Origin of the sequence: Enterobacter sp. MGH 24 (genome assembly GCF_000493015.1) — a bacterium.
Taxonomy (GTDB): Bacteria; Pseudomonadota; Gammaproteobacteria; order Enterobacterales; family Enterobacteriaceae; genus Enterobacter.
Genome location: NZ_KI535657.1, coordinates 2183874 through 2414559, shown reverse-complemented (window position 1 = coordinate 2414559; position 230686 = coordinate 2183874). Strand labels below are relative to the sequence as shown.

Annotated in this window: 201 protein-coding genes, 5 tRNA genes, 3 rRNA genes and 3 pseudogenes (2 of these 212 only partly in view); 84 read left to right on the top strand and 128 right to left on the bottom strand. The window is 54.0% G+C overall.

All coding sequences use genetic code 11. From position 1 onward, the window contains the following. Positions 1-76: the beginning of a helix-turn-helix domain-containing protein gene (locus L370_RS10545; protein ID WP_023334660.1), read on the bottom strand. Its footprint begins 548 nt before the window's first position; only the first 76 of its 624 coding nucleotides appear in the window; its start codon is at positions 74-76; its stop codon lies beyond the left edge, outside the window. 91 nt (positions 77-167) lie between these two features. Then, positions 168-2942 carry an autotransporter outer membrane beta-barrel domain-containing protein gene (locus tag L370_RS10550; RefSeq protein ID WP_023334659.1) on the bottom strand — a complete coding sequence of 925 codons (2775 nt, stop codon included), beginning with the start codon at positions 2940-2942 and terminating at the stop codon, positions 168-170. A gap of 450 nt (positions 2943-3392) precedes the next feature. Between L370_RS10550 and hemB the strand changes: the two genes are divergently transcribed. Both hemB and L370_RS10560 read left to right on the top strand, forming a co-directional pair. Then, complete coding sequence (gene hemB, locus L370_RS10555; protein WP_023334658.1) at positions 3393-4367, top strand: porphobilinogen synthase; 975 nt, start codon at positions 3393-3395, stop codon at positions 4365-4367. Between the two features lie 72 nt (positions 4368-4439). Continuing rightward, the gene (locus tag L370_RS10560) at positions 4440-6140 is read left to right on the top strand and encodes a bifunctional ornithine lipid synthase OlsF (RefSeq protein ID WP_023334657.1); all 1701 of its coding nucleotides are present in this window, start codon (positions 4440-4442) and stop codon (positions 6138-6140) included. A 105-nt stretch (positions 6141-6245) separates the two neighbouring features. On the opposite strand, the gene tauD is transcribed toward L370_RS10560, so the two are convergent. From tauD to L370_RS10595, 7 genes are all read right to left on the bottom strand, one after another. After that, a complete protein-coding gene (gene tauD / locus L370_RS10565; protein ID WP_023334656.1) occupies positions 6246-7094 on the bottom strand; it encodes a taurine dioxygenase in 849 nt (282 codons plus the stop codon). Beyond that, positions 7091-7918, bottom strand: a complete 828-nt coding sequence (gene tauC, locus L370_RS10570; RefSeq protein ID WP_010427972.1) for a taurine ABC transporter permease TauC — start codon at positions 7916-7918, stop codon at positions 7091-7093. Before tauC ends, tauD begins: the two co-directional genes overlap by 4 nt. After that, on the bottom strand, positions 7915-8682 hold the full coding sequence (gene tauB / locus L370_RS10575) for a taurine ABC transporter ATP-binding subunit (RefSeq protein WP_023334655.1): 768 nt from the start codon (positions 8680-8682) through the stop codon (positions 7915-7917). The genes tauC and tauB overlap by 4 nt, the downstream gene beginning before the upstream one ends. Positions 8683-8692: 10 nt before the next feature. Then, positions 8693-9655, bottom strand: a complete 963-nt coding sequence (gene tauA, locus L370_RS10580; protein WP_023334654.1) for a taurine ABC transporter substrate-binding protein — start codon at positions 9653-9655, stop codon at positions 8693-8695. A gap of 212 nt (positions 9656-9867) precedes the next feature. Then, positions 9868-10800, bottom strand: coding sequence for a homocysteine S-methyltransferase (gene mmuM / locus L370_RS10585; protein WP_023334653.1), 933 nt, complete (start codon positions 10798-10800; stop codon positions 9868-9870). Next, positions 10787-12187: an S-methylmethionine permease gene (mmuP, locus tag L370_RS10590; protein ID WP_023334652.1), complete on the bottom strand. Its 1401-nt coding sequence runs from the start codon at positions 12185-12187 to the stop codon at positions 10787-10789. The genes mmuM and mmuP overlap by 14 nt, the downstream gene beginning before the upstream one ends. A 237-nt stretch (positions 12188-12424) precedes the next feature. Then, positions 12425-13333, bottom strand: a complete 909-nt coding sequence (locus L370_RS10595) for a LysR substrate-binding domain-containing protein (protein WP_023334651.1) — start codon at positions 13331-13333, stop codon at positions 12425-12427. 127 nt (positions 13334-13460) lie between these two features. Between L370_RS10595 and L370_RS10600 the strand changes: the two genes are divergently transcribed. From L370_RS10600 to L370_RS10615, 4 genes are all read left to right on the top strand, one after another. After that, positions 13461-14648 (top strand): MFS transporter, encoded by a 1188-nt coding sequence (locus tag L370_RS10600; RefSeq protein ID WP_023334650.1) that lies wholly within the window; start codon positions 13461-13463, stop codon positions 14646-14648. An 11-nt stretch (positions 14649-14659) separates the two neighbouring features. Continuing rightward, the gene (locus L370_RS10605) at positions 14660-15841 is read left to right on the top strand and encodes an amidohydrolase (protein ID WP_023334649.1); all 1182 of its coding nucleotides are present in this window, start codon (positions 14660-14662) and stop codon (positions 15839-15841) included. Between the two features lie 99 nt (positions 15842-15940). After that, positions 15941-17050 carry an AI-2E family transporter gene (locus L370_RS10610; protein ID WP_023334648.1) on the top strand — a complete coding sequence of 370 codons (1110 nt, stop codon included), beginning with the start codon at positions 15941-15943 and terminating at the stop codon, positions 17048-17050. 119 nt (positions 17051-17169) lie between these two features. Beyond that, a complete protein-coding gene (locus L370_RS10615) occupies positions 17170-18954 on the top strand; it encodes a diguanylate cyclase (RefSeq protein WP_023334647.1) in 1785 nt (594 codons plus the stop codon). A 12-nt stretch (positions 18955-18966) separates the two neighbouring features. On the opposite strand, the gene L370_RS10620 is transcribed toward L370_RS10615, so the two are convergent. Beyond that, entirely contained in the window at positions 18967-19371 is a 405-nt protein-coding gene (locus L370_RS10620) for a helix-turn-helix domain-containing protein (protein WP_023334646.1), read from the bottom strand. A gap of 124 nt (positions 19372-19495) precedes the next feature. Continuing rightward, positions 19496-20140, bottom strand: a complete 645-nt coding sequence (locus L370_RS10625) for a TetR/AcrR family transcriptional regulator (RefSeq protein WP_023334645.1) — start codon at positions 20138-20140, stop codon at positions 19496-19498. A gap of 179 nt (positions 20141-20319) precedes the next feature. Here L370_RS10625 and L370_RS10630 point away from each other — a divergent pair, with 179 nt between their 5' ends. The 7 genes from L370_RS10630 (at position 20320) to catA (ending at position 28793) form a co-directional block, all read left to right on the top strand. Further along, positions 20320-21816, top strand: coding sequence for an efflux transporter outer membrane subunit (locus tag L370_RS10630; RefSeq protein WP_023334644.1), 1497 nt, complete (start codon positions 20320-20322; stop codon positions 21814-21816). Positions 21817-21865: 49 nt separating this feature from the next. Then, the gene (locus L370_RS10635; RefSeq protein ID WP_023334643.1) at positions 21866-23008 is read left to right on the top strand and encodes an HlyD/EmrA/EmrK family protein; all 1143 of its coding nucleotides are present in this window, start codon (positions 21866-21868) and stop codon (positions 23006-23008) included. Positions 23009-23021: 13 nt separating this feature from the next. After that, the gene (locus L370_RS10640) at positions 23022-24566 is read left to right on the top strand and encodes a DHA2 family efflux MFS transporter permease subunit (RefSeq protein ID WP_023334642.1); all 1545 of its coding nucleotides are present in this window, start codon (positions 23022-23024) and stop codon (positions 24564-24566) included. Positions 24567-24615: 49 nt separating this feature from the next. Next, positions 24616-24912 (top strand): hypothetical protein, encoded by a 297-nt coding sequence (locus tag L370_RS10645; RefSeq protein ID WP_023334641.1) that lies wholly within the window; start codon positions 24616-24618, stop codon positions 24910-24912. Positions 24913-25609: 697 nt separating this feature from the next. Further along, the gene (locus L370_RS10650; protein ID WP_023334640.1) at positions 25610-26104 is read left to right on the top strand and encodes a putative pterin-binding protein; all 495 of its coding nucleotides are present in this window, start codon (positions 25610-25612) and stop codon (positions 26102-26104) included. A gap of 17 nt (positions 26105-26121) precedes the next feature. Further along, entirely contained in the window at positions 26122-28053 is a 1932-nt protein-coding gene (locus L370_RS10655; protein WP_023334639.1) for a putative bifunctional diguanylate cyclase/phosphodiesterase, read from the top strand. A 62-nt stretch (positions 28054-28115) separates the two neighbouring features. Continuing rightward, complete coding sequence (gene catA, locus L370_RS10660) at positions 28116-28793, top strand: type A chloramphenicol O-acetyltransferase (RefSeq protein ID WP_023334638.1); 678 nt, start codon at positions 28116-28118, stop codon at positions 28791-28793. A 400-nt stretch (positions 28794-29193) separates the two neighbouring features. Here catA and L370_RS10665 read toward each other — a convergent pair whose 3' ends face one another. Then, on the bottom strand, positions 29194-29493 hold the full coding sequence (locus L370_RS10665; protein ID WP_023334637.1) for a DUF6966 domain-containing protein: 300 nt from the start codon (positions 29491-29493) through the stop codon (positions 29194-29196). 496 nt (positions 29494-29989) lie between these two features. Between L370_RS10665 and L370_RS22770 the strand changes: the two are divergent. Next, positions 29990-30181: pseudogene (locus tag L370_RS22770) on the top strand (phage polarity suppression protein); the annotation flags it as partial. A gap of 302 nt (positions 30182-30483) precedes the next feature. Here L370_RS22770 and L370_RS22765 read toward each other — a convergent pair. The 7 genes from L370_RS22765 to L370_RS23415 form a co-directional block, all read right to left on the bottom strand. After that, positions 30484-30852: a TA system toxin CbtA family protein gene (locus L370_RS22765; protein ID WP_023334635.1), complete on the bottom strand. Its 369-nt coding sequence runs from the start codon at positions 30850-30852 to the stop codon at positions 30484-30486. 20 nt (positions 30853-30872) lie between these two features. After that, positions 30873-31199, bottom strand: coding sequence for a type IV toxin-antitoxin system YeeU family antitoxin (locus L370_RS10675; protein ID WP_023334634.1), 327 nt, complete (start codon positions 31197-31199; stop codon positions 30873-30875). A gap of 12 nt (positions 31200-31211) precedes the next feature. After that, a complete protein-coding gene (radC, locus tag L370_RS10680) occupies positions 31212-31682 on the bottom strand; it encodes a RadC family protein (protein WP_023334633.1) in 471 nt (156 codons plus the stop codon). Positions 31683-31751: 69 nt separating this feature from the next. Next, the gene (locus L370_RS10685) at positions 31752-32573 is read right to left on the bottom strand and encodes a DUF932 domain-containing protein (protein WP_023334632.1); all 822 of its coding nucleotides are present in this window, start codon (positions 32571-32573) and stop codon (positions 31752-31754) included. A 692-nt stretch (positions 32574-33265) separates the two neighbouring features. Then, positions 33266-34105, bottom strand: coding sequence for a hypothetical protein (locus L370_RS22315; RefSeq protein ID WP_023334630.1), 840 nt, complete (start codon positions 34103-34105; stop codon positions 33266-33268). A 59-nt stretch (positions 34106-34164) separates the two neighbouring features. Continuing rightward, entirely contained in the window at positions 34165-34599 is a 435-nt protein-coding gene (locus tag L370_RS10690) for a hypothetical protein (RefSeq protein WP_023334629.1), read from the bottom strand. Between the two features lie 356 nt (positions 34600-34955). After that, entirely contained in the window at positions 34956-36275 is a 1320-nt protein-coding gene (locus tag L370_RS23415) for a hypothetical protein (RefSeq protein WP_023334628.1), read from the bottom strand. A gap of 396 nt (positions 36276-36671) precedes the next feature. Between L370_RS23415 and L370_RS10695 the strand changes: the two genes are divergently transcribed. The 3 genes from L370_RS10695 to L370_RS22755 all read left to right on the top strand — a co-directional run bounded on the left by L370_RS10695 (position 36672) and on the right by L370_RS22755 (position 38746). Beyond that, entirely contained in the window at positions 36672-36875 is a 204-nt protein-coding gene (locus L370_RS10695; RefSeq protein ID WP_023334626.1) for a helix-turn-helix transcriptional regulator, read from the top strand. Positions 36876-37222: 347 nt separating this feature from the next. Further along, complete coding sequence (locus L370_RS10700) at positions 37223-38242, top strand: YagK/YfjJ domain-containing protein (RefSeq protein ID WP_023334625.1); 1020 nt, start codon at positions 37223-37225, stop codon at positions 38240-38242. A gap of 108 nt (positions 38243-38350) precedes the next feature. After that, complete coding sequence (locus L370_RS22755; protein WP_309599207.1) at positions 38351-38746, top strand: putative zinc ribbon protein; 396 nt, start codon at positions 38351-38353, stop codon at positions 38744-38746. 88 nt (positions 38747-38834) lie between these two features. Here L370_RS22755 and L370_RS23210 read toward each other — a convergent pair. The 4 genes and pseudogenes from L370_RS23210 to L370_RS10705 form a co-directional block, all read right to left on the bottom strand. Continuing rightward, positions 38835-38984 (bottom strand): annotated as a pseudogene (locus tag L370_RS23210) (arsenical resistance protein ArsH); the annotation flags it as partial. Between the two features lie 52 nt (positions 38985-39036). Further along, positions 39037-39441 (bottom strand): H-NS family histone-like protein, encoded by a 405-nt coding sequence (locus L370_RS0121930; protein WP_181013001.1) that lies wholly within the window; start codon positions 39439-39441, stop codon positions 39037-39039. Positions 39442-40002: 561 nt separating this feature from the next. Further along, entirely contained in the window at positions 40003-40230 is a 228-nt protein-coding gene (locus L370_RS0121925) for a hypothetical protein (RefSeq protein ID WP_010434226.1), read from the bottom strand. Between the two features lie 268 nt (positions 40231-40498). Then, positions 40499-40717, bottom strand: a complete 219-nt coding sequence (locus L370_RS10705; RefSeq protein WP_000203924.1) for a cold shock domain-containing protein — start codon at positions 40715-40717, stop codon at positions 40499-40501. Positions 40718-40995: 278 nt separating this feature from the next. Here L370_RS10705 and cspF point away from each other — a divergent pair, with 278 nt between their 5' ends. The 3 genes from cspF (at position 40996) to L370_RS10710 (ending at position 50192) form a co-directional block, all read left to right on the top strand. Next, a complete protein-coding gene (gene cspF, locus L370_RS22750) occupies positions 40996-41208 on the top strand; it encodes a cold shock-like protein CspF (RefSeq protein ID WP_001446195.1) in 213 nt (70 codons plus the stop codon). Between the two features lie 75 nt (positions 41209-41283). Beyond that, positions 41284-41454, top strand: a complete 171-nt coding sequence (locus L370_RS23620) for a YnfU family zinc-binding protein (RefSeq protein ID WP_305955329.1) — start codon at positions 41284-41286, stop codon at positions 41452-41454. 155 nt (positions 41455-41609) lie between these two features. Beyond that, positions 41610-50192 (top strand): GH36-type glycosyl hydrolase domain-containing protein, encoded by an 8583-nt coding sequence (locus L370_RS10710; RefSeq protein WP_023334624.1) that lies wholly within the window; start codon positions 41610-41612, stop codon positions 50190-50192. Between the two features lie 19 nt (positions 50193-50211). On the opposite strand, the gene L370_RS10715 is transcribed toward L370_RS10710, so the two are convergent. Then, positions 50212-50445, bottom strand: a complete 234-nt coding sequence (locus tag L370_RS10715; protein ID WP_004132711.1) for a hypothetical protein — start codon at positions 50443-50445, stop codon at positions 50212-50214. A gap of 93 nt (positions 50446-50538) precedes the next feature. On the opposite strand from L370_RS10715, the gene L370_RS23815 reads away from it, so the two are divergent. The 3 genes from L370_RS23815 (at position 50539) to lpxP (ending at position 52238) form a co-directional block, all read left to right on the top strand. After that, positions 50539-50775, top strand: coding sequence for a YnfU family zinc-binding protein (locus L370_RS23815; RefSeq protein ID WP_350309020.1), 237 nt, complete (start codon positions 50539-50541; stop codon positions 50773-50775). A 79-nt stretch (positions 50776-50854) separates the two neighbouring features. Further along, complete coding sequence (locus L370_RS23560) at positions 50855-51127, top strand: hypothetical protein (protein WP_016239704.1); 273 nt, start codon at positions 50855-50857, stop codon at positions 51125-51127. 202 nt (positions 51128-51329) lie between these two features. After that, positions 51330-52238, top strand: coding sequence for a kdo(2)-lipid IV(A) palmitoleoyltransferase (gene lpxP, locus L370_RS10720; RefSeq protein WP_023329314.1), 909 nt, complete (start codon positions 51330-51332; stop codon positions 52236-52238). A gap of 397 nt (positions 52239-52635) precedes the next feature. Here lpxP and L370_RS23555 read toward each other — a convergent pair whose 3' ends face one another. After that, positions 52636-52854, bottom strand: coding sequence for a hypothetical protein (locus L370_RS23555; protein ID WP_032666698.1), 219 nt, complete (start codon positions 52852-52854; stop codon positions 52636-52638). A 263-nt stretch (positions 52855-53117) separates the two neighbouring features. Here L370_RS23555 and L370_RS23700 point away from each other — a divergent pair, with 263 nt between their 5' ends. After that, complete coding sequence (locus L370_RS23700; RefSeq protein ID WP_255344012.1) at positions 53118-53417, top strand: hypothetical protein; 300 nt, start codon at positions 53118-53120, stop codon at positions 53415-53417. Between the two features lie 41 nt (positions 53418-53458). Further along, positions 53459-53854 (top strand): 3'-5' exonuclease, encoded by a 396-nt coding sequence (locus tag L370_RS23695; RefSeq protein WP_230861973.1) that lies wholly within the window; start codon positions 53459-53461, stop codon positions 53852-53854. 95 nt (positions 53855-53949) lie between these two features. Here the strand turns inward: L370_RS23695 and L370_RS10725 are convergent, their stop codons facing one another. The 4 genes from L370_RS10725 to proB form a co-directional block, all read right to left on the bottom strand. Next, positions 53950-55173: a tyrosine-type recombinase/integrase gene (locus L370_RS10725; protein ID WP_023326746.1), complete on the bottom strand. Its 1224-nt coding sequence runs from the start codon at positions 55171-55173 to the stop codon at positions 53950-53952. Between the two features lie 163 nt (positions 55174-55336). Continuing rightward, positions 55337-55412, bottom strand: a tRNA-Thr gene (locus L370_RS10730). 111 nt (positions 55413-55523) lie between these two features. Beyond that, the gene (gene proA / locus L370_RS10735; protein WP_023334622.1) at positions 55524-56777 is read right to left on the bottom strand and encodes a glutamate-5-semialdehyde dehydrogenase; all 1254 of its coding nucleotides are present in this window, start codon (positions 56775-56777) and stop codon (positions 55524-55526) included. An 11-nt stretch (positions 56778-56788) separates the two neighbouring features. Further along, positions 56789-57892, bottom strand: a complete 1104-nt coding sequence (gene proB, locus L370_RS10740; protein ID WP_023334621.1) for a glutamate 5-kinase — start codon at positions 57890-57892, stop codon at positions 56789-56791. A 305-nt stretch (positions 57893-58197) separates the two neighbouring features. Here proB and phoE point away from each other — a divergent pair, with 305 nt between their 5' ends. Beyond that, positions 58198-59250 carry a phosphoporin PhoE gene (gene phoE, locus L370_RS10745; protein ID WP_023334620.1) on the top strand — a complete coding sequence of 351 codons (1053 nt, stop codon included), beginning with the start codon at positions 58198-58200 and terminating at the stop codon, positions 59248-59250. A gap of 133 nt (positions 59251-59383) precedes the next feature. Here phoE and crl read toward each other — a convergent pair whose 3' ends face one another. The 3 genes from crl to gpt all read right to left on the bottom strand — a co-directional run bounded on the left by crl (position 59384) and on the right by gpt (position 61650). Further along, on the bottom strand, positions 59384-59785 hold the full coding sequence (gene crl / locus L370_RS10750) for a sigma factor-binding protein Crl (protein ID WP_023334619.1): 402 nt from the start codon (positions 59783-59785) through the stop codon (positions 59384-59386). Positions 59786-59842: 57 nt separating this feature from the next. Then, entirely contained in the window at positions 59843-61087 is a 1245-nt protein-coding gene (gene frsA / locus L370_RS10755; RefSeq protein ID WP_023334618.1) for an esterase FrsA, read from the bottom strand. A 104-nt stretch (positions 61088-61191) separates the two neighbouring features. Then, complete coding sequence (gpt, locus tag L370_RS10760; protein ID WP_010427903.1) at positions 61192-61650, bottom strand: xanthine phosphoribosyltransferase; 459 nt, start codon at positions 61648-61650, stop codon at positions 61192-61194. A gap of 260 nt (positions 61651-61910) precedes the next feature. Here gpt and pepD point away from each other — a divergent pair, with 260 nt between their 5' ends. Beyond that, on the top strand, positions 61911-63368 hold the full coding sequence (pepD, locus tag L370_RS10765; RefSeq protein ID WP_023334617.1) for a cytosol nonspecific dipeptidase: 1458 nt from the start codon (positions 61911-61913) through the stop codon (positions 63366-63368). A 67-nt stretch (positions 63369-63435) separates the two neighbouring features. Here the strand turns inward: pepD and dinB are convergent, their stop codons facing one another. From dinB to L370_RS10805, 8 genes are all read right to left on the bottom strand, one after another. Then, a complete protein-coding gene (gene dinB / locus L370_RS10770; RefSeq protein ID WP_023334616.1) occupies positions 63436-64494 on the bottom strand; it encodes a DNA polymerase IV in 1059 nt (352 codons plus the stop codon). Positions 64495-64601: 107 nt separating this feature from the next. Then, a complete protein-coding gene (gene nqrM, locus L370_RS10775) occupies positions 64602-64802 on the bottom strand; it encodes a (Na+)-NQR maturation NqrM (protein WP_023334615.1) in 201 nt (66 codons plus the stop codon). 2 nt (positions 64803-64804) lie between these two features. After that, positions 64805-66028, bottom strand: a complete 1224-nt coding sequence (nqrF, locus tag L370_RS10780) for an NADH:ubiquinone reductase (Na(+)-transporting) subunit F (RefSeq protein WP_023334614.1) — start codon at positions 66026-66028, stop codon at positions 64805-64807. Between the two features lie 10 nt (positions 66029-66038). Continuing rightward, positions 66039-66635, bottom strand: a complete 597-nt coding sequence (gene nqrE / locus L370_RS10785) for an NADH:ubiquinone reductase (Na(+)-transporting) subunit E (RefSeq protein ID WP_023334613.1) — start codon at positions 66633-66635, stop codon at positions 66039-66041. A 6-nt stretch (positions 66636-66641) separates the two neighbouring features. Continuing rightward, complete coding sequence (locus L370_RS10790) at positions 66642-67280, bottom strand: NADH:ubiquinone reductase (Na(+)-transporting) subunit D (RefSeq protein WP_014882676.1); 639 nt, start codon at positions 67278-67280, stop codon at positions 66642-66644. Beyond that, positions 67273-68067: a Na(+)-translocating NADH-quinone reductase subunit C gene (locus L370_RS10795; protein ID WP_023334612.1), complete on the bottom strand. Its 795-nt coding sequence runs from the start codon at positions 68065-68067 to the stop codon at positions 67273-67275. Before L370_RS10795 ends, L370_RS10790 begins: the two co-directional genes overlap by 8 nt. Then, positions 68060-69295 (bottom strand): NADH:ubiquinone reductase (Na(+)-transporting) subunit B, encoded by a 1236-nt coding sequence (locus tag L370_RS10800; protein WP_023334611.1) that lies wholly within the window; start codon positions 69293-69295, stop codon positions 68060-68062. The genes L370_RS10795 and L370_RS10800 overlap by 8 nt, the downstream gene beginning before the upstream one ends. Before the next feature lie 2 nt (positions 69296-69297). Next, entirely contained in the window at positions 69298-70641 is a 1344-nt protein-coding gene (locus L370_RS10805; protein ID WP_023334610.1) for a Na(+)-translocating NADH-quinone reductase subunit A, read from the bottom strand. A 298-nt stretch (positions 70642-70939) separates the two neighbouring features. Between L370_RS10805 and dpaA the strand changes: the two genes are divergently transcribed. Next, positions 70940-71680 (top strand): peptidoglycan meso-diaminopimelic acid protein amidase, encoded by a 741-nt coding sequence (gene dpaA / locus L370_RS10810; RefSeq protein ID WP_023334609.1) that lies wholly within the window; start codon positions 70940-70942, stop codon positions 71678-71680. Here dpaA and L370_RS10815 read toward each other — a convergent pair. Together L370_RS10815 and lpcA are read right to left on the bottom strand one after the other, a co-directional pair. Beyond that, positions 71651-72418: a class II glutamine amidotransferase gene (locus L370_RS10815; protein WP_023310496.1), complete on the bottom strand. Its 768-nt coding sequence runs from the start codon at positions 72416-72418 to the stop codon at positions 71651-71653. The genes dpaA and L370_RS10815 overlap by 30 nt on opposite strands. A 168-nt stretch (positions 72419-72586) precedes the next feature. After that, a complete protein-coding gene (gene lpcA, locus L370_RS10820) occupies positions 72587-73165 on the bottom strand; it encodes a D-sedoheptulose 7-phosphate isomerase (protein ID WP_010427884.1) in 579 nt (192 codons plus the stop codon). Positions 73166-73404: 239 nt separating this feature from the next. On the opposite strand from lpcA, the gene fadE reads away from it, so the two are divergent. Both fadE and L370_RS10830 read left to right on the top strand, forming a co-directional pair. Next, entirely contained in the window at positions 73405-75849 is a 2445-nt protein-coding gene (fadE, locus tag L370_RS10825; RefSeq protein ID WP_023334608.1) for an acyl-CoA dehydrogenase FadE, read from the top strand. A gap of 108 nt (positions 75850-75957) precedes the next feature. Beyond that, on the top strand, positions 75958-76728 hold the full coding sequence (locus L370_RS10830; protein ID WP_023334607.1) for an amidohydrolase: 771 nt from the start codon (positions 75958-75960) through the stop codon (positions 76726-76728). Positions 76729-76792: 64 nt separating this feature from the next. Here the strand turns inward: L370_RS10830 and L370_RS10835 are convergent, their stop codons facing one another. The 9 genes from L370_RS10835 to dnaQ all read right to left on the bottom strand — a co-directional run bounded on the left by L370_RS10835 (position 76793) and on the right by dnaQ (position 85888). Beyond that, entirely contained in the window at positions 76793-78394 is a 1602-nt protein-coding gene (locus tag L370_RS10835; RefSeq protein WP_023334606.1) for a gamma-glutamyltransferase family protein, read from the bottom strand. 9 nt (positions 78395-78403) lie between these two features. Then, positions 78404-79279, bottom strand: a complete 876-nt coding sequence (locus tag L370_RS10840; RefSeq protein WP_023334605.1) for an ABC transporter permease — start codon at positions 79277-79279, stop codon at positions 78404-78406. Positions 79280-79281: 2 nt separating this feature from the next. Then, complete coding sequence (locus L370_RS10845; protein ID WP_023310491.1) at positions 79282-80223, bottom strand: ABC transporter permease; 942 nt, start codon at positions 80221-80223, stop codon at positions 79282-79284. 18 nt (positions 80224-80241) lie between these two features. After that, positions 80242-81756: an ABC transporter substrate-binding protein gene (locus L370_RS10850; RefSeq protein WP_023334604.1), complete on the bottom strand. Its 1515-nt coding sequence runs from the start codon at positions 81754-81756 to the stop codon at positions 80242-80244. 2 nt (positions 81757-81758) lie between these two features. Continuing rightward, positions 81759-82841 (bottom strand): ABC transporter ATP-binding protein, encoded by a 1083-nt coding sequence (locus tag L370_RS10855; protein ID WP_023334603.1) that lies wholly within the window; start codon positions 82839-82841, stop codon positions 81759-81761. Beyond that, on the bottom strand, positions 82838-83851 hold the full coding sequence (locus L370_RS10860; protein ID WP_023334602.1) for an ABC transporter ATP-binding protein: 1014 nt from the start codon (positions 83849-83851) through the stop codon (positions 82838-82840). The genes L370_RS10855 and L370_RS10860 overlap by 4 nt, the downstream gene beginning before the upstream one ends. Next, the gene (locus L370_RS10865) at positions 83848-84567 is read right to left on the bottom strand and encodes a FadR/GntR family transcriptional regulator (protein WP_023334601.1); all 720 of its coding nucleotides are present in this window, start codon (positions 84565-84567) and stop codon (positions 83848-83850) included. Before L370_RS10865 ends, L370_RS10860 begins: the two co-directional genes overlap by 4 nt. A 380-nt stretch (positions 84568-84947) precedes the next feature. After that, positions 84948-85024 (bottom strand) — tRNA-Asp (locus L370_RS10870). A 132-nt stretch (positions 85025-85156) separates the two neighbouring features. Then, on the bottom strand, positions 85157-85888 hold the full coding sequence (dnaQ, locus tag L370_RS10875) for a DNA polymerase III subunit epsilon (protein WP_072250569.1): 732 nt from the start codon (positions 85886-85888) through the stop codon (positions 85157-85159). Between the two features lie 64 nt (positions 85889-85952). Between dnaQ and rnhA the strand changes: the two genes are divergently transcribed. Then, positions 85953-86420: a ribonuclease HI gene (gene rnhA, locus L370_RS10880; protein WP_023334599.1), complete on the top strand. Its 468-nt coding sequence runs from the start codon at positions 85953-85955 to the stop codon at positions 86418-86420. Here the strand turns inward: rnhA and L370_RS10885 are convergent. Continuing rightward, positions 86417-87136: a class I SAM-dependent methyltransferase gene (locus L370_RS10885; protein WP_023334598.1), complete on the bottom strand. Its 720-nt coding sequence runs from the start codon at positions 87134-87136 to the stop codon at positions 86417-86419. The genes rnhA and L370_RS10885 overlap by 4 nt on opposite strands. Positions 87137-87168: 32 nt before the next feature. Between L370_RS10885 and gloB the strand changes: the two genes are divergently transcribed. Continuing rightward, positions 87169-87927, top strand: a complete 759-nt coding sequence (gene gloB / locus L370_RS10890) for a hydroxyacylglutathione hydrolase (protein WP_023334597.1) — start codon at positions 87169-87171, stop codon at positions 87925-87927. 68 nt (positions 87928-87995) lie between these two features. Further along, entirely contained in the window at positions 87996-89360 is a 1365-nt protein-coding gene (mltD, locus tag L370_RS10895) for a murein transglycosylase D (RefSeq protein WP_023334596.1), read from the top strand. Between the two features lie 52 nt (positions 89361-89412). On the opposite strand, the gene L370_RS10900 is transcribed toward mltD, so the two are convergent. The 3 genes from L370_RS10900 to L370_RS10910 all read right to left on the bottom strand — a co-directional run bounded on the left by L370_RS10900 (position 89413) and on the right by L370_RS10910 (position 92375). Continuing rightward, a complete protein-coding gene (locus L370_RS10900; protein ID WP_023334595.1) occupies positions 89413-90186 on the bottom strand; it encodes a class I SAM-dependent methyltransferase in 774 nt (257 codons plus the stop codon). A 76-nt stretch (positions 90187-90262) separates the two neighbouring features. Next, on the bottom strand, positions 90263-91063 hold the full coding sequence (locus L370_RS10905; protein ID WP_024909448.1) for an endonuclease/exonuclease/phosphatase family protein: 801 nt from the start codon (positions 91061-91063) through the stop codon (positions 90263-90265). Between the two features lie 136 nt (positions 91064-91199). Next, positions 91200-92375, bottom strand: coding sequence for an MFS transporter (locus L370_RS10910; RefSeq protein ID WP_023334594.1), 1176 nt, complete (start codon positions 92373-92375; stop codon positions 91200-91202). A gap of 104 nt (positions 92376-92479) precedes the next feature. On the opposite strand from L370_RS10910, the gene yafC reads away from it, so the two are divergent. Continuing rightward, on the top strand, positions 92480-93385 hold the full coding sequence (yafC, locus tag L370_RS10915) for a DNA-binding transcriptional regulator YafC (RefSeq protein WP_023334593.1): 906 nt from the start codon (positions 92480-92482) through the stop codon (positions 93383-93385). Positions 93386-93414: 29 nt separating this feature from the next. On the opposite strand, the gene dkgB is transcribed toward yafC, so the two are convergent. The 8 genes from dkgB to gmhB all read right to left on the bottom strand — a co-directional run bounded on the left by dkgB (position 93415) and on the right by gmhB (position 100591). Beyond that, a complete protein-coding gene (dkgB, locus tag L370_RS10920; RefSeq protein WP_023334592.1) occupies positions 93415-94218 on the bottom strand; it encodes a 2,5-didehydrogluconate reductase DkgB in 804 nt (267 codons plus the stop codon). Between the two features lie 160 nt (positions 94219-94378). Further along, a tRNA-Asp gene (locus L370_RS10925) sits at positions 94379-94455 on the bottom strand. Between the two features lie 56 nt (positions 94456-94511). Continuing rightward, positions 94512-94627 (bottom strand): 5S ribosomal RNA (gene rrf / locus L370_RS10930). A gap of 71 nt (positions 94628-94698) precedes the next feature. Next, positions 94699-97604: ribosomal RNA gene (locus L370_RS10935) — 23S ribosomal RNA — on the bottom strand. 180 nt (positions 97605-97784) lie between these two features. After that, positions 97785-97860, bottom strand: a tRNA-Ala gene (locus tag L370_RS10940). A gap of 108 nt (positions 97861-97968) precedes the next feature. Continuing rightward, positions 97969-98045 (bottom strand) — tRNA-Ile (locus L370_RS10945). A gap of 69 nt (positions 98046-98114) precedes the next feature. Continuing rightward, positions 98115-99656: ribosomal RNA gene (locus tag L370_RS10950) — 16S ribosomal RNA — on the bottom strand. Together the 16S, 23S and 5S rRNA genes with 3 tRNA genes alongside form the textbook arrangement of a ribosomal RNA operon. 368 nt (positions 99657-100024) lie before the next feature. Then, positions 100025-100591, bottom strand: a complete 567-nt coding sequence (gmhB, locus tag L370_RS10955; protein WP_023334591.1) for a D-glycero-beta-D-manno-heptose 1,7-bisphosphate 7-phosphatase — start codon at positions 100589-100591, stop codon at positions 100025-100027. Between the two features lie 188 nt (positions 100592-100779). Between gmhB and metN the strand changes: the two genes are divergently transcribed. From metN to proS, 6 genes are all read left to right on the top strand, one after another. Then, positions 100780-101811: a methionine ABC transporter ATP-binding protein MetN gene (gene metN / locus L370_RS10960; RefSeq protein WP_023334590.1), complete on the top strand. Its 1032-nt coding sequence runs from the start codon at positions 100780-100782 to the stop codon at positions 101809-101811. Continuing rightward, entirely contained in the window at positions 101804-102457 is a 654-nt protein-coding gene (locus L370_RS10965; RefSeq protein WP_014168730.1) for a methionine ABC transporter permease MetI, read from the top strand. The genes metN and L370_RS10965 overlap by 8 nt, the downstream gene beginning before the upstream one ends. A 40-nt stretch (positions 102458-102497) precedes the next feature. Next, positions 102498-103313, top strand: coding sequence for a methionine ABC transporter substrate-binding lipoprotein MetQ (gene metQ / locus L370_RS10970; RefSeq protein ID WP_014168729.1), 816 nt, complete (start codon positions 102498-102500; stop codon positions 103311-103313). 106 nt (positions 103314-103419) lie between these two features. Beyond that, positions 103420-103824: an Rcs stress response system protein RcsF gene (gene rcsF, locus L370_RS10975; protein WP_023334589.1), complete on the top strand. Its 405-nt coding sequence runs from the start codon at positions 103420-103422 to the stop codon at positions 103822-103824. After that, positions 103821-104528: a tRNA (N6-threonylcarbamoyladenosine(37)-N6)-methyltransferase TrmO gene (gene tsaA, locus L370_RS10980; protein WP_023334588.1), complete on the top strand. Its 708-nt coding sequence runs from the start codon at positions 103821-103823 to the stop codon at positions 104526-104528. The genes rcsF and tsaA overlap by 4 nt, the downstream gene beginning before the upstream one ends. Positions 104529-104640: 112 nt before the next feature. Next, the gene (gene proS / locus L370_RS10985; RefSeq protein WP_023334587.1) at positions 104641-106359 is read left to right on the top strand and encodes a proline--tRNA ligase; all 1719 of its coding nucleotides are present in this window, start codon (positions 104641-104643) and stop codon (positions 106357-106359) included. Between the two features lie 46 nt (positions 106360-106405). On the opposite strand, the gene nlpE is transcribed toward proS, so the two are convergent. From nlpE to L370_RS11000, 3 genes are read right to left on the bottom strand one after another with little or no spacing between them, the layout of a single operon-like run. After that, positions 106406-107104 (bottom strand): envelope stress response activation lipoprotein NlpE, encoded by a 699-nt coding sequence (gene nlpE / locus L370_RS10990; RefSeq protein ID WP_023334586.1) that lies wholly within the window; start codon positions 107102-107104, stop codon positions 106406-106408. 34 nt (positions 107105-107138) lie between these two features. After that, a complete protein-coding gene (gene arfB, locus L370_RS10995) occupies positions 107139-107561 on the bottom strand; it encodes an alternative ribosome rescue aminoacyl-tRNA hydrolase ArfB (RefSeq protein WP_023334585.1) in 423 nt (140 codons plus the stop codon). Next, complete coding sequence (locus tag L370_RS11000; protein WP_023310470.1) at positions 107558-108103, bottom strand: YaeQ family protein; 546 nt, start codon at positions 108101-108103, stop codon at positions 107558-107560. The genes arfB and L370_RS11000 overlap by 4 nt, the downstream gene beginning before the upstream one ends. Before the next feature lie 196 nt (positions 108104-108299). On the opposite strand from L370_RS11000, the gene L370_RS11005 reads away from it, so the two are divergent. Next, on the top strand, positions 108300-108500 hold the full coding sequence (locus tag L370_RS11005) for a YaeP family protein (RefSeq protein ID WP_008501889.1): 201 nt from the start codon (positions 108300-108302) through the stop codon (positions 108498-108500). After that, positions 108487-108747: a Rho-binding antiterminator gene (gene rof / locus L370_RS11010; RefSeq protein ID WP_008501890.1), complete on the top strand. Its 261-nt coding sequence runs from the start codon at positions 108487-108489 to the stop codon at positions 108745-108747. Before L370_RS11005 ends, rof begins: the two co-directional genes overlap by 14 nt. Before the next feature lie 28 nt (positions 108748-108775). Here the strand turns inward: rof and tilS are convergent, their stop codons facing one another. The 20 genes from tilS to rpsB all read right to left on the bottom strand — a co-directional run bounded on the left by tilS (position 108776) and on the right by rpsB (position 132257). Continuing rightward, positions 108776-110065 carry a tRNA lysidine(34) synthetase TilS gene (gene tilS, locus L370_RS11015; RefSeq protein WP_023334584.1) on the bottom strand — a complete coding sequence of 430 codons (1290 nt, stop codon included), beginning with the start codon at positions 110063-110065 and terminating at the stop codon, positions 108776-108778. A 58-nt stretch (positions 110066-110123) separates the two neighbouring features. Continuing rightward, on the bottom strand, positions 110124-110513 hold the full coding sequence (locus L370_RS11020; RefSeq protein WP_023334583.1) for a VOC family protein: 390 nt from the start codon (positions 110511-110513) through the stop codon (positions 110124-110126). A 65-nt stretch (positions 110514-110578) separates the two neighbouring features. Next, complete coding sequence (locus tag L370_RS11025) at positions 110579-112711, bottom strand: lysine decarboxylase LdcC (RefSeq protein ID WP_023334582.1); 2133 nt, start codon at positions 112709-112711, stop codon at positions 110579-110581. 100 nt (positions 112712-112811) lie between these two features. After that, positions 112812-113771, bottom strand: coding sequence for an acetyl-CoA carboxylase carboxyl transferase subunit alpha (accA, locus tag L370_RS11030; protein ID WP_023334581.1), 960 nt, complete (start codon positions 113769-113771; stop codon positions 112812-112814). 12 nt (positions 113772-113783) lie between these two features. Next, the gene (gene dnaE, locus L370_RS11035; protein WP_023334580.1) at positions 113784-117266 is read right to left on the bottom strand and encodes a DNA polymerase III subunit alpha; all 3483 of its coding nucleotides are present in this window, start codon (positions 117264-117266) and stop codon (positions 113784-113786) included. A 38-nt stretch (positions 117267-117304) separates the two neighbouring features. Further along, a complete protein-coding gene (gene rnhB, locus L370_RS11040) occupies positions 117305-117901 on the bottom strand; it encodes a ribonuclease HII (RefSeq protein ID WP_023334579.1) in 597 nt (198 codons plus the stop codon). Further along, positions 117898-119046: a lipid-A-disaccharide synthase gene (gene lpxB / locus L370_RS11045; RefSeq protein WP_023334578.1), complete on the bottom strand. Its 1149-nt coding sequence runs from the start codon at positions 119044-119046 to the stop codon at positions 117898-117900. The genes rnhB and lpxB overlap by 4 nt, the downstream gene beginning before the upstream one ends. Beyond that, entirely contained in the window at positions 119046-119834 is a 789-nt protein-coding gene (gene lpxA, locus L370_RS11050; RefSeq protein ID WP_023310462.1) for an acyl-ACP--UDP-N-acetylglucosamine O-acyltransferase, read from the bottom strand. The genes lpxB and lpxA overlap by 1 nt, the downstream gene beginning before the upstream one ends. 3 nt (positions 119835-119837) lie before the next feature. After that, a complete protein-coding gene (gene fabZ / locus L370_RS11055) occupies positions 119838-120293 on the bottom strand; it encodes a 3-hydroxyacyl-ACP dehydratase FabZ (RefSeq protein WP_010426706.1) in 456 nt (151 codons plus the stop codon). A gap of 102 nt (positions 120294-120395) precedes the next feature. Beyond that, positions 120396-121421, bottom strand: coding sequence for a UDP-3-O-(3-hydroxymyristoyl)glucosamine N-acyltransferase (gene lpxD, locus L370_RS11060; protein WP_023334577.1), 1026 nt, complete (start codon positions 121419-121421; stop codon positions 120396-120398). 3 nt (positions 121422-121424) lie between these two features. Continuing rightward, entirely contained in the window at positions 121425-121919 is a 495-nt protein-coding gene (gene skp / locus L370_RS11065) for a molecular chaperone Skp (RefSeq protein WP_023334576.1), read from the bottom strand. Between the two features lie 122 nt (positions 121920-122041). Further along, positions 122042-124459: an outer membrane protein assembly factor BamA gene (gene bamA / locus L370_RS11070; RefSeq protein WP_023334575.1), complete on the bottom strand. Its 2418-nt coding sequence runs from the start codon at positions 124457-124459 to the stop codon at positions 122042-122044. Between the two features lie 29 nt (positions 124460-124488). After that, a complete protein-coding gene (gene rseP / locus L370_RS11075) occupies positions 124489-125841 on the bottom strand; it encodes a sigma E protease regulator RseP (RefSeq protein WP_023310458.1) in 1353 nt (450 codons plus the stop codon). An 11-nt stretch (positions 125842-125852) separates the two neighbouring features. Then, positions 125853-126710 (bottom strand): phosphatidate cytidylyltransferase, encoded by an 858-nt coding sequence (gene cdsA, locus L370_RS11080; protein ID WP_023310457.1) that lies wholly within the window; start codon positions 126708-126710, stop codon positions 125853-125855. 12 nt (positions 126711-126722) lie between these two features. Continuing rightward, on the bottom strand, positions 126723-127481 hold the full coding sequence (gene ispU / locus L370_RS11085) for a (2E,6E)-farnesyl-diphosphate-specific ditrans,polycis-undecaprenyl-diphosphate synthase (RefSeq protein WP_024907522.1): 759 nt from the start codon (positions 127479-127481) through the stop codon (positions 126723-126725). 186 nt (positions 127482-127667) lie between these two features. Then, complete coding sequence (gene ispC / locus L370_RS11090; RefSeq protein ID WP_023334574.1) at positions 127668-128867, bottom strand: 1-deoxy-D-xylulose-5-phosphate reductoisomerase; 1200 nt, start codon at positions 128865-128867, stop codon at positions 127668-127670. A 94-nt stretch (positions 128868-128961) separates the two neighbouring features. After that, positions 128962-129519, bottom strand: coding sequence for a ribosome recycling factor (gene frr, locus L370_RS11095; protein ID WP_023334573.1), 558 nt, complete (start codon positions 129517-129519; stop codon positions 128962-128964). Positions 129520-129686: 167 nt separating this feature from the next. Continuing rightward, entirely contained in the window at positions 129687-130412 is a 726-nt protein-coding gene (gene pyrH / locus L370_RS11100; protein ID WP_006173609.1) for a UMP kinase, read from the bottom strand. Positions 130413-130562: 150 nt separating this feature from the next. Next, the gene (gene tsf, locus L370_RS11105; RefSeq protein ID WP_023334572.1) at positions 130563-131414 is read right to left on the bottom strand and encodes a translation elongation factor Ts; all 852 of its coding nucleotides are present in this window, start codon (positions 131412-131414) and stop codon (positions 130563-130565) included. 117 nt (positions 131415-131531) lie between these two features. Continuing rightward, positions 131532-132257: a 30S ribosomal protein S2 gene (gene rpsB, locus L370_RS11110; RefSeq protein WP_003856207.1), complete on the bottom strand. Its 726-nt coding sequence runs from the start codon at positions 132255-132257 to the stop codon at positions 131532-131534. Positions 132258-132578: 321 nt separating this feature from the next. Here rpsB and map point away from each other — a divergent pair, with 321 nt between their 5' ends. From map to L370_RS11130, 4 genes are all read left to right on the top strand, one after another. Then, positions 132579-133373, top strand: a complete 795-nt coding sequence (map, locus tag L370_RS11115) for a type I methionyl aminopeptidase (RefSeq protein ID WP_023310454.1) — start codon at positions 132579-132581, stop codon at positions 133371-133373. A gap of 63 nt (positions 133374-133436) precedes the next feature. After that, positions 133437-136112 carry a bifunctional uridylyltransferase/uridylyl-removing protein GlnD gene (gene glnD / locus L370_RS11120; protein ID WP_023334571.1) on the top strand — a complete coding sequence of 892 codons (2676 nt, stop codon included), beginning with the start codon at positions 133437-133439 and terminating at the stop codon, positions 136110-136112. Between the two features lie 32 nt (positions 136113-136144). Next, a complete protein-coding gene (gene dapD, locus L370_RS11125; protein ID WP_008501915.1) occupies positions 136145-136969 on the top strand; it encodes a 2,3,4,5-tetrahydropyridine-2,6-dicarboxylate N-succinyltransferase in 825 nt (274 codons plus the stop codon). Between the two features lie 111 nt (positions 136970-137080). Continuing rightward, complete coding sequence (locus L370_RS11130) at positions 137081-137470, top strand: DUF3461 family protein (RefSeq protein ID WP_008501916.1); 390 nt, start codon at positions 137081-137083, stop codon at positions 137468-137470. Between the two features lie 104 nt (positions 137471-137574). Here L370_RS11130 and cdaR read toward each other — a convergent pair whose 3' ends face one another. The 3 genes from cdaR to dgt form a co-directional block, all read right to left on the bottom strand. Beyond that, positions 137575-138732, bottom strand: coding sequence for a DNA-binding transcriptional regulator CdaR (cdaR, locus tag L370_RS11135; RefSeq protein ID WP_023334570.1), 1158 nt, complete (start codon positions 138730-138732; stop codon positions 137575-137577). 146 nt (positions 138733-138878) lie between these two features. Continuing rightward, a complete protein-coding gene (degP, locus tag L370_RS11140; RefSeq protein WP_023334569.1) occupies positions 138879-140315 on the bottom strand; it encodes a serine endoprotease DegP in 1437 nt (478 codons plus the stop codon). 131 nt (positions 140316-140446) lie between these two features. Beyond that, the gene (dgt, locus tag L370_RS11145; protein WP_023334568.1) at positions 140447-141961 is read right to left on the bottom strand and encodes a dGTPase; all 1515 of its coding nucleotides are present in this window, start codon (positions 141959-141961) and stop codon (positions 140447-140449) included. Between the two features lie 82 nt (positions 141962-142043). On the opposite strand from dgt, the gene mtnN reads away from it, so the two are divergent. The 3 genes from mtnN to L370_RS11160 are packed head-to-tail and all read left to right on the top strand — an operon-like array spanning position 142044 to position 144186. After that, positions 142044-142742, top strand: a complete 699-nt coding sequence (gene mtnN, locus L370_RS11150) for a 5'-methylthioadenosine/S-adenosylhomocysteine nucleosidase (protein ID WP_014882620.1) — start codon at positions 142044-142046, stop codon at positions 142740-142742. Beyond that, the gene (btuF, locus tag L370_RS11155; RefSeq protein WP_023334567.1) at positions 142735-143535 is read left to right on the top strand and encodes a vitamin B12 ABC transporter substrate-binding protein BtuF; all 801 of its coding nucleotides are present in this window, start codon (positions 142735-142737) and stop codon (positions 143533-143535) included. Before mtnN ends, btuF begins: the two co-directional genes overlap by 8 nt. Before the next feature lie 27 nt (positions 143536-143562). Next, positions 143563-144186 carry a TRIC cation channel family protein gene (locus tag L370_RS11160; protein WP_023334566.1) on the top strand — a complete coding sequence of 208 codons (624 nt, stop codon included), beginning with the start codon at positions 143563-143565 and terminating at the stop codon, positions 144184-144186. 71 nt (positions 144187-144257) lie between these two features. Here L370_RS11160 and erpA read toward each other — a convergent pair whose 3' ends face one another. Then, entirely contained in the window at positions 144258-144605 is a 348-nt protein-coding gene (gene erpA / locus L370_RS11165; RefSeq protein ID WP_023310446.1) for an iron-sulfur cluster insertion protein ErpA, read from the bottom strand. A 79-nt stretch (positions 144606-144684) separates the two neighbouring features. Further along, positions 144685-146085, bottom strand: coding sequence for a H(+)/Cl(-) exchange transporter ClcA (gene clcA, locus L370_RS11170; RefSeq protein ID WP_023334565.1), 1401 nt, complete (start codon positions 146083-146085; stop codon positions 144685-144687). Between the two features lie 176 nt (positions 146086-146261). Between clcA and hemL the strand changes: the two genes are divergently transcribed. After that, complete coding sequence (hemL, locus tag L370_RS11175) at positions 146262-147542, top strand: glutamate-1-semialdehyde 2,1-aminomutase (protein ID WP_023334564.1); 1281 nt, start codon at positions 146262-146264, stop codon at positions 147540-147542. 99 nt (positions 147543-147641) lie between these two features. Here hemL and fhuB read toward each other — a convergent pair whose 3' ends face one another. The 10 genes from fhuB to hrpB form a co-directional block, all read right to left on the bottom strand. After that, on the bottom strand, positions 147642-149624 hold the full coding sequence (gene fhuB / locus L370_RS11180) for a Fe(3+)-hydroxamate ABC transporter permease FhuB (RefSeq protein ID WP_023334563.1): 1983 nt from the start codon (positions 149622-149624) through the stop codon (positions 147642-147644). After that, positions 149621-150511 carry a Fe(3+)-hydroxamate ABC transporter substrate-binding protein FhuD gene (gene fhuD, locus L370_RS11185; protein ID WP_023334562.1) on the bottom strand — a complete coding sequence of 297 codons (891 nt, stop codon included), beginning with the start codon at positions 150509-150511 and terminating at the stop codon, positions 149621-149623. The genes fhuB and fhuD overlap by 4 nt, the downstream gene beginning before the upstream one ends. Continuing rightward, positions 150511-151308, bottom strand: a complete 798-nt coding sequence (fhuC, locus tag L370_RS11190; protein ID WP_023334561.1) for a Fe3+-hydroxamate ABC transporter ATP-binding protein FhuC — start codon at positions 151306-151308, stop codon at positions 150511-150513. Before fhuC ends, fhuD begins: the two co-directional genes overlap by 1 nt. Positions 151309-151358: 50 nt before the next feature. Further along, complete coding sequence (gene fhuA / locus L370_RS11195) at positions 151359-153569, bottom strand: ferrichrome porin FhuA (RefSeq protein WP_023334560.1); 2211 nt, start codon at positions 153567-153569, stop codon at positions 151359-151361. A gap of 204 nt (positions 153570-153773) precedes the next feature. Next, positions 153774-154781 carry a fimbrial protein gene (locus L370_RS11200; RefSeq protein WP_023334559.1) on the bottom strand — a complete coding sequence of 336 codons (1008 nt, stop codon included), beginning with the start codon at positions 154779-154781 and terminating at the stop codon, positions 153774-153776. 13 nt (positions 154782-154794) lie between these two features. After that, a complete protein-coding gene (locus L370_RS11205; RefSeq protein WP_023334558.1) occupies positions 154795-157272 on the bottom strand; it encodes a fimbria/pilus outer membrane usher protein in 2478 nt (825 codons plus the stop codon). Positions 157273-157292: 20 nt separating this feature from the next. Continuing rightward, complete coding sequence (locus L370_RS11210; RefSeq protein WP_023334557.1) at positions 157293-158006, bottom strand: fimbrial biogenesis chaperone; 714 nt, start codon at positions 158004-158006, stop codon at positions 157293-157295. Between the two features lie 42 nt (positions 158007-158048). After that, positions 158049-158621 carry a fimbrial protein gene (locus tag L370_RS11215; protein ID WP_023334556.1) on the bottom strand — a complete coding sequence of 191 codons (573 nt, stop codon included), beginning with the start codon at positions 158619-158621 and terminating at the stop codon, positions 158049-158051. A gap of 345 nt (positions 158622-158966) precedes the next feature. Further along, positions 158967-161492 carry a bifunctional glycosyl transferase/transpeptidase gene (gene mrcB / locus L370_RS11220; RefSeq protein WP_023334555.1) on the bottom strand — a complete coding sequence of 842 codons (2526 nt, stop codon included), beginning with the start codon at positions 161490-161492 and terminating at the stop codon, positions 158967-158969. 144 nt (positions 161493-161636) lie between these two features. Continuing rightward, the gene (gene hrpB / locus L370_RS11225; protein ID WP_023334554.1) at positions 161637-164066 is read right to left on the bottom strand and encodes an ATP-dependent helicase HrpB; all 2430 of its coding nucleotides are present in this window, start codon (positions 164064-164066) and stop codon (positions 161637-161639) included. A gap of 73 nt (positions 164067-164139) precedes the next feature. Between hrpB and thpR the strand changes: the two genes are divergently transcribed. From thpR to L370_RS11305, 16 genes are all read left to right on the top strand, one after another. Beyond that, positions 164140-164694 (top strand): RNA 2',3'-cyclic phosphodiesterase, encoded by a 555-nt coding sequence (gene thpR / locus L370_RS11230; RefSeq protein ID WP_023334553.1) that lies wholly within the window; start codon positions 164140-164142, stop codon positions 164692-164694. Further along, complete coding sequence (sfsA, locus tag L370_RS11235; RefSeq protein ID WP_023334552.1) at positions 164684-165388, top strand: DNA/RNA nuclease SfsA; 705 nt, start codon at positions 164684-164686, stop codon at positions 165386-165388. The genes thpR and sfsA overlap by 11 nt, the downstream gene beginning before the upstream one ends. Positions 165389-165564: 176 nt before the next feature. Further along, positions 165565-166020 carry an RNA polymerase-binding protein DksA gene (dksA, locus tag L370_RS11240; protein WP_001155232.1) on the top strand — a complete coding sequence of 152 codons (456 nt, stop codon included), beginning with the start codon at positions 165565-165567 and terminating at the stop codon, positions 166018-166020. A 59-nt stretch (positions 166021-166079) separates the two neighbouring features. Next, the gene (gluQRS, locus tag L370_RS11245; RefSeq protein WP_023334551.1) at positions 166080-166970 is read left to right on the top strand and encodes a tRNA glutamyl-Q(34) synthetase GluQRS; all 891 of its coding nucleotides are present in this window, start codon (positions 166080-166082) and stop codon (positions 166968-166970) included. Between the two features lie 42 nt (positions 166971-167012). Beyond that, a complete protein-coding gene (gene pcnB, locus L370_RS11250; RefSeq protein WP_072164014.1) occupies positions 167013-168410 on the top strand; it encodes a polynucleotide adenylyltransferase PcnB in 1398 nt (465 codons plus the stop codon). After that, positions 168407-168886: a 2-amino-4-hydroxy-6-hydroxymethyldihydropteridine diphosphokinase gene (gene folK, locus L370_RS11255; protein WP_023334549.1), complete on the top strand. Its 480-nt coding sequence runs from the start codon at positions 168407-168409 to the stop codon at positions 168884-168886. The genes pcnB and folK overlap by 4 nt, the downstream gene beginning before the upstream one ends. A 123-nt stretch (positions 168887-169009) precedes the next feature. Further along, positions 169010-169801 carry a 3-methyl-2-oxobutanoate hydroxymethyltransferase gene (gene panB / locus L370_RS11260; protein ID WP_023334548.1) on the top strand — a complete coding sequence of 264 codons (792 nt, stop codon included), beginning with the start codon at positions 169010-169012 and terminating at the stop codon, positions 169799-169801. A gap of 11 nt (positions 169802-169812) precedes the next feature. Continuing rightward, a complete protein-coding gene (gene panC / locus L370_RS11265; RefSeq protein ID WP_023334547.1) occupies positions 169813-170664 on the top strand; it encodes a pantoate--beta-alanine ligase in 852 nt (283 codons plus the stop codon). 32 nt (positions 170665-170696) lie between these two features. Continuing rightward, positions 170697-171077, top strand: a complete 381-nt coding sequence (panD, locus tag L370_RS11270; RefSeq protein ID WP_023334546.1) for an aspartate 1-decarboxylase — start codon at positions 170697-170699, stop codon at positions 171075-171077. Positions 171078-171498: 421 nt separating this feature from the next. Then, on the top strand, positions 171499-172083 hold the full coding sequence (locus tag L370_RS11275; RefSeq protein ID WP_023334545.1) for a fimbrial protein: 585 nt from the start codon (positions 171499-171501) through the stop codon (positions 172081-172083). A gap of 80 nt (positions 172084-172163) precedes the next feature. Beyond that, positions 172164-172868, top strand: coding sequence for a fimbrial chaperone (locus L370_RS11280; protein WP_369796162.1), 705 nt, complete (start codon positions 172164-172166; stop codon positions 172866-172868). Between the two features lie 60 nt (positions 172869-172928). Further along, the gene (locus L370_RS11285) at positions 172929-175535 is read left to right on the top strand and encodes an outer membrane usher protein (protein WP_023334543.1); all 2607 of its coding nucleotides are present in this window, start codon (positions 172929-172931) and stop codon (positions 175533-175535) included. 26 nt (positions 175536-175561) lie between these two features. After that, positions 175562-176140 carry a fimbrial protein gene (locus tag L370_RS11290; protein WP_023334542.1) on the top strand — a complete coding sequence of 193 codons (579 nt, stop codon included), beginning with the start codon at positions 175562-175564 and terminating at the stop codon, positions 176138-176140. A gap of 18 nt (positions 176141-176158) precedes the next feature. Further along, entirely contained in the window at positions 176159-176719 is a 561-nt protein-coding gene (locus L370_RS11295) for a fimbrial protein (protein WP_023334541.1), read from the top strand. A gap of 23 nt (positions 176720-176742) precedes the next feature. After that, entirely contained in the window at positions 176743-177342 is a 600-nt protein-coding gene (locus L370_RS11300) for a fimbrial-like protein (protein ID WP_023334540.1), read from the top strand. 25 nt (positions 177343-177367) lie between these two features. Next, complete coding sequence (locus tag L370_RS11305; RefSeq protein ID WP_023334539.1) at positions 177368-178468, top strand: fimbrial protein; 1101 nt, start codon at positions 177368-177370, stop codon at positions 178466-178468. A gap of 1 nt (position 178469) precedes the next feature. On the opposite strand, the gene L370_RS11310 is transcribed toward L370_RS11305, so the two are convergent. From L370_RS11310 to L370_RS11325, 4 genes are all read right to left on the bottom strand, one after another. After that, positions 178470-179717 (bottom strand): polysaccharide deacetylase family protein, encoded by a 1248-nt coding sequence (locus tag L370_RS11310; RefSeq protein WP_023334538.1) that lies wholly within the window; start codon positions 179715-179717, stop codon positions 178470-178472. A 63-nt stretch (positions 179718-179780) separates the two neighbouring features. Continuing rightward, positions 179781-180221: a PTS sugar transporter subunit IIA gene (locus L370_RS11315; protein ID WP_023334537.1), complete on the bottom strand. Its 441-nt coding sequence runs from the start codon at positions 180219-180221 to the stop codon at positions 179781-179783. A gap of 105 nt (positions 180222-180326) precedes the next feature. Then, entirely contained in the window at positions 180327-181097 is a 771-nt protein-coding gene (locus tag L370_RS11320; RefSeq protein ID WP_023334536.1) for an ABC transporter permease, read from the bottom strand. Next, positions 181094-182020 (bottom strand): ABC transporter ATP-binding protein, encoded by a 927-nt coding sequence (locus L370_RS11325; protein WP_023334535.1) that lies wholly within the window; start codon positions 182018-182020, stop codon positions 181094-181096. The genes L370_RS11320 and L370_RS11325 overlap by 4 nt, the downstream gene beginning before the upstream one ends. Positions 182021-182127: 107 nt before the next feature. Between L370_RS11325 and can the strand changes: the two genes are divergently transcribed. Further along, a complete protein-coding gene (gene can, locus L370_RS11330; RefSeq protein ID WP_023334534.1) occupies positions 182128-182790 on the top strand; it encodes a carbonate dehydratase in 663 nt (220 codons plus the stop codon). A gap of 100 nt (positions 182791-182890) precedes the next feature. On the opposite strand, the gene hpt is transcribed toward can, so the two are convergent. Then, on the bottom strand, positions 182891-183427 hold the full coding sequence (gene hpt, locus L370_RS11335; protein ID WP_008501948.1) for a hypoxanthine phosphoribosyltransferase: 537 nt from the start codon (positions 183425-183427) through the stop codon (positions 182891-182893). A gap of 208 nt (positions 183428-183635) precedes the next feature. On the opposite strand from hpt, the gene L370_RS11340 reads away from it, so the two are divergent. Further along, positions 183636-186026 (top strand): glucose/quinate/shikimate family membrane-bound PQQ-dependent dehydrogenase, encoded by a 2391-nt coding sequence (locus L370_RS11340; protein WP_023334533.1) that lies wholly within the window; start codon positions 183636-183638, stop codon positions 186024-186026. Between the two features lie 85 nt (positions 186027-186111). Here the strand turns inward: L370_RS11340 and cueO are convergent, their stop codons facing one another. Further along, complete coding sequence (gene cueO / locus L370_RS11345; protein ID WP_032642530.1) at positions 186112-187680, bottom strand: multicopper oxidase CueO; 1569 nt, start codon at positions 187678-187680, stop codon at positions 186112-186114. Between the two features lie 145 nt (positions 187681-187825). On the opposite strand from cueO, the gene L370_RS11350 reads away from it, so the two are divergent. The 3 genes from L370_RS11350 to speD all read left to right on the top strand — a co-directional run bounded on the left by L370_RS11350 (position 187826) and on the right by speD (position 189952). Beyond that, a complete protein-coding gene (locus tag L370_RS11350) occupies positions 187826-188173 on the top strand; it encodes a YacC family pilotin-like protein (RefSeq protein WP_014882582.1) in 348 nt (115 codons plus the stop codon). A 114-nt stretch (positions 188174-188287) separates the two neighbouring features. Then, on the top strand, positions 188288-189157 hold the full coding sequence (gene speE / locus L370_RS11355) for a polyamine aminopropyltransferase (RefSeq protein ID WP_023310424.1): 870 nt from the start codon (positions 188288-188290) through the stop codon (positions 189155-189157). Then, positions 189158-189952: an adenosylmethionine decarboxylase gene (gene speD / locus L370_RS11360; RefSeq protein ID WP_023334531.1), complete on the top strand. Its 795-nt coding sequence runs from the start codon at positions 189158-189160 to the stop codon at positions 189950-189952. A 31-nt stretch (positions 189953-189983) separates the two neighbouring features. Here the strand turns inward: speD and yacL are convergent, their stop codons facing one another. Next, a complete protein-coding gene (gene yacL, locus L370_RS11365) occupies positions 189984-190346 on the bottom strand; it encodes a protein YacL (RefSeq protein ID WP_023310423.1) in 363 nt (120 codons plus the stop codon). Between the two features lie 215 nt (positions 190347-190561). Between yacL and L370_RS11370 the strand changes: the two genes are divergently transcribed. Further along, entirely contained in the window at positions 190562-191719 is a 1158-nt protein-coding gene (locus L370_RS11370) for a DDE-type integrase/transposase/recombinase (protein WP_023332995.1), read from the top strand. A 132-nt stretch (positions 191720-191851) separates the two neighbouring features. Here L370_RS11370 and acnB read toward each other — a convergent pair whose 3' ends face one another. Further along, on the bottom strand, positions 191852-194449 hold the full coding sequence (acnB, locus tag L370_RS11375; protein WP_023334530.1) for a bifunctional aconitate hydratase 2/2-methylisocitrate dehydratase: 2598 nt from the start codon (positions 194447-194449) through the stop codon (positions 191852-191854). A gap of 893 nt (positions 194450-195342) precedes the next feature. Between acnB and L370_RS11380 the strand changes: the two genes are divergently transcribed. After that, a complete protein-coding gene (locus L370_RS11380; protein ID WP_023334528.1) occupies positions 195343-196902 on the top strand; it encodes a DUF3300 domain-containing protein in 1560 nt (519 codons plus the stop codon). Positions 196903-196912: 10 nt separating this feature from the next. Beyond that, on the top strand, positions 196913-197704 hold the full coding sequence (locus L370_RS11385) for a DUF2950 family protein (RefSeq protein ID WP_023334527.1): 792 nt from the start codon (positions 196913-196915) through the stop codon (positions 197702-197704). Between the two features lie 63 nt (positions 197705-197767). On the opposite strand, the gene traT is transcribed toward L370_RS11385, so the two are convergent. From traT to pdhR, 5 genes are all read right to left on the bottom strand, one after another. Further along, positions 197768-198499: a conjugal transfer complement resistance protein TraT gene (gene traT, locus L370_RS11390; RefSeq protein ID WP_023334526.1), complete on the bottom strand. Its 732-nt coding sequence runs from the start codon at positions 198497-198499 to the stop codon at positions 197768-197770. 196 nt (positions 198500-198695) lie between these two features. After that, positions 198696-200120 (bottom strand): dihydrolipoyl dehydrogenase, encoded by a 1425-nt coding sequence (gene lpdA, locus L370_RS11395; RefSeq protein WP_003856313.1) that lies wholly within the window; start codon positions 200118-200120, stop codon positions 198696-198698. Between the two features lie 175 nt (positions 200121-200295). Next, on the bottom strand, positions 200296-202197 hold the full coding sequence (gene aceF, locus L370_RS11400; protein WP_023334525.1) for a pyruvate dehydrogenase complex dihydrolipoyllysine-residue acetyltransferase: 1902 nt from the start codon (positions 202195-202197) through the stop codon (positions 200296-200298). A 14-nt stretch (positions 202198-202211) separates the two neighbouring features. Next, on the bottom strand, positions 202212-204875 hold the full coding sequence (gene aceE, locus L370_RS11405) for a pyruvate dehydrogenase (acetyl-transferring), homodimeric type (RefSeq protein ID WP_023334524.1): 2664 nt from the start codon (positions 204873-204875) through the stop codon (positions 202212-202214). A 123-nt stretch (positions 204876-204998) separates the two neighbouring features. Beyond that, entirely contained in the window at positions 204999-205763 is a 765-nt protein-coding gene (gene pdhR / locus L370_RS11410) for a pyruvate dehydrogenase complex transcriptional repressor PdhR (RefSeq protein WP_008501960.1), read from the bottom strand. 537 nt (positions 205764-206300) lie between these two features. Here pdhR and aroP point away from each other — a divergent pair. From aroP to L370_RS11425, 3 genes are all read left to right on the top strand, one after another. After that, complete coding sequence (gene aroP, locus L370_RS11415; RefSeq protein WP_023334523.1) at positions 206301-207671, top strand: aromatic amino acid transporter AroP; 1371 nt, start codon at positions 206301-206303, stop codon at positions 207669-207671. A 164-nt stretch (positions 207672-207835) separates the two neighbouring features. Then, entirely contained in the window at positions 207836-209233 is a 1398-nt protein-coding gene (locus L370_RS11420; RefSeq protein ID WP_023334522.1) for a glycoside-pentoside-hexuronide (GPH):cation symporter, read from the top strand. A 10-nt stretch (positions 209234-209243) separates the two neighbouring features. Further along, positions 209244-210194, top strand: coding sequence for a glycoside hydrolase family 43 protein (locus tag L370_RS11425; RefSeq protein ID WP_023334521.1), 951 nt, complete (start codon positions 209244-209246; stop codon positions 210192-210194). Positions 210195-210212: 18 nt separating this feature from the next. Here the strand turns inward: L370_RS11425 and ampE are convergent, their stop codons facing one another. Both ampE and ampD read right to left on the bottom strand, forming a co-directional pair. Beyond that, on the bottom strand, positions 210213-211067 hold the full coding sequence (gene ampE, locus L370_RS11430; protein WP_023334520.1) for a beta-lactamase regulator AmpE: 855 nt from the start codon (positions 211065-211067) through the stop codon (positions 210213-210215). A 9-nt stretch (positions 211068-211076) separates the two neighbouring features. After that, on the bottom strand, positions 211077-211628 hold the full coding sequence (ampD, locus tag L370_RS11435) for a 1,6-anhydro-N-acetylmuramyl-L-alanine amidase AmpD (RefSeq protein ID WP_023334519.1): 552 nt from the start codon (positions 211626-211628) through the stop codon (positions 211077-211079). An 87-nt stretch (positions 211629-211715) separates the two neighbouring features. Between ampD and nadC the strand changes: the two genes are divergently transcribed. The 4 genes and pseudogenes from nadC to hofC all read left to right on the top strand — a co-directional run bounded on the left by nadC (position 211716) and on the right by hofC (position 215787). After that, on the top strand, positions 211716-212609 hold the full coding sequence (gene nadC / locus L370_RS11440; RefSeq protein WP_023334518.1) for a carboxylating nicotinate-nucleotide diphosphorylase: 894 nt from the start codon (positions 211716-211718) through the stop codon (positions 212607-212609). Between the two features lie 174 nt (positions 212610-212783). Then, positions 212784-213221 carry a prepilin peptidase-dependent pilin gene (gene ppdD, locus L370_RS11445; RefSeq protein ID WP_023334517.1) on the top strand — a complete coding sequence of 146 codons (438 nt, stop codon included), beginning with the start codon at positions 212784-212786 and terminating at the stop codon, positions 213219-213221. Between the two features lie 7 nt (positions 213222-213228). Continuing rightward, a pseudogene (gene gspE / locus L370_RS23810) lies at positions 213229-214613 on the top strand (type II secretion system protein GspE). Further along, positions 214603-215787 (top strand): protein transport protein HofC, encoded by a 1185-nt coding sequence (gene hofC / locus L370_RS11450; protein ID WP_032666567.1) that lies wholly within the window; start codon positions 214603-214605, stop codon positions 215785-215787. Before gspE ends, hofC begins: the two are co-directional and overlap by 11 nt. 43 nt (positions 215788-215830) lie before the next feature. Here hofC and L370_RS11455 read toward each other — a convergent pair whose 3' ends face one another. Continuing rightward, positions 215831-216874, bottom strand: coding sequence for a GMP reductase (locus L370_RS11455; RefSeq protein ID WP_023310407.1), 1044 nt, complete (start codon positions 216872-216874; stop codon positions 215831-215833). 228 nt (positions 216875-217102) lie between these two features. Here L370_RS11455 and coaE point away from each other — a divergent pair, with 228 nt between their 5' ends. From coaE to yacG, 3 genes are read left to right on the top strand one after another with little or no spacing between them, the layout of a single operon-like run. Then, entirely contained in the window at positions 217103-217723 is a 621-nt protein-coding gene (gene coaE / locus L370_RS11460; RefSeq protein ID WP_023334513.1) for a dephospho-CoA kinase, read from the top strand. After that, the gene (gene zapD / locus L370_RS11465; protein ID WP_023334512.1) at positions 217723-218466 is read left to right on the top strand and encodes a cell division protein ZapD; all 744 of its coding nucleotides are present in this window, start codon (positions 217723-217725) and stop codon (positions 218464-218466) included. Before coaE ends, zapD begins: the two co-directional genes overlap by 1 nt. 9 nt (positions 218467-218475) lie before the next feature. Continuing rightward, positions 218476-218670 carry a DNA gyrase inhibitor YacG gene (gene yacG / locus L370_RS11470; protein WP_023334511.1) on the top strand — a complete coding sequence of 65 codons (195 nt, stop codon included), beginning with the start codon at positions 218476-218478 and terminating at the stop codon, positions 218668-218670. A gap of 34 nt (positions 218671-218704) precedes the next feature. On the opposite strand, the gene mutT is transcribed toward yacG, so the two are convergent. The 11 genes from mutT to ftsW all read right to left on the bottom strand — a co-directional run. Then, positions 218705-219097, bottom strand: coding sequence for an 8-oxo-dGTP diphosphatase MutT (gene mutT, locus L370_RS11475; protein ID WP_023310403.1), 393 nt, complete (start codon positions 219095-219097; stop codon positions 218705-218707). Positions 219098-219154: 57 nt separating this feature from the next. Next, positions 219155-221860 carry a preprotein translocase subunit SecA gene (secA, locus tag L370_RS11480; protein ID WP_023334510.1) on the bottom strand — a complete coding sequence of 902 codons (2706 nt, stop codon included), beginning with the start codon at positions 221858-221860 and terminating at the stop codon, positions 219155-219157. Between the two features lie 58 nt (positions 221861-221918). Next, positions 221919-222422, bottom strand: coding sequence for a secA translation cis-regulator SecM (secM, locus tag L370_RS11485; protein ID WP_032666690.1), 504 nt, complete (start codon positions 222420-222422; stop codon positions 221919-221921). Positions 222423-222701: 279 nt separating this feature from the next. Beyond that, positions 222702-223619, bottom strand: coding sequence for a UDP-3-O-acyl-N-acetylglucosamine deacetylase (lpxC, locus tag L370_RS11490; protein ID WP_008501977.1), 918 nt, complete (start codon positions 223617-223619; stop codon positions 222702-222704). 101 nt (positions 223620-223720) lie between these two features. Then, positions 223721-224872, bottom strand: coding sequence for a cell division protein FtsZ (ftsZ, locus tag L370_RS11495; RefSeq protein WP_008501978.1), 1152 nt, complete (start codon positions 224870-224872; stop codon positions 223721-223723). Positions 224873-224935: 63 nt separating this feature from the next. Beyond that, entirely contained in the window at positions 224936-226192 is a 1257-nt protein-coding gene (ftsA, locus tag L370_RS11500) for a cell division protein FtsA (protein WP_023334508.1), read from the bottom strand. After that, the gene (ftsQ, locus tag L370_RS11505) at positions 226189-227031 is read right to left on the bottom strand and encodes a cell division protein FtsQ (RefSeq protein ID WP_023334507.1); all 843 of its coding nucleotides are present in this window, start codon (positions 227029-227031) and stop codon (positions 226189-226191) included. The genes ftsA and ftsQ overlap by 4 nt, the downstream gene beginning before the upstream one ends. A gap of 1 nt (position 227032) precedes the next feature. Beyond that, positions 227033-227953 (bottom strand): D-alanine--D-alanine ligase, encoded by a 921-nt coding sequence (locus L370_RS11510; RefSeq protein WP_023334506.1) that lies wholly within the window; start codon positions 227951-227953, stop codon positions 227033-227035. Then, complete coding sequence (murC, locus tag L370_RS11515) at positions 227946-229421, bottom strand: UDP-N-acetylmuramate--L-alanine ligase (protein WP_023334505.1); 1476 nt, start codon at positions 229419-229421, stop codon at positions 227946-227948. The genes L370_RS11510 and murC overlap by 8 nt, the downstream gene beginning before the upstream one ends. Positions 229422-229477: 56 nt before the next feature. After that, positions 229478-230542 carry an undecaprenyldiphospho-muramoylpentapeptide beta-N-acetylglucosaminyltransferase gene (gene murG, locus L370_RS11520; RefSeq protein WP_023334504.1) on the bottom strand — a complete coding sequence of 355 codons (1065 nt, stop codon included), beginning with the start codon at positions 230540-230542 and terminating at the stop codon, positions 229478-229480. After that, positions 230539-230686, bottom strand: partial view of a cell division protein FtsW gene (ftsW, locus tag L370_RS11525; RefSeq protein ID WP_023310395.1) — the end only. 1097 nt of this gene lie beyond the right edge of the window; only the last 148 of its 1245 coding nucleotides appear in the window; its start codon lies off the right edge, out of view — the gene reads right to left on this strand; it ends in the stop codon at positions 230539-230541. The genes murG and ftsW overlap by 4 nt, the downstream gene beginning before the upstream one ends.

Genomic DNA, 230686 nt, shown 5'->3' with positions numbered 1-230686 from the left:
TAAAAGGGGTACTGGCTGATTTCAAACACTGTTCGAGCCGGCTTAATTCAGAAAGCGGTTTCGCATTAACGTTCATGCAGACCTCAAGGCATCCGTATTTGTCGGTTCAATATTATTTTTATTTATGTATATAAAAAGCGGGGGATATGACTCCCCCGCTTTATTCATTACCAGGTATATTTCACACCCAGATTTGCGCCCCAGTTCTGGTCAACGTCGCCGCCGCCCAGATAAGTGGCATCAGTGTAAGCACTGAAGTTCTTCGTGAAGCTAAACTGGGTGCCCAACCCTGCACGCACAGCGGAGCCTTTCACGCCGTTATCAATGCTGTCACCGTTAATGTCGGCATTGTTATCGGCATCGTCATAGACGTAGGCCAGTTTGAAGTAAGGCGTCAGAGCCTGATCGCCGCCGTAGTTGAAGGTGTAACCCGCATCAACACCGAGTTCATAACGCAGGCTATCGTAAGATTGCCCATCCATGCGCATGTCATTGCTGAGACGATAATCATCGCCAGACTGGAACAGGCCAGACACGGCTGCGTATGGTGTGACATAGCCGGACAGGTTTGGTTTCCAGTCATAGCCCAGTTTCAACCCAAAACCAACTGCGTCATTAGTGGTGTTGCCATCAACATATTGACCGTTGCTCATGTTAGCAGAGAGATCGCTGTTGAATCGGGTGTAGCTCAGGGAGCTGTCGAGGAACAGATCGTTCATGAACTTCGCCGACGCGTAGATCATTGCCGTCTGGCTGTCCTGATCGACCTGACCGGTACGATCGCTGATATCCCCCTTCGCGAAACCTGCCGCACCGCCGACGATCCACTTCGCACTATTACCGTCAATCTGCGTATCCAGACCAACCATAATGCCGCTCACATCCTGATCGTAGCTAATAACGCCATTGTCGCCGTCGAAGTTACCACCGAAGTAGCTCACCCACGCTCCGCCGTTGTCCGCCAGGCCGTGACGGCTGTTGGTCAGACGCGTACCTACGGTATCCTGCTGCAGGTTCCAGATATTGGTATTGGCAGATGGGATGCTCAGCGCCATATTGGCGTAGTCGGTCAGCGCTTTCTGCTGGAGGACAACGGTGTCACCCTGCTGCTGCGCCTGGTAGGTGTAAGCACCTAAATCGGCTTTGTTTGCAGCAGTAAAGCTGGCCGTGGTATCCGCGTTATTGTCATAGACGCGAATAATCTCTTTGTTTTTGTAATCAGCAACGGAACCGGCACCTGTCGCATCGTCAATGCGCACCTGGTAGTTACCTGCAACGTCACCGTTCACTGACAGATGGCCATCTGAGTTAATCGCCACAACACCGTAGTCATAATCAGCATTGTACTTATCGTTGGTGATATAGCGTGCGTTGTTCAGATCGCTGTTCAGCACATAATCACGGCTGGCAACGTTCAGTACACCACCATCGGTCAGGACCATATTGTGCGTATCAACCTGACCCAGCCCCAGCGCCAGCTCAGCACCGTTATCCACGGTGATGGTGTTGGCATACAGTTCGGCCGTTTCTTCCGTCAGTGCCGCACGGCTATAGCTGTCCAGATACAGATGGTCGGTCGCCACGGCGCCGCTGTCACCGATATTCATTGAAGAAGCATTGGTCAGGGTGATGGTATCCGCCAGCAGGCCTGAGTTTTCAACATTGACCTGAGACTGGTTGTTTACCGTCAGCATGTCGATGTTAGAAACCTTGCGGGTATCCCACTCAGAGCCGTTATCCAGCACGATGTTAAACAGACCGCTCTGATAGACCTCTTCACCCGCTACGTGGTCGTTGCTGTCATAGGTGGAGTCAGGCCAGATGCTGTTAGGGGACAGGGTGCTCCAGTCCACATCACTATATCCCTGGCCGTACATCTGGGAGGTACCAATGGCTTCAACACTTGACTGAGCTGCGCCCACCCATTTACTGCCGTTGGTCAGCGTAACGTCGAGCTTATCGGTACCGTCCCAGCCGTTGGTGGTTGGGTTATACACACCGTCATCGGTGATATCGGTTGCCGGATCGCCGTTCGGGTAGAAATTGTTGTCGAAGGTGCTGGAGAAAAGAATGTCACCAGTAACGGTGGAGTGATCGAATGTGGCGGCGGTCTGCATCGCGTTATCAGACGCGCTGGCGGCCACAATCAGCGCCGCATCATCCGCCGCTGTCGCGTTGGTTTCTCCATAATCGCTCGGCTTCGCGGTTTGGCCGTAGAATCCGCTGGTGCCCAGGTCGCTGTATGCACCAGAAGTCAGTACCGAGTCTTTCACCAGCAGTGTGTCAGTAAAGACTTTGCTGCTGTTGGCTACGCCTTCAACACCGTCGTAAGGAGTATTATCCGGCTCCTGATAACCCTGCGTCAGTGTGATGCCCGCTACGTGGGAGTTATTCTGAATAACGATATCAGACTCTACGTCCAGCGTAATCGCATTACCCAGAGCATATGTATCCAGATAATGGGTTTCAGTATTGTCGCCATTTACAACGTCGTAAGCATAATGCTCATAGGTATCGTTGATAGTAGAATTATCCACCGTCAAACTAAAACGATCGTACTGAGTATGATTGGTGCCGTCGGTATCTACACCATCTGCACAGGTCGTGGTCATACATTCAGACGTGATCATGCCATTTATGGTGCTGTTAGAAATGCTCAGCGCATTGGCATGGCCATTGACACCATCATCCAGATAATACGTTGAAATAATACCATTCACGGTAGATTTATTAATCACCGGATAAATATCACCATCGTGGCTGGCATCGGAGTAATCCCAGTCAGCGTAACCATAATACCAGGGGGTAGACGCGGTATTATCATATCCAAACGTATTATATGTCGTACCGGAAATATCCTTCGCATTGGCCTGAGAAGCGATAGCCAGGGTGCAGGCTAATGCAAGTTGAGATACAACCAGTTTCTTTTTCCATGTTTGCATTGGGTCATCCCTCCTCAGGGACGTAAGCAAGTTTGTCCATCACATCATTTGGCAATATTTTATTGCGGAGGGAATTATGCATTTTCATTTAGAAAAGGTTCAATGAATGTTTCCATTAAGTCCGTATCCAGACCAATAGCACCTTCAAAACGGCAAACGCATGGGTTACTCGAGATAAATATTATAAAAACAAAACGTTAAAATACAGCCTCACCAATGCAAAGCATATAACAAAAAATAATAGATCATTTTTAATGATGCATTCCCCTTAATATAGAAACAACACGAATACCTCTTCCTTTCAGCAATATACTGACCTGTATTATATATTGATGATATAAAGCCTGCCCTGCCGCATTTTGCAAAAAACAAAATGCCCACTTTAGTAAAACACCTGTCTTCACTTTGAGGTACACTAGCCTTCTTTGTTCCACAAACATCAGGCATACCATGACCGATTTAATTGCACGTCCCCGCCGCCTGCGCAAGTCACCTGCACTGCGCGCTATGTTTGAAGAGACAACCCTGACCTTAAACGATCTGGTGTTGCCGATTTTTGTCGAAGAAGAGATCGATGACTACAAAGCCATCGAAGCCATGCCGGGCGTAATGCGCATTCCGGAGAAATATCTGGCGCGTGAGATCGAACGCATCGCCAACGCGGGGATCCGCTCGGTGATGACCTTCGGCATCTCTCACCATACCGACGCCACCGGCAGCGACGCGTGGAAAGAGGATGGCCTCGTCGCCCGCATGTCCCGCATCTGCAAAGAGACCGTGCCGGAAATGATCGTCATGTCCGATACCTGTTTCTGCGAATACACCTCTCACGGCCACTGCGGCGTGCTGTGCGATCACGGCGTGGATAACGATGCCACCCTGCTGAACCTTGGCAAGCAGGCTGTGGTCGCTGCCGCTGCGGGTGCGGACTTCATCGCGCCTTCTGCGGCAATGGACGGACAGGTTCAGGCGATTCGTCAGGCGCTGGACGCGGCAGGCTTTACCGACACCGCCATCATGTCCTACTCCACCAAATTCGCCTCCTCCTTCTACGGCCCGTTCCGTGAAGCGGCGGGCACGGCGCTGAAAGGCGATCGTAAAACCTATCAGATGAACCCGCTGAACCGTCGGGAAGCGATTCGTGAATCTCTGCTTGATGAAGCCCAGGGCGCAGACTGCCTGATGGTAAAACCGGCTGGCGCGTACCTTGATATTCTGCGCGACATCCGCGAGCGTACCGAGCTGCCGCTGGGCGCTTACCAGGTCAGCGGCGAGTACGCGATGATCAAATTCGCCGCGCTGGCGGGTGCCATTGACGAAGAGAAAGTGATCCTGGAAAGCCTCGGCGCCATCAAACGCGCAGGCGCGGATCTGATTTTCAGCTACTTCGCGCTGGATCTGGCCGAGAAAAAAATCCTCCGCTAATCTTCACCAAACTGCAATACAATCGACATCTGCTCCTTCTACTGTCTTCGCAAGACGGCAGGAGGAGTAATCATGTTTAGCCTCGATAGCGTTCTCGACGATCTTTGGCCTCAGGCGAGGCCTGCACCCTGGCAAAAAAGTCTGTTAAAAAGACTGTTTTACGAAGACGAATTTCAGCAATTTGCCGCAGCACACCGCCACCTGAAAGGACTGGATATGGTGGAGCAAGTTCTGGAACACCTTGATATTCTCTGCACCGTTTCCGCCCGCGATCTTGAACAAATCCCCGAACATGGCCCGCTGGTCATTATTGCCAACCACCCGACGGGTACGCTGGACGGACTGGCGCTGATGTACGCCGTCTCCCGCGTGCGACGCGATGTTAAAGTCGTGACCAACCGGATGCTGACCCACCTTGAACCCCTCAGCTCGCTGTTTATTCCGGTGGACAATATGGGCGGCAGGACGGCGAAAACGTCGCTGGTGCAGATGGAACAGCATCTGCAAAACGCGGGCGTGCTGATCTTCTTCCCGGCCGGAGAAGTGTCCCGCCCCACGCGCAAAGGCGTTCGCGACAAAAAGTGGCACTCCGGCTTTATCAAACTCGCCAGCAAGCTGCGCGCCCCGCTGCTGCCGGTGCATATTCAGGCGCATAACAGCCTGCTCTTTTATGCCAGCACGCTGGTGTCGCCAACTCTGTCGATGTTGCTATTGATGCAGCAAATGTTCCGCCGCCGCCACAGCCAGCTGCCGATTAAAATCGGCCAGCAGATTGCGTGGCATCACTGGCATAGCGCCACCCTTTCGTCGCGTGAGATGGCCGAGCAGTGTCGTCAGCACGTGATGCGTCTTGGCAAGGGAGTGCCTGGCGTCTTTAAAACCCAGTGCGCCATTGCCCGTCCGGAAGACCGGGCCACCCTGAAACGCGCGCTGGCGCAGGCCGAATGTCTGGGCAATACCAGCGACGGTAAAACCATCTATCTTTGGCAGCGCAACGGTCAGGAAGACGCCCCGCTGCTGCGCGAGCTGGGCCGCCTGCGCGAGATTGCCTTTCGCGCGGTGGAGGAAGGGAGTGGTAAACGCCGGGACACCGATCGTTACGATGACGATTATCTGCACCTGATCCTCTGGGATGATGAGGATCTGGAGATCGTCGGCGCGTATCGCTTTATGCCAACCGCAAAACAGGTTGAGCGTCGCGGTCTGGAAGGGCTGTACAGCTATAGCCTGTTCCACTACGACGACAAAATGCAGGACGTGCTGGAACACGGCATTGAGCTGGGGCGCAGCTTTATTCAGCCGCGCTACTGGGGACGCCGCGGCCTGGATTATTTATGGTCCGGCATTGGGGCTTACCTGGCGCGCTATCCGCACTACCGCTACCTGTTTGGCCCGGTCTCGATTTCCGGCGGCTTACCGCCTGCCGCGCGGGATCTGCTGGTCGCCTTTTACCGCCTGTGGTTCCCGGCGACGCATCCGCTGGCCGCTTCTCGTCAGCCGTATCCCGCATCGCTGCCGGACGTGCTCGCGCAGTTTGGCGGCGTGGATTACGTGGACGATCTGACGAAGCTGAAATCCCTGCTCGGCAATCTGGGCTGCGGCATTCCGCCGCTCTACAAGCAGTATTCCGAGCTGTGCGAACCCGGCGGCGTGCAGTTTATTGATTTCGGCAGCGACCCGGCATTTAACGACTGCGTCGACGGGCTGGTGCTGGTGGATTTGTGTTACCTGAAGGCGAACCGCTATCAGCGGTATATTGAGGCGCACCTTTAGATGTGCAGTTTTTTGTAGGCCGGGTAAGCGCAGCGCCACCCGGCAAGAACGGTGCACAATTGCCGGGTGGCGGCTACGCCTTACCCGGCCTACGGGTGCGACGGTTCAGGGACGGTAAAACGGTTTATCCCCCAAAATCGTCGCCCGCTGCATAATCCGGCGCTGCGGCAGATAGTCCGCATTGGCATAGTGCTGCGTTACGCGGTTATCCCAGATCGCCAGGTCGTTCTCCTGCCAGCGCCAGCGCACCTGAAACTCCGGCTTGGTGATATGCGCGAACAGGAATCCCAGCAGCGCCTCACTCTCTTTCTCGGACACGTCCACAATGCGCGTCGTGAACCCTTCGTTCACGAACAGCGCCTGCTTGCCCGTGACCGGATGGGTCCGCACCACCGGGTGCAGCAATGGGGGATGTTTCGCGACCGCCTCCTGCCAGCGCTGATGCTCCTCTTCCGTTTTCCGGTACTTGTATTCCTGGAACGATTTTTTGAAGTCATGCTCCGCCCGCAGCCCGCTCAGCAGCGTCCGGAACGGCGCGGAGAGCGCCTCATACGCCGCAATCCCGCTGGTCCACAGGGTATCGCCGCCGGTTTCCGGCAGCAGCTTCGCCGCCAGAATGGCCCCGGCGGGCGGCGTCTCGATAAAGGTCACGTCGGTGTGCCAGTTGTCGTTGTCCGGCGGGTTATCGTTGTGGGTGTCCAGAACGATAATCTCCTCCACCCCTTCCGCATGCGGATAGACGGGGTGGATATGCAGATCGCCAAAGCGCAGGGCCAGCGCGCGCTGCTGCTGCGGGGTGATCGCCTGTTCGCGCAGGAAAACAACCTGATGGCGCAGCACCGCGTGGTACAGCTGCTCAAACTGGTTATCGCTCAGCGGACGGGTCACATCCAGGCCCGACACCTGCGCGCCAATGTACGGCCCCAGCGGGGTAATGGTCAGACGTTCACTCATTGTATTTCTCCATGCCAGGGCGTCAGGCGACGCTGTAACGCGCGCAGCCCCAGTTCTAATCCAAAGGCGATCGCGGCGATCACCGCGATCCCTGCCAGTACCACGTCAGTCGCCAGGAACTCTCCCGCCGACTGCACCATAAACCCAAGGCCGCGCGTGGCTGCAATCAGCTCTGCCGCCACCAGCGTGGACCAGCCCACGCCGAGGCCAATGCGCAGCCCGGTTAAAATCTCCGGCAACGCACCCGGCAAAATCACGAACAGCAGCACCTGCGTGCGGCTGGCACCCAGCGACTGCGCCGCGCGGATCCGCACCTGCTGGGCGCTCTTCACGCCCGCCAGCGCCGACATGGCGACCGGGGCGAAAATCGCCAGATAAATCAGCAGGATTTTTGACGTTTCACCGATGCCGAACCAAATCACCATCAGCGGCAGATAGGCCAGCGGCGGGACCGGACGGTAAAGCTCAATCAGCGGGTCGAGGATGCCACGCACCGTCGGGCTTAAGCCCATCGCGATCCCGACCGGTATCCCGATAATTACCGCCGCCAGCAGCGCCACCAGAATACGCGCCAGACTTGCACCTAAGTGCTGCCAGAGCGTGGCATCCATAAAGCCCTGCGGCCCGGCGATGGTAATGAGTTTGGCCAGCACCTGTCCCGGCGGCGGCAGAAACAGCGGGCTGACCCACTGCTGGGCAGCAACCGCCCACCACACCGCCAGCAAGACCAGCAGCGTACCGACGCTCAAGGTGATTTGGCGCGAGAAAGGCCAGCGCAGTGCCAGACGCGTGCGGCGCGTTTTTTCACTGAAGACGATGCTCATGAGAAAGCCTCCCGTTGTTCAAACACGCGGCTTAAGACGTATTCACGCTGTTCGATAAACAGCGGATCGGATTTGATGCTGCGCACGGGTTCTCCCGCGACGTAGCGGCGGGCGAAATCCAGCGGCAAACGCTCCAGCACGCGGCCCGGCCCCGGCGAGAGCAGCACCAGCTCGGTCGCCATAAACACCGCCTCTTCGATATCGTGGGTAATCAACAGCACCTGCTTGCCCGTCTCATGCCACAGGCGCAGCAGCAGGGTTTGCATCTGCTCGCGGGTGAAGGCATCCAGCGCCCCGAACGGCTCGTCCAGCAGCAACAGCTGCGGATTCGCAGCCAGCGCGCGGGCAATCCCCACGCGCTGGCGCTGGCCGCCGGAAAGCTGCCAGATAAAACGTTTTTCCGCCCCTTCCAGGCCCACTTTTTTCAACATCGCCCGCGCCGTTTCCAGCCGCTGTTCGCGGTTGATGCCTGCAAGCTGTAGTCCAAACGCCACGTTTTCCTGCACGTTGCGCCAGGGCAGCAATCCTTCGTTCTGGAAGACCACGCCGCGCTCGGCCCCCGGGCCTTCCACCTTTTTTCCTTCCAATTGAATGGTGCCATGCTGATAAGGGACAAACCCGGCGATCAGATTCAGCAGCGTGGTTTTTCCGCACCCTGACGGACCCAGCACCACCAGCAGTTCACCGCTGTCCAGCGTCAGGTTGATGTCCTCCAGCGCGGGCTTCCCACCGTAATCGGCGTACAGATTTGTAATATTCAGCATGGCGGACTCCTTATTTCACAAAGCGGTCGGTCACGTACTGGCTGTAATCCGCCGCCACCGCGGGCACTTTGCCCTGCTCTTTCAGGAAGGTGGCGGTATCCACAATCGCTTTGTTGACCGGCCCGGCCAGCTGCTGCACCTGCTGCGCGGGGGTCAGATAGGTATTGCCCTTCACCAGCCCCGGCACGTCCGCTTGCGGCACGCCGCTCAGGCGGGAGAGTTTTTCCAGGTTAGCCGGCTGCTTCAGCCATTCATCCGGGTTAGAGATGTACGGCTGCTGGGCGTCAATCGCGCTTTTGGCGAAGGCTTTCACCACCTCAGGATGTTTCTCGGCAAAGTCTTTGCGCACGACCCACACGTCGAGGGTTGGCGCGCCCCACTGGCCCACTTTTTCAGAGTCGGTCAGCACGGTGCCGTCTTTTTCCAGTTCATTCACGGCCGGTGCCCACACATAGGCCCCGTCAATGTCGCCGCGCTGCCAGGCGGCGATAATCGCCGGCGGCTGCAGGTTGATAATTTGTACCTGACCCGGCTTGATGCCCCAGTGTTTCAGCGCCGCCAGCAGGCTGTAGTGCGTAGTTGAAATGAACGGCACGGCGATGCGTTTGCCGATCAGATCTTCCGGTTTGGTGATGTTTTTCTTCACCACCAGCGCTTCAGAGTTACCGAGCTGTGAGGCGAGCAGGAACACCTCAATCGGCACCTGCTGGCTGGCCGCAACCGCCAGCGGGCTGGAGCCGATATTGCCGATCTGCACGTCGCCGGAGGCTAACGCGCGCACGACGGACGCCCCGCTGTCGAACTTGCGCCAGTCGACTTTCGCCCCGCTCTCTTTGGCAAAGGTGTTGTCCGCCTGCGCGACTTTCGCCGGTTCCGCAGAGGTTTGATACGCGACGGTGACGTCCACCGCCTGCGCCTGAAAAGCCCACAGCGCCAGTGCGCCGAGTAATGTGATTCGCGATGAAATTGCCATAGTGCCTGCTCCCCTTGTTGTTATGAGGGCAGTATTTCCGGCGCGGGAATTTTGATAAAGGAATAAAAATGAATCGCTCATAACGATTCGTTTTTAGATAAAAAGCGGGAAAGGATAGTTGGTTTTGTGCGGTTGTTTTTTCCCCTCTCCCCGTGTGAGAGGGTAAGCGATCCGTAGGCCGGGTAAGGCGTAGCCGCCACCCGGCAAAGCACTCAGCGCTGCGCGTTCAGCTCAGCAATGTCTTTCGGCGTGGTCCGACAGCATCCGCCAATCAGCTTCGCGCCAGCTTCCAGCCACTGCGGCAGATACCCCGCCAGCGTCTCGCACGCTTCACCGTGGTGGTGCCAGGTTTTGGTTACCGCGTCATAATGCTCGCCCGAGTTCGGGTAGACCACCAGCGGTAGCGACGTCAGGCTTTGCAGATGCTTCAGCGCCGCCGCGGTGTTTTCCAGAGCAATGCAGTTAATGCCCAGCGCGACAACGTGCGGAGAGTGTGCCAGCACGCTGACCACCTCACGCAGCGGCGTACCGTCGCTCAGGTGCTCGCTGTCTCGTAAGGTGAACGAGAACCACGCCCGGGCGCGGGGGTACTCGGCCAGAAGCGCCGCCAGCGCCTTAATCTCCACAAACGAGGGCAGCGTTTCGCAGGCCAGCAGGTCAGCGCCCGCATCCAGCAACGCTTCCACGCGCGGGCGGTGGAAGGTGGTGAATTCTTCCGCACTGCGCACGTAGTCGCCGCGATACTCAGAACCATCCGCCAGATACGCGCCGTACGGCCCAACGGAGCCCGCCACCAGCAGGGTGCCCGCATGCGGGTTTTCGGCCAGATACGCTTCGCGCGCCTTACGCGCCAGCTCCACGCTTTTGCCGATCAGCGCACGAGACTGCGCTTCGTCCAGACCGCGTGCCGCAAAGCCCGCAGGCGTGGCCTGATAGCTGGCGGTGATAGCCACCTGCGCGCCCGCACGATAGTAATCGAGATGCACTTCACGGATGAGTTCCGGGTTTTCCACCAGCACTTTGGCAGACCAGAGGCTGTCTGCCAGGTTACAGCCGCGCGCTTCCAGCTCCGTCGCCATCGCGCCATCCAGCACCACAAACGGCTGCTTTTCAAGGAGGGCGGTAAGCGGGTTATTCTGCGACATGTTCAGGCTCCTGCGATGTCATATTTCGGGTCAGGTAGTACGCACCATAACACAGGGCGACAAACGGAAGCCCGCAATAAAGGGCAATGCGCTGGCTTGGGTCAAACCACAGGCCGACACAGGCCACCACGCAGAGGATAAAACCAAGCACCGGCACCAGCGGATACCACGGCGCGCGGTACTGCAGCGCAGAGAGCGGCTGCCCGGACTGCAGATGACGGCGACGGAAAACGAAGTGCGACGCGCAGATGCTGATCCAGACCGCCACCACCGCAAAACCTGAAATCGCCGAGAGCGCGACGAACACCGTGTCCGGCGCCACGACGCTTGAGAACAGCGCCAGCACGCCGCCGAGCATAGAGACCGACAGCGCCGTCAGCGGCACGCCATTTTTGTTCACACGGGCAAAGCAGCGCGGGAGCGTTTTCTCGTTAGAGAGCGACCACAGCATGCGCCCGGAGGCATACAGACCCGAGTTCGCCGCCGAGAGGATCGCCGTCAGGATCACGAAGTTAACGATATCCGCCGCGTAAGGAATACCGACCTTTTCAAACACCAGCACGAACGGGCTCTTTTCCACGCCCGCCTGCTGCATTGGGATCAGCGCCGCCAGCACAAACACGGTACCGATAAAGAAGATAATCAGGCGCGCGATGGTGGTGCGGATCGCAACCGGAATGACCTTGTGCGGGTTTTCGGTTTCACCCGCCGCGATGCCGATAAGCTCGGTACCGGAGAAGGCAAAGTTCACCGCCACCATGGTCATCAGGATCGGCAGGCCGCCGTGCGGGAACCAGCCTTCGGCAGTGATATTGCTTAAGCCCGGCGCGGGGGAACCGTCCTGCATCGGAATAAAGCCAAAGACCGCCGCCCCGCCAAGAATAATAAAGGCGATGATGGTGATGACTTTGACCAGGGAGAACCAGAATTCGCCTTCAGCAAAGAAGCGCGTCGAGATGACGTTCAGGCCAAAAATCACCACGCAGAAGACCACGCACCACGCCCAGACGGGCACCTGCGGGAACCAGTACTGCATGCAGAAGCCCGCGGCGGTAAAGCTCGAGCCGAGCGCGACCGTCCAGGTGAGCCAGTAGAGCCACGCCACGGTGTAGCCCGTCGCCGGGCCAAGATAGCGGGCGGCATAGACGTGGAACGCGCCGGTTTCCGGCATCGCCACGGAGAGTTCGCCCAGACACTGCATCACCAGCCAGACCACCAGCGCGCCTATCAGGTACGCCAGCAGCGTGCCCGCCGCCCCGGTCGTGGAAATGATGTAGCCGGTATTGAAGAATAACCCTGTCCCAATCACGCCACCCAGCGAGAGCATAATCAGGTGGCGTGTTTTCATGGTGCGCTTAAGCTGCCCATTTTCTTGTTGTGTTTGCATATTACCTTCTATACGTATGGACATCTAAACATCCAAAGAAGGTGTGTTATACCGCGATTGTTAATAAAAAGCTAGATGACCAGACGCAAACGGGCGCGCCGCGCGCTCAGTCTGGGGTGGGTCGTGAGGATCACATAGAGAATCGGACGCCAGGCCATAAGCACCTCCGCAAGCAGATACTTACAGCATGGTGCGGACGGCGTCGATCCTGGGTCAGTCAAAAGTCGTATCTTTTCCCTACCAGCTAAACCCTCTGCAGGCCTCGCGCAGGCGGATTAAAAACTGGCGCGCGTTAGTGGTCATCGCCGATTTCTGCGACCACACCGCACAATACTGAGCCGACGGCAGTTGGGCGATGGGCAGCGCGACCAGCTTGTCATCAAGCTGCAGCGGCTGACACATTGCCCGAGCAACCACCGTTAGATAGTCCGCGTTGAGCACCATACTCAGGCCGGTGATAACAGAATCCGTACGCAGCGGAGTCACATCGACCTGTCGGTAAAAATGGCTGAGCTCATTTTGCAGCTGCTGGTAGTAACCCATTGATGACTCCGGCAGCAGCCATTTGGCCTGACGTAGCGCCATCAGATCCCGTGCGTCAGCCAGCGGATGCCCTTTGCGCGCGACGATACAAAACGGCGAGGTGAACAGGGGTTCGATCATCACCCCTTCTGGCGGCGCCATCGGATCGACAGACCCGATGGCGATGTCAATTTCACCGTTGCGCACGCCGGGTAACAGCGATGATAATTGTCCTTCTTTAACCGTCAGCAGCACCTGCGGCAGCGTCTCTTTAAACGCCTCGGCCACATCGGGAAACACCGTCAGCGCAATCAGTGACGAGAATCCCACGGTCAACCGTCCGTGGGTGTAATGGTTAATCTGTTCCACTTCATCTGCCGCACGGCGCAACTCTTCCAGCACCCACTCCGCGCGTTGGGAAAAGGCCATTCCCGCCTCGGTCAGGGCGATGCCCTCTTTGCTGCGCAATAAAAGTTGCGTGCCTAAAGTTTGCTCAAGCTCACGCAATGTTCGGCTCAACCCGGGCTGAGAAACGCCCAGCTCACGCGCGGCTGAACGAATACTGCCGCTACGTGCCACCTGACGAAAGGCCTGAAGATGCCCAAGCTTTGGCAAATATCTCATCACTCACCCTATAACAAAAAAGCATCACCTATAGAAAAATTATATCTTCCCGAGTCTCGGGTAAACCCCTAGATTCGGAATACACACCACACTCCTCATCACACTCTGACGTCAGGCGGAAAATAATATGAAAAGCCAGTCACAGATGATTTTTTTGCTTTTTGTCGGCTATGTCGTGGTTTATATCGATAAAACCGTCATGGGGTTTGCCCTGCTGCCTATCGAAAAAGAGTTCGGCCTCACCAGCGCGGAGCTGGGCTACATTACCGGCATTTTCTTCCTGGCCTACTCTCTCTTTCAGCTGCCAGCGGGCTGGATGAACGACAGACTCGGCTATAAAACCATGCTGATCCTCTCCCTGTGCGCGTTGGGGATTTTCGCCCTGTGCTTCGGTGCGCTGGGCATGAGCTTTGGCCTGCTGCTGCTGTTTCGCTTTCTCTCCGGAGTGGGGCATTCCGGCTATCCCTGCTCTTGCGCGAAAGCGGTGGTCAGCAATTTCACGCTGGAAAAACGTACCTTTGCGCAATCGGTTTTGCTTTCCTCCGCCGGGCTGGCAATGACCGTGGGGCCAATTGTGGCCGTCTCTGCACTGGAGCATCTGGGCTGGCACGCGTCGTTTGTGGCGCTGGGGATCGTTGCTTGTGCCATCGGCGTGCTGATCGCCGTGCGCGTGCCCTATCAGAAACCTGCGCCGCGCCAGCAGTCAGGTGAGCAAAACGGCGCCCTGTGGCGTAACCCGACGGTGGTGCTACTCTTTGTCTCTGTGTTCTGCGTCAATATTCCCAGCTATGGACTGATGGCCTGGCTGCCAAAATTCTTCGTCCAGAGCAGGGGAATGCCGCTGGAAACCTCCGGTTATATCGTCGCCGTCGGTGGCGCGGGGATTTGGCTCTCGTCCTTGTGCACCGGCTGGTTCGTCGGGAAATATTTCCATAATCGCGAGCCGCAGGTGATTTTGATCTGCGCGCTGATCGGTGCTGCCGCTATTTTCGGCATCTTCCATACCGCCACGGCACTGACGGCCAGCATCCTGCTGTTCGTGGGCGAGATCTTCCTGATGGCAACCTTTGTTACCGCCTTTACCCTGCCGATGAAACGCCTTCCGGAGAACATTATGGGCTCGGCTATCGGCCTGATAAACACCGGTGGAACGCTGGGGGGCTTCGTTTCGCCTGTCGTAATTGGCTATCTTGTCGGGAAAAGCCACAGTTACGAAAGCGCGTTTATTTTCCTGTCACTGGCAATGGTGTGCGCGGGCGCGGCGATAGTACCGCTGATAAAAAAACCTGTGGCCACGCTGCCGATTACTGACTGAAGGAGACCGTCATGAAAAGTACCACTGAAAACCTTATCCGCGACGTTAATGAAGAGGTGATCCGCTGGCGCAGACATATTCACGCCAACCCGGACCTCTCGTTTCAGGAAAAACCCACCGCTGATTTTATTGCCCGCGAGCTGGGGAATCTGCCGGAACTGGCGATAAGCCGCCCGCTGGAGAACAGCGTGGTAGCCGTATTGCAGGGCGAAAAACCCGGCCCAACGTGGGCGCTGCGGGCCGATATCGACGCGCTACCGCTTCAGGAAGAGAGTGGAGAATCATTTAGCTCCACTCAGCCCGGCGTGATGCACGCCTGCGGTCACGATGCCCACACCGCCATGTTGATGGGGGCAGCAAAAGTGCTCTGCCATCTGCGCAGCCAGCTTTGCGGCAGCATTAAGTTTATCTTCCAGCCTGCCGAAGAAGTGCCACCGGGCGGCGCACGCGAGCTGGTGAAGAAAGGGGTCGTTGACGACGTCGAAAAGATTTTCGGCCTGCACGTCTTCCCTAACAGCCCTACTGGAAAAATCACGCTGAAAGAGGGCGTTTACGTCGCCTCCAGCGATAACTTTGACATCACTATTTTTGGGCGGGGTGGCCACGGCTCAATGCCGCAGTTCTGTATCGATCCGGTGGTAATCGGCGCTGAAGTTGTTACCGCACTGCAAAATGTGGTCGCACGCAATCTTGACCCGATTAACGCCCCGGTGCTGACCATTGCCACCTTCCAGGCCGGTGATAGCTATAACGTCATTCCGGACAGCGCCCGTCTGGCAGGAACGGTGCGAACTCATAATCAGCAGGTTCGTGAACAGGTTCCTCAGCTGATGCAGCGTATTGTTGAAGGCGTAGTGAGCGCCCACGGGGCGCGCTGTGAGATCCGCTGGCAGCAGGGTTATGCCGTCGGAAATAACCATGCCGACACCAACGCCATAGCCAAAAAAGCCATTGCAGAGCACTTTGATGACGAGACGCTGCAGCTGGCCGATCGTGCGCTGTTCGGCAGCGAAGATTTCTCATCCTATCAGGAGAAAATTCCCGGCTCGTTCCTGTTTATCGGCTGCGGCAACGAGGAAAAGGGAGCGGTATGGAACGTCCATAACCCACACTTCCGCATTGATGAAGCTGCCCTGGCCGTGGGCGTTAAGGCACATGTTGCGCTGGTTAGCGCGTTATTTGAGGCGATTTAACGCCTCACCAACCATTGCACCTTACCCGGCTGCAATGGTTGGTAATTCTCACAATCAGTTCTATAGTCGACACAGTTTCTTAGTAACCAGGACTGACTGATGCGCTTTAACGGACTGACCAAAGGTTTCTTTATCTTCATTCTTGCCCTTGTGACCTGGGCTTTCTTCGACGTGCTGTCGCCCTACTTCTCCGCGATACTGTGGGCCGCTATTCTGACCGTCATCTTCAACCCGGTAAAAAACAGGCTGCGCGCCGCGCTGGGGGATCGCAACGGGCTTGCTTCGCTGTTGACCATCGGCATTATCTGCCTGATCGTCTTTATCCCGTTGATGGTGATCCTCTCCTCGCTCGCCATTGAGCTGAACATGGTTTACACGAAGCTCCAGGAGAACAACACCCAGTTCCCGGAAGTGGTGGCTAGCATCTTTAACCATCTGCCTGACTGGGCCAGCGGCTTCCTGGCGGATCACAACCTGACCAACGCGGCGCAGATCCAGAAAAAACTCTCTGACGTCGCCCTGCAGGGCGGGCAGTATCTCGCGGGCAGCGCGTTTCTGATTGGCAAGGGAACGTTTGGCTTTGCGATTAGCTTCGGCATCATGCTTTATCTGCTGTTCTTCCTGCTGAAAGACGGCCCGTATCTGGTGCGCCAGATCCTCGATTCTCTGCCGCTGTCTGATTTCGCCAAGCAGCACCTGTTCGCCAAATTCGTCGGCGTATCGCGCGCCACGGTAAAAGGAACGGCGGCGGTGGCGGTGGTTCAGGGCATCCTCGGCGGGATTGCGTTTGCGATTGCGGGTATTGACGGCAGCGTGCTCTGGGGCGCCCTGATGGCCTTCCTCTCTCTGGTGCCCGCCATCGGCTCGGCAATTGTCTGGGTGCCCGCCGCTATCTTCCTGTTCGCCACGCACCAGATCTGGCAAGGGCTGTTTATTGTCGGCTTCTTCGTGATCGTCGTTGGGCTGGTGGACAACATCCTGCGCCCGCTGCTGGTGGGAAAAGACACCAAAATGCCGGACTACCTGATTCTGATCTCCACCCTCGGCGGCATGGAGCTGTACGGCATCAATGGGTTTGTGATTGGCCCGCTTATTGCCGCGCTTTTTATCGCCTGCTGGAACCTCTTCTCCGGGCGCGATCACGAAGGTAACGCCGAAGAGCTGGATCCCGACTTCATCGAAGAAGGAAAAAATCCTCCAGAATTGTGAGGATGTGACGATAAAGACCACACCAGGCGGCGCTGTGCCGCCTTTTTTTACGCCTTAAATCAAACGTTTTCTATAATTTGAAGAACGCTGTCCTCTTCATGTCGTAAAAGGATCATCAGGTGCGAATCGCGACGATAACAAACTGGGCCTATGGTGCCACGGTCTGCCTGACCATCGCCTCCGGCATTATCATGCTGATGGCGTCCAGTGCTGACACTGCCGAACGTCAGGCCGTTGAACAACGTCAGCGTTTTGATGCGCTTACTGAAGATATTGAAACCGATGCCTGGGCTCAGTCCGATTTAGCGCGCCTCTACGTCATCAAAAAAGATCCGCAAACGCTAAAGGAATATAGCCAGTCAGAAAATAACCTGAAGAACATAGAGATACGGCTGGAAAAACTGCGGGACAACGGTGCATCGGATGATGAACTGTCCCTGCTGCGCGAAGGCATAAAAATTATCGATGAGCTGCAGGACGAGCAGCAAACCGCCCTCTCCAGCCTTGAGCGAGGAGAAGACGCACAGGCCGTTGCGCTGCTCTACGGTACGCCCTATGAGCAGGAGCTGGAGCGCGCGCAGAACCAGATCGATCATTTCCGCCAGATACTCGACAAACGCGTCATCGCCTCCGTTCAGGACGCGACAAAAAAATCGAAAGCGCTGCGTACGGCGTCTGAGCTGATGGTCGGCCTGACCGCCCTGCTGTTCTTATTTGTTCTCGGTTTTATATTAAAGCGGCGCGTGCTGCGCCCCGTGGTGCGCCTGAGCGACGTGGTACACCGTCTGGCGTCTCAGGATTACGCGGTTGAAACGCCCAATTTCAACCAGATTGATGAGATTGGCGATATGGCCCAGGCCATCCGCATCTTCCGTGAAAATGGCCTTGCGCGACAGCGTCTGGAAAGAGAGCGCGATGCCGACTGGGCCATCCGCGAGCTGCTGGCGCGCATGACCCAGCGGCTCCAGGGGTGTGAAAACTTTAACGATGTGATTAACGTGGCGGAGCTGTTTGCCCCCAATATCGCGCCGGGGATCGCGGGCCGGCTCTATGTCCTTGACCGCGATCCGTGGCAGATGCGCTGCGTCGCGCAATGGCTTTCACCGGTTGGTGAAGAGACGAGCTTCCATCCGGACGAATGCTGGGCCGTGCGCCGCGGGCAAAGCCACCCGCCGGTAAACGGTGAGCCGGATATCGCCTGCTACCATCTTCCCGCATCACAGGCGGAAAGCTCGCTGTGCGTGCCGCTTATCGCCCAGGGCGAGGCCATTGGCCTGCTCTCCTTTCAGAATATTACGGCGGACAACGCCCCTTCCCGCGCGTATCTGGAACTGATGGCCGAAGCGCTCGGGCTGGCGCTGGCCAACCAGCGTTTGCGCGATGCGTTGCTGGAAAAGGCCTTGTTTGACCCGCTCACCGGCCTGCGTAATCGTCATCATCTGGAAGATACCCTGCAAACCCAAACGGCACAGGCGATGCGCACCGACGAGCCATTAAGCTGCATGATGATCGACATCGATCACTTCAAGAGCATCAACGACCGCTTCGGCCATGAAGCGGGCGATCAGGTGATTAAAAGCGTGGCGTCGATTGTTCAGCGGGCAGCCCATGAGAATGGGCTGGCATTTCGCTACGGGGGTGAGGAATTTTTGGTGCTGCTTTCCGGTGCCGATGAAGCCGGCGCATACGCCTGCGCGCAGAAGATTTACAACGGCGTGCATGAGCTGTCGCTTCGCTACGGGCTGACAGAGATTGGGCCGGTGGACGTGTCGATTGGCATTGCCAGCTACCCGCAACATGCCCAGACTGACAACCTGCTGCGCGCCGCGGATGTGGCCCTGTACCGGGCGAAAGAGCTGGGCCGCTCGCGGATTGTGAGTTTTGGGATGCTGGAGGCGGGTTAGCGGATTATCGCTTTACTCGCGCGTCACTTCAGTAATCAACACCGACAATCCATTCAGGTAATGACTTTTTTTAGCCTGCTCACGGTATTTGGTTGGGGAGAGTCCATATTGATTCGAGAACGCTCTGCTGAACGTTGACGGCTCCTCGTAGCCTAACATCGTGAATATATCTGAAACAGAGAGCTGCGTATGTCTGAGCATATGCGCGGCTTTTTCAAGTTTCCGGCTTCGAATATAGAGACCGATACTTATGCCACACTCCTGGCGAAAGTTCCGCTGAATGTAAGCCAATGAATAACCGGATTTCCGTGCCACCTCTAAAACGGTAATGGGCCGATATAAATTCGAGTCAATCCAGTGAGTAAGGGACTTAATTACAGCTTCACGATCTTTTAAGAGAGTAAACTTTATACACATAAGTATCCACGAAATTTTATTTACAAGAAGGCCGCTGGCAAAGTCATCCAATGACAATTGAAAATAAATATTTCCCAAAAGAAAAATCACCCTAATAATAGGGTGAAGGAAAGCTTACTGTATTTTAGAAAGATGCCTTTGCAACATCCTCATTTTTTTCAGGACCATACAGTTTCATAAACGCATTAACGGAGGCCTGCGCTTTCATGATGATTTCACTTTCGTCAGGCTGGTCCTTTCTTGCTTTTAAAAGCAAAGGTTCCAGTATGTCGGCCTGGAGAAGAGAACGAAAATACTCGGCCGCCAGCACAGGATCATCTTTTCTTAAGATGTTTTGATTCATTAAATCGGTAAAAAGCGCCGAAACGTTTGAACGCAGCTTTTGCATTCGCGCATAATATAATTCTCCGATACCCGATCTTCCGGCCTCGGAGATCATTAATCTTTGCAAGTCCACAATATCCGGAGAGCAAATATAACGTAAAAAGGCAACGGCAAATTGCTCGATGACCAGCTGTGGTGATTTTCTGAAAAGGCGCACCTGCCCTGCAGTTTCAATAGTCATGCTCTTTATATACTGTTCAGTTTCTGAAGACATGCATTCTACAAATAGCTCTTCTTTCGAAGAAAAGTGACTGTAAATAGTCGATTTTGAGCCACCAACAATCGCGTTAATCTCTGAGATAGACGTGGCATCAAATCCCTTTTGTCGAAACAGCCCGGATGCGACCTCCAGGATCTGTTGCCGTTTAAGCGCTCTTTTATCCATATGTTTCCTCGTTAGTTTAGGTGTCTGGCCAGGGCCAACACTTTTTGTTCTCTGATTTCGGAATCACGTCAGATAGTAGGGTTCGTAATCGTACTGACGAGTACATTTTCATTTGACGGCGCTCAGAAGTCAAGATATAAAGTGTACCGTACTGTACGGTACTGTATTTGGACTACTCTATGAACAGCATGACGAGCGTACTGATGAAAGGTTTTCAGGAGACACTCCTGGGGTGTCGTATTTCCGGTTTAACCCGGTCCAGCATAGTGATGGGCTGTGTTGTCATTTCCGCCATCAGTATGAGCGGATGCGCCATAATCCCCGATCTTGGCACCCCACCGCCGATGAAGACGGTCTCACAACTTAAAAGCGATCAAAGCTTCCCGCACCAGAACGGCCAGTGGCCGAAAGATTACTGGTGGAAGAAATACGGTGACGAGCAGCTTAACGGGCTGATTGATGACGCGCTTAAAAATTCCCCCACGCTTAACATCGCCGAAGCTCGCGTGAAGCAGGCGCAGGCGATGACGCAAAGCGCGAGCGGTTCGCTTTTTCCTGAGGTCACCGCAAACGCCAGCTTTATGCGGGACAAAATGAGTTACAACTATGTAACGCCTGAAAGCGCAACGCCTCAAAACTGGAACAGCTACGGGCGTACCACGCTTGATATGAGCTGGGAAATTGATTTTTGGGGTAAAAACCGCGCTGCGCTCGCGGCTGCAACGTCAGGCGAAATGGCGGCGGTAGCGGAAGAAGCACAGACAAGACTGGTGCTCTCTTCTTCTATTGTTACCGTTTACGCGGAGCTGGCGCATTTATACACCGTTCGCGAAACGCTTAACGATACCCTCACTATACGAACCAGTACGCTCGCGTTATTCCAGCAACGACATGACGCGGGGCTTGAAGATTTATCCAGCCTGCAACAGGTCGAGACGCGTCAACTCAACGCAAAAGCAAACCTGGTGGCAATAGATGAAGCTATTGCGATCAAAAAACATGAGCTCGCTGCCCTGATCGGTGATGGGCCTGACAGATCGCTGGCAATCACCGCGCCTAAGGCAACGCTTTTAGCGCACGAGGAACTTCCTCCCAATATTGCGCTGGATCTGATTGGTCGCCGTCCTGATATTGTCGCGGCACGTTTACGCGCCGAGGCGGCAGCAGAGCAAATCAAACAGAAAAAAGCCGGTTTTTACCCCAGCGTTAATCTGGTTGCCTTTGCCGGGTTCCAGTCACTGGGTATTAACAACCTTACCCGGAGTGGCTCAGCAATTGGCAGCTTTGGCCCGGCCATATCGTTGCCAATATTTAATACGCAGAAGCTCCAGGGTGATTTGAAATACACCAGCGGTGAATATGACATTGCGGTGCAGCTTTATAACGACACGTTAACGAATGCACTTCGGGAAGTGAGCGATGCGCTCACCAGCAGAGCCTCTCTGAAAGACGAAATGCTTTATTCTCAGGGCGCAGTCACGTCGGCAGAAAAGGCGTATTCCCTCACCAAACAACGATATGAAGGAAAGGTTGCTGACTATCTCGACGTCTTGTCCTCGGAAGATGAGCTGGTCGCGGCCCGCCGAAAATTAGCCGATGTAAATTCCCGCGCCTTTACGATTGACGTCGCATTAGCGCGTGCATTGGGCGGCGGATATACCTCGAGCAAACAGTGATTTTTTAACACCAGGTTAATAACTAAATAGTGGAAAGAAAGGAAATAAAATGAGTCATTCTGCAGCTATTGAAAATCAAAATATTGAATCATCCGATATCAAAAATAAAAAAAGAAAACGTTTATTCTCTTACCTTGCGTTAAGCATCGCGCTGGCTGGCGCAGGCTCGTTCGCCTATTGGGAATTAGTGGGTTCCCGATTTGTTGAAACCGATAACGCCTATACCGATGTTGAGTCTGCTCAGCTCTCTTCCGCGATCACCGGTACGGTCAGTGCCATCCTGGTCACGGATTCTCAGGTGGTAAAAAAAGGCGATGTCCTGATCCAGCTGGATCCTACTGACGCAGAGTTAGCCCTTAATCAGGCGGAAGCAAACCTGAACCTGGCCATTCGGCGGGTAAATGGATACAAGGCCAATGACACAAAACTCGGTGCAGAAGTTGTAGCGAATGAAAAAGAGCAAAAACGTCTGCTGGCCCAGGTTGATGCCGCAAACGCTGACTTCCAGCGCGCGACGGTTGACCTCAAGCGACGCGAGGCGTTAATGCAGACGGGCGCGATTTCAGGCGACGAACTGACGCGTATTCAAAACGTTTATGCTTCCGCCCTGGCAAACCTGAATGCCGCTAAAGCCGCCGTGGCGCAAGCTGATGCAGCGAGACAGGCGGCGGTGGGTGCAAGACAGGCGAATGCCGTGATGATTGAGGATGCAAATATCGAGACCAACCCGGAAGTCGCTCTCGCCAGAGCGAAGCGCGATCAGGCCAGACTGGATCTGGAAAGAACCGTGATCCGTTCGCCAGTCGATGGCGTGGTTGCTCGTCGCCAGGTCGAGCTTGGACAGCGTGTCCAGCCTTCCACGCCGTTATTGTCCGTGGTGCCTGTGCAGCAAATTCACGTCAATGCCAACTTCAAGGAAGTTCAGCTTCAGCATGTGAAAGTGGGACAGAAGGTGGAACTGGTGAGCGATCTGTATGGCGACAACGTTCCTTTCCATGGAACGGTAGAAGGCTTTGATGGCGGTACCGGCGCAGCGTTTTCAATTATTCCTGCGCAGAACGCAACGGGTAACTGGATTAAGGTTGTTCAGCGTTTGCCGGTGCGCATCAAGCTCAATGCTGATGAGCTTGCGGCGCATCCGTTGCGGGTTGGTCTGTCCATGAAAGCGACAGTTAACTTAAAAAGTGAATAACGGAAACCAGGCCATGTCTACATTAGTTATCGATAATCAGCCGCCTTCGCTGAAAGGCGGTATGTTATGGATTGGTGCCCTGGTACTTGCAATGGCTAACTTTTTAGCTGTGCTCAACATGACCATTGCAAACGTCACTCAACCCAACATGGCTGGTGCCCTGGGCGCAGGAACCAGCCAGGGCACGTGGATCATCACGGCCTATGCCGTGGCTGAAGCCATTACGGTACCGCTATCGGGATGGTTAACCACACGGTTCGGCGGCGTGCGCGTTTTTTGCGTTTCCGTGTTCATGTTTGGCATTTTTTCTTTGCTTTGCGGCCTTTCCACCTCGCTGGGAATGCTGCTGCTGATGAGGGTTTTTCAGGGCATGGCGGGAGGCCCCCTGATGGCCTTATCACAAACGTTACTGCTGCGTATTTTCCCGAAAGAAAAATCCATGCAGGCGACGGGACTATGGGCGATGACAACATTGCTCGCGCCCGTAATAGGTCCGGTTCTGGGCGGATGGATTTGCGATCATTACAGCTGGTCGTGGGTGTTTATCATCAACGTTCCGATGGCCATCGCTTTTGCATTGGTCGCGTGGTCAGTACTGAAAATTTTCGAAGATACGCTGGTTAATAACTCTATTGATATCGTTGGGTTTATTTTATTGGTTATCTGGGTTGGTGCCCTGCAGATCATGCTCGATGAAGGGAAAGACCTTGACTGGTTTGCCTCAGAAGAAATTTGGGTTCTGGCGATTGTGGCCTGTATCGGCTTTTTAAGCTTCTGCATCTGGGAGCTAACCGCTGAGCATCCGATCGTCGATATCAGAGTGTTTCGCCATCGCGGTTTTTCGGCCAGCATGTTTGTTCTCGCACTCGCGTTTGGATGCTTTTTTGGTCTGAATGTCCTCACGCCGTTGTGGCTGCAATATAACTTAGGGTATACAACAACATGGGCAGGGATTGTGGTGGCCTGGGGCGGACTTCTGCAGGTGGTATTTTCTCCGGTTGCCGCTAACCTTTCTAACAAAATCGATCCGCGCATTCTTATCTTCTTTGGCTGCGCCTGGCTGGGTCTCGACACCTTCTGGCGATCCTATGCGACGACCGATATGGACTACTGGTCCATCTGTGTACCGTTGTTATTCATGGGCGTGGGCATGCCGCTGTACTATGTCCCGATTACGGGGCTTGCAATGGGCTCTGTAGATGAAACGGAAATGGCTTCAGCCGCGGGGCTAATGAACTTTGTTCGAACGTTATCGGGTGCGTTTGCCACATCGCTCGTGACGACGTCATGGCAAGATCAGCGCTATATAGCACATGACAAACTGGCGTCTGTCGTCGACCCAACTGGCGATCTTTCGCACTATATTAGTTCGGCCCCTCAGCAAGGTGGACAATTTGTACGCGAGCTTTTTGACAAGATGGTAAACAGCCAGAGCATGATGCTTTCGACCAATAATCTGATGATGTCGATCGGCGTCATATTTTTTATTGCTGCATTTGCAATTGCATTAGCACCTAAACCTTCGCGCGTGGTGGATGCCGCGTCTGTAGGACACTGATATTTATTTAGCACAAGGATGTGAGTATCAAAAAAACAGAGAAAGTCTGATGGACAGTAAATCATACACGCCGGGCAGCCGGGATATTCTGTACAAGAAAATATTCCTTTCAATTTCTGAAATGAAATACCTTGAAAGGGAAATAAAGAAGTTCAACTGGCTAGAACGTACCTTTTTAAGAAAAAAAGAGTTCTATAAAATGCAATATCACAAAAGCAATTGTGACAGCAATTTCTTTAGATTTATCAACAGCGGGCAGGACAACCAGAATACGTTAATTCATATCCTTGAACAATTACCCGAGAATCATCCTGACAGAACATGGCTGACAGGCTTCCTGATTTGAACATACCTGGTCAGTGACATAATTAGCGAGATACCGGAAAATATCAGGCTGAAGGAAAGAAAAAAGTGGACGCTTCCCAGTGGAAGAAGCGTCCAAAAATCAGGCAATTATTCAGACACAGATTGAAACCGTTAACTGACGATCTCATCGATAATATCTCACAACCCCATCTCTTCATTATTTACATTTTCTGCCATCGCATAAGAAAAAACGCAGTCCGCAGGCGGTAATCTTTTTAGCGCGTTTGATTGCCTGAGCAAACCGGCAGGATGGTATTCGCGCCGTCAGAAACGGCGTACCCATGCCTTCTCGCTCAGGATGAACGAATTTTGTACAGGTTGACTGCCCCGAAATCATCGCTACCGCCAGAGCTAAACCCGCGAAGGGCTGGCGCTGAGCGTTTTCACGCTCGCCGTTTCCATCATCGGTAAAATCAGTGGTATGAGATAATAACAATCAATAAAAGCGAGCGTTTTTTAAACACAAGAGAGCTTATGCAGGCAGCTTTAGCTTTTCTCAAAAAGTTAAGCGTCCTTCTGCTGCTAAACACCCTGGCACCAACACGCTCTAAACAACTGATTTTATTGAACTTATACCAATGAAAACGCTAAAAGGCCTTGCTGCTCAACAAAATATATAAACTAGTGTGATATCTAAATTATAATTCTTATACTTCTGTTAAAAAGTGGAGGCCAAAATGCGATTAACCCTACTGCTGTTATGCTGTCTGGTACAAAGTGTAACCTGGGCTGGCGAACTGCCAAAACCAGTTGGTAAACCCATTTTAACGATATACGGTAATATAGAAAATACCAATGAAAATGGAAAAGCAGTGTTTGATCTCGCCGGCCTTGAAAAACTGGGCATGGTGAGTTTCGAGACTACATCCCCCTGGTATAATGGACGTACTAAGTTTGAGGGTGTTCCTATGAACAAACTCATGGATTATGTGGGTGCGAAGGGTTCTAATGTTAATGTTATTGCGCTCAATGATTACTCTACCGTGATCCCTCTCAGTGATTTCAAAAAATACAACGCCATCCTTGCTTTAAAGGTCAATGGCGAATATATGCGCATCCGCGATAAAGGTCCATCATTCATTGTATACCCCTATGACAGTCTTCCTGAGTTAAATAATCAGATTTATTACTCGCGATCAGCATGGCAGGTTAGCAAAATGAAGATTGAGTAGCCGTTCAGGAGAACATAATGAACAGGATACTGGTTGGTATCATTTTTTCTCTTTTTATCACGACAGGATATATTGCATTCCTTGTTTACGATCGACAGCAGGAGTTGCAAAAACTGACTCAATACACTGAGTCCTGGTCCGTGGCACAACTGGTATCAGAGTATTACCGTTTTGAATCATGGCTTGGTCTATACGCAACCGATACCGATGACGTTACGATAGACCAGGTCCGCATGCGTCTCGAAATTATGCTCAGCCAGGGCGATTTAATGAAGGGGGGAGATTTAGGTCACTATATTGACAGCGATAAAGCGCATCAAGAACTCGCTTTACGCTTAGAGCAGATACTGAATTATCTGGATAGTCATCTTGAAAAGATGAGCCATCCAGAGTTACAGGCATATCTGAAAAATATGCACGCTCTTGATGCACCGCTGAGCCAGCTTTCTGCAACGGCATTAACGAAAGATATTAACACGGTTAATGAATCCAACCATAAAATCCAGATCCTTTACTATATTTACTCCGCACTTTCATTACTCCTGATAATATTAAGCTTTATTCTTGGTTTTTTAATGATCTACCAGAATAAAAATATTCTCAAAGCGCACATGCAGGTTAAAAGCCTTGCTGACGAACTTCAGATATCAAAAGAAACGCTGCAAATTCAGAACGCCAAGCTGGAGTATGATGTTTATCATGACTCCCTCACCGGCATGAAAAACCGCCTTTTCTTCTGGGACGATCTCAACAAAATTAATCTTCAGGCCGATAAAAACCACATCCCCGTCACGGTAATGTTATTTGATTTAGACCGGTTCAAAGAGGTCAACGATACCTATGGCCATGATGCCGGTGACTTGCTGTTGAATCAGGTATCCAGACGACTCACCGCAATGAGCAGCGCCACTGATACATTTTACCGTTTAGGCGGAGACGAGTTCGCCCTTCTGTCCAGTGGCCTCACCGAGTTAGCAGCCGTTTCGCGCGCCAAAGAAATCAGCGAGCATATCAGCCAGCCCTATACGATTAATAACCAGCTGATAAAAATCGCCACCTGTGTGGGTATCGTTTTATCTGATAATGAACGGCGCTCTGATTATCTTTATAAATTTGCCGATCTGGCGCTCTACGAAGCCAAAAAAGAGGGTTCACAGCAGATAAAAGTCTTCCGTCAGTGGATGCTGCAGAAGTTGCAGGAAAGCCGAACCCTTGAACATGATATGGCACTGGCGCTCGATAACCATGAATTCGTTGTTTACTACCAGCCTATAGTCGATTCATTCAGCAATGAAATTTACGGCTATGAAGCACTTATTCGCTGGATACACCCGGTGAAGGGGATGCTGTCACCTGATTACTTTATTTCTGTCGCTGAAAAAACGGGGATGATCAATGCGATCGGCAAAATTGTGCTTGAGCTTGCCTGCCGGGAAGCGGTATCTTGGGCCGTTCCGGCAAGGATCTCTGTGAACGTCTCACCAATTCAGTTGGGTAATAAATCGTTTACCACCATGGTGCAGTCCATCCTTAAAGAGACGGGGCTACCGGCTAGCCGACTTGAGCTAGAGGTCACAGAGTCTTCGCTCTTCAGTGACAGCACTATGCCGATCACTATTCTCAAAAAGCTCAGATCGCTGGGTGTAAAAATTTCTATTGATGATTTCGGAACAGGGTATTCTTCGCTCTCAAGACTGAGCGAACTTAACTTTGATAAAATTAAAATAGACAAATCCTTCGTGAACCCAATATCCACACAGGATGATGCACTTAATATCGTTAAATTGATTACCGGTATGGCGAAGAGCCTCAATATGAGCGTTATTGCAGAAGGCGTTGAAACCGAAGCCCAGCTCGAACGTCTTCAGGCGCTTGGCTGCGATCTCGTGCAGGGATACCTTTTCGGAAAACCACAGGCTGAGATTGACAGGAAGATTAGATACGGTTGAAATGGTTGCGCGGCCTTTTCTGGCCATGACCATTTAAGCGATTGATAATCAAAGGTTATAAAATGAAAAAAACAGCCCCGGACTATACACCTGTTGATTTATCTAGTTGGCCAAGGAAAGAGCATTTTGAAGTATTCCAGTCATTTGCTGAGTGTACAATTAACCAAACGGTTCTGATCGACATCACCGCGCTGCGAAAACATATTAAAGAGGTCGGCTGGAAGTTTTACCCGACGATTATTTTCCTTCTCTCTAAAATCATGAACCGGCATCCGGAATTCCGTATGGCCATGAAGGACAATGAGCTTGTCGTATGGAATGAAATTCATCCAAGCTATACGATTTTCCACAATGAAACAGAGACCTTTTCGTCATTGTGGAGCCACTTCGACGGCAATATGCAGCACTTCCAGAATACGTATGCAGAAGACGTTGCCCGCTATGGCAATAACCTTTCTTACTGGCCTAAGGAAGAGTCTCGGGAAAATGTCTTTTTTGTATCGTCTATTCCTTGGGTAACGTTTACGAACTTTACTATGAACATTGCGCACATGAAGAACTTCTTTTCCCCTATGTTCACGTTTGGAAAATACTACGAGCAGGATGGAAAAGTGCTGTTGCCTATGGCGGTGCAGGTCCATCATTCCGTGTGCGATGGTTTCCATGTGGCAAGGATGTTTAATGAGCTGCAGGAGATGTGTGATGAGTTACCAAACCAATCTGGGGAAGTTAATGGTTGATTCACCAAATGCCTCTTTGAAATGGAAATTTGAGGAACGTTATAAAAAATGATGGAATAAAAAGGATCGAATCAAGTCAGTATAATCCAATACTTTGTAGGTATTTGAGTACTCGGCTGTCTCCCCTGGATTAATTTTATTCAGCACCAGACCGTTGTCGAGCGTGATACGTCCCGTTTATTCATGCTGGTAGCCATCTATATACCGATTGCTGCGTGACGCCGAGACATTCGAAGTCGGAGATATTACTGCACCCGACAGCTTCGATGATATCAGGAAAGGTGTCGACACCGACACGCTAATTTTAAACAATTAAGTATCAGGTCAGCAATATCACATGCCCTGATACTTACTTGTATCAACCTTCCCGGTAATTTACTGGCGGCACCGGAAACTAACGCTATGGTAAATCATCGGATTTTAACAAGACGATTGCATGGTCAAGTTGCTTGTAGAGTTTATGTCTCAAATCGTCTAACTCGTCATTTTCCCGAATTAAAGGAATTCCATTTTTATGGAGAACAATATCGTTAAATGATCCCATCCCGCCGTAGAGTTTTTTCAAGGAATAAATGGATGACTCACAATCAACATCGAGCTCGATGACTAGTTTTTCGAATGTTTTTGCCCATGAAACCTCATCATTTGAGGAGAGAATTTTGATGATATCAGTTATCGTTTTCTTTATTTCATTTTTCATTTCAAACCACCACTTTCAAGTATTTTAAGGCCAGGTATTTTCCACGGGGTAGGTTTTAAAACTTGCTCAGAGCCACCGGAGTAAATGTCTGTTTGATAACCTACTTCTCCAACATATACTTTCGTACCGGCGGGTATTTGGATCTTGTGATAGCTATCAAGAGGAGATTCTCCTCCATTAGGCCATTAATGATGCGGTTTAGCCGTGCAGTATCTGCGAGGTCTCCTGCCGCTGTATTCGGGTGAATAATGTGAGGAATGTCCTCAAGGTAGATGTCATCCAGTGACATTGCCTGGCTGTGATGAAGCATGGTGCCCCTTTTACGCTACCGTTATGTACCACATTATTGCTCATTCCGGACACCTGACAAAGACACTAATATAGCAGGTCATGGCCGGTTGTGTGGCTGTAAGCAACGGGTACTGCACGCTGAGAAGAAAGCACACTGCTTGCGGAAGATGACAGACAGCCCACACTAGCGCCCCATCCGAACGCAATTGATGGCGAAGATCTGTCGGATGTTGAACCATGGACCACGCAGGCCGAACAGGCATACCGCGAACAACTTGCAGGTAGCGGCCGGAGCCTGCAAACGCTGCGTGAGAATATCGACGTGAAAAAGAGGGAAATAAATCAGGCTGCCGGGCGATATATTCCCTCGCATGAGGGGATGCAGCGCATCGGCATATTGTTTAAAGGCATGTTTACAGGAATCCATGCTCGAACAGGAACATTTACACATCCCGTTGCGGATTCTACTGGATGATTACGGACGTTTAGGTAGGTTGAAATGGTGCGATAATAGGAACACAACAAAACCAACATAACCATTGATAAATAAATACATTTCCTTGTTTCATCTTTATAAATGCCCCCTTTTGTGCCCCCACCTTGTTTTTCATGCGACTCGATGAGCCTTTCATCGAGTCGCTAATCTCACCAATTTCTTCACAGACCGTGCAAACCTTCTCAGCTCTTTAAGCCGTCCCCTCACTGACGCGATCTGCTAAGAACAATATTACTTACTTCCCGATAAGAACAACTGTTCATTAATCCACATGCTTTTCTGGCATGATGGATATCTGTCACGGTCAGATATGGCGCTTTTCCCTGTGAGGAAAATCCACTGCGATCGATACGGGCTAACTCACATTTCTCCACCAGAAAGTTAATAGCATTAGCCAGAGTGATATCGGCATCAATATGTTCCTGTATGACGGTTTCATCATAGAAAGGTGTATCGTTTAGCGTCAGGCCATAATGCTGTTCCAGCAGACGACTAAGTAACATTTTCCAGATAGTCACGGGCGACAGGCATGGCTTCGCCGCCCGCAAATTTGTTGCAGGTAGAAATTTCATTTTTTCTCTCGTGAAAGTAATTAACGTTGTGTGGGATAAACGGCGATGTATACGTAACCACAACTACCAAGCGTATCGGCTTCGCAGGTAAAACCGTTGTGGTAGAGAGTGACACAGTGATGGTGACAGGGGATCAGTTCACCAGTGGTCAGCATCGATTCCATCTGGCTGATGAAGTGTGGAAATGCGTTATTCAATTTGAAGCATTCCGTATCGCTGAAATTGCCTATCAAACTAGCCCTGTCAGCCAGATAATGCAGCCGGTTACCTTCCTGAACTAATCTGGCACCAAACCGTGGAACAATATCGCTTTTTAGACCCCATTCATGGGCTGGTATTAATGACATAAAAATCTCCCTTTAAAGCAAACCAAGCTCAGCAAATGACGCCACCTCGTTTCCCACCACAAGATGATCCAGCACACGTACTTCCACTAGTGCCAGCGCTTTCATAATCCTCTGAGTAATATGTTTATCCTGCAGGCTGATTTCTGTCGTGCCGGACGGATGGTTGTGTGCCAGAATGACCGCAGCGGCGTTATGTTTCAGGGCTGATTTAACCACTTCGCGGGGGTGCACTTCGGTATGGCTGAACGTGCCGGTAAACAGTGTTTCTCGCTCCAGCAGGCAATGCTGATTGTCGAGATACATCACGATGAAGACTTCCCGCTCCAGGTGAGCCATCTGCAGTTGCAGCCAGGTTTTTGTGAGGCTGCTGGAGGTAAATGACTCACTCGGTTGACGCTGGTATTTCTCCAGCAGACGTAATGCTCGCTGGATGACTCGCTGCTCGTTTGCAGGAAATACCGGGGATAAATTGATCGTAGACATGGTTGCTCCTTAGAAAGAAAAGCCCTTCCGAATCTTCGGAAAGGTGTTAAGGAAAAATGGTGGAAGGGATCATGAAGCAAGCTGAAGCATATTCTCAGCCATCACCCAGAGGGCACGGTTGAGCTTCACATCACCGTCAATACCTTTCACTGCTCGGGTATGGGTGCGCTTTCCTTTGGTTGTTCGTCCCGACAGACCGCCTTTGATCAGGTTTTCCTGAATACGCTGGTAAGTGGTCCAAAGGTCGTTGCTTTCGTCCTGCCAGCGGCGTGGGGAAAGTATCTGCGTCTCTGTCACCGGTTGGTGTTCCTCACCGAAGCGATATGTCAGCGCCGCTTTCGCCATCGCCTGCTGAGCGGGCGGCGGCAACAAAAGCGACTGCATGGCATCGCGTTTCTCTTCTACCCGGTCAAATATTCCCAGTACTTCGTAGGCCCCTTCGATGACTTTCTCTACTACGTTGCCTTTATGCGGGACGCGCACCTCGCCAAAACTCTCACCGCAAATCAGCCCATTTTGGCAAACTGCTCTGAATAACCCCGGTAGCATCTGATATGAGCTGGAGCCGTCATGGCTATTCAGCAGAATAATTTCGGGAACCTGTTTGCCAGTAATCTGGCCTTCACGACGCAGGCGCAGCATGTGCTTCGTATGCTCTCGTTTGCTCTGGTCGCGGACTCTGGTCTGGCACGCGAAGAATGGCTGGAAACCTTCGCGTTGCAGGTTATCGAGAAGGGTAATTGTCGGGATATAGGTATAGCGATCACTACGGGATTCATGTTTTTCTTCGCTGAAGACACTGGGCACATAATGAGCCAGTTCGTCGCGAGTTAACGGGCGGTCACGACGAACAAGGTTGACTGCACCAAAGCGGCTGGCTAAACGGGTCATAGTTGATTCCTTTTAAAACGGACATAAAAACCACTCCAGTAGAGTGGCATTGGATGGAAGATAAAATGTTCAGGGAGAGGCTGGTGGCTGGCTCTGCTGTGGCGAGAGTTCTCTGTCAGGTAATGCCGGTGGTATTTGCTTTTCGGCCTGGTGATGTTGTAATCGCCGCAGAATAAAGGGTTTACTGTACTTGAAGTATCGAAGACACCATTCGTGCTTAACGACTCGCCTTATGTTCAGAGGTAAGCGTTCATACGCTTTGCTGCACACCGATAAAACAAAGGCATCATCATTGATTCTGTCCTCTGCTAGTGCAGCCAGCCCTTTGATAAAGGAACGCTTCAGCTTTTGTCGAGAGTTAGCTTCCAGGTGGGCTTCGAAAGGCGATAATACGTCTGGTACAGGTGTTAGAACACAAATCGTGTTGCCTGATTGGGACTTTTCAGGCAAGCGTGGCGATTTTTTTTATGACTCTTATCAGGCTATAGGTCATCAGGCTGGCCCCTATTGTCTGGCATACGACCGACTTACTTCTCAGCAGTGTGAGCCCTGCGACGCTGAAAACAACGGGCCAGGTCAGCCCAAATGATTCTGCATCTGGCGTTGTATTGTCCGGGGATTTTTTAGTTTTCATAGGTTGGTCCAAAAGGTGTCCGGTACCGCAGGAAGCTTATACCGGACTGGAAGAGTAATTAGGGGAGATCGACTGAGGCTATTTCCTCAGAAGCGTTTGTGGGGCCACTGTAAACGCCGACATATTCATTTTGAGGGAAGATAATTACTGCATTTTTCTTCGGATCAAAAGAGCAACCTCTTAATCCTGCAATTGCGGCGGTTTTCCCGGAGCTTGTGTTTTTGACAATCAGTTTGTTGTCTGCACAGTTGCTGGCTTTAACAAAACTCACCACATAACCGTCCTGCTCTGCGACGGTTTCAGCGGTCGTTGATTTTGGCCCAGAGTTACGTTCTTTCTGCCCGCTTGCCCGATCGCTGCTATAAGGAATATATTGCGCAGCATCATTCCGCATGGTCGGTGGATCATTGTTCAGAACAAGATATACAGGACAACCGGAGGCACCCACCTCGCAGCTCTTTTCGACGATAGCACGTGACGGCCAGCCTTTTGTGCCGATGTAGGCAGCACCGGTTTCATCCAGGCAATAGGTTTCCTCCCATGAGTAATTTTTATTCTGACCCGGCATAGTGCGGGTCGTTACGAGACAAGTCAGAGCCTTAACCGGTTTACTGTCGTAGCGGATAAAGTTCTGTTCAAGCGGTGATGCTGCGTACAATAAAGGAGAGATATTCGCTGCAGCCGCCTTGCTCTGTGCCTCCGCGCTGAAACCAGCTTTATTGTTGAGTTTTACGCTGACTGCCGCATCGTTCATTTCGCGAAGCATTTCACCACCGCCATCTGTCAGAAAGAACGTGTAGCGTTCTGGATGAATATTACCGGGAATGGTGATGGCAAAGCTGAAGGCCGGGAGCGAAAGCGTACAGAGTAAAATAAGGCGTGAAATGAATGTCGCCATATAAAGATATCCTTACTGATGATTAACAATGCGGGAGCATGAGCTACCGGATGGGGTGGTTAATGGCTGATGCAGTCTTCCCAGTTAAGACCCTCCAGAGCTTCCCTGAGCCCTGCGGTATTGAAGGGGTGAGATACGGATTTATTCATCCGGGTGATTTCAATTTGCCCATGGCTGTCTGTGTTTTTGAGCGCTATAAAAGCCGCCTCATTCGGAGGGTAATGAACTGTATTGATATTGATTCCCATAGTTTCTTTCCCATTATCTGGTATATACATTGGCTCCTTATCTGACCCGCTGTAGCTCACTATCAAATGACTGTCCCGGCAGGTGAGCGTCATACGCTCTCCGGCGCTATTGTCGGCGTTAAGTTCAAACTCCATCGCATTGACAGTGCCAAACCAGTTGCCCCATTGCTGCTCCGGGCCCATTGCATGCACAGCACCACTGAACAATGCTGCGCCGAAAAGAAATGAAGGGATGATCTTCAACATAGATATTCCTTACTGTGTGTTTTATAAGCGGAAGTGGGCCTTTTTTGCATAAAAGGCCACTTGATCGTATGCATTTAAGAGGAGATGGGATAATCGTTAATACAGATCAGTTTTACGCAATTGATCGTTATTAACTATAATAAAAACGATCAATGCCAAGATATTAATAGTTTTTACCTATCGTGCGTTTGGTTTCGATCGGTATAACAGATCAATGTACAGAAGCCATACCGGTAATACATACCGGCGTGGCATCATACAGGTAATACAGGCATGAAATAATCTGGAATGCGCAATAGAATCAATTATACTGAATGTTACCGGGGTCTCAGTAGACATCCCAGGAAATATAATCGTTAATAAGGCAGCCACATAAATGGATGATTGCCATCGTATTTATCATCCATGTTTTCATCAGCTGGAAGGGGACTGCTTTTCTCATTCAATGCCCCCATGGCCTCCGTGGGTGTTTTTTCATGGGGTAATTCCACACAGGGTTGCGTTGTAATTTGACTGACAGGGACGTTATTATCTTCCGGCACTCTATTTTCAGATGACACTTTCGATTTCTTCTGGCTTCGGTACTTCTTCCTGGCGTTCCTGCCTTCCCACGCTTTATTGAATCGTTTTATAAAATCACTGTCTTTATGATACCAGCATGTGTAAAGGCAACGAATGATAAGGCATTTCTCTGCATTAGAGGCAGGTTTAAGATACGGCATTAAAGTAGCTGTATTTATATGCACTGAACTTTCGATCATATTTTTAAGCGGGCCATCAGCATTATATTCATAATGCCTCACAATGGAAGGATGATATTGAGCAAGCTGAGTTAATGTTGATGCCGGGTACTGTTGCGGTATATATTGAGCAGCCTGAGTCAGTGTTGTTATATGAGGGGGGTGATATATATTTTGATAAGCCATGATAAAATTGCTGTTTTGCGATGCGTTTTGGTAGCTACTCTCTTGCCTTTCTTTCTCTGACTCTTTATTTTGTTTTCTTTTTTTTGCGCCTTCCTTGATTTTGGCTCTGTCTTTTTGAAAGTACTTCCAGGCCCATTCACACTTCTCTTTTTCTTTTTTATTTAAAGGAAACTTATCTTTGTAGATATACAAACGATACCATTCTGTTCTTATGGTATTCATCAGCTCAATTTTGCCCTTTAAACCGGAATCACAACGATCAAAAAAATCGGTGATGGTGAGCATTCGTTCTGTGTGATTTGCAGGGTACTGGATAAGATTGAGTTGATCATAAGTTAATATTTGAGATATGGGTGGATTGCCATAAACCTGTGCATCAGGAAGAGTAGAGAATAATGAAGGCATCTTAATATTTATTGTTCTTATCACCAGCCAGACATAATAGCATGCATCCGGACAGTTTTTTATCCATGCAAAATCACGTGAAGGTATGAAGCGCTCATTAACATTCATTCGGATAGCTCTGATGAATCCATTTGCTATTTCAGGATGATAAAATGAATGTACAGCTGTGTTAATTACTCTGGATGCCTGTCGGTTATCCAGAGAATAAAGGTGGCTAATGTTTAATGAATTAACAGAAGGTTTTAAATGATAATTTAATATCGCAGACTCATACTGGTAAAACCACCTGTAAAATCTTAACTCCCTCTCACTTTTTAATTTTACAACTGACTCATTCCTGCTCATTCGATTCCCCTCACTCACCGTATACGTTTCCCATCCCTCAGCCACTCGTGTGTCAGTCACAGGGTGTTTCATGGCGTTGACTATAGCAAATTCATAGGGAAAAACGTAGGTGTTAAATCATCTGAAGTAGCTATGAATACTGAGTTTAATGCATGAAAAGTGAAAATTCATACCCTTCAGGTATGCTGGAGTAAAGTGATGGATGTGAGCGCAACGCGCAGCATCCAAAAGAGGGAGGAGAAGGTTGTGGACCGGCTGCACAGCCATGACGTTAAAATATGGCCACTGTTACGTCATTCGCGTCTCCTGTTCATAAAAGTAAAATCTTACATATGCGACCCATGACATGAAAGGATGCCGACCGGTGTCCTCCTGTTACATTTACGGAGACATGTCATGAACACGATTGATATTTACGAAGATAGATTTGTCAGTATGCAGTTTATTACCGAAATGACCGGTTTGTCTGATAAGTGGTTTTATAAAATGGCTCAGCAAGGTAAATTTCCAAAACCTGTAAAGTTTGGCCGCAGTTCCCGCTGGATTGAACGTGAAGTAAAAGAATGGTTTGAAGCCCGCATTAATGAATCGAGAGCATAAAGACAATTAAAGATAGTGATAAAAAGATCACTAACTTCACACCATGATTTTATACTTCCGTGTCTTGTCGCACATGGGTTTCATGTGATTTATAAAGACGGTTTATTTATTATTGTATTTAATGCATTATCAAATGCTCTTTAATACACTCCCACCTATCAATAACACTTCATATAAACATGCGATATCACACCCAGTGTAGCGTCACACAGGTACATTGCGTTATTGCACAAGCATAACCTCTGATATCACTATTCATACTGAATATCATACAAAGACATTCATTCAATAAACACCCTTACATATTGCCAGTCAGCTATTGTTGACTGGCTTTAGAGAAATACATTATGAACTTACCAGAATCAATACTGTTATCTCACGCTGAATATCACACTGAGAATAACAATCCTTATCTCATCATATCCGATGACAATGAATTCAGGTTCAGATTAGAACAACTGGACAGTTGCCTTAAAACTCTCAGCAGAGGACGTAAGTTACCCTTCACTATTCTGTATAACCGTTCAGGATACAAAGAGAGTGCAGAATCAGCCATCATTCTTGATGCCATCCGTTATCTCAATATGTTGCCCCTGGATGCGATGAAAGTACGAATGGCTAATCCACGTATAGCTACATTCCAGCGTTTATTTACTAGCGCCGATTTATATTCTCGTGTCCATAACGGGAAAATAATAGGGGCAGATACCGTAACTACTGCAGAGATGCTGAACAAGTTGATGCAGGATTACCGATTCGCAGTGAGTCAGGCAGGGTTTAAAAAGGCATGCAGAAAGTACCAGAGGGTTTCAGTTAAAAACCTGAAGGGAGTGATGAATTACATCAGACATCTGCAGGAGCGTCATTCCCGACTGCTGATCTTGCGGGTTGATTTATCATGGGCGAATGAGCATAAAGCGGACATCACTGCTGATGACGCCCGTAAGCATCGCCAGCAGTTATTTCGTAATATGCAAAAGAATCCAATATTTCGCCATGTCCTCGGGACGATATGGAAACTGGAATATGGCCCACAACGTAAGTTTCATTACCACATGCTGTTTATCTTAAATGGCAATAAGGCACAACAGGATGGCGTGATTGCTCATGCTTTCGGGAAATACTGGAATGAAACCATTACTAAAGGTAAAGGCATGTTCTACAACTGCAACGCTTACAAAGAGCGTTATGAGGACTGCTGCCTCGGCAAACTGCAACGCGGTGACAGTAGTAAGGACAAGGGGTTACTTAAGGCACTAAGTTACATCACCAAAATTGATGCCTGCGCACGTCTGGTTCTTCCGGGTAATGCCAGAACCTTTGGTCGCGGAGAAGTACGTTCATTGAAAAAAAGGAAGAGAACATAAATAGGCCGGTAAACCTAACCCGTGGTAACAGTCGGTAATGCTTCCTTCCCCCCTTCAATCCACAAAGCCAGCTAACCATGCTGGCTTTTTTCATTTGTTACGGAGTTCATGATGAATTACTTCGTCTTAGCCACTCACGCCGTCACCGTAGAGGGCGAATGGGTTACACCAGAATCGGTTCAACAGGTTGATTTTGATTCATTGCATTGTATTTACTGCAAACTGCAGATAGGTGTTCAGTTTGATCCCCTGACATCTACAAGAACGTTTGTGCACCTGCCGGGGAGTATCAACAATGTTGCTCGGCTTAAAACATGTCGATTTAACAAGCACCAAATAGCACCAGAACAGACCTTGCCAAAAACCATTCCACCTCTAGAAAAGCGCCTTCGACCTACTAACACGACGATACGGCAATGGCGATGCAACTGGTGCCACATTTGTTGGCAAGGAGAGAAGATATGTCCTCAATGTACTGACTGGATTTATACAACTGATGCGTAAGAGGCTGTATCGACTGCTTTGTGCCAATAACGGACGTTGTTAAGCTCATGCAGTATGGATTCACGAAGAACATACATTATATATTGTCCTAATTAACTCGGGATGAAAGCTCCTGATGGCTCTCTTTTTGCTCGCTGTAACGATCTGCAAGATAACCGGTTTGTCCCTTAAGCAGCACTGTGATTTTAAACAGCTTCTCGGTTACATCAACGGAACTAAATGTTTCTCGACTATTCTCTAAGGCAACTTGCGGCCTATACAAAAAAGAGCCGGGTTATACCCGGCTCTTTTTAGCTGATTTCAAAATCTTTTAATTCCCCACCTTCAGCAATCAGATTTGAGATCCGCTTCGGCATTCGCCCCTGACCTGACCATGTTTTTGACTCTCCAGTTTCGTCAGTATATCGATACTTCGCGGGGCGGGGGGAGCGCGTCCTTTTAGCCTTACCCGAAGAGCCAATAGCAGCTAAAAGTTCGGAGGGGTCGATACCCTCATCAAGCATCATCTGACGAAGTCTTTCCAGTTTATCGCGGCGCTGACTTTCATTTGCAAGACGTAATGTCTCTTCTTCTCGTCGTTCTATAAGAATAATTTTAAACTTTTCCAGAACATCTTCCAGTACATCTAATGACATTTCACGAGTCTGAGAACGTAAGGTACGGATATTGTTTAACTGTGTTAGAGCATCTGACATAAAGAGACCTTTTAAAGTTTTTTCGTTGTTCAGCAAATACCAATGTCGACGGTTGCTCATCAACACGATTTTTCTTACTGAGCATTTTAATGCGATTGGGACATATTGTTATTAACGAGGTTTAGACTACTTATATAAATCTCTTATCGCAAGAAAAATTAAGAAGAATGTGCAAGAACTAAATTACAACTCATACGAAATGTCCATGCATTTTTGAAGGTACTTAAAACTATGATGCCAGGAGTCATCCGGAGAGCCTTTTTATATCCTCATAACTTATTGCTTCAGTCACACCTGATGAGATTTAAAATGAGGAGAGACAGCGCCGCCGCTTAGCAAGGTTTTTCACAAATGGCAAGATGGCACGCAGGGGAGAGACACCTGCATTTTGTCAGAAGGTAGCGAATTACTCTCTCTTTATAGAGGTGTTTCTAAAAAGTGTAATGTAAAAAAAAGCCTGCTGTTAGCAGGCCATAAATGTTTTCAACTCATTTTTTGTTCGATTCTGATAAATAGGGTAAGCATGCAATTAAACGTGGAGCAGAGAGCATGACAAAAATGCTATAAATATTTCCTGGCCGCATCAAGTATCTCCTGTGACGTTAACTCCCTGTCAGTAGCCACGTAAACAATACCATGATCGCCAGTTAAGGAAGGAAAACCTGCAGACATAATCCGAAGATGTGTTTCTTCACCGTTTGGATATTCCTGCCTGATAGAGGATATACCTTCCAGAACGGTCATGACTTTACAGGATTCAGCATTAAAGAAAACAAGGACTTTAATCATATTCTATTACCATGTTCTCTCGTGGATATTAACTGGCAGATGCCATTAAGGTCAAAGCCATTACGCACTTCTTATTTAACATGTGGTTAGTTTGTGCTTTTAGACTTTTTATGCAGTAGTACTGCACTTCATCACATCGGTTAGCATACTCATAATTTTGAAAAATATGCTGATCAGATATTATGAATAAACGACTTTCATCTGATTTAAGTTATGGATCTGTCTACTCAGGAATAATCCTTCATCGTTATCGCAGACCCACAATGATTTATTTATCGCAAAGTGTTACGTTTGCAGCAGCAGGACCCTTGTCTCCGCGGTGAATGGCGAATTCAACTTTCTGACCTTCAAATAAGGTTTTAAAGTTGTCGCCATCAAGTGCAGATAAATGGACAAAGATATCTTTGCTGCCATCAAGAGGAGAGATGAAGCCAAAACCTTTGTCTTCGTTAAACCATTTAACCAGGCCCATAATTCTAGAGGTCATACTGACTCCGTTATACATGATTGTATTGATAGTAAACGTATAAGATTAAACATATGGACTCAAAAGAGGGGATATCAACGATAGCGCCTGGTAATGAGAACTGCCCGGAAAATTTCTAACTTTCATTAGTACATCGAACTGATGGGATTCATTAAGGCACAGGGAATCGATATAAGCAAATTATCTTTTAGCCGTCCAGAGGTCCTGTAGGGAAAATAAAAGTGGCTGAATGCCATTTTCAATGTATAGTCTTTACGTGTTTTCAATAAGGAATTGACTTGTCCCATAAAATGACAGGAATTGTCAAAAGCTTTGATATTCTTAGTGGTAAAGGCCTCATCATCCCATCTGATGGACGAAAAGACGTTCTGCTTCACATTTCAGCCGTTAACTCTCGCGAATCAGAATTACTCATCCCTGGAAGCCGCATAGAGTTTTGCCGGATAAACGGTCTCAGGGGGCCTGTGGCTGCGAACATTTATCTTTCCTGATTTTCAGTGTGTCAAAATAGATAGATTAAAACTTAACCACATGTGGTACGGTGAAGCTCATTCATTGAAAGGTTAATGGTTATGTCTGTTATCAATTACGCAATGAAATTCTTCAGCAGTGCGTCTACTGCCACTGCTGCCTGTCCTGTTTGTGGCTTAAAATCAGTACAACCGTTGTCAAAAATCCGGCTCAACCAGACCATGCTTTGCCCCGGATGTAAGGCTCTGTTTATCTCCCGACGCTAGCTCGACCAAAACCGCAGAACAGAGCTCATGTCCTATACTTATGTTAGATTCCGGCAGCTGTTAAATCCCTGATGCCTGACGCCCATCCTGAGAGAACGTTTCTGAACTGATTTCTCAACTGCTCCTGCGCGCTAACGTCGCATCAGAGCAATGCTATGAAAATGATCCCCAGAGCGTGGTTTAACCGCTCCCGTATTCTGATGAATGCTGCCGAAAACATAACGTTTTCGGCGAACGATCCTGCCGGTGAAAGCTCGCCGCGGTCAGAACTCTTTTCGACCGTCCAGATGGAACGCTACGGCCAGAAGCTGGCGCGGACTCATAAAGTATCACCGGATAGGCATCCTTATTATCTTCTGAAACGGCTTGGCGACAATGAGGCCGTCATTACCCAAAACTGCTATGAGCTTAACGCGGGTAAAAAGACCAGTATCATGCCCGCCGGTGAATGGCTGCTGGACAATTATTATCTGATTGAGGAACAAATCCGCACTGTCCGCCAGCATCTGCCGAAAAGCTTTGGCAAAGGTCTTCCGTCGCTTGTATCGCCGTTGAATTGCCCACGAATTTATCATATTGCATCAGAGGCCATTGCTCACGGCGATGGCCGCTGGGATGCCGCCAGCCTGACCAGCTATCTCACTGCCTATCAACAGGTGACGCCGCTGACGCTGGGTGAAGTCTGGGCGTTACCGGGAATGCTGCGCCTTGCGCTGATTGAAAATCTTCGTCGTATCAGTATGGAAGTGATAAAAGCGCAGCAGGACAGAAACCTTGCTGATACGTGGATAACAAGGATTGTCGAATGCGCAGAGAGTGCGCCTGGTGATTTAATCATGGTGGTTGCCGATATGGCGCGCTCCCGACCTCCGTTAACCAGTGCGTTTGTCGCAGAGCTGGTGCGGCGCCTGCAGGGGCATGGCAACGCGCTGTCGTTACCTCTGACCTGGGTTGATCAGTGCCTTCGGGAACAGGGGATCACCACTGACGTTCTCATACATAGTTTCAATCAGCAGCTTGCCGCCAGCCAGCTGTCCGTCAGTAACAGCATCGCGGGCCTGCGTTTATTGAGTGAAACGGACTGGGCTGATTTCGCCGAAACGATAAGCGTTGTCGAACAGGCATTACGCAATGATCCTGCCGGCATCTATCCCCGGATGCACTTCAATACCCGGGATCATTACCGGCACGTAGTTGAGGTTCTGGCCAGGGACAGCGGTCTCAGCGAGCCTGAGGTTGCTGAGAAGGTGCTGGCGCTTTCAGAGGAAAAAGCGCCCGATACACCGGAACATCATGTTGGTTATTATCTTGCGGGCGAAGGTCGACAGGCGCTGGATATTCATCTCCTGGCAGACGCCTCAAGGCTCATACGCTTGCGGCACAGTTTCAACAGAATAACCCTGCTGTCATGGCTTGGAAGCCTGGCGTTGCTGACAACCGCAGCGACCGCAGCAATATTGCACGAAACCGCCATGCAGGGCGCAGACTGGCTATTGATCGCGGTGATATTACCTCTGATTATCGCATTAACTCAGTTAATGAGCGATTTGCTCAGTGATGCAACCACCCGTTTTCGCGTTCCTCGACCCTTGCCGGGGATGGATTTTTCAGCCGGTATTCCCGCTGAAAGTGCCACCATGTTAGTCATTCCCTGCATGTTGACCAGCCACGAAAGTTTCAGCCAGCTCCTCACCAGTCTTGAAGTCTGCTGGTTGGGGAATGAAAACGAAAATCTCAGGTTCGCGCTGCTCACTGATTTTGCTGATTCTGAAAATGAACCCTCGCCGGAAAGTCACGCGCTGCTCAGACAGGCTATCGCCGATACGCAGGCGCTTAATCGCCGCTACCCCTCCGGCCGACCACGTTTTTATCTGTTACATCGCCAGCCTGAATGGAACCCCTCGGAAGGAGCGTGGATGGGCTATGAACGCAAGCGGGGAAAACTGGCGTTACTGAACAGCTGGTTGCGCCATCCCGGAACGCAATTCGTCAGCGTTGCAGAGATGCCTGCCCACCTTTTACCGGGTCACATAAAATACGTCATTACCCTGGACAGCGATACGGTGCTCCCGCGCGATACGGCACACAAACTCGTCGCGACGATGGCGCATCCGCTGAATACGCCTGAGTATGATCCGGTACGCCAGAGGGTTGTCAAAGGATTCGGTATTTTACAGCCCGGTCTTGCGGAGGAGATACCACGCAACGGTCAGGGGCGTTACGCAGCCCTGCGCAGCAGCGTACCGGGCAATAACCCTTATTCGATGATGTCTTCGGATATTTATCAGGATCTCTTTGGGGAAGGCTCGTTTGTGGGCAAAGGGATTTACGATGTTGATATTTTTATGCAGGCCACTACCAACATCTGCCCGGAAAATCTGGTACTCAGCCACGATCTGCTTGAAGGATGCTATGCACGTTCGGGTCTGCTGAGCGAGGTGTTACTGTACGAACAGTACCCTAATAATTATCTGTCGGATGTTGCACGACGTTCACGCTGGATCCGGGGTGACTGGCAACTGCTTAACTGGCTAAAACCACGCGTCAGAAAAGCCGATGGAACCCGGGTCAGGAATCCGCTGACCGCGCTTTCTTACTGGAAATTACTCGATAATCTACGTCGCAGTCTGGTCGCCCCCTCTTTACTGATATTGCTGTTCTTCACTCTGCTTTGGGTACCCAATCCGGTTTACTGGCTGGGCATACTGTTGCTGATATGGCTGTTGCCAGCCATCCTCTGCATCAGCCATGACCTTCTGCATAAACCTCTGCGTCGCCGCGTGAAGCCGCATCTGTTACTGGTGGGGGCGGGCGCGCTGAAGCGTTTGTCAGGTATCAGCCTTAATTTTGCGATACTGCCGCACGAAGCCGGATATTCGTTGAAAGCGATCGCCGTGACGCTATGGCGACTGGGGATAAGCAGGCGTCACCTCAGCCAGTGGGTCAGCCACAGCCAGGACAGCAGTCAGGCCAGACCCACTGTTGCACGTTTTTATCAGGCGATGTGGCTGAACGTTGCCGGTGGCGTGGCGCTGACAATACTGACCGGACAATTTGCCCCACAGCTGCTGGGGATTGCGTTACCGATCGGTTTGGTATGGTGTGTGGCACCGCTGCTGATGAGCTGGCTGAGTCGCCAGCCCGTGCGTAAGGTTTTTTCGCCTAATCAGGAACAAAAACAGCTGTTACGCCAGACAAGCCGTGAAATCTGGGCTTTTTTTGAAACATTTGCCACAGCAAAAGAGAACTGGCTTCCGCCTGATAATTATCAGGAAATACCACAACCGACGGTGGCACACCGAACTTCTCCTACCAATATTGGTCTTTCACTTATGGCTAACCTGACGGCATGGGACTTTGGCTACCTGCCTGGCGGAGAGGTGCTCCGGCGCGTGTCGCTCACGCTCGACACGATGGATAAAATGGAGCACTACCGGGGCCATCTCTACAACTGGTATGACACCCGTACGCTGGTCCCCCTAAGTCCACGCTATATCTCCAGCGTCGACAGCGGCAATATGGCCGGGCATTTATTGACCCTGCGTGCAGGCCTGTCCGCCATGCGTCATCAGCCTGTTTTAAGCAACCAACAGATACTGGCAGGACTGAACGATACGCTGGATATTCTGGAAAAACAGTGGGGTAAGAACCCACCTGACAGCCTGAGACTGCTGCGCAAGCACTGCCTGAACGCGGTGTCGCTCTCTCCGCAGGCGCTTTTCAGCGAACTGAAAAGCATGCGCACCCAGTGCAACCATCTGACCAGCGCATGTCATCAGGGATCTCCTCTTCAGATGCGCTGGGCTGGAAATCTGGAGCATCAACTGGTTCAGCTTTGCCATGAGTGGTCTCTGTTGCTTGGCTGGTTGCCTGCATCCTGGAATGAACAGAAGTTGCCGACGCTGAGCGAGCTTGCCCGTCCGACATTAACCGGTACAGGAACGCCTCCGGCGTCAGTGGCGGAGCAGGCCCGAATGCGACTCAATATTATCACCGAGCTGGAACAGCGGCTGGATGAGCATGCCCGGATGGATTTCGCCTTTCTGTACAGTGAAGCAACCAGTCTGCTCAGCGTCGGTTATAACTGTGACACCAATATGCCTGACAAGAGCCACTACGATCTCCTGCCGTCTGAAATCCGCCTGACCAGTTTTCTTGCCATTGCGACTAATCAGCTGCCTCTTAAAAGCTGGTACGCGCTGGGTCGATTGTTTACCACGATTGATAATGAAACTGCCCTGATGTCATGGAGCGGATCCATGTTTGAATATCTGATGCCGAATCTGGTGATGCCCACCTGGCCCGGCAGCCTGCTCGATGAAATGAGTCAGTCGGCGGTTATGCGCCAGATTCACTGGGGGAAAGAACGCGGGGTACCATGGGGTGTTTCAGAGTCTGGCTATCATGCTTTTGATGTTCAGCATAATTATCAGTATCAGGCATTTGGCGTACCGGGGCTCGGTCTGCGCAGGGGACTTGCCGATGACATGGTTGTTGCTCCTTACGCCACGCTGCTGGCGCTGATGGTTTCCCCACAGAGAGCCTGTGAGAACCTGTTCAGGCTGCAAAAAAATGGTGCACGCGGAGAATACGGTTTTTATGAAGCGCTGGACTATACCCCCTCACGTCTTGCAACCGGTCAGCTCTATGCGGTGGTACAGTCCTGGATGGCGCATCACCAGGGTATGGCATTTCAGGCGCTGGCTCATGTGCTGCTTGACGCCCCCATGACTGAACGCTTTATGTCCAGCACGGTATTCCGGTCAGCGAGTCTGCTGTTACAGGAGCGCGTGCCGGATGCGGTCGATCTGTACAGCCCGCGCCGTCATTTTGAATCTCATGAGGGCATGGTCAAACCCGTTCGCTATGAACCCCGTATTTTCTATAGCGTGGATACCCCCTCCCCGGATATTCAACTCCTGTCCAACGGCCATTATCATCTGATGTTGACCGCGGGCGGCGGTGGTTACAGCCGCTGGAATGATATTGCACTAACGCGCTGGCGCAGTGATACCACCCGTGATAACTGGGGAGCATTCTGCTACATCCGCGATACCCAGACGGGAGATGTGTGGAGCAATACCTTGCAACCAACAGGCTACACCAGCGGACAAGACGAGGAAGTGTTGTTCACCGATGCGGGGGCAGAATTCAGACGCAGCTTAGGGGGACTCAGCGTCAAAACTCAGGTGGTGATCTCTCCGGAGGATGATGTTGAATTGCGACGGCTCACACTGATTCATCGTGGTCGCAAGCCTCGCTCTCTGGAGCTGACAACCTATGCTGAAGTGGTACTGGCACCTGATGCCAGCGATCTGGCACACCCGGCATTCAGCAATTTGTTTATTCAGACTGAGCTGGCTCCTGAGCGTGACGCTATTCTTTGCCACCGGCGCCCGCGCTCACCGGATGAACCGGGCCCTTGCCTGTTTCACATGATGGTGGTGCACGGCGATAACCGACATAACGTGTCGTTTGAAACGGACAGGGCAAAGTTTATTGGACGTGGCAGAAACCCTGCGAATGCACAGGCAATAGAGACGGGAGGGATGCTAGGCAACACGTCGGGCTCGGTGCTGGATCCGATACTGGCAATTCGCAACGCCATCATTCTGCAGCCGGGGCAGCCGGTTACGATTGATATCATTTATGGCATCAGCGAGACCCGTCAGCAGAGCCTGGCGTTGCTGGAGAAATATCGCGATTACCCTATCGCCGATCGCGTCTTTGAACTGGCCTGGTCTCACAGTCTGGTGGTATTGCGCCAGATGAACGCCAGTGAAGATGATGCCACGTTGTTCAATAGTCTCGCCAGCGCTGTGCTTTACCCTGTCCAGGAGCTGCGCGCCGAAGGCCAGGCGATCGGCCGCAACCGGCGTGGCCAGTCCGGACTGTGGGGCTGGGCAATTTCAGGGGATCTGCCGATAGTGCTGCTGAGTATAACCAGCGAGGAAAGTATCACCTCAGTGACCACACTGATTCAGGCACACCGTTACTGGAGACAGAAAGGGCTGGATGTTGATTTGGTTATCCTGAATAACAGCCCCGGCGGCTACCAGCAGGGATTACAAAATCAGATTATGGAGTTAATTTATGCCGGGTCTGAAGCCAGTCTGCTGGATAAAAAGGGCGGGCTTTTTGTCCGGAACGGTGAGCATCTCTCCGCTGAGGATAAGTTGCTTTTGATGAGCGTGGCCTGTCTTTATCTTGATGACCGCGCAGGGGGTATTAATGAGCAGCTTAACCAGCGTATTCATACCCTGAAATCGCCGGCAAGGGCATTCATTCCGCGTGCTGTGCGCGACCGTAATCAACATACGGACTGGAGCCCTGATACCAGTCAGTTATGCCATTTCAATGGGTACGGTGGATTTTCTCAGGATGGGCGGGAGTATCAGATCGTCCTTCGGGAAAATGCGCTTACACCGGCTCCCTGGTCGAACATACTGGCAAATTCTCGTTTTGGCTGTGTGATCTCAGAGGCAGGGCAGGCCTATACCTGGTATGAGAATGCCCATGAATACCGGTTGACGCCGTGGGAGAACGATCCGGTGAGCGATCGCAGCGGCGAGGCATTTTACCTGCGCGATGAAGAGAGCGGGGAGTGCTGGTCGCCGACGGCTTTACCTGTTCGCGGACACGGTGATTACCTGACCCGCCATGGTTTTGGCTACAGCGTTTTTGCCCATCGTGAGAGTGGTATAGACAGCGAGTTGACGGTCCTGGTTGCTGAAGAAGATCCGGTTAAACTGGTGCTCCTGACGCTCAGCAACTCTTCGGGACGGACACGTCAACTTTCCGTCACAGGCTATGTAGAGTGGACGCTCGGAGAAACACGAACGCGCTCAGCCCCTCACATTGTGACACATGTGGCCAGAACGCCCGGCGGCTGCGGGGTGCTTGCGAATAACTTTTATGGTGATAATGGTGGCGGCCGAACTGCATTTTTTGCCGTCAGTGGTAATGACTGTTCTCTGACAGGGGATCGCCGGGAGTTTATTGGCCGTAATGGTTCCCTTCACGCCCCTTCGGCCATGAAACTGCAAAAGCTTTCTGGTAAGACGGGGGCCGGTCTGGATCCCTGCGGAGCGGTGCAATCGGCGGTTACATTAATTGACGGGGACCAGAGGACGTTTATTTTTATCCTCGGCGCAGAGGAGAATGATGTCTGTGCTCAGGAGACGCTGGCCCGCTACATGAACGAGGATACGGTCCGCCAGGAGCTGAACCGGATTCATAATCACTGGCACAATGTTCTCGATAAAATCGTAGTTAACACCCCCGACACGTCCGTAAATTTACTGGTTAATGGTTGGTTGTTGTATCAGACGGTCGCCTGCCGTCTTATGGCCCGGAGTGGCTACTATCAGTCTGGCGGTGCATTTGGTTTTCGCGATCAGCTGCAGGATACGCTGGCTCTGAGCCACGCTGCTCCGGACCGGATGCGTGAACAGATAATACTCTGTGCATCACGGCAGTTTATCGAGGGGGATGTGCAGCACTGGTGGCACCCGCCACACGGCAACGGTGTGCGTACCCGCTGTTCCGATGACTATCTTTGGCTGCCGATTGCTGCTTGCCACTATGTTGAAACGACGGGGGATATGGATGCACTGGAAATACGCATTCCTTATCTGGAGGGACGCTCGCTTCAGCCTGGTGAAGAGTCTGTCTATGACACGCCGGTCATCAGCGGCACCGAAGAGACACTCTGGTTACACTGCGTCAAAGCTATTCACTATGGACTTCGCTTCGGGGAGCATGGCCTGCCGCTGATGGGGGCTGGTGACTGGAATGACGGGATGAACCGGGTGGGTATCGAAGGCAAAGGTGAAAGCGTCTGGCTGGGCTTCTTCCTGTACGACATTTTGCAGCGGTTTGCAGCGCTGGCGGAGCGCAGGCTGGATGAAAGCGTCGCCGCGATGTGCCGTTCACAGGCTCTGCGCCTGCAAAGTAATCTCGAAGCCCACGCCTGGGATGGGGAATGGTACCGGCGCGGGTATTTTGACGATGGTACTCCCCTGGGATCGAAAACCTCACACGACTGCCGGATTGATGCGATTGCGCAGAGCTGGTCTGTATTGTCCGGCGCCGCGAGCCCGGGACGGTGCGCAAAGGCCATGCAGGCGCTGGATAAGCACCTTGTGGATAACGAAGGAGGGCTGATCAAACTGTTAACGCCTCCTTTCGACGGACACGGTCCAAATCCGGGCTACATACAGGGGTACCTGCCCGGCGTGCGGGAAAACGGAGGGCAGTATACGCATGGCGCCATCTGGGCAGTGATGGCCTTTGCCCGAATGGGGAATGCCGAACGAGCCTGGCAACTCTGGTCAATGCTCAGCCCTGTAAATCATACCCTGAATGCGGACTCTGTCGGGATTTATAAAGCTGAGCCTTATGTCATGAGTGCTGATGTCTACAGCGTCGCTCCCCATACCGGACGTGCAGGGTGGAGCTGGTATACCGGTTCCGCAGGCTGGGCCTGGCGTTTACTTACCGAGGAATTACTGGGGATAAAACGTTCCGGCACTGACTTTAGTGTTCATGCCAGGTTACCGGATGAGTGGTCGTCTTTTTCTATGGCATATCAATATGGTGAAAGCCATTATCAGATTAGTGTTTCACGCGGCGATGCAGAATATTGCGTGACGCTGGATGGTGTTCTCCTCCCTGATGACAGAATACCGATGAAGGATGATGGACAAAACCATACGGTTGAGATCATTCAGAACTGACAATGATCCCGGAGGTGCATTAACGTCTGCCGTTAATGCGCTGATTATCCCTGAGAACATCAATCGCAGTCTGCATGGCGATTTTGTCATCCCGCCTTTTTTGTTTGTCCTGCATGACCTGAAGGTATTCCAGCAAGGTGCGGGTATTAATCGGTCGGCCCTGTTTACCCACAGCCAGCACGGCTTCGCCAAGAATAATTTTCACAGGCGGTAGTTGTGCCGGATACCAGTCAAGGGTGTCTTCTGATTTCATCTTAAATTTCTCACGGAAGGGTAGTGTACCATAAATCAGACGTTCAATTTTCAATATCTGATAACCTCATTCAGACACAACTTAACATAACTTATGCCAGTTATTTTTATATTAAAGCGTATAATAATTACTATATTTCTCAGAGAATTATTTATGTCTTATACAAATGGGCTCAGGTATTTTAAAGAAAGACCGGTTCATGTTGCCTGCCCGGTATGCGCATACAGAGCCGATCAGAAAGCAGGTAAACTAAGAAAAGATGCGGTTCTTGAGTGCCCTGCCTGCGGACTGTTGTTCAGACCTTCAGAATGCTGGTGTATCGGCGGCTGAACGGCTTCTGCCACGTAACGTCAGTGATGTCGGAAAATGACAACGTTCCTCCTGTACTGCAGTTGTCGAGGGTATGATAATGAAATCTAAAAAATCTGTTTTTATTGAAGGACATATCCTGTCGAACAGCTGTCACGGGCAGGCTGGCCAACCTTTCTGTATTCACCGGGTCAGGTTTAGTAATGGTAAATATGCGATTATTCGGGTGGCATCCGGGATATGTTTCAAACCAGGCGAAATTATTCAACGAAACGATTGTGAGTGGTTTTATAAACTTACCAAAATTCGGCTTCTTTCTTTTGAGTACCTTGATGATGATGAATCAAGAAGACAATTTCTTGAGTATCAATGATAAAACATGGATTTATAACAGAATAACTTTGCTGGCTTACAATTCATTCCTGACTCTTTAAATTCTTTACCAGTCATTGCAAAGTTATTTTTTTCTGAATTTAGATGACTTTAAATTGTCTAAAACAAAATGTATCGCTAAAGACAAATTGCTTCATTGTTTTCCTTTTGCGTTATAACCTTCATTAGCATTAAGGAAATTTATGGCACAGACTTTTACTCATAATTTACTTCATCCTCGCCACTGGCTTACCTGGTCTGGTTTGGGTCTGCTGTGGCTTCTCGTTCAACTTCCTTACCCGGTTTTACATACTCTGGGCTCTGGCCTTGGAAAAATATCCAGACCCTTTCTGAAACGCCGGGAAGGAATTGCGATTAGAAATATCGAACTGTGCTTTCCCGAGATGACACCGTTTGCCCGGAGCCAGATGGTCAATAAAAACTTTGTTTCTCTCGGGCTGGGACTGATGGAAACAGGAATGGCCTGGTTCTGGAGCGATGCGAGAGTCAAAAAATGGTTTGATGTCGAAGGGCTTGAAAACCTGACCGGCGCGACAAAAGGAGTAATGGTTGTCGGGATTCATTTTATGTCCCTTGAGTTGTGTGGAAGAGTAATGGGGTTATGCCATCCTATGATGGCAACGTATCGCCCACACAATGATCCATTAATGGAATGGGTACAGACAAAAGGGCGTATGCGTTCAAATAAGGCTATGATTAATCGACGTAATTTATCAGGTTTTGTTCATGCGCTAAAAGCAGGTGAAGCCGTTTGGTTTGCACCAGACCAGGATTATGGGTCTAAGGGAAGCGTTTTTGCACCTTTTTTCTCGGTAAAAAAAGCAGCCACGACGAACGGAACGTATGCTCTGTCAAAACTCGCTGGTGCACACTTGATCACACTTAGCATGGTTCGACGTAGCGATAAAAAAGGTTATCACATGTATATCAGCAATCCGTTGGCAGGTTATCCAGGGGAAGATAAGGTCGCCGCAGCGGCTTATATGAACAAGATCATCGAGCGTGAAATTCTCCGTGCTCCTGAGCAATACCTGTGGATGCATCGCAGGTTCAAAACGCGTCCTGAAGGCGAAGTCTCTTTATACAAATGAACAACTCAACTTGTCATGAGCCAGAATCTATCTTTCTTGCCACTGCGTATTTGTAAAAATGCGATAAGGAATTTTCGATCGGATTCATGTTAACGATGGCTTGACTGACAGCCAAGGTTAATCAATTGAACCGGTTCGGATTTGAAGGTCCGTTTTTCGCTCATAGTGGACAGTTTAATCCCTATGAGCTCCCATCAGCCTTCATTGGCTCATATGTGGCTTTCGAGAGCTCCGCCCGTGTCGGCCTGTCATCGATACTTGCGCTGCAAACGCGCCGCGCATATATGGTTTGGGCTTACCTTTTATCAAACGCTTAGACTACTTTTCACCTGCCAAATTTTTTGGATAAAAGCCATCATTGCCAAAGCAACATCGAAAAATGCTTAATTAAAAGTGCTCACGCCTGCATCCCCTTACCCCGTGCCAGGTTAATCCTGTCAACGCATTCCCTAAACGCTTTGACTTGCTCTGGAGAGAGCTCAGATTCATCAATGTTGGCCAGAAGAGCATTGAGGGAGCGCTCAATATCATTTTTTGCTAATCGTAAACAGATAACCTTAACCCAACGTGGCGAGAACCTGCTGAGGCCGATTGCTCTTGTGATTCGTAATTTCATGCCATGCCTCTCAACCACCAGTGTGGAGGTTTTCATACTCGCTTATAACACGCATTGGATAGGCCTTCTGTTATTATTTCACCTGCAAGCTGACAATAGGCATTGCGCCTGGGACCAACCAGCTTTCAGCGAACATCAAATTTGGCTGTCCTGCCTGATGCGCAAGCGCTACGTCATACCAGAGAGTTACTGGCTTAACTTATGGCAATTTTAATGATCTGATACAGGTTGGGATGTCAGTTTTGTGCCAGGAGCGGACGTTAATGAGAACAATCTGTGGGAATCAACGGGGTGTAGGTCAAGTAGCTATATTTGCAAGAAAAGAGCAATCATTGCTATTATTATGCTCAGGATTAACATCAAATTTTAGAGTTTATATTGATACACCATTAGATAAACTGGGCACAGAATGTTCGGATTTATATAAAGACCTTCTAGCGTATAGGTATAAGGCCATAGGTACTGCGCAAGAGTTAATTAATAAAGTATTTGATGGATTGAATATAAATGACAATCATCAGTTTTTATTAAGAAAAAAATTAAAACCCTCAGGGGTAAACTAACAAATGAGGAACTAATTAATAAGTTCCACGAAATCGCTGAAATGCTAAACATTCAGTTTTCTATACCTAATGATAATGCAGTTTTGGACGTTATATCAGACGATATTTACTTAAAGCAGTTTATGCCATTAGATAAAAATGAAGTTCAAGTCATGACCCTTCATAAGTCTAAAGGGCTTGAATTTAAAATAGTATTGCATTTGGATATGGATGAATGGTCTTTTCCATATAGATCAGTTAATGAAGTTGATAGAAATACAGCACTATATCCCAGCCTTCCGCAAGAAACAAACCTTCATTATGTTGGTATTACAAGAGCTGAGAAATGCTGCGTATTAATTAATGCGGAGTTACGCCAAAACTCGACTGGGGCATTTAAGAACTCTGAACCATCTTACTTTTTCAAGTTACCCCAACTAGAGGGTCTTTATCGCTAGGAAATACTGGTGCATATTAAAATATGCACCATATTTATTTTTATCTTCTTTAAATATCATCAATGGCTTCTGCATTAATAAATATAATTAACACATTACATATTGATGGTTTTTAGTTGTGGAAAGGAATTTGTACTATCTCTATCAACAATAAAAGTGTGCAGATAATTCCCATACCACTGCATCATTTCCCTACGCCCCTCCAAATACTGCGCATGGTTGTAAGTCCCACGTATCGCGTTCTTATCCACATGCGCAAGCTGCGTTTCAATCCACGCTGAGTTAAAGCCTTCTTCATGCAGGATGGTACTCATCGTGTGACGAAAACCATGCCCTGTTACCTTCCCCGTATATCCAATCCGCTTGAACACCTGATTTATACTCGCTTCGCTCATCGTTTTGCGGGGATCATTTCGCCCTGGGAATACCAGTGGATATTGCCCAGTCATCACTTTGAGCTGCTGTACGATTTCCAGCGCTTGGGTAGAAAGGGGGACAAGATGGGGCCGTTTCATCTTCATACGCTCGGCAGGTATTTCCCACACCGCTTTTTCAAGATCAAACTCACTCCAGGAAGCACCTCGGAGCTCGCCAGTGCGAACTCCCGTAAGGATCAGAAGACGTGCTGCAAGAACAACTAACGGGCTTCCTGTGTAGCCTGCGAGGGCTTTAAAGAAGTCTGGTAACTCCTCAACAGTCAGGAAGGGATAATGCTTTGATTCATGCCCTGACATCGCGCTGGTTAGATCTGCTGCAGGGTTGTATTCCGCACGGCCAGTAACGATGGCGTAACGAAAAACTTCGCTGCAGCGCTGGCGAACCTTCTTAGCCTTCTCTGTCGCGCCACGGCTTTCCATTCGACGCAGCACATTAAGCAGAACCAGCGGTTTGATTTCATTCACCGGTTGTTGGCCGATATAGGGAAAAATATCTTTATTAAAGGCTTCGATAATGTCTGAGGCATAACCTTCTGACCATCTGCTCACCTTCGTTCCATGCCATTCAAGTGCCACAGCCTGAAACGTATTATTGAGCTGCACATTTCGAACCAGCTTTTCTTCTTTCTTGGCAAACGATGGATCGATACCCTCGGCCAGTTTTTTCTTGGCTTCATCACGTAGCGCCCTCGCTTGTGCGAGAGACACTGCTGGATAAACACCAAAAGCCATACGCTTCTCTTTTCCATTGAAGCGATATTTCATTCGCCAGTATCGAGAACCAGAGGGCACAACCTCAAGATACAAACCAGCACCATCTGCCAGCTTGTAGGCTTTCTCTCTGGGTTTAGCAGCGTCTACCTGTCGTGCATTTAGCTTCATTGGGGGCATCTCCCTGGACCGAACATAGAATGCCCCCACTTATGCCCCCAACTGCAACTTGATTTCGGTTGAGTCCAGTTGATAACAGGAGATAAGATACGAGCCAGAAACCGCAGTATACGGGCTTTTAGTTGATTTCGGTAGACTTGGGAAGAGTTTGAAATGGTGCCGATAATAGGAGTCGAACCTACGACCTTCGCATTACGAATGCGCTGCTCTACCAACTGAGCTATATCGGCCCTGAGAGGCCGGTTACGAGTGTAACCACGGGGCAAAAGGTTAGATCTATCCGGGTGATGCGTCAATGCCCTTTTGAATCAAACGGCTATTTTTGCATCACCCGTGATTATTTACGCACGAATCGTATCGTCACCGAAGCCGATCCACTTGTACGTGGTCAGCGCTTCCAGCCCCATCGGACCGCGCGCGTGCAGTTTCTGCGTGCTGACCGCCACCTCAGCGCCGAGGCCGAACTGGCCGCCGTCGGTGAAGCGCGTTGAGGCATTCACATAGACCGCAGAGGAATCCACTTCGTTCACGAAGCGATCGGCATTGCGCAGGGTGCGCGTCAGGATCGCGTCGGAATGCTGCGTGCCGTGTTCACGGATGTGCGCAATGGCGTCGTCGAGATCGGCAACGATTTTCACGTTCAGATCCAGTGACAGGAACTCGTCGTCGTACTGCTCCGCTTTTACGGGAACAACGTTAGCCGGGCCATCCTTCAGCAGTGCGAGCGCACTGGCGTCAGCATGCAGCGTCACACCGCTCTCGGCCATCTGTTTGCTCAGGGCTGGGAGGAAGGTATTCGCAATATCCTGATGCACTAGCAGCGTTTCTACGGTGTTACAGGTGCTTGGACGCTGGGTTTTCGCGTTAACGATAATCTTCAGCGCCGGTTCAATCTCCGCGCTGTCGTCCACCACGATATGGCACACGCCGATACCGCCGGTGATCACCGGGATCGTCGACTGCTCGCGGCACAGCTTGTGCAGGCCCGCGCCGCCGCGTGGGATCAGCATGTCGATGTATTTGTCCATGCGCAGCATTTCGTTGACCAGCGCGCGGTCTGGGCTCTCGATCGCCTGTACGGCACCCGCGGGTAAGCCACACTCTTCCAGCGCCTGCTGAATGACTTTCACCGTCGCGGCATTGGTGCGCCATGTCTCTTTCCCACCGCGCAGAATAGCGGCGTTACCGGTTTTCAGACATAGGGAGGCGACATCCACCGTCACGTTTGGACGGGCTTCATAAATAACGCCGATAACGCCGAGCGGCACGCGGCGGCGCTCCAGGCGTAAACCGCTGTCGAGCAGCCCGCCGTCGATCACCTGCCCTACCGGGTCGGCCAAATTGCAAACCTGACGCACATCGTCGGCGATGCCTTTCAGGCGTGCCGGATTCAGCGCCAGACGGTCGAGCATCGCTTCGCTCAAACCGTTACGACGCGCTTCCAGTAAATCCTGCTCGTTGGCGAGCAAAATTTCCTGGGACTGCGATTCAAGATAATCAGCGATTTTTTCCAGCACGCGGTTTTTCTCGCGGCTGGAAAGGAGCGCCAGTTTGTAAGAGGCGGCCTTCGCGGCTGCGCCCATTTGTTCCAGCATGTTCTGGCTCCTTAACGAATAATCATGTCATCGCGATGTACGGCAACCGGGCCATATTCATAGCCCAGAATGGCGTCGATCTGCTGTGAGTGGTGACCCGCGATGCGGCGCAGGGCATCGCTGTTATAACGGCTTACGCCGTGGGCGATGTCGCGGCCTTCGAGGTTACGGATACGGATCACTTCACCACGGGAGAAGTTGCCTGTCACGCTTTTAATTCCTTTAGGAAGTAATGAACTTCCTCGTTCCAGAATCGCGGCGGTTGCCCCTTCATCAACGACGAGTTCGCCAGCAGGAGGCGCGCCAAATATCCAGCGCTTGCGGTTTTCCAGCGGCGATTCCTGGGCGTGGAAGCGGGTACCGACGGAGATGCCTTCCATCACGTCACCAATCACGCCAGGGCGGCTGCCGGCCGCAATGATGGTGTCGATACCAGCGCGGCATGCGACGTCAGCGGCCTGCAGCTTGGTCCCCATACCGCCCGTTCCGAGGCCTGAAACGCTGTCACCGGCGATCGCACGCAGCGCATCGTCGATGCCGTGAACGTCGCTAATCAGCTCGGCTTCCGGGTTCGAACGCGGATCGGCGGTGAACAGCCCCTGCTGATCGGTCAGAAGCAGTAATTTATCGGCTCCGGCCAGAATCGCGGCCAGCGCCGAGAGGTTATCGTTATCACCCACTTTGATTTCAGCGGTGGCAACGGCATCGTTCTCGTTAATGACCGGAACAATGTTGTTGTCCAGCAGCGCGCGCAGGGTATCGCGGGCGTTCAGGAAGCGCTCTCTGTCTTCCATATCCGCACGCGTCAGCAGCATCTGCCCGACGTGGATGCCATAGATGGAGAACAACTGTTCCCAGAGTTGAATGAGTCGGCTTTGCCCCACCGCGGCCAGCAGCTGTTTGGAAGCGATCGTCGCGGGGAGTTCGGGGTAACCCAGGTGTTCACGCCCGGCGGCAATCGCCCCGGAGGTCACAATCACAATACGATGCCCTGCGGCATGCAGCTGAGCGCACTGACGTACAAGCTCAACAATGTGGGCGCGATTTAGGCGGCGCGATCCGCCTGTTAAAACACTGGTACCGAGTTTTACCACCAGCGTCTGGCTGTCACTCATGATTCTCTGCCGTTCAACGATAAGGGAAAGTAATGTCGAACGAACGTTTTAACAGGAGTCAGCCCCGTTGCCAACTGCCTTAGCACATCGCGAAACACTTTGTTGCGCGGGATCAGGAAGCGTAGCGGGAGAATTTGACACTTTTATTACCGAAATAATAAATCACAGTTTTTTAAAATTATTCTTAGTTTGTCATAAAAGTTTCACTCCAGAACGATAAAACCCTTCCTGTTTTTTCACGGGACTTAAGCATGAGCTTATCGTCCAGCGAATTTTTTTAGCGCGTTTATAAGACAGGATCGAAAATGAAAAAGAGCACTCTGGCATTAATGGTTATGGGCGTAGTGGCTTCTGCATCCGTTCACGCAGCTGAAGTTTATAATAAAGATGGTAATAAGCTGGACGTGTACGGCAAAGTGAAAGCCATGCACTACCTAAGTGATGATGACACTAAAGATGGCGACCAGACTTACGTTCGTTTCGGTTTTAAAGGCGAAACGCAGATTAACGATCAGCTGACGGGCTATGGCCGTTGGGAATCTGAATTTGCAGGTAACAAAGCTGAAAGCGACTCCTCTCAGAAGACGCGTCTGGCATTTGCGGGCCTGAAGCTGAAAAACGTTGGTTCACTGGATTACGGTCGTAACCTGGGTGCCCTGTATGACGTCGAAGCATGGACCGATATGTTCCCTGAATTCGGCGGCGACTCTTCCGCGCAGACCGATAACTTCATGACCAAGCGTGCTACTGGCCTGGCGACCTACCGCAACACCGACTTCTTCGGCGTGGTTGACGGTCTGGACATGACGCTGCAGTACCAGGGCAAAAATGAAAACCGTGACGCCAAGAAACAGAATGGTGACGGTTTTGGAACCTCTCTGACCTATGACTTCGGCGGCAGCGATTTCGCCGTCAGCGGCGCCTACACCAACTCTGACCGCACCAATGCTCAGAACCTGCTGGCGCGTGGCCAGGGTCAGAAAGCCGAAGCGTGGGCTACCGGTCTGAAATATGACGCGAACGATATTTATCTGGCAGCGATGTATTCAGAAACCCGTAATATGACGCCAATTTCTGGCGGCTTTGCAAATAAAGCGCAGAACTTTGAAGTTGTTGCGCAATATCAGTTCGACTTTGGTCTGCGCCCGTCCCTGGGTTATGTCCAGTCTAAAGGCAAAGATATCGAAGGTATTGGTGACGAAGATCTGGTGAAATATATTGACGTTGGCGCGACCTATTACTTCAACAAAAATATGTCCACCTTTGTTGATTATAAAATCAACCAGATTGACGACAAAAATAAACTGGGCGTGAGCAGCGATGACATCGTTGCCGTGGGCATGACCTACCAGTTCTGATGATGCGAAATAAAAAAAACCGGCTTAATGCCGGTTTTTTATTGCCCGGTGGCGCTACGCTTACCGGGCCTACGAGATCGTTCGTTTTTGTAGGCCGGGTAAGGCGTAGCCGCCACCCGGCGCTGTGACACCATCAGGCAGTCAGCTTCACCGCTTCGCTGGAAAAGTCATCCGCAGGTTCGAACTTGAGATCCAGAGTAGCCAGCAGCGCGCGAGCCTTATCGTGGAACTCTTTTAGCGTATATTCCAGGCGGTCAATCACTTCCTGATCTTTAATAGAGGTAGCCTGCCAGTTGCCGTCTTTATTAAACAGGCCAAACTGGTAGCTATACGTAAAGCGTTTTTCCTCTGCTTCCATTTCCATCCACCAGCCCCAGAATTCACGTTTTTCAGGTGCAGGCTTCACGTTGACGCATACAGCCAGGCAGTCGAAAAAAAAGCGATTTTCTTCACACTGCTCTTCTCGAATATACGGGCCGAGAGCCATAAACTTCTTAATCAGTCTACTTTTCGGGTGTCCACTCGGTAACGTCATTGCGATCTCCTTTTGTGAAGCCACTGTTTTACCAAACCAGCGAAATTTAGCAATCTATTAACACAATCTCTGAGCGATCCAGCGCGTAATCTCTTTCAGCGCTTTGTCGAAATTCTGATAGACCGGGCTGAACGGCACTTCAAGCAATTTGCCATCCGCAGATGACGAAGTGATTAAGCGCGACTCTTCTTCCGGGCTGAACGGATCGTTTTTCCAGAACCCCGACAGCATCGGCGTCGGGCAGCGACGTCCCAGCAACCCTTGCGTTTTTAACGAGTAGCGATTGAGTTCAACGCGCAGCGCCTCGTCTGATGCATCATGCATGCCAAGACGGCTGGCCAGCACATCAAGGTACATTTCAGGTACGCTCCCCTGACGTGCCGGATCGCTGAGCAGGGCGTGAACGACCGGACCAAGGCAGGCGACGGCCTTCAGACGAGAAGATTCCAGGTAAGCCAGACGCACCGCGACGTTCGCGCCAAAACGGAAGCCGAATGCCGCCACGCGGGTGTGGTCAACCCACGGAATGTTCTCCAGCGCTTTTAGCGCATGCTGGTGCAGCAGGCTCGAATCCTGCGTCAGTTTCCATTTGGATGAGAAACCGATTGAGGGCATATCAAGCGTCAGCATCGCGATCCCTTTTGGTGCGAAGTAGCGCTCATACAGGCTGTAATAGTCGATCTGCAGCGAATCCAGCCCACCGCACATCAGTACGGTCGGGAACGGGCCGTCGCCTTCCGGCATATGCAGGAACCCGGTGACGGGTGCGCCGCCTGGAATGCTGAACTCAAGCTCGCGCATTTGGCCCGGCAAACGCTGCGCCGCCTCTTCATAAGCGCGATTCGCCAGCGCCTGAGCCTGCTCCGCCAGTTCATCCCCTTTTAAATGCGGGTACGCGGCAATGGTATAGAGATTGGCAGCATGCAGCCAGTGCTTGCCGCTGCGCGTGGCATCCTTTTCCTGGCTGGCTTTTTGCTGCCAGAGCATCGCCTGTTTAGACCACTCGTAGATCCAGTTTCCGCCACGGTAGCCCACCACCGTATCGTAGAGTTCGCTGTCGGTCCGTTCGGCTTCGCTCATCACGATACGTGCCTGCACATCAAGAATTTCACGGGGGTCGATACCGCGCCAGATCCACATCAGGCGGTTAATCATGCGATACCAGTGGGGCACGTTTTTACCGTCTAACGCGGACTGGACGGCAGGCTGGGTCCCCGGATTAAAGCGACGCACCAGCGTCGACGTTTCAGGGTGTTTGAAACGGGGTTTGAAGAGAGTCTCGGTGAGATTCGCCTGCGTCATTGCGTTGCCTCCATGAATACGTCATATGAAGACTATTGTAACGCGTGGCAGGCCAAAAAGAACAACGCCCGACATAGCCGGGCGTGTAAAGTTACGTACTGGTATTAACGGCCTGAAATAGGCGGTACGAAGACCACGCCCATATCCCATGGCTGTTCAATCCAGGTATCCTGCGGGATATCAATCACGTAATCGTCAACCAGCGGGCGGCCAGCAGGTTTCGCGAAGATAGTGACGAAATGGGCTTTCGGATACATTTCGCGGATAGCGACCGCAGTACCGCCGGTATCTACCAGGTCATCAATAACGATGAAACCTTCACCGTCGCCTTCCGCACGTTTCAGCACGGTCAGCTCACGCTGGTTATCATGGTCATAGCTGGAGATGCAAACGGTATCGACATGACGAATACCCAGCTCACGTGCCAGCAGCGCCCCCGGTACCAGACCGCCACGGCTGACGGCAATAATGCCTTTCCACTGTTCGGAAGGCATCAGACGCGCAGCCAGTTTGCGTGCGTGAATCTGCAACATGTCCCAGGTGACGACGTATTTTTCGCTCATGTGAAGTGTCCCAGCCTGTTTTTATACGGCTTAAAAAGTGTTCGAGGGGGAAATAGGTTGCGCGAGATTATAGAGATCTGACGCACTAAAAACCAGTGTTTAGCGCCCTCTGCCTGAGTTTTTACATGCTTTATGCTACCAGCCGGCAGAGAAAGTGGTATTCTCAGTTTCATCTCGCAAGCCTGACTTGTGGTAACTATTAACCTGCTAACCCTGTGACCTGCAACCCTGTTTGCAGCGCCTCGACAAGGAGACTTATCGTGTCTGAACTGTCTCAATTATCTCCGCAGCCGCTGTGGGATATTTTTGCAAAAATCTGTTCCATTCCACACCCTTCCTATCATGAAGAACAGCTTGCCGAACATATTATGGGCTGGGCGAAGGAAAAAGGTCTGCATGCTGAACGTGACCAGGTTGGCAATATTCTGATCCGCAAACCTGCTACCGCAGGCATGGAAAACCGTAAACCGGTTGTGCTGCAGGCGCACCTGGACATGGTGCCACAGAAGAATAACGACACCGTTCACGACTTCACCAAAGACCCGATTCAACCGTACATCGACGGCGACTGGGTGAAAGCACGCGGCACCACGCTGGGCGCGGATAACGGCATCGGTATGGCCTCTGCGCTGGCCGTACTGGCTGACGACAGCGTTGAGCACGGTCCACTGGAAGTGCTGCTGACCATGACTGAAGAAGCGGGCATGGACGGCGCGTTCGGTCTGCAGGCGAACTGGCTGCAGGCGGACATCCTGATCAACACCGACTCCGAAGAAGAAGGCGAGATCTACATGGGCTGCGCGGGCGGGATTGATTTCATCTCTACCCTGCCGCTGTCGCGTGAAGCAATTCCTGCGGGCTTCCAGACCTTCAAGCTGACGCTGAAAGGGCTGAAAGGCGGCCACTCCGGCGGTGATATTCACCTGGGTCTGGGTAACGCCAACAAGCTGCTGGCGCGCTTCCTGGCAGGCCACGCGGCCGAGCTGGATCTGCGTCTGGTGGACTTCAACGGCGGTACCCTGCGCAACGCGATCCCGCGTGAAGCCTTCGCCACCGTAGCCGTTCCGGCGGCAAAAGCGGACGAGCTGAAAAAACTCTCCAGCGTATACCTGGATATCCTGAAAAACGAACTGTCGGCGAAAGAGAAAAACCTGACCGTGGTGCTGGAATCCGTATCTACGGATAAAGCCGCGCTGACCGCGCAGTCTCGTGACACCTTCGTTCAGCTGCTGAACGCGACGCCAAACGGCGTGATCCGCAATTCTGACGTGGCGAAAGGCGTGGTGGAAACCTCACTGAACGTGGGCGTGGTGACCATGAGCGACGACAGCGCGGAAATCATCTGCCTGATCCGTTCGCTGATCGACAGCGGTAAAGAGTACGTGGTGAGCATGCTGGAATCTCTGGGCACGCTGGCGGGCGCGAAAACGTCTGCAAAAGGCAGCTACCCGGGCTGGCAGCCGGATGCAAGTTCTCCGGTGATGGCGCTGGTGCGTGAAACCTACCAGCGTCTGTTCAACAGCACCCCGAACATTCAGGTGATCCACGCCGGTCTGGAATGTGGTCTGTTCAAGAAACCGTATCCGGATATGGATATGGTGTCCATCGGGCCAACCATTACCGGTCCGCACTCGCCGGATGAGCAGGTTCATATCGAAAGCGTCGGTCACTACTGGACGCTGCTGACTGAGCTGCTGAAAGCGATCCCTGTTAAGTAATACCCTCACCCCAGCCCTCTCGAGGGTGAAAAACGTAGGCCCGGTAAGCGTAGCGCACCGGGCTTTTTTACAATCCCAAAACCAGCTGTCGCTCTAACTGCGGATCCAGCAGCGTGACGTGCAATCCCACCAGCCTCACCCCTCGCCCGCCCCGGCGCTCTTCCCATGCCTTTTTCGCCGTCGCAATGAGATCGTCCTTATTCAGACGCGGCCAGACGTGTTCCTGCGTGGTCTGCTGGAAGTCGTTGAATTTTAATTTGATACCCTGACGGGCAATCAGCAGGTCCGGCTTCACCTTGCTTAAGCGTCGTTCCAGCTCCGGGTAAAGCTGTTCCGTGATAATGGTTTCGCATTCGGACCAGTCATGAATATCTTCAATGAGGGTGCGCTCAACGCCGACGGATTTACGTAGCCGCTCGCTGTTCACATCGCGATCGTCAATTCCCTGGCTGCGCTCCCACAGCACGCGGCCAAACTTCCCAAAGCGCTTGAGCAGCATAGCGAGATCGCTTCGCTGCACGTCTTCGCAGGTCCGTAGCCCCATGCTTTCCAGCTTTGCGGCGGAAACTTTTCCTACCCCGGGGATTTTGCCGAGCGGCAGCGTTTTCAAAAACGCAGGCACCTCGTCAGGCGTAATGACGTATTGACCGTTGGGCTTATTTAAATCGGAGGCAATTTTGGCGAGGAATTTCACGGGCGCGACGCCCGCAGACGCCGTCAGATTCAGCTCGTTGAAAATCGTCTGGCGGATCTCCTGAGCCATCAGCGTGGCGGAGCCGTGGCAGTGCACGCTGTCGGTCACATCCAGATAGGCTTCGTCCAGCGACAGCGGCTCAATCAGAGAGGTATAGCGGGAGAAGATTTCCCGAATATGAAGGGAAGCCTCTTTATAGGCTTCAAACCGGCCGGGCAGAAGCGTGAGATGAGGGCAAAGCTTTAAGGCCATCGCCGTCGGCATCGCGCTGCGCACGCCAAATTTGCGCGCAGGATAGTTGGCGGTGCTGATGACACCACGCTGAACGCGGCTGCCGCCAATGGCGATGGGAATATCCCGCAGCGCCGGGTTGTCACGCATCTCCACTGCGGCAAAAAAGCAGTCCATATCGACATGGATTATTTTGCGCATAGTAAGCCCTCACTCATCACTGGATAAGTATACAGTAAATAAATAAGGGTTGAGAAGTGTGCTTGGGAATTGTCGGGTGGCGGCTTCGCCTTACCCGACCTACACGACTAAATAATGCGCTGCTGCTCGCGGGCCATCCTTTTCTTTCGCGCATCGCACGGTTCCGGGCAGTCGCAGACCTTTTCCATCCCAATGGAGGAAATACCGCCGCAGCTGCCCTGAATGCTTTTCCGCTTAATGATCCAGCCTAACGACATGCCGAAGATGACAAGCACAAAAACCACAAAGGTTACCAGAAACGTCAGCATCATCAGCCTCCAAAATCATCGAGCATGATGTTCTCATCTTCGACGCCGAGATCTTTCAGCATCTTAATCACGGCGGCGTTCATCATCGGCGGACCACACATATAGAACTCGCAGTCCTCAGGCGCCGGGTGCTGCTTGAGGTAGTTTTCATACAGCACGTTGTGGATGAACCCCGTGTAGCCCGTCCAGTTATCTTCCGGCTGCGGATCGGAAAGCGCAACGTGGAAGGTAAAGTTCGGGTTTTCACGCGCCAGCTGTTCAAACTCATCATCATAGAACATCTCGCGCAGCGAGCGCGCCCCGTACCAGAAGCTGATCTTACGCTGGCTACCCAGCCGCTTGAGCTGGTCAAAGATGTGCGAGCGCATCGGGGCCATACCGGCACCGCCGCCAATAAAGACCATTTCCGCATCGGTATCTTTCGCGAAGAACTCCCCAAACGGACCGGAGATGGTCACCTTATCTCCCGGCTTCAAAGACCAGATGTATGACGACATCACCCCCGGCGGTGCGTCCGGCACATTCGGTGGCGGCGTGGCGATACGCACGTTGAGCATGATAATGCCCTTCTCTTCCGGGTAGTTGGCCATCGAGTAGGCGCGAAGCGTTGGCTCTTTTACCTCCGATACAAAGCGGAAGAGATTGAATTTGTCCCAGTCGGCGCGGTATTCATCCGGCACGTCGAAGTCCGCATACGCCACGGTATGCTCAGGACACTCAATCTGAATGTATCCCCCGGCGCGGAACGGAACATCTTCCCCTTCCGGCACCCGCAGCTTTAGCTCTTTAATAAAGGTGGCTTTGTTATCGTTAGAGATAACCTCGCACTCCCATTTTTTGACGCCGAAGATCTCTTCCGGCAGCTCGATCTTCATGTTTTGACGCACCGCGACCTGGCAGGCCAGACGGCAGCCCTCTTTTGCCTCACGCTTTGTGATGTGCGCCAGCTCGGTGGGAAGGATATCGCCACCGCCCTCTTTTACCGTCACGCGGCACTGCCCGCAGGAGCCACCGCCGCCGCAGGCTGAGGAGACAAAAATGCCGTTGCCGGAGAGCGTGTTGAGCAGCTTGTCCCCCGCAGGTGTGCGGATCTGGTTCTGCGGCTCGTCGTTAATATCAATCACCACGTCACCGGAATTTACCAGCTTCGCGCGCGCCGCCAGAATCAGCCCTGACAGCACCAGTACAATCAGCGTGAACATCACCACGCCAAGGATAATTTCCATCTGTTAGCCCTTATAGCTGCACACCGGAGAAGGACATAAAGCCCAGCGCCATCAGCCCGGTGGTGATAAAGGTGATCCCTAAGCCGCGCAGACCCGCAGGCACGTTGGCATATTTCATTTTCTCGCGGATCCCCGCCATGGTGACAATCGCCAGCATCCAGCCGATGCCGGAACCAAAACCGTACACCACGGATTCACTGAAGTTGTAATCACGCTGAACCATAAACGAGACGCCGCCAAAGATGGCGCAGTTCACCGCGATCAGCGGCAGGAAGATCCCCAGCGCGTTGTACAGCGAAGGGAAGTACTTATCGAGGATCATCTCGAGTATTTGCACCAGCGCGGCGATCACCCCGATAAAGGTGATGAAGTTCAGGAAGCTGAGATCAACCCCTTCCACCAGCGCGCCGTCCCGCAGCACAAAGTTGTACACCAGATTGTTAATCGGAACCGAAAGCCCCAACACAACGGTGACCGCCACGCCCAGGCCAAATGCCGTGGAGACCTTTTTAGACACGGCAAGGAACGTACACATGCCGAGGAAAAACGCGAGCGCCATGTTTTCAACAAACACCGCCCGCACAAACAAACTCAGGTAATGAGCCATTGTCGGTTACTCCTTTTCCTGCTGTTCTGGCTTCAGCGTACGAATCAGCCAGATCAACAAACCGATAATGAAAAACGCGCTAGGAGCCAGCAGGAACAGGCCGTTTGGCAGATACCAGCCGCCGTTCTGCACCGTGTCCAGCACCGTGATGCCAAACAGCTTGCCGCTGCCAATCAGCTCGCGCAGGAACCCAACGGTCAGGAGGATCACGCCGTAGCCAAGGCCGTTGCCGATGCCGTCCATAAAGCTCGCCAGCGGCGGCATTTTCATGGCGTAGGCTTCTGCACGCCCCATGACGATACAGTTGGTGATGATCAGCCCGACAAACACCGAGAGCTGCTTTGAGGTTTCATAGGCGAAGGCGCGCAGCAGCTGATCGACCACGATCACCAGCGAGGCGATGATCGCCATCTGTACGATGATCCTCACGCTGTTGGGAATGTGGTGGCGGATCATCGAGATAAACATGCTGGAGAATGCCGTGACCAGTGTGACCGCCAGCGTCATCACCACCGCCGTTTCCAGCTTGGTCGTTACCGCCAGAGCGGAACAGACGCCCAGCACCTGCAGCGTGATCGGGTTATTGGCTAACAGTGGGCCAATGAGCACCTTTTTAACTTCTTTCAGTTCACCGGTATCAGCCATTGTTCAGCGCTCCTTCACGTACGTTTTTCAGGAAAGGACCAAAGCCCAGCTCGCCCATCCAGAAATCAAAACTGTGCTGCACGCCTTTTGATGTGAGCGTCGCGCCGGAAAGCCCGTCAACGGCGTAGTCGTCACCGGGACGTGCCGCCCCTTTCATCACCTTCAGCGCAGGCAGACCGTTATCGTCGAGCACTTTCTTGCCGACAAACTGTGCCCGCCAGTTAGGGTTCTCAACTTCGCCACCCAGCCCCGGCGTTTCGCCCTGGTCGTAATACGTAATGCCTTTTACGGTGCGCCCATCGGTATCAAGGGCCACAAACGCGTACATCATTGACCACAGACCGTTACCGTAAATCGGTAAAACCACTTCCTGTACGCGTTTTTGCTCGTCAAGTACCAGGTAGACCTCCGCGATGTTGCTGCGGCGCTTTATACCTGCCGGATCCTGTGAGGCGTCAAGCACGGTGCTCATCTGCGGATCTTTCAGCGCCAGCGCCTGGTTATACTTCGTCGGGTCTTTATCCATCAGCTCGCCGGTTTTTAAATCCACCAGCCGTGGAGTAATGCGTTCAGCAAACACGTCGGCGACGTCGTCCTTCGTCATGCCTTCCTGCATCAGCCCGGCGACGGCCAGGATGTTGCGCTGTTTATCCAGCGCACGTTGCTCTTGCTGCAGGGGTTTTAACCCCACGGCAGAACCGGCCACGACAATAGAACAGACCAGACAGAGCACCAGCACCACCAGCAGCGTTTTGCTGATGCTGTCGTTATTTTTAACCTCAGCCACGCGCCTTCCTCCGCTTAATGTTGGCCCGCACCACCAGGTAATCGAACAGCGGCGCAAACAGGTTGGCAAACAGAATGGCCAACATCATCCCTTCCGGATACGCCGGGTTGACCACGCGGATCAGAACGCACATCGCGCCAATGAGCACGCCGTAGCTCCATTTACCTTTGTCAGTAAACGAGGCCGAGACGGGGTCCGTCGCCATGAACATCATGCCGAACGCGAAGCCACCCAGCACCAGATGCCAGTACCAGGGCATGGAGAACATCGGGTTGGTGGTCGAACCGATAACGTTGAACAGGGTGGCGGTCAGCACCATGCCGATCATCACGCCCGCGACGATCCGCCATGAGGCCACGCGGCCAAAGAGAATGATGGCTCCGCCAAGCAAAATCATCAGGGTAGACACTTCGCCAATGGAGCCCGGAATATTGCCAATAAACGCATCCAACCAGGTCACAGGCTGGCCGGTCGCATTGTTCACCAGCGTTTCACCGCCGCCTGCCGCCCACTGTGAAAGCGGCGTCGCGCCGGAGAAACCGTCTGCTGCCGTCCACACCAGGTCGCCAGAGATTTGCGCCGGATACGCAAAGAACAGAAACGCGCGTCCCGCCAGCGCCGGGTTGAGGAAGTTACGCCCGGTGCCGCCGAAGATCTCTTTGGCAATCACTACGCCGAAACTGATGCCCAGCGCCGCCTGCCAGAGCGGCAGCGTCGGGGGAACAATCAGGGCGAACAAAATAGAGGTCACGAAGAAGCCTTCGTTGATCTCATGTTTACGGATGATGGCAAACAGCACTTCCCAGAAGCCGCCTACGATAAAGACCGTGATGTAAATCGGCAGGAAGAAGACCGCGCCCAGCGTCATCATGCTGACCCAGCCAGCATCAGCCGCAAAGCTGACGCCCAGCGACTGCGCCAGACGATAGTGCCAGTCAGACTGAATCACCTGCGCCAGCTGCTGCGCATCGTACAGATGGTGCAGCGCAGGAATGGTCTGCAGACCGACGTTGTACATGCCCCAGAACATGGCCGGGAAGACGGCAAACCACACCAGAATCATCATTCGCTTCAGATCGATGGCATCGCGAACGTGTGCCGCGCCTTTCGTCACCAGACCTGGCGTGTAGAAAATGGTGGTCGTCGCTTCATACAGCGGGTAATACTTTTTGAGCTTCCCTTCGGTAAAGTGCGGCTCAATTTTTTCAAAGAGATGTTTTAAACCCATGGTTATCCTTCCTGCTCAATGCGGGTTAACACCTCGCGCAATACGGGTCCATATTCGTATTTACCTGGACACACATAGGTACAGAGCGCCAGATCTTCTTCGTCCAGCTCCAGACAACCGAGCGCCTGCGCGCCGTCGGTATCGCCGGCCAGAAGATCGCGTAACAGCACGGTGGGAAGAATATCCAGCGGCATGACGCGCTCGTAGTTGCCAATCGGGACCATGGCGCGCTCGCCGCCGTGCGTGCTGGTTGAGAAGCTAAACAGCTTATTACGCAGGAAGTGGCCCAGCGTGGTCCGGGTGACGGAGTATTTTTCCGCGCCTGGCAGAACCCAGCCAAACAGCTCTTTCTCACGCCCTTCCTGCACAATGCTGATCTGCAAATGGAAGCGTCCCAGGTACGCGTGCGCATTGACAGCATGGCGTCCGCTGAGGACCGAACCGGAAATCAGGCGGTTCTCACCCTCTTTCGTTTCCCCTACCAGCAGTTCGTTGATGTCTGCGCCCAGCAGCGTCTTCACCAGGCGCGGGTTTGCAGCCTGCGGCCCGCCGATGGCGATTATCCGTTCAGCGCAGAGCTCGCCCGTAGTAAAGAGCTTACCGATGGCGATGACGTCCTGATAATTAAGATGCCAAACCTGTTTTTTCAGGCTCACCGGCTCAAGGAAATGGATGTGCGTCCCGACCAGACCCGCCGGATGCGGGCCAGCAAACTCGTTAAACGTGACCTGCCCCTGCGGATGCCCCCCGAGCTTGCCGCCGCCGGCCTGGCAAACGTGGACTTTTCCGGACGTGAGGCGGGTTAAAACGGTCAGTCCGGCATCAAAGGCTTTGCGCTGCGCCAGGATAACCGGCTGCGGATCCACGCTGAGCGGGTTGGTGTCCATTGCCGTGACGAAAATCGCGGCCGGCTCCGTGCCCGGAACAGGGGATTTACTGAAGGGACGCGTACGAAGCGCGGTCCATAAACCGGACGCCAGCAGTTGAGCCTGAACGGCGTCGCGGTTCAGCGACGCGAGTTCTGCAGTATCGTAATGGGCAAATTCACGCTGTTCATCGCCCTCTATTCGGATAACCACCGACTGCAGCACGCGACGCTCGCCGCGGTTGATGGCCACAACGGTGCCGCTCGCGGGGGCCGTGAACATCACGCCGGGATTTTTTTTATCCTCAAAGAGCGTTTGTCCTTTGATAACGCGATCGCCCTCCTGTACCAGCATTGAAGGACGCATACCCAGGTAGTCTTCGCCCAAAATGGCGACATGACGGACGCTTGCGCCTGTCGAAACGTGCTGCGCTGGCACGCCTGCAATCGGCAGATCAAGTCCTTTTTTTATTTTAAACATGTGGTTAGCAGGTTTCCATGAACAACAATCCAGTGGGCGCAAAGTGTAACATTTTCCCCTTCCTACGGGCAGGTAATCTGCCGTCGCGCGCGCCAAATTGCGACCTAATGCGCAAAGTTCCTGGAGCCATCGCAATTTTGATGGTTTATAAAGTAAAACTAATTTGTAAACTCACCGCCCGGCTCTTGCGAAAATCTATAGCGGTGCTAATGTGAGCGCTCCTAACAGAATAATCTGATTTCGGGTCTCTTTTGCCGTCCTGGCAAGTTGGTCATGGTTTTATCAAGGAACTAGTAGTATGCGTAAAATCGCATTGTTCATTGCGATGCTTCTGATGCCGTGCATGTCGTTTGCCGGGCTGCTCAGCAGTAATAGCTCAACGACGCCGATCAGCAAAGAATATAAACAGCAGTTAATGGGATCGCCGGTTTATATTCAGATCTTCAAGGAAGAACGCACTCTCGATCTGTTTGTGAAAATGGGCGAGACATATCAGCTGCTTGATAGTTACAAAATTTGTAACTACTCCGGCGGACTGGGGCCAAAACAGCGTCAGGGCGATTTCAAAAGTCCGGAAGGGTTCTACAACGTTCAGCGCAGCCAGCTCAAGCCTGACAGCCGCTTCTATAAAGCCATTAACATCGGCTTCCCGAATGCCTATGACCGTGCACACGGTTATGAAGGTAAATATCTGATGATCCACGGTGCCTGCGTGTCAATCGGCTGTTATGCGATGACCGACTCCGGCATTGATGAGATTTTCCAGTTCGTGACGGGCGCGCTGGTCTTTGGACAGCCTAACGTACAGGTCAGCATCTATCCGTTCCGCATGACGGACGCCAACATGGCGCGTCACAAGTACTCATACTACGCGGATTTCTGGAAACAGCTGAAGCCGGGTTACGACTACTTTGAGCAGACCCACAAGCCACCGGTGGTCTCTATCGTCGATGGCCGTTACGTGGTCAGCAAACCGCTGAGCCACGAAGTCGTCCACCCACAGCTGGCGTCAAATTACACGGTCCCCGAGACAAAATAGCACCCACTCGCCTGGCATAATCTTTTGCCAGGTTTCGTTGCCCGTCAGCGGCTGCGTTGCGATAACAGTGACCACATCGTTCGGTGTGGTCTCCTTCTGAAAGTCTATCTCCACATCCTGATCGAGCAGCGTCGCAACGCCAAACGGCGCGCGGCGGGTGATCCAGAACAGATTCGTCGAGCAGAACGCCATCACATAGCGGCCGTCTGAGAGCAGCATGTTGAACACGCCTTTTTCACGCAGTTCAGATGCCAGCGTCGCGATGTATTTGAACACGGCAGTCATGTTGCCGGGCGTGCGGGGATAGCGCTCCGTCAGCTTGTGCAGCAGCCAGCAGAAGGCTTTTTCGCTGTCGGTTTCGCCGACCGGGCGGAAATTGCCCGTCTCCAGCGACTTATAGCCCGTAAGCTGCCCGTTGTGCGCGTAGGTCCAGTTACGGCCCCACAGCTCGCGGGTAAACGGATGGGTATTTTCCAGCGCCACTTCGCCACGGTTAGCCTGACGGATGTGGGCGATCACCGAGCGGGACTTGATGGGATAGTCCTGCACCAGTTTTGCAATCGGTGAGTTAAAGCTGGGCTGTGGATCTTTGAACGTGCGACACCCTTTGCCTTCGTAGAAGGTGATGCCCCAGCCGTCTTTATGCGGCCCGGTTCCTCCACCGCGCTGAACCAGCCCGGTGAAACTAAAGCAGATATCGGTTGGCACATTGGCGCTCATCCCGAGCAGTTCGCACATACAACACCTCCACAACAGCGGGGGGCAGCCCCCTCGTCTTTCAAGCTGCACTTTTGTTGGCTGCCTTCGCTCACCCCAGTCACTTACTTATGTAAGCTCCTGGGGATTCACTCAGTTGCCGCCGCAGTGCAACTCGAAATCCATTGGGGATATGCCCCCAGCGAAGTCTTACTTAACCATCTCTTTTTCGATCAGCTGGATCAGGATGTGGATCACTTTGATGTGAATTTCCTGAATACGGTCAGCATAACCGAAGTGCGGAACGCGGATTTCAACGTCAGCCGTACCGTCCATCTTACCGCCATCTTTACCGGTCAGGGTGATGACTTTCATCCCCTTTTCACGCGCGGCGGCGATCGCTTTGATGACGTTGCCGGAGTTGCCGGAGGTAGAGATCCCCAGCAGCACGTCGCCTTCACGGCCTACGGCTTCAACGTAGCGGGAGAAGATATGGTCGTAACCGAAGTCGTTGCCTACGCAGGAGATGTGGCTCACGTCGGAAATCGCAATCGCCGGGTAGCCCGGGCGGTTTTCGCGATAGCGTCCGGTCAGCTCTTCTGCAAAGTGCATGGCGTCACAGTGGGAACCGCCGTTACCGCAGGAAAGCACTTTGCCACCGGCTTTGAAGCTGTCGGCCAGCAGGACCGCTGCGCGCTGAATAGCGTGAATATTGGCATCATCTTTCAGAAAGTTTGCCAGCGTTTCCGCCGCTTCGTTCAGTTCGTTACGAATAAGATCCTGGTACATGAGGATAATCCTTCAGTATTGATGAAATAACACAGTGGAGTGTACCGGATAGCGGGAAAAGCGAGAAGCTAAAGCCTTGCGAAACGTCCGGCGTTTTGATTTTTTGTGCCGGCTAAAACACGAACAATGTGAACCAGGTTGTAATTATTTTGTAAACACATTGCTAAAGGAATTCACATCAACTACAACCATATCATCACAAGTGGTCAGACCTCCTACAAGCAAGGGAGCTTTTCTTTATGATGATTTTGAGCATTCTCGCAACCGTTGTTCTGCTCGGTGTGCTGTTCTATCACCGCGTAAGTTTATTCCTGAGCAGCCTGATTCTTCTGGCCTGGACTGCTGCGCTTGGCGTCGCAGGCCTCTGGAATATCTGGCTTTTAGTCCCTCTTGCCATTATTCTTCTGCCGTTTAACTTTGCCCCGATGCGTAAATCAATGATTTCTGCGCCGGTGTTCAAAGGCTTCCGCAAAGTGATGCCGCCCATGTCGCGCACCGAGAAAGAAGCGATTGATGCGGGCACCACCTGGTGGGAAGGCGACCTGTTCCAGGGCAACCCGGACTGGAAAAAGCTGCACAACTATCCGCAGCCGCGCCTGACCGCTGAAGAGCAGGCCTTTATTGACGGCCCGGTGGAAGAGGCGTGCCGCATGGCCAACGACTTTGCCATCACCCACGAAATGGCCGACCTGCCGCCAGAGCTGTGGGCGTATCTGAAAGAACATCGCTTCTTCGCGATGATCATCAAGAAAGAGTACGGCGGCCTGGAGTTCTCCGCTTACGCTCAGGCTCGCGTCCTGCAAAAACTGGCGGGCGTCTCCGGGATCCTGGCCATTACCGTTGGCGTGCCTAACTCTTTAGGCCCGGGCGAACTGCTGCAGCATTACGGTACGGAAGAGCAAAAAGATCACTACCTGCCGCGTCTGGCACGCGGTCAGGAAATCCCTTGCTTCGCGCTGACCAGCCCGGAAGCAGGCTCCGATGCGGGCGCGATCCCGGATACCGGCGTGGTCTGCATGGGCGAATGGCAGGGCGAACAGGTGCTGGGCATGCGCCTGACCTGGAACAAGCGTTACATTACCCTGGCGCCTATCGCCACCGTGCTGGGTCTGGCCTTTAAGCTCTCTGACCCGGAAAAACTGCTGGGCGGTGAAGAAGATCTGGGCATCACCTGTGCGCTGATCCCAACCTCTACCCCAGGCGTTGAAATTGGTCGTCGTCACTTCCCGCTGAACGTGCCGTTCCAGAACGGTCCGACCCGCGGTCAGGACATCTTTGTACCGATTGACTACATCATTGGCGGTCCGAAAATGGCCGGTCAGGGCTGGCGTATGCTGGTGGAATGTCTGTCGGTGGGCCGCGGCATTACCCTACCGTCGAACTCAACCGGCGGTCTGAAATCTGTGGCGATGGGGATTGGTGCGTACGCCCACATCCGCCGTCAGTTCAAAATCTCCATCGGCAAGATGGAAGGTATCGAAGAGCCGCTGGCGCGTATCGCGGGCAACGCCTACGTGATGGACGCCGCTGCTTCCCTGATTACCTACGGCATCATGCTGGGCGAAAAACCGGCTGTACTGTCCGCGATTGTGAAGTACCACTGTACCCACCGCGCGCAGCAGTCGATCATTGACGCAATGGATATCGCAGGCGGTAAAGGCATTATGCTCGGCGAAGGCAACTTCCTGGCGCGCGGCTATCAGGGCGCACCGATTGCCATCACCGTGGAAGGGGCAAACATCCTGACCCGCAGCATGATGATCTTCGGTCAGGGCGCAATTCGCTGCCATCCGTACGTGCTGGAAGAGATGGCCGCCGCGCAGAACAACGACGTGGATGCCTTCGATAAGCTGCTGTTCAAACATATCGGTCACGTGGGCAGCAACAAGGTGCGCAGCTTCTGGCTGGGCCTGACGCGCGGTCTTACCAGCGCGACGCCGACCGGCGATGCGACCAAACGTTACTACCAGCATCTGAACCGTCTGAGCGCCAACCTGGCTCTGCTGTCTGACGTCTCCATGGCGGTGCTGGGCGGTAGCCTGAAGCGTCGCGAACGTATCTCTGCCCGTCTGGGGGATGTGCTGAGCCAGATCTTCCTGGCTTCGGCGGTCCTGAAGCGTTACGACGACGAAGGCCGTCAGGAAGCGGATCTGCCGCTGGTGCACTGGGGCGTTCAGGATGCGATGTATCAGGCTGAACAGGCGATTGACGACCTGCTGGCGAACTTCCCGAACCGCTTCGTGGCGGGCGCTCTGCGCGCGGTGATCTTCCCGACCGGTCGTCACCACCTGGCGCCGTCCGACAAGCTGGACCACAAGGTGGCGAAGATCCTGCAGGTACCGAGCGCAACCCGCTCCCGTATCGGTCGTGGTCAGTATCTGGCTCCAACGCCGCATAACCCGGTGGGCCTGCTGGAAGAGGCGCTGCTGGACGTGATGGCCGCAGACCCGATTCACCAGAAAATCTGTAAACAGCTGGGCAAAAACCTGCCGTTTACCCGACTGGACGAACTGGCAAAACAGGCGCTGGCCGGTGGCATTATCAATAAAGATGAAGCCGCGCTGCTGGTGAAAGCCGAAGAGAGCCGTCTGCGCAGCATTAACGTGGATGACTTCGAACCGGAAGAGCTGGCGACGCAGCCGGTAAAGCTGCCGGAGAAGCACCGCAAACCTGAAGCGGCATAACGCGTTTCGCTTAAACAAACCCCGCCCTGAGCGGGGTTTTTTATTGCCACATTTTCTGGTTATGTCGTGCTACAGTGTCAAAAAGTGGTCGTTTGAGGAGTCTGTATCGTGCCTGGTTTGAAGATTTCGATTTTGCAGCAACCTTTAGTGTGGATGGACGGCCCCGCCAACCTGCGCCACTTTGATCGTCAACTGGAAGGCATCACCGGGCGTGATGTGATTGTCCTGCCGGAGATGTTCACCACCGGCTTCGCCATGGAAGCGGCACAGCAGTCAATGCCGCAGGATGAGGTGGTCGCCTGGATGCATGCCAAAGCGCAGCAGACCAACGCGCTGATCGCGGGTAGCGCGGCGCTGCAAACGGAGCGCGGGCCGGTGAACCGCTTCCTGCTGGTGGAGCCGGAAGGGAAAGTGCATTTTTACGATAAACGCCACCTGTTCCGCATGGCGGATGAGCATCATCATTATGAAGCGGGTCACGAGCGCCTGGTGTTCGAGTGGCGCGGCTGGCGTATTTTGCCGCTGGTCTGTTACGACCTGCGCTTCCCGGTGTGGTCGCGCAACCGCAACGATTACGACCTGGCGCTGTATGTCGCCAACTGGCCTGCGCCGCGCTCCCTGCACTGGCAGTCGCTGCTGGTGGCGCGGGCGATTGAGAACCAGGCGTACGTGGTGGGCTGTAACCGCGTGGGAACGGACGGCAATGGGCATCACTACCGCGGCGACAGCCGGGTGGTGAATCCGCAGGGCGAGATCATTGCCACCGCCGAGCCGCACCAGGCGACGCGCATTGATGCGGAGCTGTCGTTGACGGCGCTGAAGGAATACCGGGAGAAGTTTCCGGCGTGGCAGGATGCGGATCCGTTTAGCATTGGGTGAATAAAAGCCGGGTGGCGGCTACGCCTTACCCGGCCTACAAAAGCACAGCGCCATCAGGCGTTAATTAACTCACCAACGCCTGCCCGTCTTTGCGGCTTTCCGTCGCGGCCACGTAGTGCCCTTCCGGCAGGCGATAGATCACCTGCGCCCCGCCAAAGTTGTAATCCTGAAGCGGATCTTCCACCACGATCTGATGCCCGCGCTCGCGCAGCGCGGCAATCGTATTGCGATCGAAGGTCGATTCAACAATCACCTCCCTGCCCTGCACCACGCGCCAGCGCGGGGCGTCAATCGCTGCCTGCGGGTTTTGTCCGTGCAGCATAATGCGCAGCGCCATCTGCATGTGCCCCTGCGCCTGCATCGGGCCGCCCATCACGCCAAAGGACATCAGCGGCTGGCCGTTGCCGTCCATCGCAAAGCCCGGAATGATGGTATGGAACGGACGCTTGCTGCCCGCCAGCGCGTTCGGGTGATTGGGATCCAGCACAAACCCGCAGCCCCGGTTTTGCAGGCTGATCCCGGTATCCGGCACCACGATGCCTGATCCAAAGCCCATATAGTTGGACTGAATAAACGAGACCATCATCCCGCTGGCGTCGGCGGTGCTGATGTAGACCGTGCCGCTCTGCGTCGGGGAACCGTAGACAAAATCAGAGGCTTTATCGTGGTCGATAAGCGCCGCGCGCGACTCCAGATAGTGGTCGCTCAGCAGCTCTTTTGCCGTGAACGCCATGTGTTCTTCATCCGCCACGTAGCGGTCGAGATCCGCCAGCGCCAGCTTCATCGCCTCGATGGACAGGTGCAGGGACTGCACGGAATCCGGGTGATGCTTCTCAATGCCGCACTGCTCCAGAATGCCGAGCGCAATCAGCGTGGCGATCCCCTGGCCGTTTGGCGGCAGCTCCTGCACCGAGCCGCCCGCGAAGTCGCGCGACAGCAGCTCGACCCAGTCCACGCGATGGTTTGCCAGATCCTCAGCCGTCAGGTGCGCGCCGTGTTCTTTGGCAAAAGCAGCGATTTTCTGCGCCAGCTCGCCGCGGTAAAAGGCTTCGCCGTTGGTTTTCGCAATCAGCTCCAGCGAGTTCGCCTGCGCCGGGTTGCGGAAGATTTCCCCCACGCGCGGGGCGCGGCCTTCCGGCGCGAAGCAGGCGCTGAAGCCCGGCTGATCTTTCAGCTTGCTATAGCCGCGCTGCCAGAGATGACCAATCAGCGGCGAGACGGGAAAGCCGTTGCGCGCGTAGTCAATGGCAGGCTGCGCCAGCGTGGTCAGCGGCAGCGTGCCGAAGCGCTCCGCCAGCGCGCCCCAGCCGGATACCGCCCCCGGCACGGTCACCGCGTCCCAGCCAATTTCCGGCACTGCGCTTTTTCCGGCAAACAGATCCGCATGCCAGCTCGCAGGCGAACGACCCGATGCGTTGAGGCCGTGCAGCTTTTCACCGTCCCAGACGATGGCAAAGGCGTCGCTGCCGATCCCGTTGCCGGTCGGCTCAACCACCGTCAGCGCCATCGCGGTGGCAATGGCTGCATCGACGGCATTCCCGCCCAGCTGCAGCATCTTCATTCCCGCCTGCGCCGCCAGCGGCTGCGACGTGGCAACCGCGTTATGGCCCAGCATCGGCGGGCGGCGTGAAGCGTAACCGGACGTAAAATCAAGCGCTTTGGTCATCATGACTCCTTAGTCGTGGCGCGGATCGAGCGCGTCGCGCAGCCCGTCGCCGAGTAAATTAAAGCCCTGCACGGCGAGGAAAATCGCCACGCCGGGGAACACGGACATCCACGGCGCCTGCTCCAGAAACCCTTTCGCGGTGTTGAGCATGGAGCCCCAGGACGGATTAGGCGGCTGCTGCCCCAGCCCCAAAAACGACAGGCTGGCTTCGGCGATAATCGCCGAGGCAATCGCCAGCGTGGCCTGCACGAGGATCGGCGACATCACGTTTGGCAGGACGTATTTAATGATGATCCAGCGATCCGGCAGGCCAATCGCCCGCGCGCCGTCGATATACTCTTCGTTGCGAATGGCGATCACCTGGCCGCGCGTCAGGCGGGCGAAGATCGGCATCGCCGAAAGACCGATGGCGATCATGGCGTTGGTCAGGCTTGGGCCCAAAAACGCCCCCAGTGCGATCGCCATGATCAGGAACGGACAGGCCAGCAGCGCCTCGATAAAGCGCGAGATCACGCCGTCCCACATCTTCTGGTAGTAGCCCGCCACCAGCCCCAGCGGCACGCCGATAACCACCGCAATCACCACCGACATACAGCCCGCCATCAGCGAGGTGCGCGCCCCCCAGATAATGCGGGATAAGATGTCGCGCCCCAGCTCGTCGGTGCCGAACCAGTACATCGCCGACGGCGCTTTGCGCACCGCCAGGAAGTTGGCTTTGACCGGATCGAACGGGGCAATCCACGGTGCCAGCAGCGCCACCAGCACAAAGAACCCCACTACCACCGCGCCAATGACCGCGCTTTTATTGCCGAGGAATTTCTTCAGCACCCGGTTCTGCGCGCGCGGCAGCGCGGGCGTAACGGTTTGCGTCGTCAGTTCCGCCATGGTTAACCTCGCATTTTCGGGTTGATAAGGACGTAGAGCACGTCGGCCAGCAGGTTGAGCATCAGGAAGCCAATTGCCACGATCAGCACCACGCCCTGCACCACCGCGTAGTCACGGTTAAATACCGAGTCGACGATCATCTTGCCGAAGCCCGGAATGGTGAACACCTGCTCGGTCAGCACCGCGCCGCCCAGCAGCTCGCCGAACAGCAGCGTGGTGAGGGTGATCACCGGCACCAGCGCGTTGCGAAACGCGTGCTTCAGGATCACCGCCTTCGGCAGCAGCCCCTTAGCGCGCGCGGTGCGGATGTAATCCGCCTTCAGCACCGCAATCATTGAGGCGCGGGTATGGCGCATCAGCGTCGCCGCGAGGCCGGTTCCGAGCACGGACGCGGGCAGCAGCAGCGTACGCAGGTTCTGGAGCGGATCTTCACTGAACGGCACGTAGCCGGACGCGGGCAGCCACTGCAGGTTCACCGAAAAGACCAGAATCAGCAGGATCCCCAGCCAGAAGTGCGGGATCGAGATCCCCGAGATCGCCACGAAGTTCGCCCCGTGATCGACCCAGCTGTTTTTGTTCACCGCCGCGAGGATCCCCATGCTGATGCCAAACACCAGCGCGATAATCATCGCCAGCAGGGACAGCTCCAGCGTGACCGGCAGCTTGCTGGCGATCAGCTGCGTCACCGGTTCGTGCGTGCGTAAGGAGACGCCCAGATCGCCCTGCAGCGCCCGCGTCAGCCAGTGGAAATACTGCACGGGGATTGGCGCATCGAGGTTCAGCTCCGCGCGCAGCTGGGCGATGACCGCCGGGTCGCGCTCCTCACCGGCCATGGCGATCAGCGGGTCGCCGGGCAGCAGCTTTTGCAGCCCGAACACCATCATGCTCACCAGCAGCAGGGTTGGTATAGCCAGCAGCAGACGTTTGCAAATCAGTTCCAGCATGGGTTCTCCTCGGGACCTTTATTTCGCCAGCGTTAAACCCGCCAGACGTACGATGCCGTCCGGGTACGGCTTAAAGCCCTGCACGCTTTTGTTCAGACCGAAAATGCGCGGCTCGAAGTAGAGGTAGGCAATCGGCATGTCGGTTTGCAGCTGCTTCACCACCTTGTCGTAAAGCGGCTGGCGTGCGGCCTGGTCGGTGCTCTGGCGCGCCTGGGTCAGCCACTCATCGACCTGCGCGTTGCTGTAGCGGCCGTCGTTAAGCGTGCCTTTGCTGTTGATAAAGCCGTAGATGCTGCCGTCCGGATCCGGGCGTCCCGACCAGCCGGAGAAGCTCAGCTGATAGTCGCCGCTCTGCTGGCGGTCGAGCAGCGTGGCGAATTCGGTCATCTGCAGGTTCAGGTTAAATCCGGCCTCGGCGACCATCGCCTGCAGCACCTGACCCACCTGCTGCGAGGTTGGGTTGTTCGGCACCAGCAGGTTGACGGTCAGCGGCGCGGTGACGCCTGCCGCCTTCAGCAGCGCTTTGGCTTTGTCGACGTCACGCGGCGGGACCGGCAGGTTAACGTGATACGGGCTGACCGGGGAAAACGCCTGGTTGGCCGGGGTATAGAGCCCTTCAAAGACCACCTGATTTAACGCATCGCGGTCGATGGCCTGAGAAAACGCCTCGCGCACGCGGGCGTCCTTGAACGGATCGTTGGCCGGCACCTTGCCGTTGTTGATGTTGAAGGTGATGCCCTGATAGCCCAGGCCGGTTACCTTCGCCAGCGCCAGCTTGCTGTCGGCTTCGACGGTTTTAACGTCGCTGGCGGCGATGCCTTCGGTCAGGTCGAGATCGCCCGCGCGCAGGTTCGCGAGGCGCACGGAGGCATCCGGGATCGGCAGATAAATGATTTTGTCGAAGTGGTAGGCGTCTTTGTTCCAGTAGTTGTCGAAGCGGGTCAGCACGATGCGGTCCTGGGACACGCGGCTGTCGAACTTGTACGGGCCGGAGCAGACCGGGTGGGCGGCAAAGTCAGGCTTTTTCGCCGCCTCGGGGGCCATCATCGCGCCCGCACGGTCGGTGAGCTGCATCAGCAGCGCGGCATCGGGGGTCTTCAGGTGCAGCGCAATCTGCATCGGGCCGGTGACCTCGACCGATTCAACGGAAGAGATCTCGCTTTTACGCAGAGAGCCTTTCAGGGTCAGGGCGCGGTCGAGGTTGTATTTTGCCGCGGCGGCATCGAATTTCTCACCGTCGTGGAAGGTGACGCCTTCGCGCAGATTGAGCGTCAGGGTTTTACCGTCGTCACTCCACGCCCAGTCTTTAGCCAGGCCGGGGACGACCTTCAGATTTTCATCCACGTCCACCAGCCTGTCGCACAGGGAAGCAAAGACGAAGCGGCCATAGTAGGTGCGCGCCAGATGCGGGTCGAGCATGTCCGGGTCAGCGCCCAGGCCGATCCGCAGCACGCTTTCAGAATGGGCGGGCAGCGCCGCGCCAAGCAACATAACACTTCCCAGTACGGTCAAAAGAGAATTACGCATTGTCATTATCATGAGTTCCTTGAAGGAAGGGACGAGTGAGTGGCCGCGTGTTCAAACAGCGCGCGGCGGCGCAGAAAGGCGGCGGATGGCGGTGCGATCTGAATAACGCTGCGATCGCGGTTGATCTCCTGCCAGCGATGACAGGCAACCTGACGTCCACCGTCGAGCACCTGGTTGATCGGCTCAACCTGGCGGCATTCATCGGTGACGTACGGGCAGCGGGTGTGGAAACGACAGCCGGACGGCGGGCTGGCCGGGTTGGGCAGATCCCCCTGCAGCAGCGGCGCATCCCGCTCCACGCCCGGCTGCATCTGCGGTGCAGACGCGATCAGCGCCTGGGTATAGGGGTGCAGCGGCGCGTCAAAAATCTCATCCACGGTGGCAAGCTCGACGATTTGGCCGAGGTACATGACCGCCACGCGGTCGCTCATATGGCGGATCACCGCCAGACCGTGGGCGACAATCACCATCGTCAGCCCAAGCTGGTGCTTCAGGCTTTCCAGCAGGTTGACTACCTGCGCCTGAACGGAGACGTCCAGCGCGGAGACCGGCTCATCCCCCAGCAGCAGCTTCGGTCCCGAGGCCAGCGCGCGCGCAATGCCGATACGCTGGCGCTGCCCGCCGGAAAACTCGTGCGGATAGCGCCCGGCCCAGGCGGCAGGCAGGCCAACGGTTTTAAGCAGCTCGGCAACGCGGTACTGGCGATCCGCTTTTTTCATGTTCTGATGCAGCCACAGCGGCTCTCCGACGATCTGCTCCACCGTCATGCGCGGGTTGAGCGAGGCGAAGGGATCCTGAAAGATGATTTGCAGCTCGCGCCGGAGCTGGTTCAGGCGGGCACCGGAGGCGTCGGTGATCTCCTCCCCCTGGTAAAACACGCGCCCTTCGCTGGCAGCCAGCAGGCGAAGCAGGAGACGACCGAGCGTAGATTTCCCGGAACCGGACTCGCCGACGATCGCCAGCGTTTCGCCCGGCATCACGGCAAGCGAAACGCGATCGACCGCCGTGACAAACCGTGCCGGAGTAAAGAGCTTTTTGGGGCTGGGGAAAAGCTTGCTGAGGTCACGGGCTTCAAGAATGGGCGTGGTCATGCGATTTCTCCCAGGGCAATGTGCTGTTCGAGCGGCACGCGGAAGCAGGCGACCTGATGGCCCGCCCCGAGCGCGGCGAGCTGCGGTTTTTCATCATGGCAGCGCGACTGCGCAAACGGACAGCGGGTGGCAAAACGGCAGCCTTTCGGCATGGATTCCGGGAGCGGGACCGACCCGGGAATGGTGGAGAGCTGGCCCTTGCGTGCGCCAAGAGAAGGAATCGAGCCCATCAGGCCGATGGTGTACGGGTGCTGCGGGTCGGCGAATATCGCCTCCACGCTCCCCTGCTCCACCACCTGCCCGGCATACATCACGGCGACCTGCTGAGCGACTTCCGCCACGACGCCTAAATCGTGGGTGATCATCAGCACCGCCGTGCCGGTTTCCTCTTTTAAGGTGTTGAGCAAGGCGAGGATTTGCGCCTGGATGGTGACGTCGAGCGCGGTGGTGGGTTCATCAGCAATCAGCAGTTTGGGATGGTTAATCAGCGCCATCGCAATCATCACGCGCTGGCGCATGCCGCCGGAAAGCTGGTGGGGATACGCTTTCAGGCGCATTTCTGCCGCCGGGATCTGTACCTTCTCCAGGATCTGCAGCGCGACCTTCATCGCCTCTGCCCGTGAGACGTTCTGGTGCCGCATCACCGCTTCGCTAAGCTGATCGCCCAGCGTAAACGCCGGATTGAGCGAGGTCATCGGCTCCTGGAAAATCATCGCCAGCTCGCTGCCGCGCAGATCGGCATACTCCCGCGGCGAGAGCTTTCGCAGATCGTGGCGGCGAAACTGCATCTCACCGCTGACAATCTGCGCGCTGGCGGGCAGCAAGCCCATCAGCGCTAGCGACGTGATACTTTTCCCGCAGCCGGACTCCCCCACCAGCGCCAGCGTTTCGCCCGCTTTGACCGTCAGGGAAATTCCGTCCAGTACGCTCACCGGAGAGCCAGCAAACATAACGTTGAGGTTTTGCACTCGCAGTACGGGCGTGGCGTCCTTAAAGGGTATTGTCGTCATGGCGTGAAGTCGTCCTCAAGGTGGATCGCCTGAATCAGGGCGGTTTGCAGGCTGAGCAGGTGTTCGCGCATGGCGGCCGCGGCTTCATTAGGCTGGCGATGGATAATCGCAGACATGATCTTATGGTGATGGTCGTTATAGCTGTCGACGCGTTCGGGGGTGCGGGCTAATTCACGCAGATGCTGCCAGCCCGGTTCACGCCGCACGGCATCAATGGCATCAAACAGGCCGAGCATCAGACGGTTGCCCGCCGCCTCGGCAATCGCCCGGTGAAAGGCGCTATCCCAGAGTTCGTTGAGATCGCGGTCATCCGGGCTGACCTTATCGATGCGTTCCAGCATACGCTGCATGAGCGCGAGGTTTTCCCTGGTGGCACGCAGTGCCGCAAGCCGGGCTAAGCCGGGTTCGAGCTGTAGACGAGCTTCCATCACTTCCAGAAGGTTGGTCTGCTGAACCAATCCCTGAAGGGCCAGCGGTTCAACAGGTGCCGCCGGGCCAATAAAGGTCCCTTTGCCCTGCTTACGCCAGATGCGCCCCTCTTCTTCCAGCACGTCCAGCGCACGACGCACTTCACGTCGTCCTACGCCGAGAGTGTCCGACAGCTCACGTTCCGTGGGCAGCGGTATGCCTGGTGTTGACTCATGCTGGTTGATAAGCCCGCGCAGCTGCTCAAGCGCGGTGCTGGAATTTGCCAGAAACCGTGACGGTTTTTCCATATTGGTTCGCTCGCTTTCATCATTGCTTTATTTTTATTAACGATAAGTTATTGATATGGAATGAAGCTTATCGTGCTAATGATTAAGCAATAACCAAACCAATACGTAATTGGTTCGGTATATTTATGGAAAGCAGGAGATAACCAAATGATTCTGTGTGAATTATTTTTTACAGAAAGACACATTCTGACTGAGGTCTGAAGAAAGGGATGATGGCGAAATGCACAATGTTAGTGCATATAATGCACTAAATCCGTGCAATTGTTAATAAATTGCACTACACATATTAACCATTTGTTAACAATAAATGAGGGAAAGAGATTGCAGAACGCTGAAACGACGAAGGCCTGAATCATTTCTGATTCAGGCCTTCTGAATAGTGGCGGAACGGACGGGACTCGAACCCGCGACCCCCTGCGTGACAGGCAGGTATTCTAACCGACTGAACTACCGCTCCACTGTTCCCGTTTGGGGAACGAGGCGCATATTACGGTGCGCCTCCGATCTCGTCAACGCTTTTTCTCACGTTTTGAATCGTTTGCTGCAAAAATCGCCCAACCGATGATTTTACAGACATTCCGGTGTTTTTTCAGGCGCGCCACATACAGCTGCCGCCCTTCTTCTGCACCAGATCAAGCCGGGATTCGTGGTTAAGAAGCTCTTCTTCACTGGCTGAAACTACCCGCAACCGGCTTGCCTGACGGACAATGCGCTGAATACCCGCTTCGCCCTGCGTCTGCTGGGATTCATTTTCCATGCTGAACTTCATTGACGTCTGACCGCCGGTCATCGTCAGATAGACATCAGCCAGGATCTGGGCATCGAGCAATGCCCCGTGCAGCGTTCGCTTAGTGTTGTCTATCTCGTAGCGCGAACAGAGGGCATCAAGGCTGTTACGCTTGCCGGGGAACATTTTCCTCGCCAGCGCCAGGCTGTCCGTCACCTTACAGAAGGTGTTCGTCTTCGGGATATCACGATTGAGCTTGCTGAATTCATAATCCATAAAGCCGATATCGAACGAGGCGTTATGGATGACAAGCTCGGCACCTTTGATGTATTCCAGGAACTCGTCAGCGACATCCGCAAACGTCGGTTTATCCAGCAAGAACTCATCGGCAATACCGTGAACGCCGAACGCTTCTGGATCCACCAGCCGATCGGGTTTGAGGTAGACGTGGAAGTTGTTCCCCGTAAGACGACGGTTCACCACTTCAACGGCGCCGATCTCGATGATCTTATGCCCTTCGTAGTGTGCGCCGATCTGGTTCATACCGGTGGTTTCGGTATCGAGAACAATCTGGCGAGTAATTGCAGTGCTCATAGCGGTCATTTATGTCAGACTTATCGTTTAACTGAACGTTTCGAATACAGGAAGTCTACCAGAGATGCGTAAACAGGTAGAAATTTTCACCGATGGATCTTGTCTCGGTAACCCGGGCCCCGGCGGCTACGGTGCGATTATGCGCTATCGGCAGCACGAAAAAACTTTTAGCGAAGGCTATTTTCTGACCACCAACAACCGAATGGAGTTGATGGCGGCCATCGTGGCGCTGGAGGCGTTAAAAGAACATTGTGACGTGGTGTTAAGCACCGACAGTCAGTACGTGCGTCAGGGTATCACCCAGTGGATCCACAACTGGAAAAAACGCGGCTGGAAAACCGCCGATAAGAAACCGGTCAAGAACGTCGACCTCTGGAAACGTCTTGATGCTGCGCTGGGCCAGCACCAGATTAAGTGGGAGTGGGTTAAAGGCCACGCAGGCCACCCGGAGAACGAACGCTGCGACGAACTGGCGCGCGCTGCGGCATCCAATCCCGCTCATGAAGATGCGGGCTATCAGCCCGACGTTTAATCGGTTTTTTTGTACTGCCGCGTGGCACCCACGGTCTGGCGGATGGGCGATTTCGACTTGCTCTGCTTCATGGGGTTAAGCGTAAGGGGAATGGTTCGCTTACGCGCGATGATAAACTGCAAACAGCCCAACGCGGGGAGATGGGTGCTCAGTACCACGCCCCCCTGCCGCGCCCAGGGCAGCACCTGAAAACCTCCGTAGCAGAGCACTTCAAAGTTCAGCAGCGAAAGCCAGTCGAGCTGGCGCATCATGGTGAACATCCGGCTGTTGTAAGGTGGAGTCAGGCGTAGCACCGGTACCAGCTTACGCAGGCCCATCAGGCTTAGCGGATTAAATCCGCTGAGTACCAGCCAGCCGTCATCAATCAGCACGCGATCGGCTTCGCGAAGCAGACGGTGCGGATCGCTGCACCAGGGCATCGTGTGGGCGAGCAAACACGCATCGACGGATTTTTCCGCAAACGGCAGATGCAACGGGTCTGCTTTTACCTGAACCGGCGATCCGCCGAGAGAGACGTTGACCTGATGCGAGATAGCGCAGCTTTCGGTATTGATTTCCGCGCTGAGATTGCCAATCTTAAGCAGGTGAAAGCCATACATTTTCGCGAGCCAGGGCTTCAGCTGTTGTTCTAACGCTTCGCGATAGTATTCACCCCAGGGCAATTCCGCCCAACGTTCCGGTGCTGCGACAGTCTGAGGTATCCTTGCCGGTTTCATCAAAACACCCGCCACGCTATAAGAGGTAATGTATGAATCTTATCAGTATTCCAGCCTTCCAGGACAATTACATCTGGGTTTTGGTTGACGACGACCGTCGATGCGTCATTGTCGATCCCGGAGAATCGGCCCCTGTTCTGCACGCAATAAAAGAGAACGGCTGGCAGCCAGAAGCCATTCTGCTGACGCATCACCATCACGATCATACTGGCGGCGTGCCCGAACTGCGCACCCATTTTCCGCATCTGGTAGTGTACGGACCGGCAGAGGCACAAGATAAGGGAATCACGCAAGTAGTCGAAGAAGGCGAAACTATCCTCATACGCGAGTGGGAGTTTTCCGTATTTGCTACACCAGGTCACACTTTGGGACATCTGTGTTTCTACAGTAAGCCTTATCTTTTTTGCGGCGATACGCTGTTCTCCGGCGGCTGCGGAAGACTGTTTGAAGGTACGCCAGCTCAAATGCACCAGTCTTTACAGAAGATTAACGCACTCCCCGATGAAACGATTATTTGTTGCGCCCATGAGTATACATTAGGAAATATGAAGTTTGCTGTGAGCCTGTTACCCGAGGATCGAGCGATTCAGGATTATTATCACAAAGTGAAGGAGTTACGTGCAAAAAACCAAAAAACACTACCCGTAATTCTGAAAAACGAGCGCCAAATTAATTTATTTCTACGAACAGATGATATTGATTTAATTAATAAAATTAACCAAGAAACAAATTTGCAACAACCAGAACAACGATTTGCATGGTTAAGGTCAAAGAAAGATAACTTCAGATAATTGCGGGTTGCCTTTTCAAAATTTCGCCGTTATCATCGCTCGTCTTTTAAGCAACTATTGACACACACATGAAGGCAAAAGCGATATTACTCGCCTCTGTCCTGCTTGTAGGTTGCCAGTCGCAGAACGGCAGCAACGTACAACAGCACGCACAGAGCCTTTCTGCGGCTGGTCAAGGGGAAGCAGGGAAGTTTGCAAGTTCGGCGCGCTGGATGGACGATGGGACATCTTTCGCGCAGGATCAAGACTTGTGGACCTCTATTGGCGACGAGCTAAAGATGGGAATTCCGGAAAATACCCGGATTCGCGAACAGAAACAGAAGTATTTAAGAAATAAGAGCTATCTCCACGATGTAACGTTACGGGCAGAGCCGTATATGTACTGGATAGCCGGGCAAGTTAAGAAACGTAACATGCCTATGGAGCTGGTACTCCTACCCATAGTGGAGAGCGCTTTTGACCCACACGCGACGTCTGGCGCCAATGCCGCAGGCATTTGGCAGATCATTCCGAGCACCGGGCGAAACTATGGTCTGAAACAGACCCGCAACTATGATGCGCGTCGCGATGTTGTCGCTTCAACGACAGCCGCTCTCGACATGATGCAACGTCTGAACAAGATGTTTGACGGCGACTGGCTGTTAACGGTCGCAGCGTATAATAGTGGCGAAGGTCGTGTACTGAAGGCAATGAAAGCGAATAAAGCACGGGGTAAATCCACCGATTTTTGGTCGCTCTCACTGCCACAGGAAACTAAGATTTACGTACCGAAAATGCTGGCATTGAGTGATATTCTCAAGAACAGCAAGCGTTACGGTGTACAACTGCCAACACCAGACGAAAGTCGTGCACTGGCGCGTGTTCGCCTCAGTAATCCGGTTGATATTCAACAGGTTGCTGATATGACGGGTATGTCGGTAAGTAAATTGAAAACCTTTAATGCAGGCGTTAAAGGCTCAACCCTGGGGGCAAGTGGCCCGCAGTATGTAATGGTTCCGCAGAAACATGCTGAGCAGTTACGTGAGTCTTTAGCTTCTGGTGAAATCGCCGCCGTTCAGTCAACACTGATCGCGGATGCATCATCAGTTAACAGCCGCAGCTATAAGGTTCGCTCAGGTGATACGCTTTCGGGCATTGCGTCACGTCTTGGCGTGAATGCGAAAGATCTGCAGCAGTGGAATAATCTGCGCAGCTCAGGCTTGAAAGTGGGTCAGACTCTGACGGTAGGTGCAGGTAGCAGCGCACAGCGTCTCGCCAGCAACAGCGATAGCATTACCTATCGCGTGCGCAAGGGCGATTCACTGTCCAGTATCGCAAAACGACACGGCGTAAACATCAAGGATGTGATGCGCTGGAACAATGATACTGACAATCTGAAACCTGGCGACCAGCTGACGCTGTTTGTGAAGAACAGCGCTACGCCAGACTCCTGATAGCACGATCGAAAGATAAAAAGGCACCGATTCCCCTCGGTGCCTTTTTTGTTTATCCCATTTTTTGCGCTTCAGCCATGATGGTATCGCTGGTAAAGGAGCCATCCTCCTGCAGTTCAAAGTATGCCTTTACCTCTGCAGACGCACTCTCCTGATACAGCCTGATCGCCTGGCTTAATGCTTCCGGTGTACGCATACGCGCGATCCACGAGCTGAACTCCAGCGGTAAGCGGTCTGTAATCAACGCGCGCGCGATCAGCCCCGCTTCAGTGATAAATGACAACCACTCTCCGCTGGCGTAGTTTTGCACGTGCGAGGTATCTCGCAGCGCTTCGACCGTCTGCAGCCAGATATTGCGCACCGGATGTCCAGGGGACATCACATCCATAATAATGAAGATACCACCCGGCTTCAGAACACGCCTGACCTCGCGCAATGCCTGGCCGACATCATGCCAGTGGTGCGCGGAGTAACGGCTGATAACTACCTCAAACGACGCATCATCAAAAGGTAAGGATTCGGCATAGCCCTGGCGCGTATCAATATTGTCCAGCCCCTTCGCTTTCGCCGCCTCGGCAACGACGTCCAGCATCTGGCTGGATAAGTCATACGCGGTAACGTGAGCGACCTGCTGCGCAGCCGTAAAGCTGGCATGCCCTGCCCCACAGCCTAAATCCAGCACGTGCGCCTGCGGGAACGCCGCCAGACGTTCACCGAGACGCACCAGATCGCGGCCAGAAGCATGCACGGTGCTGCTCAGGTAGGCACTTGCCTGAGAACCAAACTGTTTTTCTACGTTGTCATGATGGGAGTGTGTTGTTGTCATCGTACTGTCCTTTGTTGGTTAAAAATAAAAGGGCAGCACCCGCGCAGGTCTGCCCCACGGCAGACCTGACACACCATTATTTATCAGGTTTGCCGGGACTGAATTCAACTAGTAGAGGATTGTGATCGGAGGCGCGCGTCACCAGAACAGAGGCGTCATGCACGCTCAAACCACGATAGAAGACAAAATCGAGAGGACGACCAAAGGCTTTTTTACGCTGGTCATCGCTAAAGCGAACTTCACGCAGCGACATTTCACGCGCAAAGCGATACAGCGCATTCATGCGCGGACGGCTCCAGGCATTGAAATCGCCTGCCATAATGATGGGGCCGCTGTGATGGGCAATCTGATCGCCAATCGGGAGTAACTGCTTACTGTAGACATCCACGCCCAGACTGAAATTGACCGCGTGGATATTCACGACCATCAGCATTCGGGTATCCGGCAGCGGATAGACCGTCACCAGAGCCGATTTCGCCAGACGCAGGATAGGTTCGCGCTCGCGGAGCGGGCAACAGTAGACCGGATGTGCTGCTGAAAGCGTCATCACACCGGAGGGATGTTGTGGCAGAACAAATGCAGGCACCTGGTCGGCGGCAAGATAGTTCGTGGTGGCAAATCTTACCAGCTCAGGGGTGGTTTGCGCCTCCTGGAGCAGAACCAGGTGGGCATCTTTTCCAAAATTCTTGAGTACCGATAACCATTCGGCACGCTGCTGCTTAAAGATATTCCACACCAGTACACGGATTTTCTCATCGCTGCTTAACGGTGTGCCGGCGGGTAATGCCTGGCTTATGCTCGCAAATGACCCCGGAGGCAAGATCCTCTCCGCGGGCATTCCGGCAACATAACGCATGGCATAGGTATTTTTTCGCACTTTTGGAAACAGCCTCTGTAACATGAACCAGCCCGGAAAACGGACTGGTTCTAATGTTATAGGGACTTTAGGTCATACTTTCAACGCAATTTCTGAGAAACCGCTTTCCAGTTTTGTAAGCAAGCACTTACTGATGTTAACCCAGCGCGACGCGAGCAGGTTTATCAAGGCGCCCACTCAGGCCAATCAGCAGGAAGGCCACCAGGACAATCACCGCGCCAATCCACGGGGTCTGGGTTAATCCAACATGTGCTACGGTTTGTCCGCCAATGATGGAGCCCAGCGCAATGCCAATATTAAAAGCGGCAATGTTCAGACCCGATGCCACATCCACCGCATTTGGCGTATAGAGCTCGGCTTTCTGTACAACATAAACCTGGAGCCCGGGCACATTACCAAAGGCAAAGATCCCCATGACCAGCACCGTGACCAGCGCGGCGTAGTGCATCGAAGCCGTGAACTGGAAAATCATCAGCAGAACAACCAGGGCGGCGAAGATGAATTTCAGCGCCGGTACCGCACCATGCTTATCTGCAAGCTTGCCGCCCCAGATATTGCCAATGGCTACGGAAATACCGTATCCCAGCAAAATCCAGCTCACGGCATTGGGTGAGAAGCCCGCCAGGTCCTGCATCATCGGCGCCAGGAAGGTGAAAGCGGTGAATACGCCGCCATAGCCCAGTGCCGTAACCGCGTAGATAATCAGCAAACGCGGATGCGTGAGCACCTTCAGCTGATCGCGCAGGCTGGCGCTCGCCCGGCCTGGAATATTCGACGGAACCAGCAGCAGGCTGGTCACCAGGGCGATGACCCCCAGCAAGGAGACGGCAAGGAACGTTTCGCGCCAGCCGAAGTGTTGTCCGATAAACGTTCCCAGCGGTACGCCCGTAACGAGAGCGACGGTCAGCCCACCAAACATGATCGCAATGGCTGAAGCCGCTTTCTCTTTGGGTACCAGGCTGGTTGCAATGGTGGACCCAATCGAGAAGAACACACCGTGCGCAAGGCCGGTCAACAGGCGGGCAATCACCAGGGTGGTGTAGTCCGGCGCCTTCCAGGCCAGAATGTTGCCGGCGGTGAACAGTACCATCAGCGCGACTAACAGCTGCTTACGTGGGAAACGTCCGGTCAGGGCCGTCAGGACTGGCGCACCGACGGCGACGCCCAGGGCGTAGATAGACACCAACAGCCCGGCTGAGGGCAGCGAGATCGCAAGCTGGTTAGCAATAGTGGGAACCAGACCCACGATAACAAATTCGGTCGTGCCAATTGCAAAGGCACTGATCGTCAGGGCAAGTAGCGCCAGTGGCATAAAATACTCCGTATCATCAGGATTAAGATGACAGGCAGTATGCGCCAGTGCTTAAATAACAAAAATGGTCAAAATCTCAATAGAATTTTGCAGGTGGTGCAAAAATGAAAGCAACATCGGAAGAGCTGACAATCTTTGTCGCCGTCGTTGAAAGCGGCAGCTTTAGCCGCGCGGCCGAACAGCTGGGACAGGCTAATTCGGCCATCAGCCGTTCGGTAAAAAAACTGGAGATGAAGCTGGGGGTGAGTCTGCTCAACCGAACGACGCGGCAGCTGAGCCTGACGGAAGAAGGAGAGCGTTATTTCCGCCGCGTACAGTCGGTACTGCAGGAAATGGCTGCAGCGGAGACGGAGATTATGGAGACCCGCAGCACGCCGCGTGGATTGCTGCGCATTGATGCGGCCACGCCGGTGGTGCTTCACTTTCTGATGCCGCTGATCAAACCATTCCGCGAACGCTATCCGGAGATGACGCTCTCTCTGGTCTCCTCAGAGACGTTTATCAACCTCATCGAGCGAAAAGTGGATGTGGCCATCCGCGCGGGAACACTAACAGATTCCAGCTTGCGTGCCCGCCCTCTGTTTGCCAGCTACCGCAAAATAATCGCTTCACCAGACTATATTGCTGAGCATGGTAAGCCGGAGACGGTAGAAGAATTGAAGCAGCATCTGTGCCTGGGCTTTACGGAGCCGGTGTCGCTAAATACCTGGCCTGTCGCCTGTCATGATGGTCAACTTCATGAAATTACCTGCGGATTATCGTCAAACAGCGGGGAAACGCTAAAACAGCTGTGCCTTACCGGGAATGGCATCGCCTGTTTGTCGGATTACATGATTGATAAAGAAATTGCGCGCGGTGAGCTTGTGGAGTTAATGGCCGATAAGCGTTTGCCGGTAGAGATGCCTTTTAGCGCGGTGTATTACAGTGACAGAGCGGTAAGCACGCGCATCCGGGCCTTTATTGACTTCCTGAGCGAGCATATAAAAACAGCTCCCGGAGGAGCTGTGTGAGGGTTCTGGTTACAGAGGGTAAGTTAAACTTAATCCCAGTTTGGGGCTAAACCTTCCGGGCTGACCAGACGATCGTTGCACTCCAGGGCTGCGATCGCTTTTTTATCGTCAGCATCCAGCTGAAGATCCGTTGCTAACAGGTTGCTGGCCAGGTTTTCACGTTTAGTTGAAGATGGGATCACGGCATAACCTTCACCCATTGCCCATGCCAGAATGACCTGCGCGGCAGTCGCGTTGTGTTTCTCAGCGATACGCGTAATCACTTCATCTTTCAGCGCCTTACCGTAGGCCAGCGTCATGTATGAGGTGATGTGGATACCGTGCTGTTTTGCCCAGTCCACGACTTTGCGGTTTTGCAGGTAAGGAGAGAGCTCAATCTGGTTGGTCGCAATATTTTCTGCACCAACAGCAGCAATGGCTTTTTCCATCAGCGGAATGGTGAAGTTGGAGATCCCAATTTCGCGGGTTAAGCCCTGCTTTTTCGCTTCCAGAAGGGCCTGCATGAATTCTTCTACTGAGACGGCATCATTCGGTGATGGCCAGTGGATCAGCGTCAGATCTACATATTCAGTACGCAGTTTTTTCAGGCTCTCTTTCAGGCTAGGGATCAGCTTATCTTTGCTGAGATTCTCAATCCAGATTTTCGTGGTGATAAACAGCTCATTACGCGGCACTCCACTTTCTTCGAGAGCTTGTCCAACGGCAGCTTCGTTTTCATAGATCTGCGCCGTATCGACAACACGATAGCCCAGCTCGAGTGCGGTTTTAACTGATGCGATAACAACGTCGTCTTTCAGGCGGAAAGTGCCCAGACCAAATGCAGGGAGAGTCATACTATTCCTCAATCATTATGTTCGTAAACTGAGGAAGATTATCGCTGGCGTTGTTATAGAGAAAAAGAGCGCAAAACGCAGAGGATTTTTGCTAATTTCGCAATAATTAAACGTCAGATAAGAAAAAAGCCCTGAGCATGAGCTCAGGGCTTTTAATAAGTGGCGGAACGGACGGGACTCGAACCCGCGACCCCCTGCGTGACAGGCAGGTATTCTAACCGACTGAACTACCGCTCCACCGAAGACTGCTTGTAACCACCGGATTTATGCACCGGCTTACTACTTAATTTGATGCCTGGCAGTTCCCTACTCTCACATGGGGAGACCCCACACTACCATCGGCGCTACGGCGTTTCACTTCTGAGTTCGGCATGGGGTCAGGTGGGACCACCGCGCTAAAGCCGCCAGGCAAATTCTGTTAATCTGTATCAAAGCTGAAATTGATTGTCTGTCTCTTCGCCGAAACAGCTTCGGCGTTGTAAGGTTAAGCCTCACGGTTCATTAGTATCGGTTAGCTCAACGCATCGCTGCGCTTACACACCCGACCTATCAACGTCGTAGTCTTCAACGTTCCTTCAGGAGACTTAAAGTCTCAGGGAGAACTCATCTCGGGGCAAGTTTCGTGCTTAGATGCTTTCAGCACTTATCTTTTCCGCATTTAGCTACCGGGCAGTGCCATTGGCATGACAACCCGAACACCAGTGATGCGTCCACTCCGGTCCTCTCGTACTAGGAGCAGCCCCCCTCAATTCTCCAGCGCCCACGGCAGATAGGGACCGAACTGTCTCACGACGTTCTAAACCCAGCTCGCGTACCACTTTAAATGGCGAACAGCCATACCCTTGGGACCTACTTCAGCCCCAGGATGTGATGAGCCGACATCGAGGTGCCAAACACCGCCGTCGATATGAACTCTTGGGCGGTATCAGCCTGTTATCCCCGGAGTACCTTTTATCCGTTGAGCGATGGCCCTTCCATTCAGAACCACCGGATCACTATGACCTGCTTTCGCACCTGCTCGAGCCGTCACTCTCGCAGTCAAGCTAGCTTATGCCATTGCACTAACCTCCTGATGTCCGACCAGGATTAGCTAACCTTCGTGCTCCTCCGTTACTCTTTGGGAGGAGACCGCCCCAGTCAAACTACCCACCAGACACTGTCCGCAACCCGGGTAACGGGTCTACGTTAGAACACCAGCCATTAAAGGGTGGTATTTCAAGGTTGGCTCCACGCAGACTGGCGTCCACGCTTCAAAGCCTCCCACCTATCCTACACATCAAGGACCAGTGTTCAGTGTCAAGCTATAGTAAAGGTTCACGGGGTCTTTCCGTCTTGCCGCGGGTACACTGCATCTTCACAGCGAGTTCAATTTCACTGAGTCTCGGGTGGAGACAGCCTGGCCATCATTACGCCATTCGTGCAGGTCGGAACTTACCCGACAAGGAATTTCGCTACCTTAGGACCGTTATAGTTACGGCCGCCGTTTACCGGGGCTTCGATCAAGAGCTTCGCGTTGCCGCTAACCCCATCAATTAACCTTCCGGCACCGGGCAGGCGTCACACCGTATACGTCCACTTTCGTGTTTGCACAGTGCTGTGTTTTTAATAAACAGTTGCAGCCAGCTGGTATCTTCGACTGATTTCAGCTCCACCCGCAGGGGCTTCACCTACATATCAGCGTGCCTTCTCCCGAAGTTACGGCACCATTTTGCCTAGTTCCTTCACCCGAGTTCTCTCAAGCGCCTTGGTATTCTCTACCTGACCACCTGTGTCGGTTTGGGGTACGATTTCGTGTTACCTGATGCTTAGAGGCTTTTCCTGGAAGCAGGGCATTTGTTACTTCAGCACCGTAGTGCCTCGTCATCACACCTCAGCGTTAATAAGGTACCGGATTTACCTGGAACCTCCGCCTACATGCTTAAACCGGGACAACCGTCGCCCGGCTAACATAGCCTTCTCCGTCCCCCCTTCGCAGTAACACCAAGTACAGGAATATTAACCTGTTTCCCATCGACTACGCCTTTCGGCCTCGCCTTAGGGGTCGACTCACCCTGCCCCGATTAACGTTGGACAGGAACCCTTGGTCTTCCGGCGAGCGGGCTTTTCACCCGCTTTATCGTTACTTATGTCAGCATTCGCACTTCTGATACCTCCAGCATGCCTCACAGCACACCTTCAACGGCTTACAGAACGCTCCCCTACCCAACAACACCTAAGTGTCGCTGCCGCAGCTTCGGTGCATGGTTTAGCCCCGTTACATCTTCCGCGCAGGCCGACTCGACCAGTGAGCTATTACGCTTTCTTTAAATGATGGCTGCTTCTAAGCCAACATCCTGGCTGTCTGTGCCTTCCCACATCGTTTCCCACTTAACCATGACTTTGGGACCTTAGCTGGCGGTCTGGGTTGTTTCCCTCTTCACGACGGACGTTAGCACCCGCCGTGTGTCTCCCGTGATAACATTCTTCGGTATTCGTAGTTTGCATCGGGTTGGTAAGCCGGGATGGCCCCCTAGCCGAAACAGTGCTCTACCCCCGAAGATGAGTTCACGAGGCGCTACCTAAATAGCTTTCGGGGAGAACCAGCTATCTCCCGGTTTGATTGGCCTTTCACCCCCAGCCACAAGTCATCCGCTAATTTTTCAACATTAGTCGGTTCGGTCCTCCAGTTAGTGTTACCCAACCTTCAACCTGCCCATGGCTAGATCACCGGGTTTCGGGTCTATACCCTGCAACTTAACGCCCAGTTAAGACTCGGTTTCCCTTCGGCTCCCCTATACGGTTAACCTTGCTACAGAATATAAGTCGCTGACCCATTATACAAAAGGTACGCAGTCACACCACGAAGGTGCTCCCACTGCTTGTACGTACACGGTTTCAGGTTCTTTTTCACTCCCCTCGCCGGGGTTCTTTTCGCCTTTCCCTCACGGTACTGGTTCACTATCGGTCAGTCAGGAGTATTTAGCCTTGGAGGATGGTCCCCCCATATTCAGACAGGATACCACGTGTCCCGCCCTACTCTTCGAGTTCACAACCTGTGTGTTTTCGTGTACGGGACTGTCACCCTGTACCGTGCGACTTTCCAGACGCTTCCACTAACACACAAGCTGATTCAGACTCTGGGCTGCTCCCCGTTCGCTCGCCGCTACTGGGGGAATCTCGGTTGATTTCTTTTCCTCGGGGTACTTAGATGTTTCAGTTCCCCCGGTTCGCCTCGTTAACCTATGTATTCAGTTAACGATAGTGTGACGAATCACACTGGGTTTCCCCATTCGGACATCGCCGGGTCAAAGGTTCATATCACCTCGCCGGCGCTTTTCGCAGATTAGCACGTCCTTCATCGCCTCTGACTGCCAGGGCATCCACCGTGTACGCTTAGTCGCTTAACCTCACAACCCGAAGATGTTTCTTTCGATTCATCATCGACTTGCGAAAATTTGAGAGACTCGAACACACATTAACTGTGTGTCGTTTCAATTTTCAGCTTGATCCAGATTTTTAAAGAGCAAAACTTCGCAGTGCACCTTTTCAGGTTCACTCTGAAGTTTTCTTGTGTTCGCAGTAAAAGATGGTGGAGCTATGCGGGATCGAACCGCAGACCTCCTGCGTGCAAAGCAGGCGCTCTCCCAGCTGAGCTATAGCCCCATCGTTTTGCCAACCTCTGTACCGGTAATTTTTGTTGAGGCAAGGCGTGGTGACACGAAGCATACTGAAGTATGTGAGTGTCGCCGCAACGCAGCATCAGCAAAAATTTGGTAGGCCTGAGTGGACTTGAACCACCGACCTCACCCTTATCAGGGGTGCGCTCTAACCACCTGAGCTACAAGCCTGCAGAGATTTTTACTGCTGTTTTTCATCAGACAATCTGTGTGAGCACTGCAAAGGCAGGTTCTTTAAGGTAAGGAGGTGATCCAACCGCAGGTTCCCCTACGGTTACCTTGTTACGACTTCACCCCAGTCATGAATCACAAAGTGGTAAGCGCCCTCCCGAAGGTTAAGCTACCTACTTCTTTTGCAACCCACTCCCATGGTGTGACGGGCGGTGTGTACAAGGCCCGGGAACGTATTCACCGTAGCATTCTGATCTACGATTACTAGCGATTCCGACTTCATGGAGTCGAGTTGCAGACTCCAATCCGGACTACGACGCACTTTATGAGGTCCGCTTGCTCTCGCGAGGTCGCTTCTCTTTGTATGCGCCATTGTAGCACGTGTGTAGCCCTACTCGTAAGGGCCATGATGACTTGACGTCATCCCCACCTTCCTCCAGTTTATCACTGGCAGTCTCCTTTGAGTTCCCGGCCGAACCGCTGGCAACAAAGGATAAGGGTTGCGCTCGTTGCGGGACTTAACCCAACATTTCACAACACGAGCTGACGACAGCCATGCAGCACCTGTCTCAGAGTTCCCGAAGGCACCAATCCATCTCTGGAAAGTTCTCTGGATGTCAAGAGTAGGTAAGGTTCTTCGCGTTGCATCGAATTAAACCACATGCTCCACCGCTTGTGCGGGCCCCCGTCAATTCATTTGAGTTTTAACCTTGCGGCCGTACTCCCCAGGCGGTCGACTTAACGCGTTAGCTCCGGAAGCCACGCCTCAAGGGCACAACCTCCAAGTCGACATCGTTTACGGCGTGGACTACCAGGGTATCTAATCCTGTTTGCTCCCCACGCTTTCGCACCTGAGCGTCAGTCTTTGTCCAGGGGGCCGCCTTCGCCACCGGTATTCCTCCAGATCTCTACGCATTTCACCGCTACACCTGGAATTCTACCCCCCTCTACAAGACTCTAGCCTGCCAGTTTCGAATGCAGTTCCCAGGTTGAGCCCGGGGATTTCACATCCGACTTGACAGACCGCCTGCGTGCGCTTTACGCCCAGTAATTCCGATTAACGCTTGCACCCTCCGTATTACCGCGGCTGCTGGCACGGAGTTAGCCGGTGCTTCTTCTGCGGGTAACGTCAATTGCCGAGGTTATTAACCTCAACACCTTCCTCCCCGCTGAAAGTACTTTACAACCCGAAGGCCTTCTTCATACACGCGGCATGGCTGCATCAGGCTTGCGCCCATTGTGCAATATTCCCCACTGCTGCCTCCCGTAGGAGTCTGGACCGTGTCTCAGTTCCAGTGTGGCTGGTCATCCTCTCAGACCAGCTAGGGATCGTCGCCTAGGTGAGCCGTTACCCCACCTACTAGCTAATCCCATCTGGGCACATCTGATGGCAAGAGGCCCGAAGGTCCCCCTCTTTGGTCTTGCGACGTTATGCGGTATTAGCTACCGTTTCCAGTAGTTATCCCCCTCCATCAGGCAGTTTCCCAGACATTACTCACCCGTCCGCCGCTCGTCACCCGGAGAGCAAGCTCTCCTGTGCTACCGCTCGACTTGCATGTGTTAGGCCTGCCGCCAGCGTTCAATCTGAGCCATGATCAAACTCTTCAATTTAAGTTTGATGCTCGTGAATTAAACTTCGTAATGAATTACGTATGTTCACTCAGAGACTTGGTATTCATTTTTCGTCTTGCGACGTTAAGAATCCATGTCACTTTGAGTGCCCACACAGATTGTCTGATAAATTGTTAAAGAGCAGTGCAACGCGGCTTTCGCTCACCGTTGCGAGGTGGCGTATATTACGCTTTCCTCTTTCAGAGTCAACCCGTTATTTCAGGATTTTTTCTCTTCAACCGACCGGGTTGTTTGTGAAGTGATTCACATCCGCCGTGTCGATGGAGGCGCATTATAGGGGGCCGCCGAGGAATGACAAGCGGAAAAATGCATTTTTATTTCAACCGCTCACCTTTTCACCAAAAAGGCTATTTTTGGTTCTTTTTAATCTCTTTTGGCAGGTCGGCCAGACTATTAATCACCCAATTCGCTGCACTCTCTGCTTCTGGCGTCACTGGCTTACCGGTGCGAACTAATATTTTGGTCCCTACACCCGCTGCTGCTGCTGCCTGCATATCTTCCAGTTTATCGCCCACCATATAAGAAGCAGCCATATCGATGTGCAGGAACTCCTGTGCAGAGATGAACATCCCAGGATGCGGCTTACGGCAATCACAGGTCTGGCGATACTCTTCTACTGTTCCTTGCGGATGGTGCGGACAATAGTAGATGCCATCAAGATCCACACCGCGGTCAGCCAGCGACCAGTCCATCCATTCCGTCAGCGTCTCGAACTGCGCTTCAGTGAATTTACCGCGTGCAATACCGGACTGGTTCGTCACAACCACCAGCGCATAGCCCATCTCTTTCAGCTGGCGCATGGCATCAATTGCGCCCTCGATAAACTCGAACTCATCAATCTCATGGACATAACCGTGATCCACATTAATAGTGCCGTCACGATCGAGAAAAATTGCGGGTACTGATTTTGCCACCGGTTTGCTCCTGAAAAAGGCATGTTCGACTAGTATCTCATGAATTGCAGCGCAATAAAGTGCTCATCGTACAGAGTTGGATTGATTTAGACGTCTGGATGCCTTAACATCCGTTTTGTTTACGGTCATCACCCGTATCTGGCAGAAGAAAATGCCACGGCTAACTTACATACGATAAAAATAATCTAATGATTAAACTTTCCAATATCACCAAAGTGTTCCAGCAGGGGAACCGAACCATTCAGGCGCTGAACAACGTCAGCCTGCATGTTCCTGCTGGTCAAATTTATGGCGTCATTGGCGCATCGGGTGCAGGTAAAAGCACGCTGATTCGTTGTGTTAACCTGCTTGAGCGCCCAACCCAGGGCAGCGTAGAAGTTGGCGGCCAGGAACTTACCGCCCTCTCAGAGAAAGAACTCACCAAAGCGCGTCGTCAGATTGGCATGATCTTCCAGCACTTTAACCTGCTGGCCTCCCGCACCGTGTTCGGCAACGTTGCCTTGCCGCTTGAGCTGGATAACACGCCAAAAGAAGAAGTGAAGCGTCGCGTCACCGAGCTGCTCGACCTTGTGGGTCTGGGCGACAAACATGATAGCTACCCGGCAAACCTGTCCGGTGGGCAAAAGCAGCGTGTGGCCATTGCCCGCGCGCTGGCAAGCAATCCTAAGGTGCTGCTGTGTGATGAAGCCACCAGCGCTCTGGATCCGGCAACCACGCGTTCGATTCTGGAACTGCTGAAAGATATTAACCGTCGTCTGGGCCTGACGATCCTCCTTATTACACACGAGATGGATGTGGTGAAACGCATCTGCGACTGTGTGGCGGTCATCAGCAATGGTGAGCTGATCGAGCAGGACACGGTAAGTGAAGTGTTCTCGCACCCGAAAACCCCGCTGGCGCAGCAGTTCATCCAGTCCACCCTGCATCTGGATATCCCGGAAGATTATCTGGAACGCCTGAAAACCGAACCAACGGCAGACAGCGTCCCGATGCTGCGCATGGAGTTCACCGGTCAGTCTGTTGATGCTCCCCTGCTTTCCGAAACCGCGCGTCGCTTTAACGTGAACAACAACATCATCAGCGCGCAGATGGATTACGCCGGTGGCGTGAAGTTCGGCATCATGCTGACAGAAATGCACGGTACACAAGAAGAAACCCAGGCCGCGATTGCCTGGCTGCAAGAACACCACGTAAAAGTAGAGGTACTGGGTTATGTCTGAGCCGATGATGTGGCTGCTGGTTCGCGGCGTTTGGGAAACGCTGGCAATGACCTTTGTCTCTGGCTTCTTTGGTTTTGTGATTGGCCTGCCGGTCGGCGTATTGCTGTACGTGACGCGTCCTGGTCAAATCATTGAGAACGCGAAACTGTACCGTACGCTCTCTGCGCTGGTGAACATCTTCCGTTCTATCCCCTTCATTATTCTGCTGGTGTGGATGATTCCGTTTACCCGCGTGATCGTCGGAACGTCTATCGGCCTGCAGGCGGCCATCGTTCCGCTGACCGTGGGGGCTGCGCCGTTTATCGCCCGTATGGTGGAAAACGCCCTGCTGGAGATCCCAACCGGTTTGATCGAAGCCTCACGCGCGATGGGCGCCACGCCGATGCAGATCGTCCGCAAAGTTCTGCTCCCGGAAGCACTGCCGGGCCTGGTGAACGCGGCAACTATCACGCTCATCACGCTGGTCGGTTATTCCGCAATGGGTGGCGCAGTTGGCGCTGGCGGTTTAGGCCAGATTGGTTACCAGTACGGCTATATTGGATATAACGCTACCGTGATGAATACCGTTCTGGTATTGCTGGTTGTTCTGGTTTATCTCATCCAGTTCTCTGGCGATCGCATCGTCCGGACCGTTACTCACAAATAACGTTACACACAACACAAACTCTACGAGTTAAGGATAAAACATGGCGTTTAAATTAAAGACCTTTGCAGCAGTAGGCGCGCTGATCGGCTCTCTGGCACTGGTGGGTTGCGGTCAGGATGAAAAAGATCCAAACCACATTAAAGTGGGCGTTATCGTGGGTGCAGAACAACAGGTTGCTGAAGTTGCCCAGAAAGTGGCGAAAGAAAAATACGGTCTGGACGTTGAGCTGGTGACCTTCAACGATTACGTTCTGCCGAACGAAGCGCTGAGCAAAGGCGATATCGACGCCAACGCCTTCCAGCATAAGCCATACCTGGATCAGCAGATCAAAGATCGCGGCTATAAACTGGTGGGCGTGGGTAACACCTTCGTTTATCCAATCGCCGGTTACTCTAAGAAAATTAAATCGCTGGACGAACTGCAGCCGGGCTCTCAGGTTGCCGTCCCTAACGACCCAACTAACCTTGGCCGCTCCCTGCTGCTGCTGCAGAAAGTGGGCCTGATCAAACTGAAAGACGGTGTTGGCCTGCTGCCAACCGTTCTGGATGTCACCGAGAACCCGAAAAATCTGAAAATTGTTGAACTGGAAGCACCGCAGCTGCCACGTTCTTTGGACGATGCGCAGATTGCCCTGGCCGTTATCAACACCACTTACGCCAGCCAGATTGGCCTGACGCCAGCCAAAGACGGTATCTTCGTTGAAGATAAAGACTCCCCGTACGTGAACCTGATCGTGACTCGCGAAGACAACAAAGACGCGGAAAACGTGAAGAAATTCGTTCAGGCTTATCAGTCTGATGAAGTTTACCAGGAAGCCAACAAAGTGTTTAACGGCGGCGCTGTTAAAGGCTGGTAATCTCACCTCAGTGTAATATCATCAGGACGGGCTTATGCCCGTCTTGTCATTTGTGCAGTCAACTGATTCAATATCTGACGTTTTGATTATCCATTGAGGAAATATTATGCGTGCTTTACCGATCTGTCTTTTAGCACTCATGCTGGGCGGCTGTTCTATGCTAAGCAGATCTCCCGTTGAACCTGTTCAAAGCACGGCAACCCCGCCAAAAACCGAGCCTGCGAAACCGAAAGTGGTTCGCCCTGCGCCGGTTCGTATTATCACTAAAGCAGACGAACTCGTCGGTAAACCGTTCCGTGAACTGGGCGAAGTGAGCGGCGAATCCTGTCAGGCGACCAATCAGGACTCACCACCGAATATTCCGACAGCGCGTAAACGTATGCAGATTAATGCCGCAAAAATGAAAGCCAACGCGGTTCTGCTGCACAGCTGCGAAGTCACCAGCGGCACGCCGGGCTGCTACCGTCAGGCGGTTTGCATCGGTTCTGCGCTGAACATCACGGCGAAATGAGTGCATTTCAGTTCGAGCAGATAGGCGTCATCCACTCGCCTTATAAAGAGAAATTCGCTGTTCCCCGCCAGCCCGGTCTTGTGACCAGCGCAAGCGGTGAGCTTCACCTGATAGCGCCATACAATCAGGCGGATGCAGTACGCGGGCTTGAGGCTTTCAGCCATTTATGGGTGGTGTTCGTGTTTCACCAGACGATGGAAGGCGGCTGGCGTCCGACCGTGCGTCCTCCTCGTCTTGGCGGAAATGCGAGAATGGGCGTGTTTGCAACGCGCTCGACCTTCCGCCCAAACCCGGTTGGCATGTCGCTGGTTGAACTGAAAGGCATACGCTGCCAGAAAGATCGGGTGATACTGGAGTTAGGTAGTCTGGACCTGGTAGACGGCACGCCGGTAATCGACATCAAACCCTATTTGCCTTTCGCTGAAGCGCTCCCGGACGCGCGTGCAAGCTATGCTCAGGACGCACCGCAGGCGGACATGCCTGTTTATTTTACGCCTGAGATAACCGCGCAGCTCGGTCAACTGGAGAAACGCTATCCTCGCTTACGGAATTTCATCACTGAAGTTCTGGCACAGGACCCTCGTCCGGCCTACCGTAAAGAAGAGGAAGCAGGAAAAACGTACGCCGTCTGGCTGCTCGATTTCAACGTTCGCTGGCGCGTCACTGAGGCAGGTTTTGAAGTGTTTGCCCTTGAACCCAGGTAATTTTGTTCTCCTCTCTTTTGGCATCTTTACCACACTGGTAAACTAAACCACTTTTTTTGTGTCAGGCTGGTGTTTCAGCCTGTTCCAATCGTCGAAATGGAACCGTAACAACATGCGTACTAGCCAATATCTGCTCTCCACTCTGAAGGAGACGCCTGCCGACGCCGAAGTGATCAGCCATCAGCTGATGCTGCGCGCCGGGATGATCCGCAAGCTGGCCTCCGGGTTATACACCTGGCTGCCGACCGGCGTGCGCGTCCTGAAAAAAGTCGAAAACATCGTGCGTGAAGAGATGAACAACGCCGGTGCTATCGAGGTGTCCATGCCCGTGGTTCAGCCCGCTGACCTGTGGCAGGAGAGCGGCCGTTGGGAACAATATGGTCCTGAACTGCTGCGCTTCGTCGATCGCGGCGAGCGTCCGTTCGTTCTCGGCCCAACGCATGAAGAAGTCATTACCGACCTGATTCGTAATGAGCTGAGCTCTTACAAACAGCTGCCGCTGAACTTCTTCCAGATCCAGACCAAGTTCCGTGACGAAGTTCGCCCACGTTTCGGCGTCATGCGCTCTCGCGAATTCCTGATGAAAGATGCCTACTCTTTCCATACCTCCCAGGAATCACTGCAAGAGACTTACGACGCAATGTACGCGGCCTACAGCAAAATCTTCTCCCGCATGGGTCTGGATTTCCGTGCTGTGCAGGCTGATACCGGCTCCATCGGCGGTAGCGCATCCCATGAGTTCCAGGTACTGGCGCAGAGCGGTGAAGACGATGTGATCTTCTCTGACTCTTCAGACTACGCGGCGAACATCGAATTTGCAGAAGCGCTGGCGCCAAAAGAACCACGCGGTGCGGCAACGCAAGAGATGACGCTGGTTGATACGCCAAACGCGAAAACCATTGCCGAGCTGGTTGAGCAGTTCAATTTGCCCGTTGAAAAAACGGTTAAAACACTGCTGGTGAAATCCGCCGAAGGGAGCGCTTACCCGCTGGTTGCCCTGCTGGTGCGTGGCGACCACGAACTGAACGAAGTGAAAGCCGAGAAGCTGCCGCAGGTAGCCAGCCCGCTGACGTTCGCGACGGAAGCGGAAATCCGCGCCGTGGTCAATGCCGGCCCTGGTTCACTGGGTCCAGTTAACCTGCCGGTGCCGGTTGTCATTGACCGCACGGTAGCCGCGATGAGCGACTTCTCTGCAGGTGCGAACATCGACGGTAAACATTACTTCGGCATCAACTGGGATCGCGACGTGGCGACGCCGGAAGTGGCTGACATCCGTAACGTGGTTGCAGGCGATCCAAGCCCGGACGGTCAGGGTACCCTGATGATTAAGCGCGGCATCGAAGTGGGTCACATCTTCCAGTTGGGCGATAAATACTCTCGCGCGCTGAACGCCGCTGTTCAGGGTGAAGACGGCCGTAACCAGATCCTGACCATGGGTTGCTATGGTATCGGGGTGACGCGCGTGGTGGCTGCGGCAATTGAGCAGAACTACGACGAGCGCGGCATCGTCTGGCCGGATAATATCGCACCGTTCCAGGTGGCTATTCTGCCAATGAACATGCACAAGTCTTACCGCGTGCAGGAGCTGGCCGAGAAGCTGTATGCCGAGCTGCGCGCTCAGGGTATCGAAGTGCTGATGGATGACCGTAAAGAGCGTCCAGGCGTGATGTTCGCCGATATGGAACTGATCGGTATCCCGCACACCGTCGTCATCGGCGACCGTAACCTCGACAGCGATGAGATTGAATACAAATACCGTCGCAGCGGCGAAAAACAGATGATCAAGACCGGCGACATTCTTGATTACCTGGTGAAAGCCATCAAAGGCTAAAAAAAAACCCCGCTCAGGCGGGGTTTTTTAATGGCTCAGCGTCAGCTTATTTACTGTTACAGTCTTTACCCGCGACAAACTTCGCGTCTTTATCTGCCACCAGCGTTTTCACCATCTCTCCGCTATCCGGGTTTGGCTCCAGCGTAAAGTGACCGTCAACCGTCAGCAGTACCGGCTTGCTGTCATTGCCGCGTGCCACAGCGTAATCACGTTCAAGCTGCGCATTGTTTGCCACGCTGACCTTCCTGCCGGTTGCGCAGTCGGTAAAGATCGCCGCATCCGCCATATAGAAGTACATCCCCCGCATTGCCATCGGCGTTGCGGGCAGGGCCGCTTTCACCGGTGCCAGCGTGTAGTTGAACTGGGACTGAATAGGGTTGCCTTCGCGGTCGAGCATCTCCATCCCTTCGCCTTTGGCGCGGAAATAAGTTTTCTCGCCGGAGGTATCCGTCAGGACCAGCTTCTCTGCCGTTCGCGCCCATGTTCCGTAAGTCGCAAACGAAGAAGGCTCTTGAGCGCCCTGATAGCGCTGATTCATCACCCAGGTGCCATCTTTTTGCAGAAACAGAGACGTTTCAATACCTTCGCAGTCAGCGCAAGGCAATACGCCGCGCCAGCTTTGCTGCATCGGTTTTAACTCTTCCGTTTTCGAGGGTTGTAAAACCTGCGTTTCGGAGCGGTTATTACACCCGAAAAGCGCAAACAGCGTACTTACTGCCAGCGCTGACCATAATACTTTTTTCACAATGAATTCCTTATGAAAAGTGTGTTCCCTTTCGTCACTCTGTCGGGCGACGAACTTTACCGCGTAGTGCTTTCACTGTGGATTTTTGGGCCTTCGAGGACAACCGACGCTCTTTCGATGCGCGGGTTGGCCGCGTTGCCCGGCGGCTTTTTTGTACTGTCGTTAACTCTTTGATGACCGCCACCAGCCTGGCTATCGCCGCTTCCCGGTTGAGCTCCTGGCTGCGGTACTCCTGGGCTTTGATCACCATCACGCCATCGCTGGTGATCAGGTGATGACTGGCGGCAAGCAGGCTTTCTTTATAATACTCTGGCAGGCTTGAGGCCCGAATGTCAAAACGCAAATGGATAGCCGTCGACGCCTTGTTGACGTGCTGTCCACCAGCCCCCTGCGCACGGATGGCGGTGATCTCCAGCTCGCTGTCAGGGATGCTGACGTTTCGGGACAAGACGATCATGACGCGGGTTGCCACGCCGTTAAATGAATTTCCAGATTATTCTGAGAATCAGAGAGCCAGATGGCGCCATCCTGAATCGTCGCCTGCAAAACCATGGTCCGGCTGGCAAACTCGCTCAACTGCGCCAGCTGCTCATCATCCAGATACCAGACCGTGAGATTTTTAAACTGTCCGCACTTGCTCTTGTTTTGCTGCCACCAGATCTCCGCAGCGCGCTGATTATACGCGAATAAGGCCACTTCAGCGGACTGGGTGCAGGCCTTTTTAATTCTGCGCTCGTCAGGCAGGCCGAGTTCGATCCACAAATCGATACCCAGATGATCGTTGCGCAGCCAGGCTTCAGGCTCGTCTTCTGCGCTTAACCCACGGGTAAACTGCAGTCGCTCGTCGGCATACTTAATCCACGCCAGCAGGCGCAGCATCATACGCTCCTGGGTTTCGGAGGGGTGGCGTGCCAGCGTAAGCGACGCGTCGAGGAACTGGTTGCGATCCAGATCGGCCACATTGACCACTGCTTTATAAATTGTCGCTTTCAGCGCCATGAGAGAACTCCATTCGAATCAGGCGCACATTGTAGCGAAAACCGCGGCAAAAGGCTGTTACAGGGTGTTAAATACACCGCTATCAAGGCTCTGATATTGCTTAAATGAGTATGGTATAGTCACCTTGCTAAACCGAGTTTATCTTCGTAGGCTTAATGATATCTCACAGTAAGTCAGTGCGCTGGCGGGAGGGGATGTGAATAATTATTGTGAGTTAATTCGCAAACGGTATGCGGAAATCGCCAGCGGAGATCTGGGGTATGTCCCGGACGCGTTGGGCTGTGTATTGAAAGTGCTTAATGAAGTGGCCTCTGATGAGAGCCTTTCAGAGTCGGTCAGGGAAAAAGCAGCGTATGCTGCGGCGAATTTACTGGTGAGCGATTATGTCGATGAATGATACTTATCAACCCATCAATTGTGATGACTATGACAACCTCGAACTCGCCTGCCAGCATCATTTATTACTGACGCTGGAGCTAAAAGATGGCGAAGTGTTGAAGGCGAAAGCCAGCGATCTGGTTTCACGAAAGAATGTGGAATACCTGATAGTGGAAGACGCCGGTGCGACGCGTGAGCTGCGTCTGGACAAAATAGCCAGCTTCAGCCACCCGCAAATCGGCACCGTTGTGGTGAGCGAATCCTGATGACACTAACGGGCAGCCTGGCTGCCCGTTACGCTTTCTGCCACTCGAAACGGACACCCTCTTCTGACCACCCCTCCTCCGTGATGAAAACCCCTGCCGCAGCGATAAGCGTTTCACCGTAGAATAGTAGCGGCGTGGTGTCGCGCAGCCACGGCGGCACGTTACACTCCTGCCATATTTTCTTCAGCTTCCGTCCCCCGTTGCGCCCGACGATATGCAGCATGCCGCCAGCCTTAAAGCGCACGGTGACCGGTTCACCGGGCTTCGGCAGCCGCACGTGACCAGACGGCAGGAGAGAGACGCGTCCTGCCTCACAGGGCAATGTCAGCGGTGCGTCAGGAGAAAGCCAGTCGAGCACCACATCGGTCAGTGAGGGCGTGGATTTTATCCACCAGAGTTCGCCTTTATAGCGTCTCACCTCAAAACCGTTCAGATGGACGCACGGGGAAGCATCATCCCGCGCCAGGGCGACTTCGTCCCAAATACGGCTCAGCATTGTCCGCGAAGGCATCGCGGCGCGATGAGAGGCCAGCCAGCGTCGTAACAGCGCGGCGCGACGTACCGGGCTCATCGCTTTCATCGGCGCGATCGCCAACGCCCCGTCGGCAGAAATGAGTCCAGCCAGCTCGTCACTCAGCAGCTCATCCAGCAACGACTCCTGTTCGGCGCACAGCATGGCGCTTCTTGCCGTCGCATCGGCGAAATGCGGCCAGCGCTCGCCTAAAAGCGGGAGGACGCGCAGGCGCAGGAAGTTACGGTCATAGCCGTCATCCTGGTTACTCTCATCTTCGATCCAGTTCAGCTGATGTTCTCGCGCCCAGGCTTCCAGTGAGGCACGCGTCTCGCCAAGCAGCGGACGCAATAGCGTTGTGCCAGCAAATTCAGAACGCGCCGGCATGGCAGAAAGCCCCGCCGGGCCGCTGCCCCGCTTAAGCGCCAGCAGAAAGGTTTCACACTGATCGTCCAGATGCTGGGCCGTGACCAGCGCTTCTCCAGTACGTAATGCCCCGGCAAACGCGGCATAGCGGGCTTTACGCGCCTGCGCCTCGATGCCCAGCCCTTCCTCCGCAAGCGTGACGCGCTCAACAATGAGTGGGATCGCCCAGGCCGCACACAAGGCTTCGCAGTGCGCCACCCACTCCTCTGCGTGAGGACTTAATCCGTGGTGAACATGCATCGCCCGAAGCTGGACGTCAGGTTCCCGATCGCGCCAGCGCTTGAGGCGATGCAGCAACACGGTAGAATCCAGGCCACCGCTAAACCCCACCAGCAGCTGGCGGTACGGTGAAACGGCTTGTGCGATAGCGGGTAAGGTCATAGGAGATTACACATACAAAATGCCCGAACTGAACGGGCATTATCACACAGGACAACCATTACTGCTGATAAAGCTCCAGCGGCAGGCCGTCCGGGTCGTTGAAAAAGGTAAACCGCTTGTCGGTGAAGGGATCGACGCGAATCGCTTCGCACGTCACGCCGTGCGCTTCCAGATGTTTGACGGCGCTATCCAGGTCATCAACGCTGAAGGCAAGATGGCGCAGGCCACAGGCTTCCGGGCGGGACGGACGCGCAGGCGGAAAAGGAAAAGAGAACAGCTCAATCACATATTGCCCGTTTAACGCCAGGTCGCCCTTCCAGGAGTCACGCTCCTCGCGGTAGGCCTCGCTCATGAGCGTAAAGCCCAGGATGTCGCAGTAGAAGGCCTTACTTTTCGCGTAGTCGGTCGCAATGATCGCAATATGATGAACAGCTTTTAAACCCAGCATAGCTTCTCCTTTTTATGATGCCTGAACGTTACAACCGAAAACCCGCGCCTGGCAAGCGGTCCCCCTTATTTTAGGACTCGCACCCAGTAAACGCCGTTCTCGTCGCGCTTCGCACCGTGGATATCGGTCTCAAAGCCCGGATAATGGCGCCCGACAGAGCAGAGCATCAGCAGGAAATCGAGCACGGCCCGACTCTCTTCGGTGATCATCTCTCCCGGCATCAGGAGCGGTACGCCCGGCGGATAAGGCAGGATCATGTTGGCCGATACGCGTCCGACCAGGTTTTCCAGCTCGACGGTTTCGACTTCCCCTTTCACCTGGCGCTGCCACGCCTTGTGCGGGGTAAACTTCATCTCCGGTAATACATCGAACGCCTGAAGCATCAGACGCGGCAGATCGTGCTGACGGATCAGCCTGTGGATCCCCTGGGCCAGATCCTGAATGCGCATATTACGGTAGAAGTCAGGATCCTCCGCGTAGAGATCCGGGAGCATATTCTTCACCCGCAGGTTGAGATCGTAGGCGCGCTTAAACTCCATCAGGCCGCGCAACAACCCCATCGCCCGGGTTTTATCAATGCCAATGCTGAACAGGAACAGCAGGTTATAGGGACCGGTTTTCTCCACCACCACGCCACGTTCATCAAGGAATTTCGCCACCAGCGCGGCCGGAATACCTTCATCGCCCATCCTGCCCTGCTCATCCATGCCCGGCGTCAGGATCGTCACTTTGACCGGGTCGAGGAACATATGGTCGCTATCGGCATCCCGGAAGCCATGCCACTCTTCGCCGGGCGAGACGGGCCAGCATTCGGCTTCATCAATCTCTTCCGGCTGCCAGATATCAAAGAACCAGCCGTCGGCTTCATCTTTCAGCCGCTGCACCTCTTTGCGGAAATGCAGCGCGCGCTCCACCGAACGATTGATGAGGCGTTTGCCCGGATTGCCGCGCAGCATCGCTGCGGCCGTTTCAATGGAGGCCACCAGCGGATAGCTCGGCGATGTGGTGGTATGCATCATAAAGGCTTCATTGAACGTGTCTTCGTCGTACTCGCCTTTGATGTGAATAAGCGAAGCCTGGGAAAACGCCGCCAGCATTTTATGCGTCGACTGCGTTTCGAAGAACACTTTACCCGGCACGCGTTCACCGCTCATGCCGCTTTTACCGGCGTAAATCGGGTGGAAATTGGTGTATGGCACCCATGCGGAATCGAAGTGGATCGAAGGCACGTCGAGCGTCTTTTTGATCCAGTTCGTGTTGTACAGCAGACCGTCATAGGTCGAGTTGGTGATCACCGCATGAACAGGCCAGCTTGCGCCAGGAGTTGTCGCGACCTTACTTTCAATGGCGTCATGAGTGAACTCCCGGCGCGGAATGCCGCCAAGAATACCGAGCGCGTTGCGCGTGGGTGACAGCCAGATCGGTACGACGTCGCTCATCATCAGCAGGTGTGCCAGCGATTTATGGCAGTTACGGTCAATCAGCAAGGTGCTGCCACCGGGCGCAGCGTACATCCCGACGATTTTGTTCGAGGTCGAGGTGCCGTTGGTCACCATATAGCTCTGCTCGGCGCCAAAGGTGCGGGCGATATACTCTTCAGCTTCCAGATGCGGGCCGGTGTGATCCAGCAGAGAGCCTAATTCGGTGACTGAAATTGACACGTCCGCTTTCAGGGTGTTGCCACCAAAAAAATCATAGAACAGGCAGCCCACCGGGCTTTTTTGATAAGCCGTTCCCGCCATATGACCCGGCGTACAGAAGGTATATTTGCCCTCCTTCACGTAGGTGAAGAGCGCGCGGGTAAACGGCGGCGTAATGTTGTCGAGGTACTCACCGGTATATTGCTGAATGCGGGTCGCAATATCATCCGCCACGCCGAGGGAATATTCAAAAAACCACAGCGCCATACGCATATCGTTGGCGCTGACGTCCATGGTGGAATGGGTATTAATAAACGCGTACAGCGGGAGGTATTCGTTCAGCTTGTTGATATCGCTGCACAGTTCGAGATCGTATTCGTCCCAGTCGAAGATCACGCCGCAGATACGCGGGTTATGCTCGATGAACTTCAGCAGGTCGGCGCTGTTGTGCGGCCAGATTAGCTGATACCCGCGCGACTGCAGGGCTTGCTCCAGCTCCTTAATCGGCTCATCTTTATAAAAGACGCCGTGCGGCCCCATAACGGCAATGATATTCATGGGCTTCCTCCTTAAAAAACATTAGCTAAGCATAGTCCGGCTAAACCGCAGGTATAAAAAAAGCCGCAACAGTGTGCGGCTTTTCAGATAATTGTGAAGCTTACGCGTAACCGTAGGTCATCAGACGCTGGTAACGGCGGTTGAGCAGATCGTCTTTGCTCAGCGCGTCCAGATCCGCCAGGTCAGCCAGCAGCTGCGCTTTCAGAGAAGCCGCCATCGCTTCCGGCTTACGATGCGCACCGCCCAGCGGTTCCGGGATGATGGAGTCGATCAGCTTAAGCTCTTTCAGGCGTGGCGCAATGATGCCCATTGCTTCTGCTGCCAGCGGCGCTTTGTCGGCGCTTTTCCACAGAATGGACGCACAGCCTTCCGGGGAGATAACGGAATAGGTGCTGTACTGCAGCATATTCACTTTATCGCCCACGCCAATCGCCAGCGCACCGCCGGAACCACCCTCACCGATAACGGTACAGATAACCGGCACCTTCAGACGAGACATCTCGCGCAGGTTGCGCGCGATGGCTTCAGACTGACCGCGCTCTTCCGCGCCCACGCCTGGGTATGCACCCGGGGTGTCGATGAAGGTGATGATTGGCATGTTGAAACGCTCAGCCATCTCCATCAGACGCAGGGCTTTACGGTAGCCTTCTGGTGCTGGCATACCAAAGTTACGACGGATTTTCTCTTTGGTTTCACGACCTTTCTGATGACCAATGATCATCACCGGGCGTCCGTCCAGACGCGCGATACCGCCAACGATAGCTTTATCGTCAGCATATGCGCGATCGCCTGCCAGTTCGTCAAATTCGTCAAACGCCAGGCGGACATAATCCAGGGTGTACGGACGCTGTGGATGGCGAGCCAGCTGGGCCACCTGCCATGCGCCGAGATCGGCAAAGATTTTGCGCGTCAGCTCTACGCTTTTCTCGCGCAGACGATGCACTTCTTCGTCGATGTTAATATCCAGTTTTTCATCCTGACGGCTTACCGCTGTCAGAGAATCGATTTTCGCTTCCAGCTCAGCAATCGGCTGTTCGAAATCAAGGAAATTCAGACTCATAGTATTCCTGTATTAGTCAAACTCCAGTTCCACCTGCTCCGAACCAATGAGGCCACGGAGATCGTTCAGTAAACGATCGCTCGGAGAGACACGCCACGTTGCACCAAAGCGCAACCGCGCACGTGCATCCGCCCTCTGATAGTAGAGATGTACTGGAATTGTCCCCGAGCGGTGGGGTTCCAGAGACTGACGGAGTCGGTTTAAAAGCTGGTCATCAATTTGCCTGTCCGTCAGCGAGATAGCAAGCCCGCGAGCATATTTTTCCCGGGCTTCGTCAATGTCCATCACTTCGCGGGCGGTCATTTTAAGCCCCCCACTGAAGTCATCAAAGCTGACCTGTCCGCTGACGATAAGTATGCGGTCTTTTTCCAGCAATTGCTGGTATTTATCCAGCGCGTCGGTGAACAACATCACCTCCAGACGCCCGGAACGGTCATCCAGCGTACAGATGCCGATACGATTGCCGCGCTTGGTGACCATAACCCTTGCGGCAATCACGAGCCCCGCAGCCGTGGTGATTTTACCACGTTCTGTCGGATGCATGTCTTTAAGCCTGTGGCCGCCGACATAGCGCTCAATTTCTTTGATGTACTGGTTGATCGGGTGCCCCGTCAGGTACAAGCCTAACGTCTCACGCTCCCCATCCAGTACCACCTGTTCTGGCCACGGCTGGCAGTTGGAATAAGACTGCTCGATCTGCTCTGGCTCTTCCGCCAGCACCCCGAACATATCCGCCTGACCAATGGCTTCCGCTTTTGCATGCTGATCCGCCGCTTTCAGCGCATCGCCGAGGGAATTCATCAGCGCGGCGCGGTGCGGCCCCAGCCTGTCAAACGCGCCTGACATGATCAGTTTTTCCAGCACGCGACGGTTCAGTTTTTTGGTGTCGGTACGGGCGCAAAGATCGAACAGCTCGCGGAAATACCCGCCGTTGTTACGCGCTTCGATGATCGCCTCGATCGGACCTTCGCCCACGCCTTTGATCGCGCCGATCCCGTAAACGATCTCTCCGTCGTCGTTAACGTGGAAGTGGTAAAGCCCTGAGTTAATATCCGGCGGCAGGATCTTAAGGCCCATGCGCCAGCACTCGTCCACCAGGCCAACCACCTTCTCGGTGTTGTCCATATCGGCCGTCATTACCGCCGCCATAAATTCAGCAGGATAGTGCGCTTTCAGCCACAGCGTTTGATACGACACCAAAGCATAGGCGGCGGAGTGGGATTTGTTAAATCCGTACCCGGCGAATTTCTCCACCAGGTCGAAGATTTTCATCGCCAGCTCGCCGTCAACGCCGTTTTTCTTTGCCCCGTCTTCAAAGATGGAACGCTGCTTAGCCATCTCTTCCGGCTTTTTCTTACCCATCGCACGACGCAGCATGTCCGCGCCGCCGAGCGTATAGCCGGAAAGCACCTGAGCAATCTGCATGACCTGTTCCTGATACAGGATAATGCCGTAGGTTGGTTCCAGTACCGGCTTCAGGCTTTCATGCTGCCACTGAACGTCCGGGTAAGAAATCTCTTCGCGACCGTGCTTACGGTCGATAAAGTTATCTACCATCCCTGACTGCAGCGGGCCCGGACGGAACAGGGCGACCAGTGCGATCATATCTTCGAAGCAGTCGGGCTGCAGACGCTTAATCAGATCTTTCATGCCGCGGGATTCAAGCTGGAAGACGGCTGTCGTCTCCGAGCGCTGCAGCATGTCGAAACTTTTCTTGTCATCCAGCGGGATGGCGGCAATGTCTATCGGCTCAAGACCCTGCTTTTCCCGGCGCGGGTTGATCATCTTCAGCGCCCAGTCGATGATCGTCAGCGTACGCAGGCCGAGGAAGTCAAACTTCACCAGCCCGGCGTATTCCACGTCGTTCTTATCAAACTGAGTAACCGGATGCTCACCCGCTTCATCGCAGTAGAGCGGCGCGAAGTCGGTAATTTTGGTCGGGGCGATAACCACGCCCCCCGCATGCTTGCCGGCGTTACGCGTGACGCCTTCCAGCTTGCGCGCCATGTCTATCAGCGCTTTCACTTCTTCGTCAGCTTCGTAGATTTCCGGCAGCTGAGGCTCAGCTTCAAACGCTTTTGCCAGCGTCATGCCCGGATCGGGCGGCACCAGCTTAGAAATACGATCGACAAACCCGTACGGGTGGCCCAGCACGCGGCCGACGTCGCGGATAACCGCCTTCGCCGCCATCGTACCGAACGTAATAATCTGCGATACCGCATCACGGCCGTACATATCGGCGACGTGCTCGATCACCTGGTCGCGTTTCTCCATGCAGAAGTCGACGTCAAAGTCGGGCATGGAAACACGTTCCGGGTTAAGGAAACGTTCGAACAGCAGGTCGAACTCCAGCGGATCGAGGTCGGTAATTTTCAGCGCATACGCCACAAGCGAGCCTGCACCGGAGCCACGTCCCGGTCCAACCGGTACGCCGTTATCCTTCGACCACTGGATAAACTCCATTACGATCAGGAAGTAGCCCGGGAAGCCCATCTGGTTGATTACCTGGAGTTCAATATCCAGGCGCTCATCGTACGGCGGCCGCTTCTCTTTGCGAACGGCCTCATCCGGGAACAGGAATTCCAGACGCTCTTCCAGACCTTCTTTTGATTTCACGACCAGGAAATCTTCCGTGGTCATATCACCCGTCGGGAACTGCGGCAGGAAGTATTCGCCGAGGCGGACGGTAACGTTACAGCGCTTGGCGATTTCTACGCTGTTTTCCAGCGCTTCAGGGATATCGGAGAAGAGTTCACACATCTCCTCCTCGCTGCGCATGTACTGTTGAGCGGAGTAATTACGCGGTCGTTTCGGATCGTCGAGCGTGAAGCCATCGTGGATCGCCACACGAATTTCGTGGGCGTCAAAATCTCCCGGCTCGAGGAACCGCACATCGTTTGTCGCGACAACAGGCAGACCGCGTTCTTCCGCAAGTGCGACCGCCGCATGCAGATAGTTCTCTTCGTCCTGACGACCGGTGCGGATCAACTCCAGATAATAACGATCCGGGAAATACTCTTCATAGAACGAAACGCATTGATCCACCAGCGCGCTATTGCCGCGCAGCAGGCATTTACCGACATCGCCCATACGGCCACCGGAGATCAGCAGCAGCCCTTCGTTCAGCTCAGCCAGCCAGTCCCTGTCAATCCACGGGCCCAGCGCACCATATCCGCGCTGATAGGCTTTTGAGATAAGCAGAGTAAGGTTTTGATAGCCCGTGTTGTTCATCGCCAGCACGGAGATTTGCGTCATTTCATCGCCGATGAGATCGCTCTGCACATGAAAATCCGCCCCGACGATGGGCTTTATCCCCGCGCCGTGCGCCGTTCCGTAGAACTTCACCAGGCCACACAGGTTGGTAAAATCGGTGATCGCCAGCGCGGGCATGCCAAGGGAGGCCGCCTTTTTTACCAGCGGCCCGGTCTTCGCCAGCCCATCGATCATGGAGTAGTCGCTATGCACCCGCAGGTGTACGAAACGTGGTTCAGCCATCTTCAGATTCCGCGTTACTTAATTGCTTGCGTATTGATTCAGGACACCCGTCCCAGCGCGCGCTTCACCGGGCCGAAACTGCGCCGGTGGTGTTCGGTTGCGCCATGTTCAGCCAGCCTTTCCAGGTGGAAAGGTGTGGGATACCCCTTATGCTGGGCGAAACCATACTGAGGATAAGTGAGGTCCAGCGCGGCCATTTCGGCATCGCGCGTCACTTTGGCAATAATAGAAGCTGCGCTAATTTCTGCGACCCGGCTATCGCCTTTGACGACCGCCATTGCAGGCATGGGCAATGCAGGACAGCGGTTGCCGTCAATCAGAACATATTCCGGGGAAATTTTCAGACCCGCTACCGCACGCTGCATCGCCAGCATCGTGGCATGCAAAATATTCAGCTCGTCTATTTCATGCGGTTCAGCGCGCCCCAGGCTCCAGGCCAGCGCCTTCTCCTGAATCTCACCAAACAGCGCCAGCCGGCGCTTTTCAGACAATTTTTTTGAGTCGTTCAGCCCGATAATCGGGCGGGCCGGATCGAGGATCACCGCGGCGGTCACCACGGCCCCGACCAACGGGCCACGACCTACTTCGTCCACGCCCGCCACAAGGCGAGTGTGAGGATAAACAAATTCCATCATTTTGCTAACTCCAGCACCGCATCAGCCGCTTGCTCATCAGCATTACAGCGGATCAGTTGATGCAGTTCGCGGAAGGTATCGTGCATCTGGTGGCTGGTCTTGCCGTTGGCGAGCAGCGGCAGCAGTGCATCGGCAAGCGCCTGCGGCTGGCACTCATCCTGCAGCAACTCTTTCACCAGCTCGCGCCCGGCAAGCAGGTTTGGCAGGGAGACATAATCCGTTTTCACCAGACGTTTTGCCAGCCAGAATGTGAACGGCTTCATGCGATAACCGACCACCATCGGGCATTTCGCCAGCATACATTCCAGCGCCGCCGTACCGGAGGCTAAAAGCGCGGCATCACTCGCATACATCGCTTCCCGTCCTTTACCGTCCAGAAGACGGACGTGAAGATCCGGGGCAACTTCCGCTTTGATGCGCTCAAACTGCTCGCGGCGTTTGGCATTCACCAGCGGAACAACCACTTCAAGGTCAGGATAGGTCTGGCGAAGAATTTGCGCTGTTTTAAGGAAATCGGCGCTCAGCATCTCCACTTCTGCGCCACGGCTGCCTGGCAGCAGTGCCAGACAGTGCACATCATGCGGGATGCCCAGCGCGTCGCGCGCCGCGTTTTTATCCGGATCCAATGGCATCGCATCCGCCATGGTATGACCGATAAAACGGCACGGAACATTAAATCTGTCGTAAAACGCTTTTTCGAAAGGCAGAAAAGCCAGCACCAGGTTGGTGGACCGTCCAATTTTGAAAACGCGTTTCTGTCGCCACGCCCAGACGGACGGACTGACGTAGTGAATGGTTTTTATGCCCTGCTTTTTCAGATTCCCTTCGAGGGTAATGTTGAAATCAGGTGCATCAATACCGACAAACACATCGGGTTTAAGTTCGGTAAAGCGGCGGGTGAGATCGGCACGGATGTGCAGCAAACGGCGTAGCCGTCCCAGCACCTCAACGATGCCCATCACGGCGAGCTCTTCCATTTCATACCAGGCTTCACAGCCTTCCGCCTGCATCAGCGGGCCAGCAACGCCGACAAAGCGAGCATTGGGTACACGCGCCTTAAGCGCGCGGATGAGACCGGCACCAAGAATATCGCCGGAGGTTTCTCCGGCGACCAGGGCTATCGTAAGCGGACGACTGTCGACCATTAACGAATCAGACCCCTTGTTGAACGGTCAAAGAATTCCATGAACGCGTTCACTTCCGGGTGCTTATTCGCCAGCTCGGCAATTTCCGGCTTCGCCTCTTCCAGCGTTTTACCGCTACGGTACAGCAGTTTGTACGCGTTGCGGATGGCAGTAATCGCTTCGCGACTAAAACCACGACGCTTGAGACCTTCGATGTTCACGCCAAACGGCGTGGCATGGTTGCCCTGCGCAATCACATACGGTGGAACGTCCTGCGCCACACCGGAGCATCCGCCAACCATCACGTGCGCACCAATGATGCAGAACTGATGGACTGCGGTCATGCCGCCAATAATGGCGAAGTCATCAACCGATACGTGTCCTGCCAGCGTTGCATTGTTGGCAAGAATACAGCGGTCACCCACGGTACAGTCGTGCGCGATATGCGCATTAACCATGAACAGGTTATCGCTGCCCACCTTCGTCAATCCACCACCTTGTACTGTTCCACGATGAATGGTGACGCTTTCGCGAATACGGTTACGATCGCCAATTTCCAGACGGGTCGACTCACCAGCATATTTCAGATCCTGGTTAACTTCGCCGATGGAGGCGAACTGATAGATCTCGTTATTGCAGCCAATGGTCGTGTGACCATTCACGACAACGTGAGATTTCAGTACTGTACCCTCACCAATTTCGACATGGGGTCCAACAATACAAAACGGGCCAATGTGGACGTTAGCGCCAATGATGGCACCGGTTTCCACAATAGCGGTAGGATGAATAAAGGCGGATTTATCAATCACGTATCAGGACTCCCGGCTACGAGCACACATCATCGTCGCTTCGCAAACAACTTTGCCGTCAACCAGCGCTACGCCTTTGAAGCGAGTCAGGCCACGACGCGTTTTTTCAAAAGTGACTTCCATGATCATCTGATCACCAGGCACGACAGGGCGCTTAAAGCGCGCTTCATCAATACCCGCGAAGTAATACAGCTCACCTGGCTCCAGTTTGCCGACGCTTTTAAACGCCAGAATACCGGTAGCCTGAGCCATCGCTTCCAGAATCAACACACCCGGGAAGATAGGCTTACCAGGGAAGTGCCCCTGGAAGAACGGCTCGTTCACGGAAACATTTTTCACTGCGCGCAGAAAACGACCTTCTTCAAAATCCAGCACACGGTCTACCAGCAGAAACGGGTAGCGGTGCGGCAGAAGTTCTAAAATCTCTTCAATATGCAGAGTATGAGTGTCAGTAGTCAAAATACTCTTCCTGTCAAAATGTACTGATAACAATAATAACACGGCCTGCCGGTTTATTAGAAAGCCGACAGGCCGGGAAAAATAGCGTTAAACGGATGACGCTTAATCTTGTTGATCGATTTTGCGCTCAAGAGACTTGAGGCGCTTGCTCATATCATCAATGTTCATCACCAGAGCTGCTGTTTTACGCCATACCTTGTTGGGCTGTAGCGGAATGCCGGAGGAATAGACGCCAGGTTCAGTGATAGGACGCATTACCATGCCCATGCCCGTCACCGTTACCTTGTCGCATATTTCCATATGGCCATTAATCACGCTCGCGCCGCCAATCATGCAATAACGACCAATTTTCAGGCTGCCCGCCATGATGACGCCCCCCGCAACCGCGGTATTGTCGCCAATCACAACGTTATGCGCAATCTGGCACTGGTTATCGATGATAACACCATTGCCAATGATCGTGTCGTCAAGTGCACCACGGTCAATCGTGGTACAGGCGCCGATCTCCACGCGATCGCCAATAATAACGCGACCAAGCTGCGGGATCTTAACCCAGTTACCGCGATCGTTCGCGTAACCAAAGCCATCAGAACCGATCACGGTACTGGACTGGACGAGGCAATTTTCACCGATTTCAACTTCATGATAAACGGACACATTGGCCCATAAACGGGTTCCAGCGCCGATTTTCGTATTTTTCCCAACGAAGCAACCAGGGCCAATAACGACGTTATCGCCCAGCACAACGCCAGATTCGATAACCGCATTTGCGCCAATAGCGACGTTGTTACCCAGCTTAGCCGTCGAGTCAATCGCTGCACTGGCAGCAATGTTCTGCGCCGGCTGCGGCGTGGTATCAAGAATTTGAGCCATGCGTGCATACGTCAGGTAGGGATTTTTCACTACCAGCGCGCTTCCAGTGGCAAAGGGAAGATCGTCCTGCGTCAGAACAACAGCTGACGCCTGGCATTGAGCCAGTTGTTCACGGTACTTAGGGCTTACCATGAAGGTTATCGTGCCAGCTTTAGCAGATTGCATGGACGCAACAGCGGTGATGACGATATCGCCATCACCGTGTAATTCTGCATCCAACTGCTGAGCTAAATCAGCCAGTCGAATTGAAGGCATTACTTATTTAACCTGTTTCAGAACGTCAGCGGTGATGTCTTTAACATCGCTGCTGTTGAAAGCTACGGCGTTCGCATCAACAACCAGATCGATGCTCTGATCGGCAGCCACTGCTTTAACAGCGGTCTGAATGCGAGTCACCAGCTTGCCGCGTTCTTCGTTAGAACGACGCTGACGATCCTGCTCGAAAGCCTGTGCTTTCTGGGAGAACGCCTGGCGCTGAGCCATTACGTCTTTTTCCAGCTTGCTGCGGTCGCTTGCTTTCATGGTAGAACCATCACGCTGCAGACGCTGCATTTTGGACTGAAGATCGTTTTCCATACCCTGCAGTTCGCTTGCACGGCCTTTGAATTCGTTTTCCAGAGTCGCAGAAACACCCGTTTTCTGTGCAACCTGCTGGAACAAATTACCCATGTTGACGATTGCAATTTTGTCTGCTGCCTGAGCAGAAGTTGCCATCGCTAAACCGAGACCTGCAGCTAATAACCACTTTTTCACAATTAACTCCTTACCATCCCATTGGCACCAGAAGGTACCGTTCTTTGCGTGGCAAGGCGACCGTGTTACCGATCGCCAGTTGTCAGCGCTACACTGCCAACGCATTCCATTGCAGCGGATTATTACCAGGTTTTACCAATGTTAAACTGGAATTGCTCCGCTTTGTCTCCATCGTATTTCTTAAACGGCTGGGCGTAAGAGAAGACCAACGGCCCCAGCGGTGACATCCATTGTAATGCGATACCGGCAGACATGCGAATATTGCTCGGATCGCTGTAGTCTGGAACGCCAGCTGCACGCATCTGGGCAGTGTTCTCCCAGTTGGTATCCCACACCGTACCTGCATCCCAGAAGAAGGATGTACGCACGGAGTTTGCGTATTTATCACTGATAAACGGCGTTGGCGTGATGAACTCCAGGCTGGCAACGGCCATGGCGTTACCGCCCACCGCGTCATCAGAGCTACAGACTTCGGATGAAGAAGACTTATTACAGTTATCTTTGTCGTTCCCGCCGTAGTAAACCGCTTTCGGACCAATGTTATTGGACTGGAAACCACGAACGGTGCTGGAGCCACCCGCATAGAAGTTTTCATAGAACGGCAGTTCTTTGCCACCCAAGCCGTCGCCATAGCCCCAACGGGTACGACCCAGAACCACCCACTTATGGTCGTCATCGATTGGGAAGTAGGACGCGGTATCCAGCGTCACCTTATAGAACTCGTTATCGGAACCCGGCACGGTAACTTTACCGTTCAGGTTGACGCGAGAACCTTCCGTTGGGAAGTAACCACGGTCGAGACGGTTATAGGTCCAGCCGTAGTTGAAGGTGAAGTCATCCGCAGCGAAACCGTTGTTATCGCTGTTTTTGCTCGCCGACTGACCGATTGAGTCCAGATAACGCCACATGGCCACCTGCGGTTGCATATTGGACAGGTCGTTATGCACGTAACCTAAGCCCGCACGCAGGGTGTTGTATTCGTTAACCGGGAAGCCAAGCGTACCGTCCACACCATAGCTTTTGTTGGTGTACGAGGACAGATCCGCATCGTCAGCTTTAAAGTCGTTATAGAAAATACGACCGCCCAGGCTCACACCGTCAACGGTGAAGTATGGGTTAGTCACAGATAACTCAGAGTAGGTCTGGTAGTCGTTTTTGGTGCCGTTAATACCGACAGAGTAACCCGTACCCAGCCAGTTATCCTGCTGCACGCCAACCTGGAAGCTGACGCCGCTTTCAGTACCGTAGCCCACACCGAAGTTGAAGCTACCGGTGTTACGCTCTTTAACTTTATAAACGACATCAACCTGATCCGGGCTGCCCGGCACGCGCTGGGTATCGGTATCCACCGTTTCAAAATAGCCCAGACGGTTCAGACGCTCTTTACCCTGATCAACGAGGTCGCTACCCAACCATGCGCCTTCCATCTGACGCATTTCGCGACGCAGAACGGAATCTTTGGAGGTGTCGTTACCGACGAAGCGGATCTTACGCACGTAGAAGCGGTTGCCCGCGTCAACATTCACGTGCAGCTTAACGGTTTTATCCGCATCGTTGATTTCAGGCTGAGTCTGTACGCGCGGATAAGCATAACCATAGCGGCCGAGCAGCTTTTTAATGCTGTCTTCCATTTTGGTTACCTTGGAACCGCTATACAGGTCGCCTGGCTGAATTTTGGTCAGAGATTCGATTTCAGCAGAATGGCCCGCCAGGTTGCCACTCACCTCAACACCCGAAAGCTTATACTGCTCGCCTTCAGTAATGTTGACCGTAATGTAGATCCCTTTCTTGTCCGGCGTCAGGCTTACCTGAGTCGAGTCGATGTTGAAGCGCGCATAGCCACGATCGAGATAGTAGCTGCGCAGGGTTTCAAGATCGCCCGCCAGTTTCTGTTTCTGATATTTGCGATCGCCTACCACGTTCCACCATGGCACTTCATCGCGCAGCTGGAAGGTGGAGATCAGTTCGTCGGTGCTGAACGCGTGGTTGCCGACAATGTTGATCTGCTGGATCTTCGCAGAAACACCTTCCTGGAAGACCAGCTTCAGGTCAACACGGTTACGTGGCAGCGGAGTGACAACAGCTTTCACGCTGGCGCTGTATTTACCGACGCTGTAGTAGAAGTCTTCCAGACCTTTTTCAATGTCTGAAAGGGTTGTGCGGTCCAGGGATTCACCCACACGAACACCGGATGCTTCAAGGTTCTGCTTGAGCATGTCATCTTTCACCGACTTGTTACCGGAGAAAGTGATACTGGCGATCGTTGGACGTTCTTTTACCTGTACCAGGAGCGTATCACCATCGCGCAGAACGCGAACGTCCTCAAAGTTGCCAGTGGCAAACAGAGCACGGATGGTGTTACTGATATCTTCATCATTAACCGTATCGCCGGGGCGTACAGGCATACTGAGGAGGGCCGCACCAACGGCGACACGCTGGAGGCCTTCGAAATGAATGTCTTTCACTACGAACCCGTCAGCACCGTATACGGTGGCGCTGCTAAACAGCAGCGACGCTATGAGCAACTTTTTCATCGCCATCGTTATTATGCGTTCTTCCTAACACTCTCTTACAACCGAGAGAAATCATTGAAAAGTGCAAGCCCCATTAACAGCACCAGCAAAATCGAGCCAATGCGATAACTAAAGTCTTGAACTCGCTCGGATACCGGTCCGCCTTTTAGCTTTTCAATCGCTAAAAACAGCAGATGACCCCCGTCTAAAACGGGAAGCGGGAACAGGTTGATTATCCCAAGGTTCACGCTAATGAGCGCGAGGAACATGAGATAGTAAATCACCCCGAATTCCGCTGACATCCCAGCCCCCTGAGCAATCGAAATTGGCCCACTGAGGTTGTTCAGTTTCACATCACCGGTTATCAATTTCCCCAACATGTTGACCGTCAGCTTCATCAGTTGCCATGTTTTATCCGTGGCTTCAAGGATGGCGCTGAACGGCCCATACTGGCGTATTGTCTTGTACTCATCTGGCAGCGGGATCACTTTTGGCACAACGCCTGCAAACCCTTCTGCCTTTTTGCCGACCGACTTCGTATCCGGGATCAGCGTCAGCGAAAGCGGACTGCCTTGCCTTTCAACTTCCAGCGCGAGAGACGTTCCCGGATTATCGCGCACCAGAGTAACAAAGGTCATCCACTCTGTTAATGGCTGACCATCGACTTTAACGATCCTGTCGCCCGCTTGCAAACCCGCTTTGCTCGCCGCCGAATTTGCCTGTACTTCGGCCAATACCGGCTCGATCTGCGCGCCGCGTGGACGAATACCCAGCGCAGCGACGGGATCTTCTTTGTCTGGCTCGAAACGCCAGTGACGTAAATCGAGTACTTTGTCCTGACGCGTATCTGAACCAAACGGCGATACGCTGATGGTGGTCTGCGGATCGCCGATTTTGGCTACCAGCTGCAGTCGCACGGCATCCCAATCAGGGGTTTCGATGCCATCAATCGCTTTAAGTTCCATCCCGGATGTAATTTGCGCACTCGCCGCGATGGAGTTGGGGGCAATTTCTCCCACCACCGGACGCACGCCAGGGACGCCGATGATAAACACCAGCCAGTAAGCGAAAATCGCAAAGATGAAGTTGGCTACCGGTCCGGCAGCAATGATGGCGGCGCGTTGTCCAACGGTTTTATTGTTGAATGCGCTGTGTCGCAGCTCAGGAGCGACAGGCTCGACGCGTTCGTCGAGCATTTTGACGTAGCCGCCCAGCGGGATAAGGGCGATGACAAATTCCGTGCCGTGACGGTCGGTGCGCGTCCAGAGTGATTTACCAAAACCGATGGAAAACCGCTCCACGCGCACGCCACAGCGGCGAGCAACCCAGAAATGGCCAAATTCATGCACGGTAATCAGTACACCCAGTGCAACAATGAACGCCGCCAGATTCCAGAGAATGCTCAGCATAAAACCTTCCGTTAAATCGTCCCGAATACCAGTAAAAGCAAACACGCAAACACTGGAACAGCCGCCGTCAGGCTATCAATGCGATCCAGTATACCGCCATGCCCTGGAATCAGGTGTCCGCTGTCCTTAATCCCTGCTTCACGCTTAAACATACTTTCGGTTAAATCACCGAGCACGGAGGCAAGCGCAGCAAAAATTGAGCACACCAGCAGTATTGACGGTGCCACTTCAAGATTCGCCCAGACGCCGTAGCCCCAGGAGATGATCGCTGCCGTAAACAGGCCGCCGATGAATCCTTGCCAGGTTTTGCCCGGAGAAACCTTCGGTGCCAGCTTATGTTTGCCAAACAGTTTACCAAACATATAGGCCCCGGAGTCAGCCCCCCAGACCAGAATCATCACATAAAGCAGCCAGATCGCACCGCTGTAGTGGTTTTCGTCGTAGTGCCAGGCGCGCAGCGCAACCATACCCCAGAAAAAAGGAATAATTGTGAGCAAACCAAAAATCAGTCGCAGCACTTTTGAATTACGCCATAACGCCGCGGAACCTGGATAAAAAAGAACCAGCAACAGCGCGGCAACCCACCAGGCCAACGATATCCACAAGGAACCGGCAACCAGGGGCTGATGAATATCATGGTGATATTCAGGCAACGTAAACAGCATTATGGCTAGGATAAAGCCACAAAGTACCGCAAGCCATACTCGCTGAGTGCGCGAGGTAAAGCCGCTAAACTGTCCCCATTCCCACGCGGCGAGCATGCACACCACCAGCGTGACAATAGCGAATCCCACCGGGGGCAGTAAAAACAGCGCCGCAATGACAATGGGTATTAATACAAAAGCGGAAATCAGGCGATACTTCAGCAAAAGCTACCCCCATCAGGCTTTGTCGCCACCAGGCTCGGTGCCGCCGAAACGACGCTCTCGATTGGCAAAGGCATGCAGCGCACCTTCAAAGTCTTGTTCATCAAAATCGGGCCAAAGAACATCCGTAAAGTAAAGTTCGGCATAGGCAATTTGCCATATCAAAAAGTTACTTATGCGATGTTCCCCCCCTGTCCTAATTACCAAATCCACAGGTGCCTGTTCATTCATGCAGATTTGCTTGCTCAGCGCCTCTTCATCAATTTGGTCGGGTCTCAACAGCCCTTCCTGAACCTGTTCGGCCAGATGCCGAACGCCCTGGATAATATCCCAGCGTCCGCCGTAATTCGCCGCAATATTCAGCGTCAGACCGGTATTATTTTCCGTCAGCGCTTCTGCTTTGCGAATCCGTTCCTGCAAACGTGAGTTAAAACGACTGGTATCGCCAATGATACGCAGGCGGACGTTGTGGCGGTGCAGGCTTTTTACTTCGCTGTCTAGCGCCCACACAAACAATTCCATCAACGCAGTCACTTCCTGCAGAGGCCGATTCCAGTTTTCACTGCTAAAAGCATAGAGCGTTAACGCATCAATGCCGTTGTTGGCGGCAAAAGAAACGGCGCGGCGAACGGATTTCGCCCCCGCTTTATGCCCAAAGGCTCGTATCTTCCCTTGTCTTTTCGCCCAGCGGCCATTGCCATCCATAATGATTGCTACATGACGGCAGCCATGAGCTGGCAAATTTTCGCTTATTGGTTGATTCGCAGACAACATAACGCGTTTTTTGTCCCTGAAAAGGATTTAACGGTACTCAGGAATACTGAAGCCTATACATAAAAAAGCCGTGTCAAACCACGGCTCACCTGACCACATTAAGTCAAATACCTGCGATCAGGTGGCGCAGACTATATCACTGAAGCCCAACGCTAACAAATAGCACGACGACTAGTGCTTGCTTTATCACCAGCTTGCGAGACGTGTCACCTGTTGGCGCGCAATATTACGCGCAGCTGCATCCACCGCCAGCACCTCTTCCACGCTCTGTGGTTCGCGCAAATCCATCATCTCCAGTACCGATAAATTTAACGACGCAATATCGGTAAAACGAATTTGCTGATTCAGAAATGCCTCAACGGTAATTTCATTGGCTGCATTAAGTGCCGTCGTCGCCGCCTGCCCCTGGTCAAAGGCATTCATCGCAAGCTTCAGACAAGGATAGCGCTCGTAGTCTGGTTCACTGAACGTCAGGGAACTTAGCTTGCAGAAATCAAGCGGCTTCACGCCGGATTTCACTCGATTTGGCCACGCCATTGAATGGGCAATCGGTGTACGCATGTCCGGCTCGCCCAGCTGTGCCAGCACGCTGCCATCCTGATAACGCACCATCGAGTGAATCACCGATTGCGGGTGAATCAGTACTTCCATCTGTTTCGCTGATGCATTAAACAGCCAGCGCGCTTCAATGTATTCCAGACCTTTGTTCATCATGGTGGCCGAATCAACGGAGATTTTACGCCCCATCGACCAGTTCGGATGACGGCACGCCTGATCCGGCGTCATGGCGCGCAGCTCAGACAGTGGCGTCTCACGGAACGGGCCACCAGACCCGGTAAGCAGAATAGACACCACGCCATTCTGCTCCAGATCAGCGTACCCCAGGTTCTGTTGAAAAGGTTGCGGTAAACTCTGAAAAATCGCGTTGTGCTCGCTGTCGACCGGCAAAAGGCGCGCGCCGCGCTGCTTCACCGCATCCATAAACAGGCGTCCGCAGGTGACCAGCGACTCTTTATTGGCCAGCAGGACATCCTTACCGGCGTCAATCGCGGCAAGCGTCGGCAATAATCCTGCCGCCCCGACGATGGCCGCCATCACCTGATCCACCTCATCCAGCGCCGCCATCTCGCAGGCCGCCTGCTGGCCACACAGCACCTCGGTTCGACTGCCCCTTTCACGCAGCTGTGCTTTCAGCAGACGCGCGCTCTCTTCGTCATCCATCACCGCATAGCGGGGCGCAAACTCCAGGCACTGCTCGACCATTCGCTGCACATTCTTACCGGCCACCAGCGCTGTCACGGTGTAAAGTTCAGGATTATGGCGAACAACGTCGAGAGTGCTGCAACCGATAGAGCCGGTTGAGCCGAGGAGTGTTAAATGCTTCATGAGATGCCCGAAAAAGTTAGACCAGATAAAAGCAAAACGCCGCCAGCAAGACCCGAAGTCCCTCTGAACGGCGTTTATCAGTGTACGACAGAAATCAGAACTGCATCAGTTCCGCTTCTTTATCTGCCAGCGCCGCATCAATTTTCTTGATGGCAGCGTCGGTCATTTTCTGAATGTCGTCCTGAGAACGACGATCGTCATCTTCACTGATCTCTTTTTCTTTCAGCAGCGCTTTTACTTTATCGTTCGCGTCGCGACGGACGTTACGCACGGATACACGACCCTGCTCAGCTTCGCCACGAACCACTTTGATCAGATCTTTACGACGCTCTTCCGTCAGTGGAGGCAGTGGAACGCGGATGTCAGCGCCCGCAGAGCTTGGGTTCAGACCGAGGTCAGAGGCCATGATCGCTTTCTCAACGGCCGGGCTCATAGAACGATCGAACACGTTGATTTTCAGCGTACGGGTATCTTCTACCGTTACGCTCGCCAGCTGACGCAGAGGGGTTGGCGTACCGTAGTATTCTACGATGATGCCATCCAGCAGGCTTGGGGAAGCACGGCCAGTACGGATTTTGCTGATTTGGGTTTTGAACGCTTCTACGCATTTTTCCATGCGTACTTCAGCATCTTTTCTGATGTCGTTAATCACGTTACGAATCCTTGAAAACTTGTCTCAGGCAGACTATCCGCCAGCACAGCGCTACAGGTGTGCTAAGTATAGTCGCGTTTAATTCATGACAACGCCAAAGGCGCGTCCGGGTAAGATACCACTACAAAATAAAGCGGAATCTTACCTGTATTTATCGTCAACGGAAATTATTCCGTGATCAAAGTGCCTTCTTTTTCGCCCATGACCACGCGACGCAGTGCGCCAGGCTTGTTCATGTTGAAGACACGGATCGGCAGTTTGTGGTCGCGAGCCAGCGTGAAGGCGGCAAGATCCATCACTTTCAGCTCTTTATCCAGCACTTCGCTGTAGCTCAGCTGATCGTACATGGTGGCAGAAGGATCTTTTGCCGGGTCGGCAGTAAACACGCCGTCTACTTTGGTCGCTTTCAGTACCACATCGGCTTCGATCTCGATACCGCGCAGGCAGGCAGCGGAATCGGTTGTAAAGAACGGGTTACCCGTACCGGCGGAGAGGATCACCACGCGGTTGTTGCGCAGCAGGCTGATGGCTTCTGCCCAGCTGTAGTTATCGCAAACGCCATTCAGGGGAATCGCGGACATCAGGCGGGCATTCACATAGGCGCGATGCAGTGCATCACGCATTGCCAGGCCATTCATGACGGTTGCCAGCATACCCATGTGGTCGCCCACAACGCGGTTCATCCCCGCTTTCGCCAGACCAGCACCACGGAAAAGGTTGCCACCGCCAATGACCACGCCAACCTGGATACCCAGTTCGACCAGTTCTTTGATTTCCTGTGCCATGCGATCAAGGATGCTTGCGTCAATACCGAAGCCTTCCGTTCCCTGCAGTGCTTCGCCACTCAGCTTAAGCAGAATGCGTTTGTACACGGGTTTTGCATTGGTAGCCATGTTTCTTTCCTGAGACTGTCAACGATTAAGATGGGGGTTAATTCTGGCGACATGATATGCCGCAAATCAGCACAGCGATACTGGAGCCTGTCTGATTTCCTGTGACGGGTGACAAAAAGAAGCCGCCCTCAGGCGGCTCCTTTTCAATCATTAAGACTGCTTGGACATTGCAGCAACTTCTGCTGCGAAGTCAGTCTCAACTTTCTCGATGCCTTCGCCCACTTCGAAGCGGATGAAGCCAGTTACGTCAGCGTTGTGCTCTTTCAGCAGCTGAGCAACAGATTTGCTTGGGTCCATTACGAATGGCTGGCCAGTCAGAGAAACTTCGCCGGTGAATTTCTTCATGCGGCCTTCAACCATTTTCTCTGCGATTTCTTTTGGCTTACCAGACTGCATCGCGATGTCCAGCTGTACCTGGTACTCTTTCTCTACCACTTCAGCAGACACGTCTTCTGGCTTAACGAATTCTGGTTTGCTTGCAGCGATGTGCATAGCCAGCTGTTTAACCAGCTCTTCGTCAGCGCCTTTAGCCGCAACCAGAACACCGATACGTGCGCCGTGCTGGTAAGAACCCAGTACTTCGCCTTCCAGAGAAGAAACGCGACGAATGTTGATGTTCTCACCGATTTTAGCAACCAGCGCAACACGCTCTTCTTCGAACTGTGCTTTCAGAACTTCAACGTCAGTGATTTTACCCGCAACAGCTGCGTCCAGAACTTTGTTAGCAAATGCCTGGAAACCGCCATCTTTAGCAACGAAGTCAGTCTGGCAGTTAACTTCCAGAATGATGCCGTAGTTGCCGTCGATTTTAGTGATGATCACGCCGTCAGCAGCAACGTTGCCTGCTTTTTTAGCTGCTTTGATCGCACCGGATTTACGCATGTTTTCGATTGCCAGCTCGATGTCGCCGTTCGCTTCAGTCAGCGCTTTTTTGCAATCCATCATGCCTGCGCCAGTACGCTCGCGCAGCTCTTTTACCAGGGATGCGGTAATTTCAGCCATTCTTAAATCCTCGGGAGATGTGAACTGCCCGGCCGGGGGCCAAACAGTGTAAATTGAAAAAAGGGGCCGGTAATGGGCCCCTATTCATACACGGTACTAATAAGGGGTAAAACCTTATTATTCAGCTTCTACGAAGCTTTCTTCCGCCTGAGAAGCCAGATCCTGGGAACGGCCTTCACGAACGGTAGCAGCTACAGCGCTCAGGTACAGGCTAACAGCACGGATTGCGTCGTCGTTACCCGGGATAACGAAGTCAACACCGTCCGGATCGGAGTTGGTATCAACGATAGCGAATACCGGGATACCCAGGTTGTTAGCTTCTTTGATAGCGATGTGCTCGTGGTCTGCATCGATTACGAACAGCGCGTCTGGCAGGCCGCCCATATCTTTGATACCGCCCAGGCTGTTTTCCAGCTTGTCCAGTTCACGAGTGCGCATCAGCGCTTCTTTCTTAGTCAGCTTGTCGAAAGTACCGTCCTGAGACTGGGTTTCCAGATCTTTCAGGCGTTTGATGGACTGACGAACAGTTTTCCAGTTGGTCAGCATGCCGCCCAACCAGCGATGGTTCACGAAGAACTGGTCGCAGCTGTTAGCAGCATCTTTCACAGCTTCGCTTGCAGCGCGCTTAGTACCAACGAACAGAATCTTACCTTTACGGGAAGAGATCTTGTTCAGCTCAGCCAGGGCTTCGTTGAACATTGGTACAGTTTTCTCAAGGTTGATGATGTGAACTTTGTTACGCGCGCCGAAGATGAAAGGCTTCATTTTCGGGTTCCAGTAACGGGTCTGGTGACCGAAGTGAACACCAGCCTTGAGCATGTCGCGCATGGAAACAGTTGCCATGTTTAAAACCTCTATATTGAAAGTTGGGGTTATGCCTCCACGTATCCCATATTACCGACCCCGAAGGGCACCCCGGAATATGTGCCGATACGTGTGTGTTGTTACACAAAGTGAGATTTGTCGCTTCCGTCCAGCCTGTGTATCTGAGATGGATCGGAAGTCCGGCGCGCTTTATACCACAAAACACGACCAGAAACCAACAGTTGTTGGCGGAGTGTGCTGTTAATGATTCTCAATTTGGCACGGGGTGTGCCTGACTGATACCATTGACGACACTTAGACTAGTATTGTCGAAAAAATCGACACCGATGGACAGATTACATGGCTATCTCTATTAAGACACCTGAAGAAATTGAAAAGATGCGCGTCGCCGGTCGTCTGGCCGCGGAAGTGCTGGAAATGATTGAGCCGTTCGTGAAGCCGGGCGTTAGCACCGGTGAACTTGACCGTATCTGTAACGACTATATCGTGAACGAGCAGCACGCGGTTTCCGCCTGCCTCGGCTACCACGGTTTCCCGAAATCCGTCTGCATCTCTATTAATGAAGTGGTGTGTCACGGCATCCCGGACGACGAAAAACTGCTGAAAGATGGCGACATCGTCAACATCGACGTGACCGTCATTAAAGACGAGTACCACGGTGACACCTCAAAAATGTTCATCGTTGGCAAGCCGACGATTCTTGGCGAGCGTCTGTGCAAAGTGACGCAAGAGAGTCTCTATCTGGCGCTGAAAATGGTTAAACCGGGTATTCGCCTGCGTACCATCGGTGCAGCAATCCAGAAATTTGTGGAAGCAGAAGGTTTCTCCGTGGTGCGCGAGTACTGCGGCCACGGCATTGGTCGCGTCTTCCATGAAGAGCCGCAGGTCCTGCACTATGATGCCGATGACGGCGGCGTGGTGCTGCAAAAAGGCATGACCTTTACCATTGAGCCGATGGTCAACGCAGGTGATTACCGCATCCGCACCATGAAAGACGGCTGGACGGTGAAAACCAAAGACAGAAGCTTGTCTGCGCAGTACGAGCATACTATTGTGGTAACAGACAACGGCTGCGAAATTATGACGTTGCGCAAGGATGACACCATCCCGGCGATACTGACGCACGATGAATGATAAAAAAGCCGGCGAATGCCGGCTTTTTTAATGGCTATAGCTTTTTCTTATGGGTGGCGCACGATGAGTAATCTCTTACCCGAACAGTATGCTAACACAGCACTTCCCACCCTTCCCGACCAGCCCGATAACCCGGGCGTCTGGCCGTCGCACGAGCTGACCTGCGCGCATATTAAAGCCCATATGGATGTCTTCCATCGCTGGCTGGGCAGCGCGTTCGACGCGGGCGTATCGGCCGAGCAGCTCATTGAAGCGCGCACCGAATTTATCGACCAGTTGCTGCAGCGTCTGTGGATTGATTACGGGTTTGGGCAAGTCAGCGATGTTGCGCTGGTTGCCGTCGGGGGCTATGGCCGCGGTGAGCTGCATCCGCTTTCCGATATCGATCTGCTGATCTTAAGCCGCAAAAAGCTGCCGGACGAACAGGCGCAAAAAATTGGCGAACTGCTGACGCTGCTCTGGGACGTGAAGCTGGAAGTCGGCCACAGCGTGCGCACCCTGGAAGAGTGTCTGCTGGAAGGGTTATCGGACCTGACCGTTGCCACTAACCTGATTGAAACCCGCCTGCTGATTGGCGACGTCGCCCTGTTTCTGGAGCTGCAAAAGCACATCTTCAGCGACGGCTTCTGGCCGTCAGAAAAGTTCTTCGCCGCGAAGGTCGAGGAGCAAAACCAGCGCCACCAGCGCTACCACGGCACCAGCTATAATCTTGAGCCCGATATTAAAAGCAGCCCCGGCGGCCTGCGCGACATCCACACCCTGCAGTGGGTCGCCCGCCGCCATTTTGGCGCCACCTCGATGGACGAGATGGTCGGCTTCGGCTTCTTAACCGAGGCAGAGCGTAACGAGCTGAACGAGTGCCTGCACCTGCTGTGGCGCATCCGGTTTGCCCTGCATCTGGAAGTCACCCGCTACGACAACCGCCTGCTGTTTGATCGCCAGCTCAGCGTGGCCCAGCGCCTAAATTATCAGGGCGAAGGCAACGAGCCGGTTGAGCACATGATGAAGGATTTCTTCCGCGTCACCCGCCGGGTGACCGAGCTGAACCAGATGCTGCTGCAGCTGTTCGACGAGGCCATTCTGGCCCTGACGGCGGACGAGAAACCGCGCCCGATTGATGATGAGTTCCAGCTGCGCGGGACGCTTATCGATCTGCGCGACGAAACGCTGTTCATCCGCGAGCCGGAAGCGATTCTGCGGATGTTCTATACCATGGTGCGCAACAGCACCATCACCGGGATCTACTCCACCACCCTGCGCCATCTGCGCCATGCGCGCCGTCATCTGACGCAGCCGCTGTGCTATATCCCGGAAGCGCGCTCGTTGTTCCTGAGCATGCTCCGCCACCCGGGCGCCGTCAGCCGCGGGCTGCTGCCGATGCACCGCCACAGCGTGCTGTGGGCCTATATGCCACAGTGGTCCCACATTGTCGGGCAAATGCAGTTCGATCTGTTCCACGCCTATACGGTGGATGAACACACGATCCGCGTGATGCTCAAGCTGGAAAGCTTTGCGAAAGAAGAGACGCGCTCCCGCCACCCGCTGTGCGTGGAGCTGTGGCCGCGCCTGACCCATCCGGAACTGATCCTGATTGCCGCTCTGTTCCACGATATCGCCAAAGGTCGCGGCGGTGACCATTCGGTGCTGGGCGCGCAGGACGTGCTAAAATTTGCCGAGCTGCACGGCCTGAACTCGCGTGAAACGCAGCTGGTGGCCTGGCTGGTACGCCATCACCTGCTGATGTCGGTCACCGCCCAGCGTCGTGACATTCAGGATCCTGAAGTGATCAAGCAGTTCGCGGAAGTGGTTCAGACGGAAAACCGTCTGCGCTATCTGGTCTGCCTGACGGTGGCCGATATCTGCGCCACCAACGAAACGCTGTGGAACAGCTGGAAGCAGAGCCTGCTGCGCGAGCTGTACTTCGCCACCGAAAAACAGCTGCGTCGTGGGATGCAAAACACCCCGGACATGCGCGAGCGCGTGCGTCATCACCAGCTCCAGGCGCTGGCGCTGCTGCGGATGGACAACATTGATGAAGAGGCACTGCATCAGATTTGGGCCCGCTGCCGTGCCAACTATTTTGTCCGCCATAGCCCAAACCAGCTTGCGTGGCACGCGCGGCACCTGCTGAAGCACGATCTGTCCCAGCCGATGATCCTCCTGAGCCCGCAGGCTACCCGCGGCGGGACGGAGATTTTCATCTGGAGCCCGGACCGGCCTTATCTGTTTGCTGCGGTCTGCGCCGAGCTGGACAGGCGTAACCTGAGCGTTCACGACGCGCAGATTTTCACCACCCGCGACGGCATGGCGATGGACACCTTTATCGTGCTTGAGCCGGACGGCAGCCCGCTCTCGTCGGACAGGCATGAAGGGATACGTTTTGGTCTGGAACAGGCGATTACCCAGCGCAGCTGGCAACCCCCGCAGCCGCGTCGCCAGCCGGCGAAATTGCGCCACTTTACCGTCGATACCGAGGTCAATTTCCTGCCGACCCACACCGACCGTAAATCGTTCCTGGAGCTGATCGCGCTCGACCAGCCGGGGCTGCTCGCCCGCGTCGGCCAGGTTTTTGCCGATCTGGGAATTTCGCTCCATGGGGCCCGAATTACAACGATTGGCGAGCGAGTAGAAGATTTATTTATAATCGCGACAGCGGACCGGCGTGCCCTTAATAATGACCTGCAGCTTGAAGTGCAACAACGGTTGACAGCAGCCCTCAATCCAAACGATAAAGGGTGATATGTTTTTTAGTGAAATGGAAAGAGTAAACAATGCAGCAGTTACAGAACGTTATTGAGTCCGCTTTTGAGCGTCGCGCCGAGATTACCCCGGCAAATGTGGATACCGTGACCCGTGAAGCGGTAAACCAGGTGATTTCCCTTCTGGATTCCGGCGCGCTGCGCGTGGCAGAAAAAATCGACGGTCAGTGGGTCACTCATCAATGGCTGAAGAAAGCCGTGCTGCTCTCTTTCCGTATCAACGATAACCAGGTTATCGACGGAGCTGAAAGCCGCTACTTCGATAAAGTCCCTATGAAATTCGCTGACTACGACGAAGCGCGTTTCCAGAAAGAAGGGTTCCGCGTGGTACCGCCTGCGGCAGTACGTCAGGGCGCATTCATCGCACGCAACACCGTGCTGATGCCATCCTACGTGAACATCGGTGCCTACGTTGACGAAGGCACCATGGTTGACACCTGGGCGACTGTCGGTTCATGCGCGCAGATCGGTAAAAACGTTCACCTGTCCGGCGGCGTGGGCATCGGTGGCGTTCTGGAGCCACTGCAGGCTAACCCGACCATCATCGAAGACAACTGCTTCATCGGAGCGCGCTCTGAAGTAGTCGAAGGCGTGATCGTTGAAGAAGGTTCCGTGATCTCCATGGGCGTTTACATCGGTCAGAGCACCCGTATTTACGACCGTGAAACCGGCGAAGTTCACTACGGTCGCGTGCCGGCGGGCTCCGTGGTGGTTTCCGGCAACCTGCCGTCAAAAGATGGCAAATACAGCCTGTACTGTGCGGTTATCGTGAAGAAAGTGGATGCGAAAACGCGCGGTAAAGTGGGCATCAACGAATTGCTGCGCACCATCGATTAATCGGGTATAACAAAAAGCGGGGGCAACCCCGCTTTTTTTATATCTGAGGGTGGCGAAAATAGATTTTTTCGTTAATTATTCAAAGGTTATGTTGAGATCAAGGGTACCGCTATGTACGATAATCTGAAAAGTCTGGGCATTACCAATCCTGATGAAATTGATCGTTACAGCCTCCGTCAGGAAGCCAATAACGATATTCTGAAAATCTATTTTCACAAGGACAAAGGGGAGTTTTTCGCCAAAAGCGTGAAGTTTAAATATCCACGCCAGCGTAAGACCGTTGTTGCTGACGGTGTAGGACAGGGATACAAAGAAGTACAGGAAATCAGCCCTAACCTGCGCTATGTGATCGATGAACTCGATCAGATCTGCCAGCGCGACCGCACCGAAGTCGATCTTAAACGTAAGATCCTTGACGATCTGCGTCACCTTGAAAGCGTTGTAACGAATAAGATCAGCGAGATTGAAGCGGATCTTGAGAAATTAACTCGCAACAAATAAGTTGGGTGCGGCCTGATGCCCTCACCCCGGCCCTCTCCCACAGGGAGAGGGAGAAAATCATCATGTAGGCCGGGTAAGGCGAAGCCGCCACCCGGCAAACAACATCATCTCTGCTCATCCAGCTGCAGCGCCACATACAGCAGCAGCCTGTCGTCAAAGTTTCCCAGGTCCAGCCCCGTCAGCTCGGAAATCCGGTTTAACCGATACTCCAGCGTATTGCGGTGAATAAACAGCGCCTTAGAGGTCGCCAGCGGCTGCACGTTATGGCGGAACCACGCCTGCAGCGTCCGGCGCAGCAGGCCGTTATTATCCATGGCTTTCAGACGCGCTAATGGCCGCGCCAGCTCATTGGCCTGCCAGCCCCCGCGCAGGCTGTCGAGCAGCACCGGCAGCATCAGATCCTGATAGAAATAGCTGCGGCTCTCCGGCATCCGCTGCTTGCCCACCATCATGGTGGTGCGCGCGGTACGCCAGGAGCGAGCGATACTGCCCGGCCCGGTAAAATAGTTGCCGAGCGCAACGCGAAAACGCAGCTGACCATTCTCCTTCATCCGGGAGATCAACAGCTCCACGCGACGACGATGATCTTCCGCATCCCAGCGGCCGAACGCGTTAAGCGCCGGTTTGAGCACCACCATTTCCGTCAAAGAAACGATCGCCACCAGGTTATCGCGCTCCGGCGTCGCCAGCGCATTTTGCAGCTGCTGCAGTTCGGCCATCGCGCTGTCTACGCCAAGCTGGCCGCTATCGACCTCAATGACCGCCACCACGCGCGGCTGGTTGAGATCAATCCCCAGACGCTGCGCCCATTCGCTGAGCGCCGGCGTATGCTCTTCCGCCTGAATAAGGTTCATCACCAGCTCTTCACGCAGGCGGCTGTCCTGGGCAAGCAGGTGCATCAGACGCGACTGCTCCAGCATCATCTCTGCCGTCATACAGACCAGTTCACCGTATTTTCGCAGTGACTCGGGCTCGCCGGTGAGGCCGATTACCCCCACAATTTCGCCTTCAAGGCGCAGCGGTAAATTAATGCCCTGGCGTACGCCGTGCAGGTGTTTCGCTACCGCATCGTCGATATCCACGACCCGCCCCTGAGAAAGCACCAGCAGCGCACCTTCGTGCAATTCCCCAATACGCTCGCGATCGCCGCTGCCAATAATGCGCCCCCGGGCATCCATTACGTTGATATTGGTATCAATGATGCGCATGGTGCGCGCCACGATATCCTGCGCCATTTTGGTATCAAGATGCCAGCCAGCCATGTAACCCTCCTGTGAGCAGAGCTCAAGCATAGGGAAGTTCAGCGACGGCTGCATTGTGCGAATGCACAAAGAGAGAGGGAGAAGTATGGAGTTGTGGCAAGAATCACAGAAACGAGAAAGCCCCTGCGAACAGGGGCTTCAGAGGATTACTGCATCAGCAGATAAAGAGAGGTATCACCACGCTGGATATTCAGCGCCAGCACGGAAGGCTTGCTGTCGAGAATTTTGCGCAGTTCAGCGATATTTTTCACCGGCTGCTGGTTAGCGCCCATGATCACATCGCCTTTTTTCAGGCCGATACGGGCTGCCGGTGAATTCGCTTTCACGTTGTTCACCACCACGCCTTTGTCTGCGCCTTTATTGCTCATCTCGGCACCTTCAATACCGCTGAAGATGGTGCTGGAATCCACCTGATTCTGGCTGCTCTGCTGCAGCTCCAGGCTCACGTTAACCGGCTTACCGTCGCGCAGCAGGCCGAGGGTCACTTTACTGCCAATCGGCATCGAGCCCACTTCGGCACGCAGGGCAGCAAAGCTGCTGATCGGTTTACCGTTCAGGGAGGTGATCACATCCCCCGCTTTAATGCCCGCTTTCGCCGCAGAGGAATTCGGCATCACCTGGCTCACGAATGCCCCGCGCTGGGCGTCAACTTTCATCGCCTTAGCCAGTTCGGAGTTCAGCTCCGTACCGAGGATACCCAGCTCGCCGCGTTTCACCTGGCCATACTGCACCATCTGCGAGGTGAGGTTTTTCACCATGTTACTCGGGATAGCAAAACCGATACCGATGTTGCCGCCGTCCGGTGCCAGGATAGCGGTGTTGATACCGATCAGCTCACCGTTCAGGTTCACCAGCGCACCGCCGGAGTTACCGCGGTTGATCGCCGCATCCGTCTGGATGAAGTTTTCGTAGTTCTCGGCATTGAGGCCGCTACGGCCCAGCGCAGAGACGATACCGGATGTCACGGTTTCACCCAGACCGAACGGGTTACCGATCGCCACGGTATAGTCGCCCACGCGCAGCGCGTCAGAGTCGGCAATTTTAATCGCCGTCAGGTTTTTCGGATCCTGAATCTGGATCAGCGCAATGTCGGAGCGCGGGTCTTTACCCACCACTTTGGCGTCAAACTTGCGGCCATCGCTCAGCTGAACCTTAATGCTGTTCGCGTTATCGACAACGTGGTTGTTAGTGACGACGTAGCCTTTCGCCGCATCAATAATTACCCCCGAGCCAAGCGCCATGAATTTCTGCTGCTGGCCGCCGCCCTGGCTGTCATCCCCGGCACCGCCGCCCTGACAGAACGGTGAACTCTGGAATGGCGAACCGTCCTGGCAGAACGGCGAGTTATCACCGAAGAACTGCTGGAAGTTACGCGGCATACGCGGCGTATTGACGGTCGTGCTGCCCTCAACGTTAATACTCACCACCGATGGCATCACTTTTTCGAGCATCGGTGCCAGGCTTGGCATCTGCTGCGCGGTTGCTGCCGACGACGCGGTCTCGGCTGCAGTAGCAGTCAGAGGAGACAGCGCTAAACCTAAACTCAGAGCCAGTGCACTCATTGCTAATGTGGTTTTTTTCATGTTTCTCAATCTCGATTTACAGGTAACGCAAAATTGCTGTGTAACTCAGATTCGTTTTATACCGCTTAGTTCCGGTGATAAGTTTATGGAAAAGGTAAAAATTTATTGGCCGTCTTTACAAAACTCCGGGATTATTCCACCGCCATCAGCTTGCGGTATTCATCCCAGGCATACAAATCCGTCATGCCGCTGATATAGTCCTGGATAAGACGGCAGCGATAATAATATTCCATCACCGGCCATTGGGAAGCGTGGCGATCCAGCTTGCCAATCGCTTCGACATACGCCAGACGATGCCGGGTAGAGAGTTTCTGATAAAGCCGCGATTCGATAGGTATTCGGCGCACGCGCTCGTGTTCCACCAGCTCGCTGAACTCGTCGACCGACAGCTGGAGCAACGGGGAATAAATTTCCAGTAACCCACTGATTACCCGATAGCCCTGCAGTTCCAGCTGCTCAACATCCGGATGGCTAAATACATGCCGCATCGCCACCTGTTTATAAAGCTCAAGGAGTTGACTAAAACTGCTGTCATCTTCCAGCAGCGCGTGGTTGAATTCCCCGCTGAAGATGAGCGGTAAATTATCAATAAAGCGCGACGCCGCATACGGCACCAGTTTATTTAATGTATTGACCCGCAAATACATAAAGAACTGGTCTTCCGTACTGCGGCTTAACGTATTTGAGCGCGATTTTTCCCAGGCATTTTCGACAACCTGCGCAAACAGCGAGCCTTTTTCATGCGTCCCCCAGGCAGCATAAAGATGCTGATAAAGCTCCTCGACGCTGAAGATTCTTTTCTCAACGGCATCTTCCAGATCGGCTACGCAATAGGAAATATCATCGGCGGCTTCCATAATCCAGGTCAATGGGAAGCGGCCGTTTGGCGTCAATGAAAGTTCTTTACGTAACCGTTCAATATAGGCCTCTTCAGAAAGGTAATAGCCCGGTTTTTTCATTAAATAGCTGTGGGACGCAGGCGTATCCCCCATCCACCACGCGGGGCGCGTATATTTCAGAATGCAGCCGACCTGTGCCCAGGTCAGGTTCATGCGCATCAGGGAATGGACCAGCCGGATCCCCTGCGCGTTGCCTTCGAAGTGACACAAATCCTGGCGCACTTTGCGGCGCAGGTCGTTCAGCCGCTCTTCACCTTCACGCAGGCGTAAATCGCGTACGATGCAGCGGTCATCGCTGAGGGGCTGGCTTACCGCATCCGAAGGATAAAGCCGCTGCTTAAACCAGTCATTGATAGCCGCCTCACCAAAGTGACCGAAAGGCGGGTTGCCGATGTCATGCATCAGGCAGGCCATCTCAACGATGCTCTCGAAGGGCCCCGTCAGTTCGTCCAGACCGTAGGTTTCCAGTAAACGCTGCTCTTTGAGACGGCTTAAAATCTCTTTGGCAATATAGCGCCCGACCTGCTGCACTTCCATGGAGTGCGTTAAGCGGGTGCGCACCGCGGCGTTACGCTCCAGCGGGAATACCTGGGTCTTTTGCTGCAGACGGCGAATGGCGGGCGAGTTAATAATCCTCCCGCGATCGCTCTCGAAGATACGCAGGATCTCATGCTCGCTCTTGTCGCCCTGCGGCGAACGGAAACGTCGGTGCCAGTTAATTTTGGTGCGAAAATCGATTGGTGCCATGTGCTCCCCCGCGTGAGAATGCGTTTCCCCTTAACCGCATGATAGACTATGCATCTTAACAAGGCACATCGCGAGTAAATCTATGAAAATCGGCATTATTGGTGCAATGGAAGAAGAAGTTACGCTGCTGCGTGACAAAATTGAGAACCGTCAGACTCTCTCTCTGGGTGGTTGTGAGATCTACACCGGCCAGCTGAACGGCGTTGACGTGGCTCTGCTGAAATCAGGCATCGGTAAAGTAGCTGCTGCGCTGGGTGCAACCCTGCTGCTCGAGCGCTGCAAGCCGGACGTGATCGTGAATACCGGCTCTGCGGGCGGCCTGGCGCCGACGCTGAAAGTGGGTGATATCGTTGTCTCCGACGAAGCGCGTTACCACGATGCCGACGTCACCGCGTTCGGTTACGAGTACGGTCAGCTTCCGGGCTGCCCTGCGGGTTTTAAAGCTGACGACAAACTGATTGCGGCGGCAGAGACCTGCATCGCAGAACTCAACCTCAACGCGGTACGCGGTCTGATTGTCAGCGGCGATGCCTTCATCAACGGCTCCGTTGGGCTGGCGAAAATCCGTCATAACTTCCCTCAGGCGGTTGCCGTTGAGATGGAAGCGACCGCGATCGCTCATGTTTGCCATAACTTCAGCGTACCGTTCGTGGTGGTTCGCGCCATCTCTGACGTGGCAGACCAGCAGTCCCACATCAGCTTCGACGAGTTCCTGACCGTTGCGGCAAAACAGTCCACCGTGATGGTGGAACGCCTGGTGCAGAATCTGGCACGTGGCTAAACATACCGTCAGGGCGCTGGCCGCCCTGCTTCTTCTCGCTCCGCTGTGGCTCTATGCTGTGCCGCGTGTGATTACGCTCTCTCCCGCGAATACGGAACTGGCATTTGCCGCCGGGATCACCCCCGTTGGCGTGAGTAGCTATTCGGATTACCCCCCACAAGCCGCGGATATTGAACAGGTGGCAACCTGGCAGGGGATGAACGTTGAGCGCATCGTGGCGCTTAAACCCGATCTCGTGCTGGCCTGGCGAGGCGGCAACGCCGAGCGGCAGGTCAACCAGCTCACCTCGCTTGGCATAAAAGTGATGTGGATTGATGCCGTCAGCATTGAGCAGGTCGCTCAGTCGCTGCGCGCCCTGGCACCCTATAGCCCTACCCCCAAAAAAGCCGAGGCTGTGGCGAAGCAAATGCTAAGCGACTATGCCGCGCTGAAATCCCGGTACGATACCCCAGTTAAAAAGCGCATCTTCCTGCAGTTTGGCAGCCAGCCGCTGTTCACCACCGGAAAAGGGTCGATTCAGAACCAGGTGCTGGAGGTCTGCGGCGGGGAAAATATCTTTGCTGCCAGCCGGGTGCCGTGGCCTCAGGTGAGCCGTGAGCAGGTTCTGGCGCGCCAACCGCAGGCCATCGTCGTGGTCGGAAATGCGAGCGAAATTCCCAAAATTGAGCAATTCTGGCAAAAGCAGCTAAAAATACCGGTAATACCCCTCAACAGCGACTGGTTTGAACGCGCCAGCCCGCGTATTATCCTCGCCGCAAAACAGCTCTGTGCCGCGCTGGCAGAGAGTCACTAACATAAGACCCTTTTCGAGGATTTAACGATGCTCGTTTATTGGCTGGATATTCTTGGCACAGCCGTTTTTGCTATCTCCGGCGTCCTGCTCGCCGGAAAACTGCGCATGGATCCGTTTGGCGTGCTGGTACTGGGCGTCGTGACCGCCGTCGGCGGCGGGACTATTCGCGATATGGCGCTGGCAAATGGCCCGGTGTTTTGGGTCAAAGATCCTACCGATCTGGTGGTGGCGATGGTCACCTGCCTGTTGACCATCGTACTGGTTCGCCAGCCCCGCAGATTACCCAAATGGATATTGCCGGTACTGGATGCCGTTGGTCTGGCCGTGTTTGTCGGTATTGGCGTCAATAAGGCGTTTAATGCGGGTACCGGTCCGATGGTGGCAATCTGTATGGGCGTATTAACCGGCGTGGGCGGTGGGATCATTCGCGATATTCTGGCGCGTGAAGTGCCGATGATCCTGCGTACTGAAATTTACGCAACGGCCTGCATTGTGGGCGGGATTGTTCACGCGACCGCGTACTACACCTTTGCCCTACCGCTGGAAAATGCCGCGATGCTGGGGATGGTCGTGACGCTGGTGATACGTTTAGCGGCGATACGCTGGCACCTGAAGCTGCCGACGTTTGCGCTGGATGAGAATGGCAGGTAAATGCAAAACGGTAACCATCAGGTTACCGTTTTTAGCGTTTTGCCGGGGTGAGGGCATCAGCCCGCACCCTCTTAAATACTGAATGACGAACCACACCCGCAGGTGCTTGTCGCATTCGGGTTAGTGACCACAAAGCGCGAACCTTCCAGACCTTCGGTGTAATCAACCGAACCACCCACCAGATACTGCAGGCTCATCGGGTCAACCACCAGCGCGACGCCCTGTTTCTCGATAGTCATATCGCCATCGTTAACCTGATCGTCAAAGGTAAAACCATACTGGAAGCCGCTGCAGCCGCCACCGGTAATATAGACACGCAGTTTCAGATCCGGATTGTCTTCGTCGGCAATCAGGACTTTCACTTTGTTGGCTGCTGCTTCGGTAAATTCGAGCGGTACAGCTACTACGTCATCACTCATCTTATGCTCCCATGAATACTGCTATTGGGTAAAATTCACCCAATTCTTTGTGTCATTATCTAATACCCTGGTAATTCATTCAAGTATTCTGCGCGGCGGCCCGCTCCGCCTCTTGTTTTGCCAGGGTACGCGCAAGGATGGTGGAGTATAGCGGTTTTCCACCCAGGAACTGGGCTAATAGTGTCGCCCCGAGACAGGTAATGATCATTGGCAAAATGAGCTGGTAATTGTCCGTCATCTCCAGCACCAGCACGATCCCGGTCAACGGCGCACGCAATGACGCGGCCAGCAGCGCCCCCATTCCGGCGACGGCAAAGGTCCCGGCGTCAAGATGATAGGCGGGAAACCCCACTTCAGCCGCCATACCAAACGCGGTGCCCAGCAATGTCCCCAGCGCCAGCATTGGGGCGAAAATCCCGCCGGGTGCGCCGGACGAGAAGCACAGCACCGTCGTGATGACTCTAGAAATAAACATAAACAGCAGCAGACCCACGCTGAAATTCCCCGCCGCCGCTATGGGAATCAGCCCGAACCCGCCGCCTGCGGCATTCGGCTCAATAAACCCGAGTACGCCACACATGCCGCCCAGCAGACCGCCCATCAGCACCCATTTCGTGGTGTTCCCGCCGTGAATGCGCTGGAACATATCCTGAGTTCGCAGGATAAAGGTGTTAAACAGCGGCCCCACCACGCCAAAAATCATGCCGAGGATCAGGTAAAGCCACAGGGTGTTAACCGGCGCGTTGGTCAGTTTACCCACCTCTATGACCGCGCCCTCGCCATTAAAGAGGCGAAACACGATGCTCGACATAATAACGCCGGTAAACACCGCTTTAATCGAGATCAGGTTGTAGCGAAACTGCGCGCGCATCTCTTCGATTATGAACAAAATGCCCGCCAGCGGCGCGTTAAATGCGGCGGAAAGCCCCGCCGCCGCGCCGGTTGCCAGCAGCGTATGGCGCGCTTCGGCGCTTCGCATCCGAAACAGATCGCCCACCATGCGGCCGACGTTTCCCCCCAGCTGTACCGTGGGCCCTTCCCGGCCAAGCACCATGCCCGCGCCCAGGGTACCCATGCCGCCGATAAATTTAACCGGAATCACCCGCCACCAGCGCACCGGACGCAGCTCCTCCAGCGCACCTTCAATTTCCGGGATGCCCGAGCCCCCTGCCTCCGGCGCGAATTTACGCACCAGAAAATACCCCACCATGGCAAACAGCGCAGACAGTCCGAATGCCCAAACCCAGACCAGCCATTCGCTATCGGCGAAACCGGCCACGGTGCCCACTCGCCAGTTGAGTACGGCATTAACCGCTTTTTCAAACGCCACGCCAACCAGACCCGCGAGAGTCCCCACCACGGCAGCGGCCAGCAGGATCGCCAGCGGCGTTTTATCGCGATTGAGCAGCCGCCGGATACTGATTCGGTGCTGGGCGCGCGTAAACTGTTGTTCTTCAAAAGACGGAGAATCTGATTTCATGTCCTGTTCTTATTCGTCATACAAAAACCGCAAGGATTTTACCAGAGACTGCCCTACCGTCTCCTGAAAATTACTTTACAAATCTTAAAGCATTACCCGGCTAAAAATTTCATAACCTTCCCCGAATCACTTAGAATAGTGGGCTTAATCATTTTATACGAACCAGGAACGACGCCATGAGCAAGTCTGAAAACCTCTACAGTGCAGCCCGCGAGCTTATTCCGGGTGGCGTGAACTCACCTGTGCGCGCCTTCACCGGCGTGGGCGGTACGCCGCTGTTTATCGAACGTGCTGACGGCGCGTATCTGTATGATGTCGATGGCAAAGCCTATATCGATTATGTGGGTTCCTGGGGTCCGATGGTGCTGGGGCACAACCACCCGGCGATTCGTAACGCGGTAGTCGAAGCCGCCCAGCGCGGCCTGAGCTTCGGCGCGCCAACCGAGATGGAAGTGAAAATGGCGGAGCTGGTGACCGAACTGGTGCCCACCATGGACATGGTGCGCATGGTGAACTCCGGTACCGAAGCCACCATGAGCGCTATCCGCCTGGCGCGCGGTTTTACGGGTCGCGATAAAATCATCAAATTCGAAGGCTGTTATCACGGTCATGCGGACTGCCTGCTGGTGAAAGCCGGTTCCGGCGCGCTGACGCTCGGCCAGCCAAACTCACCTGGCGTACCGGCAGATTTCGCGAAGCACACCCTGACCTGCACCTACAACGATCTTGCTACCGTTCGCGCGGCGTTCGAGCAGTATCCGCAGGAGATCGCCTGCATCATCGTTGAGCCGGTGGCGGGCAACATGAACTGCATCCCACCGCAGCCTGAGTTCCTGCCGGGCCTGCGTGCCCTGTGTGACGAGTTCGGCGCACTGTTAATCATTGATGAAGTCATGACCGGCTTCCGCGTAGCGCTGGCGGGTGCCCAGTCTTACTACGACGTTGAACCGGACCTGACCTGCCTCGGCAAAATCATCGGCGGCGGCATGCCGGTCGGCGCATTCGGCGGGCGTAAGGACGTGATGGAAGCCCTGGCACCAACCGGCCCGGTTTACCAGGCGGGCACGCTCTCCGGTAATCCTATCGCGATGGCGGCGGGCTTTGCCTGCCTGACCGAAGTGGCTCAGCCTGGCATTCACGAAACCCTGACCGGCCTGACCACGCAGCTGGCAAACGGCCTGCTGGAAGCGGCAGAAGAAGCGGGTATTCCGCTGGTGGTTAACCACGTGGGCGGCATGTTCGGGATTTTCTTCACCGATGCGAAAACCGTGACCTGCTATCAGGACGTGGTGAAGTGCGACGTTGAACGCTTCAAGCGCTTCTTCCACCTGATGCTGGACGAAGGCGTGTACCTGGCGCCGTCCGCGTTCGAAGCGGGCTTTATGTCCGTGGCGCACAGCGAAGAAGATATCAATAACACCATCGACGCGGCGCGTAAGGTGTTTGCGAAGCTGTAAGGGCATTGCTGCCGGGTGGCACTAACGCTTACCCGGCCTACGATGCTCTCCCTCTCCCTGTGGGAGAGGGCCGGGGTGAGGGCATCAGCCCGCACCTGACTACCGGCTCTGCTTTCTCAACAGATAAATAAAGTACGGCGCACCGATAAAGGTCGACAGCAGACCCGCCGGGATCTGATACGGGAACAGCACCATTCTTCCGCACCAGTCCGCGAACACCAGCATCACCCCGCCCGTCAGAGCCGACATCACAATATGCGGCATCGTCCGGCGAAATCCCATCATTCTGGCAATGTGCGGGGCCATTAATCCGACAAAACTCAGCGGTCCAATCGTCAGGGTTGCCACAGCCGTCAGGCACGCCGCCAGCAGCAGCAAGGCTACGCGCGCTGGCGTCAGCGCCATTCCTACCGCACGCGCGGTTTCACCGCCAAGCGGCAGAATGGTCATCCAGCGACGGCACAGCGGCACCATCGCCAGCAGCACGATCATCACGAGCCCGGACCAGACCACCTGGCTGCCTGTGGCGCCGTACGTTGAGCCGGAAATCCAGGTCAGGATCTTCGCCATGCGCGGATCGCCGCTGGCCTGCAGCATCATCAGCAGCATCGTGAACGCGGTACTGAGCGCCATGCCGGCCAGCAGCATGCGGTGCGGTGAAAACCCACCGCGACCGGCGGCTATCAGGATAATCATCAGCGTGACTGCCGCGCCAATACTGCCGGCAGGCATCAGCCAGCCAAACGCATTGCCCGGCACGAAGAACAGCATCAGCACCACGCCAAAAGCAGCACCAGAGCTGATCCCAAGCACTTCCGGGCTTGCCATCGGGTTGCCGGTCAGACGCTGAATAATGCACCCGGCCACCGCCAGCATTACCCCTGCGATCAGCGCAGCAAAGATACGCGGCCAGCGCCACTGCAGCAGTTCGTTGAGTAAATCACCCGTTGCCCAGTGCCAGCCCGAGGCATCGCGTCCGAATGAGAGCGCCGCGAACGAGGCAATCATCAGCACTGCCAGACCGGCAAGGCTACACCACAGCACCGACTGACGTTCAGCGTAGACTTTATCGCCCGCGTCCATCGCCGGTGCGCTCATGCTGCGCAGGCGCGGGAGCAGCCACAGCAGCAGCGGCGCTCCGATAAGCGCGGTCACAGAGCCGGTGGAGACTTCCCTCCAGACCTGCGCCAGCCAGAGAATAAGCTGATCGGAAAGCCAGAGGATCAGCGCCCCAATCAGCGGCGCCAGCATCAGACGCGTCAGTAAACGACGCGCCCCGAGCATTTTTGCCAGCAGCGGCGCAAACAGGCCGATAAACCCGATGATGCCGACCGCGTTCACCAGCAGGGCGCTTAATACAATCGCCAGCGTCAGCGCCGCCAGGCGAGCCAGCGACAGCGCCAGCCCCAGATTACGCGCCACGCCATCATCCAGCCCCATGAGCGTCAAAGGCCGCAAGAGCAGCAGCGTCAGCACAACGCCGCCAGCCAGCTGCGGCCAAAGGCGTTGCACAATGCTCCAGTCGGTCTGGGTGAGCGTGCCGGTACTCCACAGGAACATGCTTTGCAGCTGATCGTGGTGGAACAGCACCAGCAGCTGGTTAATTGCGCCACAGTAGAGGCTCACCACCAGCCCGGCCAGAATAAGCGTTACCGGAGAAAGGCGCTTGCCCCAGGCCACGCCAAAGACCAGCGCGCCCACCACGCACGCCCCCGCAAGAGCCGCAAACTGCGAGGTTAACGCTCCCGGCAGCGCCCACAGCGTGGTGACGGTGATCCCAAGCTGTGCGCCGGTCGCGACGCCGAGCGTGGTTGGCTCTGCCAGCGGGTTACGCAAAACCTGCTGGAACAGCACGCCCACCAGCCCTAAACCGGCGCCGACTAAAAGGGAGACTGCCAGACGCGGCAGCAGGCTGTAGTGGAACAGCATCTGCTGAATATTGTCGATATCCGGCGAGGCCAGAGCGGCCCCCCACTGCGCGCGGGGTAATGCCGTCGAGAGGTTGAACCCGGTTAATACCAGCGCAACCAGAAAAAGCAGGGATAACAGCAGCGCCGGGAAGCGGGCGATACGCGTACTCATGCTTTACCTCCCAGGGCGTTATCCAGCACGCGGGCAAAATGCATGGCCGACAGCGTCGCACCGTAGAACCAGACCGCCGGGGCGCGCTGGAAGCGTTGCTCACGCACAAACGGCATCGCCTGCCAGAGCGGCGTCGCCATCAGGGTTTGCATGGCGCGTTCGTTGCCGTGGTCGAAACACAGCACATCGACATCGCGAAACGCCGCCAGACGATCGATACCCACGGCGGTACTGCCCCAGAACGACATTTCCCCTTCCCAGGCATTGCGAATGCCGAAGCTGTCCAGCACTTCCTGGAACAGGCAGTTTTTACCGAAAACCAGCATATGGCGGGCATCCAGCAGCGTCACCATCAGCAGCGGACGCTCGCCCCGGTGAGCAAACCGCGGCTTCAGGGCGTCAATCAGGGCATCAAATTCGTCGAGATGTTTTTTGGCCTCGAGCTCGCGGTTGAGGAAATGCGCCATCTCGTTAATCGAGTTTTTCGCCATCGCCAGCGGTTTTTTACCGTCGCTGAAGGCGAATCCACGTCCTGGCGCAATGCGCGCCATGATCTCCTCTGACGGACCGTAGCCCGCTGACCAGAACAGGAATGACGGTTTCATCTGGGTCAGCAGTTCAAGGTTTGGCTCCGTACGCAGACCGATGTCGATCACCGAGTCCGGCAGCTTCGGCTCGTTTACCCAGAGGTTATAGTTAGGGATGTCCGCCACGCCGTAGGGCGTGACGCCGAGCGCCATCATCAGCTCGACCGGCAGCCACTCCAGGGCCACAATACGGTGCGGATCGACGGCGGCGGCACGCGCCGTATTCATTTTGAACAGCAGCGGTGAGAGCGCCATCGCCGTCAGCAGGCGACGGCGGCTAATGCGTGTGTTATCCAGCATCAGTAGACAAAGCTCACCGGTGCAGCCCCGGCAGGGTGAGGCAGAATACCCATCGGAATACCGTAAATATGTTCCAGCGTTTCGCTGCGCATCAGCTCTGCCGGTGTGCCCTGGGCAATCATCTCGCCCCCGCGCAGCGCGACGAGGTAGTCACAATAACGCGCGGCCATGTTGATATCGTGCAGGACCGCAATGACCGTCAGACCACGCTGCTGACTCAAGCGATGCACCAGCGCCAGGACGTCGACCTGATGCGCGATATCCAGCGCAGAGGTCGGTTCATCCAGCAGCAAACAGCGGCTGTCCTGCGCCACCAGCATCGCAATCCACGCGCGCTGACGTTCGCCGCCGGACAGGCTATCCACCAGACGGTGCGCCAGCGGTTTTAGCCCGACCAGCGCAATCGCCTCTTCCACCTTCTCTCTGTCGGCGACGCCGAAGCGCCCAAGCGCCCCGTGCCACGGATAACGCCCAATCGCCACCAGCTCACGCACCGTCATCCCTTCCGCCTGCGGCAGTTGCTGCGGCAGATAGGCCACTTTGCGGGCAAAGGCTTTGCTGCTCCAGCTCTCCAGCGGTTGGTCATCCAGCAGAATATCGCCTTCTGAAGGCGGCTGATGGCGCCCCAGCATCTTGAGCAGCGTGGATTTACCGGAACCGTTGTGACCAATCAGGCCCGTCACTTTACCGGCGGGGAACGTCAATGAGAGCGGATGCAGCAGAGTGCGTCCGGGTACGCGAAAGGAGAGATGATTGAGCGTAAAGGTGGTGTCGGGTTGCGTTTGAGTATCCTGCATATCAGCCAACTTAAATAAAAAGGGCACGGCGAACCGTGCCCGAAGAGAGATTAGAAGCGGAAGGTCGCGGTGGCAACAACCTGACGTCCAGCTCCCCAGTAGCATGCATATTCGCTATAGCAGCTGGAAACGTACTCGCGGTCAAAGATGTTGTTCACGTTGACGCCGACTGAAGAGCCTGGCATTCCGAAGCGCGCCAGATCGTATTTAACCGTCGCATCTGCCAGCGCGTAACCCGCCACATTAAACGACTCGTAGGCTTTCGGCGACGCGGCGGAGTAGTAGGACACGGTATTGCCGATATAACGGGTACCCGCGCCGACAGTCAGCCCGCTTAGCGCCGTTTCGTGGAAGGTGTAATCTGCCCACAGAGAGGCCATGTTGCGAGGCACTTCTGCCGGGCGACGGCCTTCATACCAGGTATCGTGCGTATATTCCGCATCGGTGTAGCTGTAGGATGCCGTCACGTTCACGTTGGCAGACACGGCCGCTTTTGCTTCAAGTTCGAAGCCACGGGAACGGATTTCTCCACCCTGTACGCTAAAGCCGCTGGTCGGGTTCGCAGGATCGGCGGTCAGATTGTTATTCTTGGTCAGCTGGTACACCGCTGCAGTGACAACAACAGGCAGATCTTTCGGGACATACTTCACGCCCGCCTCGTACTGCTTGCCGCGAGCCGGATCGAACGGCTTACCGCTCTGGGTCGTTCCGGAAACCGGTTCGAAAGATTCGCTGTAGCTAAAGTACGGCGTGATACCGTTGTCGAACAGGTAGTTAATGCCCCCGCGCCAGGTGAATGCCTGGTCGTTAATTTCCGCGGTGGTTCCGCTAGCGCGGTTCAGGGCTGACGTTTTTGCAAAGTCATAGCGCCCCCCCATCGTGAGCACCCACTTATCCCACTCAGCCTGATCCTGAGCGTACAGGCCCGTTTGCTCCTGACGGTTAAGCATCTGATACAGGTAGTAAACATCGACGTTCGGATTACCGTACTCAGGCTTCGTCATGCTGATAGGATCGGCGGTGCCATAGTCAGCATTAATGTCATTACGCATGCGGAGGTAATCGACACCCGTCAACAGAGTATGATCAACTGCACCGGTCGCAAATTTGGACTGAAGCTGCGTATCAACGGTGAAAGAATTCAGATTTTCATCAGAACGGACATAGGCACGGCTGATCTGTCCCGGAGCGATATAGCCATTGCCGTAGACTGAACGGTAAAGGGTATTGATTTTGCTGTAGCGCAGATTTTGACGCACGGTGAAGGTGTCATCGAATTGATGCGAAAAGCTATATCCCACCATCTTCTGACGACGGGAGATCTTATTATCTTCCTCGCCTTCATTGAAGTCTGTCGGCAGTTTATGCGCTTTGCCGTTCACGTCGTAGTAAGGCACAACGGTGCCTTCCCGCGGCAGCCAGCCGTAATAGCCTGCATCCGGATCGCTCTGGAAGTTGCTCAGGAAAGTAAAATCGGTTTTATCATCAGGACGCCAGCTGAAGGAAGGCGCAATCGCGTAGCGGGTAGACTTCACCATTTCCTGCTGCGCATTTTCGCTGCGCCCCAGACCGGTGAGGCGATATGCCCATACGCCGTCATCGTCAATCGCATCGCTGAAGTCAAACCCGGTTTGCCACAGGTTATCCGTTCCCATTTTGAACTGGATTTCTTTCAACGGCTCCGTGGTTGGGCGCTTGCTCACCATACTCACCACTCCGCCCGGATGGCTTTTACCATACAGCACGGACGTTGGGCCACGCAGCAGTTCGACGCGCTCAAGGAAATAGGGATCCATAGAGGCTTCAGAATAGTTATCACCCTGCAGCTTCATGCCATCCAGATACTGGTTGGTGTTTACGGTGCTGGAGGTGGTGAAGCCACGAATAGAAACTACATCATAGGTCGTTGATGCGCCGCGCGTTGAAAATACGCTCGGCGTATAGGCCAGAGCCTGTTTAACCGTACCCGGCTGTTTCATGTCCATTTCTTCACGTGTTACCACGGAAATGGACTGCGGGGTTTTCTCAATGGGAGTATCGGTTTTGGTCGCTGTCGCGGTCCGTTTTGCTGCAATTGTCGGCGCTGGTCCCCAGGCACTTTCTTGCGCAGCAGGTGCGGCAGTAACGGTGATAGTTTCTTCTTTTTTCGTGGTTTCGGCAGCCTGTGCGTAAGTAGACATGCCAGCAACCGCTGTGGCTACGACAACCGCGATTTTACGCAGCGACGTGTTAATTGGCTGAGCAGTATTGGAAAGCGCCATGTTGTTCTCTGATGGAAAAGTGAATGATAACGTAAACGAGAATTATTATTATGAGCGCCAGAATAATATGCGAAACGCTGGTTGCATAGCAAGCAGTAAGCGGCCCTACAAGATTTAAGGGTTTAAGAATTAACCAGATGAAAAGAGAGGGTTAATGAGGTTAGCGAAATGATCGCTAAAGCCCGCCGAAACGGGCAGAGGGGATTAACGGTAAAACACTTCGAACGTGGCGACGGAATCGACTTTGCCCGCTTTAACCTCCCCCGTTTTGACGTAGCGCGCCTTGAGGGGAATTTCGACGGGGACTTTGTCCTGCGTGCTGGTTATCGCCGTGTAGTTCTGGTCAAACTGCAGCACCGTATCGTTCTTGTCGAGAATTTGGATGCCGACACCCGCAGCGGCGGCATCTCCTGCGGCAATGCCGAGGATATTACCGTTCGTCACCCCCGTCGAACCCGCGCTGGTGAACTGATAATCGACCTTTGTCCCCGCCGCGCAGTCGGTGATTTCAATCTTAAAACTGCCGTCGGTGAGAATGTCTGAGTATTGTCCGTTGAAATCCTGCACATTAACCGTTTTTAGGGGCACATAGATGTTACGGTCGACCAGATTACAGGTGTTGGTGGTGATATGAACGCTAGTGGGCGAAAAACGCATTTCACCGATCACGACTCCCCCTAACGTATCCTGAGCGGTTAACCGCGAGGTATCCAGATACCCCTCCTGAATATCGCCAATAACGATGAGCTGCGCGGCGGCACGGAAAACGGATGTGGAATGAGAATAGCCGTGAATCGATCCAACGCTATGCCACGGGCGAGTCAGGTTTTCTTCAGTGTAATCAGGAAATTGCTCGGAAGAAGAGGCCGCGCGGATCCCAATCCCCGGCACGTTCGTTTTATACACTCCCGGCAACACATCTTCGCGAGCATCCCCCTCCGTTAGCGTCAAATACCCTCGTCGAATCTGGGCATCAGCACCGCCGCAATCTACTCTGACTTCGCCGCTTTCCACGTTGTTGTCATAAATCACCGTCCCCACCGGCGTATCGGGATCGAGAACGATCGCGGGCGGGATTTGGAACGTAACCACCCCGTCCTTTCCCCCCTCTCCTGTGAAGGTGCAGTTAGCATACGCCGGATGCAGAAAAACGGTGGCGATCAGCAGCGCAACCCCTGCGCACAAGGAGTGTATCGTCATACGTTGGCTCATCGGGTTTCCTTATTCACCTGCACGTTACCGTTGCCTTAACCATGTCAGTCACGCCGTCGTCGGGCATGTCGATTTCCCCCTGACACTGTTGTTCAGCCTCTTCTCCCCACTGCACGCTGAACGTCGTTTTGTCATGAAGCCCCGTCAGATAGGCTTCTCCGCCATCTCCGACAATGGCGGTGGTGGTATCCAGCGCAACCACTGCGCCAAACGGAACAGGCTTACCCGCAAAGAGCAGGGTCACCAGCGCGCGCCGTCCAACGCGTGCATCGAACGAGACCTTTATGGCTGCCCCTTTCGTCGGCACGCGATCCTGTGTTGCCGCGTCAATATCAATATCCTGCCGATCCTGGGTATTCACCGTGATGGCGTTGTGTCGATAGGCCGTCAGAGAGGGGACAATCGCATTGCCAAATGGGTCGGTATAAATACCTCTCCCGTTTTGTACTTTGACGTTATCGCCCTTATTGATGTGCACAATGGCGAAGGCGTCACGCACCGGTTGCCCCAGCGTCACGCCATGCTCATGGGCAACAACCGAGCCCTGCGCGCTGTAGTTCCACTGTCGGTTATCGCCACCGTAGCTGTACCCCATCCCGACCTCACCGTAAGCGCCACGGTAACGCCCGGACAGGCTGCCGCCGTAACCAGTGTTCTGATTGGCATAGCTCTGCTGGAGGTTGTAGCTCAGCTTGTTGTCCTCCAGCGCGGTGCCGCCAAGCCCGGCCTGATGCGAGACAAACCCACCGCTGGCGGTATTCGCGCTGTAGGTTGCCCAGGTATCAGGCAGCCACTTTGAGAACGGAATATTGACCGTCAACGCCATTTGCCGGTCGGTATCGGCATCCGGCGTGCGGGTCAGGTTGTAGCTTATCGACCAGGTGATATCGCGCCAGCTGGAGCTCAGCCCGGCGCTGACGCTACGCTCATGGCCGTCCATATCCCAGTAATCCTGCTGATAGCCGTTGAGATACGCCGAGCCCCAGTCTGAAATACGCTGAGAAAGGTTTAGCTGCATGCGGCTACGGCGGTTGTTGGTTCTGCGGTAGGTATAAATGCCGTCATCGATCTCGCTGTCACGCCGATCGATAGCCTCCTGAAAGGTATAAAACCCCGAGGTAGAGTAGCGGTAGCTGGCAAGCGTGACGGTCGTATCCGTGTCGGGAATATCTTTTGCGTACTGAGCCCGCCACGATAAACCGCTGGCATCGTCACGCCCATCGTCGAACGCGGTACGCGCGGTCGTTAGATCGACGGATGCGGAGCCGAAGTGCCCCAGGTCGGCACCCAGCCCCAGCAGCAGCGCATGATACAGTGACGCTCCCAGCGCGCCGGTATAGGCCGTAACACCGTAAGGCAGACCATAGATAGCCGTGCCTTGCGCAAAGATAGGTTCATCTTCACCTTCGTTACCACGATAGCGCCCTGCGGCCAGCGAGTACTTAAAACCGCCTTCTCGCTGTAATACCGGCACCGACGCGCTGGCCTGTATGAAGCTGTGCTCGCTGCCATCCGCCTCTTCGACGGTCACTTCCAGATCGGCGCCGGATGTTACCTGGCTCAAGTCGCGGATCTCAAAAGGCCCCGGCGAGACGTTTGTTTGATAGATGATGTAGCCGTTTTGCTTGATGGTGACTTTCGCGTCGCTATTAGCAATACCCCGCACAACAGGCGCAAAGCCTTGCTGGCTGACGGGCAGCATAGCGGTGTCCGTTTCCAGCTTAACGCCGGTCATCTGGACGCTGTCAAAAAGCTCGCCATTGGTATAGGTCTGCCCCATCTCAAGCTGGCTTTTCAACGCTTTGATGTCACGCTGCAACGTGCTGGCGATAGCCTCCCAGCCGGAAGCGTCGCTCCAGGTGCTGTTATTGCGCAGTCGCCACGCCCCAAGGTTAATCCCCGACTCCAGACCGAGCCAGGCTGAAGAGGTATTGCCCGAGCTATAGTGTTGCTGAGAACCGCTGAGCTGATAGCTTGTCCAGGCGGCAGGCGCACCGTCATCCCAGAATTTCGGGTTAATCGCCCCGGCGGCGGCGCGATCGCGATAGATCTGCGGAATGACCAGCTTCAGGGTCTGGTTATCCTGATCGTAATCGTAGCGTGCATTTTCAATGAAATGAGAGATGTCCCGAACGTAAGCCTGGTCGTCCAGTTCTTTCAAATCCGGGATCGTGTCGACTTTCACGCCGTATTCACGCAGGTCCGCTTTGGTCAGTTCCGGCAGCAGATGCTGTTTATCGTCAGAAAGCACATAGGTGAGCGTACGTATATCCAGCACGTCCCGATCCCACATAATCGTCGTGGGGTAGCTCCCCGCAAGTAACCCGTTATCATTGATGAAGTTTTTGAGCGTGGAGGTATTTTCGAGAGGGGTATCCAGTTCAAGGATCCGCAGGTTGAATTCGTCATCCGCATTTGCAGGCTGGATCGCGGCGAGCAGCGCCAGCGCGATCCCGGACAGTACCTGTTTGTGAAGTAAAGATGACGACATAACTTACCAACATGATCGATTTAAAGAGCCTGCTTGCGTTGAGGAGTCTGGGCGCCGAAATCATTAATAGCCGTCCAGGTCACCGCGCCATTTGCCGCTTTTGGTAGCGCGAAACTCTGCTTGCTAAACGGCGCAACCATCATTGAAATGGCACCCGGCGTGGTTTTGGTCTCTATCACCGGGACACTTTTTCCGCCAACGGACAGTTCGCCAAAAGAGACGTAAAAAGGCGTAGGGTTGTTTGCGATTAGCGTGTCACCCTGACGATGGAACGTGATTTTTTCATAGGCGCCCAGGGCATCAGCTTCCTTCAACTGAGCGGGACGCCAGAAAAGCTTCAGGCGCGTTTTCATAGCGAACTGCAGGGTATTCTTCTCTTTCAGATCGGGAGACAGAGCAGAGACAGATTTCACATTCGCCAGAAACAGGGATTCGCGATCTGCCGGCAGGCTGTTTTTATCACCGGTAAAAATAACGTGTAACAGCGTCTGACGATTTTCCTGCAACTTATAGACAGGCGGCGTAATAATAAAGGGGGCTTTTGCATCATTGGGATAACTGACCCAGCTTTGCACCAGATAACGCGTATGAGGATCTTTATTTTTAAGTGCGATTTGTACTTCAGATTTATTCGATGAATAAATAATTCGCGTACCACCGAGAACAACGCTTGCCTGCACTGAACAGCAAGAAGCAATTAAACAACCACATAACAATTTAAATAACGTCTTCATACAGCTTTCCAGAAGGCAGCCATTCAGGCTGCCAATAATTGCTTAGCGATAGACAACCTCAAATGTGGCCGAGGAAGAGTAATGACCCGCGGTTGGCGCGGTATCACCAACCTGAATCACTTTCGCGGTGTAGTTAAAGACAGATGCCGCTGCGCCGGTCGCATCGTTAGCCACGTCGGTGCCCGCATCCGGTACTGAACCGTCGAAGACCACATCGCCTTTGGAGCCGTTGTCATTGCTGACAATGATGCCAACGTTAGTGGCGTTGCCTGCACCGGAGAGATCGTTCTTCAAACGCTTGTACGCAGCGTCTGTTGTTGTGCCGCTGAACTTGAGGTTCAGTTTGGCGACCAGCGGGTCACATTTTTTCACTTCAATCTTAAACGCTTTAGACGTCCCGACCTGGCCGTCGATGCCAAAATCTGAAGGGTAAGTATCTGCAAATGTAACGGTGGATGTATTGGTCCCCGTACCATCAACATTGATCTCGCATGTATCCGCCACAATTTTTCCGGCGAAATTTACCGTACCTGAATCATTTGCCGCAAAGACCGGCAGCGATAAAGCCGCCATAATGCTTCCGGCCAATAAAGAGGAAATAAATGTCTTATTCATAACAACATCCTTATATGCTTATAATGGAATCCATTCCTGGAAAAAATACTTTTCGCCAGAATGCTTTGTAAAACGAGACATCACTTAGACCCGAGAGACCATTAATAAGAACATCCCATGAGGAAAGTGAAATTCACGAACTTAATTACATCAGATTAATCTTTATCGTGTCCAGCGGGCTGGCGAGTAAAAGAGTTTAAAGTGGCACCAACACACTGATTAAACTAATAAAACTTACGCATTAATAATTCTTAATTAGACATTTACTAAAATTAAAATAAGAACAAATGTAAAGACAAAAAAAAGCCGCTTATTACTAAGCGGCTTTTTTATTCAGGAAACTAATCAGTTTCCGCCAAACATGTCCTTAATCCAGCCGGCTACGCCATCGCTGTCTTTCTTCTCATTCTGCTGCTGCGGCTGCTGTTGCTGTTGCTGCTGCGGCTGAGAAGACTGATCGAACGGATTGCCCGTCGGCTGTTCAGGCTGGCTTTGCTGGCACAGCGAGTCCGGATTGGCCGTCCAGACCGGCAGGGTACGCATCCCGCCGCCGCAGACAAAGTTACCGGAACTGTCCACGCCCATATCGACGATATCTTCCGGCGCGACCAGGTTCAGCGGCACCGGGGACTGATTGGCCAGATAGCGCTGGTAAATCGACATCGCCCCGCTCGCCCCGTACAGCTTGGTCGGCTGGTTGTTATCGCGGCCTACCCAGGTGATCACCACTTCACGGCCATCAATACCGGCAAACCAGGTATCGACGTTGTTGTTGGTGGTCCCGGTTTTACCCGCCAGATGCAGGCCCGGATACTTCGCACCCAGCTGGCGCCCGGTACCACGCTGAACAACCTGCTGCATCGTCCACAGCGTCATATAGGCCGCCTGAGCTGGAACGGCACGCTCCGCCTGCGGGAAGCTCTGATACAGCACGGAGCCATCTTCGGCAATCACCGAGCGCAGGGCAGACAGCGGTGCGCGGTTGCCCCCGCTGGCAATGGTCTGGAACGCCTGCGCCACTTCGATTGGCGTCAGGTTAAGCGCGCCGAGGATCATCGCCGGCACCGGGTGCAGCTGATCTTTCGACACGCCCAGTTTTTGCCAGGTATCGACAATCGCCGGCAGTCCCAGCGACATGCCCAGGTTCACCGTTGGCACGTTCATGGAACGCGTTAACGCGTCCACCAGCATCACCTGACCGCTGAACTGTTTATCATCGTTCTGCGGCGACCAGACCTGGCCGTTAGGCTGGCGCAGGGAGATCGGCGCATCCGCAATCCAGGTATTCAGGCGATACTGATTTGGCTGACTCAGGGCAGTGAGGTAGGTTGCCGGTTTTGCCAGAGAGCCGATTGAGCGACGCGCCTGCATGGCGCGGTTGTAGCCTGCATACTGCGGCTCGGCACCGCCCACCATGGCGCGAACCTCGCCGGAGTTACGGTCAACCACCACCATCGCGGTTTCAAGATCGGAGAGCTTACGCTGTTTCTTCAGCGCCGGAATGCCTTCCACTGCCGCTTTTTCTGCTGCATCCTGCGCCACGGAGTCAAAGGTGGTGAAGATCTTCACGCCGGAGAGATCTTTCACCTTATCGCCAAGCTTGCTTTGCAGCTCCTGACGCACCAGCTGCATAAACGCAGGCTGAGGCGAAATCACGCCGCCGCGCGGCTGAACGCCGAGCGGGCGCGCGCTCAGCATGTCGTACAGCTCCTGGTCAATCACCTGCTGTTGTTGCAGCAGACGCAGAACGAGGTTACGACGCTCCAGCGCCAGTTTCGGGTTACGCCACGGGTTATAAATGGACGCCCCTTTCACCATGCCCACCAGCAGCGCCTGCTGGTCCAGGCTCAGCTCTTCCACCGGACGGCCAAAGTAGTACAGGCTCGCCAGCGGGAAACCGCGGATTTCGTTATCGCCGCTCTGACCGAGGTACACCTCGTTCATGTAGAGCTCAAGGATACGATCCTTGCTGTAGCGCGCATCCATCAGCACGGCCATGTAGGCTTCGTTCGCTTTACGCCAGTAAGAACGTTCGCTGGAGAGGAACAGGTTCTTCACCAGCTGCTGAGTCAGCGTACTCGCCCCCTGCACGGTGCGACCGGCCGTCAGGTTAGCCAGTACCGCACGACCAATCGAGTAGAGGCTGATGCCATCGTGCTCGTAGAAGTGACGGTCTTCGGTTGCCAGCAGGGTATCGACCAGAAGATCCGGGAAGCCGTTACGCGCCACGAACAGGCGCTGCTCGCCGTTTGCCGACGAAAGCATGGTGATCAGACGCGGATCGAGACGGAAGAAACCGAACTGACGGTTGTTATCCATGTTCTCGATGGTGTCCAGACGATCGCCTTCAAAGGTCAGACGCGCGCGTACCTGCCCCTCTTTGCTGTCCGGGAAATCAAACGGACGACGGATCATCTCAATGCTGTTGGACTGCACGGTAAATTCGCCAGGACGCGTCATTTTTGACACCTGACGATACTGGGTGGCTTCCAGCAGTTTAACCATCTCGTTCTTCGTGATGGACATATCTGGCTCAAGGTTCACCATACGGCCATACACTGCCGCAGGTAGCTGCCAGACTTTACCGTCGATACGGCTGCGGATCTTCTGATCCAGATACACGCCGTAAATCGCCATCAGCACAACAAAAACAATAAACAGCTTCAGCAGCAGCCAGAACCAGCCGCGCTTGCCCCGAGGCTTACGCCCTTTGCCTTTTCCATTACGCGGCATCGGTTCTTCATCCTCATAATCGTCTTCATAGTCATCGTCATAGTCCTCATCTCTGAGGCGACGACGGCTTACCTTTTCTTTCGCCGGACGCGTGGGTTTTCCCTTACGTCCTATTGGCTCGCGGTCATTCCCCGCCATGCTTTTTCTCCGCAACTTTCAGGCGCAAAGGCCAGATTTTCTTTTCTTTCACAGGCCTGTGAAAGAAGAAATCTCTCAAAATTTGTTTTCTCCCTCTCCCACAGGGAGAGGGCTGGGGTGAGGGCATCAGGCCGCACTCCCCTTTTACGAATATTTCTTCGTTCGCCGCGTCGGCGCCGTATTCGCCGGATCGTCCGGCCAGACGTGTTTGGGATATCGCCCCTTCATCTCTTTTTGCACTTCACGGTAGCTTCCCGCCCAGAACGCCCCCAAATCTCGGGTGATTTGTAATGGACGGTGCGCAGGCGACAGCAGCTCAAGCACTAACGGCACACGCCCTTCCGCAATGGACGGCGTGGTGGCCTCACCAAACATCTCCTGCATCCGAACCGCCAGCGCCGGCGGATTATCCTCATGATAACGGATGGCAATCCGGCTTCCGGTCGGCACAGTGTAATGCCCAGGCAGTTCACTATCCAGACGTTGACGTAATGACCAGTCCAGTAAATTCTGTAACGCGGTCTTAACATCAAGCGCCTTAAGGGCTCGCAGGGAATGCACGCCGCTCATTTGCGGCAATAACCAGTGCTCAAGCGTAGCAAGCAGCGTCTCGTCATCCACCGCAGGCCAACCGTATTCCGGAAGCCACTTCGCGGCGCAGTGCAGACGAATGCGGTACTGCTCGGCTTCCGGCGTCCAGTTCAGGGCGCTCAGTCCTTTTTCCCGAATGCCGTTCAGCATAGCCTGATGAAGCTCTTCTTCCGACGGCTTCGCCAGCGGCTTCGTCCCTAGCGTTAACTTTCCAATCTGGCTGCGGCGAAACGCCTTCAGCGTGCCCTGGGCGTCATCCCATTCCACGGTATCAGATTGCTGAAGCAGCTGCGGACAGGTACGCGTCAGGGCGTCAATCTCTACGGCACTCGCCTGCAGGATACGCGCATCCGGGGAATGACTCCCCTGCAGCAACAGCGGCGCAATCAGCCACTCATGACGCGTCAGCGCATCATCGCTGTCCAGCATCGCCCCCATACCGTTTGCCAGCTGGTAGCGACCGTCCAGCCCGCGCCGACGCGCAATCCTGTCCGGGAAGGCCTGTGCCAGCAGGAAGGCAATCTTATCGCTGTCAGGCGATCCCCCCCGGCTATTCAGGCGTTTGCACAGCTGCAGCGCCCGCTGCTGCCAGTTCCCCTGGCTGCGCGAAAACGCCTGCCCCAGATCGCTGCTGCCACCGCGAGGCGGCTCCTCAAGAATAGCCGCCAGTTTTGCCGCCGTGGCAATTTCATCTTCCCCCTGCGCGGCCACCAGCATCGCGGCCAGACGCGGATCGTTGCCCAGCGCCGCCATTTTCTGGCCGCGCGCCGTCAGACGCTCGCCTTCCAGCGCGCCAAGCTGCGTCAGCAACGTGCGCGCAGCGGTGAGGTTTACGACGGGCGGAGGATTAAGCCAGGTAAGCTGCTCAGGGTTCGGGCAGCCCCACTGGAGCAGATCCATCACCAGACCAGACAAATCGCTTTGTAAAATTTCCGGCGTGCTTTGCTGTGCGGCGCGTTCAGCCTGCTCCGCGCTGGTCAAATGCAGGCAGATACCCGGCTCAAGACGCCCCGCGCGGCCCGCGCGCTGCACCATCGACGCCTGGCTGATGCGCTGCGTCAGGAGTTTAGTCAGTCCGCTGCGCGCATCAAAGCTTGCCACCCGCTCCTGCGCGCTATCCACCACCAGGCGAATCCCTTCAATGGTCAAACTGGTTTCAGCAATGTTGGTTGCCAGCACCACCTTGCGCTGCCCCGCCGGGGCCGGAAGGATGGCTTTACGCTGATCCTGCAGCGACAACGCGCCGTAGAGCGGGCAAAGCAGCACGTCGCCGCCTACGCGGGTAGAAAGCTGCTCCTGCACGCGCTGGATTTCACCGACGCCGGGCAAAAACAGCAGCAGGGAACCTGCTTCCTGGCGCAGCAGCTCAGCGGTGGCAATGGCGACGGCCTCGTCAAAACGCTGATGGGAGGGAAGCGGCTGATAGCGGCGTTCAACCGGAAACGCCCGCCCTTCCGAGCTGATGACCGGCGCATCGGGTAATGCCTGTCGTAGCCGCTCGTTGTCCAGCGTGGCCGACATAATAAGCAGCCGGAGATCGTCGCGCAGCCCCTGCTGCACGTCCAGCAACAGCGCGAGGGCCAGATCCGCCTGCAGGCTGCGCTCGTGGAACTCATCCAGGATCACCAGCCCGACGCCGGTCAGCTCCGGATCGTTTTGCAGCATGCGGGTGAGAATACCCTCGGTGACCACTTCAAGACGCGTGGTCGGGCCAATGCAGGTCTCGGCACGCATCCTGTAACCTACCGTTTCGCCCGGTTTTTCATTCAGCAGTTCCGCCAGACGCTGCGCCACGTTGCGCGCGGCCAGCCTGCGCGGCTCCAGCAGGATAATTTTCCCGCTGATGTTTCCGTCTTTCAGAATCTGCAGCGGCAGCCAGGTGGACTTGCCCGCGCCCGTAGGGGCATTCAGCAAAACCTGCGGGGCATGGTGTAAGGCAGCGAGAAGCTCAGGAAGAATGACGGCGACCGGCAATGAGGACACTAACAGCTCCAGAGGGTTAACATTAGTCGGCGTACATTGTAGCATCGGCGCATATCATTACCGAGTCCTCCGTATGCCTGAGTCGAAACGGCTGTTTTTTGCCATTGAATTGCCCACCACAATACAGCGTCAAATTGTTCGCTGGCGCGCCGATTGCTTTCCGCCTGAAGCGGGCCGCCCTGTCGCGGCTGCCAACCTGCACCTGACGCTGGCCTTTTTGGGCGACGTCAGCGCCGAAAAGCAGCGGGCGTTAGCCGCAATGGCCGGGCGTATTGCCCAGCCGGAATTCACGCTGCACCTCGACGACGCGGGTCAGTGGCTGCGTTCGCGCGTGGTCTGGCTGGGAACGCGCCAGCCACCGCGCGGATTATTGCAGCTAGCGAATATGCTGCGCGCGCAGGCGGCGCGCAGCGGCTGTTATCAGAGCCCACAGCCGTTTCATCCTCATATCACGCTGCTGCGCGATACCGGTCAGGCCGTTACCATCCCGCCGCCGGGCTTTCACTGGGCCTTTCCGGTCAACGGATTCGCGCTTTACGAATCCGTCTTTGCACAGGGACGCACCCGCTATACGCCGCTACAGCGCTGGACGCTGGGCAACACCGAAAGGAATTCTGATGAAGTTTAGTCCTCCCCTGCAGCACGCTACGCTTGTCCAACGCTACAAACGCTTCCTCGCCGACGTGATCACCCCCGAAGGGGTTCAGCTCACCCTGCACTGCCCCAATACCGGCGCGATGACGGGCTGTGCGACGCCGGGTGACAGGGTCTGGTATTCGACATCAGAAAATACTAAACGCAAATATGCCCATACCTGGGAAATGACTGAAACCCAAAATGGGGCATTTATTTGCGTTAACACTCTGCGCGCAAATCAACTGGTTAAGGAAGCGCTGACCCATGGCACAATTCCTGAACTGGTAGGATATGGCACGCATAAAAGTGAAGTGAAATATGGCGATGAAAGCAGCAGAATTGACTTCATGTTACAGGCGGAAGACAGGCCTGAGTGCTATATTGAAGTGAAATCAGTGACGTTAGCGGAGCAGGAAAATGGCTACTTCCCGGATGCGGTAACGCTACGTGGCCAGAAGCATCTGCGAGAGCTAATGAGTGTTGCGGCGGCGGGCAAACGCGCCGTATTGCTGTTTGCGGTGTTACATTCAGCCATTGAACGTTTCTCCCCTGCCCGCCATATTGATCCTAAATACGCGCAATTGTTGAATGAGGCACAAAAGCAGGGGGTAGAGGTTTTCGCTTATAAAGCGGAACTTTCTGCCGATAATATGACTCTGAGATCCTCTCTTCCCATTGTCTTATAAGGGATTAGACGATTGACGATTAAGTGTTCTGGCCGCGTGCGCAAATACGCTTTTCCTCACAGGCTTGTCAAGTGTTACGTTTAGATAATTGCCATCCGGAAAAGCATCTGCTATTTATAGCGACCTGATTTTTCCCCCAACACGGGGATCGATAGTGCGTGTTAAGGAGAAGCAACATGCAAGAAGGGCAAAACCGTAAAACATCGTCCCTGAGTATTCTCGCCATCGCTGGGGTGGAGCCGTATCAAGAGAAGCCGGGCGAAGAGTATATGAACGAAGCCCAGCTGTCGCACTTCAAGCGTATTCTTGAAGCATGGCGTAATCAACTCAGGGATGAAGTCGATCGCACCGTTACTCATATGCAGGATGAAGCTGCTAACTTCCCGGATCCGGTAGACCGTGCCGCTCAGGAAGAAGAGTTCAGCCTCGAACTGCGTAACCGTGACCGCGAACGCAAACTGATCAAAAAGATCGAGAAAACGCTGAAAAAAGTCGAAGACGAAGATTTTGGCTACTGCGAATCCTGCGGTGTTGAAATCGGTATTCGTCGCCTGGAAGCGCGTCCAACCGCCGATCTGTGCATCGACTGTAAAACGCTGGCCGAAATCCGCGAAAAACAGATGGCCGGTTAATACCAGCGCTGTTTACACACTCCAAAGGCGGGAGTCTCTCCCGCCTTGTTACTGTTGATATGTCTGAATCACACTATATTGGGCGCTTCGCGCCATCTCCTTCCGGTGAATTACACTTCGGCTCATTAATTGCCGCGCTCGGCAGCTACCTGCAGGCTCGCGCCCGCCAGGGAAAATGGCTCGTACGCATTGAAGATATTGACCCTCCACGTGAAGTTCCCGGTGCTGCAGAGACGATTCTGCGTCAGCTGGAACATTACGGTCTTCACTGGGATGACGAGGTTCTCTGGCAGTCAAAACGTCATGAGGCTTATCGTGAACGTCTGGCCTGGCTTCGCGATCGGGGGCTTTCCTATAACTGCACCTGCACCCGCGCGCGTATCCAGAGCGTGGGTGGCGTCTATGACGGCCATTGCCGCACGCTTAATCTTCCCCCGGAAAATGCCGCCGTACGTATAAAGCAGCGCTCCCCGGTGACGCGCTTTACCGATCTCCTCTCCGGTGAGATTCACGCCGATGAACGTCTGGCGCGTGAGGATTTTATTATTCACCGCCGTGACGGCCTGTTTGCCTATAACCTGGCGGTGGTCGTCGACGATCGTTTTCAGGGCGTGACGGAAATTGTGCGCGGGGCGGATCTGGTCGAACCGACCGTTCGACAAATATCGCTTTATCATCAGTTTGGCTGGACGGCACCGGACTACATTCATCTGCCGCTGGCGGTCAATGCGCAGGGTTTTAAATTGTCAAAGCAGAACCATGCCCCGGCCCTGCCAGACGGCGATCCGCGTCCTGTTTTGATCGACGCGCTGCGATTTCTCAACCAGAATGTAACCAACGAATGGCAGGATCTGCATATTGACGAACTGCTGAAAATGGCCGTTGCCAACTGGACGCTCGCGGCAGTGCCAAAAATCCAGCATTCTCAAATGCGTTGCGCTGAGCTATGATTAGCCGCTTTTTTCATAACAAAACACACTACGAGGTGTACCATTTTTACCCGAGTCGCTAATTTTTGCCGTAAAGTGCTAAGCCGCGAAGAGAGCATGGCGAACGATGCTATTGCACAGCCACACATGTCGGTTATTCCGCGTGAGCAGCACACTATTTCCCGCAAAGATATCAGTGAAAATGCCCTCAAGGTGCTCTATCGTCTGAATAAAGCGGGCTACGAGGCCTATCTCGTGGGCGGTGGAGTGCGTGATTTACTGCTGGGCAAAAAACCAAAAGATTTCGACGTGACGACCAGCGCCACGCCTGAGCAGGTGCGCAAATTATTCCGCAACTGCCGTCTCGTTGGCCGCCGTTTCCGTCTGGCTCACGTGATGTTCGGGCCGGAAATTATCGAAGTGGCGACCTTCCGCGGCCACCACGAAGCGGGCGCATCCGATCGCACGACGTCACAGCGCGGCCAGAACGGCATGCTGCTGCGCGACAATATCTTCGGCTCTATCGAAGAAGATGCCCAGCGTCGCGACTTCACTATCAACAGCCTTTATTACAGCGTGGCGGATTTTACCGTGCGCGATTACGTCGGCGGCATGCAGGACCTGAAAGAAGGTCTGATCCGTCTGATTGGCACGCCGGAAACGCGCTACCGTGAAGATCCCGTGCGTATGCTGCGCGCCGTTCGTTTCGCCGCCAAGCTCAATATGCGCATCAGCCCGGAAACGGCAGAGCCGATTCCGCGTCTGGCGACGCTGATTAACGACGTACCGCCTGCCCGCCTGTTCGAAGAGGCGCTGAAGCTGCTGCAGGCTGGCCACGGCTTTGAAACCTACAATCTGCTGCGCGAATACAACCTGTTCCAGCCCCTGTTCCCGACCATTACCCGCTACTTCACCGAAAGCGGTGACAGCCCAATGGAGCGGATGATTGCGCAGGTGCTGAAAAATACCGATACCCGTATTCGCAACGACATGCGCGTCAATCCGGCGTTCCTGTTTGCGGCGATGTTCTGGTATCCGCTGCTGGAAACGGCCCAGCGTATTACCCAGGAAAGCGGGCTCGCCTATTATGATGCCTTCGCGCTGGCCGCAAACGACGTGCTGGACGAAGGGTGCCGTACGCTCGCTATTCCGAAACGTATAACCACCCTGGTGCGCGACATCTGGCAGCTTCAGCTGCGCATGTCCCGTCGTCAGGGCAAACGCGCCTGGAAGCTGATGGAGCATCCAAAATTCCGCGCCGCCTTCGATCTGCTGTCGCTGCGTGCGGAAATTGAACGCAATCAGGAACTGCAGCGCCTGTCCCAGTGGTGGGCCGAATTCCAGGTTTCCGCTCCACCAGAGCAAAAAGATATGCTTACCGGGCTGGATGAAGAGCCGGAACCGCGTCGCCGCCATCGTCGTCCGCGCAAACGCGCGCCACGTCGTGAAGGGACAGCATGACCCTCGCGTATATCGCCATCGGCAGCAATTTAGCCTCTCCGCTGGAACAGGTTAACGCTGCCGTACAGGCGCTGGGCGAGATCCCGCTGACCCGGATCGTAGCGGTCTCCTCGTTCTACCGCACCCCGCCGCTGGGTCCGCAGGATCAGCCTGATTATCTGAACGCCGCCGTGGTGCTTGAAACCGCTCTTAGTGCCGAAACGCTGCTGGATAACACCCAGCGCATTGAACTGCAGCAGGGGCGCGTACGCAAAGCCGAGCGCTGGGGACCACGCACGCTGGACCTCGACATTATGCTGTTTGGTCACGAGATCATTAACACTGAACGTCTCACCGTTCCGCATTACGACATGAAAAATCGCGGGTTTATGCTCTGGCCGCTCTTTGAAGTCGCTCCCGATCTCACCTTCCCGGACGGCACACCACTCAAGTCCATTCTGGACGGCCTCAACGCGGAAAGACCCGCTCGCTGGTGATCCTGTTCCCCTGCTGATTAGCCTCAAAATAATTGTGGCTAATCGGTTGCCTAAAATCATTGTTCCCTCGAATGTTACTGTTAGAATGCGCAAAGATTCGCTTTTGGGCTATCAGGAAACAGTATGAAACCAACCACCATCTCCTTACTGCAGAAATGCAAACAGGAAAAAAAACGCTTCGCCACCATCACCGCGTATGACTACAGCTTCGCCAAACTCTTTGCCGAAGAGGGTATCAACGTCATGCTGGTCGGAGATTCGTTAGGGATGACGGTACAAGGACATGATTCCACCCTTCCGGTCACGGTTGAGGATATCGCTTACCATACCCGCGCCGTGCGCCGTGGTGCCCCAGCCTGCCTGCTGCTTTCCGATCTGCCGTTTATGGCCTACGCCACGCCAGAGCAGGCCTTCGAAAACGCGGCGGCAGTCATGCGCGCCGGGGCCAATATGGTCAAAATCGAAGGCGGCGCCTGGCTGGTAGAGACGGTGAAGATGCTCACCGAGCGCGCCGTGCCGGTCTGCGGCCATTTAGGCCTGACGCCGCAGTCCGTGAATATCTTCGGCGGCTATAAGGTGCAGGGTCGCGGTGATGCCGCCCAGACGCTGTTTGATGATGCCCTGGCGCTGGAAGCCGCAGGCGCGCAGCTGCTGGTGCTGGAGTGCGTGCCGGTTGAGCTGGCGAAGCGTATTACTGAAGCCCTGTCCATTCCGGTGATTGGTATTGGCGCAGGCAACGTGACCGACGGTCAGATTCTGGTGATGCACGACGCCTTTGGCATCACCGGCGGGCATATTCCGAAGTTTGCCAAAAATTTCCTCACCGAAGCGGGCGACATGCGCGCTGCGGTCAGGCAGTATATTGCCGACGTTGAATCCGGTGTTTATCCGGGTGAAGAACACAGTTTCCATTAAGGAGTCTCGTTGTGCTAATCATTGAAACCCTGCCGCTGCTGCGCCAGCATATTCGTCGCGCGCGTCAGGAAGGTAAACGTATCGCACTGGTCCCGACCATGGGCAACCTGCATGACGGCCATATGAAGCTGGTCGATGAAGCCAGGGCTCGTGCAGATATCGTAGTGGTCAGTATCTTCGTTAACCCAATGCAGTTTGACCGCGCCGACGATCTGGCACGCTATCCTCGCACCCTGCAGGAAGATTGCGAGAAGCTCAAAAAACGCCATGCGGATATTGTCTTCTCTCCGGCGCCGTCGGACGTGTATCCGCAGGGTACGGAAGAGGCTACTTACGTTGACGTACCGGGCATTTCCACCATGCTGGAAGGCGCGAGCCGTCCGGGTCATTTCCGCGGCGTGTCGACCATCGTCAGCAAGCTCTTTAACCTGGTGCAGCCAGACGTTGCTTGCTTCGGTGAGAAAGATTTCCAGCAGTTGGCGCTGATCCGCAAGATGGTGGCGGATATGGGTTACGATATCGAGATTGTCGGCGTACCGATTGTACGCGCCAAAGACGGTCTGGCGCTCAGCTCGCGAAATGGCTACCTAACCGCGGACCAGCGTAAAATCGCGCCGGGCTTAAGCAAGGTGATGAACGCTATGGCGGAACAACTCCTGGCGAAAGAGTTAAGCGCAGAAGAGATTGTTGCCCTTGCAGAGCAGGCGCTGAATGATAAAGGATTCCGCGCTGACGATATTCAAATCCGCGACGCTGATACCCTGCTTGAACTGACGGAGACCAGCAAACGTGCGGTCATCCTCGTGGCGGCATGGCTGGGCCAGGCCCGCCTTATCGATAACAAAGTGGTTGAGCTGGCGTAGTTCTTCGCCCTTGATAATTAAAGGTAAACGTAATGATTCGCAAAATGCTGCAAGGTAAACTTCACCGTGTGAAAGTCACCCAGGCCGATCTGCACTATGAAGGCTCCTGCGCGATCGATCAGGATTTTCTCGACGCTGCGGGAATTCTTGAAAACGAAGCGATTGATATCTGGAATGTGAACAACGGTAAACGCTTCTCAACCTACGCGATTGCCGCCGAGCGCGGGTCTAAAATCATTTCCGTTAACGGTGCTGCTGCACATTGCGCGGACGTAGGTGATATCGTCATTATCGCCAGCTTTGTCATGATGTCTGACGAAGAAGCGCGTCGCTGGCAGCCGAAGGTGGCTTATTTCGACGGCGACAACGACATGAAACGCACCGCGAAGGCGATTCCGGTTCAGGTGGCCTGATAACAAATTCGGGGCTGACGATAAAAAGGCAGCCCTTCTCCTCCTGCCTGATAGATACATTTTACAATCAGTTCTCTCATTCTGTTTTCTTCATTGATCCTATGAATTATATTCAGAAAAAAAATAATAGAAAAAATGTTTTTTCGAACCCGCCACTCTTTAATTGAAATAAAAAATAAACAACCATTCATTTATAACAATTAAATATACAAGAGTATTGACACAGATTACCGCATCCTCTATGTTTAATTAAAAAAACATACAACAGTCATTTCCAAATAAAAACCCGTCAATTTAGTTTTTCTCAATTCATATTGAAGCATTGGTAATTATCGATTTAATAAATATAATATTATTATAAACAGGCTTTATTTATAAGCACCGGTTTTTCTGAATAATTTTTTATAAATGGATGTTTTATATGTTTAAGAAAACTGTTTTGGCTGCATCTGTAGCTGTTATGGCAATGGGTTCTGTTTCTGCAATGGCTGATGATGTTGGTCTGATCACCTTTGACGGCGCGGTAACGGACACAACGTGTGTCATCACTACCAACAACGGTGTTGATGCAAACAACGTGACCGTAACGCTACCAGTAGTAAAAAAATCAGATGTTGAAAGTACAACTGTTGATACTGGCGTAGGCTCTAAAGAGTTTGAACTGCACCTGAGCAAGTGCCCGGATACACTGAGCACAGCATCAGCAACCTTTACATCTCAGCAATTTGCTGAGCTGTCTAACGGCACCCTGAAAGCTGACCCAACTGTTGCTGGTCACGCTGACAACGTTAGCCTGGCACTGTACAACAACACTGCTGCTAACAGCGATCGCGTGCAGGTTGGTCTGCCAGGAAACAATACTCAGGTTGCAACCCTGACTGCTGGTGAAGGTACTCTGGCTTATCGCGTTGCATATGTTCCAAGCGCCGACTGGGCTGCTGGTACCAACGATCTGACCTCCGGTAAAGTAAGCAGCAACGTTACTTTCACCATGAGCTACGAATAATAGCTTAATTGCTGTCATGCGCTCACGGATGAGGTGGGCGCTTTTTTATTTAATGGATGAATATTATGCGCCCTTTTAAAATGTGTATGACCGCACTTATTTTCAGTGCGGCCTTTGCTGTCTCCCATTCCGCTCTCGCTGATATCGTTATTTCGGGTACGCGCGTCATTTATCCGCAATCCGCTAAAGACGTCACTGTCAATATGGAAAACCGCGGTAATAAACCCCTGCTGGTGCAAACCTGGCTGGATGATGGTCGCGATACGACCAACCCGCAAGAGCTGAAATTACCGTTTATTGTCACCCCGCCTGTATCCCGAGTCGATCCGGCTAAAGGACAGACCGTGCGCATCACCTGGCTTGGGCAATCGATGCCGCAGGACAGAGAAACAATGTACTGGTTTAACGTGCTGGAAGTTCCGCCTAAAACCAAAGATGCCGAAAGCCAAAACATGCTGCAACTGGCATTCCGTACACGTATAAAAATGTTTTTCCGCCCGGATGGGCTAAAAGGTGATGCTTCGACTGCCGCTGCCCAGCTTAAATGGTCTCAGCAGGCAAATTCACTTGTCGCGCGCAACGACTCACCGTTTTACGTTTCCGTTGCAAAAATTGAGGCTAGTGCAGGTGGTAAAGCAATTGAGGTGGAACCGCATGTAGTCGCCCCGTTTGCCAGCCAGTCTTATGTCATGAAAAATGCGGGTTCAGCGCAAATAAAAAAACTAACGTATGTCTCTATTAATGATTTCGGTGGTTCTGAGAAACACGAAACAGCCGTTAATTAAGACGTCAAAAAACTGATTAATTTTCTCTAATAATTAGCAGCTAACGGATTAGTGATAGTAATGTTATTTCGCCGCTCATTTCTTTGTATTGCCATTTGCGCAGCGCTTCAGACAGCGACTTTCGCTGCTGACAAAACCGCTGCGCCATCCTCTGGTAGTGAAGAGGTCGAATTCAACGATCAGTTTCTGTTTAATACAGGAACCAATATTGACGTTAGCCGCTTTTCTCAAGGGAACCCGGTTGTTCCTGGCACCTTTAAAACACAAATTGTTCTGAATGGTCAAAAAAAGCTGCTCACAGAATTCACGTTTAAAGATAACGGGACACCGCGTGCTGCGCCTTGTTTTACCCCAAAACTGTTGATGCAAATTGGCATCAAAATGGATGCCCTGAAAGACGCATTTGGAAAAGATGGCGCTGAAGAAAGCAGTGAAGAAACCTGTATTGATATTAGCCGGACGTTATCTGGCTCCTCCTGGGATTATGATGCAGGTACGCAAGAATTAAGCCTGACTGTTCCACAAATTTATGTCGAACGGCGTCCTAATGGTTATGTCGATCCTTCACTCTGGGAGGATGGAATAACCGCAGCTATGGTGTCTTATGATCTAAACGCGTGGCATTCAGATAGCTCGGATGGCGCGCGCGATACAGCTTACGCCGGACTAAAATATGGCCTCAATATGGGACCGTGGCGTTTGCGTTCACGCGGAACTTTAAACTGGGATCAAGATAGCGGCTCCGATTACTCAAGCCAGGATATTTACCTGCAACGAGATATCACTCCACTACGTGCGCAGTTGCTGATAGGCGACTCCTATACACGTGGCGATACGTTTAACTCGTTAAGCCTGCGCGGCCTGCGTATGTATAACGACGACCGTATGCTGCCAGGCGGTATTTCAACCTATGCGCCGACAATTCGCGGCGTGGCAAAGAGTAACGCGAAAGTCACGATTTCTCAGAGTGGTAATAAGATCTATGAAAGCACGGTACCGCCAGGCGCTTTCGAGATTAACGACCTCAGCACAACGGGCTACGGCAGCGATCTGATCGTCACAATTGAAGAGTCTGACGGGAGCACCCGCACCTTTTCCGTACCTTACTCTTCTGTAAGCCAGATGCTTCGCCCAGGCTATAGCCGCTGGGACATTGGCGCAGGTGAACTTCACGATAATGGTCTGCGTGATAAACCACGCCTGGGATATGCAACTGGCTATTACGGTTTGAACAATACCTTTACGGGTTATACCGGTCTGCAATACATGGATACCGGATTTTTCTCCGGGTTGCTCGGTATTGCCATGAATACGCCTGTCGGTGCATTCGCACTGGATGTCACACACTCCGATGCTGACGTAGACGGTGTCGGCAATCTGACAGGTCAGAGCTATCGCCTTTCCTGGAGCAAACTTCTTGAAGATAGCCAAACCTCTTTTAACGTGGCGGCGTATCGTTTCTCCACGAAAGACTACCTGACGCTGAACGACGCGGCCTCACTCGCTGAGGATGTCAAATATCGCGACTACTCCCGTAACCCGAATGATTCCGGTGAAGATGTCTACAACCAGTTCCAGCGTATGAAAAACCAGATCCAGCTTAACGTCAGCCAACCGCTTTCTGCGGGAAAAAATAATTATGGCTCGCTGTATGTTACCGGTAGCTGGCAGGACTACTGGACCGAATCCAGTTCAACTTCGCAATATTCAGTCGGTTATAACAACTCATTCTGGCTGGGTAGCTATAGCGTGTCGCTACAACGTAGTTATGACGAATACGGTGAAAAAGACGACAGTATTTATCTGAACCTGAGTATCCCGCTGGAAAACCTGCTGGGACATAAGAAACATCCAGGTGGTTTCTCAAGCGTCAATATGAGCATGAACTCAGACTTCAAAAAGAATACTGCATTTAATACCAGCGCAAACGGTAATACCGACGATTACCGCTTTAGCTACAGCGTTAATGCCAGTACCAGCCATGCCGATAGCGGCGATCTCAATCAGGTTGGCGGTTACGGTAGTTATAACAGTCCATATGGACCACTGAGTATTTCCGCTTCGGCATCCGACGATAATAGTCGGCAATATTCCATGAGTTACAGCGGCGGAATGTTGGCTCACTCAGGCGGCATCACCCTGGCGCCTGGCAGCATTGGCGATACCGATACGCTGGCTCTGGTGAATGCACCAGGAGCGAAAGGTGCAAAATTAACCGTAGGCGACGGTGTCATCGGTAGCTCAGGCTACGCCATCATGCCGTATCTGTCGGCCTACCGCGAAAATACGGTCGGGATTGATATCTCAAAAATGGAATCGGACGTTGAGGTGAAAAACACCAGCTCAGTGGCCGTCCCACGCAGTGGGGCGATCGTGCGGGTAGACTTCGAAACCGATCAGGGTCGATCGTTACTGCTCGATCTGCATCGCTCAGATAATAGCTTTATTCCGCTCGGCGCTGATGTCGTCGATGAACAGGGCAAGTCTGTCGGCTCCGTAGGTCAGGCTGGCCAGGCCTACGTACGAGGCATCGAAGAGCACGGGAAGTTACGTGTTGTATGGGGCAGCGGCGCTGACAGCACGTGTACTGTGACCTATCAAATTACACCATCCGCTCAGAAAGTGGGTTTAACCACCATGCTTACTAACCAGATTTGCCAGATGTAATGATTTTATAACAGGGAGTTATTGTAATGAAGAAAACAATGTCACTTACGCGTCTCGCCGCATTTCTGGCTTTGACGATAAGTTCACAAACTATGGCAGCAGGGACATCCAGTCTGGATGTTACCTTCACTGCAACTCTGCGTGAAACCACCTGCGATATGAAAATCGAAGGCGGTACGGGTGATGGCAAGGCCAACATTATTCCTATTGGTACTAGTGGGAAAACATCGCTGGCGGATATTGTCAGTGGTTCAGATAATGCCAGCACCACTTTTAAGCTGAAAATTATTGAATGCCCTTCAAGTCTGACTGGATTAAAAACCACTATTGCTGGCATAAAATCCGGCTATATCGATACTGCTATCACGAATGCTGTCGTAACAAATAAAGCTGATTACGTAGGGGTTTCCATTGCCCGTGCGTCTGCACCAACTGCACCGTTTACGATTAACTCGACAACTGATGCGCAACGACTGGTATGGAGTCCACAGGAAATTTCTGGACAGGAAGTCGCGTTGATTGCCCGCCTTGTCGAAACCAAACCCGGTCTGGCTACAACGGGTGATTTTAGTGCACTTGCCACTTTTAACTTTGAATACCAGTAAGCGGAAGGATACGCAACGATGAACATGAAATCGTCCACACTTATTGCTCTGGCAGTTTCTGCCGGTATTTTTACCGTATCTGCCAACGCCATTACCGGCACTCCGAGCGTACAGGCAACGTTTACCTCTACGGTTGAAGCGGGTACCTGTACCGCGCAGATCCAGAATACTGGCGGTCAGCCTATCAGTACCCTGGCTTTCGGCGATGTCTTCAAATCTGACCTGGTTGCCCAGACTCGTAGCGAGCCGTTTAAAATTGCCTTCAGCGGTTGCGCGGGGGTAAAAAGCGCGAGCGTAGAGGCAACCGCAGGCGCGGGGGGAAGCTGTTCGGGTAACGCGAAAGACGGTGATTCTTTTGATGCCGCAAATGCAGCAGCATTTGAGGTCTGGAAAGGTACCGCTGGTTCCGGAACCTTAATGAGCTGTAATACTAAACCCGTGCAAAACGTTTCCATTAGCGGTGGTTCCGCAACCTTTAATATGGCTGCGCGTATCGTGCTCGCGAAAGACAAAGTTATCGGCGATGTCACAACGGGTGATGTTAGTGCACCAGTAACATTTGTCGTGACCTACCAATAATAATAAGCAGGGGCAGCGCCACCATGTCAAAAATATCAAATAATAACGTCCCGGGAAGCGTGCTCTTCTTGGCAGGACTGATGAGCTGGTACTGGTCTGCCCCATGCCTGTCTGCTGAGACTGGCATGGATGTTACGCTCAATGCCAATATTGTGGAAAATACGTGCCAGATATCGATCCCGGGCGATGGAAAAGTGCATTTGCCAATAGTGGGTAAAAGCTGGTTTTATAATAGTGATGGTAGTTCACGCCTGCTGCCTACGGATGCCGCTGCGGGAACCGAATTTTCCGTCAAAGTAGAAAGCTGTTCTACCGATAACAATATTAAAAAGTTGAATTTCAGCTTCCAGCCGCAAAGCCAGCGATGGCCGACCAGTACCCGGCAGGTCTTCATAAATGAAAGTTCCATGGCAGAAGGTGGTGCAGAAAACACCGGCATCGTTATTTTCTCAAAAGATTTAAACAGCAACGTATTAAATGCAGACGGAACTTCCAGTGTTATGCTGGACGCTAAAACCACCTTTGCTACAGAATATGCATTCTATGCTCGCCTGCAAAACACAGGTATTGTTTCAGCCGGTAAAGTCGATAGTCATGTTGTGGTTAATGCAACATATCAATAACTTTTGCTTTGTTAAGGATAGCAAAATGAATAAATGGAATTTATTGAAAAAAACCAGAAATAAAACATTGCTTGCAGCGACGATTTTACTGTCTGCCCAATATTGTTACGCAGACGAATGCCACATGGGTATTCGAGGTTCTGAGGGGGGAAGCTCAAACCTTATCATGACTTCTTATTCAAATACTATCCGTTGGGCACGATCTTACGGTCCCAAATCAAGCATGTATAAGCGTCCAATAGGCACAGCTGAAATGGATTTAGATCCATGGCTAGAGTCACAATGTGATGCAGGGAATGACGGGCAATATCTTACGGCAAAAATGAACACGGCCTACGCTTACAGTAATATATCGCCAACCGACTACACCACAGTCTATAAAACCAATATTCCTGGAGTATACTTTTCAGTCAAAATTTTCTCTGATGCCGGTGGTGGCTACTTTGCCATGAATCAGCAGGATTGGGCAATAATCGAACCCGATCATGGCGACGATCGCTGGAAAGGTAAACGCTGGAAAGCACATATTGATATTTACCAGGATGACTATACATTTGAAGGCAACAAAAATGGTGAGACCTACTTAACCCCTGCAGCCAGCTTTACTTTAGGGCAAATGGGTATTGGCGACCCTTCAGATAGCGATAACAAACCCTGGACATTTACGGTAACGCCATCAAGCTTTCAAATTCCGATTATTACTAGTACCTGTCAAACAATGCAACTGGATCACGGTGGAACGAATATCGATCTCGGCGAGTATATGATGTCCGATTTCAACAGTTCACCACGTAGTAACGATTTTATGATTCAGCTTCTGGGTTGTAATAACGTCTGGGCAGTAGATTTTAAGATGAACGCGTCAAAAGTTACCGGGCCAAATGATGATTTACTGGGTAATATTTTGACAAGCAACGCAGCAGAAGGGATTGGTGTTAGACTAAGATCAATATATAGAGATGAATATATTAAGCCAGGTATTCAAACAACCTTTTATAACATAGACACCAGCTCGGGTGCCGGCGTCGGTATGTTGACGTTTGATGCACAGCTGGTCAAAGATGGCAATCCAATGAAGGCGGGTGATTTTAAAGCCCAGGCAACCTTTACAACGACATACTATTGACCTACCCCTGCGGCTGATTGCTGATCAGCCGCGACATCGTCTCCAGCGAATCCGTTCTTAATATATACAGGCGTTTTAGCAAGAACGGATTATCCCCCGGCTTCACCTTCCCTTTCACCGTTGTTACCGCCAGGTGGAAACCGGCATCGTTCGCCGCCTTTATCGCCTTATTGTCGTAGCCGCCAAACGGATACGAAAGGTAAAGCACGCGCGGGTTGAACTGCGCCAGCGCGCGCCGGGAGCGCTCAAAATCAAACAGGATCACGTGGTAACTGCGGCTCAGCAGAATGGGGTGTCTATAACCATCAACGCGATGCAGGAAGTGCGTGTGGGACTGGATATCAAATACATCCTGAATCCCCTTAATCTCCTGCACGCTCATAAACTGCAGTGATTTAGGATCCCATTTCTGCGGGTGCCCCTTAATGCGCGATGAAATGATAAACGCCGTAGCGCTAAAGCCGTACTCTTTCAGAATGGGATAGGCGTAGCGGCTTACCGATTTCAGGCCGTCATCAAACGTGATCACCACGGACTTCGCCGGCAGGTTCATTTTATTACGCACGTACCCTTCCAGCTGGTACATCGTCAGCGTGGTATAGCCCTGGTCGCGCAGCCATGTCATCTGGTTGCTGAACGCGCGCACGCTGGTGGTCGTGGAGGTATGGCGAAAACGGGTATTCTCTTCATCACGCAGGATATGGTGATAGGTCAGGACCGGAATGCCGTTATCCTCCTGCGCGTCCAGGCTGCTGATCCACGCAAGACGGTTGCCGATGCGGATCTGGTACCAGGTCTGGTTCAGGCGATCTTTGAGCTTGTTCAAAATCGGATAGCGAAGATTAGCGCTTAATGTGCCGAACGGCGCGCTCCCGCTGTTGGGCGCGTTGTAAACGGGCGTATCTTTCCAGGTGATGAGATTCTGATTGCTCAGCGGTTTGTTGAGATCGCCAAGGCTGTCTTCTACACGCTGCTTGCCCTGCACATTTTCAAGGTGCTCTTTGTCAATAAACCCCGTACCAAAGCCAAAACGAAACTCGTAGTAGTCCGCAGAGGTCGGCACAACGGCAAGGATCTGCCCCGCGCGCACGTTACCCACGTTGATCACGCTGTTCCCCACCTGCGCCCAGATCGCTGCATCTTCGGTGGTTTGCATATAGCGGGCCGGTAGCCCTTGTTGGCTAATCAAACTGGCAGATGTACCGCCGGAAATCAGCAGCAATAGCAGGAACAGAACGCGCATAAACATGGGATTTAAATCGATACCAGGAATGAGTCGCCATTGTAGCAAAAGCGACACCAATACCAATGTTTAATTCTTATACAAATCATGGAGCAAGACAAAAGGCGGATTTTTCTGCTGCTGATGCCAAAGGCTGCTTACGCCGGGTATGTGCTTATCAACGATAGTATTGCGAAATTCGGCACTGCTTAAAGTTTCACGAAATGGGATCATTAATTCCAGCAACGCATAATTAATGCCTGAGATCACCTCACAATTCTCATGCTTGTGACTCAGTAACGCCGCAGAACGATAAGGTGCTGCCCCGGATTTATCAGTGAGAAAGATAACGCCATCACCGGTGTCGGTTTCATGCAGGGCATCGCACATCATTCGACTGAGCATGTTGGTACTCAATCCGCGCCAGTAGTTCACCGCGCGGCACTGCGCCAGCGGACCAAATTTGGCCTCAAGTTTCTCCAGCATATCCTGCGCATGTTCATCGTGGCAGGTGATAACCCATCCCAGCATCACTCCCTCCTTAGCAGGCGAGTAGTTTAGCGGAGTGAAGGTTAGCTTACGGTGATAACTGTCAAAGAAAAGTGCCCGGCAAACAGATTGTCGCCGGGCAGAGGATTAGCTGCGCAGACCGCGTCCGCGCTGGATCAGATACCAGCACAGCAGGTAGAAGGCGATGATGAACACCACCAGCACCGCTACCGTAGTGAACAACGGCACATCGGTAATGCCGAGGAAGCCAAAGCGGAAGCCGCTGATCATGTAGACAATCGGGTTCAGGTGCGACAGCGCCTGCCAGAACGGCGGCAGCAGCGTCAGGGAGTAGAACACCCCGCCGAGATAGGTTAGCGGCGTCAGCACGAAGGTCGGGATCAGGCTGATATCGTCAAACGTTTTGGCGAATACGGCGTTCAGCAGACCGGCCAGCGAGAACAGGATCGCCGTCAGGAGCAGCGTCAGCGCCACAAACAGCCAGGAGTGTACCTGGAACGGCACGAAGAACAGCGAAATCGCTGTAACCAGGATCCCCACGCACAGCCCGCGCGCCACGCCGCCGCCGACATAGCCCGCGATAATTACATGCGTAGGTACCGGCGCCACCAGCAGCTCTTCAATATTGCGCTGGAACTTGGCGCTAAAGAATGACGACGCTACGTTGGCGTAGGCGTTAGTAATCACCGCCATCATGATCAGGCCCGGCACAATAAACTGCATATAGGTAAAGCCGTGCATTTCACCAATCCGGGAACCGATCAGGTTACCGAAGATAATGAAATACAGCGTCATGGTGATCACCGGCGGCACCAGGGTTTGCACCCAGATGCGCATAAAGCGGTTAATCTCTTTCGCCCAGATACTTTTCAGCGCGACCCAGTAAAGATGCGTCATGCCTTGTCTCCTTGTTTGTCATGTACCAGAGAGACAAACAGCTCTTCCAGTCGGTTCGCTTTGTTACGCATGCTTAAGACCTGAATCCCCTGCGCGCTCAGCTGCGAGAACACGCTGTTAATCCCCTGTTCGCGCAGCACTTCCACTTCCAGCGTCGAGGTATCGACAAGACGATACTGATACCCTTCGAGCTTCGGTAGCGGGCTTTTCGCCGCCAGATCGAGAATGAAGGTTTCGGATTTCAGCTTAGAGAGCAGATTCTTCATCGAGGTATTTTCCACCAGCTCGCCGTGCTGAATGATGCCGATGTTGCGGCACAGCATTTCAGCCTCTTCCAGGTAGTGGGTGGTCAGAATAATGGTGGTGCCTTTGTCGTTGAGATCTTTCAGGAAGCCCCACATGGAACGACGAAGTTCGATATCAACACCCGCAGTCGGTTCATCGAGGATCAGCAGTTTTGGCTCGTGCATCAGCGCACGGGCAATCATCAGGCGGCGCTTCATCCCGCCGGACAACATGCGTGCACGTTCGTTACGCTTTTCCCACAGATCGAGCTGCTTGAGGTATTTTTCGCTACGCTCCAGGGCCTCTTTACGCTCAACGCCGTAATAACCCGCCTGGTTAACGACAATTTGCTGCACCGTCTCGAACGGGTTGAAGTTGAACTCCTGCGGAACCAGCCCCAGCTGGCGCTTGGCGTTCACCACATCTTTTTGCAGGTCGTACCCAAAGACGCTCACCCGGCCGGACGTTTTATTGACCAGCGAACTGATAATTCCAATGGTGGTCGATTTCCCCGCCCCGTTCGGCCCCAGAAGCGCGTAAAAATCGCCGGCCTCTACTTTAAGATCTATTCCGCGTAGCGCCTGAACGCCACCCGAATAGGTTTTTCTAAGCTGCTCAAGCTCCAGTGCAATTGCCATGAAATTAACTTACCTTCAGTTCTTACACACGTTGTGTGGTTTCATTAAAAGTCGGGTTACCCTATAGTAGCGCAACGCAATAACTCGGTTACAGGTCGCTAACCTCCATGAACAACATAGATACACTCATCAGCAATAATGCACTATGGTCAAAAATGCTGGTGGAGGAAGACCCCGGATTTTTTGGAAAACTCGCGCAGGCTCAAAACCCACGCTTTCTCTGGATTGGATGTTCCGACAGCCGCGTCCCGGCGGAGCGCCTGACCGGCCTTGAACCCGGCGAACTGTTTGTTCACCGTAATGTCGCCAATCTCGTCATCCACACCGATCTCAACTGTCTTTCTGTTGTTCAGTATGCCGTTGACGTTCTGCAAGTCGAGCACATCATCATTTGCGGCCATTATGGCTGCGGCGGCGTGCAGGCGGCGGTTGAAAACACGGAACTGGGGCTCATTGATAACTGGCTACTGCACATCCGCGATATCTGGTTCAAACATAGCTCACTGCTGGGCGAAATGCCGCAGGAGCGTCGCATGGATACCCTTTGCGAACTCAACGTGATGGAGCAGGTATATAACCTGGGCCACTCAACAATCATGCAATCAGCGTGGAAACGCGGGCAGAAGGTCTCTATCCACGGCTGGGCGTACGGTATTCACGATGGTCTGCTGCGCAATCTGGAAGTGACCGCCACCAACCGCGAAACGCTGGAGCAGCGCTACCGTTCGGGAATTGCCAACCTCAAGCTTAAGCATGTGAACCATAAATAAGTGCACGTTAAAAAGCCGGGTGGCGGCTGCGCCTTACCCGGCCTACATGTGCCCATTCGTAGGCCCGGTAAGCGTAGCGCCACCGGGCAACAAACCGCAACTACTCGTCCAGCAATACCACTTTCCCAACGTACGGCAGATGACGATAACGCTGCGCGTAGTCAATGCCGTAACCGACGACGAATTCGTCCGGAATCGAGAAGCCAACGAACTCCACCGGCACCTGCACTTCACGACGGTCAGGTTTATCCAGCAGCGTACAAATCGCCAGCGATTTTGGCTCACGCAGGCTCAGGATCTCGCGCACTTTTGACAGCGTGTTGCCGGAGTCAATAATGTCTTCAACGATCAACACATCTTTGCCACGAATATCTTCATCCAGATCTTTCAGGATTTTCACATCACGGGTGGTGGACATGCCGCTGCCGTAGCTGGAGGCGGTCATAAAATCGACCTCATGGGGCACATGCACTTCACGGCACAGGTCTGCCATGAACATGAAAGAGCCGCGCAACAGACCGACCAGCACCATTTCGCTGCCGCTGTCCTTGTAATGTTCGGTGATTTGACGACCCAGTTCGGCGATACGCGCTTTGATCTCGGCTTCCGGGATCATCACTTCAACAGTATGTTTCATATTACTAACCAAATGATTTTAATGAAAATCTCTCAATGCAGGTGAATGTATTTCCGGCATCGATACGCAAGCCCGCCATTATATCAGCAAATGGATAAGCCTGGCGTATGAGTTATAAAAAGCAAATATTGTGATTCCGATCACACTTGTTAATACCTATAATTAGTTGCTAGCAAATTATTAACAAAAACTGACGAGTACACTTTCTATGGCTGAAACAAACGCTAAACAGCCGCGTCTACTGGTGACATTAACAGCCGCTTTCGCAGCCTTCTGCGCGCTGTATCTGTTAATCGGTGGCGTCTGGCTGGTCGCTTTAGGCGGCTCCTGGTACTACCCGATTGCGGGTCTGGTTATGGTTGCCGTAACCGTCCTGCTGTTGCGTAGAAAACAATCTGCACTGTGGCTGTATGCCGCCCTCCTTCTTGCCACCATGATCTGGGGCGTCTGGGAAGTCGGGTTCGACTTCTGGGCACTGACGCCGCGTAGCGACATCCTGGTCTTCTTCGGCATCTGGCTGATCCTGCCGTTCGTGTGGCGTCGCCTGATTGTGCCTTCCAGCGGTGCTGTAGCGGGCCTGGTTGTTGCCCTGCTGATTACCGGCGGCATTCTGACCTGGGCCGGTTTTAACGACCCGCAGGAGATCAACGGTACGCTGAACGCGGAATCCACGCCTGCTGCGGCTATCTCGCAGGTCGCTGACGGCGACTGGCCTGCGTACGGTCGTAATCAGGAAGGTCAACGCTACTCTCCGCTGAAGCAGATCAACGCGGATAACGTTAAGAACCTGAAAGAAGCCTGGGTATTCCGTACCGGTGATGTGAAGATGCCGAACGATCCGGGCGAGCTGACCAACGAAGTGACGCCAATTAAAGTTGGCAACATGCTCTATCTGTGTACGGCGCACCAGCGTCTGTTCGCGCTCGACGCGGCCACCGGTAAAGAAAAATGGCACTTCGATCCGCAGCTGAACTCCAACCCGTCCTTCCAGCACGTTACCTGCCGCGGCGTCTCTTACCACGAAGCGCGCGCCGATAATGCCAGCCCGGAAGTCATCGCCGACTGCCCGCGCCGCATTATGCTGCCGGTGAACGATGGCCGTCTGTTCGCCATCAATGCCGAAACGGGCAAGCTGTGCGAAACCTTTGCCAACAAAGGTATCCTGAACCTGCAGACCAACATGCCGGACACCACGCCGGGTCTGTATGAGCCCACCTCACCGCCAATCATCACCGATAAAACTATCGTGATTGCCGGTTCGGTAACGGATAACTTCTCCACGCGTGAAACCTCCGGCGTCATCCGTGGTTTCGACGTGAACACTGGTAAACTGCTGTGGGCCTTTGACCCGGGTGCGAAAGATCCAAACGCGATCCCATCGGATGAACACACCTTTACCTTTAACTCGCCAAACTCCTGGGCGCCAGCGGCGTATGACGCTAAGCTGGACCTGGTCTACCTGCCAATGGGTGTGACCACGCCAGATATCTGGGGCGGTAACCGCACGCCGGAGCAGGAGCGCTATGCGAGCGCTATCGTGGCGCTGAACGCGACCACCGGTAAGCTGGCGTGGAGCTACCAGACGGTCCACCACGATCTGTGGGATATGGATATGCCGTCCCAGCCGACGCTGGCGGACATTACCGTTGACGGCAAAACCGTGCCGGTGATTTACGCTCCGGCCAAGACGGGCAACATCTTCGTCCTGGATCGCAGCAACGGTAAGCTGGTTGTGCCTGCACCGGAAAAACCGGTTCCGCAGGGCGCCGCGAAAGGCGATTACGTCAGCAAAACCCAGCCGTTCTCTGACCTTAGCTTCCGTCCGAAGAAAGACCTCAGCGGTGCAGACATGTGGGGTGCCACCATGTTTGACCAGCTGGTGTGTCGCGTGATGTTCCATCAGCTGCGCTACGAAGGCATCTTCACGCCGCCGTCTGAGCAGGGCACGCTGGTCTTCCCGGGTAACCTGGGGATGTTCGAGTGGGGCGGGATCTCCGTCGACCCGAACCGTCAGGTGGCAATTGCCAACCCAATGGCGCTGCCGTTCGTTTCCCGTCTGATCCCACGCGGTCCGGGTAACCCAATGGAGCAGCCGAAAGACGCGAAAGGTTCTGGCACCGAAGCTGGCATTCAGCCGCAGTACGGCGTGCCGTTTGGTGTAACCCTGAACCCGTTCCTGTCTCCGTTTGGTCTGCCGTGTAAACAGCCAGCCTGGGGTTATATCTCCGGTCTGGATCTGAAAACTAACCAGATCGTATGGAAAAAACGTATTGGTACGCCACAGGACAGCATGCCGTTCCCGATGCCGGTTCCGGTGCCGTTCAATATGGGTATGCCGATGCTGGGTGGCCCAATTTCCACCGCCGGTAACGTGCTGTTCATCGCGGCAACCGCAGATAACTACCTGCGCGCGTACAACATGACCAACGGTGAAAAACTGTGGCAAGGCCGTCTGCCAGCGGGTGGACAGGCCACGCCGATGACCTATGAAGTGAATGGCAAGCAGTACGTTGTCATCTCTGCGGGCGGTCACGGTTCGTTTGGCACGAAGATGGGCGACTATATCGTCGCGTATGCGTTGCCTGACGAAAACAAGTAACTGAAAAGCCCGGTGGCGCTGCGCTTACCGGGCCTACGGGTGCCCTATGTAGGCCGGGTAAGGCGAAGCCGCCACCCGGCTTTTTTTATACGGTAAAGCCCAGCATCATCCCCGTATCCTCATGCTCCAGCAGGTGACAGTGCGCCATATAGGCAAACTCCTTCGGCGCGTCGTGGTCAAACTTCACCAGCACCTCGCTGACGCCGCCCTCCACTCTCACCGTATCTTTCCAGCCCGCGCGATGCGCATCCGGCGCTTTGCCGTTCTCTGAAAGAATGCGGAACTGGGTACCGTGGATATGGAACGGGTGCAGCATCATGTCCCCTTCGCCCGAAATCACCCAGCGCTCAAACTGCCCTTTCGCGGCAGCAAACATCGGCGTGTTCATGTCAAACGCTTTGCCATTGATCATATTGGCGTTGTGGAAATCAAAGCCATGGTCGCCGTGATCCATGTTCCCCATGCCGCCCATTTTGCCGTGGTCCATATTCATGTGGCCCATCATCTGGCCGTGGTGCATCCCCGCCATCGCCTTATCGCCATATTTCGCCATCAGCGCCTGCATGCCCATCATATCGAGCATGGGGTTCATGGAGAGCTGGAGCTTGCGCTGGGTAAGCCCGTCAAGCGACGGGAGTGCTGGCAGCGTGGTTAACGTATCAGGCAGCGTGCCGGAAGCGGCCACCAGCAATGGCTGAATACGCAGCACCGGATGGGGCTTATCAAACGGCGCAACCGCCATCCCCATCTGGCTCACCGGCAGGGTTACGAGGTCAAACGGCTTGCCGTCGCTGATATCCACCAGCACCTCAAAGCGTTCGCCCATGAGCATCGGCAGCTCGCTCACTTTCACCGGCTCCGGCAGCAGGCCGCCGTCGCTCGCGACCACGTACAGCGGGCGTTTATCGCTGGCGGCGAAATTCAGCGAGCGTGCGTTACAACCGTTGAGCAGGCGCAGGCGCAGCCAGCCTTTCGGCGCGGCATGCTGAGGGTAAATGGCGCCGTTGGTCAGCAGCGTGTCGCCAAACCAGCCTACCGCCGCGCTCATCACGTCCAGCTGGTAGTCAATTTGACCGTCAGCGTTGAATTTCTTGTCCTGCACAATCACCGGCACATCGTCGATGCCCCACTGTTTCGGCAGGCGCAGCAGGCGGCTTTCGTCGTCTTCAATCAGCACCAGCCCCGCCAGCCCCATCGCCACCTGATGGCCCGTTTTGCCATGCTGATGCGGATGGAACCAGCAGGTCGCCGCGCGCTGGTCAGGCGTAAAGGTGACGCTGCGCGTGCCGCCCGCTTTGATGATGCCCTGCGGCCCGCCGTCCACCTCACCCGGCACTTCCAGCCCGTGCCAGTGCAGCGTCGTCTCTTCGGCGAGCGTGTTGTGGATATCCACCGTCACCGCTTTCCCTTTCCGTAGCTGAAGCGCCGGACCGAGCAAATTGCCGTTATAGCCCCACGTCGTGGCGTTGTGCTCGCCGAACGTCGTTTTACCGGCCTGTACAACAAGCTGGATACGGCTGCGGGCGTCAGCGGTCAGTAAGTCAGGGATGGGTAAGGCAGGCCTGTCAGCCGCGAACACCGCGCGGCTCCAGAGAGGTAATGCGCTGGCAGCCCCCAGCACAGCGGAATATTTTAAAAAATCACGACGTTGCATGTTCATTTCCTTATTTCCAGCAGGCGATCTTTTGAGCATAAACCCTCCCCTTACCGGAAGGTCAAGTCAAGCGGCAATAATAAAGATCGTCGCACCGGCATCAAGTATGCTAACGTTAATTTTCCGTGAAGAAGTGGTAGAAGCAATGAAGACGTTTTTCAGGACAATTTTGTTCGGTAGCCTGATGGCAATGTGTGCGAACAGCTATGCGCTAAGTGAAAATGAAGCGGAAGATATGGCCGATTTAACGGCGGTTTTTGTATTCCTGAAAAATGATTGTGGCTACCAGAATTTACCCAACGGGCAGATTCGCCGCGCGCTGGTCTTTTTTGCCCAGCAGAACCAGTGGGATCTCAGCAACTACGACAGCTTCGACATGAAGGCGCTCGGCGAAGACAGCTACCGTGACCTAAGCGGTATTGGTATTCCCACTGCCAAAAAATGCAAAGCGCTGGCTCGTGATTCACTCAGCCTGCTCGCCTACGTGAAATAACCTTCCCGACGCCCCCTGTTGAACCTCTGGCCGTGCAACCACGGTTAGAGTTAGCTATCATGTTTCGCTCATTTTTTGTGAGCGTAATGGATGTTTACACAGGAGGAGTTCGCTATGGCCGACCACACGTTGTGGCATGAAACACTGCATGACCAGTTTGGTCAGTACTTTGCCGTTGATAACGTGCTCTATCATGAGAAAACCGATCACCAGGATCTGATCATCTTCGAGAATGCCGCCTTTGGCCGCGTGATGGCGCTGGACGGCGTCGTGCAAACGACCGAGCGGGATGAGTTTATCTATCATGAGATGATGACCCACGTCCCGCTGCTGGCGCACGGTCACGCGAAGCATGTCCTGATTATCGGTGGTGGCGACGGCGCAATGCTGCGTGAAGTGTCCCGCCATCGTTCCATTGAAACCATCACCATGGTGGAAATTGATGCGGGCGTCGTCTCTTTCTGCCGCCAGTACCTGCCCAACCACAATGCCGGTAGCTATGACGATCCGCGCTTTAGCCTGGTGATTGACGACGGCGTTAACTTTGTTAACCAGACCTCGCAAACCTTTGACGTTATTATCTCCGACTGCACCGATCCTATCGGCCCTGGCGCGTCTCTGTTTACCTCCTCCTTCTACGAAGGCTGCAAGCGCTGCCTGAACCCGGGCGGGATCTTCGTCGCACAAAATGGCGTCTGCTTCCTGCAGCAGGATGAAGCGCTCGACAGCCATCGTAAGCTCAGCACCTATTTCGATGATGTCAGCTTCTATCAGGCGGCCATTCCGACGTACTACGGCGGGATCATGACCTTTGCCTGGGCGACGGATAACGACGTATTACGCCATCTCTCTACCGAAATTATTCAGGCCCGCTTCCATCAGGCCGGTCTTCAGTGCCGATACTACAATCCGGCAATTCATACCGCAGCGTTTGCTCTGCCGCAGTACCTGCAAGACGCATTATCCACTAAGGGGGTGAGCTAATTGAAAAAGCTTAAACTGCATGGCTTTAACAACCTGACGAAAAGCCTGAGTTTTTGTATTTACGATATCTGCTATGCCAAAACAGCGGAAGAACGCGATGGTTACATCGCCTATATCGACGAACTCTACAACGCCAACCGTCTGACCGAGATCCTGTCAGAAACCTGTTCCATCATTGGCGCAAACATCCTGAACATCGCCCGACAGGATTATGAACCTCAGGGCGCCAGCGTGACCATTCTGGTCAGCGAAGAGCCGGTCGACCCGAAGCTTATAGACAAAACGGAACACCCGGGCCCGCTGCCGGAAGTGGTGGTTGCCCACCTGGATAAAAGCCATATCTGCGTGCACACCTACCCGGAGAGTCACCCGGAAGGCGGGTTGTGTACGTTCCGCGCCGATATCGAAGTGTCGACCTGCGGCGTGATTTCCCCGCTGAACGCGCTGAACTATTTAATCCACCAGCTGGAATCGGACATCGTCACCATTGATTATCGCGTGCGTGGTTTTACCCGCGATATCAACGGCATGAAGCACTTCATCGACCACGAGATCAATTCTATTCAGAACTTTATGTCCGACGACATGAAATCGCTGTACGACATGATGGACGTGAACGTGTACCAGGAAAATATCTTCCATACCAAGATGTTACTGAAGGAATTCGACCTTAAGCACTACATGTTCCACACGAAGCCGGAAGATTTGAGCGAAGAAGAGCGTAAGGCGATTACTGACCTGCTCTGGAAAGAGATGCGCGAGATTTACTACGGCCGTAATATTCCGGCCGTGTAAGAGCAAGCCGGAGCAGGGATGCTCCGGCCTGTTATTTCTGTTTCATGAAGTCTCGGTAGGCGTTCACGACCTGAAGGAAGTCTTCCACGCCGCACATCGACAGGCTCTCTTCGTCGTAGTAGCTCATCCCCTCTTCCATCTCGTCGCCTGAAAACTCGAGCTGGTTGGCGCGCACCATCACCTCTTCACCATCCATCCACAGCGTATATTCATGCCCGGCGCGCTGCCAGGATCGTTCACTGCCTTTCACCGTATTTGCCGCCTGTTCAACCTCATCAAGAAGTGCGAGATTTTCTTTCACCTCTTCGTTAAACCAGTGTCCAACGGCTTCGTGGCCCATCGACATACGCACTTTCACCACTCCGGTGATGTCGCGCAGAAATTCGTAATCCATAGTGTTTTCCTCTGCAAAGCCATTAGGGTAATTATCGCAGCAGCGAGGAAGAAAAAAAGCGTGAGAGGTGGGAGGAATGAAAATAAAAAACCCACCGACGTTGCGGTGGGTTTTGTAGGCCCGGTAAGCGTAGGGTATGAACCGGAAACATGGGTAACACTTTAGACCGGATACATGGGTAACAGTTATAACTGGCATAGAAGAGGAGACTCGCTATGCCCTGGACTGAGACCCGACCTATGCAACGCCTTGATTTTATCCGTGCCTGCCATGCAGGTACGGATTCTTTTTCAGCCCTCTGCCGTCTCTTCGGCATCAGCCGAAAAACCGGTTACAAATGGCTTCAGCGTTTTGACCCCTCTGACCTGTCATCTCTCTCTGACCGGTCGCGTGCTCCGCATTCCCACTCCCGGACGGTTCCTGATGATATCGCCGGGCAGCTTACGGCTCTGAGGCAAAAACACCCTGACTGGGGGCCGAAAAAACTGCGGATGTGGCTGCTCAATCATCACGTCGATTTTACCGTCCCTGCTGCCAGCACTATCGGCGATATCCTCAAGCGTGAAGGCCTGGTTCCGGATAAAAAGCGAAAACGCCGAACCCCGGGCAATCGCCAGCCCCTGACCATCATCAGTGAGAACAATCAGGTCTGGAGCGCTGATTTTAAAGGCAAGTTCAGGCTGCTGAGCAGAGAGTACTGCCATCCCTTCACCCTGACCGACAATCACAGCCGGTATCTGCTGAGCTGCCGGGGAACGGACCGGGAGAGCGAGCCCTTCGTCAGACAGTGCCTGACGGATGCGTTCCTGGAGTACGGTCTGCCGGAAGTGCTCAGAACCGATAACGGGCAGCCCTTCGCGGGAACAGGGATAGGCGGACTAAGTCGTCTTGCCGTCTGGCTAATCAAGCTGGGCATCAGGCCGGAGCGTATCAGAAAGGGTCATCCGGAAGAAAACGGCCGTCATGAGCGAATGCACCGCTCCCTGAAAAGTGCGGTGAAACAGGGCAACACCTTCATGACGATGGAAGAACAACAGCGGTGGTTCAGTGACTACCGGGAGGAGTTTAACCACGAAAGGCCGCATGAAGCCCTGGCGGGTGCAACGCCCGGAACGGTGTGGAAACCCTCGAACCGGCACTGGGATGGCAGTGTTCCTGAATACGCGTATCCGGAAGGCGGTACGGTCTACAGGGTGAAATCGCGGGGGACACTTTATATGGGGAAAAAGGGGACGGTGTTCCTGAGTGAAGCGCTGACTGATGAGTACATCATGCTGGAAGAACAGGATGATGGCCTGGAGGCCATCATCTTTAACGGAATAACGCTTGCGTACTACGACCGAAAAACCCAGAGTGTGCTCCGGATAGACTAAAAAGTGTTACCTATGTTCCCGGTCTGATCTGTCACCTATGTATCCGGTCATACAGTAGCGCCACCGGGCAATGGGTCAGGTGCGGTCTGGTGCCCTCACCCCCAGCCCCTCTCCCACGGGAGAGGGTAGCATTTATACTGCCGTCTGGAAGATAACCCCGTCAGCCTTCTCGGTGTACTGAGAAAGCTGGTCAAAGTTCAGATAGCGATAGGTATCCACCGCCGTCTTATCAACCTGAGCCACAAAGGTCTGGTACTCTTCCGGCGTTGGCAGTTTGCCGATCAGCGCCGCAACCGCCGCCAGCTCCGCAGAGGCCAGGAAGACGTTCGCACCGGTACCTAAACGGTTCGGGAAGTTACGGGTAGAGGTGGAGACCACCGTCGCACCGTCGGCTACGCGCGCCTGGTTGCCCATACACAGGGAACAGCCAGGGATTTCAATACGCGCACCGCTCTTACCAAACACGCTGTAGTAGCCCTCTTCTGTCAGCTGAGCCGCGTCCATACGGGTTGGCGGCGCCACCCACAGACGGGTTGGCAGCTGGCCTTTATGGGTATCCAGCAGTTTACCGGCTGCACGGAAGTGACCGATGTTGGTCATGCAGGATCCGATGAACACTTCGTCGATCTTCTCGCCCTGAACCTCAGACAGCGGACGCGCGTCGTCCGGATCGTTCGGTGCACACAGGATTGGCTCTTTGATATCCGCCAGATCGATGTCGATCACCGCCGCGTAGTCTGCGTCAGCATCGGCTTCCAGCAGCTGCGGATCGGCCAGCCATTTTTCCATGCCCTGGATACGGCGCTCCAGCGTACGACGGTCGCCGTAGCCTTCTGCAATCATCCACTTCAGCAGCACGATGTTAGAGTTCAGATACTCAATAATCGGCTCTTTGTTCAGCTTGATGGTACAGCCCGCCGCAGAACGCTCGGCGGAGGCATCGGTCAGCTCGAACGCCTGCTCAACCTTCAGATCCGGCAGACCTTCAATTTCCAGGATGCGGCCAGAGAAGATGTTTTTCTTCCCTTTCTTCTCAACGGTCAGAAGGCCCTGTTTAATCGCGTACAGCGGGATCGCGTGAACCAGGTCGCGCAGGGTGATACCCGGCTGCATTTTACCTTTGAAGCGCACCAGCACCGATTCCGGCATATCCAGCGGCATCACGCCGGTCGCAGCAGCAAACGCCACCAGACCGGAGCCCGCCGGGAAGGAGATACCGATTGGGAAACGGGTATGGGAGTCACCGCCGGTACCCACGGTATCCGGCAGCAGCATGCGGTTCAGCCAGGAGTGAATGACGCCGTCACCCGGACGCAGAGAAACGCCGCCGCGGTTCATGATGAAGTCTGGCAGCGTGTGGTGCGTGGTCACGTCAACCGGCTTCGGATAGGCCGCCGTGTGGCAGAAGGACTGCATTACCAGGTCAGACGAGAAGCCCAGGCACGCCAGGTCTTTCAGTTCATCACGGGTCATTGGGCCAGTGGTGTCCTGAGAGCCTACTGAGGTCATTTTCGGCTCGCAGTACGCGCCCGGACGAACGCCGGCGACGCCGCAAGCGCGACCGACCATTTTCTGCGCCAGAGAGTAACCGCGGCTGCTTTCCGCCACGTCTTTCGCCTGACGGAACACGTCGGAGTGCGGCAGACCGAGCGCTTCACGCGCTTTGGTGGTCAGGCCACGGCCGATGATCAGCGGGATACGGCCACCGGCACGCACTTCGTCGATCAGCACGTCGGTTTTCAGCTCGAAGCTTGCCAGCAGCTCGTTGGTTTCGTGGTTACGCACTTCACCTTTGTACGGGTAAACGTCAATCACGTCGCCCATGTTCAGGTTGGAGACGTCCACTTCGATCGGCAGTGCGCCCGCATCTTCCATGGTGTTGAAGAAGATCGGTGCAATTTTACCGCCGAGGCACAGGCCGCCACCGCGTTTGTTTGGCACATGCGGGATATCGTCACCCATGAACCACAGCACGGAGTTGGTCGCGGACTTACGGGAAGAACCGGTACCCACAACGTCACCCACGTAGGCCAGCGGGAACCCTTTTTTCTGCAGGGCTTCGATCTGTTTGATCGGCCCGACGCTGCCAGGCTGATCCGGCTCAATGCCTTCACGGGCGTTTTTCAGCATCGCCAGGGCGTGCAGAGGGATATCCGGGCGAGACCACGCGTCCGGTGCCGGAGAGAGGTCGTCGGTGTTGGTTTCACCGGTCACTTTAAAGACGGTAACGGTGATTTTTTCAGCCAGAGCAGGACGGTTCAGGAACCATTCGGCATCAGCCCAGGACTGCATCACCTGCTTCGCATAGACGTTGCCTGCTTTGGCTTTTTCTTCTACGTCGTAGAAGTTATCGAACATCAGCAGCGTGGAAGAGAGCGCTTTAGCGGCAATCGGTGCCAGCTTGTCGTTATCCAGCGCGTCGATCAGCGGATGAATGTTATAACCACCCTGCATGGTGCCGAGCAGTTCAATGGCTTTTTCAGGAGTAACCAGTGGGGAGGTGGCTTCGCCTTTGGCGATAGCAGCAAGGAATCCGGCTTTTACGTAGGCAGCTTCATCTACGCCAGGCGGTACGCGGTTGATCAGCAGATCTAACAGGAATTCTTCTTCGCCCTTAGGCGGGTTCTTCAGCAGCTCGACGAGCGCGGCCATTTGGGTTGCATCTAAAGGTTTGGGTACAATTCCCTCGGCGGCACGTTCTGCTACGTGCTTACGGTATTCTTCTAGCACGACGGTTCTCCTCGCTCTCATTGTCATATGCGGCGGGCGTTCTCTTCACGCTCCTGTGAGACAGCAGTTTGTAGGGTAAATGCCCGATACCGCGTCGGGCAGCATAGCAGGATTTCTGCACAGTGTTAATCCGTTTACAAAAAAGCAACATTAAAAAATTTGCTGAATCGTTAAGCATGGTGTAGCGGGGAGACAAGACGAATTTTGGGTACAAAAAAACCGCCTGAAAGCGGTTTATTTGTTGCCTTGCGGTGGTAGCACACCGGACTGGCAGATTTGCGGCAATGCACTCGGCATAAATAATGCTCCTGAGTATGCGGATCCGCAAGCACATATTTTGTGTTTACGAGCCGCCATCCAGTTTCGAATGAAAAAGGATGAAACTGCATTTCACCTCTTTTCAGTCCATTTCGGCTGTAATACTGTTGCCCCCGGCCTGCTTCGCTGGTGTAGCAACCAGTCACCGGGCCCGGAAGCAGTTCCGTAACCTACGCGGCAATGTACTCATTTGCCTGGTTCTGCCTTTCCCGGTGAAGAATGAACCCGCGTAGCCTGTACAGGAACGCACGCAATGGAGATGCGAATCACTGCGCTGATCGTTGTGACCGGTTTACTGCTAACCGCGCTGCATGGTGGCTGGAACATATCCGACATCACGGTGCTGTTTGTCGTCAACCTCGGCAACTAGCTGCTGGCCGCTCGCAAGAGCGGCCTTCTGAATCCCCTGCGGTTTTTCCCGCATCGCATATAATTGTGTAATAAATACTCACACTCTTTATCCGGACGTACCGGACGCTTCCCAAGAAAAGTCAAAACAGTAAAAGACGGGTGAATAATACTCACGCCAACCGTAACGCCTCACGGCACAGCGCTTGTCTCGTTGGAGTCATTTTATGAAGTTGCCCTTTAAGCCACATCTGCTCGTCCTTCTGTGCAGTGCCGGGCTGTTTGCCGCCTCAGGCGTCATGTTTGTCAAAGGCCGCGCTACGGAGCCTGCTGCACCGGCCCCCGTCGCACAACAACCGGCTGCACCAGCGGCGCCTGCCGCAGCCCAACCCGCCCCTGTTGTCGCGCCAGCCTACACTGCCGCGCAAATCGATCAATGGGTTGCTCCCATCGCGCTCTACCCGGATGCCCTGCTGTCGCAAATTTTAATGGCGTCGACCTATCCGGCCAACGTGATTCAGGCGGCGCAGTGGTCCAAAGATAACCCGAAGATGGAGGGAGACGCCGCCATTCAGGCCGTTGCCAGCCAGCCCTGGGATCCCAGCGTAAAATCGCTGGTTGCGTTTCCTCAGCTGATGTCCCTGATGGGTGAAAACCCGCCGTGGGTACAAAATCTGGGTGATGCGTTTCTCGCGCAGCCGAAGGACGTAATGGATTCTGTTCAGCGCCTGCGCGCGCTGGCACAGAAGACAGGCGCTTTACAATCCACGCCTCAGCAAACGGTCACCACCGTAACAAAAACGGTGCCAGCGAAAACCAGCACCACCGAGACAACGACAACGACGACGGCCGCGCCCGCCCCAACGGTAATCAAAATTGAATCTGCCGATCCGCAGGTTGTTTACGTCCCCACCTATAATCCCAATACGGTTTACGGGACCTGGCCCAACACCGCTTATCCCCCCACCTATCTCCCGCCAACACCTGGGGAGCAGTTTGGCAACAGCTTCGTAAACGGTTTAGGCTTCAGCCTTGGGGTCGCCACAACCTATGCCATCTTCAGCAACATCGACTGGGATGATGACGATGACTGGGATCATCACCATGGCGACGGGGATAATCACGGCGGCTATAACCGCAACGGTGATAACAACATCAATATCAACGTTGAGAACTTCAATAAAATCAGCGGACAACGTCTGACGGACGCCAACCGCACCTGGCAGCACAACCCGGCCTATCGGGAAGGCGTGCCTTATCCGACTAACCAGCTCAACACTCGCTTCCACGCCACCAACACGGCGACAGGGCTCAGCTCAACGCAGCAAAAACCGGTTAACCGCGATAGCCAGCGTCAGGCCGCGCTGAGCCAGATGGAGAAATCCACGGGCAAAACCTTCCCCCAAACGGCGCGCACCGGAACGAAAGACGTGCAGCGCCAGGCCTCAAGCGAACAGCTGAAGCAGATTTCGCAGCGCAATAACTACCGTGGCTACGACACCAAGCCGCAGACGGCGAAGCGCAGCAGCGCTCAGCAACGAGAAAACCGCCAGACGACCGCGCAGAGACAAGAGAAGCGGGCTTCGCAGCCCGCGCAGCAACGCCCTCTCCAGCAGCGAAACAGCCAGCCGCGGGCCAATGCGCTGAGCGGTAACGACAGCCGCTCCGCGAACTGGCAGGCGCAGCAGCAGCGCGGTGCGCAAAGCAGACAGCTTGCTGCTCGCCAGCAGCAGCCACGCCAGCCGTCTGGTGGACGTGCTGAACGCCGTGAAATTCGACATCGCTAAGGGAACCGACATGAAAAGTAAACTACTCAGTGGAATGGTGTTGTTCATGCTTTCGGCCTCGGTGATGGCGCAGCAGTCCTTTAGCACACCCGATCAGGCAACCGATGCGCTGACCAAAGCCATCAGTGAGCAAAATGAGAGTGCGATGACCAACCTGCTCGGAGAGAACTGGCGTGATTTTCTGCCCCCTGAAGGCGTTGACCCTGATGCTGTCGATCGCTTCCTGCGCGACTGGAACGTCCGGCACAACACGGTTGTCGAAGGGGATACGGCGCATCTGGTTGTCGGAGACAGCGGCTGGCAGCTCCCCATCCCGGTGATCAAAACCTCTGCCGGCTGGCAGTTCGATATCAAAGAAGGGGCTGAAGAGATCCTGACCCGCGAAATCGGGCGTAACGAGCTCGCCGCCATTGAAGCCTTACATGCCTATGTTGATGCGCAGCGAAGCTATTTTGCGCTGAACCAGCAATACGCGCAGAAGATTGTCAGCTCGAAAGGCAAAAAAGACGGCTTGTACTGGCCAGTCTCGCCCGGCGAAGCGCCCAGCCCGCTCGGCCCGGCATTTAGCCCGAAAGAGCCAGGGACCGGCTATCACGGCTATCGCTTTCGAATTTTGCCGGATAATCACGGTTTCGCGATGGTTGCCTGGCCGGTCAGCTATGGCCAGACGGGCGTAATGAGCTTTTTGATAAACCAGGACGACAAGGTGTACCAGAGCGATCTCGGCAGTGATTCGGAGCAAAAAGCCCGGGCGTTAACCGCATATCACCCTGATAAAACCTGGCAGCCCGTCGCGCCCTGAATAGCGTCAACGGACCACGTTTTGCAAGCCGGGTATGGCGAAGCCGCCACCCGGCTTTTTAACTTACAGAATATTTGCGACAGATTTTGCCAGCTGAGCTTCCAGAACCGGTTTGGCTTCTTCAAACTTCAGGTTTACTTTGTTAGCGTTCGACACCACGCGGGTTTGATACTTCGCGCGGTCACCCTGCTCGGAGCTGGTTTGCAGCTTCACGCCAGACGTTCCCTGACGCAGCGCCGCGATGTTGTCCGTGGTCACCTTCGCCTTGCTGCGCTCGGAGATCTGCAGGTCGGTCACCATGGTATAGTTTACGTCTTCCACCATCGCATCTGCCGCCATGCCGATCAGCCCCGCAGCCAGCCCCACGCCCAGCGCTGCGCCGGAGGAGTTGCTGTTGTAGGCCGTAATACCGGCCCCCAGCGCGGCACCCACAGCGGCACCTTCATAGCCCGTTTTCAGGTAGCCCTGAGTTTCTCGCAGGTCCATTTTGTCTGCTTTCAGAACGTTAGCCTGCACCCAGTAGTATGCGCTGTCAGGTGAGCTGGTGACCTTGTATCCCTTGGCACTCAGATCGTTTGCCAGCAGCGTCTGCAGGTTGCTCATATCTTTATCAGAGGTGTTTTTAACCTGAATGTAGACCGTTTTTTCACTGGATGGCTCAAGCCAGATGGTTTCACTCATCTGCGTTTTTACTTCCAGGTTGCGCTTTTTCACCGCCGTCGTCATCGCACCGCACCCGGTCAGCGTCATCACTGCCGCTAATAAGCCAATCCCCGTCACTTTCTTCAAAGACATGTTATTTCCTTTTTGTGTGTAATCAAAAGTCCAGAATCGTTAACCGTGCGGCCAGTAGCTACACAATGGTGCAAAAGGTATCGGCAGACAGATGAAAATTTTTAGAGGAAATAACAATAAGTTACCTACCATAACGGGTAGTTTTCAGGCAAAAAAAAACGCCTCCAGAGGAGGCGTTAGCAATCAGGGAAGAAACTTATTTCTTCTTCGCTTTCGCGTTTGGCAGGTCAGTGATGCTACCCTCAAACACTTCTGCCGCCAGGCCCACGGACTCGTGCAGAGTCGGGTGAGCGTGGATGGTCAGCGCGATGTCTTCAGCGTCACAGCCCATTTCGATAGCCAGACCGATTTCACCCAGCAGCTCGCCGCCGTTGGTACCGACAATCGCACCACCGATCACGCGGTGAGTCTCTTTGTCGAAGATCAGTTTGGTCATACCGTCAGCGCAGTCGGACGCGATAGCACGGCCAGAAGCAGCCCACGGGAAGGTGGCGGTTTCGTAGCTGATGCCTTTCTCTTTCGCTTCTTTCTCGGTCAGACCCACCCATGCCACTTCTGGCTCGGTGTACGCGATAGATGGAATGACTTTCGGATCGAAGTAGTGCTTCATGCCAGCGATAACTTCAGCGGCAACGTGACCTTCGTGAACACCTTTGTGTGCCAGCATTGGCTGACCGACGATATCGCCGATAGCAAAGATGTGCGGCACGTTAGTGCGCAGCTGTTTGTCAACGCGGATAAAGCCACGGTCGTCCACTTCCACGCCAGCTTTGCCCGCGTCGAGGTTTTTACCGTTCGGCACGCGGCCGATAGCCACCAGCACGGCGTCGTAACGCTGTGGTTCGGATGGGGCTTTTTTGCCTTCCATGGAAACGTAAATACCGTCTTCTTTCGCTTCAACGGCAGTCACTTTGGTTTCCAGCATCAGGTTGAATTTCTTGCTGATGCGTTTGGTGAAGACTTTAACGATGTCTTTGTCGGCAGCCGGGATAACCTGGTCGAACATTTCAACCACGTCGATCTCTGAACCCAGCGCATGGTACACGGTACCCATTTCCAGACCGATGATACCGCCGCCCATGACCAGCAGACGCTTAGGAACGGTTTTCAGCTCCAGGGCATCGGTGGAATCCCACACGCGTGGATCTTCATGCGGAATGAATGGCAGTTCGATTGGGCGAGAGCCTGCCGCGATGATCGCGTTGTCGAAGTTGATCACGGTTTTGCCGTTTTCGCCTTCCACTTCCAGGGTGTTCGCACCGGTGAATTTACCCAGACCGTTTACCACTTTCACCTTACGGCCTTTGGCCATACCCGCCAGACCGCCGGTCAGCTGAGTGATAACTTTCTCTTTCCAGGTACGAATTTTGTCGATATCGGTTTTCGGCTCGCCGAAGACGATACCGTGTTCAGCCAGCGCTTTGGCTTCTTCGATAACTTTCGCTACGTGCAGCAGCGCTTTAGAAGGGATACAGCCGACGTTCAGACAAACACCGCCGAGGGTGCTGTAACGTTCTACGATGACGGTTTCCAGACCTAAATCCGCTGCACGGAATGCTGCGGAGTAACCTGCCGGGCCTGCCCCAAGTACTACGACCTGAGTTTTGATTTCTGTGCTCATCATGACCTCTTAATTTATACCCGTCGTCCACCGGGTCGTTCTATCCGCCCGCAGTTTACAAAATTGTTAACAATTTTGAAACAACAAACGGCTCACGAATTGTCGCTTTCGCCAATAACCTCACAAACACCGTGAGATTATCAGAAAAAAGCCGGCCGACTGGCCGGCTTTTCGATTACATCACCAGGCGGCGAATGTCGCTCAGGGTGTTGTTGATGATGGTGATGAAGCGCGCACCATCAGCACCGTCGATCACGCGGTGGTCGAAGGACAGAGAGATTGGCATCATCAGACGCGGCACGAACTCTTTGCCGTTCCACACCGGCTCCATCGCGGACTTGGACACACCGAGGATAGCCACTTCCGGCGCGTTAACAATCGGCGCGAAGTGGGTGGTACCCAGGCCGCCGATGCTGGAGATAGTGAAGCAGCCGCCCTGCATTTCGCCGGCAGTCAGCTTACCATCACGCGCTTTCTTGGAGATGGTGGTCAGTTCACGGGACAGCTCAGTGATGCTCTTCTTGTTCACGTCTTTGAAGACCGGAACAACCAGACCATTTGGCGTATCAACCGCAACACCGATGTTGATATATTTCTTCAGCGTCAGCTTCTGGCCGTCTTCAGACAGAGAGCTGTTGAAGCGTGGCATCTGCTCAAGGGCAGCGGCAACGGCTTTCATGATGAAGACGACTGGGGTGAATTTCACGTCCAGCTTACGCTTCTCAGCTTCGGCGTTCTGCTGTTTACGGAACGCTTCCAGATCGGTGATATCGGTTTTGTCGAAGTGCGTAACGTGCGGGATCATCACCCAGTTACGGCTCAGGTTAGCACCAGAGATTTTCTGGATGCGGCCCAGCTCCACTTCTTCGATTTCGCCGAACTTGCTGAAGTCCACTTTCGGCCATGGCAGCATGCCCGGGATACCGCCGCCAGCGGCTGCAGCTGGTGCAGCTTCGGCGCGTTTCACCGCGTCTTTCACGTAGGTCTGAACGTCTTCGCGCAGGATACGACCCTTACGGCCCGTTCCTTTCACTTTCGCCAGGTTCACACCGAACTCGCGCGCCAGGCGACGAATCAGCGGAGTCGCGTGGACGTAAGCGTCGTTTTCAGCGAACTCAGATTTGCCTTCCGCTTTTGCAGCAGGAGCCGCAGCAGGTTTAGCCGCCTGAGCCGGTGCAGCAGCCGGTGCCGGAGCAGCAGCGGCAGCCGGAGCTGCGGCAGGCGCAGCGCCTTCCACTTCGAAGACCATGATCAGAGAGCCGGTAGACACTTTGTCGCCGGTGCTGATTTTGATCTCTTTAACGGTGCCCGCGAACGGCGCAGGGACTTCCATGGAAGCCTTGTCGCCTTCAACGGTGATCAGTGACTGTTCAGCGGCAACTTTGTCGCCCACTTTAACCATCACTTCGGTCACTTCAACTTCGTCACCGCCGATGTCCGGTACGTTAACGTCTTTCGCACCGCCGGCAGCGGCTGGAGCAGCGGCCGGAGCCGGAGCAGCGGCCTGCGCTGGCGCGGCAGCAGGTGCAGCACCCGCCACTTCGAAGATCATGATAAGCGACCCGGTAGACACTTTGTCGCCGGTGTTGATCTTGATCTCTTTAACGGTACCGGCGAACGGAGCTGGCACTTCCATAGAGGCTTTGTCGCCTTCTACGGTGATCAGTGACTGCTCGGCCGCAACGGTGTCGCCCACTTTCACCAGGATTTCAGTGACTTCTACTTCGTCACCGCCGATGTCAGGCACGTTGACTTCTTTCGCGCTCGCGGCAGCGGCTGGAGCAGCGGCGGCCGGAGCGGCTTCTTTCTTCTCTTCCTGCGCAGGTGCAGCAGCTGCTGCACCGTCGGCGGAATCGAAAATCATGATCAGTTTGCCGGTCTCGGTTTTATCGCCAACAGAGACTTTGATCTCTTTAACGATGCCAGCCTGAGGAGACGGGACTTCCATAGAGGCTTTATCGCCTTCTACGGTGATCAGCGACTGTTCAGCTTCAACTTTGTCGCCTGGTTTGACCAGGATCTCGGTGATTTCAACTTCATCAGCCCCGATGTCCGGTACATTGATTTCGATAGCCATTATTCTTTTACCTCTTACGCCAGACGCGGGTTAACTTTTTCTGCATCGATGTTGAATTTGGTGATTGCGTCTGCAACCACTTTCTTATCGATTTCGCCACGTTTAGCCAGTTCGCCCAGTGCTGCTACAACCACGTAAGAAGCATCAACTTCGAAGTGGTGACGCAAGTTTTCGCGGCTGTCAGAACGACCGAAGCCGTCAGTACCCAGTACGCGATAATCATCCGCTGGAACGTAAGTACGAACCTGCTCAGCGAACAGTTTCATATAGTCAGTAGACGCCACCGCTGGCGCGTCGTTCATCACCTGAGCGATGTACGGAACGCGTGGAGTTTCCAGTGGGTGCAGCATGTTCCAGCGCTCACAATCCTGGCCATCACGCGCCAGTTCAGTGAAGGAGGTCACAGAGTACACGTCGGAACCCACACCGTAGTCTTTCGCCAGGATCTGCGCTGCTTCACGGACGTGACGCAGGATAGAGCCGGAGCCCAGCAGCTGAACTTTACCTTTGCTACCTTCGAGGGTTTCGAGTTTGTAGATACCTTTACGGATACCTTCCTCGGCACCTGCTGGCATTGCCGGCATGTGGTAGTTTTCGTTCAGGGTGGTGATGTAGTAGTAAATGTTCTCTTGCGCTTCACCGTACATGCGCTGCAGACCGTCATGCATGATGACTGCCACTTCGTACGCGTAAGACGGGTCGTAAGAGATACAGTTAGGGATAGTCAGAGACTGAATGTGGCTGTGGCCATCTTCGTGCTGCAGACCTTCACCGTTCAGGGTCGTACGACCGGAGGTACCGCCTACCAGGAAGCCGCGAGCCTGCTGGTCGCCTGCCTGCCAGCACAGGTCACCGATACGCTGGAACCCGAACATGGAGTAGTAGATGTAGAACGGGATCATCGGCAGGTTGTTGGTGCTGTAAGAGGTCGCAGCAGCCAGCCAGGATGCGCCTGCGCCCAGCTCGTTGATACCTTCCTGCAGGATCTGACCTTTCTCGTCTTCTTTGTAGTATGCAACCTGCTCACGGTCCTGCGGAGTGTACTGCTGGCCGTTCGGGCTGTAGATACCGATCTGACGGAACAGACCTTCCATACCGAAAGTACGCGCTTCGTCGGCGATGATTGGAACCAGACGATCTTTGATCGACTTGTTCTTCAGCATCACGTTCAGGGCACGAACGAAAGCGATAGTGGTGGAGATCTCTTTGTTCTGCTCTTCCAGCAGCTGAGAGAAGTCTTCCAGCGCTGGCAGTTCCAGCTTCTCGGTGAAGTTTGGCTGACGCGCTGGCAGGTAGCCTTTCAGCGCCTGACGACGTTCGTGCAGGTACTTATGCTCTTCAGAACCTTCCGGGAAGGTGATGTAAGACAGGTTTTCTACCTGCTCATCGGTCACTGGAACGTTGAAACGGTCGCGGATATAACGCACGCCGTCCATGTTCATTTTCTTAACCTGGTGAGCGATATTTTTACCTTCTGCGGTATCACCCATGCCGTAACCTTTGATGGTATGGGCCAGGATGACGGTCGCTTTACCTTTGGTTTCGCGCGCTTTTTTCAGTGCAGCGTAAACTTTCTTCGGATCGTGACCACCGCGGTTCAGAGCCCAGATCTGCTCATCAGTCCAGTCTGCAACCAGTGCTGCGGTTTCAGGATATTTGCCGAAGAAGTGCTCACGAACGTAGGCACCGTCTTTGGATTTGAAGGTCTGGTAGTCACCGTCAACGGTTTCGTTCATCAGCTGGATCAGTTTACCGCTGGTGTCTTTACGCAGCAGCTCATCCCAACGACCGCCCCACATGACTTTGATCACGTTCCAGCCAGCACCTGCGAAGATGCCTTCCAGTTCGTTGATGATCTTGCCGTTACCGGTTACCGGACCATCCAGACGCTGCAGGTTACAGTTGATGATGAAGCACAGGTTGTCCAGCTTCTCACGGGTCGCGATGGTGATCGCACCTTTAGATTCTGGCTCATCCATTTCGCCGTCGCCCAGGAAGGCGTAAACGGTTTGCTCAGAGGTGTCTTTCAGACCACGGTGTTCCAGGTATTTCAGGAATTTAGCCTGGTAGATCGCACCGATTGGGCCCAGACCCATTGATACGGTCGGGAACTGCCAGAATTCAGGCATCAGTTTAGGGTGCGGGTAAGAAGACAGACCTTTACCGTGAACTTCCTGACGGAAGTTGTTCATCTGCTCTTCAGTCAGACGACCTTCCAGGAATGCACGTGCATAGATGCCCGGAGAGATGTGGCCCTGGAAGTACACCAGATCGCCGCCGTCTTTCTCGTTCGCTGCACGGAAGAAGTGGTTGAAGCACACTTCGTAAACGGTCGCGGAAGACTGGAAGGACGCCATGTGGCCACCCAGTTCCAGGTCTTTCTTGGATGCGCGCAGAACGGTCATGATGGCGTTCCAGCGGATTGCAGAACGGATACGACGTTCCAGATCCAGATTGCCCGGGTATTCCGGTTCGTCTTCGACGGCAATCGTGTTTACGTAGTTGCTAGCCCCTGCACCTGAAGCAACCTTCACACCGCCTTTGCGGGCTTCAGAAAGCAGCTGATCAATCAGATACTGAGCGCGCTCAACACCTTCTTCACGGATGACCGATTCGATCGCCTGTAGCCAGTCGCGAGTTTCGATCGGATCCACGTCATTTTGGAGACGTTCTGACATGGGGGTATTCCTTATCTATCTAATACGTTGATTTGTCTGGAACCTGTCCCATTGTGCTCTTGGGCAAGAACACAATAAGACAGGTTCTGCGTTTAGTTGCCGCGCTCTAAAAGTACCTGGCGCTTAATCCTTTCGTTGCTGTATGCGGCGTAATGAACGTTCGCGACGCGATTGTTCACGGCTGCGGTCCAGCAAGATTTCCTCAATGAAAGCCAGATGTCGGTGCGACGCTTCGCGCGCCTGCTCCGGTTCCCCGGCCATTATCGCCTCGAATACTCGGGTGCGATGGTTGCTTACCAGTGGGAGCATGTCCCGACGGGCATACAACAATTCAAAATTCTGACGAACGTTCTGGGCCAGCATGGGCTCCATGCAGCGTAGCAGATGGAGGAGCACCACGTTGTGGGCCGCTTCGGTGACGGCGATTTGATACTGGACGACGGCGCTGGACTCGGCGTCTAAATCGCCGGACTGCTGTGCCCGTTCAATGGCCTGATGCAGTTCGCGGATACGCACGCGATCTTCATCAGTGCTGCGAAGGGCGGCGTAATAGGCCGCAATACCTTCAAGCGCGTGACGGGTCTCAAGCAGGTCAAACTGGGATTCTGGGTGGTCAGAGAGAAGTTCTACCAGCGGATCGCTGAAGCTCTGCCACAGGCTGTTTTGCACAAAGGTTCCGCCGCCCTGGCGACGAAGCAGCAAGCCCTTTGCTTCGAGACGTTGAATCGCCTCACGCAGAGAGGGACGTGAAACGTCGAACTGTTTTGCCAGCTCGCGTTCTGGCGGAAGTTTCTCACCCGGGCGCAGAGTCCCTTCGAGGATTAAAAACTCCAGCTGCTGCTCAATCACATCAGATAGTTTTGGTTGGCGAATTTTGCTGTAGGCCATATTCCCTGTCTTACGCCTTTTTGCCCGGAGTCAATTGGTCTTACCAATTTCAAGTTCGTATCGCTAAAGTAACAAAGTATTCACCTTCTGTCCATATTGGTTTTGATTGAAATCAGTAAACCCTGCACATTTTAACAACCTTACAGAAATAACGTTTCAGAAATGTAACTTTGCACAAATGAGTTGATTACTCCCAAAGAGGCAGTTTTAACCTTAATGAAACGAGGGTTTTTGCAATCTGAAGCGATTCAACAAGGCAAATAACGAAAATTCGCCCACTTCTGGCGCATTTCTATTCTATAGGTTGGGTTAGGAAGACTGAGCGGGCCGATTTACAAATGCTTTCTTTTTATTCAAGTCGTCATCACCCCTTCATAAAGCAGGTGCATTCGCAGGCGCTTACCACTATTCTTGCGCTTACGGAAGCCATCTCCGCTTTTTTCGGTCTCGTTAACCGTAAAGAAATAAATACAGAATATGGATTTTCATAATTACACACGCACAGCGTGAACATAACAACCACACACGAGGTTTCAAATGGAAGCTCAACAGCACGGCGATCAGCTAAAGCGCGGGCTTAAAAACCGCCATATACAGCTCATCGCACTGGGCGGTGCGATTGGTACCGGCCTGTTTCTGGGCAGCGCATCCGTTATCCAGTCAGCCGGTCCCGGCATTATTTTGGGTTACGCGATAGCCGGTTTTATTGCCTTTCTGATTATGCGCCAGCTGGGTGAAATGGTCGTTGAAGAGCCGGTCGCTGGCTCCTTCAGCCACTTTGCCTATAAATACTGGGGCAGCTTTGCCGGTTTCGCCTCGGGCTGGAACTACTGGGTGCTGTACGTTCTGGTTGCCATGGCTGAGCTTACCGCCGTCGGGAAGTACATTCAGTTCTGGTATCCCGAGATCCCAACCTGGGCCTCCGCAGCGGCGTTCTTCGTCATTATTAACGCCATTAACCTGACCAACGTAAAAGTGTTCGGTGAGATGGAGTTCTGGTTTGCCATCATTAAGGTTATTGCCGTGGTGGCGATGATTATCTTTGGCGGCTGGCTGCTGTTCAGCGGCAACGGCGGCCCGCAGGCAACCGTGCGCAACCTCTGGGAACAGGGTGGATTCCTGCCTCACGGCATGACGGGCCTGGTGATGATGATGGCCATCATCATGTTCTCCTTCGGTGGTCTGGAGCTGGTGGGCATCACCGCCGCTGAAGCCGACAACCCGGAGCAGAGCATTCCAAAAGCCACTAACCAGGTTATCTACCGCATTCTGATCTTCTATGTGGGCTCGCTGGCCGTGCTGCTCTCCCTGCTGCCGTGGACGCGCGTGACCGCTGACACCAGCCCGTTTGTCTTGATCTTCCACGAGCTGGGCGACACCTTTGTGGCCAACGCCCTGAACATCGTGGTACTGACCGCCGCGCTCTCCGTTTACAACAGCTGCGTATACTGCAACAGCCGTATGCTGTTCGGCCTGGCCCAGCAGGGGAACGCGCCAAAAGCGCTGCTCAACGTCGATAAACGCGGCGTGCCGGTAAACACGATTCTGGTTTCGGCGGTTGTGACCGCGCTGTGCGTGCTCATTAACTACATGGCGCCGGAATCGGCGTTTGGCCTGCTGATGGCGCTGGTGGTCTCTGCCCTGGTCATCAACTGGGCGATGATCAGCCTGGCGCACATGAAGTTCCGCCGCGCGAAACAGCAGCAGGGCGTGACTACGCGCTTCCCTGCCCTGCTCTATCCGCTGGGTAACTGGGTGTGCCTGCTGTTTATGGCGGCCGTGCTGGTGATCATGCTGATCACGCCGGGCATGGCGATTTCCGTCTACCTGATCCCTGTCTGGATTGCGATCCTGGGCGTTGGCTATCTCTTCAGCCAGAAAAGCCGTAATGCGATGAAAGCACACTAAGCCTCTCTCCGCGGCGCCTGCTTTTGCGGGTGCCGCGCGTTGTTACCTCCCTCACACTTTCACGCCCACAGCGCATTTATCCATATCACCGCCCTGATACTGCAACGCATATATTCCTTTGCCAGCGAATAATTCTCTCCATACCGTAAACCGGAGAGCTGTCGATGGATAACAACACACTGTCAGTAAAAGAAAAGATCGGCTATGGGATGGGCGACGCGGGATGCAACATCATCTTCGGTGCCATCATGCTGTTTGTTAACTATTTTTATACGGATATCTTTGGCCTCGCCCCTGCGCTGGTCGGCGTGCTGCTGCTTTCCGTGCGCGTCATTGACGCCGTAACGGACCCGATCATGGGCGCGATTGCCGACCGTACCCGCAGTAAATATGGCCGGTTTCGTCCATGGCTGCTGTGGATTGCCTTCCCCTACGCGCTGTTTAGCATCCTGATGTTCACCACGCCGGAGTGGAGCTATAACAGCAAAGTTATCTATGCGTTTGTCACTTACTTCCTGCTCTCTTTGACCTATACGGCAATCAACATCCCTTACTGCTCCTTAGGCGGGGTGATCACCAACGATCCAAAAGAACGCGTGGCCTGCCAGTCGTATCGCTTCGTGCTGGTCGGCATCGCCACGCTGCTGCTCTCATTAACGCTGCTGCCGATGGCCGACTGGTTTGGCGGGGATGACAAAGCCAAAGGCTATCAGATGGCGATGACCGTCCTGGCGCTAATTGGAGCCTGCATGTTCCTGTTCTGCTTCGCCACCGTGCGCGAGCGCGTGCGCCCGGCGGTACAGACCAACGACGAGTTGAAAAACGATCTGAAAGACGTGTGGAAGAACGACCAGTGGGTACGCATTCTGCTCCTGACCCTGTGCAACGTCTGCCCAGGCTTTATCCGTATGGCGGCCACCATGTATTACGTCACCTGGGTGATGGGCCAGAGCACCCACTTCGCCACGCTGTTTATCAGCCTGGGCGTGGTCGGCATGATGCTCGGCAGCGTGCTGGCAAAAGTGCTGACCGACCGCTGGTGCAAGCTGAAGGTCTTCTTCTGGACCAATATTGTGCTGGCGATTTTCTCAACCGCCTTTTATTTCCTCGACCCGAAAGCCACCGTCACCATCGTGGTGCTCTACTTCCTGCTGAACATCCTGCACCAGATCCCGTCTCCGCTTCACTGGTCGCTGATGGCCGACGTGGACGACTATGGCGAGTGGAAGACCGGGAAACGCATCACCGGGATCAGCTTCTCCGGCAACATCTTCTTCCTGAAGCTAGGGCTGGCGATTGCCGGGGCGATGGTTGGTTTCCTGCTCTCCTGGTACGGTTATGACGCAGGTGCAAAAGCGCAAAGCGCGGACGCCATTAACGGGATCGTGCTGCTGTTTACCGTCATTCCCGGCATTGGATACTTAGTTACCGCTGGCGTGGTACGTCTGCTGAAGGTTGACCGTGAAACGATGAAACGCATTCAGGAAGACCTGGAGAAGCGTCGCGCTAACTACCGCGAGCTGAATGATTTACAGGAACTCAAAGCCGCTGAGACTAAATAAGGAAAGCCGAATGCAAACCTGGCCAAACCCGTTTATCGAACAACGTGCCGACCCTTACATTTTACGCCATGAGGGGCAGTACTACTTTATTGCCTCCGTGCCGGAGTACGACAGGCTGGCAATCCGCCGCGCGGACTCGCTGGAAGGCTTACGTAATGCCGAAGAAGTGGTGGTCTGGCGCAAGCCCGACACCGGCCCGATGAGTCAGCTGATCTGGGCACCTGAACTGCACCACATTGACGGGAAGTGGTACATCTATTTTGCCGCGACGCACACCCAGGCGCTCGACGCGCTCGGGATGTTCCAGCACCGTATGTTCGCCATCGAATGCGCCAGCGGCGATCCGCTCACCGGCGCGTGGGTGGAAAAAGGGCAGATCAAAACGCCTTTCGACACCTTCGCCCTGGACGCCACCACCTTTGTTCATCAGGGGAAACGCTGGTATCTGTGGGCACAAAAAGCGCCGGATATCACCGGAAACTCCAATCTTTATCTGTGCGAAATGGAGAACCCCTGGACGCTGAAAGGCGAGCCGGTGATGCTCAGCAAGCCGGAGTATGACTGGGAGTGTCGCGGATTTTGGGTCAACGAAGGCCCGGCGGTGCTGGTTCACGGCGATAAGCTGTTTATCAGCTATTCTGCCAGCGCCACCGACGAGAACTACTGCATGGGGCTACTGTGGATAGACCTGAATGCCGATCCGCAAAACCCGGCAAACTGGCACAAATCCCCGCATCCGGTGTTCGTTACCAGCTATGAGAACCGCCAGTTCGGCCCGGGCCACAACAGCTTTACGCAAACGCCGGAAGGGGAAGATGTGCTGGTGTATCACGCGCGTAATTACACCGAAATTGAGGGCGACCCGCTGTACGATCCGAATCGCCATACCCGCCTGAAGCTTGTCCGCTGGAATGAAAACGGGATGCCTGATTTCGGCATCCCGCCCTCGGATACGCTGTAGCCTTTGCGGCGCGCTGGCTTACACCAGCGTGCCGTAAATCGTCAGCAGCGCCACGATAACCACCACCACAAACGAGGTTTTTTTCGCCATCGAAACTGCGGCTTTCGGCGTCTCAATCTTGTCGGTATGCGGCTCACGCGCCAGCGAGAACTGCGCCAGGCGCGTTAGCACCTGGTACTGCGACGTATGGCGATCGGCAAGAGACGCGAACCATGCGGGCAGCGCTTTTTCACCGTGACCAATTAACGCGTACACCACGCCCACCAGACGCACCGGGAGCCAGTCGAGCACGTGCAGGATGGCATCAATGCCGGACTGCAGGCGTTCGTGCGGCGTCAGATACCGGGCAAGCCAGGTCTGCCAGGCGCGCAGAAACGCATACCCCATCAGCAGCACCGGCCCCCACGGACCGCCCACCACGAACCAGAACAGCGGTGCCAGGTAGTAACGGAAGTTAATCCACAGCAGCGCGTTTTGCAGCTCGCGCAGAAACTCGCGCTCGTCGCAGTCCGGCGGCACGCCGTGGATCATGGTCAGTTCGCTCGCCATGGCACCGCGCGCATGGGCATCGTCACGGGAAGCGGCTTTCAGGTATGCGTGATAGTGTAAACGCACCTTGCCCGCACCAATGCACAGCACGCCAAGCAGGATCCACACCACCAGCAGCGGCACGTTGAAAAAGAGTCCGTGCAGCGCGCGCAGGAGCAGGAACGTAATGACCATCACCCCTGCCATCATCAGCAGCGTACGCAGCATAGAAAAATGCTTAATCCGGCGGAAAAGCACCTCCAGCCGGTGATCCAGATGCCAGTGCTCGCCGAGCTTGAACAGGCGTTCAGCGATGATAACCAGCAGCATGGTAAACAACGTCATGGTATCTCCTTATTCTGACGACGCGGCGAGCATGGCGCGAAAACGGGGCCAGTCAAAGGCCGGACCGGGATCGGTTTTTCTCTCCGGAGCGATATCACTGTGTCCCGTGATATTGTCGGCGATAGCCGGGTAGAGTCCAGTAAGCGCGCGGGCCACAGCCGCTAGCTGTTGATACTGTGAATCGGTGTAGGGCGTGGTATCCGTGCCTTCCAGTTCGATCCCAATGGAGAAATCATTGCACCGTTCGCGCCCGTGATACTTCGACACCCCGGCATGCCAGGCGCGCTTGTCAAAGGGAACATGCTGAACCACTTCACCATCGCGACGGATCAGGCAGTGAGCCGATACGCGCAAATGTGCAATTTCAGCAAAAAAGGGATGAGCATCGGGATCAATCGTTCCCGTGAATAACGCATCGATCCACGGACCGCCAAACTCACCCGGCGGGAGACTAATATTATGAACCACCAGCAGTGTGGGCTTTTCATCCTCCGGGCGGCAATCGTGGTGCGGCGAGGGCACACGCCGCGCATCCACCAGCCATCCGTTTTCTAACAACATGCTGGAACTCCTTCTGTATGGTGCAATGACTCGGTTCAGAGTAGCATGTTTCAATATTATGATTCGTTACCAATTTGGAGTTTTATCATGCCGCCTCGCCGCTACAACCCCGACCACCGACGTGAAGCGCTTCTGGAACGTATTAATATGGATATTCCGGCAAGCGTCTCCCATGCTTTGAAAGAAGATCTGGGCGGTGACGTTAATGCTGAAAAGGATATTACCGCACAATTGTTGCCAAAAGAGACACGCTCCCACGCGGTCATTATCACCCGTGAAGACGGCGTCTTTTGCGGAAAACGTTGGGTTGAAGAGGTCTTTACCCAGCTGGCGGGCGATGATGTACAGGTCACCTGGCATGTTGAAGACGGCGATGCAGTCACGGCCAACCAGCCGTTGTTCGAACTGGACGGTCCTTCCCGCGTCTTGCTGACCGGCGAACGTACCGCGCTCAATTTTGTACAAACGCTCTCAGGCGTGGCCAGTGAAGTGCGTCGCTACGTTGACCTGCTGGCCGGCACCCGGACCCAGCTGCTGGATACCCGCAAAACGCTGCCGGGCCTGCGCACCGCGCTGAAGTATGCGGTGCTCTGCGGTGGCGGCGCAAACCATCGCCTGGGCCTGTCCGACGCCTTTCTGATTAAAGAAAACCACATTATTGCCTCTGGCTCCGTGCGTCAGGCGGTGGAGAAAGCCTTCTGGCTGCACCCGGATGTGCCTGTTGAGGTGGAAGTCGAAAGCCTGGAGGAGCTGGAGCAGGCGATTAAGGCCGGGGCCGATATCATCATGCTCGATAACTTCGAAACGGAGCTGATGCGCGAGGCGGTAAAACTGACAAACGGCCGGGCCCAGCTTGAAGTGTCCGGGAACGTCACTTTCGAAACGATTCGTGAATTCGCCGAAACCGGCGTGGATTACATCTCCGTCGGCGCGCTGACCAAACACGTTCGCGCCCTCGACCTCTCAATGCGCTTCAAGTAACGCATTCTCCCCTCTCCACCCGGAGAGGGGAATTTCAGCCCCGCTCGCAGATCCGCTGTTCTTCCCTGCAACACTGAATAAATTCTCTGAAGCCCTCTTCCCGTTCCCTTTTTTGCCTCTCGTTTCTGCTCTTTCTCGCTGACAAAGTAGCGCCACTTTGCATAAGGAGCAGATATGGACAGACAACAAGGCTTTACACTCATTGAGCTGATGGTGGTCATTGGTATCATTGCGATTCTGAGCGCCATCGGCGTTCCCGCCTATCAGAACTACCTGCGCAAGGCGGCGCTGACCGATATGCTGCAAACCTTCGTTCCCTACCGTACGGCCATTGAGCTATGCGCGCTGGATCACGGTGGCGTGGAGAGCTGCGACGCCGGCAGTAACGGTATCCCTTCCCCCACCACGACACGCTACGTTTCAGGAATGAGCGTGGCGAAAGGGATTGTGACCTTAACAGGACAGGAGAGTCTTACCGGGCTGACGGTAACCATGACGCCACGGTGGAGCGACGGCAACGGTATGACGGGCTGGACGCGTGACTGCAGCATCAGTGCTGACAGCGCCCTGAAACAGGCCTGCGAAGACGTTTTCCGCTTCGACAATAACTGAGGAGCGGATGATGAATACCGATCAACTCGTGGCGCTTTGTCTGCGCCATCACGCTCTGCTGCTCACCAGCGACAGTGACATGGTCAGCATCGCCGTCGTGGGCAGCCCCGCGGCTGAACTCATGGAGGCGCTGCGCTTCGCGACCCAGAAACGGATTGATATTGAGTGCTGGAGCGCTGAGCGCATGGAAAAACACCGGCAGCTATTGTCACAATCGCATCTGCCCGTCGTTTCGCAAACACACTCAACGGTGGATATCCTCAACCACACGCTGCAGCAGGCAATCAACCTGCGCGCCTCCGACATTCATATCGAACCGATGGAGCACGCGTGCCAGATCCGTTTACGCATCGACGGGGTTCTTTGTCCCCAGCCTCCGCTTGCCGCCTCGCTGGCAAGCCTGTTCAGCGCACGTTTAAAAGTGCTGGGTAACCTGGATATTTCAGAACGTCGTTTACCTCAGGACGGCCAGTTTACGATTGAGCTGGCAAACGCGCGGTCTCGTTTCGAATTGCGACGCTTCCCTGCAGCGGTGGCGAGAAAATTGTCCTGCGTCTTCTGCATCAGGTTCAGCAGGCACTCGAGCCAAAAGCGCTTGGCATGAGTGCTGAACAGCTGGCCTGTTTTAATGAGGTCCTCCACCAGCCGCAGGGGCTAATTCTGGTCACCGGCCCTACCGGCAGTGGCAAAACCGTGACGCTGTATAGCGCACTGCAGGTACGTAACACCCCTGACGTCAACATCTGCAGCGTGGAGGATCCCATTGAGATCCCCCTTGCGGGATTAAACCAGACGCAGATTAATCCCCGGGCGGGTTTAACATTCCAGAGCGTGCTGCGGGCATTGCTGCGTCAGGATCCAGACATCATTATGGTCGGTGAAATCCGTGACGGTGAAACGGCAGACATTGCCCTTAATGCCGCCCAGACCGGGCATCTGGTGCTGTCGACGCTGCACACCAACTCGACGACGGAAACCCTGATTCGCCTGGAGCAGATGGGCGTGGCGCGCTGGATGATATCTTCCGCGCTGTCGATGGTGATTGCCCAGCGGCTGGTCCGGCGTCTGTGCCCACATTGTCATCGGGAAGCCAGCGAACATGCTGAATTACCGCGCGCCGTATGGCCCAGACCGCTTCCACGCTGGCAGCCTGTAGGCTGCGATCGCTGTTATCACGGTTTTTATGGCCGCGTGGCCATTTTTGAAGTACTCGCGATCGACAATGTCCTGCGGCAGGCCATTGCCAGCGGGGCAGGAACAGAAGTAATAGAGTCGGGCGCCCGGCAGGCGGGAATGATTTCTCTTTTTGAGCACGGCTGCATGGCCGTCGAACAAGGGCTGACCACGATCGAAGAGCTGGTGCGCGTCCTGGGTATGCCGGATGGCTGCTAATCAACTCTGGCGCTGGCGAGCGCTCACCCAGGAAGGAGAACCCCGAAGCGGGACGCTCTGGGCCACAGACCATGCAGCCGCCTTCACCAGGCTGATGCGTAGCGACCTCCATCCACTGACGCTGACCCGATGCGCTCAGCGACACCGCTGGCGGCCACAGCACTGCTACGAGATGTTTCGCCAGCTCGCAACGCTTCTGCAGGCTGGTCTGACACTGTCCCACAGCCTGCAGATGCTCGCAGAACAACATCCGTTAAAACCGTGGCAGGCGCTGCTGCAAAGCATTGCCGATGAGCTCAGTGAGGGAGCCCCCTTTTCTGAGTCGCTAACTAAGTGGCCAGCCGTTTTTAGCCCACTGCATGTCTCGATGGTGAAAACCGGTGAGCTAACAGGGAAGCTGGAGGAGTGCTGTCGTCAGCTCGCAAAGCAGCAAAAAGCGCAGCAGCAGCTCAGAGCGAAGGTGAGAAAGGCGCTGCGCTACCCGGCGATCGTCCTGACCCTGGCCGTGCTCGTGGTGCTGGCGATGGTCACCCTGGTCTTGCCAGAGTTTGCCGCTATCTACAAAACGTTTAACACTCCGCTTCCGCTGCTGACGCAAATGGTCATGGGGATGGCCGCATTTATGCAGTCATATGCCCTCACGTTGTTCGCCGCGTTATTAGCGCCCTTAGCCGCCGCCTGGGCTCTGCGACAGAACCCTCGCTGGCAGCGCATGCTGATGCAGACACCCGTGTTGGGCGCACTGGCAAAAGGTCAAAAGCTGGGACACATCTTTACCGTGCTGTCACTCACGCAGCAGGCAGGTATTCCCTTTTTACAGGGCCTGGAGAGCGCAGAGGAGACCGTTGAAAGTTGTTACTGGCGGGGAATACTTCGCAGCGTTCGGGAGGAGATTGAAAAAGGTCTCCCCGTCTGGTCATCCTTTCAGAAAGCGGCCATCTTTACCCCGCTGTGCATTCAGCTTTTACGAACCGGCGAAATGTCAGGTGCGCTGGACATCATGCTGGCAAACCTCGCCCGGCATCACACGGAACAGACCTTCCAGCGGGCAGATAATCTGGCGGCACTTCTCGAGCCGGTGCTTCTGATTGTGACAGGGGTCATCATCGGCACGCTGGTGGTGGCAATGTACCTGCCGATTTTCCATCTGGGGGATGCGATGAGCGCGGGTTAGTGCAGAACAGTGCTGGCGCACGGGCATGCGCCAGCTGAAGCCATTACAGGCTATTGAATACGCGGTTTTCCTGTTCCTGAACGCGAATAAACGTTGTACGTTTCGTCAGCTCTTTCAGGCGGGATGCCCCAACGTAGGTGCAGGCCGAGCGCAGGCCGCCGAGGATATCGCGCGCGGTGTATTCAACCGGGCCGCGCAGAGGCAGCTTCACGGTTTTGCCTTCTGCCGCACGGTATTTTGCCACGCCACCGACGTGACGGGTCATCGCGGATTCAGAACTCATGCCGTAGAACAGCATAAATTTCTCGCCGTTTTCTTCAACAACGGTACCACCGCTCTCTTCGTGGCCTGCCAGCATACCGCCGAGCATCACGAAGTCCGCGCCGCCGCCGAAGGCTTTTGCAACGTCGCCCGGCATGGTACAGCCGCCATCGCTGATGATCTGGCCGCCCAGACCGTGCGCCGCATCGGCACATTCAATGACTGCGGAGAGCTGCGGATAACCGACGCCGGTTTTGACGCGTGTGGTGCACACGGAGCCCGGGCCAATACCCACCTTCACGATATCTGCACCGGAGAGGATCAGCTCTTCACACATTTCGCCGGTCACCACGTTGCCCGCGATGATGGTTTTCGTCGGCCAGGCCTCACGCGCCTTGCTGACGAACTGCACGAAGTGTTCGGAGTAACCATTCGCCACGTCAATACAAACGAAGTTGAGCGCCGGGTTAGCGTTCAGGATCTGTTTGGTCTTCTCGAAATCCGCATCGGAGGTACCGGTGGAGACCATCACATGCTTCACCACGTCAGCAGACGCGGACGCAACAAACGCATTCCACTCTTCAGGGCTGTAGTGTTTGTGAACGGCGGTGAGAATGTCGAACTGTGCCAGGGCGGTTGCCATCTCAAAGGTTCCCACAGTATCCATGTTGGCAGCGATGATCGGCACGCCAGACCAGGTCTGACCGGAATGCTTAAAGGTGAATTGACGTTCGAGTTCAACGTCTGAGCGACTTTTCAGTGTAGAGCGTTTAGGGCGGATAAGAACGTCTTTGAAACCTAACTTCAGATCTTCTTCGATACGCATGTGCGGATTCCTGGGGTTAGAGGCAAATATGTTAAAAGCACAACTCCAGTGACGTTATCATACGCACTAATACCTGCTCCGCAAGACTGCGAAATTCTCTTTTTTTACGCTACAATCCTATAAATTTACCTGGTAAAAAGCCGGTAAACGGGGCTAAACAGTTGCTGGCGCACCTAAGAGTTTTAATCAACTGATTTTAATAATGAATAATTCCCAGGATTTGATTTAATGGGGTATATCGTCGCATTAACCGGCGGCATCGGTAGTGGCAAAAGTACCGTTGCGGACGCGTTCTCTCGTTTAGGCATCACGATTATTGATGCCGATATCATTGCCCGCCAGGTGGTAGAGCCCAATACACCCGCGCTAAAGGCCATCGCAGAACATTTTGGTTCGGCCATCATCAATACTGATGGCACACTGAATCGCCGCCAGCTTCGTGAATGCATTTTTTCCGATTCTGCAGAAAAAGTCTGGCTTAATGCCCTGCTCCACCCCATCATCCACCAGGAAACTCAGCGTCAGATTGCCGCAGCCCGCTCGCCCTATGTCTTGTGGGTGGTTCCGCTACTGGTTGAAAATCAGCTGCAGAAGAAAGCCGATCGGGTGCTGGTGATTGATGTCTCTCCCGAAACGCAAATTCAGCGAACCATGACGCGCGATCGCGTCTCGCGGGAGCATGCTGAACAAATTCTTGCCGCTCAGGCTACGCGCGCTCAGCGCCTTGCCGTGGCGGATGATGTCATTGATAATAACGGCGCACCAGATGCCATTGCATCGGATGTTGCCCGTCTGCACGCGCAGTATCTGACGTTCGCCGCGCAGGCCGTTGCACAGGAAAAACCATAATGTCGACACACATCCTTTTTGAGCATCCGCTCAACGAAAAAATGCGCACCTGGCTGCGCATCGAATTCCTTATTCAACAGCTTTCACAACATCTGCCTGTTAACGATCATGCCACGGCGCTGCATTTCTTCCGCAACGTGGGCGATCTGCTGGATGTGATTGAACGCGGCGATGTCCGCACAGAATTACTCAAAGAGCTGGAGCGCCAGCAGCGTAAATTGCAGGCATGGACAGAGGTCCCCGGCGTAGATCAGAGCCGTATCGATGCGCTCCGCCAGCAGTTGAAAAGCAGTAGCGCCATCCTGATGGCCGCGCCGCGCGTCGGGCAGTTCTTGCGTGAAGATCGTCTGATCGGCCTGGTGCGCCAGCGTCTTAGCATCCCTGGCGGCTGCTGTAGCTTCGACCTGCCGACGCTGCACATGTGGCTACATATGCCACAGGCGCAGCGTGACGCGCAGGTGAACAGCTGGCTGGCAAGCCTGGAGCCAATGCACCAGACGCTGTCGCTGATCCTCGATCTGATCCGTAACTCTGCGCCGTTCCGCAAGCAAACCAGCCTGAATGGTTTCTTCCAGGATAACGGTGATGATGCCGATCTTCTGCGTCTCAATCTGTCTCTTGGTGAACAGCTTTACCCACAGATTTCCGGGCATAAGAGCCGCTTTGCGATTCGGTTTATGCCGCTGGACAGTGAAAATGGCACCGTGCCGGAACGTCTCGATTTTGAACTGGCCTGTTGTTAAGGAGTGCCGATGTCTGATGTCACCACCGTAAGCTGCCCGACCTGTGGCAAAACCGTTGTCTGGGGCGAAGTGAGTCCGTTCCGCCCATTCTGCAGCAAGCGCTGTCAGCTCATTGACCTGGGCGAATGGGCGGCGGAAGAGAAACGCATTCCAAGCGAAGGCGATCTCTCGGACAGCGATGACTGGAGTGAAACCCAGCAGTAATCTGTAAAGCCTGCTGGCGCTTCGCTCAGCAGGCCTACGGTTGTGCGACTAACCGCAGGATCACGGGCTCATTGGCTGGCGGGAATTTTTCGGCATCACTTGCCTGAAGTTCCACCCAGTTACCCGGCTGTCCCTCTTTTCCCCAGGGTTCACCTTCCCAGTTTTCCACCAGCCAGAACCACAGCGTGATGTGCCTGTCCGGGAACTGGTATTCAAGCTTATCAAACAGCGTTGCGCCAAGCGGAGTGATCCCCACCTCTTCCTGAAGCTCCCGAACCAGCGCCTCTTCCGGCGTTTCACCTGACTCGATTTTACCGCCCGGAAACTCCCACTTGTTCGCCATATGGGCGTCGGCAGCGCGCTGGGTGATGAAGATTTGGTTTTGCGGGTTGCGAATAATCCCAACGGCAATTTGCAGTATTTTCATATTGTCACTTCCATAAAAAAGGCGCAGAAATCTGCGCCTTTTTGTTTTTTTATGAACTTAGCTCAGACGGCCGTGGCACGCCTTGTACTTTTTACCGGAACCACACGGGCACGGATCGTTACGACCCACTTTACGATCGCCGGTCTGCGCGGCGATCGCCGCTGCGGCTTCGCTGTCGTCGGTCTGATGACTCAGCTGCTGCATTTGTGCCAGACGCTCTGCTTCTTCACGACGCTGCTGTTCCATCGCTTCCACTTCTTCCGGCATACGCACCTGAACCTTGCTCAGGGTGCTGATCACTTCATACTTCAGTGATTCCAGCATAGAGGCAAACATGGAGAAGGATTCACGCTTGTATTCCTGCTTCGGATCTTTCTGCGCATAGCCACGCAGGTGGATACCCTGACGCAGGTAGTCCATCGCCGCCAGGTGCTCTTTCCACAGGGAGTCCAGGGTCTGCAGCATCACGCCTTTTTCGAAGTGACGCATCATCTCAGCGCCAACGACCTCTTCCTTACGCTTGTAAACGTCCAGCGCGGTTTCAAAGATACGTTCACGCAGGGTCTCTTCGTGCAGCTCAGGCTCTTTATCCAGCCACTCTTTGATTGGCAGATCGAGATCGAAGTCGTTCTTCAGGCGTTCCTGCAGGCCTTCAACATCCCACATCTCTTCCAGAGACTGCGGCGGAATATGCGCGTCGATAGTGGCTTTAAACACATCTTCGCGGATGCTGTTGATGGTTTCGCTCACGTCGGACACGTCCAGCAGTTCGTTACGCTGGGTGTAAATCGCGCGACGCTGATCGTTAGCCACATCATCATATTCCAGCAGCTGCTTACGAATATCAAAGTTGCGGCTTTCCACTTTACGCTGTGCGTTAGCGATCGCTTTAGTCACCCACGGGTGCTCAATCGCTTCGCCAGGCTTCATGCCCAGCTTACGCATCATGCCGGATACGCGGTCGGAGGCGAAAATACGCATCAGCGCATCTTCCATAGACAGGTAGAAGCGGGATGAACCGGCATCACCCTGACGACCTGCACGGCCACGCAGCTGGTTATCGATACGACGGGATTCATGACGCTCTGTACCAATGATGTGCAGACCGCCGGAAGCCAGAACGGCGTCATGACGAACCTGCCAGTCGGCTTTGATCTGCGCAATCTGTTCTGGCGTTGGGTTTTCCAGCTCCGCCACTTCAGCCTGCCAGCTACCGCCCAGCATAATATCGGTACCACGACCCGCCATGTTGGTGGCGATGGTCACGGCAGCCGGATAACCCGCCTGCGCAACAATGTCTGCTTCTTTGGCGTGGAATTTGGCGTTAAGAACGTTGTGTTTGATACCCGCTTTAGTCAGCTCGTGCGAAACCACTTCGGATTTCTCGATGGAGATGGTCCCCACCAGAACCGGCTGGCCATTGGCAGTACGGTCGCGAATATCTTCGATGATCGCCTGAATTTTTTCCGCTTCGGTCATGTACACCAGGTCCGGCATATCCTTACGGATCATCGGACGGTTGGTTGGAACAACCACGGTATCCAGCTTGTAGATTGAGCTGAATTCAAACGCTTCGGTATCAGCAGTACCGGTCATGCCCGCCAGCTTCTCGTACAGACGGAAGTAGTTCTGGAAGGTGATAGACGCCAGCGTCTGGTTTTCATTCTGAATATCCACACCTTCTTTGGCTTCCACAGCCTGGTGCAGACCGTCAGACCAGCGACGTCCCTGCATGGTACGGCCGGTGTGTTCATCGACGATGATCACTTCGCCATCTTTTACGATGTAATCGACGTCGCGGGTGAACAGCGCGTGGGCGCGCAGTGCAGCGGTCACGTGGTGCATCAGCATAATGTTGCTTGGGGAGTAAAGGGACTCGCCCTCTTCCATGATGCCTTCAGCGACCAGCAGCTCTTCAATTTTCACCAGACCGCGTTCGGTCAGGTTCACCTGACGCGCTTTTTCATCCACGGAGAAGTGGCCTTCACCCTGGAAGGTATCCGAGTCCTCTTTCTCCTGACGCAGCAGGTGTGGAATAATTTTGTCGACCTTACGGTACATCTCGGAGCTGTCTTCAGCCGGGCCGGAGATGATCAGCGGGGTACGCGCTTCATCGATCAGGATGGAGTCCACCTCATCCACCAGCGCATAGTGCAGTTTACGCTGTACGCGCTCTTCCGGGCTGAACGCCATGTTGTCACGCAGGTAGTCGAAGCCGTATTCGTTGTTGGTGCCGTAGGTAATGTCCGCGTTGTACGCTTCGCGCTTGGCTGGCGCAGGCAGGCCGGACATGTTGATGCCGACGGTCATACCGAGGAATTCGAACAGTGGACGGTTGTTTTCGGCGTCACGCTGCGCCAGATAGTCGTTGACGGTAACGACGTGAACGCCTTTACCGGTCAGCGCGTTCAGGTAAGCCGGCAGCGTTGCGGTCAGGGTTTTACCTTCACCGGTACGCATTTCCGCGATGCAGCGCTCGTTAAGCACCATACCACCCAGCAGCTGAACGTCGAAGTGACGCATGCCGAATACGCGCTTACTCGCTTCGCGCACGACAGCAAACGCTTCCGGGATCAGGCTTTCTAAGGTTTCGCCTTTTTCCAGACGCGCACGGAATTCCGCCGTTTTCGCTTTAAGCTCGTCATCAGAGAGCTTCTCCATCGCCGGTTCCATACCGTTGATGACGGCAACTGCTTTACGCATACGGCGCAGGGTACGATCGTTACGACTACCAAAAACTTTAGTTAACAATTTGATTAGCATAATAAATTCTCAAACGCCCCATCGTGGGCAGATAAATTAAGGTATTGAAAAAGTTAATTTAGCTGAGGCGTTGCGGCCCGGCGCGAATGCCGTGGGCCTGGCTAATCCAGGTTGAAACAGAGAATGAAACAGGTGAAACAAACGCACGTTGCGTCGTCTGGCGAACCATGACCGGCGGCTGGCTGTCCTGCGTGAGCAGCGCGTTGAGCGTGTCCAGCAGGGCAAGATGCTGAGCCTGCACCGGCAGCGTCTCTTCCGCAACAGGCATGGCCTGCGGCGCCATCGCGAAGGACAGATGGCGGATAACCGTGCGGATGGCATGCTGGTGCCAGTAATCAACGGAGAAGTTTGGGCGGCGGTTGGCTTCAAGCCACGCGAGGTTAGTAAAGTTAACCCGCGTGTTGAGATCGTGTTTGGTGGTAGAGGTTTTTGCGGGGGTCGCCGCTTCGGCACTGCTGCAGAGCGCAGGCAAGCCGAAACTCGCCGCGACCATCCCTAATAAGAGATGCGGCCAGAAGTAACGTCTGCCAAATTGTCGCCAGCGCGTCAGTATTCCGCTCACCTGCTCCACCCAATAAGCCAGCCTTGCAGAGGCTGAGTTCAGTTATTCTTTTTAGCGCCCAGATAGTATCACTAAAGCCACTATACATCAGCAGGAATGAGGTGCCGCCGCGTGGAAAAACGGTCAAGAATGCAGCTAACGCACACATTTTCTGCGTAAGACAAACGAGAAATAACGCTGGGGCAAACGAAGAAGGGTAAAAATAAAAACGACTGGTCTTCCTGGTCGGAGAGAGTACCAGGTTAACCAGTCGATTTTTTTACGAAACGGTTTGAACCGTTACGCCAGAACCATGCTTGGTGCTTTGAAAGCCAGCGGCAGTTCAGCTTCGTCTTCGAAAGTCACATATTCCCAGGCTTCCTGTTTCGCCAGGACGGCCTGCAACAGTTTGTTGTTCAGCGCATGACCGGATTTAAACGCGGTAAATGCACCAATGATGTTGTGACCACACATGAACAGGTCGCCGATAGCATCCAGCATTTTGTGACGAACGAATTCATCTTCGAAACGCAGGCCGTCTTCGTTCAGTACGCGATAATCGTCAACAACGATGGCACAATCGAAGCTGCCGCCCAGGCACAGGCCGCGGGACTGCAGATATTCGATATCACGCATGAAGCCAAATGTACGGGCTCGGCTGATCTGGCGCATAAACGCATCGGCAGAGAAGTTCATCGCATAGCGTTGGGTGCTGGAATCAATCGCCGGATGGTTAAAGTCGATGGTAAAGTCCAACGAGAAACCATTGTACGGTTTGAATTCAGCCCACTTGTCGCCATCTTCGACGCGAACGGTCTCTTTGATGCGAACAAATTTCTTCGCGCAGTTCAGTTCTTCGATGCCGGCATCCAGCAACAGATAGACGAACGGTGCAGCACTGCCATCCATAATCGGGATTTCTGGCGCATCGACTTCAACAATAATGTTGTCGATACCCAGACCCGCCAGGGCGGCGTTCAGGTGCTCTACGGTAGAAATCCGCACGTCATGCTCGTTCACCAGACAAGTACAGAGCATAGTATCACGCACAGATTTGGCATCGGCCGGAAAATCTACCGGTGGATTCAAGTCGGTGCGACGATAGATGACCCCGGTATTGGCCGGCGCAGGGCGTAACGTCAGCGTGACTTTCTTGCCGGTATGTAAACCGACACCCGTCGCCTGAACGATACGTTTAAGTGTCCTTTGTTTGATCATCGTATAATCTCGCCAAATTAACTATCCAACCGAGAGTGTATATCACTAACGGTGGGCCAGTTTAGCACAAAGAGCGCAAATCCCCTAATTCCAGCCAATTCTTAGTCAGCTTGCTTACGCAGGAACGCCGGGATATCCAGATAATCTGGCTCTTTCGCCGTTTGCGGCGTTGGATCGTTCACTACTTTCGCGGCAGGTTTCTGCTCCTGAGTCAAAGGAGACATACCGTGCTGCTGGTAGCGATCCATTACCGGTTGCTGAGTCTGCTTGTTGGTCACTAAGGTGATCTCAGGACGCTTGTCCATACCGATACCGGTCGCAACAACGGTAACACGCAGCTCGTCGTTCATTTCAGGGTCAAGGGAAGTACCGATCACCACGGTAGCGTTGTCGGAGGCGAACGCACGGATAGTGTTACCCACGGTTTCGAACTCATCCAGACGCAGGTCAAAGCCAGCGGTAATGTTGACCAGCACGCCGCGCGCACCAGACAGATCGATATCTTCCAACAGTGGAGAAGAGATAGCCATTTCAGCCGCTTCTTCTGCACGATCTTCACCGCTCGCCACGCCAGAGCCCATCATCGCGTAGCCCATTTCGGACATCACGGTGCGAACGTCTGCAAAGTCAACGTTCATCAGGCCAGGACGGGTAATCAGTTCAGCGATACCCTGAACCGCGCCTTTCAGCACGTCGTTTGCTGCACCGAATGCGTCCAGCAGGGAGATACCGCGACCCAGAACTTTCAACAGTTTGTCGTTCGGGATGGTGATCAGCGAGTCCACATGCTTGGACAGCTCGGTGATACCCTGCTCCGCGAAGGCCATACGCTTCTTGCCTTCAAAGTTGAAAGGCTTGGTCACGACAGCAACGGTCAGGATACCTAAATCTTTTGCCACTTCAGCTACAACAGGTGCTGCGCCGGTACCCGTACCGCCACCCATACCTGCTGCGATGAAGACCATGTCCGCACCTTCCAGTGCAGCGCGCAGGGCTTCACGATCTTCTTCAGCCGCATTGCGACCGACTTCCGGGTTAGCCCCTGCTCCCAGCCCTTTGGTGATACCACCGCCGATCTGGATAGTCTGGCCTACAGCCGTCTTACGCAGTGCCTGTGCATCGGTGTTAACTGCGAAGAATTCAACACCTTCAATGCGTTCACGCACCATATGCTCTACGGCGTTACCGCCGCCGCCACCGACGCCGATGACTTTAATCACCGCGTCGTTGGTCAGTTCCATAGGTTCAAACATAATTTCTCTCTCCGTTGTGCCTGTCGCCCGAGACCGCTAATTCTCTCCGGTCTCTTAAAAAAATTAAAACTCTTTTCGCAACCAGTTGTTCAGTCGTTTGACCCACGACCCCACTGAGACGCGTTTTTCCACTTCCGCTTCACCACTGAGATGAGATTCCTTCCCGTAGTGGAGCAGGCCCACAGCCGTTGAATAATACGGCTCCTGAGCATAATCCGTTAAACCGGTGATATTCAGCGGCGCACCAATACGCACCTGCGTATGGAACACGCGCTGTGCACAGGCCGCAAGACCTTCAATTTGCGCTGCACCGCCGGTTAATACAATCCCCGCCGCAAGATGATGCTTAACGCCCTGCTGACGAAGCTGTTCCTGTAACTGTAAAATCTCTTCGTTGACCAGGTTGAGCAGCTCGGTATAGCGCGGCTCAATCACCTCTGCCAACGTCTGGCGCTGCAGGCTACGCGGTGGACGACCACCAACGCTCGGCACTTCAACGCTCTCATCTTTGCCAACGATAGACCCCAGCGCACAGCCGTGGCGTACTTTAATCGCTTCTGCATCGCTCGGCGGCGTACCAAAAGCGTAAGCAATATCGCTGGTCACAACGTTCCCGGCATAAGGGATCACTTTAGTGTGGCGCAACGCTCCGCCGGTATACACGGCGATATCCATTGTACCACCACCAATATCGACCACACAGACACCCAGTTCACGTTCATCTTCGGTCAGCACGGAATAACTTGCCGCCAGACCGGCGAAAATAAGTTGGTCAACTTTCAGGCCACAACGTTCAACGGCTTTTACAATGTTCTTCGCCATATCGTTGTGACATGTGATCAGATGCACTTTTGCCTGCATACGCACGCCAGAAAGACCGACCGGGTTCTTGATCCCTTCCTGATAGTCAATCGCATATTCCTGCGGAATGACATGCAGCACGCGATGCTCGTCGCGGACACGCACGGATTTCGCCGTGTGCACGACGTTTTCAACGTCTTCCTGCGTCACTTCTTCTTCGGAAATCGGCACCATACCAATTTCGTTCTGGCAGCTAATGTGCTTACCAGAAAGGGCCAGATAGACAGAAGAAATCTGGCAATCTGCCATCAATTCAGCCTGATCGATGGCACGCTGAACGCATTTCACCACCGATTCAAGATCGTTTACCCCACCTTTATCCATACCACGGGACGGGCAACTGCCTACGCCAATGATATTGACCATACCGTCGGGCAGAACTTCCCCTACTAAAGCGGCAACCTTCGCGGTGCCAATCTCCAGTCCAACTACCAGTTTTCTGTCCGTCGCCTTGATCATTGTTGTTCTGCCTGTACCTGTGCCTGATTCTGTTGCTGATTAGGTTCCTCGACCGGAGCCGGTACCCAACCGACTGCTGCGCCTGAGTCATAGCGCAAATCAACGTAGCTTATCCGTTTGCCGTCAGTCTGTGCCTGCTGCTGTAAAACCGGGTAAAGTTCGACAAAACGCGCCAGACGCTTCATTGTGTCTCCGCGTCCCAGGTTGAGCTTAATGCCGTTCGTTAACGTGAGTTGCCAGGAACGGCGCGCCGTCATGGCTGCATCTTTTAACGTAAACCTGTCCTTCGCCAGCACCTGACCCATTTCGCGAAAACCTTGTAACACTTCGTTTTCGCTGCCTTCAGGGCCATACAACATCGGTAAATTTTGCTTGTTGACACGATCGGCCGGGACGCTGAAGGAATTTCCGTCGACGTCAACCATGTGCTGATCATTCCAACGCGCAATGGGCACATATTCAACCAGATGAATCTTCAATTCATCAGGCCATTGCTTTCTTACGCTCGCCTGTTTTATCCATGGCAGACGTTCTATCTGACTCTGGATAATATTGACGTCCTGCGTCATAAAGGTGCCAGGCGAGCCCAGCGCCAGAATTGACTGGCGAATATCGTCGTTACGCGTGTAGTGACGCTCACCGGTGACCACCAGCTTAGAAAGCGGCAACCGCTGCGCATCTTCCATCCAGCCCAGGACCATCCAGCCGCTGATAAACACGGTGCACAGCACCCCGAGCAGGAAAATGATGCCTGCAAGACGCGTTCCATTACTGCGGCGTGAAGAGGTGTATTCGTCCTCGTCATCGCGGTTGCGCGTGTTCAATGCAGCCTGAGACATATCAGCCCGCCTGGTCCAGAATGCGTACGACTAACTGCGAGAAACTCATCCCCGCCTGACGCGCTGCCATCGGCACAAGGCTGTGGCTGGTCATTCCCGGAGAGGTATTCGCTTCCAGCAGATAAAATTGTCCATCACTGTCCTGCATCACGTCGATGCGTCCCCAGCCGCGGCAACCCAGAACATGCCAGGCTTTAAGCACCAGGGACTGTAAATCTGCTTCACGCTCAGCTTCCAGACCACAAGGGCAGAAATATTGCGTCTCATCAGAGAGATACTTCGCCTCATAATCATAGAAGGTTCCGGCCGGTTGGATACGGATTGACGGTAAAATTTCTTCGCCAAGCATCGCGACGGTAAATTCCGGCCCGCTGAGCCATTTTTCAATCAGAACTTCTTCATCATGTTGAAATGCCAGTGCTAAAGCGGACGAGAGATCGTCAGCTTTGTCGACTTTGGACATTCCCACGCTGGAGCCTTCCCGGCTGGGCTTTACAATAACCGGTAAGCCCAGTTCAGCAATGCGTGCATTAACGCTATCCGGCAGGCCCAATTCAAATTCGCGACGCGTCAGCGCAACCCATGGCGCAACGGGTAACCCCGCGCCCTGCCACAGAAGCTTGCTGCGCAGTTTATCCATAGAGATAGCGGAGGCCATCACGCCGCTGCCGGTGTAAGGCATGCCGATCAAATCCAGAAGGCCCTGCAGGGTGCCGTCTTCACCGCCGCGACCATGCAAGGCGATAAAGACTTTATCGAAGCCCATGGCTTTTAATTGCGTCACGTCGACCTCTTTTGGGTCGACCAGGTGAGCATTGACGCCACCTTCGCGCAGGCCAGCCAGCACGGCCGCGCCGGAGTTCAGGGAAACCTCGCGCTCGGCGGAGGTGCCGCCAGACAGGACAGCAATCTTATCAGCCATGATGCTCATCCTCCTGATTTTGCGGCTTCAGTTTGATTTCAGCTAAGGTACGGGCGATTTTGCCGATATTTCCCGCACCCTGAATCAGAATCAAATCGTTACCCGTCAGGACCGGCGCCAGAATCTCCGCCACCTGCACAGGGTCAGAAACCAGAATAGGGTCCACTTTACCGCGTCCACGGATGGTGCGACATAAAGAACGACTGTCTGCGCCTGGAATCGGAGTTTCGCCCGCTGAATAAACATCCAGCATTAACAGGGTATCAACCTGGGACAGGACGCTGGCGAAATCGTCATACAGATCGCGAGTACGCGTGAAGCGGTGCGGCTGGAAGACCATCACCAGATTTTTGTCAGGCCAGCCTGCACGTGCGGCTTTAATGGTGGCGTCCACTTCGGTCGGATGGTGACCGTAGTCGTCCACCAGCATCGCTGTGCCGGCTTTACCGTTCACGGCGTCCAGCGGGAATTCACCGAGGAAGTCGAAACGACGGCCGGTGCCCTGGAAGCTTTCCAGCGCGCGCAGAATCGCATCATCATCAATGCCTTCTTCCGTCGCAACGGCTACTGCCGCTGCGGCATTGAGGGCGTTATGGCGACCTGGCGCATTCAGCGTGACGTGCAGCAGTTCTTTGTCCTGACGCGCCAGGGTGAAGTGCCCCTGCGCACCAATCTGTTTGTACTCTTCCACGCGGACGTCAGCGTCTTCGCTGAAGCCGTAAGTGGTGATTTGACGGCCCACGCGCGGCAGCAGCTCGCGGATCACCGGATCGTCTACGCACATCACCGCGCGTCCATAGAACGGCAGGTTGTGCAGGAAGTTGATGAAGGTCTGCTTTAAGTTCTCGAAGTCACCCTGGTAGGTATCCATATGGTCAGCTTCGATGTTAGTGACAATCGCAACCATCGGCTGCAGGTGCAGGAACGACGCGTCGCTTTCATCCGCTTCGGCAATCAGATAACGGCTGTGGCCCAGACGCGCATGTACGCCTGCGGCTTTGACCAGACCGCCGTTGACGAACGTCGGATCGAGACCCGCTTCTGCATAAATACTGGAAACCATCGCCGTGGTCGTGGTTTTACCGTGGGTCCCGGCAATGGCGATGCCGTGACGGAAACGCATCAGTTCGGCCAGCATTTCTGCACGGCGGATCACCGGAATGCGCGCTTCGTGCGCGGCAACGATTTCCGGGTTGTCAGAGGAGATGGCGCTGGATACCACCACCACGCTCGCATCGCGCACGTTTTCCGGACGATGGTTGAAATAAATAGTCGCCCCAAGCGACGCCAGCTGCTGCGTAACAGGGTTTGGCGCCAGGTCAGACCCGCTGATCTGATAGCCTTCGTTAGCTAACACTTCGGCAATACCGCCCATGCCAGCACCACCGATGCCAACAAAGTGAATGTGCCGGACGCGACGCATCTCGGGCACGATTGAACGCAGTTTTGCCAGTTGTTGTGTATTCATTCTCTAAACGCCATCGACTACTTAAAATTCATGCAGCGCAACACGCGCTGCGAGGGTTAAGCCTGGGCTGCCAGGCTCACTTCTTTTGCCACCCGTTCCGTCGCATCAGGGATAGCGGCCGCGCGCGCGCGTTGCGCCATCTCCAGCAGTGCGTCTCTGTTCCAGCCCGCCAGGGTGGTGGCGACCGCATCGGCGGTAAATTGTGGCTGCTCAAAAATTTTCGCGGCACCGGCTTTCTCAAGCGGCAGCGCATTCCAGTACTGCTGCCTGTCTTTGTGCTGGAACGGCACAAACAGGGCCGGCAGACCGGCGGCGGCGATCTCGCTCACCGTCAGCGCGCCTGAACGACAGACCACGACATCGGCCCAGGCATACGCTGCCGCCATGTCGTCGATAAACTCTGTGACTTTATGCTGCGGCTGACCTTCGTCTGCGTAAGCCTGCTCAACGGTCTGCTGAGCGCCTTTTCCGCTCTGATGCCAGATGGTCACGGCATCCCCCAGCTTTGCGGCAACCTGCGGCATCGTCTGGTTTAAGATGCGCGCGCCCTGAGAGCCGCCGACGACCAGTACACGCACCGGCCCTTCACGGCCCGTCAGGCGAGCGTCCGGCAGCGGGAGCGCCAGCACGTCCACACGCACCGGGTTACCCACCACGTCCGCTTTCGGGAACGCGCCGGGAAACGCCTGCATGACTTTGGTGGCGATTTTCGCCAGCCATTTGTTGGTCAGACCGGCAATACCGTTCTGCTCATGCAGCACGACGGGAATACCTAACGACCACGCCGCCAGCCCGCCAGGACCCGAGACATAGCCGCCCATGCCCAGCACCACATCGGGCTTAAAGCGCTTCATGATGGTGCGGGCCTGACGCCAGGCGTTAAAAATACGCACCGGTGCCAGCAGCATTGCCTTGAGGCCTTTGCCCCGAAGGCCGGAAATACGAATAAAGTCGATCTCGATACCGTGCTTCGGTACCAGATCGGCTTCCATGCGGTCTGCGGTTCCCAGCCAGCGTACCTGCCAGCCCTGATCCATTAAATGGTGCGCAACCGCCAGTCCCGGGAACACGTGTCCACCGGTACCGCCTGCCATCACCATTAACCGCTTCGGTTGATTCATCGTGAACCTCGTGTAAACGCCTGGGCTTTTTCCAGACGCGTTTCATAATCTATGCGCAACAAAAACATGATGGCCGTCGACATAATCAACAGACTCGAACCACCATAACTGATCAACGGCAACGTCAGACCTTTGGTCGGCAGC

What these genes read in the sequence shown, in the direction of transcription:
- L370_RS10550 (WP_023334659.1), bottom strand. Translation starts at nt 2,942, where the DNA reads ATGCAAACATGGAAAAAGAAACTGGTTGTATCTCAACTTGCATTAGCC.
- hemB (WP_023334658.1), top strand. Translation starts at nt 3,393, where the DNA reads ATGACCGATTTAATTGCACGTCCCCGCCGCCTGCGCAAGTCACCTGCA.
- L370_RS10560 (WP_023334657.1), top strand. Translation starts at nt 4,440, where the DNA reads ATGTTTAGCCTCGATAGCGTTCTCGACGATCTTTGGCCTCAGGCGAGG.
- tauD (WP_023334656.1), bottom strand. Translation starts at nt 7,094, where the DNA reads ATGAGTGAACGTCTGACCATTACCCCGCTGGGGCCGTACATTGGCGCG.
- tauC (WP_010427972.1), bottom strand. Translation starts at nt 7,918, where the DNA reads ATGAGCATCGTCTTCAGTGAAAAAACGCGCCGCACGCGTCTGGCACTG.
- tauB (WP_023334655.1), bottom strand. Translation starts at nt 8,682, where the DNA reads ATGCTGAATATTACAAATCTGTACGCCGATTACGGTGGGAAGCCCGCG.
- tauA (WP_023334654.1), bottom strand. Translation starts at nt 9,655, where the DNA reads ATGGCAATTTCATCGCGAATCACATTACTCGGCGCACTGGCGCTGTGG.
- mmuM (WP_023334653.1), bottom strand. Translation starts at nt 10,800, where the DNA reads ATGTCGCAGAATAACCCGCTTACCGCCCTCCTTGAAAAGCAGCCGTTT.
- mmuP (WP_023334652.1), bottom strand. Translation starts at nt 12,187, where the DNA reads ATGCAAACACAACAAGAAAATGGGCAGCTTAAGCGCACCATGAAAACA.
- L370_RS10595 (WP_023334651.1), bottom strand. Translation starts at nt 13,333, where the DNA reads ATGAGATATTTGCCAAAGCTTGGGCATCTTCAGGCCTTTCGTCAGGTG.
- L370_RS10600 (WP_023334650.1), top strand. Translation starts at nt 13,461, where the DNA reads ATGAAAAGCCAGTCACAGATGATTTTTTTGCTTTTTGTCGGCTATGTC.
- L370_RS10605 (WP_023334649.1), top strand. Translation starts at nt 14,660, where the DNA reads ATGAAAAGTACCACTGAAAACCTTATCCGCGACGTTAATGAAGAGGTG.
- L370_RS10610 (WP_023334648.1), top strand. Translation starts at nt 15,941, where the DNA reads ATGCGCTTTAACGGACTGACCAAAGGTTTCTTTATCTTCATTCTTGCC.
- L370_RS10620 (WP_023334646.1), bottom strand. Translation starts at nt 19,371, where the DNA reads ATGTGTATAAAGTTTACTCTCTTAAAAGATCGTGAAGCTGTAATTAAG.
- L370_RS10625 (WP_023334645.1), bottom strand. Translation starts at nt 20,140, where the DNA reads ATGGATAAAAGAGCGCTTAAACGGCAACAGATCCTGGAGGTCGCATCC.
- L370_RS10630 (WP_023334644.1), top strand. Translation starts at nt 20,320, where the DNA reads ATGAACAGCATGACGAGCGTACTGATGAAAGGTTTTCAGGAGACACTC.
- L370_RS10635 (WP_023334643.1), top strand. Translation starts at nt 21,866, where the DNA reads ATGAGTCATTCTGCAGCTATTGAAAATCAAAATATTGAATCATCCGAT.
- L370_RS10640 (WP_023334642.1), top strand. Translation starts at nt 23,022, where the DNA reads ATGTCTACATTAGTTATCGATAATCAGCCGCCTTCGCTGAAAGGCGGT.
- L370_RS10645 (WP_023334641.1), top strand. Translation starts at nt 24,616, where the DNA reads ATGGACAGTAAATCATACACGCCGGGCAGCCGGGATATTCTGTACAAG.
- L370_RS10650 (WP_023334640.1), top strand. Translation starts at nt 25,610, where the DNA reads ATGCGATTAACCCTACTGCTGTTATGCTGTCTGGTACAAAGTGTAACC.
- L370_RS10655 (WP_023334639.1), top strand. Translation starts at nt 26,122, where the DNA reads ATGAACAGGATACTGGTTGGTATCATTTTTTCTCTTTTTATCACGACA.
- catA (WP_023334638.1), top strand. Translation starts at nt 28,116, where the DNA reads ATGAAAAAAACAGCCCCGGACTATACACCTGTTGATTTATCTAGTTGG.
- L370_RS10665 (WP_023334637.1), bottom strand. Translation starts at nt 29,493, where the DNA reads ATGAAAAATGAAATAAAGAAAACGATAACTGATATCATCAAAATTCTC.
- L370_RS22765 (WP_023334635.1), bottom strand. Translation starts at nt 30,852, where the DNA reads ATGAAATTTCTACCTGCAACAAATTTGCGGGCGGCGAAGCCATGCCTG.
- L370_RS10675 (WP_023334634.1), bottom strand. Translation starts at nt 31,199, where the DNA reads ATGTCATTAATACCAGCCCATGAATGGGGTCTAAAAAGCGATATTGTT.
- radC (WP_023334633.1), bottom strand. Translation starts at nt 31,682, where the DNA reads ATGTCTACGATCAATTTATCCCCGGTATTTCCTGCAAACGAGCAGCGA.
- L370_RS10685 (WP_023334632.1), bottom strand. Translation starts at nt 32,573, where the DNA reads ATGACCCGTTTAGCCAGCCGCTTTGGTGCAGTCAACCTTGTTCGTCGT.
- L370_RS22315 (WP_023334630.1), bottom strand. Translation starts at nt 34,105, where the DNA reads ATGGCGACATTCATTTCACGCCTTATTTTACTCTGTACGCTTTCGCTC.
- L370_RS10690 (WP_023334629.1), bottom strand. Translation starts at nt 34,599, where the DNA reads ATGTTGAAGATCATCCCTTCATTTCTTTTCGGCGCAGCATTGTTCAGT.
- L370_RS23415 (WP_023334628.1), bottom strand. Translation starts at nt 36,275, where the DNA reads ATGAGCAGGAATGAGTCAGTTGTAAAATTAAAAAGTGAGAGGGAGTTA.
- L370_RS10695 (WP_023334626.1), top strand. Translation starts at nt 36,672, where the DNA reads ATGAACACGATTGATATTTACGAAGATAGATTTGTCAGTATGCAGTTT.
- L370_RS10700 (WP_023334625.1), top strand. Translation starts at nt 37,223, where the DNA reads ATGAACTTACCAGAATCAATACTGTTATCTCACGCTGAATATCACACT.
- L370_RS22755 (WP_309599207.1), top strand. Translation starts at nt 38,351, where the DNA reads ATGATGAATTACTTCGTCTTAGCCACTCACGCCGTCACCGTAGAGGGC.
- L370_RS0121930 (WP_181013001.1), bottom strand. Translation starts at nt 39,441, where the DNA reads ATGTCAGATGCTCTAACACAGTTAAACAATATCCGTACCTTACGTTCT.
- L370_RS0121925 (WP_010434226.1), bottom strand. Translation starts at nt 40,230, where the DNA reads ATGATTAAAGTCCTTGTTTTCTTTAATGCTGAATCCTGTAAAGTCATG.
- L370_RS10705 (WP_000203924.1), bottom strand. Translation starts at nt 40,717, where the DNA reads ATGACCTCTAGAATTATGGGCCTGGTTAAATGGTTTAACGAAGACAAA.
- L370_RS23620 (WP_305955329.1), top strand. Translation starts at nt 41,284, where the DNA reads ATGGTTATGTCTGTTATCAATTACGCAATGAAATTCTTCAGCAGTGCG.
- L370_RS10710 (WP_023334624.1), top strand. Translation starts at nt 41,610, where the DNA reads ATGAAAATGATCCCCAGAGCGTGGTTTAACCGCTCCCGTATTCTGATG.
- L370_RS10715 (WP_004132711.1), bottom strand. Translation starts at nt 50,445, where the DNA reads ATGAAATCAGAAGACACCCTTGACTGGTATCCGGCACAACTACCGCCT.
- L370_RS23815 (WP_350309020.1), top strand. Translation starts at nt 50,539, where the DNA reads ATGCCAGTTATTTTTATATTAAAGCGTATAATAATTACTATATTTCTC.
- L370_RS23560 (WP_016239704.1), top strand. Translation starts at nt 50,855, where the DNA reads ATGAAATCTAAAAAATCTGTTTTTATTGAAGGACATATCCTGTCGAAC.
- lpxP (WP_023329314.1), top strand. Translation starts at nt 51,330, where the DNA reads ATGGCACAGACTTTTACTCATAATTTACTTCATCCTCGCCACTGGCTT.
- L370_RS23555 (WP_032666698.1), bottom strand. Translation starts at nt 52,854, where the DNA reads ATGAAATTACGAATCACAAGAGCAATCGGCCTCAGCAGGTTCTCGCCA.
- L370_RS23700 (WP_255344012.1), top strand. Translation starts at nt 53,118, where the DNA reads ATGAGAACAATCTGTGGGAATCAACGGGGTGTAGGTCAAGTAGCTATA.
- L370_RS23695 (WP_230861973.1), top strand. Translation starts at nt 53,459, where the DNA reads ATGCTAAACATTCAGTTTTCTATACCTAATGATAATGCAGTTTTGGAC.
- L370_RS10725 (WP_023326746.1), bottom strand. Translation starts at nt 55,173, where the DNA reads ATGAAGCTAAATGCACGACAGGTAGACGCTGCTAAACCCAGAGAGAAA.
- proA (WP_023334622.1), bottom strand. Translation starts at nt 56,777, where the DNA reads ATGCTGGAACAAATGGGCGCAGCCGCGAAGGCCGCCTCTTACAAACTG.
- proB (WP_023334621.1), bottom strand. Translation starts at nt 57,892, where the DNA reads ATGAGTGACAGCCAGACGCTGGTGGTAAAACTCGGTACCAGTGTTTTA.
- phoE (WP_023334620.1), top strand. Translation starts at nt 58,198, where the DNA reads ATGAAAAAGAGCACTCTGGCATTAATGGTTATGGGCGTAGTGGCTTCT.
- crl (WP_023334619.1), bottom strand. Translation starts at nt 59,785, where the DNA reads ATGACGTTACCGAGTGGACACCCGAAAAGTAGACTGATTAAGAAGTTT.
- frsA (WP_023334618.1), bottom strand. Translation starts at nt 61,087, where the DNA reads ATGACGCAGGCGAATCTCACCGAGACTCTCTTCAAACCCCGTTTCAAA.
- gpt (WP_010427903.1), bottom strand. Translation starts at nt 61,650, where the DNA reads ATGAGCGAAAAATACGTCGTCACCTGGGACATGTTGCAGATTCACGCA.
- dinB (WP_023334616.1), bottom strand. Translation starts at nt 64,494, where the DNA reads ATGCGCAAAATAATCCATGTCGATATGGACTGCTTTTTTGCCGCAGTG.
- nqrM (WP_023334615.1), bottom strand. Translation starts at nt 64,802, where the DNA reads ATGCTGACGTTTCTGGTAACCTTTGTGGTTTTTGTGCTTGTCATCTTC.
- nqrF (WP_023334614.1), bottom strand. Translation starts at nt 66,028, where the DNA reads ATGGAAATTATCCTTGGCGTGGTGATGTTCACGCTGATTGTACTGGTG.
- nqrE (WP_023334613.1), bottom strand. Translation starts at nt 66,635, where the DNA reads ATGGCTCATTACCTGAGTTTGTTTGTGCGGGCGGTGTTTGTTGAAAAC.
- L370_RS10790 (WP_014882676.1), bottom strand. Translation starts at nt 67,280, where the DNA reads ATGGCTGATACCGGTGAACTGAAAGAAGTTAAAAAGGTGCTCATTGGC.
- L370_RS10800 (WP_023334611.1), bottom strand. Translation starts at nt 69,295, where the DNA reads ATGGGTTTAAAACATCTCTTTGAAAAAATTGAGCCGCACTTTACCGAA.
- L370_RS10805 (WP_023334610.1), bottom strand. Translation starts at nt 70,641, where the DNA reads ATGTTTAAAATAAAAAAAGGACTTGATCTGCCGATTGCAGGCGTGCCA.
- dpaA (WP_023334609.1), top strand. Translation starts at nt 70,940, where the DNA reads ATGCGTAAAATCGCATTGTTCATTGCGATGCTTCTGATGCCGTGCATG.
- L370_RS10815 (WP_023310496.1), bottom strand. Translation starts at nt 72,418, where the DNA reads ATGTGCGAACTGCTCGGGATGAGCGCCAATGTGCCAACCGATATCTGC.
- lpcA (WP_010427884.1), bottom strand. Translation starts at nt 73,165, where the DNA reads ATGTACCAGGATCTTATTCGTAACGAACTGAACGAAGCGGCGGAAACG.
- fadE (WP_023334608.1), top strand. Translation starts at nt 73,405, where the DNA reads ATGATGATTTTGAGCATTCTCGCAACCGTTGTTCTGCTCGGTGTGCTG.
- L370_RS10835 (WP_023334606.1), bottom strand. Translation starts at nt 78,394, where the DNA reads ATGACCAAAGCGCTTGATTTTACGTCCGGTTACGCTTCACGCCGCCCG.
- L370_RS10840 (WP_023334605.1), bottom strand. Translation starts at nt 79,279, where the DNA reads ATGGCGGAACTGACGACGCAAACCGTTACGCCCGCGCTGCCGCGCGCG.
- L370_RS10845 (WP_023310491.1), bottom strand. Translation starts at nt 80,223, where the DNA reads ATGCTGGAACTGATTTGCAAACGTCTGCTGCTGGCTATACCAACCCTG.
- L370_RS10850 (WP_023334604.1), bottom strand. Translation starts at nt 81,756, where the DNA reads ATGACAATGCGTAATTCTCTTTTGACCGTACTGGGAAGTGTTATGTTG.
- L370_RS10855 (WP_023334603.1), bottom strand. Translation starts at nt 82,841, where the DNA reads ATGACCACGCCCATTCTTGAAGCCCGTGACCTCAGCAAGCTTTTCCCC.
- L370_RS10860 (WP_023334602.1), bottom strand. Translation starts at nt 83,851, where the DNA reads ATGACGACAATACCCTTTAAGGACGCCACGCCCGTACTGCGAGTGCAA.
- L370_RS10865 (WP_023334601.1), bottom strand. Translation starts at nt 84,567, where the DNA reads ATGGAAAAACCGTCACGGTTTCTGGCAAATTCCAGCACCGCGCTTGAG.
- dnaQ (WP_072250569.1), bottom strand. Translation starts at nt 85,888, where the DNA reads ATGAGCACTGCAATTACTCGCCAGATTGTTCTCGATACCGAAACCACC.
- rnhA (WP_023334599.1), top strand. Translation starts at nt 85,953, where the DNA reads ATGCGTAAACAGGTAGAAATTTTCACCGATGGATCTTGTCTCGGTAAC.
- L370_RS10885 (WP_023334598.1), bottom strand. Translation starts at nt 87,136, where the DNA reads ATGAAACCGGCAAGGATACCTCAGACTGTCGCAGCACCGGAACGTTGG.
- gloB (WP_023334597.1), top strand. Translation starts at nt 87,169, where the DNA reads ATGAATCTTATCAGTATTCCAGCCTTCCAGGACAATTACATCTGGGTT.
- mltD (WP_023334596.1), top strand. Translation starts at nt 87,996, where the DNA reads ATGAAGGCAAAAGCGATATTACTCGCCTCTGTCCTGCTTGTAGGTTGC.
- L370_RS10900 (WP_023334595.1), bottom strand. Translation starts at nt 90,186, where the DNA reads ATGACAACAACACACTCCCATCATGACAACGTAGAAAAACAGTTTGGT.
- L370_RS10910 (WP_023334594.1), bottom strand. Translation starts at nt 92,375, where the DNA reads ATGCCACTGGCGCTACTTGCCCTGACGATCAGTGCCTTTGCAATTGGC.
- yafC (WP_023334593.1), top strand. Translation starts at nt 92,480, where the DNA reads ATGAAAGCAACATCGGAAGAGCTGACAATCTTTGTCGCCGTCGTTGAA.
- dkgB (WP_023334592.1), bottom strand. Translation starts at nt 94,218, where the DNA reads ATGACTCTCCCTGCATTTGGTCTGGGCACTTTCCGCCTGAAAGACGAC.
- metN (WP_023334590.1), top strand. Translation starts at nt 100,780, where the DNA reads ATGATTAAACTTTCCAATATCACCAAAGTGTTCCAGCAGGGGAACCGA.
- L370_RS10965 (WP_014168730.1), top strand. Translation starts at nt 101,804, where the DNA reads ATGTCTGAGCCGATGATGTGGCTGCTGGTTCGCGGCGTTTGGGAAACG.
- metQ (WP_014168729.1), top strand. Translation starts at nt 102,498, where the DNA reads ATGGCGTTTAAATTAAAGACCTTTGCAGCAGTAGGCGCGCTGATCGGC.
- rcsF (WP_023334589.1), top strand. Translation starts at nt 103,420, where the DNA reads ATGCGTGCTTTACCGATCTGTCTTTTAGCACTCATGCTGGGCGGCTGT.
- tsaA (WP_023334588.1), top strand. Translation starts at nt 103,821, where the DNA reads ATGAGTGCATTTCAGTTCGAGCAGATAGGCGTCATCCACTCGCCTTAT.
- proS (WP_023334587.1), top strand. Translation starts at nt 104,641, where the DNA reads ATGCGTACTAGCCAATATCTGCTCTCCACTCTGAAGGAGACGCCTGCC.
- arfB (WP_023334585.1), bottom strand. Translation starts at nt 107,561, where the DNA reads ATGATCGTCTTGTCCCGAAACGTCAGCATCCCTGACAGCGAGCTGGAG.
- L370_RS11000 (WP_023310470.1), bottom strand. Translation starts at nt 108,103, where the DNA reads ATGGCGCTGAAAGCGACAATTTATAAAGCAGTGGTCAATGTGGCCGAT.
- rof (WP_008501890.1), top strand. Translation starts at nt 108,487, where the DNA reads ATGTCGATGAATGATACTTATCAACCCATCAATTGTGATGACTATGAC.
- tilS (WP_023334584.1), bottom strand. Translation starts at nt 110,065, where the DNA reads ATGACCTTACCCGCTATCGCACAAGCCGTTTCACCGTACCGCCAGCTG.
- L370_RS11020 (WP_023334583.1), bottom strand. Translation starts at nt 110,513, where the DNA reads ATGCTGGGTTTAAAAGCTGTTCATCATATTGCGATCATTGCGACCGAC.
- L370_RS11025 (WP_023334582.1), bottom strand. Translation starts at nt 112,711, where the DNA reads ATGAATATCATTGCCGTTATGGGGCCGCACGGCGTCTTTTATAAAGAT.
- accA (WP_023334581.1), bottom strand. Translation starts at nt 113,771, where the DNA reads ATGAGTCTGAATTTCCTTGATTTCGAACAGCCGATTGCTGAGCTGGAA.
- dnaE (WP_023334580.1), bottom strand. Translation starts at nt 117,266, where the DNA reads ATGGCTGAACCACGTTTCGTACACCTGCGGGTGCATAGCGACTACTCC.
- rnhB (WP_023334579.1), bottom strand. Translation starts at nt 117,901, where the DNA reads ATGATGGAATTTGTTTATCCTCACACTCGCCTTGTGGCGGGCGTGGAC.
- lpxB (WP_023334578.1), bottom strand. Translation starts at nt 119,046, where the DNA reads ATGGTCGACAGTCGTCCGCTTACGATAGCCCTGGTCGCCGGAGAAACC.
- lpxD (WP_023334577.1), bottom strand. Translation starts at nt 121,421, where the DNA reads ATGCCTTCAATTCGACTGGCTGATTTAGCTCAGCAGTTGGATGCAGAA.
- bamA (WP_023334575.1), bottom strand. Translation starts at nt 124,459, where the DNA reads ATGGCGATGAAAAAGTTGCTCATAGCGTCGCTGCTGTTTAGCAGCGCC.
- rseP (WP_023310458.1), bottom strand. Translation starts at nt 125,841, where the DNA reads ATGCTGAGCATTCTCTGGAATCTGGCGGCGTTCATTGTTGCACTGGGT.
- ispU (WP_024907522.1), bottom strand. Translation starts at nt 127,481, where the DNA reads ATGTTGTCTGCGAATCAACCAATAAGCGAAAATTTGCCAGCTCATGGC.
- ispC (WP_023334574.1), bottom strand. Translation starts at nt 128,867, where the DNA reads ATGAAGCATTTAACACTCCTCGGCTCAACCGGCTCTATCGGTTGCAGC.
- pyrH (WP_006173609.1), bottom strand. Translation starts at nt 130,412, where the DNA reads ATGGCTACCAATGCAAAACCCGTGTACAAACGCATTCTGCTTAAGCTG.
- tsf (WP_023334572.1), bottom strand. Translation starts at nt 131,414, where the DNA reads ATGGCTGAAATTACCGCATCCCTGGTAAAAGAGCTGCGCGAGCGTACT.
- rpsB (WP_003856207.1), bottom strand. Translation starts at nt 132,257, where the DNA reads ATGGCAACTGTTTCCATGCGCGACATGCTCAAGGCTGGTGTTCACTTC.
- map (WP_023310454.1), top strand. Translation starts at nt 132,579, where the DNA reads ATGGCTATCTCTATTAAGACACCTGAAGAAATTGAAAAGATGCGCGTC.
- glnD (WP_023334571.1), top strand. Translation starts at nt 133,437, where the DNA reads ATGAGTAATCTCTTACCCGAACAGTATGCTAACACAGCACTTCCCACC.
- dapD (WP_008501915.1), top strand. Translation starts at nt 136,145, where the DNA reads ATGCAGCAGTTACAGAACGTTATTGAGTCCGCTTTTGAGCGTCGCGCC.
- L370_RS11130 (WP_008501916.1), top strand. Translation starts at nt 137,081, where the DNA reads ATGTACGATAATCTGAAAAGTCTGGGCATTACCAATCCTGATGAAATT.
- cdaR (WP_023334570.1), bottom strand. Translation starts at nt 138,732, where the DNA reads ATGGCTGGCTGGCATCTTGATACCAAAATGGCGCAGGATATCGTGGCG.
- degP (WP_023334569.1), bottom strand. Translation starts at nt 140,315, where the DNA reads ATGAAAAAAACCACATTAGCAATGAGTGCACTGGCTCTGAGTTTAGGT.
- dgt (WP_023334568.1), bottom strand. Translation starts at nt 141,961, where the DNA reads ATGGCACCAATCGATTTTCGCACCAAAATTAACTGGCACCGACGTTTC.
- mtnN (WP_014882620.1), top strand. Translation starts at nt 142,044, where the DNA reads ATGAAAATCGGCATTATTGGTGCAATGGAAGAAGAAGTTACGCTGCTG.
- L370_RS11160 (WP_023334566.1), top strand. Translation starts at nt 143,563, where the DNA reads ATGCTCGTTTATTGGCTGGATATTCTTGGCACAGCCGTTTTTGCTATC.
- erpA (WP_023310446.1), bottom strand. Translation starts at nt 144,605, where the DNA reads ATGAGTGATGACGTAGTAGCTGTACCGCTCGAATTTACCGAAGCAGCA.
- clcA (WP_023334565.1), bottom strand. Translation starts at nt 146,085, where the DNA reads ATGAAATCAGATTCTCCGTCTTTTGAAGAACAACAGTTTACGCGCGCC.
- hemL (WP_023334564.1), top strand. Translation starts at nt 146,262, where the DNA reads ATGAGCAAGTCTGAAAACCTCTACAGTGCAGCCCGCGAGCTTATTCCG.
- fhuB (WP_023334563.1), bottom strand. Translation starts at nt 149,624, where the DNA reads ATGAGTACGCGTATCGCCCGCTTCCCGGCGCTGCTGTTATCCCTGCTT.
- fhuD (WP_023334562.1), bottom strand. Translation starts at nt 150,511, where the DNA reads ATGCTGGATAACACACGCATTAGCCGCCGTCGCCTGCTGACGGCGATG.
- fhuC (WP_023334561.1), bottom strand. Translation starts at nt 151,308, where the DNA reads ATGCAGGATACTCAAACGCAACCCGACACCACCTTTACGCTCAATCAT.
- fhuA (WP_023334560.1), bottom strand. Translation starts at nt 153,569, where the DNA reads ATGGCGCTTTCCAATACTGCTCAGCCAATTAACACGTCGCTGCGTAAA.
- L370_RS11200 (WP_023334559.1), bottom strand. Translation starts at nt 154,781, where the DNA reads ATGAGCCAACGTATGACGATACACTCCTTGTGCGCAGGGGTTGCGCTG.
- L370_RS11205 (WP_023334558.1), bottom strand. Translation starts at nt 157,272, where the DNA reads ATGTCGTCATCTTTACTTCACAAACAGGTACTGTCCGGGATCGCGCTG.
- L370_RS11210 (WP_023334557.1), bottom strand. Translation starts at nt 158,006, where the DNA reads ATGAAGACGTTATTTAAATTGTTATGTGGTTGTTTAATTGCTTCTTGC.
- L370_RS11215 (WP_023334556.1), bottom strand. Translation starts at nt 158,621, where the DNA reads ATGAATAAGACATTTATTTCCTCTTTATTGGCCGGAAGCATTATGGCG.
- mrcB (WP_023334555.1), bottom strand. Translation starts at nt 161,492, where the DNA reads ATGGCGGGGAATGACCGCGAGCCAATAGGACGTAAGGGAAAACCCACG.
- thpR (WP_023334553.1), top strand. Translation starts at nt 164,140, where the DNA reads ATGCCTGAGTCGAAACGGCTGTTTTTTGCCATTGAATTGCCCACCACA.
- sfsA (WP_023334552.1), top strand. Translation starts at nt 164,684, where the DNA reads ATGAAGTTTAGTCCTCCCCTGCAGCACGCTACGCTTGTCCAACGCTAC.
- dksA (WP_001155232.1), top strand. Translation starts at nt 165,565, where the DNA reads ATGCAAGAAGGGCAAAACCGTAAAACATCGTCCCTGAGTATTCTCGCC.
- gluQRS (WP_023334551.1), top strand. Translation starts at nt 166,080, where the DNA reads ATGTCTGAATCACACTATATTGGGCGCTTCGCGCCATCTCCTTCCGGT.
- folK (WP_023334549.1), top strand. Translation starts at nt 168,407, where the DNA reads ATGACCCTCGCGTATATCGCCATCGGCAGCAATTTAGCCTCTCCGCTG.
- panB (WP_023334548.1), top strand. Translation starts at nt 169,010, where the DNA reads ATGAAACCAACCACCATCTCCTTACTGCAGAAATGCAAACAGGAAAAA.
- panD (WP_023334546.1), top strand. Translation starts at nt 170,697, where the DNA reads ATGATTCGCAAAATGCTGCAAGGTAAACTTCACCGTGTGAAAGTCACC.
- L370_RS11275 (WP_023334545.1), top strand. Translation starts at nt 171,499, where the DNA reads ATGTTTAAGAAAACTGTTTTGGCTGCATCTGTAGCTGTTATGGCAATG.
- L370_RS11280 (WP_369796162.1), top strand. Translation starts at nt 172,164, where the DNA reads ATGTGTATGACCGCACTTATTTTCAGTGCGGCCTTTGCTGTCTCCCAT.
- L370_RS11285 (WP_023334543.1), top strand. Translation starts at nt 172,929, where the DNA reads ATGTTATTTCGCCGCTCATTTCTTTGTATTGCCATTTGCGCAGCGCTT.
- L370_RS11290 (WP_023334542.1), top strand. Translation starts at nt 175,562, where the DNA reads ATGAAGAAAACAATGTCACTTACGCGTCTCGCCGCATTTCTGGCTTTG.
- L370_RS11295 (WP_023334541.1), top strand. Translation starts at nt 176,159, where the DNA reads ATGAACATGAAATCGTCCACACTTATTGCTCTGGCAGTTTCTGCCGGT.
- L370_RS11300 (WP_023334540.1), top strand. Translation starts at nt 176,743, where the DNA reads ATGTCAAAAATATCAAATAATAACGTCCCGGGAAGCGTGCTCTTCTTG.
- L370_RS11305 (WP_023334539.1), top strand. Translation starts at nt 177,368, where the DNA reads ATGAATAAATGGAATTTATTGAAAAAAACCAGAAATAAAACATTGCTT.
- L370_RS11310 (WP_023334538.1), bottom strand. Translation starts at nt 179,717, where the DNA reads ATGTTTATGCGCGTTCTGTTCCTGCTATTGCTGCTGATTTCCGGCGGT.
- L370_RS11315 (WP_023334537.1), bottom strand. Translation starts at nt 180,221, where the DNA reads ATGCTGGGATGGGTTATCACCTGCCACGATGAACATGCGCAGGATATG.
- L370_RS11320 (WP_023334536.1), bottom strand. Translation starts at nt 181,097, where the DNA reads ATGACGCATCTTTACTGGGTCGCGCTGAAAAGTATCTGGGCGAAAGAG.
- L370_RS11325 (WP_023334535.1), bottom strand. Translation starts at nt 182,020, where the DNA reads ATGGCAATTGCACTGGAGCTTGAGCAGCTTAGAAAAACCTATTCGGGT.
- can (WP_023334534.1), top strand. Translation starts at nt 182,128, where the DNA reads ATGAACAACATAGATACACTCATCAGCAATAATGCACTATGGTCAAAA.
- hpt (WP_008501948.1), bottom strand. Translation starts at nt 183,427, where the DNA reads ATGAAACATACTGTTGAAGTGATGATCCCGGAAGCCGAGATCAAAGCG.
- L370_RS11340 (WP_023334533.1), top strand. Translation starts at nt 183,636, where the DNA reads ATGGCTGAAACAAACGCTAAACAGCCGCGTCTACTGGTGACATTAACA.
- cueO (WP_032642530.1), bottom strand. Translation starts at nt 187,680, where the DNA reads ATGCAACGTCGTGATTTTTTAAAATATTCCGCTGTGCTGGGGGCTGCC.
- L370_RS11350 (WP_014882582.1), top strand. Translation starts at nt 187,826, where the DNA reads ATGAAGACGTTTTTCAGGACAATTTTGTTCGGTAGCCTGATGGCAATG.
- speE (WP_023310424.1), top strand. Translation starts at nt 188,288, where the DNA reads ATGGCCGACCACACGTTGTGGCATGAAACACTGCATGACCAGTTTGGT.
- yacL (WP_023310423.1), bottom strand. Translation starts at nt 190,346, where the DNA reads ATGGATTACGAATTTCTGCGCGACATCACCGGAGTGGTGAAAGTGCGT.
- L370_RS11370 (WP_023332995.1), top strand. Translation starts at nt 190,562, where the DNA reads ATGCCCTGGACTGAGACCCGACCTATGCAACGCCTTGATTTTATCCGT.
- L370_RS11380 (WP_023334528.1), top strand. Translation starts at nt 195,343, where the DNA reads ATGAAGTTGCCCTTTAAGCCACATCTGCTCGTCCTTCTGTGCAGTGCC.
- L370_RS11385 (WP_023334527.1), top strand. Translation starts at nt 196,913, where the DNA reads ATGAAAAGTAAACTACTCAGTGGAATGGTGTTGTTCATGCTTTCGGCC.
- traT (WP_023334526.1), bottom strand. Translation starts at nt 198,499, where the DNA reads ATGTCTTTGAAGAAAGTGACGGGGATTGGCTTATTAGCGGCAGTGATG.
- lpdA (WP_003856313.1), bottom strand. Translation starts at nt 200,120, where the DNA reads ATGAGCACAGAAATCAAAACTCAGGTCGTAGTACTTGGGGCAGGCCCG.
- aceF (WP_023334525.1), bottom strand. Translation starts at nt 202,197, where the DNA reads ATGGCTATCGAAATCAATGTACCGGACATCGGGGCTGATGAAGTTGAA.
- aceE (WP_023334524.1), bottom strand. Translation starts at nt 204,875, where the DNA reads ATGTCAGAACGTCTCCAAAATGACGTGGATCCGATCGAAACTCGCGAC.
- pdhR (WP_008501960.1), bottom strand. Translation starts at nt 205,763, where the DNA reads ATGGCCTACAGCAAAATTCGCCAACCAAAACTATCTGATGTGATTGAG.
- aroP (WP_023334523.1), top strand. Translation starts at nt 206,301, where the DNA reads ATGGAAGCTCAACAGCACGGCGATCAGCTAAAGCGCGGGCTTAAAAAC.
- L370_RS11420 (WP_023334522.1), top strand. Translation starts at nt 207,836, where the DNA reads ATGGATAACAACACACTGTCAGTAAAAGAAAAGATCGGCTATGGGATG.
- L370_RS11425 (WP_023334521.1), top strand. Translation starts at nt 209,244, where the DNA reads ATGCAAACCTGGCCAAACCCGTTTATCGAACAACGTGCCGACCCTTAC.
- ampE (WP_023334520.1), bottom strand. Translation starts at nt 211,067, where the DNA reads ATGACGTTGTTTACCATGCTGCTGGTTATCATCGCTGAACGCCTGTTC.
- ampD (WP_023334519.1), bottom strand. Translation starts at nt 211,628, where the DNA reads ATGTTGTTAGAAAACGGATGGCTGGTGGATGCGCGGCGTGTGCCCTCG.
- nadC (WP_023334518.1), top strand. Translation starts at nt 211,716, where the DNA reads ATGCCGCCTCGCCGCTACAACCCCGACCACCGACGTGAAGCGCTTCTG.
- ppdD (WP_023334517.1), top strand. Translation starts at nt 212,784, where the DNA reads ATGGACAGACAACAAGGCTTTACACTCATTGAGCTGATGGTGGTCATT.
- hofC (WP_032666567.1), top strand. Translation starts at nt 214,603, where the DNA reads ATGGCTGCTAATCAACTCTGGCGCTGGCGAGCGCTCACCCAGGAAGGA.
- L370_RS11455 (WP_023310407.1), bottom strand. Translation starts at nt 216,874, where the DNA reads ATGCGTATCGAAGAAGATCTGAAGTTAGGTTTCAAAGACGTTCTTATC.
- coaE (WP_023334513.1), top strand. Translation starts at nt 217,103, where the DNA reads ATGGGGTATATCGTCGCATTAACCGGCGGCATCGGTAGTGGCAAAAGT.
- zapD (WP_023334512.1), top strand. Translation starts at nt 217,723, where the DNA reads ATGTCGACACACATCCTTTTTGAGCATCCGCTCAACGAAAAAATGCGC.
- yacG (WP_023334511.1), top strand. Translation starts at nt 218,476, where the DNA reads ATGTCTGATGTCACCACCGTAAGCTGCCCGACCTGTGGCAAAACCGTT.
- mutT (WP_023310403.1), bottom strand. Translation starts at nt 219,097, where the DNA reads ATGAAAATACTGCAAATTGCCGTTGGGATTATTCGCAACCCGCAAAAC.
- secA (WP_023334510.1), bottom strand. Translation starts at nt 221,860, where the DNA reads ATGCTAATCAAATTGTTAACTAAAGTTTTTGGTAGTCGTAACGATCGT.
- lpxC (WP_008501977.1), bottom strand. Translation starts at nt 223,619, where the DNA reads ATGATCAAACAAAGGACACTTAAACGTATCGTTCAGGCGACGGGTGTC.
- ftsZ (WP_008501978.1), bottom strand. Translation starts at nt 224,872, where the DNA reads ATGTTTGAACCTATGGAACTGACCAACGACGCGGTGATTAAAGTCATC.
- ftsA (WP_023334508.1), bottom strand. Translation starts at nt 226,192, where the DNA reads ATGATCAAGGCGACGGACAGAAAACTGGTAGTTGGACTGGAGATTGGC.
- ftsQ (WP_023334507.1), bottom strand. Translation starts at nt 227,031, where the DNA reads ATGTCTCAGGCTGCATTGAACACGCGCAACCGCGATGACGAGGACGAA.
- L370_RS11510 (WP_023334506.1), bottom strand. Translation starts at nt 227,953, where the DNA reads ATGGCTGATAAGATTGCTGTCCTGTCTGGCGGCACCTCCGCCGAGCGC.
- murC (WP_023334505.1), bottom strand. Translation starts at nt 229,421, where the DNA reads ATGAATACACAACAACTGGCAAAACTGCGTTCAATCGTGCCCGAGATG.
- murG (WP_023334504.1), bottom strand. Translation starts at nt 230,542, where the DNA reads ATGAATCAACCGAAGCGGTTAATGGTGATGGCAGGCGGTACCGGTGGA.